The sequence below is a fragment of the Azospira sp. genome, from assembly GCF_030247495.1.
Taxonomy (GTDB): domain Bacteria; phylum Pseudomonadota; class Gammaproteobacteria; order Burkholderiales; family Rhodocyclaceae; genus Azospira; species Azospira oryzae.
The window spans coordinates 1-226,899 of record NZ_JAOTRW010000003.1; the positions used below are offsets into that span (position 1 = coordinate 1).

Genomic DNA, 226,899 nt, shown 5'->3' on the forward strand with positions numbered 1-226,899 from the left:
CCTTCCCATCCCGAACAGGACCGTGAAACAGAGTTGCGCCGATGATAGTGCATACTTCATGTGCGAAAGTAGGTCACCGCCAGGCTCCCCTTACAACACCCCAGCTACTATGTGGCTGGGGTGTTTCTATTTGTACCTTCAAAATCTCCCCCCACTCAAAAACGGCTTAGATGCTCTGCCGTCGGCTCTTGCCGAGTCCAGATATCGGCTTGTGATATCGAGATTTGGCGGATGACTGGTTGCTCGTTCGAGTGACGGAAAAAAAGCGCTGGTGGGCGAGAAACGCCGATCAGCTATGTTAGAATTCGCACCGGCGGGTCTCCCCGCATTGCAGGGTGGTGAACCTGGTCAGGTCCGGAAGGAAGCAGCCACAGCTACTTACTGCAAGTGCCGGGGGTAAGGCTCGCCACTTTCATTTCCGGCAGCCGCCATGGGCGGTCGGGTGCCGCTGTCGTGCGAGACTATTCGGCATGAGCTATCAGGTTCTGGCGCGCAAATGGCGCCCTCGAAGCTTTTCCACCCTGGTCGGCCAGGAGCATGTGGTCCGTGCGTTGACCCATGCTCTCACCGAGCAGCGGCTCCACCACGCGTATCTCTTCACCGGCACCCGAGGTGTCGGCAAGACCACCTTGGCCCGCATCCTGGCCAAATCCCTCAATTGTGAATCCGGCATCTCGGCGACTCCTTGCGGGCAATGTTCTGCCTGCCAGGAAATCGATGCGGGTCGTTTTGTAGATCTTCTCGAGGTCGATGCGGCCACCAATACCCGGGTCGATGAGATGCGCCAGCTGCTCGAGAATGCGGTGTATGCGCCTACCCGGGGCCGCTTCAAGGTCTACGTGATCGACGAAGTGCACATGCTTTCCAATTCGGCCTTCAACGCCATGTTGAAGACCCTGGAAGAGCCACCCGAGCACGTCAAATTCATCCTGGCGACCACCGATCCCCAGAAAATTCCGGTGACGGTTCTTTCCCGCTGTCTGCAGTTCAATCTGAAGCAGATGCCGCCCCAGGCCATCACCGGCCATCTTTCCCACATCCTTGAGGCTGAATCCGTCCCCTTCGAGGCGCCGGCGTTGGCTTTGCTGGCCCGCTCTGCCAACGGCAGTATGCGTGACGCCCTGTCGCTGCTCGACCAGGCGATTGCCCATGGCACCGGCAAGGTGGAGGAGTCCCTGGTGCGCGACATGCTCGGCACTGTGGATCAGGATTACCTGTTCACCCTCTTGGAAGCCATGGCCCAGGGCGATGTCAGTGCCATGCTGAGTGTGGCCGATCTGATGACGGAGCGCAGCCTATCCTTCGACAGTGCCCTGCAGGATCTGGCTGCCATGCTGACCCGTCTGCAGGTGGCTCAGCTGGCCCCGGCTGCCATTGCCGAGGATACGCCGGACCGCAGCCGCTTACTCGCACTGGCAGGTGCCATCGACGCCCAGACGGTGCAGTTGGCCTACCAGATCAGCGTGCATGGTCGCCATGAACTACCCATGGCCCCCGACCCCCATGCCGGTTTCGTCATGACCCTGTTGCGTCTGCATGCCTTTGCGCCGCGCCAGCCTGGGGAGGGCCCATCCCCGGGAAAAGCGTTGGCCGCCCCGCGGGCGCAGGCTCCCGCGGTTAAGGCGGCTCCTTCCCGAATTTCCGTCCCGGCCCGAACTGCAGAAGCCCCCGTCGTACAGCCGGTAGCCGCTCCTGCGGAGACGATGCCGGCGGCACAGGCTGTCGCCGCTGACAGCGAGGCTCCAGGTGACTGGCAGTCGATTCTTGACAGCTTGCAGTTGTCCGGTATGGCGCGGGCCCTGGCCCAGCATTGCGAGTTACTGAAGCTGGGCGAGGAGGTGGTGCAATTGCGCTTGCCGCCGGCCCATCGCCACCTGATCATGAAGGCGGCCCAGGATCGGCTGCAGCAGGCCTTGGGCGAATACTGTGGCCGCCCGCTGCAGTTGCAGATCGAAGTGGCCGAAGTAAGCACGCTGACGCCGGCGGCGATTCTCCAGCAGGAAAGGGAGGAGCGCCAGGACCGGGCTGTCGCCGCCATCGAGCAGGATCCCTTTGTGCGCGAGGTGATCGACATCTTCGACGCCACGCTGATTGAATCATCCATCAAACCCATCTAGTTGAGGACCACGAAAATGATGAAAGGCGGCATCGCCGGCCTGATGAAGCAGGCCCAGCAAATGCAGGAAAACATGAAGAAGGCCCAGGAAGAGCTGGGTCGCGTCGAGGTGGAAGGCCAGGCCGGTGCCGGCATGGTCAAGGTGCTGATGACCTGTTCCCACGACGTGCGCCGTGTCACGATCGACCCCTCGGTCATGGACGACAAGGAAATGCTGGAAGATCTGATCGCCGCCGCCGTCAATGACGCAGTTCGCCGTGGCGAGGAGCTGAGCAAGGAACGCATGTCCGGCTTCACCGCCGGCCTCAACCTGCCCCCCGGATTCAAGCTGCCCTTCTGATGAGCACCCCATCCAGCCTCGAAGAACTGATCGAGGCCCTCCGTTGTTTGCCGGGGATCGGGCCGAAATCGGCCCAGCGCATGGCCTACCATCTGCTGCAGCGGGACCGCAAGGGTGCCCGCCGCCTGGCAGACGGCATGTCCCATGCGCTGGAGGCCATTCGCCATTGCAGCCGCTGCAACACCTTCACCGAGTCCGAGATCTGCGAGCGCTGCGCCTCCACCAAGCGGGATGCCAGCCTGCTGTGCGTCGTCGAAACGCCGGTGGACATGAACATGATGGAGCAGACCCAGGCCTACAACGGGCTCTACTACGTCATCATGGGGCGCTTGTCGCCGCTGGACGGTGTCGGTCCCCGGGAGCTGCAGCTGGACCGTCTGCTGGCCCGGGCCTGCGATGGCGAGGTCCAGGAGGTCATCCTGGCCACTAATTACACCAACGAAGGCGAAGCGACCGCTCACTACGTCAGCGAACTGCTGCGCAGCAGGGGCATCAAGGTGACCCGGATCGCCCGGGGGGTGCCGGTGGGTGGGGAGCTGGAGTACGTGGATGCCGGCACCCTGGCTCAGGCCATGCGGGAGCGGAAAAACGTGGAAGCCTAGCCCTGGCGGGTCCGATTCTTGACCAGGCTCAGGTTTGGAGCGGCTTTCGACGCATTTGACGACATTGAGTTCCCGGCCCGGTTCCAGTCCGTAGGTGGATTCGAGTATAATCTTCCGGTTTTGTTCGGCCAGGATCATTTTTGCCTCGCCGAAGGCGTTACCGAATTGCTGTTCTGAATTTTAATTTCAACGTTCTAGGGATCTGCGCTATGAGCAAAGAGAACAAAGTGGACTGCGGCAGGCGGCGTCTGATCGTCGCTACCGCGGCCGTGGGCGGGGCCGGGGCGGTGGCGGCACTCGTGCCGTTCGTCGCCAGCATGCTGCCGTCCGAACGCGCCAAGGCAGCCGGCGCTCCGGTGGAAGTGGATATTTCCAAGCTGGAACCGGGTCAGATGATGACCGTGGAATGGCGTGGCAAGCCGGTGTGGATCATCAACCGCACCAAGGACATGCTGGACACCCTGCCCAAGCTGGCCGATGCCGTCGCCGATCCCAAGTCCGAAAAAGAGCAGCAGCCCGCCTACTGCCAGAACGAAACCCGCTCCATCAAGCCCGAAGTGCTGGTCGCCGTGGGTATCTGTACCCACCTGGGCTGTTCTCCTTCCGCCAAGTTCAAGCACGGCGCCGAAGAGGGCATGTCCGGTGACTGGCTGGGCGGCTTCCTGTGCCCCTGCCACGGTTCCACCTTCGACTTTGCCGGCCGCGTTTACAAGGCCAAGCCGGCTCCGACCAACCTGGAAGTTCCGCCGCACATGTATCTGTCCGATACCCGCATCCTGATCGGCGAAGACAAGAAGGGGGCGTAAGGAATGGCTGCCAATACCAATTTCGAAAAGTACAAGTCCGACGGTTCCATCGGCGGCAACGTGCTGGAGTGGGTCGATGCCCGCTTCCCCGCCACTTCCATGTGGAAGGGCCACCTGTCCGAGTACTACGCACCGAAGAACTTCAACTTCTGGTACTTCTTCGGCTCCCTGGCCTTGCTGGTCCTGGTGCTGCAGATCGTCACCGGCATCTTCCTGGTGATGCACTTCAAGCCGGATGCTTCCCTGAACGCCGCCGGCGTGCCCGTGGCCTTCGCCTCCGTCGAGTACATCATGCGCGACGTGCCCTGGGGCTGGCTGATCCGCTACATGCACTCCACCGGTGCTTCCGCCTTCTTCATCGTCGTCTTCCTGCACATGTTCCGCGGCATGCTCTACGGTTCCTACCGCAAGCCCCGCGAGCTGATCTGGCTGTTCGGCGTCGGCATCTTCCTGTGCCTGATGGGCGAAGCCTTCTTCGGCTACCTGCTGCCCTGGGGCCAGATGTCCTTCTGGGGCGCCCAGGTGATCGTGAACCTGTTCTCCGCCATTCCCCTGATCGGACCGGACCTGTCCGTCTGGCTGCGCGGTGACTTCGTGGTGGGCGATGCAACCCTGAACCGCTTCTTCTCCTTCCACGTGATCGCCATGCCCCTGGTGCTGATCGGCCTCGTCGCCGCCCACATCCTGGCCCTGCACGAAGTCGGCTCCAACAACCCCGACGGCGTCGAGATCAAGAAGCTGAAGGACGAGAACGGCCATCCCCTGGACGGCATTCCCTTCCATCCCTACTACACCGTCAAGGACATCGTCGGCGTCGTGGTCTTCCTGATGGTCTTCTCCTGCGTGGTGTTCTTCGCACCCGAAGGCGGCGGCTACTTCCTGGAATACAACAACTTCATTCCGGCCGATCCCCTGAAGACCCCGCCCCACATCGCTCCGGTGTGGTACTTCACCCCCTTCTACTCCATCCTGCGCGCCATGGTGTGGCCGATCCTGGGCCTGGATGCCAAGTTCTGGGGTGTGGTGGCCATGGGCGCTTCCGTGGTGATCTTCGCCTTCCTGCCCTGGCTGGATCGCAGCCCGGTCAAGTCCATCCGCTACCGCGGTCCGATCTACAAGACCTTCCTGACCCTGTTCGTGATCTGCTTCGTGATCCTGGGCTACCTCGGTACCCAGCCGCCCTCCTACTGGGGCGAGAAGGTCTCCCAGGTTTGCTCCCTGATCTACTTCGGCTTCTTCCTGCTGATGCCGTGGTATTCCAAGGTGGACAAGTACACGCCGGAACCCGAGCGTGTGACCATGAAATAAGGACGAGAGCGACATGAAAAAACTGCTTACTGCATTGCTCTTCGCGCCCCTGATGGCGCTGGCCAGCGGCGCCGCCGTGCATCTGGACAAGGCTCCGGACGTTTCCGGCGACAACGCGGCCCTGCAAAACGGCGCCAAGCTGTTCGTGAACTACTGCCTGAACTGCCACGGCGCCTCCTTCATGCGCTACAACCGGCTGACCGGCATCGGTCTGACCGAGCAGCAGATCAAGGACAGCCTGCTGTTCACCGCCGACAAGGTGGGCGAGCCCATGCGCGTCGCCATCCGTCCGGACGAAGCCAAGCAATGGTTCGGCGCCACCCCGCCCGACCTGACCCTGATCGCCCGTGCCCGCGCTTCCGAAGCCGGTCCCGGCGCCGACTGGCTCTACACCTACCTGCGTTCCTTCTACCGTGACGACAAGCGTCCCACCGGCTGGAACAACGTGGTGTTCGAGAACGTCGGCATGCCGCACATCCTGTGGGAACTGCAGGGTCAGCAAGTGCTGAACCACGAGACCCACAAGCTGGAACTGGCCGTACCCGGCAAGCTGTCCGCCGCCGAGTACGACAAGCAAATCGCTGACCTGGTCGGTTTCCTGGTGTACATCGGTGAACCCGTTTCCGGTCTGCGCAAGCAGCTGGGCATTGCCGTCCTGCTGTTCCTCGGCGTGCTCTTCGTCGTTGCTTACGCTCTCAAGCGCGAGTACTGGAAAGACGTGCACTAACCCGCCTGACATTCAGGCTACGGCATCGCCGATCGGGGCTTTTCCCGGCGGCGGTGCCGATTCCTTTTTGAGGTAACGAGTCATGATGAACCTCTACTCCGGCACCACCGATCCCTTCAGCCACCGCTGCCGCATCGTCCTGTTCGAAAAGGGCATGGACTTCCAGGTGATCGATGTGGACCTCTTCAACAAGCCCGAAGACATCGCCGTCATCAACCCGTACAACCGGGTGCCGGTGCTGGTCGAGCGCGAGTTGATCCTGTACGAACCCAACATCATCAACGAATACATCGATGAGCGTTTCCCCCATCCCCAGCTCATGCCGGCCGACCCCATCATGCGGGCCCGGGCGCGCCAGCTGCTGTCCACCATGGAACGGGAAATCTTTGCCTACATCGAGCCCCTGGAAAAGAACGCCAAGACCGCCGACAAGGCGCGGACCGAAATCCGCAACCGCCTGACCGAGCTGGCTCCCATGTTCGCCAAGCAGAAGTTCATGCTGGGCGACGAGTTCTCCATGCTCGACGTGGCCATCGCCCCCCTGCTGTGGCGCCTGGACCACTACGGCATCGACCTGCCGAAGACTGCCGCGCCGCTGATGAAGTACGCCGAGCGCATCTTCAGCCGCCAGGGCTTCATCGATGCCCTGACGCCTTCCGAAAAGGTGATGCGCAAGTAACGAACTGACGGGGGCGCCGCCACGGTGTCCCCGTCTTTTCTCCAGGCCGGCGCCTGCGGTGCCGGTGCGTCGGCCGGACCGGTCGGCGCCATTCAGCGGAAGACTGTCATGCAACTGCCCTCCACCAAGCCCTACCTGATCCGCGCCATTTACGAATGGTGCGTGGACAACGGCTTTACCCCCTACATCGCAGTGGCCGTGGATGACCGGACCCTGGTGCCCCGCGAGTACGTGCGGGACGGCCAGATCGTCCTCAACATCAGCGGCGACGCCACTTCCCACCTCAACATGAGCAACGAGCTGATCAGCTTTGCCGCCCGTTTCGGCGGTGTGGCCCGGGATCTGTCGGTGCCGGTGGGCAATGTGGTGGCCATCTACGCCCGTGAAAACGGGGCCGGCATGGCCTTCGAGGTGGATGAAGAAGGTGAAGGCGAGGGCGAAGTGGTGGCGGATGCCGGCGACGAGACCCCGCCGGAGCCGCCGGCCGCACCGCCCAGCGGCCGTCCCCACCTGCAGCGGGTGAAGTGAGCGGGGGTTTTCCTTCTTAGGTACTCCCCGCCGCTCCACCGGAAACCGCCTCGCGCCCCAAGCCGAGGCGGTTTTTCTTTGGCGCACCAAGCTGGCGCGGGATGCGCCAAGCTGGGGCCGAAATCCAGCCGTTCTCCTGGCGGATTCGCTGTCGTTTATTGGTAACCCATTGATTATTAATGGTGGCATGGCTGTTGCTGTGTTGGGGCAGGAGCCCAGACCATGCCAAATGAAAGCCACTTCCCCCCCAGTGTCACCCCTTCCACTTGCTGCTACTGCGGCACCGGCTGCGGCGTCCTCATCGACAGCCGCGACGGCCGCATCACCGACGTGCGCGGCGACCCGGAGCACCCGGCCAACCAGGGGCGCCTCTGCGCCAAGGGGGCGACCCTGCACCTTACCGCCGCCCCCGGCACCCTTCAGGCCAACCGGGCCCTCTATCCGGAAGTGCGCACCCGCCGCGACCAGCCGCGCCAGCGGGTGAGCTGGGAGCAGGCCATGGCCGTGGCGGCCCGCCGTTTCGCCTCCGTCATCGCCGAGCACGGACCGGAGGCGGTGGCCTTCTACGTCTCCGGCCAGCTGCTGACCGAGGACTACTACGTCTTCAACAAGCTGGTGAAGGGCTTCATCGGCAGCAACAACATCGACACCAACTCCCGCCTCTGCATGTCCTCCGCCGCCTCCGGCTACAAGCTGACCCTGGGCGTGGATGCACCGCCCAACTGCTATGAGGATATCGGCCTGGCCCAGTGCCTGTTCATCACCGGCGCCAATCCGGCCGCCGCCCACCCCATCGTCTTCCGCCGCATCGAGGATGCCCGGGCGGCCAATCCCGAACTCAAGATCATCGTCGCCGACCCCCGCCGCAGCGAGACGGCCGCCATCGCCGACCTGCACCTGGCCCTGAAGCCCGGCACCGACATCGCCCTCTACAACGCCATGCTGCACGTGCTGTTGGCCGAGAACCTGGTGGACCGGGACTACATCGCCGCCCACACCGAAGGCTTTGCCGCCCTGGAAACGATTGCGGCGGACTACAGCCCCGCCGTGGCGGCCCAGATCTGCGGCATCCCGGCCGAGGACATCGTCCAGGCGGCGCGCTGGTTCGGCCTCTCCAAGGCCAGCCTGTCCCTCTGGTGCCAGGGCCTCAACCAGTCCCGCCACGGCAGCCACAACAACGCCGCCCTGATCCACCTGCACCTGGCCACCGGCCACATCGGCCGGCCCGGCGCCGGCCCCTTCTCCCTCACCGGCCAGCCCAACGCCATGGGCGGCCGGGAAGTGGGGGGCATGGCCAACCTGCTCTCTGCCCACCGGGATCTGGGCAACGCCGAGCACCGGGCCGAAGTGGCCCGCTTCTGGGGCGTGCCCGAGGTGCCGGCCAAGCCCGGCCTCACCGCCGTGCAGCTGTTCGAGGCCGTGGGCCGGGGTGAAGTCAAGGCCCTGTGGATCGCCTGCACCAACCCGGCCCATTCCCTGCCGGACCAGGCCCGGGTGCGGGCCGCCCTGGAGACGGCGGAATTCGTGGTGCTGCAGGAAGCCTACGGCGATACCGACACCGCCGCCTACGCCGACCTGCTGCTGCCCGCCGCCAGCTGGGGCGAGAAGGAGGGCACGGTGACCAACTCGGAGCGCCGCATCTCCCGGGTGCGGGCCGCCGTGGCGCCGGCCGGCGAGGCCCGGGCCGACTGGGCCATCGCCGTCGATTTCGCCCACCGCCTGGGGGATGAACAGGGCCGGGGCGAAGAGGCCCGCCGCCTGTTCCCCTACCGCCGCCCCGAAGCCATCTTCAACGAGCACCGGGACAGCACCCGGGGCCGGGACCTGGACATCACCGGCCTCTCCTACGGCCTCCTGGAGCAGCGCGGGCCCCAGCTGTGGCCCTTCCCCGCAGGGGCCGAGGCCGGCCTGCCCCGGCTTTACGCCGACGGCCGCTTCCCCACGCCTTCCGGCCGCGCCCGCTTCGTCCCGGTGCAGCACCAGGAGGTGGCCGAGCCCACCGATGTGGATCAGCCCCTCAGCCTCCTTTCCGGCCGCCTGCGGGACCAGTGGCATGGCATGAGCCGCACCGGCACCGTGCCGCGCCTGTTCCACGGCGCCGAGGAGGCGGTGCTGGCCATGCATCCCTGCGACCTGCGCCACCGAGGCCTGGAGGACGGCGACCTGGCCCGGGTCAGCAACGGCCGCGACAGCCTGGTGCTGCGGGTGGCCGCCGTGGCCGGCCTGAAGAAGGGCCGGGCCTGGCTGCCCATGCACTGGGGCAGCCGGTTCATGCACGGCGCCGGCGCCAACGCCTTCACCGGCCCGGCCTGCGATCCCATTTCCCTGCAGCCCGAGCTGAAGCACGCCCCGGTGCAGGTGGAAAAGGCCGACCTGCCCTGGCCCCTGGCCGTGGTGCGGGCCGGAGAGGGGCCCGACGCCCTGGCCTCCAGCCTGGCCCTGCTGCAAAGGGCGCGCCGCCTGTTGCCCCGCTTCCCCTACGCCAGCGTCGGCCTCTATGGCCGCGGCCAGCCCCTGGTGGTGTTCCGCGCCGCGGCAGAGGCGCCCCTGGACGAGGCCCAGATCCGGGAGATCGACGCCCTCTTCGACCTGGAGCGGGAGGAGGGCGCCATCGTCTACGCCGACCGCCGCCGCCACATCGGCAAGCGGGCCCTGGCCCGGGACGGCCACCTGCTCGGGGTGCGCCTGGCCGGCGAGACCCAGGCCCTGGCCTGGCTCAAGGACGCCATCTCCGACGACGTGCTGGACCCGGACCTGCTGCGCTGGGCGGTGGCCCCCATCAGCACGCCGCCGGCCAAGCTGCTGCGCGCCAGCCCGGTGGTGTGCAAGTGCGCCGACATCACCCAGGCCCAGATCGAGGCCGGCATCGCCAGGGGCCTGGACCTGGACGGCCTGCAGAACGAGCTAAAATGCGGAACCTTCTGCGGCGGCTGCCTGCCCGAAGTGAAGAAAATCATCGTTGCCAAGACATCCCCCCAGGCTGCCTGAGGGAAAGACAAGGAAAACCGGGGAGACGCCCATGAATTACGCCCACTTCATCAAGGAACTCGGCCGCGGCGCCGAGGGCGCCAAGGACCTGACCCAGGAGGAGGCCCAACTGCTCTACGGCGCCATGCTCGACGGCGGTGTGCCCGAACTGGAACTGGGGGCCATCACCATCGCCCTGCGGGTCAAGGGCGAGAGCGCCGAGGAAATGATCGGCTTTCTGGCCGCCGCCAGCGAGCGGGTCCATGCCCTGCGGCCGCCCCCCGGACGCATCCGGCCGGTGGTCATTCCCAGCTACAACGGCGCCCGCAAGGGGGCCAACCTGACGCCCCTGCTGGCCCTGCTGCTGCAGCGCTTCGGCGTGCCGGTGCTGGTGCACGGCCTGCTCGAAGGCTATGGCCGGGTCACTTCGGCCCACGTCTTTCGCGAACTGGGCCTGATGCCCTGCGCCAGCCACAGCGCCGTGCAGCAGGCCATGGACGGCTACGGCGTGGCCTGCGTGCCCCTCAACGTGCTCAGCCCGGGGCTGCACAACCTGCTCTCCCTGCGCAGCCGCCTGGGCCTGCGCAACAGCGCCCACAGCCTGGTGAAGATGCTCGACCCCTTCAAGGGCGGCGGCGTCCTGCTGGGAGCCGCCACCCATCCGGCCTACATGGACCTGATGCGCGACATCCTCTCCTACGGCGGCGGCCGGGCCCTGTTGCTGCGGGCCTCGGAAGGGGAGCCCTTCGCCAACCCCAAGCGCCGCCCGCGCATCGAGTACCTGCACGAGGAGCAGTGCGAGGTGCTGTTCGAGGCAGAGCACGAAAGCCTCAAGGCCCTGCCCAACCTGCCGGAGGAGTGCGACGCCAAGGTCACCGCCCAGTGGATCCGCAAGGTGCTGGACGGCCAGGCCAGCCTGCCCCTGCCCCTGGCCAACCAGCTGGCCTGCTGCCTCTACGCCAGCGGCTATGCGGAAGACTTCAACCAGGCCAAGGCCATCGTGGCGGTGGAAGGCAACGGCCTGACCACGGTCTAGAGCATCCCGGCCCTGGCCGTGGCACGATTGCGCCACCGGCCGCCGCCGTGGGGCCGCGCCCCGCCCGAACCCGCCGCCAGGCGGGTTTTGTTTTGGGGGCTCAGCCCTGGCGCCGCTTCCAGTCGTCGGTGAGCAGGCCGGCAAAGCCCCAGTTTTCCTCAGTGATTTCCTGGATCACGATGTGGGTGTGTTCCGGCTTTTTGCCCAGCACCCGCACCAGGCTGTCGGTGACTTCCGCCACCAGGCGGGCCTTCTGTTCCCGGCTGGCGCCGGCGGTGATCTGGATATTGACGTAGGGCATGGGATCTCCTCGGGTCGGTTGGGGGTCGGCCATGGTGCCATGGAAAAGGCGCCGGCGGATGCTCCGGTCATCGCCGCCAGTCCTTGCCGGCTCCCCGCCGCCCGCCGCCGATGCAGGCCAGGCGGGGCCTGGGGCCAATTGTCGTGCAGATGACAATCTCCCGCTGCGTCCCTTCCTAGACTGTGGCCAGCCCGTCAGCGAACGAGGCCCGAACCGGAGCATACCGGTCCCCTACCAGGCGGCATCGAGACACCAAAGGAGATTGTGGATGAAGGCGCTACGGCGAGCCCTCACGGGGCTCTATTTCGTTTGTGGGGCCCTGCTGGCGACGTCGCTTCATGCCCAGCAGGGCAATGTCATCAAGCTGGGCCAGTCCCTGCCCCTCAGCGGGCCCCTGGCCGAACTGGGCAGCGAGTACCGGGACGGGGCCCAGGCCTATCTCAAGTGGATCAACAGCAAGGGCGGCATCCACGGCCGCCGTATCGAGCTGGTGACCCTGGACGACGGCTATGTGGTGGAAAAGAGCGTGGAGAACGCCAAGCAGCTGCTGGACAAGGAGGGCGTCTTCGCCTTTCTCGGCATGTTCGGTAGCGCCAACTACACGGCCCTGATGCCCCTGGTGAACGAGCGGGGCGTGCCTTCGGTGGCGCCCTACACCGGGGCCGATGAGCTGCGGGAGCAGGCCTCGCCCCAGACCTTCTGGCTGCGGGCCAGCTACGGCGACGAGACGGAAAAGATCGTGGACCAGCTGACCACCCTGGGCATCAACCACATCGCCGTCTTCTACCAGAATGACGCCTTCGGCAAGGCCGGCCTCAAGGGCGTGGAGGTGGCCCTGAAGAAGCGCAACCTGAAGGTCATCGCCAGCGGCAGCTTCGACAAGGTGAAGAACGACGTGACCGAGGCGGTCAAGGCCATCGCCGCCGCCGACACCCAGGCCGTGGTCATGATCAGCACCTACAAGCCCACCGCCCTGTTCGTCAAACAGATGCGGGCCACCGGCAAGCAGCCCCAGTTCTTCGCCCTTTCCGTGGTGGGCTACAAGGCCCTGCAGGCGGAGATGGGGGCGGAGGCGGCGGGCATCGCCATCTCCCAGGTGACGCCCTATCCCTGGAGCGCCTCCAGCGGCGTGGTGCGGGAGTTCGACGCCCTGCCGCCGGCGCTGAAGCCCAAGGGCGGCATCACCTACACCAACCTGGAAGGCTTCATCGCCGCCAAGGCCATGGTGGAAGGCCTGCGCCGGGCCGGGCCCCAGCCGACCCGGGAAAAGCTGGTGAGCGCCCTGGAATCCATGGCGCCCTGGGATGCGGGGGGCTTCCTCCTGGATTTCTCCGGCAAGCACCTGGGCTCCCGCTTCTCCGAAGTGACCATCGTCGGCAACAGCGGCCGGCTGCTGCGCTGAAAAGTGGCCTGCCCTGGCAGCCAGCAGGGACGGGCTTGAACGACAAGGGGCGGCTGCAAAGGCCGCCCCTTCTGCTTTCCAGGCCGGTGCCCTTCAGCCCCTGGCGTACTGGCGGATGAAGGCGCAGCAGTCGGCCAGGGCCGCCGTGGCTTCGGGGAACAGGGGCGCCACCGCCGGGTAGCAGTGGAACATGCCTTTCCCCAGCTCCAGCCGCACCTCCACGCCCGCCGCCCGGGCCTTGGCGGCGAAGCTGATGGCGTCGTCGCGCATGATCTCGGCGCCGCCGGCGTGCAGCAGCAGGGGCGGCAGGCCCTGCAGGTCGCCGAAGAGGGGCGAGATGAGGGGCTCGCGCCGGTCCCGCTCGCCGGCGTAGTAGCGGCTGAAAACCTCCCAGCAGCCGTCCGGCGCCAGGGGGTCCGATTCCTGGTAGGAGGGGCCGCTGCTGGTGAGATCGGTCCACGGCGACAGGGCCACCGCCGCCGCCGGCAGGGGCCGGCCCTTGTCGCGCAGGGCCAGCAGGGCCGCCAGCAGCAGGCCGCCGCCGGCCGAATCGCCGGCAAAGACGGCCCTGGCCGGGTCCTGGCCCCGGGCCAGCAGCCACTCCCAGGCCGCCAGGGCGTCGTCCAGGGCGGCCGGGAAGGGATGCTCCGGGGCCAGCCGGTAATCGAAGACCAGGGCCGGCACGCCGCTGCCGGCGACGAACTTGGCCACCGCCGCCCGGTGGGAGCGGTGGGAGCCCATGACGTAGCCGCCGCCGTGGAAATAGAGCATGGCGCTGCCGCCGGCGTCGTCCCGCGGGCGGATCCACTCCAGGCTCATGCTGCCCAGGTTGAAGCTGTCCACCGCGATGTCGGGGGGCAGCTTGCCGAAGATCACCCCGGATTTTTCCACCTGGGCCCGCAGGGCCGGGATGGAGGTGTCGAAGGTGATGCTCTCGCGCCGGGCCTTGAGGCGGAACCAGTGGCGGTGCTTGAGCAGGAAGATGACGGCGCGGGCTTTGAGGCTGGGCATGGCGGATCCGGTGGGCAGGGCAGGGTACGGCGGTGGCCTCCCGGTTGTGCGGGAGGGGCGGGAAGGCGCATTATCCACCAGTTTTCCCGGCGTCATGCGCCCCATGCCGAACCCTTGCCGCGAGCCTGCCTTGTCATCCGCCCCGATCCTCTCCCTGCTGCCGCTCCATTACGCCGCCCTCAGCCTGCTCACCCTGCTGGTGTACGCCTGGGACAAGTCGGCGGCCCGGCGCCGTGCCTGGCGCATCAGCGAGGCCACCCTGCATGGCCTGGCCCTGCTCGGCGGCTGGCCGGGAGCCTGGCTGGCCCAGGCCTGGCTGCGTCACAAAAGCCGCAAGCAGCCCTTCCGTACCTGGTTCTGGCTGACAGTGGCGGCCAATCTGGCGGTTTTGGCCCTGCTGCTGTGGTGGCTGGGGCCGGGCGGCGGCTTTCCCTTTTCCATGCCGGCCATCCCCGTGCCGGGCTGAGGTCGTGAGGCGCCCATGATGAAATTTTGCATGCTTCGGTCCCTGGTTTTCTGTCTGCTCCTGCTGGGGGGCGGCGTTGCCGCCCGGGCGGAAACCGCGGACGAGCGGCACGAGTGGGGCGCCTTCTTCGCCGCCGCCGAGGCCCGCGGCACCATGGTGGTGGCGGACCGGCGCGGCGGCGGCCACCGCCTGTGGCGCTACGATGCGGAGCGGGCGGCGCGGCGCTATGTGCCCGCCTCCACCTTCAAGATCGCCCATGCCCTGATGGCCCTGGAGAGCGGCGTGCTGCGGGACGAATTCCAGGTCCTGCCCTGGGACGGGGTGCAGCGCGCCATCCCGGCCTGGAACCGGGACCAGGACCTGCGTTCCTCCATGCGCGCATCCGTGGTCTGGGTGTACCAGGGCTTTGCCCGGCAGATCGGCGAGGCCCGGGCCCGGCGCCTGCTGCAGGCCATGGACTACGGCAACGCCGAGCCGTCCGGCGGCGAGGACGGCTACTGGCTGGACGGCAAGTTGCGCATTTCCGCCGAGGAGCAGGTGGCCTTTCTCGAGCGCCTCTACCGCAATCAGTTGCCGCTGGCCCTGGCCCACCAGCGGCTGGTGAAGGACGTGATGATCGTGGAGGCCGGCCGCGACTGGATCCTGCGGGCCAAGACCGGCTGGGACGGCCGCATCGGCTGGTGGGTGGGCTGGGTGGAGTGGCCCCAGGGACCGGTGTTCTTCGCCCTCAACCTGGATACGCCGGGGCGGATGGCGGATCTGCCGAAGCGGGAAGGGGTGGCCCGGGCCATCCTGGCGGCCATCGGCGCCCTGCCGGCGGCACCGGGGGCGAGCGGGGCGAATGCCTCGGGTGCGATGACCGGGGCCGTGTCTCCCGCCCCGCCCGGCACCGCCCTGCCAGGCAAATAGGGCTTGCCTAAGGGGTCTGCCATGGCGGTGAGGCCCGCGGGATAAGGCTCCCGACGATGCCATCGCCGTCAGGCCCGTCCCGCCTGGCTCCCAGCCGGGTGCTGCCCGGCCCGATGGCTTACAGCCCCAGGCCCTGGCCCAGAGTCGTTTCCCCCACCACGTGCCGGTAGCGCCGGTAGCCGTTGCGGCCGCCGGACTTGGCCTGGTACATGGCCCAGTCGGCGTGGCGCAGCAGGGTTTCTGCGTCCTTGCCGGCTTCCGGGTAGAGGGCGATGCCGATGCTGGCGGAGACGTGGCCCTCGCCGTTCGGCAGGGGGAAGGGCCGGTTCATGGCGGCGACGATCTTTTCCGCCACCTGTTCTGCATCCTCGGCCCCCGCCACCTCTGCCAGGAGCACGGCGAATTCGTCGCCCCCCAGGCGGGCCACCGTATCGGCCTTGCGCAGGCAGCCCCGCAGGCGGGCCGCCGCTTCCTGCAGCAGCCGGTCGCCGGCGGCGTGGCCCAGGGTGTCGTTCACTTCCTTGAAATGGTCCAGGTCCACGAAGAGCAGGGCGAAAGCCCGCTCCTGCCGTTCCGACTGGGCCAGCAGCTGGCCCAGGAGGTCGTTGAAGAGGACCCGGTTGGGCAGGCCGGTGAGGCCGTCGTGCAGGGCCTGCTGGCGCAGCTTCTCCTGGTAGGCCTGGCGCTCGGTGACGTCCCGGGCCAGGGTCAGGATCAGGCGGCGGCCGCCGGAGGCGAAGGCGCCGATGCGCATCTCCACCGGGAATTCGTGGCCCAGGCGGTGGCGGTGGCGGCCTTCCTGGGTCACCGGGGCGTTGGTGTCCAGGTTGTGCCACAGCTGGTGCAGTTCGGCGGCGGGAATGCCGACCTCGAAGGCGTCCATATTGCTGCCGATCAGCTCCTCCCGGGGCAGGCCCAGGCTGTCGCAGGCCTGCTGGTTCACGTCCTCGATGCGGCCGCCGGGGTCGTGCAGGAAGAGGGCGTCGCCGGCCCGTTCCACCAGGTTGCGGAAGCGCCCTTCGCTTTCCCGCAGGGCCCGGGCCTGTTCCTCCAGGCGTTGCAGCTGGCGCCAGATGAGGCCGATGAAGAGGGAGCAGAGGACGATGCTGCCCAGGCCCATGAGGATGATGTGCAGGGTGGTGGCGCGCCAGGGGCGCAGCAGTTCGCTTTCCTCCTGGGAGACGGAGACCAGGATGGGATAGCGCTTGGCCTCGCGGAAGCTTTTCAGGCGCTGGCGCCCATCCATGGAGCTGGTTTCCAGCAGGGTGCCGCTGGCGCCGCGGCCGGGAGTGCGCAGGAACAGGTCCTGTTCCGGGTAGGCATGGCCCAGGCTGTCGGGCATTTCCGGGTAGCGGGCGAGCAGGGTGGTGTTGCTGTGGTAAAGGGCCACGGCGCCGCCGGGCAGGTGCAGCACGGAGCGGTAGAAGGAGACCACATCGGCCAGGCTGACGCTGGCCAGGATGACGCCGGCGAAATGGCCCCGGGGCCCCACCAGGCGGCGGGAGAAGATGAGCCGCTGGGAGCCGTCGAGCAGGGTGCGGGTGGGGGGCGAGATGAGGGGCTCGGCCTCGGCCGTGTCGCGCAGACGGCGGAAGTATTCCCGCTCCCGCACGTTCATGGCGGGTACCGGGTGGCGGGCCGAGTGGGCCAGCACATTGCCCTGGGCGTCCACCAGCACCAGGTTGGTGACGAAGGGGGTGGCGGTGACCTGGCTGCGCAGCAGCTGGTGCAGGCGCCGGGCCTGCTCCTCGCGCCGGGCCGGGTTTTTCTCCGCCACCAGTGGCGGCATGGCGGCCACTTCCTGGCGGGCGTTGAGCAGGGCCTGGTCGGTGGCGGTGATGGCCCGCTCCATCTGTTCCAGCAGGGCCAGGTTGAGGGTGCTGAGGTTGTCCCAGGCGGCGTTGTAGAGGCGTTCCCGGGTTTCGCCGATTTCCCGGAAGACCAGGCCGATGATGATGGCCACCAGGAGCAGCCAGCCGACCAGCAGGCTGCGTCCGGGACGCACCAGGGGCGGGCGGTTGGGGGGGGCGGTACTGTTTTCGGGAGCCATGGCGTTCTCCATTGGGATGGGGCGCACGAAGCACTCGTCTGTCGGCCCATTCTGGCATGGGCCCGGACTTCCTCAAATAGGCCTTTGGGCCAGCAGGGGACCGGCGGCGGGCGGCAGCCGAGGGACGGTGCCGGGCGCCCGCTGGCGGGGCAGGGCGAGGCGGCGATGCACCAGTTGTGTGCGGCGGAGCGGGCGGCGGGTTTGGTGTTATCTCATTTAAATCATGTGCTTACGGAATGGCATGGCGATTGCTAAATCTCAGGCGTACTCCTGTCGCCTGGGCGGCGGGACTGCCGGTGGTGTGGCCCTCGGGGTCAACGTGAAGCACTGCCCTTCAATGTTTTCTCTCGCTGCCTGATGGCGTTGCGGGAGGGCACGACGGCGTACCGCAATGGCGCGGGCGCCGTCCGAGGCCCGTCCCGCACCCCGGAAGCCGGCGACCGAAGGAGTGCTTCATGAACAAACCCAAACTGGTGCTGGTGGGCAACGGCATGGCCGGCGTGCGCACCCTGGAAGAGCTGCTGAAGATCGCCCCGGACCACTACGACATCACCGTCTTCGGCGCCGAACCCCATCCCAACTACAACCGCATCCTGCTTTCCCCGGTCCTGGCCGGCGAGATGACGGTGCCCGAGATCGTCCTCAACGATCTGCAGTGGTACGCCGACAACGGCATCAAGCTGCACCTCAACAAGAAGGTGACCAAGGTGGACCGGGTCAGGCGCCAGGTCGTCGCCGAGGACGGCACGGTGGAGTCCTACGACCGCCTGCTGCTGGCAACCGGCTCCAACCCCTTCATGCTGCCCATCCCCGGCAACGACCTGCCGGGGGTGATCGCCTATCGGGACATCGCCGACACCGACGCCATGATCGAGGCGGCCAGGACCCATCGCCACGCGGTGGTCATCGGCGGCGGCCTCTTGGGCCTGGAAGCGGCCAACGGCCTCAAGCTGCGGGGCATGGACGTGACCGTGGTGCACGTCGGCCCCTGGCTGCTGGAGCGCCAGCTGGACGAGGTGGCCGGGCGCATGCTGCAGCAGTCCCTGGAGGAGCGGGGCCTGAAATTCCTGCTGCAGAAGAACACGGAAGCCCTCATCGCCGGCGAGAGCGGCCGGGTGGCGGCCATCCGCTTCAAGGACGGCATGCAGATTCCCGCCGACCTGGTGGTGATGGCGGTGGGCATCCGCCCCAACACGGCCCTGGCCGAGTCTTCCGGCATTCACTGCAACCGGGGCATCGTCGTCTCCGACACCCTGCAGACCTACGATCCGAAAATCTACGCCGTGGGCGAATGCGTCAGCCATCGCGGCATCGCCTACGGCCTGGTGGCGCCGCTGTTCGAGCAGGCCAAGGTCTGCGCCAACCATCTGGCCGGTTACGGCATCGGTCGCTACCAGGGCTCGGTGACTTCCACCAAGCTGAAGGTCACCGGCATCGACCTTTTCTCCGCCGGCGACTTCATGGGCGGCAGCGACACCGAGGACATCGTTCTGCACGACCCGGCCGGCGGCGTGTACAAGCGCCTGGTGCTGAAGGACAACAAGCTGGTGGGCGGCGTGCTCTACGGCGACACGGCGGACGGTTCCTGGTACTTCCAGCTGCTGCGGGAGGGCAAGGACGTCAGCCAGATTCGCGACCACCTCATGTTCGGCCAGAGCAACCTGGGGGACACGGGCCACCAGGGCCACAACAAGGCCGCCGCCATGGCCGACAGCGCCGAGGTGTGCGGCTGCAACGGCGTCACCAAGGGCGTCATCGTCAAGGCCATCAAGGAGAAGGGGCTGTTCACCCTGGACGAGGTGCGCAAGCACACCAAGGCTTCCGCCTCCTGCGGTTCCTGCACCGGCCTGGTGGAGCAGATCCTGGCTTCCACCGTGGGTGGCGCCTACCAGGCCGCCAGCAGCGCCGAGAAGCCCATGTGCGGCTGCACCGAGCACAGCCACGGGGCCGTGCGCCAGGCCATCCGGGAGCGGCACCTGACCTCCATTCCGGCGGTGATCGAAGCCCTGGCCTGGAAGAATCCCAACGGTTGCGAGAAGTGCCGCCCGGCCCTCAACTACTACCTCATCTCCACCTTCCCCCACGAGGCCATGGACGATCCGCAAAGCCGCTTCATCAACGAGCGGGCCCACGCCAACATCCAGAAGGACGGCACCTATTCGGTGGTGCCGCGCATGTGGGGCGGCGTCACCACGCCCAACGAACTGCGGGCCATCGCCGACGTGGCGGACAAGTACCAGGTGCCCATGGTCAAGGTCACCGGCGGCCAGCGCATCGACCTCCTGGGGGTGAAGAAGGAGGACCTGCCTCACATGTGGGCCGACCTGGCCCAGGCCGGCATGGTCTCCGGCCACGCCTACGGCAAGTCCATCCGCACCGTGAAGACCTGCGTCGGCAGCCAGTTCTGCCGCTTCGGCACCCAGGACTCCACCGGCATGGGCATCGAGCTGGAGAAGATGCTGTTCGACATGTGGAGCCCCCACAAGGTGAAGCTGGCCGTCTCCGGCTGCCCGCGCAACTGCGCCGAATCCGGCATCAAGGACGTGGGCATCATCGCCGTCGATTCGGGCTGGGAAATCCACGTCGCCGGCAACGGCGGCATCAAGACCGAGGCGGCCCAGTTCCTGTGCAAGGTGGCCACCGCCGAAGAGGTCAAGGAATACTCCGGCGCCTTCCTCCAGCTCTACCGGGAGGAGGGCTTCTACCTGGAGCGCACCGTGCATTACGTGCAGCGGGTGGGCCTGGACCACGTCAAGCGCCTGGTGGTGGAGGACGAGGACAACCGCAAGGCCCTGCACGCCCGCCTGCTCGATTCCCTCAAGGATGCCGCCGATCCCTGGGCCGAGCACCAGGAAGCCCCGGCCCGGCGTGAATTCGAGCCCCTGGCCTTCTAAGCCGGCAGGCCGGCACGATTCTCTCGGTGTTCTCTGTGCCCTCTGTGGCAAAACGGTTTTAAGGAACGAAAAATGAGCCAATGGAAAAACCTCTGCGCCCTGGAAGACATCCCCCTGCTGGGTTCCCGGGTGGTGCAGCACCCGGGCGGCGATATTGCCGTGTTCCGCACCGACGGCGATGCCGTCTTCGCCCTCCACGACAAGTGCCCCCACAAGGGTGGGCCCCTCTCCCAGGGCATCGTGCACGGCCAGCGGGTGACCTGCCCCCTGCACAGCTGGAACATCGAGCTGGCCAGCGGCGAGGCGGTGGCGCCGGACCAGGGCTGTACCGCCCGCTTCCAGGTGAAGGTGGAAGACGGCCGGGTCTGGCTCCAGGCCTGACGGGGAAACGGCCATGCCCGGAGAGGCAGAAGGGACGGGCCTGACGGCCATGCCATGGCGGAGAAGTCCGTCCCTGCTGCCTCCTGGCGATGGCATGGAACCAATGGCCGTTCCGGCGGCCGAAGCAGGGGACGTCGCGGCCTTTGCCGGCTGCGGCAAAAGGCGATATCGATCAATTCCCTCGCCCCTTGCCTTCACCCATAATCCAGACATGACCCAAACTGCCCTCATCCTTTTCGGCCACGGTGCCCGGGACCCCCAGTGGGCCGAGCCCATGCAGCGCGTGAAGCGCGCCATCCAGGCGCGGGAGCCCCAGCGCCGCGTCGCCCTGGCCTTCCTCGAATTCATGGAGCCAACCCTGGAACAGTGCGTCGCCCAGTTGGCCGACGAGGGCGTCACCAGCATCCGCCTGGCGCCCATGTTCATGGCCCAGAGCGGCCACCTGAAGCGGGATCTGCCCCTGCAGGTAGAAGCCGCGGCACGCCAGCATCCCCAGCTCAGCATCCACATCGCCGGCGCCATCGGCGAAGCTCCGGGCGTGATCGACGCCATGGCCGAGCACATCCTGGCCCTCGACTAGGTCTTTTCAGGAATCCACCTACCCATGCTGCGCGTTCTCGTCATCGATGAATCCCAGAGCCGGGCCGCCGACATCTGCGCCGGCCTGGTCAAGGCCGGCCACCAGGTGGCGGCCGTGCTGGCCTCGTCCCTAGACCTGGCGGGAAGGGTGGAGGAACTGAAGCCCGACGTCATCCTCATCGAAACCGACAGCCCCAGCCGGGACACCCTGGAACACCTTTCCGCCATGAACCGGGACATGCCCCGGCCGGTGATCATCTTCGCCAACGACGACGATTCGGGCCTGATCCGGGAGGCCATGAAGGCCGGCGTCTCCTCCTACGTGGTGGATGGCCTGGACCCGGCCCGCATCAAGCCCATCGTCGAGGTGGCCCGGGCCCGCTTCGAGGAAACCCTGGCCCTGCGCCGGGAACTGGCGGAAACCACGCAGAAGCTGTCCGACCGCAAGATCATCGAGCGGGCCAAGGGCCTGCTCATGAAGACCCGCAAGATGGAAGAGGAAGAGGCCTACCACGCCCTGCGCCGCCTGGCCATGGACCGGGGCCAGAGCATCTCCCGGGTCTCCCGGGACGTCATCGAGATGGCCAAGGTCCTGCTCTGAAGGCCGGGCCGCCGGCCCATCCCTGGCTTTGACCCGGGTGATGTTGGGTTTGATTTGCATCCTGGCCCCGGTTCCCCGTCCGGCGCCATACTGTCTCCCATCACCCTTTCCGGGAGTCCGCCATGAAACGCCATCCCGCCCTGTTGCAGTTGTCCCGCGAACACCACACCGCCCTCAAGCTGTCCCTGGATTGCCGCAAGGCCGTGCTGGCGGCCGACCAGGCGGCCATGAACGCCCTGGCGGGCCAGATGTCGAGCCTCTTCGCCGCCGAGCTGGAACCCCACTTCCAGCGCGAGGAAGAGGAATTGCTGCCCTGGCTGGAAGCCGCCGGCGAGCACCAGCTGGTGGCCCGCACCCTGGCCGAGCACGCCCAGCTGCGGGGCCTGGCCGAGCGCATCGGCCGGGGCGACCGGGGCGCCCTGGAAGCCTTCGCCACAGCCCTGAGCGATCACGTGCGTTTCGAGGAACGGGAGTTGTTCGAGAAGGCCCAGGAATATCCGGCCTTCGCCGTCGGCTGAGGTTGTGCCGGGACGCGGCCCCGGCAGGGGCGATGGCGCCCTGGTCTAGTGGATCAGGACCAGGGCCAGGATGACGGTCCACGCCGGCAGGGCGCAGACCATGATGACGCCGCAGAAGAGGGTGGCCAGGCAGTCGTCCTCCACCGCCAGCAGGCGGCGGATGCAGCGGTACATGGCGTAGCTGGAAAGGGCCAGGGCGACCATGCCGGTGATGAGGATGAAAATCAGGCTGGGCACGGCCAGGGCCAGGGAGGCCAGCCATAGGGGAATGGTGCTGAGGGTCACCACCAGGAAGGCCTGGCGCCGGTTCATCGGCACCTGGAAGAAGCGCCCGGCCAGGTGGGCGACGCCCGCCAGCAGGGGCACCATCAGCAGTTCCCAGGCCAGGATGAGCAGCAGGCGTTCCCAGCTGGGGGCAATGAAGCCGGCGATGATGCGGTTGCCGTAGGCGTTGCCGGCGAAGTTGGCCATCACCGGCAGCAGCAGGGAGAGGGGCAGGGCGATGAGGAGAAAACTGACGGCGGCGGAGGGCAGATGCTCCACGTCGTCCCAAAGGATGTCGTGGTTTTCCTGCGTGCCTGCACTGCCCATCATCCAGCCCGACAGTAAACGCGGGGCTTCCATGGGCTGTTGCTGGATATCCATGTTTCCCTCCCGCTCCCGATACGTGCGGGAGCATTATTTTGTGTTGCATGCCATCAACAACCCGATAATCATAAGAACATCGGATGCCAGTGTCTTTAGGCGTTTGGTCATAGATGGGGTCGGCGCTTTCGCCGTTCCCCTTTCCTCTCCCGCCGTCGCTCCCCATTCCGCTGTCCTTCCTCCGCTGTCGCTGCAACCGCCGGCCCGGGTTCCCCCTTCTTGTGCGGCGGTCACGCCATGGCGCACCGCAGCAGTGCGCTCCGGTGCCGCGGATGGATTTTTTCAGGGTGGTGGGAATGTGGCTATCTATATGAAGTAACGGTGAATTCCAGATATTTTTGCTGCCTGGCACGGTGGTTGCTGAACTAGGTCGTAAGTCGGACCAATGGCGGTTCGAGCAACGCCGGGCAGCGCAGTGAAGCCCTGACCGGCAAACGGACAAAGGCGTCCATCCGCGTGTTCTCTCTCCTCTCACGCGGGTGTGACGCCTTTTCTTTTTTCTGAGGTCAAGGAGCATGGAATGTCCAAGCAAAAGCAATTCGAGGCACCCGATGCCGTGGCGGCGGAACGCCGCGAGTTCGTCAAATCCGCCGGCCTCCTGGGCTTGGGAGCAGCGCTCATGGGCCTGACTCCCGGTCTGCGTGCCGCCGCCTTTGCCGCCGGTTCCGACGCACCGGAAAAGACCGAGGTGAAGATCGGCTTCATTCCCCTGACCGACTGCGCCTCCGTGGTCATGGCCGCGGCCAAGGGCTTCGACAAGAAGTACGGCATCAAGATCGTGCCCACCAAGGAGGCCTCCTGGGCCGCCGTGCGCGACAAGCTGGTGAATGGGGAACTGGATGCGGCCCACGTGCTGTACGGCCTCATCTACGGCGTGCACCTGGGCATCGGCGGGCCGAAGAAGGACATGGCCAGCCTCATGACCCTCAACAACAACGGCCAGGGCATCACCCTCTCCAGCCAGCTGAAGGACAAGGGCGTCACCGACGGCGCCGCCCTGAAGAAGCTGATCAGCAGCGAGAAGCGGGAATTCACCTTTGCCCAGACCTTCCCCACGGGCACCCATGCCATGTGGCTCTACTACTGGCTGGCGGCCCACGACATCAACCCCATGAAGGACGTCAAGACCATCACCGTGCCGCCCCCCCAGATGGTGGCCAACATGCGGGTGGGCAATATGGACGGCTACTGTGTCGGCGAGCCCTGGAACGCCCGGGCCATCATCGACAAGGTGGGCTTCACCGCCGCCACCACCCAGGACATCTGGACCGACCATCCGGAAAAGGTGCTGGGCACCACCGCCGACTGGGCGGCCAAGCACCCGAAGACCGCCGTGGCCGTCACCGCCGCCATCCTGGAGGCTTCCCGCTGGATCGACGCCTCCCTGGCCAATCGCCGGGAGACGGCCGAGACCATCGCCGCCAAGGCCTACGTCAATACGGATGTGGACGTGATCCTGGACCGCATGCTGGGCCGCTACAGCAACGGCATCGGCAAGACCTGGGACGACAAGAACCACATGAAGTTCTTCAACGACGGCCAGGTAAATTTCCCCTACCTCTCCGACGGCATGTGGTTCCTCACCCAGCACCGCCGCTGGGGCCTGCTCAAGGACGATCCGGACTACCTGGGCGTGGCCAAGGCCATCAACCAGGTGGGCCTGTACCGCCAGGCGGCGGAGAAGGCCGGGGTGGCCGTGCCCAAGAGCGACCTGCGTTCCTCCAAGCTGATCGACGGCGTGGTGTGGGACGGCAAGGACCCGAAGAAATACGCCGCCAGTTTCAAGGTGCGCGCCTAAAAGCAACCGGCGGCCGTCCCGGCGGGGCCGGGGGCCGCCTCCATCCGTGCATGGGGGAATGATCATGACGACGATGACTTTGATTCAGGGCAACACCGCGCTGGCGGCCAGCCCGACGAACGATGCAACAGACCAGGGAGCAGCCGCCATGGCCATGAATGACAGCAGTGTGGGGAGCGGCCCGGCCGCCTCCGTGACGGCGGCCCCGGTGCCGCCATCGGCGCAGGAGCCGGCCCGGGCTGCCGCCGGCCGGCGCAGCAACGAGGCCCTGGTGGGTGTGCTCAAGGTGGTGCTGCCGCCCCTGATCGGCCTGGCCGTCTTCGTCGGCCTCTGGTACCTGGTCTCCATGACCAGCCCCCAGCTGCCCGGGCCGGCCAAGACCTGGGCCTCGGCGGTGCAGCTCTTTGCCGATCCCTTCTACCAGAACGGTCCCAACGACATGGGTATCGGCTGGAACATCCTCAACTCCCTGCAGCGTGTCGGCATCGGCTTCGGCATGGCCGCCCTGATCGGCATTCCCGCCGGCTTCCTGCTGGGGCGCTTCGATTTCCTCAACCGCATGATGTCGCCCATCATCAGCCTGCTGCGGCCCGTCTCGCCCCTGGCCTGGCTGCCCATCGGCCTGCTGGTGTTCAAGGCGGCCAACCCGGCGGCCATCTGGGTCATCTTCATCTCCTCCATCTGGCCCATGATCATCAACACCGCCGTGGGCGTGCAGCGCATTCCCAAGGACTACCTGAACGTGGCCCGGGTGCTGGACCTGCCGGAGTGGAAGGTGTTCACCAAGATCCTCTTTCCCGCCGTGCTGCCCTACATGCTCACCGGGGTGCGCCTTTCCATCGGCGTCGCCTGGCTGGTGATCGTCGCCGCGGAAATGCTCACCGGTGGCGTCGGCCTGGGCTTCTGGGTGTGGGACGAGTGGAACAACCTCAACGTCGAACACATCATCATCGCCATCTTTGTCGTCGGCCTGGTGGGGCTCCTGCTGGAGCAGGCCCTGGTGCTGCTGGCCAACCGCTTCAGCTACGAGGAGAAGTAAGCATGGAAAAATTCGTCCAGATCGAAGCCGTCGGCCAGACCTTCGATACCAAGAAAGGCAAGTTCGTCGCCCTGCGCGACGTGGATCTGTCCATCCGCCAGGGGGAGTTCATCGCCCTCATCGGCCACTCCGGCTGCGGCAAGTCCACGCTGCTCAACCTCATCGCCGGCCTCACCCGGCCTACGGATGGTGCTCTCATCTGCGACGGCCGGGAGATCGCCGGCCCCGGGCCGGAGCGGGGGGTGGTCTTCCAGAACCATTCCCTGCTGCCCTGGCTGACCTGCTTCGACAACGTCTACCTGGCGGTGGAGCGGGTTTTCGCTGCCAAGGAGGGCAAGGCCAAGCTGAAGCAGCGCACCCACGACGCCCTGGCCCTGGTGGGCCTGACCCACGCCGAGACCAAGTTCCCCCACGAGATTTCCGGGGGCATGAAGCAGCGGGTGGGCATTGCCCGGGCCCTTTCCATGCAGCCCAAGGTGCTGCTCATGGATGAGCCCTTCGGCGCCCTGGATGCCCTGACCCGAGCCAAGCTGCAGGACGAGCTGATGAAGATCTGCGATGCCACCCAGGCCACCGTGGTCATGGTCACCCACGATGTGGATGAGGCGGTGCTGCTGTCGGACCGCATCGTCATGATGACCAACGGCCCGGCCGCCACCATCGGCGAAATCCTCAGCGTGGACCTGCCGCGGCCGCGCAATCGCCTGGCCCTGGCCAACGACCCGAAATACATCGCCGCCCGGGCGGCGGTGCTGGAGTTCCTCTACGAGAAGCAGGCCCACAAGGAAGTGCTGGCAGCCTGAAGCGTGGTCCCGGGTCTCTGCCGCCGGGCGGCGATCCGGGGCTCACAGGCCGGATCGCCGCTGCCGGCGCAGGTGGGTGGAAGCGGCGCAAGGACTGCCGCAGAGTGCAGGAAGAAGGTGGGATTCGGCCGCCGGGGAGAGTAGAAGGCGCCGAATCCCGGCCGGCTTGGGGCCGGTCAATAGCGCCTCAGGCTCTGGGCGCCAAAGGGTGGCTGGTCTGGAAGTGCTGGTAGGTGCGGGATAGCTCGTTGGCCCGTTCCACTTCCCCGTGTTCCAGGGCGGTGGCGATGTTGTCCAGAAGCATGGAGTGCAGATCGCGCACCCCTTCTTCCGTATGCAGCAGGGTGTCGCACAGCTCGGCGGCGACGATGACGGGAATGTGCTCGTGTTGGGCGATGGCAGAAATTTCTTCCTGCTCCATGTCGCAGAAGTCGAGGCAGTCTTTTAAGGACAGCATGGGATTCTCCTCCTGTATTGCTAAGACGGTCTGTCGGCTCGGCCCCGGTGTTGCCGGTCGGGCGGCCAGGAAAGCATTTTGTTGTTGTAGGACCGTCCCCCCTTTGTGCGGGTGTAATGGGTGGGAGAACACCCTCATGTTAGTCCACTGGCGAAGATGTGCAAGGGGTCAGGGGCCCTGTGTTCATGCGGCTCTGCAGCAATTCCGCCAGGGCCTGGCGCAGGCGCCCGGCACAGGCAGGGGCCGACCATTCCAGCACGTATTCCCGGGCTTCCCGGGCCAGCCGCTGGCGTTGTTCTGGGTTCTGCAGCAGGTTGGCCAGGGCCTCGGCGAACTCCGCCGGATCGTCGGGCGGCGAGACGGCGCCCCGCGCCGGCATGAGGATGTCCCGGGTGCCCATGATGGAGAGGGCCACCACCGGCACCCCTTCGGCCATGGCCTCCAGCAGTACCAGGCCCTGGGTCTCGGTGCGTGAGGCGAAGACGAAGGCGTCGGCCGCCGCATAGCAGGCCGGCAGCTCGTCCCGGCGGTGCAGGTAGCCGACGAAACGGACCTTGTCGCTGGTGCCCAGGGCCTCCGCCAGCCGCCGCAGACCCGCCAGGGCCGGGCCCTCGCCGGCCACCACCAGATGCAGTTCCGGCAGGCGCAGCAGGGCCAGGCGGTGGGCCTGAAGGAGGAAGTCGATGTTCTTTTCCCCCGCCACCCGGCCGACGAACAGGGCCACCGGCGTTTCCGGCGCCAGGCCGAGGCGCTGGCGGAAGGCGGCGCCGTCGCCCTGGCCGAACTGTTGCAGGGGAATGCCGGTGGGCACCACCCGCAGAGGCGTGGTGACGCCGTAGCTTTGCAGGCGCTCGGCCATGGCGGTGGAGGGGACGATGACCCCGTCCAGGGCATTGCACTGGCGCCGGGAAAAGCGCCGGGTCAGCCCCCGCAGCATGCCCTTGGGCAGGAAGGGGATGTAGTGGTGGAAATATTCCTCGAACAGGGTGTGGTAGGTCTCGACGCAGGGAACCCCCAGCCGCTTGGCCAGGGCGGTGCCGGCGTAGTGGGCGATGAAGGGGGTCTGGATGTGGATCAGGTCGATGTCCATGCCCCGAAGTTGTTCCTCGTGGGCCAGGATGGTGCGCAGTTCCATGCGCCGGTCTTCCGGGTCCAGGGGCAGGCGATGGGAGGCGATGCGGATGATGCCGGGCTCGGCCTGGGCGCCCGGGTAGTCGGGCACCATGAGGGTGACCCGGTCCCCGGCGGCCTCGAATTCCCGGCGGAAAGTCTCGATGGAGGTGGAAACCCCGTTGATGCGCGGGAAATACACATCGGAAAGCATCAGTACGTGCATGGCGTCTTCCCAGGGAAAAATCCGACCATACGATGCGGGGGTTACGCTGCCGTTTCCGTTTTGTGGCAGGTTTTTTGCTGCATTTTTTTCCCGGCGCCTGTCTGCTTGCGCCGGTTAATCCAGCTTGTCAGCAACCCGTCATATTGCGGCTTGATGATTATGATTCGTATAATGCCTTTCGCTCTGTGTGGTGGTATCCGACCGTGACCGTGGTTTCTTCCCTTGTCCAGCCTCCAGCGCTGTTGCCGGACCTGCCTGTCTTCTCCCATGAAGACGGGCTGGACCTGTTGCACCAGTCCCTGCCCCTGCAGGAGAAGCTGGAACGGATTCACGACCACCTGCGCCAGTCCCTGCCATTCATCGACCGTATCGCCGTCGCCTCCTACGAGCCCCTGACGGACAACCTGAAAACCTTCCTCCATTCCAGCGACGGGGAAGCGCCCCTTTCCTTCTACGAGAGCAAGCTGTCGGCCTCCTCGTCCCTGACGGAAATCGCCACCTCCCGGCGCCCCCGGGTCATCAACGACATGGACGTGCTGTCCCAGGATCTGGTGCGGGAGCATTCCCGGCGGGTGCGCAGCAGCGGCTACGGCGCCAGCTACACCATGCCGGTGGCCCATAACGGCGCTCTCTACGGCTTTCTCTTCTTCAATTCCCGGCAGAAGTGGGTGTTCGACGCCCAGGCCCTGCACCACCTGAATATGGTGGGGCACCAGCTGTCCCTGGTGGTGGTCAACGAACTGGCCTGCCTGCGCACCCTGATGGCCTCGGTGCGCACCGTGACCCAGATCGCCCAGATCCGGGATTTCGAGACGGGGGCGCACCTGGAGCGCATGGCCCACTACTCCCGCATCATTGCCCAGGAAGTGGCACCCCGCTTCAAGCTGGACGATGCCTTCGTCGAGTACCTGTACCTTTTCGCCCCCCTGCACGACATCGGCAAGGTGGCGGTGCCCGATTCCCTGCTGCTCAAGCCGGGCCGGCTGGAACCCGAGGAGTTTGTGCAGATCCAGCAGCACACGGTGAAGGGGCGGCAGATCGTCGATTCCATGCTGGAAAATTTCGGCATCCAGGGCATGCAGCGTTCGGAAATGCTGCGCAACATCGTCCTGCACCACCATGAGTCCCTGGACGGCAGCGGCTATCCCCATGGCCTGCGGGGCGACGACATCCCGGTGGAGGCCCGCATCGTCGCCGTGGCCGACGTCTTCGACGCCCTCACCAGCGAGCGCCCCTACAAGGAGGCCTGGAGTAACGACCAGGCCTTTTCCATGCTGGCCGAGATGGCCGGGCGCAAGTTCGACCACGACTGCGTCGATGCCCTGCTGCGCAACCGCAGCGAGATCGACCGCATCCAGGGCCGGTTCGCCGAGGACTTCCTCGGCTGAGGGGTCGCCCCCTAGTGGGCGGTGCGGGAGAAGAGCTGGATCACGGCGACGCCGGCGACGATCAGCCCCATCCCCAGCAAGGCAGGAGCGTCCAGACGCTGGTCGTACACCAGCCAGCCGATGAGGGAGACCAGGGCGATGCCCACGGCCGACCACACGGCATAGGCGACGCCCATGGGAATGACCCGGAGGGTCAGGGAGAGAAAGTAGAAGGCGAGGCCGTAGCCGGCCACCACCACCAGGGAGGGCAGGGGCCGGGTAAAGCCGGCGGCGGCTTTCAGGGCCGAGGTGGCGATGACTTCGGCGACGATGGCGATGGCCAGGTGCAGCCAGTGCATGTCACAGACTCAGGCGTCCGCCGGCCAGGCTGCCGGCCATCTGCAGGCGGGTCACGGTGGGCAGCAGGTTGAGCCCGGTTTCCCGCTTCAGCGTTTCGGCCCGGGTCCGCAGTTCGTCCAGACCGACGGCGACCGGATTGCCGGATGCGGCGAAGGCAATGGCGTTGCCGCTGTCGCAGGAGGGGAAGACCAGGGCGCGGCCGTCGAAGGCCTGGCGCAGGCGTTCGGCGCTGGCGGCAAAGCCCCGGTTGCGTCCCAGCAGGTTGATGCTGAGCAGGCCGTCGGCCGTCAGCCGTTCCCGGCAGTGCTGGTAGAAGGGGGCGGTATCCAGGCCGCCGGCCCGGGCGTCGGGATCGAAGCCGTCCACCAGGATCAGGTCGTACTGTTCCTGGCTGGCGGCCATGAAGGCGGCGCCGTCATCGATGTGGATGGTCAGGCGTGCCGGGTCCTGGGGCAGCTTGAAGTGGAAACGGGCCACCAGCTCCACCTCGGGATTGATCTCCACCACGGTGATGCGGGTCTGGGGCAGGTGGCGGTAGATGTACTTGGTCAGGGAGCCGGCGCCCAGGCCGATCAGCAGGGCGTGGCGGGGCCAGGGCGTCTCCTGTCGCAGCAGCAGGCCGGCCATCATTTCCCGGGTGTAGGCCAGTTCCAGGTTCCACGGCCGGGCGATGCGCATGGCCCCCTGGACCCAGTCGGAACCGAAATGCAGATAGCGGACGCCGGCTTCTTCGCTGACGTCGATGTCATGACGCGGATGGCTCATGGGAGTGGTCGCTGGTCAAAGGGGCCACATCTTGGCCCGGATGGCCGCTTTTGGCTAGTCCCGGCGGGGAGCCGTTCCGCCTCAGTTGATCCGGGGCAGGCCGGTGCTTTGCACGGTGCGGGCCAGGGGCGGCGAGAGCTGGGAGAGGAAGTGGACCTGGATCAGCAGGCCTTCACCCGCCGTGCTGACGGCCAGCATGATGTCCCGGTAACGGGGGCCTTCGGGGCCGTTGAGAGGGTTCTCGTCGAAGACGCACAGGTCGATGCCGCTGCCCGGGGAAAAATCCTCCCGGTTCCTGGTCAGGGGGCCGAAGATGCGGGACTTGATGCCCATTTCCGCCAGCAGTGCCACCGCCCGGTTGGCCGCGGCGGCACTGCGCTCGCGGCAGAGCCGGTTGCGGTACTGCTGCCGCTTGTCGCCCGGGCCAAAGTCGCCGCCGGGCAAGGCTTCCTGAATCAATGGTGCCGGAGAGGTCATGGTGGTATCGCCTAGTTGAGCATGGCCATGGCCGAGAGGGTGAAAAATGCTCCCCCCAGGGCCAGTAGGACCAGCCAGGTGCGGCGATAGCTCTTGTTCAGCAGCGCGTCGATTTCGGCAAAGTCGAACAGGTGCCCGTCCTTGCCGGTGGTGACCGCTTCATTCCCTTTTCTGCCTTGCCGGTGGCGGCTCCGGTGTTTGGCCATGACTCCCTCCCGTATCTGTGGCGGATAAATCCATAACTGGGTACTCGAACTGCCAGAAGTGTCGTTTTAAGGTGAGTTGCAGGGGCTGTCATTGCCTGCGCCCAGGCTGCTGCGGCCGTGCTCGAGGATGTGCAGGCGCATCTTCGGCGTCAGCTGCTCCAGCCACAGGACGCGCACGCCCAGGGGGCCGGCCACGTCGCGGATGGTCTGGCCGACGGTGGAGGCCAGTTCCCCGTCCGCCGCCGCCGGTTCCACGATGCAAAGTTCGATGGGGGAGGGATAAGGCAGTTTTTTGCCGGGCTGGGTCAGTTTTCCGAAAACCCGGGCGGAAACGCCAAGATCCTTGAGGGCGTCCAGGGTCTGGTTGGCGGCCACCCGGCAACGCGCGTGGTGGATGCGGTCCCGGTAGGCCAGCACCTGGTCGATCTTGATCACCAGGGGTGAACCCTGGTCGTCCAGCCCCGTCAGTCTTGCGCTTGTGACTGGCATCGGCCGGCTCCTAGCGGAGAACAAAAAGCAGGGACATCAGTCCAAAAGAGGCGAGAAAGCCCGCGATCATGTACCAGGTGTGGCGGATGCACTGCCGCACCATGAGCTCCACCGCCTCCGGGTCCAGAGGGGGATGGGGGAACTGCTGCGGCTTTGTCGCGGAGGGCGGACTGCTGTTCTGCCTGGCGTTCATCGCGGGGACCTCACCTGTCGAAATGTTCTTTTGATCCTGATCTGCGTTCGGTGGTGGCTGGTGACCTGTTGCTATAATCGATTGCGAATATTCATCTGCCGCTTCCGGTCATCTTTTTCCGTGTTATATGCCGAAGAAATTGGGGAAGCAGTGCCCCGTCTCCCATCGCTGGAAACTGTCGCAACAGCGTGATTCAGGGGAAAAGCCCGTGTTTCTTCGGGATTACCTAAGGTTTACCCGGGTTGTTGGGCGGGGGAAAAAGGCGATACATTGAACTGCCTGCGGAGGCGCAGTGCCGGAGGCCGGCAAACTAGGCTGGCCGGCCTTCCTGTCTGTGCTCCCTTGAACAGTCTGGGAATCGGTGTCGCCGATTCTTGCTGTCTTGCTCTCCCGGTGCCCAGGTAACCCTTGTGCGAAAAGTCGGCATGGGCCGATTTTCCTGATAACAAAGGATAACTATGACCACGATAGTATTTAATGCCAAATATGGAATGTTGTCAATGCCATATTTGGATGCATACGGGTTGGCGCCCGGGGCCTTCATTAATTGTTAACAATCTGATTTATAAAAAGATAATAATGGCTCCTGGAATATTGCTTGGGCAAAGGTTGAAGGAAGTGCGGGCAGTCTTAGGCCTGAAACAGGTCGAGATATGTTCCATATCTGGTATTCCTTTGAGCACCTACCGCAAATACGAGATCGAACTGGCTCTGCCCGGCGCCGAAGCCATCGCCGGCCTGATCCGCGCCGGGATCAATGCCAACTGGCTGCTTACGGGCCAGGGCTCGATGCATCTGAACGACCAGTCGGTGCCGCCCGAATCCCTGCGCCTGGCCCGGGCCATACAGTCCGTGGAGGAGCGGCTGGCGGTCCTGGGGGCCACCATCCCGCTGCAGAAGCGGGTGCATCTGATCCTGCTGGTCTACGACCTGCTGGGGGAGGATGGGGAATTGAAGCCGGAGCGGGTCAACAGCCTGGTCGAGCTGGCCGTGTGAGAGGACAGCCGGCAGGCTGGGCTGCCGATAAGGGCCGGCTGGGGGCCGGCCCGGGGCGCCGTCAGGTGATCTTCACCACGATGTCGTGCAGGGTGTTGGCGCAGTTGGCCATGCGATCAGCAGCGTTGGAGAGGTGACGGTAGATTTCCCGCCGCTTGAACATGGTGATGTAGTCGTCGCCCTGGAAGAGGGCGGCGATGGCGCGGCGGTAGGACTTCTCCGCCTTGCGCTCGGCCTTGCGCGCCATGTCCGCATCGAGGGCGGCGGCGCCGGGCTGGGTGGCCAGCTTGGTGAAGCCGGCGACCAGAGCATCCACCCCTTCCTTCAGGTGCAGGGCCATTTCCAGATCGAACTTGTCTGGCGTCACTTCCAGCACGCTCATTTCACTGACCGTGGTCTTGCAGTAGTTCACCACCTCGTCCATGTCCAGGATCGCCCGGTAAATGTCCTCCCGGTCGATGGGGGTGGAAAAGGCCTCGTTCAAGGTGTGCAGGTTGCGGATCTTCAGCCGGTCCGCCTCGTGCTCGTCCTGGCGGATCTGCTGGCCGATGGCCGCATCGCCGGTCTCCATGTATTCCACCAGCAGGTTGGCCGTGTGGTTCACCTGGATCGCCTGTTCTGCCAGCAGGCGGAAGAAATCCGGCACCTTGGGAAAGACCCGGTCGAAGAGGCGGCGGAAGATGGGCTTCTGGCGGTCGTCGTCGTTGCTGTCCATGGTGGTTCTCCTTAAGCCGGCCCGAGGAACAGGCGCAGCACGGCGTAGATCAGGATGGCGGCCAGCGCGGCGCCGGGGATGGTGATGACCCAGGTGGTGGCGATTTCCTTGGCCTTGTTCCAGCGCACCGCCCGGGGCCGCTCCGAGGCGCCGATGCCCATGATGGAGGTGGCCACCACGTGGGTGGTGGAGACCGGGGCGCCGGCCAGGGAGGCGGCGAAGATGACGGCGGCCGAGGTCAGCTGGGAATTGAGGGCGTGCAGGGGGCGCACCCGGTAGATGGCGAAGCCCAGGGTGCGCACGATGCGCCAGCCGCCGGAAAGGATGCCCAGGGTGATGGCCGAGGCGCAGGCCAGGATGACCCAGAAGGGCACCGTGAAAGTGGGGATGAAGCCGCCCAGCAGCAGCACCAGGGTGAGGATGCCCATGCTCTTCTGGGCGTCGTTGGCGCCGTGGGAAAAGGCCAGGCCGGCGGCGGTGAGGAACTGGGCGCCCTTCAGGCCCCGGTTGGCGGCAGGCTTGGCCGCCAGCAGCAGGGCGTGCATCAGGCGCTGCACGGCGTAGCCGCACCAGAAGCCGATCAGCGGGGAGAGCAGCAGGGCCAGCAGGACCTTCATCACGCCGCTGACATGGCCGTTGTGGAACAGTTCGCGAAAGCCCCACACCACCTGGTCGGCGCCGGCGGACACCACCACCACGCCCACCAGCCCGCCCACCAGGGCGTGGGAGGAGGAGGAGGGAATGCCGCGCCACCAGGTCAACAGGTTCCAGACGATGGCGCCGAGCAGGCCGCACAGCAGGATGGTCAGGGCGCTGGCCGGATCGATGCCGTCGAGGCGGACGAAGGAGCCGATGGTGTTGGCCACCGCGGTGCCGCCCAGGAGGGGGCCGAGGAATTCGAAGATGCCGACGATGATCACCGCCTGGGCCGGGGTCATGGCCCGGGAGGCGATGACGGTGGCGACGATGTTGGCGGCGTCGTGGAAGCCGTTGGTGTAGTCGAAGCAGAGCACCACCACGACGGTGGCGACGGCGAGCCAGAAGAGGAGGTCCACGTTGTTGTTCTCATTGTGTCGGTGGTATGACGGACATTACCCCAGGATGGCCGTCCTGCAAATCCCCCGACCCGGTGCTGCGCCGCACCAGAAGCCGATCTTCAGCGCACGATGGAGAAGCCGACGCGGACCTGGGTCTCCCGTTCCCGGTTGTAGTCCAGCAGGCTTTCGCCGTAGCCGGAGAAGAGCTGGAAGTGGAGGAAGCCGCCGGCCCGGGCGAAGATGCTTTCCCGCAGCGGGTAGGAGAGGTCCAGCTGGGCGTTGCCCTTGCCCGCCGTGCCGCGCCGCACCTGGGCCGCCAGCATCCAGCCGTCGTCCTTGCCGTAGCGGGCGATCCAGTCGGCGTGGCCTCGGTAGCGGGCGATGTCCGGGTTGTCTTCCTTGTCCAGATAGCCGTAGAACTTGGGCGAGAAGCTGAGGCTGGTGCCGCCGTTGAAATCCCAGCGCCAGGTGGGCTGGGCGAAAAGCATGTCGATGGAGCGGGAACTGCTGCCGTCCTTGCCGTTGGATTCGTGCTCGTAGCCGGCCCGCAGGCGGGCGGGGCGCAGGCCCGAATTGCCTTCCCCCAGGTTCCACTGCCAGAACAGGCTGGGGCGGTAGCTGGTGTCGCGGAAGGGCTTGGATTCCTCCGCCAGGTCCCAGATGGAAGTCTGGGTGTAGCCGAAGTGCAGGTTGCGCAGCCAGGGCAGGGCCTGGCCGATGGCGCCGTCCGGCTCCACCAGGCGGTACTTGAAGCTCAGCTGAAAGCGGGCATTGACGCCGCCGCGGCTGCCCAGCACCAGGTACATGGGCTCGTTGGCGGAGATCACCGGCTCGTCCGGATAGTCGTTGGCGGCGACGCCTTCAGGCTGGGTTTCCGCCGCCGGTGCCGGTGCGCCGGGGGCCGGTGCCGCCGCCAGCAGGGCCAGGCGGTTGGAATCCCGGTCCGCCAGTTCGACCCGTACCAGGCCGGCGATGTCCTCCGGCAACTGGGCCAGGTAGGGGCGCCGGGCACCGTCGGGCGAGACGGCGCCGGCCGGCCGCAGGGGCAGGTTGAGGATGCGTTCGCCAACCACCAGGCGCAGGCTCATGGTGCCGGGCCAGCCTGCAGCCGCTGCCGGCTTGGCGATTTCCAGGCGCAGCGCCCGGCCGGCGGTGGCGTTTTCGTCGTCGCTGGCGATGAGCCAGGCGGGCGCCGCCTGGAGCGGGCCGGCGCCCGCCAGGGCGGCCAGCAGGAACAGGCGGGGAGCGGCGCTCATCTTCTTGGGGCGGCGGGAAGTCATGGCCGGATGATGGCAGAGGATGGCCGTCGGGCAAAGCCCCGACTGCCGTAAAAGCAGGTAATCAGGCCGGCGGCAGGTGCTTGTGCATCAGCACGGCGCTGCTCGGGCAGGTACTGCGAAACTGGGCGTGGGCGGCGATGCCGGCGGGGGCCTGGCTGCGGGGCGCCACGCTGTAGCCGAGGGCGGCGAACCAGTCCCGGGCCGTGGTGGTGAGGAGATAGACATCGGTGATGCCGGCCTGGGCCGCCTCGGCCTCCAGGCGGCCTACCAGGGCCTTCGCCAGCCCAGTGCCCCGGGCCTCCGGGCGGACGGCCAGGGAGCGCAGCAGGGCTGCCTGCTGCCGGTATTCCATGGCGCCGCAGGCCAGCAGCTCCTGGCCCCGACGATAGAGGCGGAAGGCCGGCATGAGGTCCGGGCCGAGATCGTCCGCGGCCAGGCCACAGGCCTGCAGCAGGGCTCGCACCGACTCCAGGTCGGGCTCGCCGCCGCGGCGGAAATCAGCTGCGGCGCTCATACCAGTCCTTGCTGCCGTTGGCGATGCGCACCACCAGCAGCATCACCGGCACTTCGATGAGCACGCCCACCACCGTGGCCAGGGCGGCGCCGGAGGCAAAGCCGAACAGGCTGATGGCCGCTGCCACCGCCAGTTCGAAAAAGTTGGAGGCGCCGATGAGGGCCGAGGGACAGGCGATGTTGTGCTTTTCTCCCAGGGCCCGGTTGAGGCCGTAGGCCAGGGCGGCGTTGAACAGCACCTGGATCAGGATGGGCACGGCGAGCAGGGCGATGACCAGGGGCTGGGCCAGGATGGCCTCGCCCTGGAAGGCGAAGAGCAGCACCAGGGTGGCCAGCAGGGCGGCCATGGACCAGGGGCCGATGCGCGCCATGGCCGCGTCAAAGGCCGCCGGGCCCCGGGCCAGCAGGGAGCGGCGCCAGGCCTGGGCCAGCAGCACCGGGATGACGATGTAGAGCACGACCGAGGTGATGAGGGTGGCCCAGGGGACGGTGATGGCGGAGAGGCCGAGGAGAAAGGCCACCAGGGGGGCGAAGGCCAGCACCATGATGCTGTCGTTCACCGCCACCTGGGACAGGGTGAACAAGGGGTCGCCGTTGGTCAGGCGGCTCCAGACGAAGACCATGGCGGTGCAGGGGGCTGCGGCCAGGAGGATGAGGCCGGCGATGTAGCTGTCGATCTGTTCGGCCGGCAGCAGGGGGGCGAACAGCTGGCGGATGAACAGCCAGCCGAGAAAGGCCATGGAGAATGGCTTGACCAGCCAGTTCACCAGCAGGGTGACGCCGATGCCCCGCACGTGCTGGCGCACTTCGCCGAGGGCGGAGAAATCCACCTTGACCAGCATGGGGATGATCATGACCCAGATCAGCAGGCCCACCGGCAGGTTCACCCGGGCCACCTCCAGCCGGCCGACGGCCTGGAAGAACTGGGGCAGGGCCTGGCCGAGGAGAATGCCGGCGACGATGCACAGGCCCACCCACAGGGTCAGATAGCGTTCGAAGAGGTTCATGGCTGGCCGGGGGGCCGGGCAGGGCTGGTTCATGGCGGGGCTTTCGTTGATGGAGCGGGGCTGGCGGTCAGGGCGGCAGGCCGGTCAGGGGAGGAGGTGGCCGATGCGTTGCAGTTCGGCCTTGAAGCGGTCCGGATCGGTCGCCAGTTGCTGCAGGGGCAGGGCGAAAAAGGCTTCGATGCGGTGGCGCAGGATGCGATAGGCCGTGGCGAAGGCGGCCTCGATTTCCGCCTCGCTGCCGCTGGCATGGGCCGGATCCTCCACCCCCCAGTGACAGCGCAGCGCCGGCCCCAGGTAGGCCGGGCAGGTCTCGCCGGCGGCACTGGCGCAGACGGTGATGACCAGGTCCGGCACTTCGGGCAGCTGCTCCCAGGACTTGCTGTGGCAGGCGGCGGTTGGGATGCCTTCCCGGGCCAGCAGGGCCAGGGAGCGGGGATGGACCTGGCCGGTGGGTTGGCTGCCGGCGCTCATGGCCCGCCAGCCGGCCGGGGCCAGATGGTTGAAGGTGGCCTCCGCCAGGATGGAGCGACAGGAATTGCCGGTGCAAAGGAAAAGGACGTTCATGGCTCAGGCTTGCTCCTGGTCGTTGGGCGGTTGCCCCTGCAGGGCCGGCAGCAGGGAGGGGGAACAGCCGGCCGCCTGGCCCAGGGCGGCACACTGTTCCGGGTGGCCGCCGCAGCACTCGGCGGTGAGGTAGGCGATCAGTTCCAGCATCAGGGGCAGGTTGGCCCGGTAGCGCTGGAAGCGCCCTTCCTGGGTGACGCTAACCAGCCCGGCCTGGGCCAGGCCCTTGAGATGGAAGGACAGGTTGTTGGGCGGCAGCCCCAGGGTGGCGGCAATTTCCCCCGCCACCATGCCGGCGGTGCCCTGCTTCACTAGCAGGCGGAAGGCCTTCAGGCGGATGCCGGAGGCCAGGGATTCGAAAACGGTGGTGGCGATGTCCTGGTTCATGCTGCAATTTTACAAGAACTATTGAAATATATGTGTGACGGTGGCAATGAAGGCGGGGATGGCGGCAGGGGCCGACGGTGAATGGCCCGTGCCGGCGGGCGGCGCAGGAGGAAAGATGGCCGGCAACTGGCTCGGCAGCCGGCCCCGCAAGCGGGGTGACCAATGGGCCGGCAAATGATCTGCTGGTTGGGCTGGGGCAGGGCTGGAGCAGCAGGCGTCTGGGCAAGGAAGTGTGTGGAAGTCGGTGACGGGTCACCGGCCACGCCAGGGGCCTTGCTGCGGATGCTCCGACGGCGCAGGGGCCGTCGGGGCGAGGGGCTCAGGCCGGGATGGGCTGCAGGGGCAGGTGGATTTCCACCTGGAGTCCGCCATCGGGGCGGTTGCTGGCCCGGATGCTGCCGCCGTGGGCCTGGATGGCGCGGCGGGCGATGGCCAGGCCCAGGCCGTAGCCCCGCTGCTGCTCCCGGTCGGCGCCGCGGAAGAAGGGGACGAAAATGGCGTCCAGTTCCGCTTCGGGCACGCCCGGGCCGGCATCGGCGACGCGGACCCGGAGGCTGTCCCCGTCCCGTTCGGCCTCCACCGTGACCCGGGTGCCGGGGGCGGTGTATTTGATGCCGTTGCGGATGACGTTTTCCAGGGCCCGGCCGAGCAGTTCCGGGCGGCCGCGGATGAAGGCCGGGGCCTCGCCGCAGCGGTCCTGGAAGTCCACGTGGCGGCCCTGGGCTTCGGCCTCGAAGGCGGCGTCGTCCACGATGCTGTGCAGCAGGGCCGGCAGGTCGATCTCGTCTTCCAGGGGACCGGAGGTGCCGGAATCGAGGCGGGCCAGGGTCAGCAGTTCATCCACCATCTCGTCCAGGCGCTGGGTTTCCCGCTCGATACGCTCCAGGGCGCCGGCGATGCGGCTGGGGTCCTGGTGCACCAGGCCCACCGCCGCCTGCAGGCGGGCCAGGGGGGAGCGCAGCTCGTGGGAGACGTCGTGGAAGAGGCGGCGCTGGGTGGCCATCAGGGCTTCCAGCTGCTGGGCCATGGCGTCGAATTCCTGGCCCAGTTCGCCGATCTCGTCCTTGCGCTTGGCGAACTCCTGTCCCAGGCGGGTTTCCAGGCGGCCGGCGGCGACGGCGCGGAAACCCTGGCGCAGGCGGCGGATGGGGCCGACGATGGTCCACGCCAGGAGGGCGCTGAAGGCCAGGCTGGCCACCAGGCCGGTGGCGATGAGCAGCCAGGGCAGGGGGGGCTTGGGACCCATGTTCCGGTGGGGCGGCGGCGGGCCGCCGGGTTCCCCCAGCAGGTGCGCTTCCGGCGGGCCGCCGCCGGGGCCGAAAAGGTCCTCCGGGCGGAAGGGGCCGCCGGGCATGAAGAGGAGAATGGGGGAACTCATGGAGCGCTGCGCCAGGCGCCAGGGGCCGGGCTGTCCGTCACGGATGCCCTGGCGGGCCTTGTCCAGCGCGCCTTCCGGGACCGGCCGGCCGAGGAGGTCCATCCCCTGGGCGTCTACGGCATAGATAGGTTCCGGATGGCTTTGCTGCCAGTCCCGCAGCAGCTGCTTGAGGGATTCCTCCCCGTCGTGCTGCAGCAGGCTGGCGGCGACGCCGAGCATGAAGGTCGGCGGCTGGCCGGGCCGGCTGCCCTGCTGCTGCTCGAATTCGGCGGAACGGTGCAGCCAGATGAGACCGCCGACGATGATGTTGGCGGTGAGCAGGGTCAGCCAGAAGGTGACGAAGAACTTCCAGAAGAGGCGGCTCAAACCCTACTCCCGGGTGAGCTGGTAGCCGATGCCGCGCACCGTCTGGATCCAGGTGCGGCCGTCTTCCCGCAGGCCCAGCTTGTGGCGGATGCTGCTCATGTGCACGTCGATGCTGCGGTCGAAGCGGCTCAAGGGCCGGCCCATGGCCTGTTCCGATAGGTCCGGCTTGCTCACGGCCTTGCCGGCGTTGCGGGCCAGGACCTGGAGCAGGTTGAATTCGGTGCTGGTCAGGGTCAGGGGCGCCTCGCCCCACTGGGCGGCGCGGCGGGCGGGCCACAGGGTCAGGGGGCCGACCCGGATCTGGGCGGGAATGTCGTCCGCGCTCTCCCTGGTCTGGAAGCGGCGTAGCACCGCCCGGATGCGGGCCACCAGTTCCCGCGGCGTGCACGGCTTCTGCACGTAGTCGTCGGCGCCCATCTCCAGGCCGATGATGCGGTCGATGTCGTCGCCCTTGGCGGTCAGCATGATCACCGGCATGTCGCTGGCGGCGCGGATGCGGGAGAGGGCGTCCATGCCGCTGGCCTTGGGCATCATCACATCCAGTACCGCCAGGGCGTAATCGCCGGAAAGGGCGGCGGCGGCCCCCGCTTCGCCGTCGTGGGCCAGGGTGACGGAAAAGTCCTCTCGCTCCAGATATTCCCGGAGCATGTTGGCCAGTTCGGTGTCGTCGTCTACCAGTAGCAGCTTGGTCATGCTTGTCTCGAATTAACAGGGGATTACGGACGCCATGATAGCCGCCGCAAGTGCCTCTCCGGCCTTGCGGTTACAAGTTTTACCAGCCTTTACAGTGGGCGAACCGCCCTTTACCGCCGCCGGTACGACCATGGCTCCATGTCGAGACCGCCACCTCCGTCACGGGGCAGCCAGCTTCCCGACCTTCCCACCGTTTTCCCCTGAGGAGTCCGATCATGAATCTGCGATCCACCGTTGTCTCGGCCCTGCTGGCGCTCAGCCTGGCCGCTTCTTTCTCCGCCCGCGCCGACGGCCCCATGGCCGCACCGGGCCATTGCCCCATACTGCCGCCCGAGGGCGAACACCGCCACGGCGATGGCATGGGCCCGGGGGGCTTTTCCGGCGCCGATTTCGGCCCGGCCATGCCTTTCCCCCGGGAGATCCAGCTGAGTGAGGCCCAGAAGGACAAGCTGTTCGACCTCTTCCTCAACCAGGCCCGGGTCATGCGCGACAAGGGCAAGGCCCTGCAGAAGGCCGACGCGGACCTGCGCGCCGCCGCCGGGGGCGACGAAAGCCGCCTGCGCAGCCTGGTGGATGCCCGGGCCAGGGCCTGGGCGGAAGTGACCCTGCTGCGCCTGCGCGGCGAACGCCAGGCCCTGGAGGTGCTGACGCCGGAACAGCGGCGCCAGGTCGAGGAACTGCGGCAGAAGCGGGATCGGCAATGGGAATCCGGCCGGGGTGGCGAGCCTGTCTCTCCGCGCGACGGTCGTCCCGAATCCCGGCCCGAACCCCGCCGGAGCTGACATGGCCTTGCGCAATCCTCCCTTCGTGCCGCGCCGGCGCTTCCTCTCCCTTGGTGGCGGTGCCCTGCTGCTGAGCATGCTCGCCGCCTGCGGCAATTCCCGGCCCCGGCCCGACGACAGCGCGGAACGGCGCCTGGCCGAGCGGGGTTATCGCCCGGAACGGCATTTCGGCAGCGAAAGCCTGCGCCAGACCTGGTTCCTGGAGGAGGACAGCGTCGATGTGGCCCTGCTCATGCCCAGGGAAAGCGGCCCCTTCCCCCTGCTGCTCTACATGCCGGGCCTGGGGGAGAGTGCCGATGCCGGCCTGGCCTGGCGCCAGCAGTGGGCGGAGGCGGGCTATGGCGTGCTCTCCCTGCAGGGTGAAGAGCAGGGGCCGGCGGCCCTGCGCAGCGAACGGGCGCGCAATGCGGATTTCCAGAACCTGGCCCGGGAAGCCTTTGCCCAGCCTGCCCTGCAACGCCGGGCGCGCCTGGTGACGCGGGTGCTGGCCGAAGTCCGCCGGCGCCAGGGCGCCGGCCAGGGGCCCTGGACCCGCCTCGATGCGGGCAGCCCGGTGCTGGCCGGTTACGACCTGGGCGCCCAGACGGCCCTGGCTTTGGCCGGGGAACGGGGGCGCAACGGCACCGCCCTGGTGCCGCCCCTGGAGCGGGTGGCGGCGGTGCTGGCCCTGAGCCCCCATGTGGACGGCCTGGCCGGCGGCTTCGCCCAGCGCTACGGGGCGGTAACCGCGCCGGTGTTGCTGGTGACCGGCTCCGACGACAGCGACAGCTATGGCCTGGTGACCAATCCGGCGGCACGGCAGGCGCCCTTCCGCTATTTGCCGGAAGGCCGGGCCACCCTGCTGCTGCTCTACGGCGCCAACCACCGCCTCTTTGCCGGTGGTGCGGATGACGCTGGGGCAACGGCTGGCAAGGGGGCTCCCGATGGCGCATCCGGCGGTGCCGGTGGTGGCATGGGCGGCGGACGGGGTGGCGGCATGGGTGGCCCCGGAGGCGGCATGGGCGGTCCCGGTGGTGGTATGGGTGGTGGTCCTTCCGGCGGCATGGGTGGGCCGGGTGGCGGCATGGATGGTGACGATCGCGGCGGTCCGGGCATGGGCGGCGGCAACGACGGCAAACGCCAGCGCCTCTACGTTCAGCACGTCAGCACCGCCTGGCTGGACGAGCAGGTGCGGCAGGACCCCATCGCCCGGGAATGGCTGGAACGCAATGCTCCCGCCTGGCTCGACGAAGCCGCCCGGCTGCAACGGCGGTGAGCGGCAATATTCTCCAGCCATTCGGCAAGTATTGCCGTTTATGTACGATGGTCTGGTTTTGTCGATTGTTAAGTTTTGTTAAGCATTTCAATTTATTGATTTATAAAGAATCGTTGTTTTTGTTAGTCGTATCTGAGTGGCTAGGTAGAAGCCTTTTCCGGCGCTTCAATCTTTCAAATACTCACGGTTTTTCGACGATCGGATTTCTCTTAACCATTCTTAACCATCATTTACCTTTTTAGGCCTAAATTCAGGCCTTTTCAGGCCGAATCCTTGCGTAGGAACTGTAGCGACGGAACTCCCGGTGGCAGTTGTTCTTTGCCCATGACGGCGAGACCGTCCATTGCATGAATCCGCTTGAGTCATTCCCTGAAAGGAACTGTCATGTCCAGCATTTCCAGCGTAGGCAGCAGCGCGGCGCAATACGCCGGCATCAGCAGCCATCGGCGTCCCGATCCGTCGAAGATGGTCGAGGATATTTTTTCCAAACTCGATACCAAGGGGCAGGGTTACCTGGAGAAGAGCGATCTGGAGTCCGCCCTCAGCGGTCTCGGTTCCGACTCTTCGGCCAGCGTGGACGACGTCTTCAGCACCCTGGACGGGGACGGGGACGGCAAGGTCACCAAGGACGAGATGTCCTCCACCCTGCAGAAACTGGCCGACGAACTGGACAGCCAGTTCAACGCCAGCCGCATGAGTGCCGCCCAGGGCGGCGGCATGCGCCCGCCGCCGCCTCCGCCTGCAGAAGGCGAAGAAGACGAGGGCTACACCCAGGACGAACTGAGCGCCATCGCCAGCTCCACCGACGACACCAACCTGTCGGAACTGATGAACAGCCTGGCCGCCAACTTCGATGCTGCCGATGCCAACGGCGACGGCAAGGTGACCCAGCAGGAAGCCATGGCCTACCAGGAGTCCGCCGATGCCGCCGGTTCCGGTAGCACCACGGCTGCGGCCAACGGCATGCCGCCCCCGCCTCCCGGTGGTCGCGGTGGCGACGAAGGCCTGACCCTGGATCAGGAGAAATCCATGGCCAGCGACACCTCCGACAGCAAGCTGTCGGAACTGCTCAACACCATCTCCAGCAACTTCGATGCGGCCGATGCCAATGGCGACGGCAAGGTGACCCAGCAGGAAGCGATGGCCTACCAGGAGTCCACCCAGACCTCCAGCGACAGCTCCTCCTCCAGCGATTCCGGCAGCACTTCGGCCTCCAACGAAGCTGCCGTGCTGAAGCGGATCATGGACCTGGTGCAGTCCTACGGCAGCGGCAGTGGCAGCAATTTCTCCCAGCTGCTGAGTTCCATTTCCACCTCTGCCTGAGCGGCCTGCTGCCGCAAAAAAAGGGCGCCCTGGCGGGCGCCCTTTTTTCATGGAGTGTTCCATCCCCGGCGAGCAATTCTGTCGCCATGGGACGGGCCCGCCTCAGCCCTGCCTTTCCCGGGCCCGGCGCACGGTGACGCTGTCGCCGCCGATGCCCCAGTTGTCCGTGTCCACCTCGTCGATGGTGACCACGGTGGTTTCCGGGTTCTTGCCCAGAATGTCCCGCAGCAGCAGGGTGACGCCCTGGATCAGGGTGGCCTTCTGCTCGGCGGTGGCACCCTCCCGGGTGATCTTGATATTTACGTAGGGCATACGGCGTTCCTTCTGACAAAAAAACGGGTCTGGCTGCCGACCCAGGCGCCCAGGCTGACCAGCACCAGGCCGGCCATCAGCCAGGGGGACAGGGGCTCGCCCAGGAGCGGGGCGGCGGCGGTGCCGGCGATGGCGGGAATGAGGGCCATCAGGGTGCCGACCTTGGTGGGGCCCAGGATGGCCACGGCGCGCATGAAGAACATCATGGCCACGATGACCGCCAGGACGCCCTGGTAGGCGGCCTGCAGGGCAATGGTGGAGAGGCTGGCGGCGGCCAGGTTGTGTGGCAGCCACAGCACGTAGACCGGCAGGTAGAGGGCGGCCGAGACCAGGCCGACGCCCAGGGTGGCATCCCAGGGGGCCACCTGCCAGCGCCGCACCAGCACCGTGTAGATGGCCCAGGAGAGGCTGGAGGCCAGGATCAGCAGGTCGCCGCGCCAGTCGCCGACGCTGCTGCCGAAGCTGTCCGTGGCCAGGCAGGCGATGCCGGCGGCGATGCCCACCAGGCCGAGCCAGCGCTGGGGCGAGGGACGTTCCCCCAGCACCAGCCAGGCCATCAGGGCCACCAGGAAGGGCAGCATGCCGGGCAGCAGCACGGCGCCGTGGGCGGCGGAGGTGAGCTTGAAGCCGGCATAGACCAGGACGCCGTAGCCGCAGCCGCCGGTGACGGCCAGGATCACCATGCGCCAGCTGAAGTTCAGCCGGGGCCGCCGCCACAGCCACACGGGCAGGAGGATCAGGGCGGCGGTGCCGAAGCGCAGGGCGGTCACGTCCCAGGCGGTGAGGGGGCTCTTGCCGCCCAGGCGCGAGACGAGGATGAAGCCGGACCAGACGGCGACGGTCAGGGCGGCGTAGAAATAGCCGCGCCGGAGATGCTGGTTGTCCATGGGTTGTCTCCTGGGGTTGGGGTGTTTTTATGGTCTTGCCAGGAGCACTGTAGCGGCGCATCATGTTCTTGAAAAATGAATTATTAAGATTTTTATATTCTTCTTTTGAGATTTGAATCATGGCCCCGAACAAGGGGCAAGGAGCGGCATTCATGGAACTGGCAGACCTGCACATCTTCCGCACCGTGGTGACGGAGGGCGGCATCACCCGGGCGGCGGTGCGCCTCAACCGAGTGCAGTCCAATGTCACCACCCGGGTGCGCCAGCTGGAGGCGGACCTGGGGGTGGAGCTGTTCGTGCGCGAGGGGCGGCGCCTCAACCTCTCCGCCGCCGGCCGCCAGTTGCTGGCTTATGCGGAGCGCCTGCTGGACCTGGCCGAGGAGGCCCGCCACGCGGTGCAGGACGCCACGCCCCGGGGCCGCCTGCGCCTCGGCTCCATGGAGAGCACGGCGGCGGTGCGCCTGCCCGGGCCCTTGGCCGGTTTTCACCGGGCCTATCCGGAAGTGCGTCTGGAACTGAGCACCGGCGACACCCGCCGCCTGGTGGCCCAGGTCCTGGCCGGCGAGCTGGATGCCTGCCTGGTGGCCGAGCCGGTGGACGACCCGCGGCTGGAGAAGCGGGCCCTGTTCGAGGAAGAACTGGTGATCGTCACCGAGGCCGGCCACGGCCCGGTGCACTCGGCCCGGGACCTGGCGGCCAGCACCATCATCACCTTTGCCCCCGGCTGCGCCTACCGCAAGCGCCTGGAAGACTGGTTGGCCCGGGACGGCATCCTGGCGGAACGGGTGGTGGAGGTCTCCTCCTACCACGCCATCCTCGGCTGCCTGGTGGCCGGCATGGGGGTGGCCCTGCTGCCCCGGGCGGTGCTGGAGAACTATCCCGGCGCCGACCTGCTGGCGGCCCATCCCCTGCCCGGGCGCAGCGGCCTGGTGAATACGGTGGCCCTGTGGCGACGCGGCGCCGCCATCCCCGCGGTCAGCGCCCTGGTGGAGCAGCTGGCCGGCAGCGTCGATCAAAGTCTGGAACAGGCCGCCTGAGGCGGCTGGGAGTCGGAAATGAGCGGTTTTGAAAACTTTCAGAGCGATGCCAACGAACTGGAGACGGAAATCGTCCGCCGCGGCATCGTCCTCGGCATCGACTGGAACAACGAGACCCAGGTGCGCCTGCTGGCCCGGGAGGCCCTGGACCATGCCCGGGATGCCAGCCGGGCGGCAGCCGCCTGCTGCAACCACCAGGAACAGGCCAAGGCCGAGCTGTTCGCCTTTGCCGCCCTGATGCTGCGCACCATGCAGGAAAGCGCCGAAGAGGGTGTGCTGACCCACGGCGGGCCGGCCTGGAAGGCCTTCGCCCGGGCCCTCTGGGCCGAGTCGGGCCAGGGCAACCGGGCGGGCGGCCAGCCGCCGGCCTGAGGCAGTTGCCGCCCTAGGTGCGGAAGCGCTGCACCAGGGCGTCGAGGCGGCTGGCGATCTGCTCCACCGCCTCCGCCGTTTCCGCCGTGTTCTTCATGGCGGCGCTGGTTTCCTCCACCATCTGGGCGACCTGCTCCACCCGCTGGGCAATGCTGGTGCTGGCGCTGCTCTGTTCCATGGTGGCCTCGGCCACGTCGCGCACCCGGTACAGGGTCAGTTCCGACCCTTCGCGGATCTGGCGCAGGGACTGGGCCGCCTCCTCGGCCAGGGCGACGCCGCTCTCCACCTGGGGCAGGGCCGCCCCCATGGCCTGCACCACCATGTCCGTGTCGGTCTGGATGTGGCTGATCATCTGTTCGATCTCCACCGTGGCCTTGGCCGTCCGTTCCGCCAGCTGCCGCACCTCGTCGGCCACCACGGCGAAGCCCCGGCCCTGTTCCCCGGCCCGGGCTGCCTCGATAGCGGCGTTCAAGGCCAGCAGGTTGGTCTGGGCGGCGATGGCGCTGATCACCGAAGCGATGCCGGAGACTTCCCGGGTCTGGGTTTCCAGGTCCCGGATACGGCCCGAGGCGTCGCTGACGGTGCCGGCGATGGCCTTGATGGCGCCGCTCGCATTGGCCACCCGGGTTTCCCCCTCGGCCGCCAGCTGGGCCGATTCGCTGGAATTGCGTTCCGTATCCCGACTGTTGTCGGAGATGTGATTGATGCTCACGGTCAGTTCCTCGATGGCGGCGGCCATGGCGGACGTGGCGTCGGACTGCTGTTCCCCGGCCAGGGATACTTCCCGGGCGGCGGTGCTGATGCGCTCGGCGTTGTGGGTCAGCTGGCTCGAATTGCTGCCGATCTCCTTCACCACCTGGCGCAGGGAGGCCACCATGTGGCTGAAGGAAGCCAGCATGGACCCGGCCGGCGCCGTCTCGACCCGGACCGTCAGGTCGCCGTCGGCCGCCTGGCGCATGAGGTCGATGGCCACACCCGGTTCCCCCCCCACCTGCTGCAGCACGCTGCGGCCCACCAGGTAGGTGCCGGCGGCGACCAGGGCGAGCAGCACCAGCGCCATCAGGGAATCCTCGAGGGTCCGCTGGCGCACTTCGGCCTGCACGTCGTCCAGGTAGATGCCGCTGCCGACCACCCAGCCCCAGGGGGCGAACAGCTTCACGTACTGCAGCTTGTCCACCGCCTTCTCCGCCGGCTGGCCGGGGTGGGGGAAGAGGGTCTCGACAAAGGCGCCGTCCGGCTGCTTGATGGCGCCGTCGATGATGATGCGCAGGGTCGGCCGGCCCTTGACGTCCCGGACCTCGCCAGTGACGTCCTTGCCTTCCCATTCGGGGCGGATCGGGTGCATCACCGTCACCCCTTCCGGGGTCCAGATGTGGAAATACTCGGAGCGCCCGTCGGCGCCGCCGTAGCGGGCCATGCGCACGCTTTCGGCGGCGGCCTTCTGGGCCTCGCTGCGGCTCATCTTGCCGGCCTTCTCCAGGGCCTGGTAGCCGGCGATGATGTTGTAGGCCGCTTCCACGGCGGCCCTGACGGTCTGTTGGTGGCCCTCGTGGAGGTCCCGGCTGACGCCCAGGGCTCCGAGGATGGTGATGGTGCCCATGCCGAATACCGCCAGGGCAATCAGGATGAACATCCGGCTCTTCAGGCGCAGATTGGCAAACACGATGGTAGTCTCCTCCGGTGGGACTGCAGGACGGCGTCCCCGTGGCGGGGATCTTGTCGATGCGGTGGAGGATGCCAGCGGAAAAGGCGCGTGCCAGCTCGGGTAACGCCCCGGTTAGGCCCTAGGTGATACCCCAGTTCCCCTGCTTTTCATCTTTGGCAAAACTGCACGAACTTGTCGCAGGAGCGTCGCGAATGGAAGGACGGACCGTTGTACCCGTCCCCGGCCGGGCCGGAGACGCCGGTTTGCGGCATGGCCGCTACGGCCTGCCGTCGCCCTGATGCCGTTGCCGTAAAATTCCGAGCGCACCCCCCTTGCTGGAGCCCATGCCATGACCGATTCCGTTGCCCCCCCGTCTTCCTCGCCAGCCTGCGATCCGGAAGGGCTGTTGCGCATGCTCAACGGCGACCGGGACAGCGTGCGGGATCTGGTGCAGACCTTCCTCGACAACTTCCCCCAGCTGCTGGGCGAGCTGGACCAGGCCATGGCCGAGTCGGCCGAGTCCGGCATGCCGGAGCCGTTGCGCCGCACGGTGCATCGCATCAAGGGGGTTTGCGCCATTTTCGCCACCGGGCGCATCGTGGCGCGGGCGCGGGAGATCGAGGCCCTGCTGCTGGCCGGGGCGGTGCCGGCCGGGGTGGATGAAAGCGCCCTGTGGCGGGAGGAACTGCAGCAGGTGGCGGCGGAAATGACCGCCTTCAACCGCTCCCTGGCAGCCGTGGACGACTGAGGGGCGGCCGCGCTTAGGAGACCATGCCGTGCTGCATCGCATAGCGGGTCATGCCCGCCACATCCCGCACGCCGAGGCGCTCCATCAATTGGGCCCGGTGGAATTCCACGGTCTTGGGGCTGATGCTCAGTTCCCGGGCGATTTCCTTGGTGGTGCGGCCCAGGGCCACCAGCCGCAGGATCTGCTCCTGGCGCGGCGTCAGCTGGGGCGGCGGCAGCATTTCGCGGCGGTCCGTGCGCATGGCGTCCAGCAATTGCTGCTGGATTTTCGGCGACAGGTAGCAGCTGCCGTCCATCACCTTGTCCAGGGCCAGCTGCAGCTCGGCGAGGACGAAATCCTTGAGCAGGTAGCCGTGGCACCCCGCCTCCAGGGCCGCCTCCACCACCTCGCGGCGGTCGATGCCGGAGAGCACCATCAGCTTGGTTTCCGGCGATACCGTGCGGATCTGGCGCATGGCCTCGATGCCCGACAGGTTCGGCATGTCGATGTCCAGTACCGCCACGTCGGGTTTCAGGGCCTGGGTCCGTTCCAAGGCTTCCAGGCCGTCGGCGCATTCGGCCACCACCACGTATTCGGGCAGGGTCTGGATCAGGGAGCGGATGCCGGCACGCACCAGCAGTTGGTCGTCGGCGAGCAGCAGGCGGATGGCAGGCATTGTGTCCGTCATAGGGGCTGGCAATCGGATGGGGGCCGTTGGAGGGATGGGAACCTGATGGCCAAGTGTAGCATCCTGTCAGGTGCCCGGCATGTTCCCACAGGCCGCGGCGGCCCGGCAGGAACTTATGCACAATCGGCCCGGGGGGGCGGTTCCATAATGGGCGCATCTGCCATCGCCAATGTAGCCGGGAAGGTCGCGCCGTGGAGCTGAATCTGGTCGTCATCGACGATTCCGAAATCAACCTGACCCTGTTCCGCGTCCTCGCCGAACGGATCGAGGGGGTGCGGGTCCGTGGCTTCCTTTCCTCCAGCGAGGCCCTGGCCTGGTGCGAACAGGGGCAGGCGGACGTGGTGGTGGTCGATTACATGATGCCGGCGCCGGACGGCCTGGAATTCATCCGCCACTTCCGCCAGCTGCCGGGCATGGCCGAGGTGCCGCTGATCATGGTCACCGCCAACAACCTGCGGGACGTGCGCTGTCGTGCCCTGGAGCAGGGGGCCTCCGATTTTCTCAACAAGCCGGTGGACAAGGACGAGTTCCTCGCCCGGGTGCGCAACATGTGCGCCCTGCGCCGCAGCCAGCGGCAGCTGGCGGACCGGGCGGCCTGGCTGGCGGAGGAGGTGGCCAAGGCCACCGCCGGCCTCCTGGAGCGGGAGCGGGAGACCACCGTCTGCCTGGCCAAGGCCGCCGAATACCGGGACCCGGAGACGGGCGCCCACATCCTGCGCATGGCCCACTATTCGGTGCTCATCGGCCGCCAGCTGGGGCTGGCGCCGGCGGAGCTGGAGATGCTGCTGGAAGCGGCGCCCATGCACGACGTGGGCAAGGTGGGGACGCCGGACCTGATCCTGCTCAAGCCCGGGCGCCTGACCCCGGCCGAATTCATGATCATGCAGCAGCATGCCGAGCAGGGTTACGAGATACTGCGCCAGGCCCGTTCCCCGGTCCTGGCGATGGCGGCGGTGATCGCCCGGGCCCATCACGAGAAGTGGGACGGCAGCGGCTATCCCCAGGGACTCAAGGGCGAGGCCATTCCGCTCCTGGGGCGCATCGTGGCGGTGGCGGACGTCTTCGACGCCCTGACTTCGCCCCGTCCCTACAAGCAGGCCTGGCCCCTGGCCCAGGCCCGGGAATACCTGGAGCAGAATGCCGGCAGCCATTTCGACCCCCGCTGCGTCGAAGCCTTCCTGGCGGCGTGGGACGAAGTGCTGGCAATCCGGGAGCGCTTCCAGGACCAGTAGCATCGAGAGAAGACAAGAAAAGAGCAGAGGAGGAATCAGTCATGCGCGTTCTTCAGATCCACCTTCCCGTGGCCCGGGAGCCGGCCCACATCCGGGCCGCCCTGGCGCCCCTGCAGGCCATCGAGCCCCAGCTGCTGCTGGTGTTCTTTGCCGCCGAACGTCTGGCCGATGGCGCTTTCACCGCTCTCCTGGCCGAAGTCTTTCCCGGTGCCCTGCGCATCGGTTGCAGCACTGCCGGCGAGATCGTCGGCGAGGAAGTGTGCGAAGGCAGCATCGTCGTCACCGCCGTCCATTTCGACGCCACCACGGTGCGGGAGGTGACCACGGAGCTGGCCTGCATGGCCGATTCCGGTGCCGCCGGCGAGCGCCTGGCGGCCCAGTTGCCGGGAGAGGGGCTGCGGGCGGTGCTGGTCTTTGCCCAGGGCGTGGCCATCAACGGCAGCGCCCTGGTGGCCGGCATGAGCCGCCAACTGCCGCCCGGCGTGGCCGTCAGCGGCGGCCTGGCCGGCGATGGCGGCGCCTTTTCCCGCACCTGGGTGCTGTCGTCCCAGGGCGTGGCCGAGCACCGGGTGGTGGCGGTGGGGCTCTACGGCCAGGCCCTGCGGGTGGGCCACGGCTCCTTCGGCGGCTGGGAGCCCTTCGGCCCGGCGCGCAAGGTCACCCGCTGCGAGAACAACGTGCTCTACGAACTGGACGGGGAGCCGGCCCTCGACATCTACAAGCGCTACCTGGGCGAATACGCCCGGGACCTGCCCGCCTCGGGCCTGCTCTTCCCCTTTTCCATGGCCGACAAGGACCGTTCCAGCGTCGGCCTGATCCGCACCATCCTGGGGGTGGATGAAGCCTCCGGTAGCCTCATCCTGGCCGGCGAAATCGATCCGGACGGCTACCTCAAGCTCATGCACGCCAATCCCAATGCCCTGGTGGACGGGGCCCAGCGGGCGGCGGAAATGGCCCGGGCCATGGTGCCCGGGGAGGCCCTGGCGATCCTGGTCAGCTGCGTCGGACGCAAACTGGTGCTGGGCGGCCGGGTGGACGAGGAGGTGGAGGCGGTGGCCGATGTCTTCGGCCGCAACTGCACCCTCACCGGCTTCTATTCCTACGGCGAGATCAGCCCCTTCAATGCGGCCCCAGGCGCCGTTGGCCCCGATTCCTGCCGCCTGCACAACCAGACCATGACCATCACCCTGCTGACCGAGGTCTGAGGGCCATGCACCGCCTGCTGCTGCGCCAGTTGAAAGGCTCCCTCGGGGTGGCGGGCGAGGCGGAACTGCAACCCCTGTGCGACAAGCTGCTGCACCTGGCGGCCCGGGAGGACATCGCGCCGGATGTGGCGGTGGCCCTGGCGGGCCTGCCGGCCTTCCTGCGCCGGGTGGGGGAGGCCTATGCCCAGGCGGAGCGGGACCAGGCCCTGCGTACCCGCAGCCTGGAACTGTCGTCGGAGGACCTGAACCGGGCCTATGCCCGCCAGGAGCAGGAACTGGTGGCACGGGAGCAGTCCATCGCCTCCCTGCGGGAAACCGCCAACCGCCTCCTCGGCCAGATGGGACTGCCGGCCCTGAGCCCGGAGGATGCCAGCCTGGAATCCCTCTCCCAGCTGATGGACACCCTGGTGCGGGAGCGGGAGTCGAGCCGCATCCGCCTGCACCAGGCCCATTCCAGCCTGGAGCAGCAGAAGTTCGCCCTGGACCAGCACGCCATCGTCAGCGTCACCGACGTGGAAGGCTTCATCATCGAGGCCAACGACCGCTTCTGCGAAATCAGCGGCTATTCCCGGGAGGAACTGGTGGGGCGCAACCACCGGGTGGTCAAGTCCGGCATCCATCCCCCCGCCTTCTACCAGGAGATGTGGGACACCATCGTCCATGGCCGGGTGTGGCAGGGCGAGGTCTGCAACCGCAGCAAGGACGGCCGCCTGTATTGGGTCAGCGCCACCGTGGTGCCCTTCTTCGACGACCTGGGCGTGCCCTACCAGTACATCGCCATCCGCACCGACATCACGGCGCGCAAACTGGCCGAGGCGCGCCTGGACGAGCAACTGCACTTTTCCCGCCAGGTGCTCGACACCCTGCCGGTTCCCCTCTATTTCAAGGACACCCAGGGCCGTTACCAGGGCTTCAACAAGGCCTTCGCCGATTTCTTCGGCATCGAGCCGAGCCTCTGGATCGGCCGCCACGTGCGGGACCTGCTGCCGCCGGAACTGGCCGAACAGCACGTGGCCCGGGATGAGGAGGTGTTTGCCCGGGGCGGGCGGCAGAGCTACGAAATCGAGCTCATCACCCCTGCCGGCGCCCGCTACGACACCCTCTACAACAAGGCGGCCCTGACCCGGCCGGACGGCAGCGTGCGCGGCCTGGTGGGCACCATCATGGATATCTCCGAGCGCAAGCGCTGGGAGGCGGAAATCCTGCGGGCGAAGGAGGCGGCCGAGAATGCCAACCGGGCCAAGAGCGACTTCCTGGCCAACATGAGCCACGAAATCCGCACCCCCATGAACGGGGTCATCGGCATGACCGAGCTGGCCCTGGATACGGAGCTGACCGAGGAACAGCGGGACTATCTGGAAGCGGTACAGATGTCCGCCAACGCCCTGCTGTCGATCATCGACGACATCCTGGACTTCTCCAAGATCGAGGCCGGGCGGCTGGATGTGGAACTGATTCCCTTCGACCTGGAGAAGGTCTGCGCCGATGCCCTGCGCACGGTGGCGGTGCGGGCCGACCAGAAGGGCCTGGAACTGCTGGCCCGGCGCGGTCCCGGGGTGCCGCGGCGATTGCTCGGCGATCCGGGGCGCCTGCGCCAGATCCTGCTCAATCTGCTGGGCAACGCCATCAAGTTCACCGAGCGGGGCGAGATCGAGGTGGCGGTGGAACTGGCTGAACCCGGGGCGGCGGGGCAGGTGCTGTACTTTTGCGTCAGCGACACGGGCATCGGCATTGCCCCGGAAAAGCAGGAGCACATCTTCGAGGCCTTCGCCCAGGAAGACAGTTCCACCACCCGGCGCTTCGGCGGCACCGGCCTGGGACTGACCATCTGCAGCCGCCTGTGCGAACTGATGGGGGGGCGCATCTGGGTGGACAGCGTGCCCGGCCAGGGCAGCGCCTTCCATTTCACCCTGCAGCTACCGACGGACGGGGCGGCCGCGCCAGAACCGGAACGCCGCCTGTCCGGCAAGCCGGCCCTACTGCTGGTGGTGGCCAATGCCCGCCAGCGTTGTCGCCTGCAGGGGCTGCTGGCGTCCTGGGGGGCGACGGTGGTGGCTGCGGCCAGCGGTGCCGAAGGGCTGGCCTTGCTGGAACAGGGGCAGTGGGACGGCGTGGTGGCCGATTCCCGTCCGGTCGACGGCGACGCTGGGGACCTGCTCGAGCACCTGGCCCGGAGTCCCGGCCGGGTGCCGCTGCTGATGCTGCTCAGCCCCAGCCGCATGCGCCAGGAGATCGCCCGTTGCAAGGCTTTGGGCGTGGGACATTACCTCGGCAAGCCGGCCCTGGCCGACGAGCTGTGGCGCAGCCTGCAGGCATTGCTGGAGCCCGCCGTGGCCGGGGTCCCCGCCACGGTGGCGGAGGCTGCCGGCACGCCGCCGGCAGGCCTGGAGGTGTTGCTGGCGGAAGACCATCCGGTCAACCAGCAGCTCATGCGCAACATGCTGGAACGCATGGGCCACCGGGTGACCCTGGCCCGCCACGGCGGGGAGGCGGTGGCGGCAGCGGCCCGCCGGCGCTTCGACCTGGTGCTGATGGACATGCAGATGCCGGAGATGGGGGGCGAGCAGGCGACCCGCCTGATCCGGGCCGACGAACAGGCCAGGGGCCTGGCGCCTCTGCGCATCTACGCCCTGTCGGCGGCGGCGCGGCGGGAGGACCGGCAACGGGGGCTGGTGGCCGGCATGGACGGCTACCTGCTGAAGCCCCTACAGCAGAAGGACCTGCAGGAAGTGCTGGCGGGTCTGGCCCGGCCCGGGCAGGAAGAGGGGGGCTTCGACTACGGCAGGATGCTGGAAGGGGCCGACAGGGACGTGCTGCAGATCATCGGCGACGTCTTTCCCGGATTGGCGCGGCTGGAAATGGCCGCGATGGAGGAGGCCCTGGCCGCGGCTGACTGGGAGCGCCTGGGGCGGGTGGCCCATTCCCTGCGCGGTGCGGCGGCCAATTTCGGCCCTTCGCCGCTGGTGCAGCAGGCGACCGAGGTGGAGCGCCTGGCGCCCCACCAAGCGGTGCAGCCGGCCCATCTGGCGGAACTGCGGCTGGCGCTGGAGGCGTTGCTGCAGGGCTTGCAGCAGTTCGACCGCTAGGGGCGGCGCTGCTGCCGCGGGAGTTGGTGCGGTGGAACCCTACTGGGCCATGCCCAGGGCCTGCAACAGGCCTTCCCGGTTGATGGGCTTGATCAGCAGGTCGTCGAAACCCGCTTCCATGATCTGGTTCTTCTCGCTGGCAAAGGCGTGGGCGGTGTAGGCGATGATGTGCAGGCCCCGGGTCCTTTCCTCTTCCCGCAGGCGCTGGCAGACCTCGATGCCGGTCATGCCGGGCATGCTCACGTCGAGCAGCACATGATCCACCTCCGGCGTCCGGGCCAGGCATTCCAGGGCCGCCTCGCCGGAGTCCGCTTCCAGCACCTCGATCCCCAGCTTGCTGAGGATGGCGCGGGGCAACATGCGATTGACCTTGTGGTCGTCTACCACCAGCACTTTCATCATTCCTCCTTCTCGCCGATGGGCAGCGTGAAGTAGAACTCGCTGCCCCGGCCCGGTTCGGATTGTAGCGTCAGGCGTCCGCCCATCAGTTCCACCAGCTGGCGCGACAGGGCCAGGCCCAGGCCGCTGCCGCCCTGGCGCCGGGTGGCGAAGCTCTCGCCCTGGCGGAACTTGTCGAAGATCGTCTCCTGATCCGCCGGGGCGATGCCGGGGCCGCTGTCGCGCACCGCAAAGCGGATGCGCTTGCCATCCCTGCGTACGCTCACGTCCACTGTACCCCGATCGGTGAATTTCACCCCATTGTGCACCAGATTGTTGAGCACCTGGGTCAGGCGCAGGTGGTCGCACAGCAGCTGCCGGGGCACGTCCCGGTCGATTTCCAGGTTCAGGGCCAGGCCCTTGCCGTCGGCCTGGGGCTGGTGGGCCTGCACCACCCGCTGCAACAGGGGCTGGAGCGGCTCCAGGGTCGGCGCCAGTTCGAAGCGCCCCGCTTCGATCTTGGCCAGGTCGAGGATGGAGTTGACCAGTTCCAGCAGGTGGCTGCCGCTGCTGTGGATGGTGCCGGCGTATTCCCGCAGGTCCTGGTCGTCGGTGCTTTCCTGCAGCAGTTCGGCATAGCCGATGATGCCGTTGAGGGGCGTGCGCAGTTCGTGGGACATGGAGGCGAGGAACTCGGACTTGAGCCGGTTGGCCTCTTCCGCCTTGGCCCGGCTCTGTTCCAGGCGCGCCAGCAGCAGGCCGATGCCCCAGGAGAAGGCCAGCACGATGAGGGTGACGAGGCCGCCGAAGGCCAGGTAGCTCCAGGCCCGGTGCCGGGTTTCGGCCAGGGCCTCGTTGCGGTCGCTGCCGACGATCACCATCAGGGGATAGTCGAAAAGGACCCGGTAGGCGAAGAAGCGGTCGATCTTGTCGATGCTGCTGGTGAGTTCCAGGGTGCCGCTGGCCTCCTTGCTGGCTGCCGTCAGGATGGGGCTGTTGGCCAGGCTCTGGCCCACCTGTTCATCCTTGCCCGACTTGCGGGCGCGGACGATGCCGTCCAGCCCCAGCAGGGTGATGACGCTGTGGGGGCCCAGGTTAACGTCGGCATAGAGCTGGGTGAAGTAGAGGGGGTCCAGGGAGACCACCACGACGCCGCCGAAACTGCCGTCCGGCTTGTTGATGCGGCGGGTCAGCTGCAGCGACCATTTACCCGAGGCCCGCCCCAGCACCGGCTTGCTGACGAAGAGCTGGCCCGTGTCGCGGGCGATGTGCACGCGGAAATGCTCCCGGTCCGAGAGGTCCAGCACCTTGTGGTTGGGCAGGTTGGAGAGGATGTATTTGCCGTGCTCATCGATGATGCCCAGCTGGTTGAAGAGATTGGAGAAGATCATCCCGTCCCGCACGTAGGCGGCGATGTCCACCTTCTCCGGATGCCGCTCGTACTGGTACTTGAGGAACATCACCGCCTGATCCACGCTCTTCAGGGTGCGCAGGGTGTGCTCTTCCAGGGCCCGGGCCAGGTTCAGGTTGTCCTGGTTGATGGAGGCGATTTCCAGGCTTTCCTCGTTGTGGATCTTGAAGGTGATGGCGCACCAGTTGAGCACCAGCAGGGCCAGGGCGAAGGTCCACACCAGGCGCCGCCCCTGGGCCGAGGCGGAGTGGGGATTGCTGGCGGGTGGGCGGGACAGTTCGGGCATCGGTGTCAGCTTCAAGGGATGACGTGGGTATCCGGATAACGGATTCCAGTATATTGAAACGGACAAAATACGGTCCCGGGTGAAACCCTAGGTCGGACCCCGGGGAATCTCCCTGAAAAAGGGCATTTCTCCTCGTGCCGCCAGCCCTTACGTGGTCTACAATGCCGCCAGCCCTCACTCACCGATAGCCATGCAGCGTGTCAGCATCAACCGGCTCCAGCCCGGCCTCTTCATCTCCCTGTCCCATGTGGGCTGGGTGCGCCATCCCTTTTTGCTCAACGAGTTCCGCATCTCCAGCGAGAAGCAGATCCAGGTCCTGAAGGAAATGGGCCTGGAGGACGTGCCCTGGGATCCCCAGCGCAGCACCACCGTGCCCCTGCCCGAAGTGGCCCGCAGCGCCGCGCCGGAAGAGGTGGATTTCGGTGCGGCGGCCCTGGCCGGCATGCTCGACGAGAAGAAACTGCGCATGGAGCGGGTGCGGCGCCAGCGGGAACGCCTGGCCCGGCGCGAGCGGGAATACGATCAGGAAATCAGCGCCGCCTCGGAAATCCTCAAGACCCTCGGCCCCCAGCCGGCGGAGGCCCACGCCGAAGCCCAGAAGCTGGCCAGCCGCATCGTCGATGGCCTGATGGGCTCGGAGAGCGTGGTCATCCAGCTGATGAGCCAGAAGGTGCGGGAGGCAGGCCTGGCCTTCCACTCCATCAACGTCATGGTGCTGTCCCTGCTGCTGGGCAAGGCGGCGGAGCTGTCGGCAGAGGAGATGAAATACCTGGGGGTGGGCGCCCTGCTGCACGACGCCGGCAAGACCGAGATTCCTCCCCGCATCCTGCGCGCCACCACCCGCACCCCGCCGGAAGAGGAGTACTACCGGGCCCACGTGGGCTACGGCATCAAGGCCGTGGCCGGGGCCAAGGGCATGGCCGTGCCGGCCCGCAACATCATTGCCTGCCACCATGAGCGCTGGGACGGCAACGGTTTCCCCAACCGCCTGGCCGGAGACAAGATTCCCCGTCTGGCCCGCATCGCTGCCCTGGCCAATCGCTACGACAACCTGTGCAACCCCTTCGACATCCAGAGCGCCAAGACCCCGGCGGAGGCCCTGGGCCATCTCTTCAAGAAGGAAAGCGGGGCCTTCGATCCGGATCTGCTGCAACGTTTCGTCAAGGTGCTGGGGGTCTATCCGCCCGGCACCTTCGTCACCCTCTCCAACGGCGCCGTGGGCCTGGTGGTGGAAAGCAACCCCAACCGCCTGCTGCAGCCCCTGGTGATGCTCTACGACGCCGATATTCCCCGCCATGAGGCCCTCATGCTCGACCTCAAGGAAGCCGAGCTGAATGTGGAGAGCACTCTCAACCCGGCCAACATGCCCCTGGAAGTGGTGGAGTATCTGGCGCCCCGGGGCCGCATCGACTACTACGTCGAAGGAGCGCCGTAAGGATTTTCCCCGTAGGCTTTCCGTGGCGGCTGTGCTAGTCTGGAACTGTGTCGTGGCTGGCGGCACCCACGATGGCAGTTGGCAGTCGCCGTGTTTCAAGGAGACCCTATGACCGTTGCAGATAGGCTTGTCTTTTGAGATTACCGGGTAACACCAACGACGGCGAAAAGCCGGATTCCCGAGCCTGAAGGGCCAGGGAGGCAGCAACGGAAAGCCCATGCGATTTTTGCATGGGCTTTTTCTTTGGCGCTCGCAAAGACGGCTAGCTTGGCCTGGCGCGGCGCGTAGAATGGGGCGGTGATCTTCCCTTGCGGAGTACTGCCATGAGCCACAAGCACGCCAACCTGTTGCGCAGTATTTTCCAGGACCCCTTGAGCGCCAACATCCACTGGCGCGAGGTCGAATCCCTGCTGCACCATCTGGGGGCCGCCGTCGAGCCGACCCACGGCGCCCGCTACCGGGTGGTGCTGAACAAGGTGGAAGGCTTCTTCCACCATCCCCACAACAGTTCCACCTGCTCCAAGACCGACATCAAGCAGCTGCGGGAATTCCTGGGGCACGCCGGCGTTTCTCTTTCCGCCTACGAAAAGGGGCCGGACTGAGACGCAGGGCCCGGTCGCGCCGTGCGGCGCCACGGGACGCTGTTCCGTATCCGTCAAAAAAAAGCCCCTCCGGCGCATGCGGGAGGGGCTGAAGAAGCCGGCGGGGGTGCCGGCCTCGGGGGTTGTGAGCCTTACTGGCCGGCCTTGGCCACCGGCGCGGCGGCCTGGTCGTTGCCGGAGTTCTTCAGGGATTCGGCCTTGAAGTCGTCCTTCCAGCCGCCGCCCAGGGCCTTGAACAGGTCCACGGCGGAGGTCAGGCGGGCCTGGCGGGTGCTGACGTAGTCCAGCAGGGCGTCGTTGGCGCTGCGCTGGGCGTCAAGCACTTCGAGGAAGGCGGAATAGCCGGCCTCGTAGCGTAGCTGGGCCAGTTCCAGGGTCTTCTGGGTGGCCTGCACCCGCTTCTCCTGGGCCCGTTCCCCTTCGCCGTTTTCCCGCAGTCCCACCAGGGCGTCGTTCACTTCCTTGAAGGCGGTCTGCACCGTCTTCTGGTAGCTGATCAGAGCCTGTTTCTGCTTGGCCGTGGCCTGGTCGATCCGGGCTGCGTTACGGCCGAAGTCGAAGATGGGCATGGTGGCGGCCAGGCCCAGGGACCAGGCGCCGGCGGCCGAGGTGAACAGGTTGGTGAGGGCGGCGCTCTCGCTGCCCAGGCTGCCGGTGAGGGACAGGCTGGGGTAGAGGGCGGCCTTGGCGACGCCGATCTTGGCATTGGCTGCCACCAGGGTCTCCTCGGCCTGGCGGATGTCCGGGCGGGCTTCCAGCAGGGAGGAGGGCAGGCCTGCCGGGGGCACCGGCGGCAGGGGCAGCTGGCGCAGGTCGCCGGCGGCGATCTTCAGATCGGGCTTGCCGGTGAGCAGGGCCAGCTGGGTCTCGGCCACGGCCCGCTGCCGGCGCAGGCTGGCTGCCTGGGCCTGGGCGGTGGCCAGGGTGCTTTCGGCCTGGTGCAGGTCCAGGGGCGAGGCGCTGCCGGCTTCCTGCTTGCTCTTGACGATGTCCAGGGCCTTTTCCCGGGTAGTTACGGTGTCCCGGGTCAGGGCCAGGTCGGCGTCGGCGGCGCGCAGGGTGAGGTAGGCATTGGTCACCAGGGAGGCGACGGACAATTCCACCGTGTCCCGGGCGTAGCGGCTGGAGAGCAGCTGGGCCCGGGCGGCCTCGTTGGCGCGGCGCAGCTTGCCCCACACGTCGATCTCGAAGGAGGTGCTGAGGCTGGCCTTGCGGCTGTCCCGCAGACGCTGGGTATTGGCCGCCGGCAGGGGATCGGTCTTCATGCTGATCTCGTTGCGGCCGCCGCTGGCGTTGGCGTCGATCTGGGGGAAGAAGGCGGCGCCCGCTTCCCGGGCCACACCCTCGGCCTCTTCCACCTGGGCCACGGCCAGCAGCAGGTCGTGGTTGTGTTCCTGGGCCTGGCGCACCAGGTCGTTCAGGGTGGCGTCCTGGAACAGCTTCCACCATTCCTTTTCCACCGGCGCCTGGGCCGCCGGGGCGGCTTCGGCGGTGGCCACGTAGGCTTCCGGCAGGGTGGCTTCGGGGCGCTTGTAGTCAGGGCCCACGGCGCAGCCGGCGAGGGCCAGCAGGGTCAGGGTGGCGACCAGGCCCTGGCTCAGGGCGAAGGGGGCGTGGGATGCAGGGCGGCTCATTGGCCTTCCTCCTTGTTATCGTGCGCAACGTGGTGGTAGGAGCCTTCCGGCAGGTTGGCACGGCGGCCCGACAGCCAGGTGAAGAACATGGGAATGAAGATGGTGGCGATGAAGGTGGCGGCCAGCATGCCCCCGAACACGCCCGTGCCCATGGACTTGCGCGCCGCGGCGCCGGCCCCGGTGGCCTTGACCAGGGGGAAGACGCCGAGGATGAAGGCCAGGGAGGTCATGACGATGGGGCGGAAGCGCAGGCGGGCACCTTCCAGGGCCGCCTCCAGCACGCCGAGGCCTTCCGCCCGCTTCTGGGCGGCGAACTCGACGATCAGGATGGCGTTCTTCGCCGCCAGGCCGATCAGCACCACCAGGCCGATCTGGAAGTAGATGTCGTTGGGCATGCCGCGGATCATCACTGCCGCCAGGGCGCCGAAGAGGGCGAAGGGCACGGCCAGGATCACCGCCAGGGGCAGGGACCACTTCTCGTACTGGGCCGCCAGGATCAGGAACACCATGATGATGCCGAAGCCGAAGGCGACGGCGGAAGTGGTGCCGGTGCGCTTTTCCTGGAAGGCCTGGCCGGTCCATTCCAGCTCGTAGCCGGCGGGCAGGGTTTCCTTGGCCACTTCCTCAACGATCTTGATGGCGTCGCCGGTACTGACCTTGGGCACGGAGCTGCCCATGACCTTGGCGGAGAGGAAGCCGTTGAAGCGTTCCAGCTGTTCCGGGCCGACCACGGACTTGACCTTGATCAGGGCCGAGACGGGCACCATGGAACCGCTGCTGCTCTTCACGTACACCCGGCCCAGGTCTTCCGGCTTGGAGCGGAACTGGCCGTCGGCCTGGAGCTGCACCCGGTAGGTGCGGCCGTTGAGGTTGAAGTCATTGACGTAGAGGGTGCCCATGGTGGCCTGCAGCGTCTGGTACACGTCGCTGACGGCGATGCCCATGGAGATGGCCTTGGCTTCATTGACCTCGACGCTCAGCTGGGGCGAGGTGGGGCGGAAGAAGGTGTTGATGCCCACCAGTTCCTGACGCTTCTTCAGGCCTTCCATGAACTGCTGCACGACACCGGAGAGCTTCTGGGGATCGGCATCGCCGCGGGCCTGGATGTAGGCTTCGAAACCGCCGGCGTTGCCCAGGCCGCGGATGGCGGGCGGGTTGAACACCAGGCCGAGGCCGTCCGGCAGCATCATGCCCATGCCCATGAACTTCTTCGCCAGGTCGTCGGCGCCGGCCTTGCGTTCGTCCCAGTCCTTGAGCGGGATGAAGACGGTGCCGGCATTGGGCTTCATGCCGCCGCCGATGATGTCGTTGCCGGCGATGACGAAGACCCGGTCCACTGCCTCGTCCTGCTTGATCATGGACTGGAACTGGTCGCCGGTGGCGCGGGTGCGCTGCAGGCTGGCGCCGTCGGGCAGCATCAGGGCGCTGATCAGGTAGCCCTGGTCTTCCGCCGGCACGAAGCCGCCGGGCACGGCGCGGAACATGAAGAAGCTGCCGCCGAGGATGACGACGCAGGCCACGGTACCGATGATGCGGTGATGCAGGGTCTTGTTCACCGTGTCGGTGTAGGACTTGGTGAAGCGCTCGAAGAGGCGGTTGAAGGGACGGAAGATAGCCGGCTCTTCATGCTTGGGCTGCAGCAGCAGGGCGCACAGGGCCGGCGTCAGGGTCAGGGCGACGATGCCGGAGAGGGTGACGGAGATGGCCACGGTGACGGCGAACTGCTTGTACAGCATGCCGGCGATGCCGCCGAGGAAGGCGACGGGGATGAACACCGCGCACAGCACCAGGACGATGGCCACCACGGCGCTGGAAACTTCGCGCATGGCTTCGATGGCCGCTTCCTTGGGCGCCATCTTCTCTTCCCACATCAGGCGCTCGACGTTCTCCAGCACCACGATGGCATCGTCCACCACGATACCGATGGCCAGCACCATGGCGAACAGGGTCAGGGTGTTGATGGAGAAGCCGAACAGCCACAGGCCGGCGAAGGTGCCGATCAGGGAGACGGGCACGGCCACCAGGGGAATCACCGTGGCGCGCCAGTTCTGCAGGAAGACGAAGACGACGATGGCCACCAGGATCAGGGCTTCCACCAGGGTGTGCACCACTTCGGTGATGGAGGCCTGGACGAACTTGGTGGTGTCGAAGGGCACCACGTAATCCACGTCGCTGGGGAACTTCTGCTTCAGTTCGTCCATGCGCAGCTTGACCTTCTTGGCCACGTCCAGGGCGTTGGCGCCGGACTGCAGGAAGATGCCGACGCCGACCACGGGCTTGCCCAGCAGGGCGGTGGAAGCATCGTAGTTCTGCGCGCCCAGCTCGACCCGGGCCACGTCCTTCAGGTACAGGGCGCCCTTGGGGCCGTCGGCGCGGATGACGATGTTGCCGAACTGCTCCGGCGTCGTCAGGCGACCCTTGGCGGTCACCGTGTAGACCAGCTGCTGGCCGTTGGGGGCCGGCTCCTGGCCGATCTTGCCGGCGGCGTTCTGCTTGTTCTGGGCGGCGATGGCGTTGGAGATTTCTGTCGTCGTCACCCCCAGCTGGGCCATGCGGTCGGGCCGCAGCCACAGCCGCATGGAGTAGTCCATGGCACCGAAGATCTGGGCGTCGCCGACGCCGGGAATGCGCTTCAGGTCGTCCAGGATATTGACCAGGGCGTAGTTGGACAGGTACAGGGGCGTGCGGGTGCCTTCCGGCGAGGTGATGGCAGCCACCATCAGGATGTCGTTGGAACGCTTCTGCACGGTCACGCCGTACTGGCGCACCACGTCCGGCAGGCGCGGCTCGGCGATCTTGACCCGGTTGTTCACGTTCACCGTGGCCATGTCCACATCGGTGCCGACCTCGAAGGTGGCGGTGATGGAGAGGGAGCCGTTGGCGGAGGCCGTGGAGTTGAAATACATCAGGTTTTCAACGCCGGAGAGCTGCTCCTCGATGGGGGCGGCGACGGTCTTGGCCAGGGTTTCGGCGGAGGCGCCGGGGTAGGAGGCGGAAATGATCACCGTCGGCGGCGCGATTTCCGGGTACTGGGAAATGGGCAGCACCCGGGATGCCATGATCCCGGCGATGACGATGACGATGGAGATGACCGATGCGAAGATCGGTCGATTGATGAAAAAGCGTGACATGTTGGGTTCGAATCCCTTTCTGGCTCAGCTTATTGCTTGCCTTGGGCAGCAGGCTGGGCGGGCGTCTTGGCGGCATCACCCTCGGCGCCCTTGGCAGGCGCGGCGGCGGGGGCGGCATCGGCCGGCTTGGCGGCGGCAGGCTGGCCCTGGGCCGGGGTGCCCGGAGCGGCGCCAGGGGCGCCGGGTGCAGCCTGGGGACCGTGGGGCGCCACGGGCGCACCGGGGCGGGCCTTCATCAGGTTGTCCACGATCACCTTGTCGCCGGCCTTGAGGCCGCCGGTGATGACCCAGTCCTTGCCGCGCCATTCGGCGGTCTGCACCGGGCGCGGGGCGACCTTGCTTTCGGCGTCCACCACCATCACCAGGCGGGCCTGTTCGGTCTGCATGACGGCAGCCTGGGGCACCAGGAAGACGCCTTCCCGGTTGCCGGTGAGCAGGCGCACGCGCACGAACTGGCCGGGCAGCAGCTTGCCCTCGGCGTTGTCGAACTCGGCGCGCAGCTGCTGGGTGCCCAGGGTGGTGTCGATGGTGGAGGCGAGGAAGTTGATCTTGCCCGGCTTGTCATAGACGCTGCCGTCGGGAAGGATCAGTTCGACGCCGCTGACCATCTCGGCCTTCAGCTGGCCGCCGGGCAGGTTGGCGGTGTCGGACTCGGAGAGGCCGAAGCGCACCCACATCGGATTGGCCTGGTACACGGAGGTGAGCAGGCTGGCATCGGAGGTGTTGATGAGGTTGCCTTCGGACTTCACGGCCCGGCCGGAGGTACCGGAAACGGGGGCGGTGACGGTGGTCCAGGACAGGTTCAGCTGGGCCTGGCGCAGGGCGGCCTGGGCGATGGCGTTGTTGGAGGCCGCATCGTCGTATTCCTTCTGGCTCACGGCCTGGCGGGCCAGCAGGCCCTTCAGGCGGCCTTCTTCCCGGGCCGTCTGCTCGGCCTTGGCCTTGGCTTCGGCCAGGGCGATCTCGTAGGGCGCCCGGTCGATCTGGAACAGGGGCTGGCCGGCCTTCACCAGGGCACCTTCCTGGTACAGGCGCTTCATCAGGATGCCGCCCACCCGGGCGCGCACTTCCGTTTCCTTGGCACCTTCGGTCTGGGCCATCAGCTCCAGGGAGGCCGGCAGGTTCTGGGGCTGCACTTCCAGCACGGTCACCGGCAGGGCCTGGGGGGCGCCACCCTGGGGGGCTGCGTTTTCACCGGAACAGGCAGCCAGGCCGAGGGCCAGCACCAGGGCGGCGGCAGCCGGCCGCAGGCGGAGGAGGGGGGCGGGGAATTGTTGGGTGGACGACATGAGTGGAGCTCCGGACTTTGAATTATGCTGATGATTATATACAATCAAGGTTGTATGTAAATCGACCTATTTGTAACGTTGTGTATCAAACGGCCCGGCAAACACTTGGTGTGCAGGCGGGGCCAATGGTTCGCGGAGCGGCGCCAGGCGCCGTTCCAGAGGAAGGAAGCATGGTCAGGAAAACCAAGGCCGAGGCGGAACAGACCCGGCGCGAAATCATCGATGCGGCCCGCTGCGTATTCCACGAATGCGGCGTCAGCCGTACGTCCCTGGAAAAGATCGCCCGGGTGGCCGGAGTAACCCGGGGCGCCGTCTATTGGCATTTCGAGAACAAGGCGGAACTGTTCTTCGCCATGCGGGAAGATTCCCTGGCGGTGCTGGACGAGGTGGATGCCTACCTGGATTCGCCGGATCTCCCGAATCCCCTCGACGGCATCGAGCAGAGCCTGCTGGCATTTTTCCGCATCATCGACGGACGTTCGGAAGTCCGTCAGGTTTTCGAGATTATGACCCTGCGCTGCGAGTATGTGGATGAATTTGCGCAGGTGCTGCAGGAAGTCAACAAACCCTGCATGGACTTCCTCGCCAAGCTCATCCGCTCCTACCAGCGTGCTGCCGACAAGGGCTACCTGCGCCCCGGCCTGGACCCGGAGGGGGCCGCCTACGACACCCTGTCCTTCACCGCCGGCCTTTTCAACAACTGGCTCTCCAGCCAGCCCGGCGACCTGCTGCGTCTCAAGGTGCCGGACATGATCCGCCAGCACCTGCTGCTGCGGCGCCCCTGATGCCCGCCCTGCAGACCCTGCTGCTGTTCGTCGCCACCGCCGTGGCGGAAATCGTCGGCTGCTACCTGCCCTGGCTGTGGCTGAAAAAGGGCGGCTCGGTCTGGCTGCTGCTGCCGGCGGCCTTCAGCCTGAGCCTGTTCGCCTGGCTGCTGACCCTCCATCCCCAGGCCGCCGGCCGCACCTACGCGGCCTACGGCGGCGTCTACATCGGCGTGGCCCTGCTCTGGCTGTGGCTGGTGGACGGCATCCGCCCCACCCTGTGGGACGGAGTCGGCGCCACGGTGGCCCTGGCCGGCATGGCCATCATCATGTTCGCCCCCCGCTCCGCCTGAGCCTTGTGGCCCCGGCCATGAAAAAAGCCCGCTGCTGCGGGCTTTTTTGCGACCGGACGGTCCTCTTCAGTGTTCCTGCCGACAAAGACAGTGGTGATGGGGGTGGTAGATGAAGTCGGCGCAGGTGGCCGGGTGGTCGGCGGGGAAGTACTCCAGGTGGGCCGTGCAGGCCACCATGCCCGGCTCTTCAGCCACTTCCAGGGCGTGCTTGCAGTCGATGCAGGTGGGGGGAGGGGCCATGGTCGGCGCGGCTGGATGGTTCATCGTAGAAGTATATCGCCTCGTTCCCGGCGTCGGGGTATGAGATAAGTCACGCCGATGGCGGCTTCCCTTCGGCCTCGATTCATCAGCTAGACGACTGGTCTAATTGTTGGTATCGTGGCGGCCATGAACACTCGCTACGACAATACCCGTCAGCACATCCTGGACAGCGGCAAGGGGCTCATCGCCGGCAAGGGCTTTTCTTCCGTCGGCCTCAATGAAATCCTTAAGACCGCCGGGGTGCCCAAGGGCTCCTTCTACCACTACTTCGAGTCCAAGGAGCAGTTCGGTCAGGCCCTGCTGCAGGACCACTTCGCCGGCTACCTGGAGCGCATCGACGAGCTGAGCCGGGACCCTGCCGCCAGCGGCCGGGAACGGCTGGAACGCTACTGGCAGCGCTGGATGGATGCCCAGAGCGACGGCTGCAATGCCCAGAAGTGCCTGGTGGTGAAGCTCAGCGCCGAAGTGGCCGATCTCTCCGACGCCATGCGCATCACCCTGCGGGACGGTACCGAGCAGATTGTGGCCCGCCTGGCGGCCCTGGTGGAAGCCGGCGTGGCCGATGCCTCCCTGCCGCCCCTGGAGCCCCGGGAGACGGCCCAGACCCTGTACCAGCTGTGGCTGGGCGCCAGCCTGCTGGGCAAGCTGCACCGTAACCGGGCCTCCCTGGAGAACGCCATGGCCTTCACCCGCAAGATGCTGACCCCCTGAGTTTTCCCCCGGGGCCGCCCCGGTGGCGGCCCTTTTATTGTTTCGCAGTCATAGACGACCGGTCTAATCAGCAACATCCTTTTCGAGGAGCCAATCCATGCCTTCCCTGTTCGATCCCGTCACCGTCGGCGACATTTCCCTGGCCAACCGCATCGTCATGGCCCCCCTGACCCGCAACCGGGCCATCGCCGGCAACAAGCCCGGCCCCCTGACGGTGGAGTACTACCGCCAGCGCGCCAGTGCCGGCCTCATCATCGCCGAGGCCAGCCCCATCAGCCCCATGGCCCAGGGCTACCTGGACACCCCGGGCATCTACAGCGAGGAGCAGGTGGCGGCCTGGCGCCAGGTGACCGACGCCGTCCATGGCGCCGGCGGCCGCATCGTCCTGCAGCTGTGGCACGTGGGCCGCATCTCCCACTCCTCCCTGCTGCCCGGCGGCGCCGCTCCGGTCTCCTCCACCGCCCGTCCTGCCCCCACCAAGACCTTCACCAAGGAAGGCTTCGTGGATGTGTCCGCGCCCCGTGCCCTGGCCGACGAGGAACTGCCGGCCCTGGTGGAGGACTACCGCCAGGCTGCCCGCAACGCCATCGCCGCCGGCTTCGACGGGGTGGAAGTGCATGGCGCCAACACCTATCTGCTGGAACAGTTCCTGCGCGACAGCGTCAATGACCGCAGCGGCCCCTATGGCGGCTCCATCCCCAACCGGGCCCGGCTGCTGCTGGAAGTGGTGCGGGCCGTAGCCGGGGAAATCGGCGCCGGCCGCACCGGCCTGCGCCTGAGCCCCCTCACCACCTTTGCTGCGCCCCTGGACAGCAATCCCCAGGCCCTCTACGGCCATGTGGTGGAGCAGGTGGCGCCCCTGGGCCTGGCCTACCTGCACGTCATTGAAGGCGAGACCGGCGGCCCGCGCCAGCCCGAAGGCGCTCCCGCCTTCGACTACGAGGCCCTGCGCCGGGCCTTCGGCGGCACCTGGATGGTGAACAACGGCTATAGCGGCGCCAGCGCCGAAGCGGCGGTGGCCAGTGGCCATGCCGACCTGGTGGCCTTCGGCCGGCCCTTCATCAGCAACCCGGACCTGCCGCGCCGCCTCAAGAGCGGTGCCCCTCTCAACGAACTGCGGGCCGACAAGCTGTACGGCGGCGGCGCCGAGGGTTACACCGACTACCCGGCCCTGGCCTGAGCACCGGCCCAGCCCACGCCGCGGCGGCTTCGGCCGTCGCGGCGCCTTCATTCTTTTGACGGAATTTCCATGAACGCCTATCGCCGCTGGCTGCCGCTCCTGGCCCTGGTCGTCCTTTCCCTCACCTGGGGCTACACCTGGGTCCTGGCCAAGCAGGGCCTGGCCCATGCCGCCCCCTTCGCCTTCGCCGCGGAGCGATGTATCGGCGCCGCCCTGGCCCTGGTGGTGGTGCTGCGCCTGCTGGGCAAGCCCCTCAGGCTGGTGGCCCCGGGCCAGACCCTGGCCATCGGCCTGACCCAGGTGGCCGGCTTCATGGTCTTCCAGACCTGGGCCCTGGTGGAAGGGGGGCCGGGCAAGACCGCCGTGCTCATCTTCACCATGCCCATCTGGACCCTGCTGCTGGCCTGGCCCATCCTGGGCGAGCGGGTGCGGGGCAAGCAGTGGCTGGCCGCCGGCAGCACCCTGGCCGGCCTTCTGCTCATCATCGCGCCCTGGGACATGCATTCGAGCCTCTTCAGCAAGTTCCTCGGCCTCATGGCCGCCCTCTGCTGGGCCGTCGGCACCATCCTCATCAAGCGCCTGCGCGGTGCCCAGCCGGTGGACCTGCTGGTGCTCACCACCTGGCAGATGATCATCGGCGCCGTACCCCTGACCCTGCTGGCCCTGGTCGTTCCTGAACATCCGACGGACTGGAACCTGTCCTACTTCGGCATCCTCATGTTCATGTCCGTGGCCAGCACGGCCCTCTGCTGGTGGCTGTGGATCTACATCCTGGACCGGGTGCCGGCCTGGGAGGCCAGCCTCTCGGTGCTGGGCACCCCGGTGGTGGCCATCCTTTCCTCCCGCCTGACCTTCGGCGAGGCGTTCCAGGCCAGCGAGGTGGCGGGCATCCTGCTCATCGGCGGCGGCCTGGCCCTGCTCTCCTTCTTCGGCTGGCTGGCCAGCAAACGCAATCCCATCGTGGTCCCGGCGGCGGGGCCGGAAGGAAAAAATCCATGACCACCACCGGCAAGGCCTCCCTCTCCCTGCTCGACCTGGTGACGGTGCGGGAAGGGGGCAGCATCGCCCAGGCCCTGGCCATCGCCCGGGACACCGCCCGTCATGTGGAAGCCCTCGGCTTCACCCGCTACTGGCTGGCCGAGCACCACAACATGCCGGGCATCGCCAGCTCCGCCACCGCCGTGCTGGTGGGGCACATCGCCGGCGCCACCTCCCGCATCCGGGTCGGGGCCGGCGGCATCATGCTGCCCAACCACGCGCCCCTGGTGGTGGCCGAGGCCTTCGGCACCCTGGCCGAACTCTATCCGGGCCGCATCGACCTGGGTCTGGGCCGGGCTCCCGGCACGGACGTGACCACCATGCGCGCCCTGCGCCGGGACCGGGTGGAGACGGAGGCCGACTTCCCCCGGGAGGTGGCCGAGCTGCAGCGCCTGCTGGGTCCCCTGCAGCCGGGCCAGGCCGTGGTGGCGGTGCCCGGGGCCGGCACCCAGGTGCCCATCTGGCTGCTCGGCTCCAGCCTCTTCGCCGCCCGCCTGGCGGCGGCCCGGGGTCTGCCCTATGCCTTCGCCTCCCACTTCGCCCCGGCCATGCTGGACCAGGCGGTGGCCCTCTACCGCCACGAATTCCAGCCCTCCGCCACCCTGCGCCGGCCCCACGTCATGGTGGGCGTGCCCCTGGTGGCGGCGGAGAACGACGCCACCGCCGATTTCCTCGCCAGCAGCAGCCGGCAGCGGGTGCTGGGCATCCTGCGCGGCGACCGGGCCGGCCTGCCGCCGCCCCGGGAGGGTTTCATGGAGAGCCTCCATGCCCATGAGCGGGACGCCATCAATGGTTTCCTCGGCGTCGCCGTGGTGGGCGGGCCGGATACCGTGGCCCGGGGCCTGGCCGCCCTGCAGGCCCGCACCGGGGCCGACGAGCTGATGCTGGTGTGCGACGTGTTCGAGCCGGCCCTGCGCCTGCGCTCCCTGGAGATCGCAGCCCGGGCCTGGGCCGGCTGAAGGCCTGCCCGCCGGGGCAGGCAGGACGGACATTCCCGCCGGTGCAATGCCGGCGGGCGCGCCAATACTGGGTTTCAGGCCGGGATGGCCTGGGGACAAGCGTTAGCAGGGAGTCGGGCCCAGGATTGCCGCAGAACGAGGCGGGACGGGCTAGGTGGGGAGTGCTACGGAGTGTTACAGAGTGGGGCGGCGGGACTGGCGTCCCCGAGTGGAATCGAACCACTAATCTTCCCTTAGGAGGGGAAAGTTATATCCATTTAACTACGGAGACAGCCGCGGGCGCGTATTGTACGCGCAGCCTCCGGCTGCCGCCAGCCGCGCCACAGGCCAGGGTTTTCCCTGGGGCCAGGTCCGGGGTTCGCCATAGGTCATAGCGTGAAATAGTTGTATTACTTTAGTAAAGCAGGGATTAATAATATTGAAACATGCAGCGGCGGTGAGCTGGCCCCGGCACACAGCCATCCCGCCTGGCGGGTAGCCAACCAATAATAAACAAGGGGTTCAATATGCTCGACCTATACCGCAGACTGCCCATCGCCCGACAGATCATCATCGTCGCGGCCTCCCTGCTTGTCATCATCTTCACTGCCATGACCGTCATGGCCACCTCCATGGCTTCCCGTTCGGCGGTGGCCCTGGCCGAATCCGACCTGAAGGAACAGATGAGTATCCTGCAGGACACCCTGGACAGCGTCTTCGACAGCGTTCTGGCCCGGGGCGAGCGGCAAATGAATTTCTTCCGTCGCCAGCTGCCCGGCGATTTCAACCTGGGCTCGGGCATGGTCCGCACCGGCAACGTGGACCTGCCGGTGATCCGGGCCGGCGGCGAAGTGCTCAACGCCAACCGCAAGATGCTGCTGGCCTTCCAGGAACTGACCGGCGAGGATGCGGCCGTTCTGGCCGTGCATGAAGGCAAGCTGTACCGGGCCGCCACCCTGCTGAAGAAGGACGGTGTCTATCAGGACGGCACCGAAATCAAGGCCGGCGACCCGGTGGCCGACGCCATCCTGCAGGGCAAGGACTACGGTGGCCTGGCCATCCGCAACGGCACCTATTACTTCAGCACGGTGAAGGCGCTGAAGACGGTGGAGGGCAAGGTCTACGGCGGTATTTCCGTGCGCATCAAGCTGGACAGCGAACTGCGGGATGTCCGGGCCCTCTTCGGCAAGGTCAAGGTGGCCGATACCGGTTACGTCTACATCGCCCGCCAGACCAAGGACGACAAGACCCTGGTGGAATTCGTGGCCCACCCCACCCTGGCCGGCAAGACCCTGGAAGGCATGGACGGGGAGACCCGGGACAGCATCGCCAAGGCCGTGGCCGGCCCCGACGGTCTGCTCACCTACGAGATGAAGGACGCCAACGGCAAGATGCGCAAGAAGCTGGGCGTGGCCGGCACCTCCTCCCGCTGGGGCTGGCGCCTGGTGGGCGCCTCCTGGGAGGACGAGTTCCTCGCCGAGAGCATGAAGCTGCGCAATTTCCTGGTCATTTCCAGCATCGTCGCGGCCCTGCTTTCCTGTGCCGTGATCTTCTTCCTGGTCAATGTGCGCCTGAAGCCCTTGTCCGAGTTCATGGTGCAGATGGACCGCCTCGGCGCCGGGGACCTGACCATCAGCGTGCGCGATGCGGACGGCAACAGCGGCAACGAGGTGCAGCGCCTGGGGCACTCCCTCAACGTGACCGCGGCCAATGTGCGCAGCCTGGTGGGCGAGATTTCCGCCGCCGCCGGTCGCGTCAATGCGGCCGCCTCCGAAGTGGAAAATGCCTCCCACCAGGCCATGGAAGCGGCGGAGCAGCAGTCCCAGTCCGCCTCCGGCATGGCCGCCTCGGTGGAGCAGATGTCCGTCAGCATTTCCCACGTGGCCGCCAGCGCCGGCGACGCCGCCCAGGTGGGCGAGGAAGCCGCCGAATCCACCCATCGGGGCCGCAGCATCGTGCAGAAGACGGTGGAGGAAATGGAACGCATCGCCGGCGAAATCGGCCGTTCCGCCGAGGTCATCCACAGCCTGGGCGAGCGCTCCCAGCAGATTTCCGGCATCGTCGGCGTGATCAAGGAAATCGCCGACCAGACCAACCTGCTGGCCTTGAACGCCGCCATCGAGGCGGCCCGGGCCGGGGAACAGGGCCGGGGCTTTGCCGTGGTGGCCGACGAAGTGCGCAAGCTGGCCGAGCGCACCAGTTCCTCCACCCAGGAGATTGCCGACACCATCGCCGCCATCACCGGCGAGACCCAGAGCGCCGTGGCCGGCATGCAGGTGGTCAGCCGCCAGGTGGAAGCCGGCGTGGAAATGGCCCGGGAGGCCGGCGAGGCCCTGCAGGTCATCGATGCCAATACTGAGAAGTCGGTCAGCACGGTGCGCGACATCGCCGACAGCACCCGGGAGCAGAGCGTGGTCAGCCAGGAAATCGCCCGTCTGGTGGAGCAGATCGCCCAGATGGCGGAAGAGGGTAGCGCCACCTCCACCCAGAACACCGAGTACGCCCGCAACCTGCAGAGCCTGGCCCAGGAGCTGCAGACGGCCCTGCAGCGCTTCAAGGTCTGAGGCGGCTCAGCTCGTCCATGGCGGCCCGGCGGGGAAACCTGCCGGGCTTTTTTTTTTGGGCGGCTCAGGCGGTCGGTGCTTCCTGGTGCACGTCGGCCCAGGGCGCGCCGGTGAGACGCTGCAGGTCGGTCGGGGCCAGGGGGAAGACGGAGAAGGGCGTGCCGGCGGCGGCCCAGACGGTGGCAAAGCGCTGCAAGAGACCATCCAGCAGCAGGATCACCTCTCCGGGCTGGCCCAGGGGCGAGACGCCGCCGATGGCGTAGCCGGTGGCCTGGCGCACGAATTCCGCCTCGGCCCGCTCGATGGGGCCGCCCACCAGGGCCTTGACCTTCTTCTCGCTGACCCGCTGGTCGCCACAGGCCACCACCACCACGGCGCGGCCGTCGCTGCGGCGGCGGAAGACCACGGACTTGGCGATTTCCGCCACACTGCAGCCGATGGCCTGGGCGGCTTCGGCGCTGGTGCGGGTGGGCTGGTCGAACTCGACCACGGCGGCGTTGTGGCCGGCGGCCTGGAGCAGGGCCTGCAGGCGCAGGGCGGTGGGGTGGCTGGCAGGTTTCATGGGGCCAAGCTTAAGGCGGCGGCGCTCCACCGGGCAAGCCCGGGGACTGGCCCGCGGCGGGGAAGGCTACAATAGCGGCCTTTGCTTCCACCGGCTGCCTCCCGTGCCCTACCTGCAACTCAAATCCGCCTGCCTTGCCTTTGGCCACGTGCCCCTGCTTGACCACGCCGACTTTCAGCTGGACCCGGGGGAACGGGTGGCCCTGATCGGCCGCAACGGCTGCGGCAAGTCCTCCCTGCTCAAGGCCCTGGCCGGCCAGGGCGGCCTGGACGACGGCGAGGTGTGGCGCCAGCCCGGCGCCCGCATCGGCTACGTGCCCCAGGAGCCGCCCTTCGATCCGGAGCAGAGCGTGTTCCAGGCCGTGGTCGGCGGCATGGGCGACACCTCGGCCCTGCTGGCCGAATACCATGAGGTGTCCCACTGCCTGGCGGAAGAGGGGGCCGACCATGAGGCCCTGCTGGCCCGCCTGCACCAGTTGCAGACCGACCTGGAGGCCCGCGGTGCCTGGGCCGTCAATGCCCAGGCTGAGGCCGCCATCCAGCGTTTTTCCCTGGACCCGGAGGCCCGGGTGGGCGGCCTTTCCGGCGGCCAGAAGAAGCGCCTGGCCCTGGCCCAGGCCCTGGCCGTGGCGCCGGAAGTGCTGCTGCTGGACGAACCCACCAACCACCTGGACGTGGGCGCCATCGCCTGGCTGGAAAACCTGCTTCTCGAAGCCAACGTTACCCTGCTCTTCATCACCCACGACCGGGCCTTCCTCAACCGCCTGGCCACCCGCATCGTGGAGCTGGACCGGGGCCAGCTGGTGAGCTTTCCCGGCAATTTCGCCGCCTACCAGGAGCGCAAGGAACGCATGCTGGCCGACGAGGCGGTGGTCAATGCCAAGTTCGACAAGTTCCTGGCCCAGGAAGAAGTGTGGATCCGCAAGGGCGTGGAGGCCCGGCGCACCCGCAACGAAGGCCGGGTGCTGCGCCTGGAGCAGCTGCGGCGCGAGCGGGCGGCCCGGCGCGAGCGCCAGGGCAAGGTGGAACTGGCCCTGGACTCGGGGGAGAAGAGCGGCAAGCTGGTGGCCGAACTCACCCATGTGACCAAGCGCTACGGCGAGCGCACCATCGTCCGCGATTTCTCCACCCGCCTCATGCGCGGCGACAAGATCGGCCTCATCGGCCCCAATGGCGCCGGCAAGACCACCCTGCTGCGCCTCATTCTGGGCGAGCTGCAGCCCGACGAGGGCAGCGTGCGCCAGGGCACCAAGGTGGAGGTGGCCTATTTCGACCAGTTCCGCAGCCAGCTGGATGAGGAGGCGGCCCTGGCCGACGTCATCTCCCCGGGCTCCGACTACGTGGAAATCGGCAACGAGAAAAAGCACGTCATCAGCTATCTGGGCGATTTCCTTTTCGCGCCCCAGCGGGCCCGTTCGCCGGTGAAGTCCCTCTCCGGCGGCGAGCGCAACCGCCTGCTGCTGGCCCGCCTCTTTGCCCGCCCCGCCAACGTGCTGGTGCTGGACGAGCCCACCAACGACCTGGACATCGAAACCCTGGAGCTACTGGAGCAGCTGCTGCAGGACTACCCGGGCACCCTGTTCCTGGTCAGCCATGACCGGGCCTTCCTCGACAACGTGGTGACCCAGACCATCGCCGCCGAAGGCGACGGGGTGTGGCATGAATATGCCGGCGGCTACAGCGACTGGTTTGCCTACCAGCAGAAGCGCCAGGTGGAGGAAAGCCAGGCGGCCAAGGCCCAGGCCAGGGAAGAGAAGGCGGCGGCGCCGAAGGAGGACAAAGCCGCCAAAGCCAAGCCGGTGAAGCTCAGCTACAAGGAAAACAAGGAGCTGGAAGCCCTGCCCGACCGCATTGCCGCCCTGGAGGCGGAGCAGGCCGGCCTCAGCCAGCGTCTGGAAGACCCGGGCCTGTACCAGCGGGACCCCCAGGAAGCCCAGCGCTGCTCCGCCAGACTGGGGGAGATCGACGAGGAACTGCTGCTCCTGCTGGAACGCTGGGAAGAGCTGGAAGCCAAGAGCAAGGGCTGATCAGGCCTGCTGCCCGGCGGCGGTGGCCTCTGCCGCCGGAGCGGCCTCCTCCCCGGCGGCGCTGGCTGCCGGCTGGTGGATGGGCAGGAATACCTGGAACAGGGTGCCCGCCCGCTCCTGGCTGTCCACCTCGATGCGGCCGTGGTGCTTCTGCACGATGCCGTAGGAGAGGGAGAGGCCCAGACCCGTGCCCTTGCCCACCGGCTTGGTGGTGAAGAAGGGGTCGAAGATGCGCTTCAGGTTTTCCGGCGGGATGCCGGCGCCGGTGTCGGCGATGCTGATGCAGACCTCCCCGCTTTCCGGCAGGTGGCGCGTGGCCACGTTGATGACGCCCTTGTCCTTGATGGCGTGGGCCGCATTCACCAGCAGGTTGAGGAAGACCTGGTTGAGCTGGTTCTGGTTGGCCTCGATCAAGGGCAGTTCCCCCAGCTCGGTGATGACCTCGGCCTTGTACTTCAGCTCGTTGTTGACGATGTTGAGGGTGGAGACGATGCCCGGGTTGAGGTCGATCCAGGCGAACTTGCCTTCGTCCGGGTGGGAGAAGTCCCGCAGGTCCTGCACGATCTTGCGCACCCGGCTGACCCCGTCCCGGGATTCGCTGAGCAGCTTGGGCACGTCTTCCCGCAGGAATTCCAGGTCGTAGCGCTCGCAGCTTTCCCGGATCTTGCGCCCCAGGGGCGAATCGTCGGGCAGGCCGGCGGCCACTTCCTCCAGCAGGTCGGTGAGGGCGAAGAGGTCCTCCACGTAGCCGGCCAGGGTGTTGATGTTGGACTGCACGAAGCCCACCGGGTTGTTGATCTCGTGGGCCACCCCCGCCGCCAGCTGGCCGATGGAGGCCATCTTTTCCGAATACAGGAGCTGCCGCTTGGCATCCTCGAGCCGGGTGATGAGGGCCGCCTGCTCGCCTTTTTCCCGCTGCAGGGCCTCTTCCGTCTCGGTGCGCTCGGCCAGTTCTCGGCGCAGGTCGTCGTTGCGCCGGTTGAGTTCTTTCGAAGTGAGGTTGAGGGCCTGTTCCCGCAGCAGCAGGTCCCGGTCCAGCTGCTCGTAGGATTCGCCGATGGCGTTGAACAGGTGCTCCCAGGCCGCATCGCCCGGGGGCGGCAGGACCGTTTCCGGGTGTTCGCCCAGGTGGCGGCGAATCTGGCGTTCGAGCAGGGGGTGCATGGCGGCGGCCCCTTCAATCGTCGAGATGGATGGCCCCGTCGGGGCCCCAGTTGACCCGGGTGATGCCCGGTTCCTCCGCCTCCAGGCGGCGCCGTTCGATTTCCTCCGGGCTCAGCTGGCCCAGCTGCCGCTGCCGTTCCAGGGCCAGCTGGCGGTCCGCCTCCTGGCGGCCGAATTCCGCATAGGCGCCCTGCAGCACACTGCATACCTCCTCGTCGTCCCAGGGCTTGATCAGGTAGCGGTGCAGGCCCACGGCATTCACCGCACTCACCAGCACGTCGAAGTCGGCGGCGCCGGAGAGCATGAGGCGCAGGGCATGGGGCTGGATTTCGGCGAATTCCTTGAGGAAGGCGATGCCGTCCATCTCGGCCATGCGGTAGTCGCTCACCACCAGGGCGAAGGGCACTTCCCAGGCCCGCGCCAGGGCGGCCCGGGGGGAGGTGAAGGTTTCCACTTCGGGGCCGGCCGGCAGTTGGCGGTGCAGCAGACGGGCCAGGGCCGACAGGACGGCGGGCTCGTCGTCCACGAGCAGGATGCGGGGTGGGCGGTTATTCATGATCGACGATCTTCGGTGGATGGATGTGGAGGGTGATGCGGCCGCCGAATTCGCTCTTCTCGTATTCGCGAATCTGCCGGATCAGGTTTTCATCCAGGACATAGTCGGCGGCCAGCAGCAGGATGCCGTCGCGGCTGAGGAAATCCCGGGCCAGGACCATGCCCGGCTCCAGTTCGGCGGGCAGCAGGGGCAGGCCCACCGGCGGCGGCTCCTTGATGCCGCCGCAGACCACCAGGAAGGCATCCACCACCGCCGGGTCGTAACGCCGGCCCCGGCTTTTGTCGATGAACTCCAGGGCGGCCTGCTCGTTCAGCTTCTTGCCGTTGAGGGTGCCCTGGATGAGGCCGTCGTAGTCGTTGGCCACCGCCAGGATGCGGGCCCCCAGGGGAATGGCCCCTTCCATTTCGCCGGCGGGGTAGCCCTGGCCGTCCACCCGTTCGTGGTGGCTGCGGATCAGGCGGGCGGCGCCGCGCAGGTCCTCCAGGGCCATCAGGGCCTGTTCGCCCTTGAGCGGATGCTTGCGCCACAGGCCCCGCTCCTCCGGGGTCATCTGCAGTTCGTTCTTGGCCAGCAGGTGGTCGGGCAGGCCGATCTTGCCGATGTCGTGCAGCAGGCCGGCGAGGAACACGTCCTGGCTGTCCCGGGGCGACAGGTTCATCTGCTTGGCGGTCTTGCGGGAGAGGTCCGCCACCCGGCGGGAGTGGCCGGCCATGCGGCCTTCCCGCAGTTCGATGAGGTTGGCGAAGACCCGGATCGAGGTCATGAAGCTGGTCTTCAGCTTCTCGTTGGCCAGGGCCAGTTCCTGGGTACGGGCCTGGACCTTCTCCTCCAGGCTGGCGTTGAGGCTTTTCAGCTCCTCGTTCTGCCGCCGGGTCAGTTCTTCCAGGCGGGCCTTTTCCCGCTCCAGGGCCTTGCGCTCCAGCACGTCCTTCACCGTCAGCATGACTTCGCTGTCATTCCAGGGCTTGGCGATGTAGCGGTAGATCTCGCCCTGGTTGATGGCGGCCACGGTGGATTCGATGTCGGCGTAGCCGGTGAGCAGGATGCGCGCCGCCTTGGGCCAGCGGGCCCTGACCTGGGCGAGGAAGCGGGCGCCGTCCATCTCCGGCATGCGCATGTCGGAGATGACCACGTCCACCTCGCCGTTTTCCGCTTCCAGCAGTTGCAGGCCCTCGGCGCCGCTGTTGCCGAGCAGGACCTTGTAGCCGGCGGGGCGGAACAGGCGGCGCAGGGCGGCGAGGATGTTGGCCTCGTCGTCCACGCACAGGATGGTGGCGGGGGGGACGGGCAGGTTGCCGTCACTCATGGGGTTGCTCCCTCTTTTGGCTGGCTGACCGGCAGGACGATGCGGAAGGTGGTGCCCTTACCCAGCTCGCTGCTGACGGTGATCTGGCCGTGGTGCTTCTGCACGATGCCGTAGGACAAGGATAAGCCAAGCCCGGTGCCTTTGCCCACGGGCTTGGTGGTGAAGAAGGGGTCGAACAGGCGGTGCATGTTTTCGGGGGAGATGCCGCTGCCGTTGTCCTCCACTTCCAGCCATACCTGGTGCGCCGGCTCGTCGTGACCGCTGCGCAGGGTGATGCGGCCCATCTGGCCCTCGGGCATGGCGTGGGCCGAGTTCACCAGCAGGTTGAGGAATACCTGGTTGAGCTGGGAGGGCAGGCATTCCACCTCCGGCAGTTGGCCGTATTCCCGGACCACCTCGGCCCGGTACTTGATCTCGTTGTTGACGATGTTGAGGGTGGAGTCCAGGCCCTGGTGCAGGTCGGCCCACTGCCAGTCCTGGGAGGCGTCGAGACGGGAGAAGTCCTTCAGGTCGGCGACGATCTTGCGCACCCGGTCGATGCCGTCCCGGGACTGGGTCACCAGGCTGGGCAGATCCTCCAGCAGGAAGTCGAAGTCCAGGTCCTGCTTGACCCGGGCCACGGCCTGGGCCGCCGGGTGCTCGGACGGCAGCTGGGCCACCGCCGTCGCCAGGGAGTCGAGCACCGTCTGCATGTCCTCCAGGTAGCGGCCCAGGGTGGACAGGTTGGATTGCACGTAGCCGATGGGATTGTTGATCTCGTGGGCGACGCCGGCGGCCAGCTGGCCGATGGAGGCCATCTTCTCCGACTGCACCAGCTGCTCCTGGGCTTCCTGCAGGCGCTTGTTCACCTCCAGCAGTTCGGCGTTGCGCTGGCGCAGCTCGTTCTCCGAAGCTTCCCGCCGCCGCACGTCCTCCTCCAGGGCCTGCTTGGCCAGGGAGAGCTGGGCGGTGCGCCGCTCCACCAGGATCTCCAGCTTGGTGTGGGCATTGCGCAGGGCCTCCTCGGCCTCCTTGCGCTCGGTCACGTCCACCAGGGTCTCGATGGCGCCGATGATGCGGCCCTGGGCATCCTTGAGGGGGGCGGCGGTGAAGAACAGCCAGCGGCCCCGGTCGCCGAAATTGGGGAAGAAGGATTCCACCTCGTAGGCCCCGGGAATGATGGGGGAGCGGCGGAAGGTGTCGCCGTAGAGGCCGGTGATGCGGCTGTCGGCGGTGCCGTCCACCACCAGCTCGGCCAGCACCGGGCGCTCTTCGGCATAGAAGCCGGACCAGGCCCGGGTGCTGCCGATGATCTTCTCCCCGGGCATGCCGGTGACCAGGGCGCAGGCCGCGTTCCAGTGGGTCACCCGGTGCTCCGCGTCGATGACGAAGGTGGGCACCGGGTCGCCGTCGATGATCTGCTGCAGCATCTGCTGGGTGCTGCGCTGGGCCGCCTCGGCCCGCTTGCGTTCGGTGATGTCGATGGCCGTGCCGAGACCGGCATAGCCGCCCTCGTATTCGATGCGGGCGGCGGTGATCTCCATCCAGATGGTCTTGCCCGCCTTGGTGACGAAAGGGGCCTCGTAGGTGGCCGGCATGGCCTCGCCGCGCAGGCGGGCGGCGGCCCGTTCCTGCAGGAGGTCGCGCACCGAGGGATGGGCCAGGTCGAAGAAGCTCATCTGCAGCAGCTCGGCCCGGCTGTAGCCGGTCAGGCGCTCCATGGCCCGGTTCACGTAGAGCATGGGGCCGCCCTTGTAGAGGATCACGGCGGCGCTGATGGTTTCGGTGAGGCCGCGGAAGCGGGCCTCGCTGCTGCGCAGCTGCTGCTCGGCCTCGACGATGCGGGTGATGTCCGAACCCAGGCCGACGTAGCGGCGGGGCAGGTTGCCCTCTGCCGGCAGGGGCACCACGGTCAGCTCGATCCAGTATTCGGAGCCGTCCTTGCGCCGGTTGGACATTTCGCCGCGCCATTCGAAGCCGGCCCGCACCGTCTGCCACAGCTCGGCGAAGAACTCGGGCGGATGGCGGCCGGTGGCCAGCACGCTGTAGTTGTGCTGCAGCAGCTCATCCGGCCGGTAGCCGCAGGCTTCGCACATGCGCTCGTTCACGTAGAGGATGGCGCCCTGGTCGTCGGCCACGCTCACCTGCAGGTGGCGCAGCAGCACTTCCCCGTGCAGCAGCTCGGGCAGGCCGGGGGGGATCGGACCGGGATCAGGCAAGGAGGGCATGCAGGGTATCCTCGAACTCGTTGGCGATCTGGTCCAGGGTCGGCGCCAGCCGGGCCCAGTCGATGTTGAGCCGGTTCCAGGCCGTGTCGGAAAGGGGCGGCACCGGTTCTTCCAGGGGGGTGGAGAATTCCAGGCCGTGGGCCAGGACGTTGGCGACGTGGGTCAGATCCACCAGGGAGTCGGCCCGGGCCTCGTCGGGCTGATGATGCAGGGCGATGGCTTCCCTCATGCTCTGGGGCAGGCCCCAGCGGGTGGCCAGCATGGCGCCGGCCTCGGCATGGGTGAGGCCCAGGTATTCCAGTTCGGCGGCCACCAGGGGCAGTTCGTGGCCCTGGCTGCGGGCCAGGACGGCGGCGTAGTGGCGGGGGAAGGCGACGCACAGCACCAGCTGGCCGATGTCGTGCAGCAGGCCGGCGGTGAAGGCGGCCTCGGCGTTGCGGCCGCTGAGCATGGCCAGGTGCCGGGCCGCCACGGCGGTGCCGACGCTATGGCGCCAGAAGGTGCGGGGCGAGAAGTTGCGGCCCGGCTTGAGGCTGGCGAGGGCCTGTACGGCGGCGGAAATGACCAGGGAACGCACGGCGCGAAAGCCGAGCACGACGATGGCCTCCTGGATCGAGCCGACCATGCCCGGCATGCCGTAGAAGGGCGAGTTGGCCACCCGCAGGGCCCGGGCCGCCAGGACCTGGTCGGCGGCGATGCGCCGGGCCAGGGGCGTCACGTCCAGCTCCTCGATGGCGTCGCCGCTGAGCAGCTCGGCCGCCACGCTGGGCAGGCTGGGCAGGGCAGCGATGCGGGCGGCGACGGTGTCCCGGTCCGGCGGCGGAGGGCAGGCCTGGGGCGACATCTCAGGGCATCTCCAGTTGCCGCTGCAACAGGACCTGGAACAGGGCCCGGCTGGCCTGACCGTGTCCGGCGTGGGTAAAGCGCCGCTCCATGCGCAGGCGGGCCTCCCCTTCGCGGCGGGCTATTTCCTCCGGGGTGGGCGGCGGAGGGGGCGGCGGCACCGGCACCGTGGCGATGCCCTGGCGGGCCAGCTGCTGCAGGCGGTGGGCATCGAGCCGGGAGCCGGCGGTGAGCAGCAACTGGCCTTCCCCGTCCGCCAGGTCGGCGGCCAGGGGGGTGCCGGGGATCACCTCGGCCAGGGGCAGCCAGAGCGGTTTCTGGTTCATGACGGACTCGTCGGCATCAGGGTGATGGCCAGGCCCCGTCCGGCGGAGGCGAGGCCGAGGGAATGGCTGCGGGCCAGGAAGGTGCGCTCGCGCAGCTGCAGGGGCGTTTCCTTGACGCCCTGGCGCAGCAGCAGGTCGCAGGTGGCCGGGGGCAGGACGGAGTCCAGGGGCTCGCCCAGCAGCCCGCCCTGGGAGCCGAGGAGGTTTTCGGCCTGGCCGTTCATGGTGACGATGATGCCTTCGTCGTCCACCCCGAGCAGGGGCCAGGGCAGGATTTCCAGCACTTCGTGCAGCACGTCCAGGGCCGTCTCGTTGCGGTTGATGCGCTGCTCCCGCTCTTCCAGCAGCTGCTGCAGGCGGCCGTTGGCGCTTTCCAGTTCCCGGTTGGCCAGCTGCACGGCGCTGGAGAGGCGCCGGTTCTCGTCCGCCAGTTCCTTCTGGTGGAAGGCCTCGGCGATGTGCTCCTTGAGCTGCTCGTCGTCCCAGGGTTTGGTCAGGAACTTGTAGATGGCGCCCTCGTTGATGGCGCTGGTGACGGATTGCAGCTCGGTATAGCCGGAGAGGACGATGCGGATGCTTTCCGGATGCAGCACCTTGGCCCGGCGTAGGAATTCCACCCCGGTCATGCCGGGCATGCGCTGGTCGGAAATGATGACGTCCACCGGGTGTTCGGCCAGGAGCTTGAGGCCTTCCTCGCCGCCGCTGGCGATCCGGATGTCGTAGCCTTCCTTGCGCAGCAGGCGCTTCATGGCGGAGAGGATGTTTTCCTCGTCGTCCACCAGGAGCAGGGTGCGCTTTCTTTCCCGGGGATGGATCAGATCCTCGGGGATGGTCTTGCCGTTTTCCAGCATGATTTCCATCTCCTCCGCCGGAACCGGCCGGCTGAAATAATACCCCTGGATTTCGTCGCAGCGGTTGGCGATGAGCAGGGCGAGCTGGGCTTCCGTTTCCACCCCCTCGGCGATGACCTTCATCTGCAGGGCATGGGCCATGGTGATGACGGCTCGGGTGATGGAGACGTCGTTGGGGTCGGCGACGATGTCCTGGACGAAGGAGCGGTCCACCTTCACCGCATCCAGGGGAAAGCGCTTCAGGTAGGAGAGGCTGGAATAGCCGGTGCCGAAGTCGTCCACCGACAGGCGCACGCCCAGGGCCCGCAGTTCGCCCAGGGTGGCGATGGTCTCCTCCACGTCCTCCATCAGCATGGATTCGGTCAGTTCCAGTTCCAGCCAGCGGGCGGCCAGCCCGGTTTCCTCCAGGACCTGGCGCACCTGCTGCACCAGGTTGCCCTCCCGCAGCTGCCGGGCCGAGAGATTGACAGCCACGGAGAACGGGCCCAGGCCCCGGGCATGCCAGCGACTGGCCTGGAGGCAGGCCTGGTGCATGACCCAGCGGCCCACGGCCACCACCTGGCCGCTTTCCTCCATGGCCTGGATGAATTCGGCGGGGGAAATGAGGCCGTGCTGGGGATGCTGCCAGCGGATCAGGGCTTCGGCGCCGATGATGGTGCCGTTGTTGCAGCTCACCTTGGGCTGGTAATGCAGGACGAACTGGTTTTCCTGCACCGCCAGGCGCAGGGCCTGTTCCGTCTGCTGGCGGCTGCGCAGGCGCTCGTTGGCGGCAGCCTCGAAGAAGCGGAAAGTGCCGCCGCCGTGCTGCTTGGCGTCGTGCAGGGCAGTCTCGGCCCGGTACAGCAGCTGGTCGGCGGAAGTGCCGTCGGAGGGATAGACGGCGATGCCCAGGCTGGCACCCAGATAGACGTCGCTGCCCTCCACCTCGAGGGAGGTGGCGGTGAGGTCGATCAGGCGGCGGGCGGCCTGGGAGATGTCGAGGCCGCCCTCGTCCGTCAGCAGCAGGCCGAACAGGTCGCCTCCCAGGCGGCCCAGCAGGTCGCCGCCGCGCAGGTCCCGGCGCAGGCGCTGGGCCAGCTGGGCCAGGGCGGCGTCGCCGATGCGGTAGCCCAGGTTCTCATTGACGTTCTGGAAGCCGTCCAGGCCCAGGCAGAGCAGGGCGGCCTGGCTCTGCCGGCGCTCGGCGTGGCGCAGGGCTTCCACCAGCTGTTCGCGGAACTGGTTGCGGTTGGGCAGGCCGGTGAGGCCGTCGAAATGGGTCAGGTGGTGAGCCCGGGCCTCGGCCGCCAGGACGTCGGAAACGTCGAAGGCGATGCCGCCGATGGTGTGGGGCCGGGGACCGTCGCCGATGGCAAAGCTCTTCATGTGCAGCCAGCGCACCTCCTCCCGCTCGGTGAGAATGCGGAAGCGGATGTCCAGGCCGCCGTGGGGCCGGCGCCGGATGGCGTCCCGCAGGCGTTGCTGCTCCTCCGGATGGACCTGGTGAAGCCAGTCATGGCGGTCCTGGTAGAGGCTTTCCCGGCTGGCGCCCCACACCTTCTCGTAGGCCGGGTTGGCGTAGATCACCTGGCGCGAGGCCACGTCCACCAGCCACAGACTTTCCGGCAGGAACTCTGCCATCTGGGCGATGCGCTCTGCCACGGCGTCGCTGGGGCCGGTGCAGGGGACGTGGGTGAAAGGGGGCATGGGGCGGCCTGGGAGGATTTTCTGGTGTATTTGTAGCAAATATCCCTGCTGGCATACACCTAGGTCAAACCCCAGTCGCTGGGCCCCCAGGGGCTGGCCGCCGCTGGCGGGCCGGGCCGGCTGGCCGCAAGCGGCGCCCCTGCTCAGGCTTCGCCCAGGGCCTTCATCTCGGCGTAGAGGTCGGCCTTGCCTTCGAAGCCGATGCCCGGCAGTTCCGGCAGGGTGACGATGCTGTCCTTCACCTGCACCCCGTCGGGGAAGCCGCCGAAGGGCTGGAACAGGTCCGGGTAGGATTCGTTGCCGCCCAGCCCCAGGCCGGCGGCGATGGCCAGGGACATCTGGTGGCCGCCGTGGGGAATGCAGCGGGAGGGGCTCCAGCCGTGCTCCTTGAGCATGTCCAGGGTGCGCAGGTATTCCACCAGGCCGTAGGAGAGGGCGCAGTCGAACTGCAGCCAGTCCCGGTCGGCCCGCATGCCGCCGTAGCGGATGAGGTTGCGGGCGTCCTGCATGGAGAAGAGGTTCTCGCCGGTGGCCATGGGACCTTCGTAGTGATTGGCCAGCTCGGCCTGCAGGGCGTAATCCAGGGGATCGCCGGCCTCCTCGTACCAGAACAGGTCGTACTGGGAGAGGGCCTTGGCGTAGTCGATGGCGGTGGGCAGATCGAAGCGGCCGTTGGCATCCACCGCCAGCTTGCAGCCGGCAGGCAGGATGGAGAGCACGGCCTCGATGCGCTTCAGATCGTCGGCCAGGGTGCCGCCGCCGATCTTCTTCTTCACCACCTTGTAGCCCCGGTCCAGGTAGCCCTGCATCTCGTTCTTCAGGGCCTGCAGGTCCTGGCCCGGCCAGTAGTAACCGCCGGCGGCGTAGACGAAGACCTCCCGCTTTGGGGTGCCGTTGCCGTAGCGTTCGGCCAGCAGCTGGTAGAGGGGCTTGCCCTCGATCTTGGCCACCGCGTCCCAGATGGCCATGTCCAGTGTGCCCACGGCGACGGAGCGCTCGCCGTGGCCGCCGGGCTTCTCGTTGTTCATCATGCAGGCCCACACCTTGTGGGGGTCCAGGTTGTTGCCGGATTCGTCGAGCAGGGAATCGGGGGCGGCTTCGAGGATGCGGGGACGGAAGCGTTCCCGGATCAGGCTGCCTTGGCCGTAGCGGCCGTTGGAATTGAAGCCGTAGCCCACCACCGGCTTGCCGTCGCGGATGACGTCGGTGACCACGGCCACCAGGGACAGGGTCATCTTGGAGAAGTCGATGTAGGCGTTGCGGATGGGGGAGGAGATGGGCCGGGTCACTTCCCGGATATCGACGATGCGCATGGGGCTTTCCTTCTTAGCGTAATTGACAGGGGTCAGCAGGAGCCGGCAGGGCGGCGGAAGGGCTGGAGTACGGAGCGAAGGTTAGTCCCGCTGCACTGGTTTATAGTTGAGCCATATTCACAACATTGATGAACAATAGTTATCAATGAGAGGCGCCCCATGAATACCGCTTCCGAACTGGAATTTTTCGTTCTCCTGGCCCGCCAGGGCAGCCTGGCCGCCGCCGCCCGGGAACTCAACCTCACCGCCCCGGCCCTGAGCAAGCGCCTGGCTCAGCTGGAATCACGGCTGGGGGTGCGGCTGGTGCAGCGCACCACCCGGCGCATGAGCCTGACCGCCGAAGGGGAGGTGTTCCTGGCTCGGGCCCGGACCATCCTGGAAGACATCCGGGAGCTGGAGAACGAGGTGGCCGGCAGCAAGGCGGCACCCCGGGGGCGGCTGCGCATCAACGCCACCCTGGGCTTCGGGCGCAGCCACATCGCCCCCCTGGTGAGTGAGTTCGTGCGCCAGCACCCGGCGGTGGAAGTGCAGCTGCAACTCACCGACCGGCCCCTCAACCTGGCGGAGCAGGGCTTCGACCTGGGCCTGCGCTTCGGCGAGCCGCCGGACGCCCGCCTGGCGGCGCGCAAGATCATGTCCAACCGCCGCTTCGTCTGCGCCTCGCCCCTCTACCTGGAGGCCCACGGCGAGCCGCAAAGCCCGGAGGAACTGGCCCGCCACGCCTGCATCATCCACCGCCAGAACGACGAGGATTACCACCTGTGGCGTTTCACCAAGGGCAAGGACAGCGTGGCGGTGAAGGTGCGGGGCGGCCTGTCGAGCAACGACGGCGACGTGGTGCAGCAATGGGCTCTGGAAGGCCAGGGCCTGGTGGTGCGCTCCGAATGGGATGCGGCCAAATACCTGGAGAGCGGCCGCCTGCGGGCGGTGCTGGGGGAATGGTCCCTGCCGCCGGCGGACCTCTACGCCATCTACCCGCCCCGCCTCAATCTCTCGGCCCGGCTGCGGGCCTTCCTGGATTTTCTGGCGGCCCGCTTCAATCCCTGATGGCCACCCGGCCTGGTGCGCCGGCCCTGGCCGGGCGCGGGCGGCTTACAGTGCCGCCAGCAGATTGAGCCCCAGGGCCAGGGCTCCGGGCAGGGCCTGGACGAAGAGGATGCGGCGGCTGGCGGTGGCGGCGCCGAAGATGCCGGCTACCACCACGCAACCGAGGAAGAAGCAGCGGATGGAGAAGCCGGCCTCGCCCGGCAGCAGCCCCCACAGCAGGCCGGCGGCCAGGAAGCCGTTGTAGAGGCCCTGGTTGGCGGCCAGGACCCGGGTGGCGGCGGCGAACTCCGGTGTCAGGCCGAAGGCCTTGCGGCCCTTCGGGGTGTTCCAGCAGAACATTTCCAGCACCAGGATGTAGGCGTGGAGCAGGGCCACCAGCAGGGTGGCGATGGCGGCAGCGGTGCTGAGGACGGTCATGTTGTCTCCTTGGGGGATGGGCGGCGCCCGGTTTTTTTATAGTTGTTGCCAGACCCAGGGCAGGGCGCCCAGGGCGGCGAAAAAGACGGCCAGGTGGAAGAGGGCCCACAGGCCGTAGCGCCGGGCCAGCTTTTCCGGCGCCAGATTGGCAATGAGGTAGAGCCGACCGCCATCGGGGCGGCCCATGAGGTGGATGTCGGGAACGGCCCGGGCCTGGCGGTGCAGCTGCGCCACCTCGCGCCGGGCGGCCTGGCGAGCCAGCCGCCATTCCTCCATGTCCAGCTCGCCGTCGCCGTTGAGGTCGAAGCGCCGGTGCAGTTCCTCCGGGTTGCGCTTCCACTCGGCCAGCACCTGCTTCAGGTCCTCCGCCGGGTCCAGCAGGGCGTCGCCGCCGCCCCGGGTGTGGAAGCCGCCTAGGACATAGATGTCGTCGCCGTCCCGCAGGGTCCATTCGGTATGGCGGTAGTCACCCTCGCTCCACTGCTGCTTGTGCCGGGTGTGGATTTCGGCACCGGCCGGGTCCACGGCGCAGAGGCCGCTGCCGTCGTCGAGGACGAAGGAAGCCTCGCTTTCGTCCCGGTTGATGACCTTCCACTGGTTTTCCGAATCCTTCTGCTCCGTGGTGTTGCGATACCACAGGCAGCGGCCGCCGCTGAGGGGCGAGACCAGGGGCAGGCCGGCCATGGGGCGGCCGTTGCCCTGCAGTTCGACGTAGCCCTGGGCGGCGGAAGCGATGCGGGAGGTGGGGGTGTCGGCGATGGCCCGGCGCCGCTTGAGGGCGCCGCTCCAGGCCCACAGGCTGAGCAGGGCCATCAGCCCGAGGCAGACGCTCCAGCCCAGGGGAGATTCGGTCTGGGCCCCGATCACCAGCAGGGCCAGCTGGGCGCCCGAGGTGATCCACTGGCCCGTTTGCCAGTGGAGCTTGAAGTGGCGGGGGATCAACTGAAGAGCTGCTTGATGTCCACGTCCGCCTTTTCGGCGGCGGCAAATTCCAGCAGGGGCTGGGGATCGAAGCGGAAGAGGCGGGCGATGATGGCGTCGGGGAACTGGTCGACCCGCACGTTGTTGATGTTCACCGCCTCGTTGTACAGCTCGCGGCGGTCGGCGATGGAATTTTCCAGGGCGGTGATGCGCTGCTGCAGCTGCATGAAGTGCTCGTTGGCCTTGAGTTCGGGATAGGCCTCGGCGACGGCGAAGAGCCGGCCAAGACCCAGGCGCAGGGCGCCTTCCGCCTCGCCCAGGGCGCCCACATCCTGGGCCTGACGGGCACTCTGCACCTGGCTGCGGGCCTCGATCACCCGTTGCAGGGTGCTCTGTTCGAATTCCTTGTACTGCTTGCACACCTCCACCAGCTTGGGCAGTTCGTCGTGGCGCTGCTTGAGCAGCACGTCGATATTGGCCCAGGCCTTGGCGACGCCGTGCTTGAGACCCACCAGTCCGTTGTAGAGGGTGATGCCGTAGATCAGGGCCACCACCACCAGGCCGAGGAAAATCATGCCGCCTACGCTCATTGTCAGCGCTCCCTGTTGATTGACGTGGGAATAATACCGGCTTTGAACTGTGCCGTCCCCGGCCTGCCTATAATGGCGGACCCCATGCTGCAGAGAACAAACAACATGTCCCCATCGAGCCCGTCCGCCTGGCGCACGCCGACCCTGATCCTGGTGTGCGGCTGCATCATCCTCACTCTCTCCATGGGCATCCGCCATACCGGCGGCCTCTTCCTGCAGCCCATGACCGGCGCCCTGGGCTGGAACCGGGAAGTCTTCTCCTTCGCCTTCGCCATCCAGAACCTGGTGTGGGGCCTGGGCTCGCCTTTCGCCGGCGCCTTCGCCGACCGCTACGGGGCCGGCCGGGTGATCGCCGCCTCGGCCCTGCTCTATGTCGTGGGCCTGGCCCTGATGGCCGTTTCCAGCACCGGCCTGGCTCTCGACCTGTCCGCCGGGGTACTGGTGGGCCTGGGGCTGTCGGGCACCACCTTCGCCGTCATCATGGGTGTCATCGGCCGCCACACGACGCCGGAAAAGCGCAGCCTGGCCTTGGGCATCGCCAGCGCCGGCGGCTCCTTCGGCCAGTTCGCCGTGCTGCCCATCGGCCAGGCCCTGATCAGCAGCTTCGGCTGGCAGGCCGCCCTGTTCCTCCTGGCCTGCGGCGTCGGCCTCATCGCGCCCCTGGCCTATGCCATGGCCGACGGCCACAAGCATGTGAGCGGCGCCGGCCAGTCCGCCGGGGCCGCCCTGGTGGAGGCGGGCGGGCAGAGGAGTTTCCACTACCTGTTCTGGAGCTACTTCGTGTGCGGCTTCCAGACCGCCTTCATCATGCTGCACCTGCCGTCCTTCGCCGTGGATTCGGGCTTCTCCGCCAACGTCGGCATGACCGGCATCGCCCTCATCGGCCTCTTCAACATCTTCGGCTCCTTCCTCTTCGGCTGGGCCGGCGGCAAGGGCAGCAAGAAAAACCTGCTGATGCTGATCTACGGCGCCCGGGTGGTGGTCATCGGCGCCTTCATGCTGGCCCCCTTGTCGGTGGCCAGCATCTGGATCTTCTCCGCCTGCATGGGCCTGCTGTGGCTGGCCACGGTGCCCCTCACCAACGGGCTCATCGCCCAGGTCTTCGGCCTGCGCTTCATGTCCATGCTGGCCGGCATCGTCTTCCTCGGCCACCAGCTGGGCAGCTTCCTCGGCGCCTGGCTGGGCGGCATGATCTTCGACAAGACCGGCTCCTACGACCTGGCCTGGCTGCTCTCCATCGGCCTTTCGGTGATCGCCGCCATCCTCTGCTGGCCCATTGACGAGCGGCCCGTGCAGCGGGCCGAGCCGAAGCCGGCAGGTGCCTGAAATGGCCCGCCACTGGCGCTGGTTTTTCTGGGGAGTGGGGGCGGCTCTGGCGGCCGCCCTGCTGGTGCTGATCTTCCTCGGTTACCAGGCGCCGGAACTGCTGCTGGACCTGGCCAACCTGCGCTACTGCGGCTGAGCCGGGGGCTCGGTTGGGTCGGCGGTCCCGGCCTCGGCCTCGTCGCTGAGGCCCAGTTCCGCCGCTTCCATTTCCGGCGGGATGGGGGCGCCGGCTTTCTTCATCACCGTATACACATGGACGTGCAGGAATTCGGCGATGTCCCGGTAGTCGTCGGGCAGGGCCGCGTCGTCCCAGCCGTTGGCGGAATGGCGGGCCAGATTGACGGCCAGCAGGACATTGCGCACCCGGGGGGCGCTGGCCTGTTCCTCGTCGGTGAGCTTGAGCATCAGCTCGGGCAGGTTCCAGGCCCGGCACAGGGCCTGCTGCATTTCGGCGAAGTGGGCGCCGAGTACGGTTTCCTGGGCGGTGACCGAGCGCAGGGCGCGGTCCGACTTCTGCAGCGCCTTGATCTGCAGGGCCAGCTTGGGGGCGCAGCACCACAGCAGCAGTTCGGGCAGTTCGTGGAGCAGGGTGGCCACCACGATTTCTTCCATGTTCAGGTCGTGCCGCCACAGGGCCCAGTCGTAGGCGTACTGGGCGGCCCGCTGGGCGCGCCGGACCACGTTGATGAGGCCGAGCAGGGCCTGGGGCTGCTCCTTCAGGGTGTCTTCCACCATGGGCAGGTTTTCGAACTTCTTGAAGAAGGGTTCGATACCTAAAAGGACCACGGCCTGGTCGATGGTGGTGACGTCGTTGCGCAGGCGGGAACCGCGCAGGGGCTGGATGTAGGCCAGCATGCGCACGGTCATCATGGGGTCCTGCAGGATGATGCTGGCGATCTCCCGGCCGCTGATGCTGTCCATGCGTTCCCGCGCCTCTTCCAGGCGCCGCACGGTGTGCCGCAAGACGGGCAGTTCCTGTTCGGAGAAGAACAGGACCCAGGAATCCAGGCTGGGAAGGGCGTGATCGAGCATGATGGGCCGTAGTTAAAAAATCGCTGTAATAAAAGCCTTCAACTGACTGATTTAACGGCATCAGTTCCGCCGACTTGAATACTAGCCGGGGCCTATGGGGCGGGCAAGGCATTTCTCTTGCCGGCGCCGGGCTGGGGCCGGCCCGGGCCTTGGTCTACAATGGCGGCCCGAACCGTTTCCGATTGCCTCCCCATGTCCCAGGCCGCTCCCGAAAAGAATCACCCCACCCGCCTCATCCACGGCTTCCATGCCGTCATCGCCAAGCTGCGCCACAATCCGGATGCGGTGAAGGAGGTGTACCTGGACCAGAGCCGCAAGGACGCCCGGGCCAAGGACCTGCTGCGCCATGCGGAGGCCCAGGGCATCCGCGTCATTCCCGCCGACGCCAAGCGCCTCGACGGCCTGGCCCCGGGCCAGCGGCACCAGGGCGTGGTGGCCAAGGTGGACGCCAACGAGCGCCAGGTGACCCTGGACGACGTGCTCGACACCCTGGAGGAGCCGCCCCTGCTGCTGATCCTGGACGGGGTCACCGATCCCCACAACCTGGGTGCCTGCCTGCGGGTGGCCGATGCAGTGGGCGCCCATGCGGTGATAGCTCCCAAGGACCGTTCCGTGGGCCTCACCAACACCGTGCTGAAGGTGGCCAGCGGCGCCGCCGAGACCGTGCCCTACATCACCGTCACCAACCTGGCCCGCACCCTGCGCGAACTGAAGGAGCGGGACATCTGGATCATCGGCACCGCCGACCAGGCCGACGGCGACCTGTATACCGCCGAGTGGCCCAAGGGCACCGCCTGGGTCCTGGGGGCCGAGGGCGAGGGCATGCGCCGCCTGACCCGGGAGACCTGCGACCAGCTGGTGCGCATTCCCATGTTCGGCAGCGTCGAGAGCCTCAACGTCTCCGTCGCTTCCGGCGTCTGCCTCTACGAAGCCCGCCGCCGCCTGCAGCCCTAAGCGCCCCGGGGCCCGCCGCCCCGGCTGGCATCCGTCTTGCAATAAGCCTTCGCAAAACCATATGCGGAGGCTTTTTCATGTTTGTGAGCGCCACGTCGCTCGCCTTTCCCCAGGCAGCCTATCAGGCCCAGGCACGGGCCGGCAGCGCCCCGGAAGCTGCGCCAAAACAGGTGCTTCCAGCCGTTGCGGCCAGTCTGACCGAAGCGGTGGACGGCCAGCAGGTCGATGCCGCGCGGCAGTGGCTGTCCGCCGAGGTGGCGGATTTTGCCGCCGAGGTCGGCAAGAAATTCCGCGAAGAGGGGCTTCGCACCTCGCCGGAACCCATGCTGGCCGTCGCTTCCGACGGGCATGTGACGGTGGTCAACAACACTCCCGACCGCCAGCAGATCGAGCGCCTGTTCGCCGCCAATGCCGAACTGACCCAGCGCTTCACCGCCATCGCCGCCACGGCCGAGACCGTGCAGGCTGCCGACGATCAGCAGGCCTTCGTCGACCAGTACCAGGCCCTGGCCGGCGACGCCAAGGCCCAGAAAGCCCTGGTCAGCCAGGAGGCGGCCCGCAGCGGCAACCTCCGTTTCCATCTCGTTCTCACTCCCCACGGCCCGGAATATTTTTTCCCCGGGGTCTTGCGCGCCTCGGCCTGAATGTGCCCTCCGCCGCCCCTGCCGCTTTTCGTGGCAGGGTAAGGCAATCCCAGTAACGGCGGGCCCTGGCGGCTACTGCCCCCAGCTCTCCCACAGGGTTATCCACAGGAAATGTGGATGACTTTCCCCGCTGCCGCGGAACATCTGCCGGCCTTTCGCTGTCCCTTCCCCCTTAAGCCCAGGTTTCATCCACCCCCATGTCGGCGTCTGCCGCCGGTCGGGGCCCCGTGCCGGAAGCTGCTTCATTTGTCGATAGTCATTGGCTATCTTAAATATGAATACAATCAATTAGAGTAATTTCGCCGGGGTCTTTACTATTCACCCATCGCCTCACCCAACCCCAACTTTGTTTCACTCAACTCAGGAGATAAAACGATGAGCACTTCCTTGATCAACACCGTCATCCAGCCCTTCAACGTCAATGCCTTCCACAACGGCAAGTTCATCACCGTTTCCGACACCGACCTGAAGGGCAAGTGGTCCGTCCTGATTTTCATGCCCGCCGCCTTCACCTTCAACTGCCCCACCGAAATCGAAGACGCCGCCGACAACTACGCCGAATTCCAGAAAGCCGGTGCCGAGGTGTACATCGTCACCACCGACACCCACTTCTCCCACAAGGTGTGGCACGAAACCTCCCCCGCCGTGGGCAAGGCCAAGTTCCCCCTGATCGGTGATCCCACCCACCAGCTGACCAACGCCTTCGGCGTGCATATCCCCGAAGAAGGCCTGGCCCTGCGCGGTACCTTCATCATCAACCCGGACGGCGTGATCAAGACCCTGGAAATCCATTCCAACGAAATCGCTCGCGACGTTTCCGAAACCCTGCGCAAGCTGAAGGCCGCCCAATACACCGCCGCCAACCCCGGCCAGGTGTGCCCCGCCAAGTGGAAGGAAGGCGCCAAGACCCTGGCTCCCTCCATCGACCTGGTCGGCAAGATCTAAGACCTTCTTCCTTCCGCAGCGCGGTGCCCGGCCAGCCGGGCCCGCCGCGGCGGATTGCAGCGCAAAGGCGCCCGCCGGGTGTGCTCCCGCACATCCATCCCCATGCGGGCGCCTTTCCATTGCATGCCGCACCGTATTTCATCCGTTTCCGTACAGCATCACTTCGATTTAGGGAGATAAGACCATGCTCGACAGCAGCATCAAGACCCAGCTCAAGGCTTACCTTGAAAAACTCGTCCAGCCCATCGAACTGGTGGCCTCCCTGGACGATTCCGCCACCGCCCAGGAAATGCGCAGCCTGCTGGCCGACATCGCCGAGCTGTCCGACAAGGTGAGTCTGCGCGAAGACGGCCAGGCCGCACGCCGTCCCTCTTTCGGCATCGCCCGGGCCGGCCAGAGTCCCCGCATCCATTTCGCCGGCATCCCCATGGGCCACGAATTCACCTCCCTGGTGCTGGCCCTGCTGCAGAGCGGCGGTCACCCGCCCAAGGTGGAGGCCGAGGTGGTCGAGCAGATCAAGGGCCTGGACGGCAAGTTCAGCTTCGAGACCTTCATCTCCCTCTCCTGCCACAACTGCCCGGACGTGGTGCAGGCCCTCAACACCATGGCCGTGCTCAACCCCAATGTGGAAGCGGTGATGATCGATGGCGGCGTCTTCCAGCAGGAAGTGGAAGAGCGCCAGATCATGGGCGTGCCCGCCATCTACCTCAACGGCCAGGCCTTCGGCTCCGGCCGCATGGAACTGGGCGAAATCCTGGCCAAGGTGGATACGGGCGCTGCCGCCCGGGATGCGGCCAAGCTCTCCGACAAGGAAGTGTTCGACGTGCTGGTGGTGGGCGGTGGCCCGGCCGGCGCCGCCGCCGCCATCTACGCCGCCCGCAAGGGTATCCGCACCGGCGTGGTGGCCGAGCGTTTCGGCGGCCAGGTGCTGGACACCCTGGGCATCGAGAACTTCATTTCCGTCAAGGAAACCGAAGGCCCCAAGCTGGCCATGGCCCTGGAGCAGCACGTGCGCGAATACGAGGTGGACATCATGAACCTGCAGCGCGCCGCCGCCCTCAAGCCCGCCGCCAACGGCCAGCCCGCCGAAGTGACCCTGGCCAACGGCGCCGTGTTGAAGAGCAAGACCGTGATCCTCTCCACCGGCGCCCGCTGGCGTGAAATGAACGTGCCCGGCGAAGCCGAGTACCGCACCAAGGGCGTGGCCTACTGCCCCCACTGCGACGGCCCCCTGTTCAAGGGCAAGCGCGTCGCCGTGATCGGCGGCGGCAACTCCGGCGTCGAGGCTGCAATCGACCTGGCCGGCATCGTCGCCCACGTCACCCTGCTGGAATTCGGCAAGGAAATGCGGGCCGACGCCGTGCTGCAGAAGAAGCTGCTCAGCCTGCCTAACGTCACGGTGATTACCGAAGCCCAGACCACGGAAGTGACCGGTGACGGCCAGAAGGTGAACGGCCTCAAGTACAAGGACCGGGTCAGCGGCGAGGAAAAGACCGTCGCCCTGGAAGGCATCTTCGTGCAGATCGGCCTGCTGCCCAACACCGATTGGCTCAAGGGCACCGTCGAACTCTCCGACCGGGGCGAGATCGTCATCAACGCCAAGGGCGAGACCTCCGCCGAAGGCGTCTTCGCCGCCGGCGACTGCACCACCGTGCCCTACAAGCAGATCATCATCGCCATGGGCGAGGGCGCCAAAGCCAGCCTCTCGGCCTTCGACCACCTGATCCGCAGCTCGGCCCTGGCCTGAGTTATTTCCTGTTTCTCCTGTAGCAAGCCAGCAAGAAGCCCGTCCCGGAGGTTCCGGGGCGGGTTTTTGTTATGGGGTTTTGCTGGTTTGTCGTGGGGGGGCTTCGGGCGTGGGTTGTTGATTTTGCGGCTGTGTTCCGCGCCTGACGCGCGGGTTACTTATTCTTGTCTCGCCAAGAATAAGTAACCAACAAGAAGGCGACCCTCACCCCCGGCCCTGCGGGCTCCCCTGCGCTGCTCAGTCGGTCGGGGCGGCTGCGGAACTCGGCCCTGCGGGCCTCAGACAGTCCTCGCCGAAATCCCCCCGCCCGCCTTGCGCTGCTCGGCGGAGGTGGAAGGGGATGGGAAGCCTGTGACGTGGCGAAGGTGATCGCACCGGTTGGGAGTGGGTGATTCAGTTGCTTTGGATATGCGATTTGCAACTTTTGGTTGCGGTGTGAGTGTGCCGACGGTAACTTTGAGGCTGTCCGGTTTCACGGATTTTTAGTGGGGCCAGTAAACGGAAGGTTTGCTGAATCCCATGCGGGACAATAGATTCGGCTGTCCGGTGTTCCAGGATATTGGACAGTCCCGTTTTTATTGGACGTTTTTGTCGTCTATTACTAGTTGGGCATCTTGATCTTGCGCATTTTCCTTTCCCCATTTGTAGTTGTTCTCAGCCATGCAAATCGTTCTAGTTGATCCGGGGTCATCCCGAGAAGAGATCAACGAGCCAATTGGCATAGGCATGATTGCGGCAGCCGTTGAACAAGAACTCGGCACTAGAGCCCATGTATCTCAGTACTTTGAGCCGATAACCGGTTTGCCAACCTCAGACGAAATACGTCAGTCAGATGTAATTGGCATCTCCACTCCGTTAGGCAGTTTGAGAACAGTACGGGGATTGGTGGCAAAGTGGAAACTTATCCAGCCCGAGATAAAGCCAGTGCTCGTACTTGGGGGAGTTATAGCCACATTTGCCCCCGAGAGTCTTCTGTCTGAGTTTCCAGAGGCTATTGTGGTGATTGGTGAGGGTGAAGAAGCATTCACTCTATTAGTGAAGCTCATGCAAGAGGTGTCACGTGAGCACTGGCGCGAAGTGCTCGGCGAGGCATCGATTCCAAATCTGAAGTTCCGTACCACAAGAGGTGTCGTTAGTACTCGTCGTAAGAATGTCGACCTCTCCAAGTATCCCGCACCATCCCGCCCATTCTTAAAGCAGCTAGTCTCGCTTGGCGGAATAGTTAGGGCAGAGTCATCCCGGGGGTGTTCATATGGTCGGTGTACTTTTTGCGCTATCCAGCATAAGTACAACGACAAGATCGAATGGCGTGTTATTGACGTTCCGCGCATCGTTCAAGAACTATGCGAGCTGTCAGCAGCCGGCGTTCGACATCCCTACTTCACCGACGAAGACTTCATGGGCGCCGATCCTACTCGGGCGCTATCTCTGGCTAGAGCAATCGCAAACGAGAAGGACCGGGGAAATATCTCAGGTGACTTTTCTCTATACGTTGATATGCGCGTTGCGAGTATTCTTGCTGGAAAGACGGCCCATCATCCATCTGGGGTAACTGTATTGACGGCTCTTCAGGAAGCCGGCTTACGAGAAGTGTTTGTTGGTATTGAGTCTGGCGCGGGAGAACAAGCAAAACGATATCGTAAGCCAGCAACCACCGACCGAAACCTCCGGGCACTACAAATCTTGCGTCGCGCAGGTCTAAGCATGGACATTGGATTCATTTTCTTCGATCCTGAAATGACGCTACAAGAAGCCGCCACAAATCTGACATTTCTTCGGAGTAGCGGGCTTTGGTTTCATGATGCTCGTCTAACAAAGGAAGTACGCCTTGAGGCAGGCACCCCTCTTGTCGACGATTACCAACAGAAGAACCTGATTGCTGGCCCATTAGATGTGGATCAGCTTACCTTTCCCTATCGGTGGCGTTCTACCCAGGTTGAGTCGGTTCACGAGGTATTCCGGGCCTGGGAAGCTATTGAGCAAGAATCCATTTACAGGCTTCAGGCGGCGACTCGAGGTGAGGTTCCTACCGGGACTCAACGACAAGAGCGACGCGAAGCATTGGGAACAATACGTGCTGTAGAACTTGACGCTTTGGAGATGCTAATCACGTTGACACAGCAGGGAGGCGACCCCCTAACAGTAGACCTCAGTAAGTTCTCACGCAGACGTGGCGACCTCGTTTGTATGGCGCTTGAGAAATTTCTTTGAGCAATGCCATTCACCGCTTATTGCCCAGATGCCCAACCCATCATTCCACCGGAGCTGCGCGAAAAGCCGCGCAGTCCGGTGAACTCAAACGTTGAACATCTGCTTTCCCCTGGCAATTACCGTTTGGGGTCGATAGCTGAATTCGGAGAGCGTTAATCTCGCCCTGTGCGGCGCCGAGCAACGGAGCTTGTGGCGGGAAAAGGGCGAGCACTGTTTGAGGGCCTTTAGGCCCGAGTTGCGCAGCCCCCGCCGGAAGTGAGTAGCGCAGGGAACCCCGCGGCACGCGGGGCGCCAAACCGGGCTCGCCTTCTTGTTGGTTACTTATTCTTGGCGAGACAAGAATAAGTAACCCGCGCGTCAGGCGCGGAACACAGCGGTAACTAAACCCACCACGTCTGAAGATTCAGACACCCCTTGCGCCTGAAGACTCAGGCATCCCGCCTTCGAGGAATCACACCCGGCTTCGCCTCGAGAAACAGTCCGCCATTCCCGGGCGGCAAATCAAGCCAACCCACCCAGCCACACCCCAATAAAGACGGCCCTCCCGGCAATGGCATCGCCGGGAGGGCCGTCCCTTTTGCTTCTCCCGGCAGATCGCCGGGGAAATCCCGTCAGCCTTGCAGCACCGCTGCCATGGCTTCGGCCACGTAGGCCACGTTGCCGGTGTTGAGGCCGGCCACGCACATGCGGCCGGAGCGCACCAGGTACACGCCGAACTCTTCCCGCAGGCGGTCCACCTGGGCGGGGGAGAGGCCGGTGTAGCTGAACATGCCGCGCTGCTTGGTGAAGTAGGAGAAGTCCTTGCCCGGCACCCGGGCGGTCAGCACTTCATACAGCTTCTGGCGCATGGCCTGGATGCGGGTGCGCATCTCGGTCACTTCCTTGACCCATTCGGCGTGGAGGGCGGCATCGTTCATGACGATGGTGGTCACCAGTTCGCCGTGGATGGGGGGGCTGGAGTAGTTGCGGCGCACGGTGAACTTGAGCTGGCCCAGGACCCGGCCGGCTTCTTCCGCGTCCTTGCACACCACGGAGAGGCCGCCGACCCGCTCGCCGTAGAAGGAGAGGTTCTTGGAGAAGGAGTTGCTGACCAGGAAGGGCAGGCCGGAATCGGCCAGGGCGCGGATGGCGTAGGCGTCTTCATCGAGGCCGTCGCCGAAGCCCTGGTAGGCGATGTCGAGGAAGGGGATCAGCTTGCGCTCGGCGACGATGGCGATCACCTGTTGCCATTGCTCCCGGGAGAGGTCCACGCCGGTGGGGTTGTGGCAGCAGGGGTGCAGCAGGACGATGCTCTGCTCGGGCAGGCCCTTGAGACAGGCCACCATGCCGGTGAAGTCCACGCCGCCGGTGTTGGCGTCGTAGTAGGGATAGTCGTGCACGGCGATGCCGGCGCCTTCGAAGATGGAGCGGTGGTTGTCCCAGGTGGGGTTGCTGACCCAGGCTTCGCTCTTGGGGAAGTAGCGCTTGAGCAGGTCGGCGCCCACCTTCAGGGCCCCGGAGCCGCCCAGGGTCTGGATGGTGGCGATGCGGCCGGCCTTGAGGGCGGCGCTGTCGGCGCCGAAGAGCAGCTTCTGCACCACGGCCCGGTAGTCGGCGGCGCCTTCCATGGGCAGGTAGGAGCGGGGCGCGGGGGCGGCGGCGATGGCGGCCTCGGCCTGGCGCACGGAGCCGAGCAGGGGGATGCGGCCCTGTTCGTCGTAATAGAGGCCGATGCCCAGATTGACCTTGGTGGTCCGGGAGTCCTTGTGGAAGGTTTCGACCAGGGTGAGGATGGGGTCGCCCGCGTAGGCGTCGACGTGTTCGAACATGGTGCGCTGGTTCCGTTGGTGAAGTGGTCAGAAAGAGGCCGCGCCGGGCGGGCCGGATTGCCCCGGAAGCGGGGCAGGGGGCCGTGGCGGCAGGGGCTTATTGTAGCCGCCCGGGCCGCCACGGCCAGCAAAAGCGTGGGGCGGGCGGCAAAAATGGCTCAGGCGTTGGGCGTCTGCGGCCGGGGCAGCCACTTCAGCAGCATGGCGTAGAGCACTTCCGGATTCACCGGCTTGGGCACGAAGTCATTCATGCCGGCCTCCAGGCAGCGTTCCCGGTCCTCGCCGAAGGCGTTGGCGGTCATGGAGATGATGGGCAGGCTTTCCATGCCGGGCAGGCGGCGGATGTGGCGGGTGGCCTCCAGGCCGTCCATGCCGGGCATCTGCATGTCCATCAGCACCAGGGCGTAGGGCGTGGTCCCCCGTTCCAGGCAGGCCACGGCCTCGTTGCCGTCGGCGGCGATATCCACCCGCAGCCCGGCGTATTCGAGCAGTTCCCGGGCCACCTCCTGGTTGATGGAGTCGTCTTCGGCCAGGAGGATGGGGGTGCCCCGGTAGTGCTGCAGCAGTTCGCCCTCGGCCGAATCGGGGCGGGGGCCGTCCTCGGGCAGGGCGGCCCGGGCCTCGCCCAGCTTGAGCCGGGCGGAGAACCAGAAGGTGCTGCCGAAGCCCAGGCGGCTGTCCACGCCGGCGTCGCCACCCATGATCTGGGCCAGGCGCCGGGTGATGACCAGGCCCAGGCCGGTGCCGCCGAAGCGGCGGCTGGTGCTGCCGTCGGCCTGCTGGAAGGGGGCGAACAGCAGGGGCTGGACTTCCGGGGCGATGCCGATGCCCGTGTCCTCCACCTCGAAGCGCAGGAAGACGTCCGCCGGCGTCAGCTCCAGCACCTTGATCCGCAGGGTGACGCTGCCCCATTCGGTGAATTTCACCGCATTGCTGGCGTAGTTGAGGATGGCCTGGGTCAGGCGGGTCGGGTCCCCCAGCAGGTAGGGCGGCAGGGGATCGACTTCCGACTTGAGGACGATGCCCTTCTTGCGCGCCCCCTCGGCCAGCATGGAGAAGATGTGGCTGACGATGCGCCCCAGCTCCACCGGCTGTTCCTCCAGCACCAGGCGCTCGGCCTCGATCTTGGAGAGGTCCAGGATGTCGTTGATGATGGACAGCAGGTGGCTGGCCGCATCGTCGATCTTGTCCAGGCGGTCCTGCTGCTGGGGCGAGGGCTCGCCCTTCTTGAGGATGTGGGTGAGGCCGATGATGGCGTTCATCGGTGTGCGGATCTCGTGGCTCATGTTGGCGAGGAAGGCGCTCTTGGCCACGTTGGCGGCATTGGCCGCATCCCGGGCCCGGGCCAGTTCCTCGGTGCGCTCGGCCACCAGCTCTTCCAGGTGGTGGCTGTAATTGCTGACCTCGGCCTCCAGGCGCTTGCGCTCGGTGATGTCCCGGGCCACCCCGAGGACGCCCAGCACCTTGCCCTGGGGCTCGACGATGGGCGTCTTGACGGTCTCGAACAGGCGCTGGCCGGAGCCGTCCGCCTGGGTGATCCATTCTTCGTTGCTCTGGGGCGTGCCGGCGACCAGCACCTGGCGGTCTTTGTCGCGGAAGAAATCGGCCTGTTCCCGGCTGACGAAGTCGTAGTCGCTGCAGCCGATGATCTCCTGCTCCGGGCGGCCCATCATGCGTTCGAAGGCCGGGTTGCAGGCGATGAAGACGCCGGCCTCGTCCTTCAGCCAGAGGGGATCGGGAATGCCCCGCAGCAGGGTGTGCAGGTGGCTGCGCTGCCGCTCCAGTTCGGCGGTGCGGCGCTTCACGGCCGCCTGCAGCACCCGCACCCAGAGGGCCAGGCCGGCGCCGGCGACCAGCAGCAGGGCCAGGCCCAGACCGAAATACCGGGCGTAGGGCATGTAGGGCACGTAGTCGATGGCCGAGCCCATCCACTTCTTTTCCAGGGCCGCCCGTTCCTCGTTGCTGATGAGGGCCATGCCCCGTTCCACCGCCGCCAGGGTGGCCGTGTCGCCCTTGCGCGTGGCCCGGTGGAAGCGTCCCTGGTAGAGGTCGAAGGACTTGCGGAACTGGCGCTGCAGGTCCAGGCGGTAGAGGTAATAGTTGGCCGGGAGCTGGTCCAGGCAGAAAAGCTTGATCTCCTCAGCCATGGCGGCGGCGATCATTTCCGCGTAGTTCTTGAACTGGCGCAGGTTGGTGACGCCCTTGCCCTGCAGTTCCTCGATGCAGGCATCGCCGACCTGGACGCCGATGAGGAAACCCTTGAGGTTGTCCGTGTTGCTGATGCCGCTGATGGAGCTGTGGCTGTAGATGCCCACCGGCAGGTTGGCGTAGGGCTGGGAGAATTCGTAGAGGGCGTCCCGGGCGGCGGTGTGGAAGATCATGTCGATCACGTCCGCCTCGTTCTCCGCCATGAGGCGCTGGGCCCGGCCCCAGTCGGTGGCGATCAGCTGCACCCGGCGGCCGGTCTTCTGCTCCCACAGGGACCACAGGTCCACCAGATAGCCCACGGGCTGGCCGCTCGGGTCGCGGAAGATGTAGGGCGGATAGTTGTCGTCGCTGGTGACCCGCAGGGGCGGCTCGTCGGCACCGGCGGGCCCGGCGGACAGGGCCGCACAGCACGCCAGGAGCAGGGTGCCGAGCAGGCGGGTGATTGCGGGGACGGCGGGGAACTGCGTCATCGGGCCACCTGGAAAGGGGAGGGCGAGAATGGTCGGCGGGGATGGCGCTCCATCCCGTTCGCCTAGCAGTATGGCATAGGCCGGCCCCGGCTCCGGCGGGCAAAAGTCATGAAACGGCAGGAGGGGAGCCGGGAGCGGCGTGCTGGCCAAAGTGGTCGGACAGCGCCGGGGCCGATGCGTTCGGCGGGAGAAGCGGGCGCGGGAGAAGCGGGTGGCGGGAGAAGCGGGCGGCCGGCTGTCAGCCGCAGCGCGGCCCCGGGCTCAGCCGAAGCAGCGGGCCCACAGCAGGGAGCAGGGCATGGCCAGGAACAGGGCCGGCAGCATGTTCACGATGGGGAAGAACTTGATGCCGCAGATGCGCAGGCCCGTGGCCATCATGATGACGCCGCCGCAGGCGGAGAAGTCGGCCAGCATCTCCGGCGTCGCCAGGGGCACCAGCAGGCCGGCGCCGAGGAAGAGGGCGCCCTGCACCAGGAGCTGGGGCAGGCAGATGAGGGCCACCGCCGGGCCCAGTTCGGCGGCGAAGATGAGGGCGGTGAACAGGTCCAGGATGGACTTGGCCAGGAGGATGTGGGCATCCCCGGTCATGCCCTCTTGGGTGGCGCCGAAAATGCCCATGCCGCTGGCGCAGAACAGCACCAGCAGGGTGACGAACTTGCCGACGAAGCCTTCCACCCGGGGATTGCCCTTCTCCCCCGGCATGAGCCTTTCCGCCTGGCGCTGGGCCCAGCCGATGGCCTTCTCCAGGCCCCGTTCCAGATGGGCCAGCTCCCCCGCCAGGGAGCCCAGGATCAGGGCCAGGGCCACCGCCGGCAGGGCGTGCACCTTGTTCATCAGGGTGGTGCCGATGGCGGCGGCGATGATGCCGAAGGTCAGGGGCAGGGTTTCCCGCACGCGGCGGGGCAGGCGGCGGCCGAGCACGGCGCCGCCGAGGCCGCCCAGGATCAGGGCGGCGCTGTTGGCCAGGGGTCCCAGCATGGGGTGTTTCTCCGGGGAAGGCCGCCGGCGGCCCGCGGGGGCTCTGCATGACGTGGCGGCTTGATTAAGCAATCCGGTATGTTAAGGATTCCGGCGTGGCGAATAAAATACCGTTTTCGTTGTCTGGAATATCGGATTGATATGGGTGGCCCATGGACCTGAAGCGCATGCACTACTTCTGCACCATCGTCGAGCAGGGCCAGATCAGCCGGGCCGCCCGGGAACTGCACATGGCCCAGCCTCCCCTCAGCCAGCGTCTGAAGGAGCTGGAGGAGGAACTGGGCACCCCTTTGTTCCTGCGCAAGGGCCGGCAGCTGGAGCTGACCGAGGCCGGGCGCCTGTTCTACCGCCGCGCCCGGGACATCCTGCGGGCGGTGGAATCCTCCCGGGACGAGGTGCTGCGTCTCGCCTCCCAGAGCGGTCCGGCCCTGCGCATCGGCCTCTCGCCCACCTGCCGCGCCCCCTGGCTGGCCCGCTGCGAGGCCCTCATGGCCCGCTTCCCGGCCCGGGAGATCGGCCTGGTGGTTGGGGATTCCAGCTACCTGGAACACCTGCTGCGCACCGGCCAGCTGGACCTGGCCTTCATGCAGCCGCCCCTGCAGCCCGACAGCTTCAACGTGCACCGCCTGCGGGCCTCGCCCTCGGTGGCCCTTGGGCCCGCCGACCTCTTCGCCCCCGGGCAGCGCCTGGGCCTGGCCGAGCTGGCGGCCCATCCCCTGCTGCTGTTGCGCCGCTCCGTCGGCATCGGCACCTACGAGCGCCTGCAGCAGCAGTTCCACGAAGCCGGCCTGCTGCCCCGGGTGGCCCTTTACAGTTCCGACGCCGGCATGCTGCGGGACCTGCTGCTGCAGGGCTTCCGCGGCCTGGCGGTGCTGCCGGCCTCGGAGGTGGAGAGCCTGGCGGCGGGCGCCGATCCGGCCTTCCGCGTCTATGACCTGGCCGTGCCCCTGCCGGACTACCAGCTGTCCCTGGTCTGCCCCCGCAGCGGCGGCGACGCGGACCTGGTGGGGGCCCTGCTGGAACTCTGGGCCGAGCCAGGGGCCTAGGGGCACCGCCGCCAGGAGCCGCAAGCGGCGCGGCGCCTATGCCGGCGCTGCCGGCGGTGCTAGCATTCCGCCCCCATGCAACTCGAACACATCCGCCAACGCCTGGCCGCCCTCGGCGCCAAGACCTGCCACGAGGACCGGGTGCTGCGCGCCTGGCTCCAGGCCCAGCCCCTGGATGCCGGCGCCCGCCGCCGCCAGGCCCAGGACTACCTGCCCAAGGCCATCCGGGAGGAACTGCCGGCCCTGGCCGCCGACCTGGAGGCCCTGGCCCGGGTCCATTCCGAACACCCGGGGGCCGACGGCTCGGCGCGCCTGCTGGTGCGCCTGGGCGACGGCCAGGCGGTGGAAAGCGTGCTGCTGCCCCGGGACGGGGTCTGCGTCTCCACCCAGGTGGGCTGCGCCGTCGGCTGCACCTTCTGCATGACCGGCCGGGACGGCCTGCTGCGCCAGCTCTCCAGCGGCGAGATCGTGGCCCAGGTGGTGCTGGCCCGGGCCCGGCGGCCGGTGAAGAAGGTGGTCTTCATGGGCATGGGCGAACCGGCCCACAACCTGGACAACGTGCTGGCCGCCATCAACCTGCTCGGTAGCGCCGGCGGCATCGGCCACAAGAACCTGGTCTTTTCCACCGTCGGCGACCGCCGCGTCTTCGAGCGCCTGCCCCGGCAGGCGGTGAAGCCGGCCCTGGCCCTCTCCCTGCACACCAGCCGGGCCGAGCTGCGGGCCCAGCTGCTGCCCAAGGCCCCGCGCCTGACGCCGGAGGAACTGGTGGAACTGGGCGAGGAATATGCCCGCAGCACCGGCTACCCCATCCAGTACCAATGGACCCTGCTCGATGGGGTCAATGACAGCGAGGCGGAAATGGACGGCATCGTCCACCTCCTCAGCGGCAAATACGCCATCATGAACCTGATCCCCTTCAACGCCGTCGGCGGGGAGGATGAGGCCGGCGAGGGCGCCTTCCGCCGCCCGGCCTGGGAACGGGCCCGGCATCTGGCCCGCTACCTGCACCAGCGGCGTATCCTGACCAAGCTGCGCAATTCCGCCGGCCAGGACATCGACGGCGGCTGCGGCCAGCTGCGGGCCCGCAGCCTGGCGGAGGACCCGAGCAGTCCCCAGGCCCCTGCGTCCCAGGCCATTTCCGGCCCGGCGCCCCGGCGCCGGCAGCCGCGCCCCTGAAGCCGGCGGCGCCTCCCCCACACCCACTGGAGCCATCCATGCTGCGCCCATTCCTGTTCTCCCTCCTCCTCGTCTGCAGCCTGGCCCACGGCGCGCCGCCGGCGGAAGCCCCGGTGGAAGTGGTGGCCGCCGAATTCGGCATCTTTGAAGAGAAGAAGGGCGACCTGGTGTTCACTCCCACCGACGTGGTGCCCCACGTGCTGGGCCAGCGCTACGGCTGGGTGATCGAGGTCAAGACCAGCAAGCGCACCCTCAAGGTCAGCGAGGAATACGTGCAGCCCCGGCCCAACAAGGGCACGGCGGAAGAGAAGGAAGTGGCGCGCAACCTGGGCCTCTCCAACGACAAGCGGACCCAGGTCAGCGAGCGCCTGCTGGCCCCCATGGATGGGCACATCTATGCCGAGTGGTCGGTGGGCCCCAACGAGCCGGCGGGCCACCGCCGCCTGCAGGTGCTGGTGGAAGGCCAGGTGGCCGCCCGCTTCGAGTTTGACGTGAAGTAAAAACGAAAGCGGCGGCCTGGGCGCCGCCGCTGTTGCCTGCCGGCAGCCGCAGGGCTGCCTTCCAGGCCCGGAGCGGGCCTGGCGGGGGATGTTTCAGGCGCCCTTGAGGGCCAGGAATTCGTCGATCAGGCGGGCCAGCACGGCCTCTTCGTCTTCCGCTTCCAGGCCCAGGATTTCGGCCACCATCTTCACCTTGCCCGGATTGACCCGGCGCCGTTCCGTCGCCGGTGCCGCCGGCATGGCGGGCGCCGCGGGAGCGACCGGGGCCTCTTCCCAGGGCGGCACTTCGGCCGCGGCCGGGGAGGGGCTTGCCGCCTGGGCTGCAGCCGGGCTGGGAGCCATATCCGGCGCGGCTTGCGGCGGGGTGTCCGGCTTCTTGCCGCGGCGCAGGCCTTCTTCCACCAGAACCTTTTCCACCACCTGCTTGGGCAGCTTCTCCCCTTCGGGCAGCTGGGCGATCTGGCCGATCAGGGTTTCCGCCTTGGCCTCGTTCTTCTGGGCCAGCTTCTCCAGCTGGATGGCGGTGCTGGTGCTGGAAATCTTGCCTGACTCGAGCAGGGCGCTGACCTGGGGCGACAGGTTGGCGGCGGCGGTGGCCTGGGCCAGCCAGGTGGCGGTGCGGCCGAAGTGTTCGGCGGCCGCATCCTTGCTCTCGAAGCGCTCGGCAATGGTCTGGATGGCGTTGGCCATGTCCCGCGGGTCCAGGGCGGCGCGCACGCCCAGACCCAGATTCTCGAAGACCTGCACTTCCAGCACTTCCTCCGGGCTGCAGGCCCGCACCAGCACCGGCACGGCGGTCTCGCCCGCCAGCAGGGCGGCGCGGCGGCGGCGTTCGCCCACCACCAGGGCGTGGCGCCCGGTGCCGTCCGCCGGCTGCACCACCAGGGGATGGATCAGCCCCTTGCGGCCGATGGAGTTGGCCAGGCCCTTGAGGCTGGCCTCGTCGAAGTGCTGGCGCACGTGGTCCGGGCCGGGCTCGATCAGGGCGATGTCGATGATGCGGAATTCCGCGGGATTGTCTTTGAAGGCCATGGCCCCTCCGCCGTCGGTTGGTAGTGGCGCGATCCGCGGCGGCAGGCCGGCGCGGATCGACGAAGGGGGCGGATGTTCCTCGGTTTTCCCGCCTTTTTCAAGGCTTGACGGATGGCCGCGGATCGTAGCCGCGGTGCAGATCTGGCGCCGCCATGGGCTTCAGGCGGCGGGGGCGTGCTTGGCCAGTTTGCGCTGCAGGGTGCGCCGGTGCATTTTCAGGGAGCGGGCGGTGGCGGTGATGTTGCCGCCGTTTTCCCGCAGGATGCGCTGGATGTATTCCCACTCGACCCGCTGCACCGTCATGCGCTCGTCCGTGGCGATGGGGGGGATTTCCCAGTGGTCGGCGGTGAGGGCCTTGACGATGTCGCCGGCCTCCACCGGCTTGATCAGGTATTCCAGGGCCCCCAGCTTGATGGCGCCGACGGCGGTGGGAATGCTGGCGTAGCCGGTGAGGACCACGATGCGGGCGCCGGGGCTGCATTCGAGCAGGGGTTCGATCAGGTTGAGGCCCGATTTGCCTTCCAGGTTGAGGTCGAGCACGACGTACTCCGGTTCGTGCCGGGCCGCCAGGGCCAGGGCGCTCTCCGGGTCGTGCCCGGCGATGGTCTGGAAGCCGCGCCGGCCCATGGCCTTGGCCAGGGCACTGCAGTAGGCCTGGTCGTCGTCCACGATCAGCAGCAGGGGGGATTCGTTGCCATCGGCAGCGTCGGTGACGGGATTCATGTCAGCAATCCTTGAGGGGAAGTTTGAGGGTGACGTCGGTGCCCCGGGGCTGGCGGGGCGCCAAATGGAGCTGGCCGCCGCAGCGCTGGATGGCGCTGCGGGCCAGCAGCAGGCCGATGCCCAGGCCCGAGTCCGAATGCACCGGCAGGGGCTGGCCGGCGGCGGCCAGCACATCTTCGGGAATGCCCGGCCCCTGGTCGGCGATGACCAGGTGGAGCCAGGGGCCATGCACGGCGGCGCTGACTTCGAGCCATTCGGGACTGAAGCGCACGCCGTTGTCCACCAGGTTGTGCAGGGCCTGTTCCAGGGCAACGTCGGCGGCCACCAGGCGCCCGGCGGCTTCTGCATCGATGCGCAGGGCGATGCTGGCGGCCGGATGCAGGGCCCGCCAGCCGTGGGCGCATTCCTCCAGCCAGTCCTGTACCCGCCGCTGGCGGCGCTCCTTGGCCCGGGGCCGGCCGGCCTCCGCCGTGAGGCGGGTGAGGGCGCTCTTGCATTTGTCGATCTGCAGTTTCAGGCCCCCCAGTTCCTGGCGCGTCCGGGGCGGCAGTTCGGCATCCTCGACCAGATCGTCCACCACCAGCTTCATGGTGGCCAGGGGCGTGCTCAGTTCATGGGCGGCGCCGGCGGCCAGGGTGCCGAGGGAGACCACCCAGCCGTTGCGGATCTCGTTTTCCCGGGCCCGGGCCAGGGCCTGGTCGCGGATGCGGATGGCGGCCGTCATGCGGGTGATGAACCACACCGAGATGAGCACGGAGGCGAGGAAAGTCAGCCACATGCCGAGCAGGTGCAGCTGCACGGCGATGGTGGCGTCCTTCACTTCCAGGGGCTGGTAGAAATTCCACAGGAAGGAATAGGTGAGGATGGAAAAGGCCCCCAGCAGCCAGGCCTGCAGGGTCGGCAGCATGGCGGCGCCGATGGCCACCACGGGCAGCAGCAGGGAGATGAGGGGATTGGTGGCGCCGCCGGAAAAGTAGATGACGATGCTCCAGGAGAGCAGGTCCACCATCAGCTGGGTCATGGCGGGAATGGGTTCCCGGTCCCAGTGGCGCAGCAACATGGCGGCGCCGTTCACCAGCGCCAGGAAGGTGGCCGTGGCCAGCAGGGGCAGGGGGGCGATGGTGATGCCGAGCAGGCGGGGAAAGCCCAGGGTGATGGCGGCCATGGCCAGCACCGAGCCCCAGCGCAGGGCGATCAGGAGGTCCGCGTCGAGGCGCAGGCGGCGCAGGGGACGGGGCGGCGGGAAGGGCGCTGGCGAGGGCATGCAGGCGGCTCCGAAGGGGTGGCGACGGCGGCATTATGGACAAGGGCGTGACCGCTTGTCGCGTGACATTTAGTCACTTCCCGAGGCTGCCGCCGGCGGTCAGAATCCGCCCCGTCTAAGCTTTCCAAGCCTGGACTAACGACTAGGATTGACGCCCCAGCAATGGGGCGTCCTTTTTCCCCGGGGCCTTCGCCGCCCCGCCTGGAAGGGAGTGTCCCTTGTCCGCCCAGCATGTCTCGTCCGCCCGGCCCCGCCGCGGCCTCTCCGCTTTCCTCGCCCGCCACCGCCTGGCCTGTCACCTGGCCGTGGTGCTCCTGCTCAAGATCATTCTCCTGCGCGTGCTGTGGCTCAACTACGTGGCCCCCTACCGGGTCGCCGTGGATGAACAGCGCATGGCTCAGCAGCTCACCGGTTCCACAAAACAACCCATAAGGGAGGTTCACCATGATCGATTCGACGGTCGTTGACCTGTCGCGGCTGCAGTTCGCCGCCACGGCGATGTACCACTTCCTCTTCGTCCCGCTGACCCTGGGCCTGTCCTGGCTGCTGGTGGTGATGGAGACCGCCTACGTCATGAGCGGCAAGGAAATCTACCGGGACATGACCAAGTTCTGGGGCAAGCTCTACGGCATCAATTTCGCCCTGGGCGTCACCACCGGCATCACCATGGAGTTCCAGTTCGGCACCAACTGGGCCTACTACTCCCATTACGTGGGCGACATCTTCGGCGCCCCCCTGGCCATCGAGGGGCTGATGGCCTTCTTCCTCGAATCCACCATGGTGGGCCTGTTCTTCTTCGGCTGGCAGCGCCTGTCCAAGGCCGGCCACCTGGCGGTGACCGTGCTCATGGCCCTGGGCACCAACCTTTCCGCCGTGCTCATCCTCATCGCCAACGGCTGGATGCAGGACCCGGTGGGCTCCACCTTCAACCCGGTGACCATGCGCATGGAACTGGTGGATTTCGCCGCCCTGGTGTTCAACCCGGTGGCCCAGTCCAAGTTCGTGCATACGGTGGCCGCCGGCTACGTCACCGGCTCCCTGTTCGTGCTCGGCATTTCCTCCTGGTATCTGCTGAAGGGCCTGCACGTGGAGTTCGCCCGCCGCTCCTTCCGCATCGCCGCCGCCTTCGGCCTGGCCGGCTGCCTGTCGGTGATCGTGCTGGGGGACGAGTCCGGCTATGCCGTGTCCGAATCCCAGAAGTCCAAGCTGGCCGCCATCGAGGCCATGTGGGAGACGGAAGCGGCGCCGGCGGGCTTCAACCTGCTGGCCTGGCCCAATGAGGAACGCCAGGCCAACGACTGGGAAATCCGCATTCCCTACGTGCTGGGCCTGATCGCCACCCGCTCCGTGTCCGAGACCCTGCCCGGCATCAAGGAAATCCGCGTCGCCAACCGGCAGCGCATCGAAAGCGGCGTGCAGGCGGTGCTGGCCCTGGAGGCCCTGCGCCAGAATCCGGCCGACGCAGCGGCCAAAGCCACCTTCGCCAAGCACCAGCAGGACATGGGCTACGGCATGCTGGTCAAGCGCTACAGCCCGGACCTGGCCCAGGCCACCCCGGCCATGCTGGACCAGGCGGCCCACGATTCCGTGCCCAGGGTGGCGCCGTTGTTCTGGACCTTCCGCCTGATGGTGCTGCTGGGTTTTGCCATGCTGCTGCTGGTGGGGCTGGCCTTCTGGTACAGCGTCAAGAACAGCTTCCAGCAGAAGACCTGGCTGCTGCGCTGGGCCCTGTGGTTCATCCCCATGCCCTGGATCGCCATCCAGTCCGGCTGGTTCGTCGCCGAGTACGGCCGCCAGCCGTGGACGGTGTTCGGCATGCTGCCCACCCATCTGTCGGCCTCAAGCCTTTCCGCCGCCAGCCTGTGGGGCTCCATCGCCGGCTTCGTCGGCTTCTACACCCTGCTGCTGGTCGCCGAGATGTACCTGATGTTCAAGTACGCCCGCCTCGGCCCCGCCGCCCTGCAGCCCGCCGCCGCGCCCGCCAACGCCTGAGGAGACGACTGAGATGCTGTTCGATTATCTGACCCTGAAACTCATCTGGTGGCTGCTGGTGGGCGTGCTGCTCATCGGCTTCGCCATCATGGACGGCCACGACATGGGCGTCGGCACCCTGCTGCCCATCCTCGGCCGGGACGACACCGACCGGCGCGTCATGATCAACACCGTGGCGCCCCACTGGGACGGCAACCAGGTGTGGTTCATCACCGCCGGCGGCGCCATCTTCGCCGCCTGGCCCTTCGTCTATGCCACCGCCTTCTCCGGCATGTACTGGGCCCTGCTGCTGGTGCTGTTCGCCCTGTTCTTCCGTCCGGTGGGCTTCGAGTACCGCTCCAAGCTGCCCAATCCGGCCTGGCGCAGCGCCTGGGACTGGGGCCTGTTCGCCGGCAGCGCGGTGCCGGCCCTGGTGTTCGGCGTGGCCTTCGGCAATCTCTTCCAGGGGGTGCCCTTCCACCTGGACGAAACCATGCGCTCCTTCTACACCGGCAGCTTCTGGGCCCTGCTCAATCCCTTCGCCCTGCTCTGCGGCGTGGTGAGCCTGTCCCTGCTGGCCCTGCAGGGCGCCACCTTCCTCGCCCACCGCACCGAAGGGGAGTTGCAGGCCCGCGCCAGGGGCGCCGGTACGGTGCTGGCGGTGCTGCTGCTGGCCGCCTTCTCCGCCGCCGGGGTATGGGTGGGCCGTCTCGACGGCTTCGTCATCCAGTCCATCGCCGACGTGGGCGGTGCCCTCAATCCCCTGATGAAGGAAGTGGTCCGCCAGCCCGGGGCCTGGTTCGCCAACTACCAGAAGTATCCCCTGCTGTGGGCCGTGCCTGCCCTGGCCTACGCGGGGGGGCTGCTGGTCCTGGCCTGCCTGCGGGCCGGCAAGACCCTGGTGGCCTTCATCGGCTCCTCCGTGGCCTGCCTGGCGGTGATCCTCACCGCCGGCGTCGCCCTGTTCCCCTTCGTGCTGCCGTCCTCCACCCTGCCCAAGGCCAGCCTCACCGCTTGGGATGCCACCTCCAGCTACGTGACCCTCAACGTCATGCTCTACGTGGCCCTGATCTTCACCCCCATCGTCATCGCCTACACCGGCTGGGCCTACCGGGTGATGGCCGGCAAGGTGACCCGGGACTACATCGTCGCCAACGACAAGGCCCTCTACTAATCAAGCAAAGGAGTACATGCCATGTGGTATTTCACCTGGATTCTCGGCCTGGGTTTCGCCGTGCTGCTGGCGGTGGTCAACGCCCTGTGGCTGGAAGCGAAGCACACGCAGGAATAGCGCTCGTTCCCTCCCTGGAACGAATTTCACCGGGCCCTCGGGCCCGGCTTTTTTTTATGGGAGTGGGGCGGCGGCCGATGCGGGGCCGCCGTTCCGGGTCAGCCGCCGGCTGCCACCTTGGCCCGAGCGGCATGCACCTTCTTGTAGCTGTCGATCAGCCGCTGGTGCCGGTCCAGCCCTTCCAGCTTCATGCTGGTCGGGGTCAGGCCGTGGAAGCGCAGGGTGCCCTGCACCGAGCCGATCACCGCGTCCATGCGCTCGTTGCCGAACATGCGGCGGAAGTTGGCCTCGTAGTCGGCCAGGTCCAGGTCCCCGCCTTCATCCTTGTCCAGCACCACTTCCAGCACCACGTTCATGGCCTGGTAGAAGAGGCCCCGATCCACGGTGTTCTCGTTGAACTGCAGGAAGGCGCCCACCAGGTCATGGGCCTCCGCCAGCTGCCCCAGGGCCAGATGGATCAGCAGCTTCAGTTCCAGGATAGTCAGCTGGCCCCACACCGTGTTCTCGTCGAATTCGACGCCGATGAGGCCGATGATGTCGGTGTAGTCGTCCAGCTCGCTCTCTTCCAGCCGTTGCAGCAGGGCGGCCAGCTGCTTGTCGCTCAAGCGGTGCAGGTTGAGGATGTCCTCGCGGAAGGCCAGGGCCTTGTTGGTGTTGTCCCAGATCAGGTCTTCCACCCCGTAGATTTCCGAGTAGCCGGGCACCAGGATGCGGCAAGCGGTGACACCTAACTGGTCGTACACCGCCAGGTAGGCCTCCTTGCCCATCTCTTCGAGAATGCCGAACAGGGTGGCGGCTTCATGGGCATTGGATTCTTCGCCGTGGCCGGAGAAGTCCCACTCGACGAAATCGTAGTCGGCCTTGGCGCTGAAGAAGCGCCAGGAGACCACGCCGCTGGAGTCGATGAAGTGGTCCACGAAGTTGTTGGGCTCGGTCACCGCCTGGCTTTCGAAGGTGGGCCGGGGCAGGTCGTTGAGGCCCTCGAAGCTGCGGCCCTGCAGCAGCTCGGTGAGGCTGCGCTCCAGGGCCACTTCCATGCTGGGATGGGCGCCGAAGGAGGCGAAGACGCCGCCGGTGCGCGGATTCATCAGGGTGACGCACATCACCGGGAACTGGCCGCCGAGGGAAGCGTCCTTCACCAGCACGGGGAAGCCCTGTTCTTCCAGGCCCTGGATGCCGGCGACGATGCCGGGATACTTGGCCAGGACTTCCGCAGGCACGTCGGGCAGGGCGATTTCGCCTTCGAGGATTTCCCGCTTCACCGCCCGCTCGAAAATCTCCGACAGGCACTGCACCTGGGCTTCGGCCAGGGTGTTGCCGGCACTCATGCCGTTGCTGAGGTAGAGGTTGTCGATGAGGTTGGAGGGGAAGTACACCACCTCGCCGTCGGACTGGCGCACGAAGGGCAGGCAGCAGATGCCCCGGGCCACGTTGCCGGAGTTGGTGTCGATGAGGTGGGAGCCGCGCAGCTCGCCGTCCGGGTTGTAGATTTCCAGGCAGTACTCGTCGAGGATTTCCTTGGGCAGGGCGTCCTTCTTGCCGGGTTTCAACCAGCGCTCGTTGGGGTAGTGCACGAAGGGAGCGTTGGCGATCTCTTCGCCCCAGTACTGGTGGGTGTAGAAGTGGTTGCAGCTCAGACGCTCGATGTACTCGCCCAGGGCCGAAGCCAGGGCGCTTTCCTTGCTGGCGCCCTTGCCGTTGGTGAAGCACATGGAGGAATGGGCGTCGCGGATGTGCAGGGACCACACATTGGGCACCAGATTGCGCCAGGAGGCGATCTCGATCTTGATGCCCAGGCCCGCCAGGAAGGCGGACATGTTGGCGATGGTCTGCTCCAGGGGCAGGTCCTTGCCCGGGATGTAGGTCTGGTGGCCGGCATCGGGATTGACGGTGAGCAGGGCCTGGGCGTCGGCGTCCAGGTTTTCCACCTCCTCGATGATGAACTCGGGGCCGGTCTGCACCACCTTCTTCACCGTGCAGCGCTCGATGGAGCGCAGGATGCCCAGGCGGTCCTTCTCGGAAATGTCCGCCGGCAGCTCGACCTGGATCTTGAAGGTCTGCTGGTAGCGGTTTTCCGGATCGACGATGTTGTTCTGGGAGAGGCGGATGTTCTCCGTGGGAATGCCGCGGGTCTCGCAGTACAGCTTGACGAAGTAGGCCGCACAGAGGGCCGAGGAGGCCAGGAAATAGTCGAAGGGCCCCGGCGCCGAGCCGTCGCCCTTGTAGCGGATGGGCTGGTCGGCGATGACCGTGAAGTCGTCGAACTTGGCCTCCAGGCGCAGCTTGTCGAGAAAATTGACCTTGATTTCCATGGCGAATCCAAAAATGTGTGCAGACGAATAAAGCGAAGCGGCCGCCATTATCCGGGTTTCCCGGGGAAAGCCCTATTCCTCGGCCGGCCCCTGGCCTCGGCGGAGGCTCGGCAAAAGCCCGGCGAAAAAAAACGCAGCCCGAAGGCTGCGCGCAAACGCCGGGGTGACAGCAGGATCACCCCGGAGGGGGACGGTCCGGCCTAGGCCGTGCTCATGGCCGGCGCCGGGCGCGCCAGGCGAAGCCGAGCAGCACCAGGGCCCCCAGGCCGGCCAGGGCCCAGTGGGTGACGGCCGGCGGCAGGGGACTGTTGGCGGATTTGCTTTCCTGCACCGCGTAGCCTTGCACCGGCTCGCCGGCCTGGGCGGGCGGCGTCGGCCTGGTGGCCGGGGGCGGTGCCGCCTTGGCGCCGGGGGGCGGTGCGGCCTGGGCGGCTTTGCTTGCGGCGGCCGGCAGGGCGCTGCTGCGGCCGGGGGCGCGGGCGCCCTTGCCCGGGGCGGGCAGGCTGCGGGCCTCGGCCATGTCCCGGGCGTCCTGGGCCTGGGCCAGGGCGGTGACTTCGGCGCTGCTGCAGCTGTTGGCATTGCAGGCGACGCCCGCTTCGGCGATGACTTCCCGGTTCACCTGTTCCAGATGGGCCTTCACCCGGGGCTCGGCCTGCCAGTAGCCCTTGTTGATGGCCACCAGCATCTTGTCCACCACCGCCTGGTAGGCCCGCAGGTTCTTGGCTTCCCGGAACTTGTCCCTGACGCCCAGCTGGTTGCGGTCGGCCACGTAGGTCTCGTACATCTCCTGCCACTTGGCGCCGTCCACCGCCTCCGGCACGGTGACCTGCCAGCCCCACAGGTGCTCGGTCACCTTCATGACGAAGCGGGCGCCGGCATAGCCTTCCTTGAGCATGGCCTTGACCCATTCCGGGTTGGTGTAGCGGGTCCGCATTTCCCGGCCCATGAACTTGTCCAGGGTCTCGTGCTTGCCGCCCTTGCCGTCGGCCAGGTTGAGCACCAGGGTTTCCGGCGACTTGCCGTTCACCTGACGGATGGCCATGGCCGTGGCGCCCAGGTACTGGAACACGTCGTCGTTGTCCAGGGTGCCGTAGAGGTTGGAGGAGCGGGAATGGATGGCCGCCTTGGCGTCCTTCAGGGCCATCTTGAAGATGTCCACCGCTAGGGCCGCGCCGCCGGGGCGGTCGCCCCAGTAGCCCTGGCCGAAGAGATGGCCGACCCGGTTGAAGTACACGTCGGCCACCTGGCTTTCCTTATCCCAGGTGTTGGCGGCCTGGACCACGTTGTCCACTCCGGTGCCGTAGGCGCCGGAAGGTTCGGTGAACACCCGCACTGCCGCCAGGCGTGCCGCCTCGGCCGGGGCGATGCCCCGCTGCTCCAGGGCCTGGCGGGTCTTGCCCACATTGGCGCGGATGGGGTTGTCGTCCTCCTCCAGGTCCTTCACCTTGGAGACGGCCTCGTCCACCAGCAGCATCAGGGTCGGCAGGGCGTCCCGGTAGAGGCCCGAGGGCACTACGGTGACGTCCACCCGGGGCCGGCCCAGGTCGCGGCGGGGAATGATCTCCAGGCCGCTGACCCGGCCCCGTTCGTCCCATTGGGGCTTAACTCCCAGCAGGGCGAGGATTTCCGCCTCGGTGACGCCCTCGTGGCGCATGGCCTCGGTGCTCCACAGGTTGAACACCACCCGGTCCGGGTACTGGCCGTGGCGCTGCCGGTAGTCGGCGACGAACTTCTCGGCCAGGCTGCGGCCCTGTTCCCAGGTGCCCGGAGTGGGCAGGCGGGAGGGGTCGAAACCGTAGAGGTTGCGTCCCGTGGGCAGGGAGTCCGGATTGCGGATCGGGTCGTTGCCCGGGCCGGCGGCCACGTAGCGCCCGGCAAGCCCCGCCTCCAGGGCGTCCAGCTCGGCCTTGCCGCTGGCTCCCATATTGGCCATCAGGGCTTCCAGGCGGCGCTGGTATTCGGCCGGAGCCAGCTTGCCGGCCAGGGCCAGGATGGCCTCGGCGGTGCTGCGCTGCATCTCCCTGGGCGGAGCGATGCCGAAGGTGTGCAGGCCGTAGGGGGCCTGGTGTTCGCTCACTTCCTTCAGGTAGTGCTCCAGTTCCTCCACCTCCTCGCCGTCAGTCAGGGCGTCCTTGCCGATATCCTTGAGCACGCCCAGCTTGCGGCCCAGGGCGTTGATCTCGCCGAGGGCGGCCGCGGCAGCGGATTCGCTCTTCTGGGCTGCCACCACGTAGTCGTCGATGAGGCCCCGCAGCTTGACCAGCTCCAGGTTGAGGCTGGCCCTGTCGAAGGGGGGCGTCATGTGGGAGATGATGGTGGCCATGCCGCGCCGCTTGGCCTGCAGGGCCTCGCCGATGTCGTCCACGATGTAGGGGTAGAGCTGGGGCACGTCGCCCACCATGGCCTCCCCCGGATCGGCGGCGGTGAAGCCCACCTCCTTGCCGGAAAGCCATTCATGGGTGGCGTGGGTGCCCACATGCACCATGGCATGGGCCTGGTAGCCCTTCTGCAGCCACAGGTAGAAGGCCAGATACTGGTGGTGGGGCGGCAGGGCCACGTCGTGGTACATCTTCTTGAGGTCGCCCTCCCAGCCCCGGGAAGGCTGGGGCGCGAAGACCAGATTGCCGTAGCGCTGGGCGGGGAAGACGAAGTGGGGCTTGCCCTTGCCGTCCTTCCACAGCATCACCCTGGAGTTTTCCGGCTCGCCCCAGGCCTGGACCATGGCGCGGCGCAGCTTTTCCGACTGGCGGTCGAACCATTTGCGGTAGTCGCTCACCGGCAGCAGCATGGCGTGGCCGCTGCGCACCATTTTTTCCAGGGCGCCGGGAGCCCAGTTGCCGATGTTGGTGCCGTGTTCCCGCAGGGCGTCGAACAGGGCTTCTTCCGTGGCCGGGCGGCCCTGGGTGTTGTAGCCGGCCTGCTCCAGGCGGGAGAGGATCTGCCACAAGGAGCGGGGCAAAACGTTGAGATAGGAGGCGCCGATGTTCTCCTTGCCCGGCGGATAGTTGTAGTAGATCACCGCCACCCGCTTGTTGGTGTTGAGCTCGTAGCGCAGTTCCACCCACTTCTTCACCCGGTCCGCCAGGCGCTCGATGCGCTCGGGAATGGGGGCCTCCACCACGTATTCCAGGCCGGTGCGGGGATCGGTCAGACGCTCCTTGGAAGCCACCACGGTGGGAGCCACGGCGCCGGCGAATTCGGCTCCGGCGATCTGCCAGGCCCGCTCGTTGAGGCTCAGGCCCATGGGCGAATCCTCCCATTCCTGGCGGCTCTGGTTGAAGAGGGAGAGGGCATTGACCACGGGCACGTCCAGGGCCTGCATGACTGGGATGGTTTTCTCCGGCACGTTGCCCATCTTCAGGGCCAGGCCCACCAAGGCCGCCACCCGGGCCTTGCCCCTGGGGTCGATGAAGTACTGTTTGACGGCATTCTCGGAAGGAAAGCCGAAGGCCGGGGCGACGTTGAAGCCGCGCCGCTCCAGGCTTTCCACCATGGCTTCGAGCAGGGCCGAGCGGCCGGCCTGGGCCGTGACCCGGTTGAAGACGATGCCCACCCAGACCCGCTCGGCGGCGCCGGGGCGCTGCCGCAGGTAGTCTGCCGCGTAGTCCTCGAAGCGGCTAAAGAGCTGGCCGCTGCGGGGATTCCACAGGGCCACGGCGGGGAAGGGGCGGGGCGGCGGGGCCGCCAGGGGCAGGCCGAATTCCCGGGCCAGGGCCAGGCGCAGCATGGCGGCGTAGTTGTCCACGCCGCCGGCCTGGGCGTAGGCCCGCAGTTCCTCGTTGCGGCTCAGGCCCGCATCCCGTTCACCTTCCTCGAAGGGCGAGCCGACGGCGTAGGCCTTGGCGCCGCGCCGGTTGATTTCGGCCACGGCGGGGGCAATCTGCTTCGCCAGGTCCCGGCCCATGTTGTAGATCAGGGCCAGGTCGGCCTTGGCCAGGGCTTCCAGGTCCGCCGGGCTGGGCTGGGAGGAGGAGGCGATGTGGAAGCGCACCTCTTTCAGGACCGGTTCCCGTTGCAGCTGCTGCACCGCATTGACCGCCGTCAGGGTGGCCGGGTCGCCGGGGAACAGCACCAATGACAGGGGTCGGGCCTGGGCCGCCAGGCCCAGGAGCAGCAGGGCCAGGCCCAGGAAGAGGTGCCGGAGGTGGAACAGGATCGGGCGCTTGCCCTCAGTCGGCCGGTACATAGACGATCCTCCCGTCGGGCAGCTTGTAGGCGGTGCCGAGGCGTTCGCCCCGGCCCGAGAGCTTCTGGTCGGTGACCTTGGCGGCTTTGATCTCGTTGCCCTTCTTGGTGATGATCTCCATCTCGCCGTTGGCGTTCTTCTTCACCATGGTCACTTCGGAACTGGGGTCCAGCAGGTCCATCATGTTGTAGGCCATGAACAGGGCGATCATCATGGAGACGATGAAGACGATGCTGGCGTCGAAGAGGTTGGCGACCCCGGCGATGGGGTCTTCCAGGGCCTCGCCGTCCAGGGAGAAGCGCCTACGCCGCTGCAGCAACCGCATCGTCGGCCTCCGTCTGCAGGTGGTGGGGGAGGGCCTGGCCGCTTTCCGCCAGGGTCAGTTCGGCGGCGTGGGCCATTTCCCGCACATCGGCCCGCACCCAGCGTTCCCGGGAGAGGGCCAGCAGATAGGCGAGGACCCCGGCGCCCAGGCCGGCCACGGTGGCGGTGAAGGCGGTGACCATGCTGCCGGCCATCTTGGGGATGTTGCCTTCGGCCAGAGCGGCCAGGGAAATGCCCATGGGGATGAGGGTGCCCATGAGGCCCAGGGCCGGCCCCACCTTGATGACGAAGCGGATGCGGTCCAGGCGCCGCGACAGTTCCAGTTCCTCGGCCTGCAGCAGCCGTTCCACTTCGATCTCCAGGCGGCGCGGATAGCCCTTCAGGCGGTGCCGCAGCTGGCCCAGGCGCAGCTTGAAGCTTTCCACCTCCGGCAGATGGCCGCGGCGCCGCTGCCAGGCGTCGAACAGGGTGATGCCCAGTTGCAGGGGCACGTAGGCCACCAGCAGGGCGCAGCCGCCGATCACCGGCAGGTAGAGGGCGGTGGAGACTTGGTAGAGCAGTTGCTCGATGAGGGTGACGATTTCCATGATGGCTCCCAGGGTCAGAACGAGGCGCTCAGCTCGATGAAGGCATTGCGGCCGGGCATCTGGTAGTACTCGTAGTAGGTCTTGTCGAAGAGGTTGTTGATGCCGGCGCTGACCTTGAAATTCCTGTCGAACTGGTAGCTCAGCTTGAGGTTGGCCAGCCAGTACTTGCTGACGCCGCCGTAGACGTTCTTGATGACGTCGCTGTTGTCTTCCTTGCTGAACTGCTCGCCGGTGTAGGCGGCGGAGAGGTAGGCGCGCCACTGTTGCCACTGGGCGTCCAGGGCGAAGTAGGCGGTGTTCTTCGGCACATAGCGCAGGCGCTTGCCCTGCAGGCCGGTGCCGCTTTCGTCCCGGGTGATCTGGCTGTCGGTCCAGGTGTAGCTGGCGGAAGCCCGCAGCCAGGAGGCGAGGGGCATTTCCGCCGCCAGTTCCACGCCTTCCACCTCGGCCTGGCCGGCGTTGGTGGCCGTGGCGAAGAAGTCCACATTGGCCAGGCTGCCGCTGTAGGGGCTGAGCTTGCGGTAGATCATGTCCTGCAGCCGGGTGCGGTAATAGGTGGCTTTGGCCGAGCCCTGGCCGGCCAGGGCCGTCTCGATGCCCAGGTCCCAGGAGGTGGAGGTTTCCGGCTTCAGGTTGGGGTCGGCCACCAGCAGGCGGCGGCTGCTGATGCTGGGCGTGGCGTACATCTCGTAGTTGGAGGGGGCGCGGAAGGCCTTGCCCAGGGAGCTGCGCAGGCTGGTGCCCGGCGTCAGACGATAGACCGCCGCCACCTTGGGGGAGAAGGCGGATTCGGAGCGCTCCGGGATGTCCAGATTGCTTCGGGGCGTACCGACAAACTTCTGCATGTTGCCCCGGCTGCTCCAGCGGTCGTGGCGGCCGCCCAGGTAGAGGGTGAGGTCGTCGCCGACGAAGATCTGGTCCTGCAGGAACAGGGAATTGGTGGTGCTTTCCCCGTTTGACTGTTCGTTGAGGGCGCCGGTGGTGCTGTCGGGATCGCGCCAGCTGGTGAGCTGGTACACCTTGCGCCGCAGGTGGCTGCGGCTGGAGGAGAGACCGACGATCAGGTACTGGTTGCTGCCCGCGGCAAAACCCAGCTGGGCCGAGGCATCCAGGGTGGTGTTGGGAGTGCTGGTGCGGGTGCCCGGGCCGCTGTCGAAGGTGGCGCCGGTGCCGGAGCCGACGTAGAAGGCCTCCCGGTCGAAGTAGCCCACATTGGCCTTGAGGTCGTAGCCATTGCCCAGCTTGCCGTCGAAACCGGCGAAATAGCGGGTCTCCTGGCGGTAGTTGGGATTGCTGGAATTCCAGAAGCTCGATTCCTTGATGCTGCCCAGCTTGTCGCCGTTGATGGAGACGTTGCTGGCGGGCAGGGCGAGGGGGGCGCCGTTCTTGCTCAGGTAGTTGTTGAAGCGCTCGAAACCGATGCTGCTTTCGCTGCGGTTGAAGCCGGCGAAGAAGCGGGACTGGGCATCCAGGCTGTAATAGACCTTGGCATGCAGGTTGTTGGCGTGGGAGGAAATGGCGCCCTGGTCCCCCACCACATAGGCCTTCTTGCCATCCACCGTGGTGGTGGCCCGGCCACCCTGGACCGCGTTGGCGCCGCTGCCGGTGGTGCCCACCGGCAGCACCACCAGGTCGCTGCCGGCGAAACCGGCCATGTCCTCGTAGCCGAAGCCCAGGGTGGCGGCCAGGCCGTTGTCCCACTTGTTGCGGTAGCTGGCTTCCACCGCACTGCGCTCGCCGTCGCCGAAGCCCCGGCTGACCTTGACCCGGGTTTCCTGCTTGGTGGGCACCTTGGTGATGACATTGACCACGCCGCCCATGGCGTCGCTGCCGTAGAGGGCCGAGGCGGAGCCGGGCACCACCTCGATCTGCTCCACCTCGCCCATGGGAATGCCCATCAGGCTGGCCAGGCCGCCGGCATTGCCGTCGGAGAGACTCATGCCGTCCACCATCATCTTCACCCGGCCGTCGGAGAGGCCGCGGAAGGAGACGATGGGGGCGGTGTTGATGCGGGTGCTGGTGCCCAGGCCGTTGCGCATGTAAAAGCTGGGCACCTTGGCGGTAAGGGCGTCGCCGATGCGCACGGCACCCGAGGCGTCCAGCTTGTCGGCCGTCACGACGGTGACGGCGGCCGGGGCCTCCAGGGTGGTCTGCTCGATGCGCGAGGCGGTCACCACCACGCTGCCCAGTTCCGTCTCGCCCTGCTCTCCGGCGGCCAGGGCGGCCTGGGAAAAGAGGGCGGCGATGGCGGCGGCCAGGAGGCGCCGCGGTTGTTGGTTGTTGATGCTCCCCATGTTGCTGTCTGACTCCAGTCGATGGCTACCGACCGGGCTTCGGGAAACGGGGGCACAAAGGATGAGGCGCGACCGCCGGCCCGAGGGCAGGCGGCAGAAACTCGGCTCAGAGGGAAGGCCGGCGCTTCGATTCATGCTCCGCTCCGTCCGCAACCCCGCGGTCGGTGGCAGGTTCGTGCCGGCACCGTCCTCCATGGACGGCGGGCACGCAAAAATCAAAGGCCGGTCTCCGGGCTCGCCAGTCTTGATGTTCCGCCTTCCCAAGCCAGTCGCCGACCCCGGTGAGGGGGCGACGGGCTGGCTCAGTGGCTGGCGCTCCGGGGAGGAGGGCCGTGGAACATCCGCACTGGCTTACCGTTGCGGGGGCAGCCGAAGCTTGGGGCCGTGATGGCCGTTACTTCGTTCCCGTTTCACCCGGCGGCTGCTGCCGCCGGACACCTTTGACTGCTAATGGCTCCCTGGGGAGCCGGGATCGCAACTGCAGGCGATCAGGAGCGCGATCATACCCCCAATCCCATCTATGACAAAAGTCTGTGTCCTGGGCTGCCCCATCCCCGCCTGGGGCCGGGGTAGCGTCCAGGGCACGGTGCCGCTGGTTGTCGCCCGGCTCAGTCCCAGGCCAGGGCGCCGCCGGTCTGGTACTCGGTGACGCGGGTTTCGAAGAAGTTCTTTTCCTTGCGCATATTGGCCTGTTCGTCGAGCCAGGGCAGCACGTTCTCGGCACCGGGGAAGGGCTCGGCCAGGCCCAGCTGGCGGGCGCGGCGGTTGGCGATGAAGCGGAACTGGTCCCGGTGCAGGTCGGCGTTGTAGCCCAGGATGGGCTCCCGCAGGATGTAACCGGCGTAGGCCGACTCGGCGGCTTCCGCCTCTTCCCACAAGGCCTTGACCTGGACCGGGTCCAGGGTCAGGTTTTCTTCCTGCAGGAGCTGGCGCACCACCCGGATGCCGAAGGCGCAGTGCAGCACTTCGTCGCGCATGATGTACTGCAGCTGCTCGGCGGTGCCCTTCATCAGGCCCCGGCGCTGCAGGGCGAAGATGGGAGTGAAGCCGTTGTAGAACCAGCAGCCTTCGAAGATGCCGGCGAAGAAGAGGTAGGAGAGGGCGAATTCGTGCAGGTTGTCCCGGTCCGTCAGGTCGAAGTCGGAACGCATCACCCGCTCCAGGCGACGGTTGGCCAGGGCGATCTTGCCGTGGATTTCCGGCACCACCCGGTAGCGGTTGTAGATTTCCTTCTGGTCCAGGCCCAGGCTTTCGATGCAGTGCTGGTAGGTCCAGGTGTGCAGGGCCTCTTCATAGACCTGGCGGGCCTGGTAGATCTGCAGTTCCGGCGCGCTCATCTTCTCCATCACCGCCAGGCCGATGTTGCGCATGGCCAGGATGTCGGAGGTGGTGAGGTAGGAGAGCACGTTCTCGAAGACGTGGCGCTCGGCCGGCGTCAGCTTGTGGTTGTAGTCATGCACGTCCTGGGCCATGGAGATTTCCAGGGGCGTCCAGTGGTTGCGGTTGGCGTTGAGGAAAAACTCCCAGGCCCAGGGGTACTTGAAGGGCGCCAGCTGGTTGATGTCGGCCTTGCCGTTCACCACCCGCTTGTCTTCCGGGTTGATGGGGGCCAGGGAGATGCCGCCGGCAGGCAGGCGGGGCGCGGCTGCCGGGGTAGTGCCGGCCAGGGACGCCGCCGTTCCTGCCTGGGCGGGCAGGGGGGCTGGAGATGCTTGCCGGGCGGGCGTTGCAGCCGGGGTAGGCTGGGCGGCGGCGGGTGCGTCGTCCCAGTCGTCGAAACGCAGTTGGCTCATTGGCAGGCCTCGCAATCCGGGTTGTCGATGGAGCAGAACTTGGGCTCGGGCGCGGCGGGGGCGGCGGCCCGGTCCACCGGGGAACTGGTCTTTTCCATGGCGGTGGCGCCCAGGGTGCGCAGGTAGTAGGTGGTCTTCAGGCCCTGGGTCCAGGCCAGCTTGTAGATCTCGTCCAGCTTCTTGCCGGAGGGGGCGGCCACGTAGAGGTTGAGGGACTGGGCCTGGTCGATCCACTTCTGGCGGCGGGCGGCGGCCCGGATCAGCCAGGTGGGGTCGATCTCGAAGGCGGTGGCGTAGCGGGCCTTCAGCTCGTCCGGGATGCGGTCGATGGGGCCGAGGGAACCGTCGAAATACTTGAGGTCGGAGATCATCACCTCGTCCCACAGGTTGAGGGCCTTCAGGTCCCGCACCAGGGATTCGTTCACCACCGTGAATTCGCCGGAGAGGTTGGATTTGACGTAGAGGTTCTGGTACTCCGGCTCGATGGCGGCGGAGACGCCGATGATGTTGGAGATGGTGGCCGTGGGGGCAATGGCGACGCAGTTGGAGTTGCGCATGCCGACCTGGGCGATGCGCTCGCGCAGGGCGTCCCAGTCCAGGGTGGTGCTGCGGTCCACTTCCACATAGCCGCCCCGGGCGTCTTCCAGCAGCTGCAGGGAGTCGATGGGCAGGATGCCCTTGTCCCACAGGCTGCCCTTGAAGCTGGAGTAGCGGCCCCGTTCCTCGGCCAGGTCGGTGGAGGCCCAGTAGGCGTGGTAGCAGACGGCTTCCATGGAGCGGTCGGCGAATTCCACGGCGGCCTCGGAGGCGTAGGGCAGGCCCAGGCGGTGCAGGCAGTCGGAGAAGCCCATGATGCCCAGACCCACCGGGCGGTGCCGCACGTTGGCGTTGCGCGCCTTGGGGGTGGCGTAGAAGTTGATGTCCACCACGTTGTCCAGGAGGCGCATGGCGGTGCGGATGGTGCGTTGCAGCTTGGCCTGGTCCAGCACCAGCTGGCCATCCACCAGGATCAGGTGGGCCGGCAGGTTCACCGAACCCAGGTTGCACACGGCGGTCTCGGAGTCGGAGGTGTTGAGGGTGATCTCGGTGCACAGGTTGGAGCTATGCACCACGCCCACGTGCTGCTGGGGCGAGCGCAGGTTGCAGGCGTCCTTGAAGGTGATCCAGGGGTGGCCGGTCTCGAACAGCATGGTCAGCATTTTGCGCCACAGCTGCACGGCGGGAATGCGCTTGAACAGACGGATTTCGCCCCGGTCGGCCTTGGCCTCGTAGGCGTTGTAGGCGACTTCGAATTCCTTGCCGAACTTGTCGTGCAGGTCGGGCACGTCACTGGGGGAGAAGAGGGTCCACTCGCCGCCGTTGATGACCCGCTGCATGAACAGGTCGGGAATCCAGTTGGCGGTGTTCATGTCGTGGGTGCGGCGGCGCTCGTCGCCGGTGTTCTTGCGCAGCTCGAGGAATTCCTCGATGTCCAGGTGCCAGGATTCCAGATAGGCGCAGACGGCGCCCTTGCGCTTGCCGCCCTGGTTCACCGCCACGGCGGTGTCATTCACCACCTTGAGGAAGGGGATGACGCCCTGGCTCTTGCCGTTGGTGCCCTTGATGCGGGCCCCCAGGGAGCGCACCGGGGTCCAGTCGTTGCCCAGGCCGCCGGCGTACTTCTGCAGCAGGGCGTTTTCCTTGATGGACTGGTAAATGCCTTCCAGGTCGTCGGAGACGGTGGTGAGGTAGCAGGAAGAGAGCTGGGAATGCCGGGTGCCGCTGTTGAACAGGGTCGGCGTGCTGCTCATGAAGTCGAAGGAGGAGAGCAGGTTGTAGAACTCGATGGCCCGGGCTTCCCGGTCGATCTCGTTGAGGGCCAGGCCCATGGCCACGCGCATGAAGAAGGTCTGGGGCAGCTCGATGCGGCGCTCGTCCACGTGCAGGAAGTAGCGGTCGTAGAGGGTCTGCAGGCCCAGGTAGTCGAACTGCAGGTCCCGCTCGGCCTTGAGGGCGGCGGCCAGGCGTTCCAGGTCGTAGTCCTTGAGGCGGGCATCCAGCAGCTCGGCGTCCACGCCGGTGCGGATGAGGCCGGGGAAGGCTTCGGCGTAGCGGGCGGCCATGGCCTCCTGGCTGGCTTCCTCCCCCAGCACTTCGACGCGCACGCTGCTCAGCAGCAGGCGGGCGGCCACCTTGCTGTAGCCCGGTTCCCGCTCGATCAGGGTGCGGGCGGCCAGCACCAGGGACTGGCGCACGGCGGCCAGGGGCACGCCGTCGTAGAGGTTGTGCAGGGCCTGCTCCAGCACCGTTTCGGCGGCCACGTCGGCCAGGCCCTGGCAGGCTTCCCGGCATTGCTGCAGCAGGGCGGCCCGGTCCAGGGGGAAGCGGCGGTCGCCGTCCACCACGTGCAGCAGGGGGCCGGCGGCAGCGGGGGCGGCCGCCGCCTGGGCGGCCCGTTCGGCGGCCCGCTTTTCCCGGTACAGCACGTAGGCCCGGGCCACGTCGTGCTCGCCGGAGCGCATCAGGGCCAGTTCCACCTGGTCCTGGATGTCTTCGATATGCACCGTGCCGCCGCCGGGCAGGCGCCGGGTGAGGGCCTGGACCACGATGGCGGTGAGGCGGGAGACCAGATCCCGCAGGCGGGCCGAGGCGGCGCCCTGGCTGCCGTGCACGGCCAGGAAGGCCTTGTTCATGGCGACGGAGATTTTCTCCGCATTGAAGGGCACCACCGAACCGTTGCGGCGGATGACCTCGAAGGACTGGGCCCGGCCGGCCAGATCGGCGGCGTTGGGCAGGCTGTCGTCCAGATTGTCGGAGGGCAGGTGGGATGACGCTTGGTGGGTGGCGAAGAGGCCGGCTTGCATCGTGGAACTCCCGTTATCAACGGAACGGGGGCCCAGGGCGGCGGGACTGCCGAGGCGCCGGCGGGCACGCCCATGGCGGCCGACAGCGGACAATCCCGATCCACCGGGGGGCACCCCGCCCCTGGTCAGACTGAAAAATTGGCGACGGCAGGTTTCCTGGCTCACGGGTCCTGGCCCGATGCCCGCCTTCCCGGTGGAACTGCCTCCCAGTGGCACGCGTGGACATCGAACTCGCCGTTTACAGTTGCGGGGGCAGCTCCGGCATGGGCGGAAAGTTCGCTGCGGATTCGCGGGGAATCCGTCTGATCCCGACTTCCTTGATCGCCGCACCGGATTCCCATTTGTCCCGAAATCGGGGAACCGTCGCGGAGGAGACTTTACCCCAGCCCTCAAGCGGAGGGCAAGGGGTTGGACACTACAGGTAGTAGTACGAGAGTAATAGACAACTACATATAGTGTATTTGGCGGCAGGGCCTTTTCCACAGCCGGGAGCGTTTTGCCCAGAAAACGGGCAGAGTGTTTAATCCCCAGTAATACTGTGGCTTTTCACCGGCTGTCCCGGAACGGCCCACAGACTTATCCACAGAAACTGTGAATTTCCTGTTGCATGCCCCGCCGGAATTTCTGCATAATCGTCGGATCGTTTTTGCCGGAGCAGTGGCAAAAACTTTTTTTACCGGCGGATTTTTTTCCGCCACCAACCGCGAATCCTTTATCAGCCCCATGCACAACTTCGCCGACTTCGACCGCTGCAACACGCTGCCCTCCCGGGCCGGCGCGGGCGCGTCCGTCATTGGCGTAGTAGGCGCTGTAGTACGCGTAGTCGTAGTAGTACGCGCGTGCGCCGCTGGGATGAGCGAAGTCCGGTAAAGAAACCAACCGAATTCCACCAACCCCCCGCCGGCGCGACAGCCCGGCGGGGGTTTTGTTTTTGGGCCCTCCGACCGGCAAGCCAAACCGGATTACGCAAGGAGAAGCCCAGCCATGAATGCCTCAGCCCCCCAAGCCGCCCGCCAGACGGATGCCGCCCCGGCGCCGGAAACCCTTACCGGCGCCCAGATCGTCGTCCGCCTGCTGGAACACCAGGGCGTCACCACCGTCTCCGGCATTCCCGGCGGCGCCATCCTGCCCTTCTACGACGCCCTCTCGGCTTCGGAGAAAATTCGCCACGTGCTGGCCCGCCATGAGCAGGGCGCCGGCTTCATCGCCCAGGGCATGGCCCGGGCCAGCGGCCAGCCCGCCGTCTGCCTTGCTTCCTCCGGCCCCGGTGCCACTAATCTGCTGACCGCCATCGCCGACGCCAAGCTGGATTCCATTCCCCTGGTGGCCATCACCGGCCAGGTGCCCCGCAGCATGATCGGCACCGACGCCTTCCAGGAGGTGGATACCTACGGCCTTACCATCCCCATCACCAAGCACAACTTCCTGGTGAACTCCGCCGAGGAGTTGCTGGAGGTGATTCCCCGGGCCTTCACCCTGGCCGCCTCCGGTCGCCCCGGCCCGGTGCTGGTGGATATTCCCAAGGACGTCCAGGCCCAGGCCATCGAGGTCAGCGAGTGGCCCGCCCCCGGCGGCCGCCAGGCCCTGCCGGCGCCGGACATGGCGGCCATCGAGAAGGCCGCCGCCATGATCAACGCCGCCGAGCGGCCCATCCTTTATCTGGGCGGCGGCGTCGTCCATTCCGGCGCCGCCGAGGCCGCCGTGGCCCTGGCGGAGAAGGCATCGCTCCCCACCACCATGACCCTCATGGCCCTGGGTGCCATGCCGGTGGACCATCCCCTCTCCATCCACATGCTGGGCATGCACGGCGCCCGCTACACCAACCTGCTGCTGGAAGAGTGCGACCTGCTCATCGCCGTCGGCGCCCGTTTCGACGACCGGGCTACCGGCAAGGTGGCCGCCTTCTGCCCCAAGGCCCAGATCATCCACATCGACATCGACCCCTCCGAACTGGACAAGATCAAGAACGCCCACGTGGGCATCGCCGGCGACGTGGGCGAGGTGCTGGAAAAACTTTCGCCCCTGGTGGAGGCCCACCTGCGCAAGCGCTGGCTCACCCACATGGGCGATCTGCGCTCCCGCTTCCGCCTGCAGCGGCCCAACCTGGAAGACCCGCGCAGCCACTACGGCCTGATCCAGGCGGTGGCCGACTGCTTGGACGATTCCGCCGCCATCGCCACCGACGTGGGCCAGCACCAGATGTGGGTGGCCCAGGCCTACCCCCTGCGCCGGCCGCGCCAGTGGCTCACCTCCGGCGGCCTGGGGACCATGGGCTTCGGCGTTCCCGCCGCCCTCGGTGCCGCCCTGGCCGAGCCCGAGCGCACCGTGGTCTGCTTCACCGGCGACGGCAGCATCCTGATGAACATCCAGGAACTGGCCACCATTGCCGAAGCCGGCGCCAACCTGAAGATCGTGCTCATGAACAACGACGCCCTGGGCCTGGTGTACCAGCAGCAGGAGCTGTTCTACGGCAAGCGCTACTTCGCCTCCAAATTCGCCGGCCAGCCCGATTTCCTCAAGATTGCCGAAGGCTTCGGCATCGACACCCTGGACCTGGACACCGCCGCCGATCCCCGGGCCGCCCTGCGCCAGGCCCTGCAACGGCCCGGCCCCTGCCTCATCCACGCCTTCATCGACATGAACGAGAAGGTCTACCCCATGGTGCCCCCCGGCGCCGCCAACACCGACATGATTGGAGGCTGAGATGAACGCTGTCAGCAAAAACGAAAATGCCGCCCTGGCCCGCCCCCAGCGCACCGTGCTGGAACTGGAAGTGAACAACCACGCCGGCGTCATGTCCCACGTGGTGGGCCTCTTCTCCCGCCGCGCCTACAACGTGGAAGGCATCCTCTGCCTGCCCGTAGGCGACGGCAGCATCAGCCGCATCTGGCTACTGGTCCTGGAAGACCGGCGCCTGGAGCAGATGGTGAAGCAGGTGGAGAAGCTGGAAGACGTGCGCACGGTCCGCCGCCATGGGGCGGATCATGCGGTGTTTGAGAGGCTGGAGGAGTTTTTCCGCTGAGAGGGTTGGGGGGCTCCTCTACAGAGGAGGAGCCTCCGCATTGGAAAAAGGCTAGTAATTCAGTATGATCGAAGCGTGCATATTCTAAAGAAATGCATGTAGGGCCAGTTAGATCAAATCAACTGGTTCCCGTGACCGCAAAGCGGCTAGCGGGGTTCATTTCTAATCCTATTGAAAGAACCGCTATGCCGTACAAAATTCCCGTTCGTCTTCGCGAATCTGCATATAGAAATCAGCAGGGCCGGTGCTTCTATTGTGGAAGTGCCATGTGGCTGGCTGATTTAGCAGGATTTGCAAATTCCCACAATTATTCGTTAGCCCAGGCTCGCTTGCTTCAGTGTACGGCTGAGCACCTTAGAGCCCGACAGGATGGCGGGAAGAACTCTCCTGGCAATATTGCAGCAGCATGTTGGTATTGCAATACACGACGCCATAAGAGGGTGCATCAATTGCGTCCTGAAGAGTTCCGCCAGCATGTTGTAAAACGAATGAGAAATGGGCGTTGGCACCAACTCTCCTGATTGTTACTTCAAGGGCATATCCAGCTGGTGATTTAATCCAGATTAGTCGTACTGGAGGCAAACTTATTTCAGCCTCTGTCTGTATTTTCCCCTACAAACCTCACGGGCTTTCTGCATCGAAAGCTGATGCTTATCAAAGTGCCCTGGCGGGCCGGGCGGCAAGATGGGTGCCCATGAAGCCCACCATTTCTTTTCCCCGACTTTGCCTGAGCGACCTTGGCTTGGCCGCGGCCTTGCTGCCCCTTTCCGTTAGTGCCACGGAAGCGGTGGTTCCTGCTCCCCGCGCCAAGGAACTGGTGCATATGGTTCGCCAGGATTGCGGTTCCTGCCATGGTCTGACCCTCAAGGGTGGTCTGGGGCCGGCGCTGACGGCTGAGACCTTCCGCCAGCGGCCTGCCGAGAGCATGGTGGCCACCATCCTGCACGGCCGGCCGGGTACGCCCATGCCGCCCTTCAAGGGTATTGTCAGCCAAGCCGAGGCTGAGTGGATCGTGCAGCAGCTCCAGGCCGGCTTCCCTACTGAATAATCCCAAAATGAATTTCCCGCGAAAGACTGCCATGAAGCCTGCCGTCTCCCGTCTGCTGCTCCTGCCCGCCCTGCTGCTTTCCCTTCTGGCCGGTTGCGCCAGCGCCCCGGCGCCGCGCGGTACCGGCGATCTGGGGGTGGTGATCGAGCGTTCCATCGGCCAGGTGCAGGTGGTCAATACCACCTCGAAAACGGCTCTGGCCAAGGTGCCCGGGCTGGGGGACCTGTCCCACGCCTCCGTGGTCTTCAGCCGGGACCAGCGCTACGCCTACGTCTTCGGCCGTGACGGCGGCCTGACCAAGGTGGATATCCTCACCGCCTCCATTGCCAAGCGCATCGTCCAGGCCGGCAACGCCATCGGCGGCGCCATTTCCCAGGACGGCAAGCTGGTGGTGGCCCAGAATTACGAGCCCGGCGGCATCAAGGCCTTCGACGCCGAGACCCTGGAGCTGGTGGCGGACATTCCTTCCGTGGATATGAACGGGGTGCGCTCCAAGGTGGTGGGCCTGGCCGACCTGTCGGGCAACCGCTTCGCCTTTTCCCTCTTCGAAGCCGGGGAAATCTGGGTGGCCGACCTCTCCAACCTGAAGGCCCCCAAGGTGCAGAAGTACTCCGCCGGCAAGCAGCCCTACGACGCCCTGGTGACGCCGGACGGGCGCTACTACATCGCCGGCCTCTTCGGCGAGGACGGTCTGGCCATGCTTGACACCTGGCAGCCGGAGCAGGGCGTGCAGAAGATTCTCGCCGGCTACGGCAAGGGCGAGCAGCCCCTGCCGGTGTACAAGATGCCCCACTTGCGGGGCTGGTCCGTGGCCGGGGGCAAGGCCTACCTACCCGCCATCGGCCGCCACGAGGTGCTGGTGGTGGATACCAAGACCTGGAAGGAGACGGCCCGCATTCCGGTGAAGAGCCAGCCGGTGTTCGTAATGGCCCGGCCCGACGGGCGGGAGATCTGGGTGAATTTCGCCTTCCCCGACAACGGCTGGGTCCAGGTCATCGACACCCTGGAAGGCAAGGTGACCCACACCCTGCAGCCGGGCAAGGCCATCCTGCACATGGAGTTCGCGCCCCGCGGCGAAGCCGTCTGGCTCTCGGCCCGGGACGACAACAAGGTCACCGTCTTCGACACCCGCACCAAGGCGCCGGTGGCCGAACTGAAGGCGGAGAGCCCGAGCGGCATCTTCTTCACTAGCCGTGCTGCCCGCACCGGCTTCTGACGCCTCGCCCGTCCATGCCCATGAACGCCGCCCGCTTCCCCCTGCTTAACGACTACCAGCGGGACTTCCCCCTGGTCTCCCGGCCCTTTGCAGCCATCGGTGCGGCCCAGGGGCTGAGTGAGGCGGAGGTGCTGGAGCAATACCGCCACTGGCAGCAGCAGGGCATGGTGAACCGCATCGGCGCCGTCTTTGCCCCGCGCCGGGTCGGCGCCAGCACCCTGGCCGCCCTGCAGGCACCGCCGGAGCGGCTGGAATGGGTGGCCGGCCGGGTCAGCGCCCATCCCGAGGTCAATCACAACTACGCCCGGGAACACGCCTACAACCTGTGGTTCGTCGCCACCGCGCCGGACGCCCTGCGTCTGCATGCGGTGCTGGCGGCCATCGAGGCCGAGACCGGCTGCCCTGTCATTTCCCTGCCCCTGGTGGAAGAGTTCCACATCGACCTGGGTTTCGACCTGACTGGCGGCGGCGCCCGGCGCCAGCCGGTGGCGGCGGTGCCCTCCCTGGAGCAGCCCATCGAACTGACCCGGGAAGAGCAGGGGCTGATGCCGGTGCTGCAGGAGGGCCTGCCCCTGGAGCCCCAGCCTTTCCGCGCCCTGGCCTACCGGGCTGGCCTGGAGGAAGGGCGTCTGCTGGCACTGCTCGGCCAGTGGCTGGAGCGGGGCATCCTCAAGCGCTTCGGCGTGGTGGTGCGGCACCATGAGTTGGGCTACACCGCCAACGCCATGTGCGTCTGGGCCGTGCCGGAAGGGGAGGTGAGCGCCCTGGGCGAGCGCCTCGCCGCCGAGCCCGGCGTCACCCTCTGCTACCGCCGACGCCCCATGGCGCCCCACTGGCCCTACAACCTGTTCTGCATGATCCACGGCAAGGCCCGGGAGGAAGTGGTGGAACTGCGCCGCAGCCTGGGCGAGCGCCTGGGGCTGGATGCTTTCCCCAACGAGCTGCTTTTTTCCACCCGGCGCTACAAGCAGACCGGCGCCCGCTACGCGCCCCAGGCGCCCCGGGCAGATGCCGATCCCCTGAGGCAGGCCGCCCATGGCTGACGCGGTGGAGCAGGCCAAGCCCTCCCGCCGCGCCGCCCTGGCGCCGGCCCGGGAACCGGATGAACTGGATCGGCGCATCATCAACGCCCTCCAGGGCGACTTTCCCCTGAGCCCGGAACCCTACGCCGAGGCTGCGGCCATGCTGGGCATCAGCGAGGCCGAACTGCTGACTCGGCTGCAGTCCCTGCTGGACGACCGCATCCTCACCCGTTTCGGCCCCATGTTCCAGATCGAGCGCCTGGGCGGCGCCTTCTGCCTGGCCGCCATGGCCGTGCCCGAAGCCGAATTCGAGCGGGTGGCGGAACAGGTCAATGCCTTGCCCCAGGTGGCCCACAACTACGCCCGGGAGCACGCCTTCAACATGTGGTTCGTGCTGGCGACGGAAACGCCGGAAGGCATCGACGCTGCGGTGCAGGCCATCGAGGCCGCCACCGGCTACCCGGTCTATCCCTTCCCGAAAGAGAAGGAATACTTCGTTGAAATGAAGCTGCAGGCATGAACGCCGCGACCGTCGATCTCAGCATTTCCCAACCTGTCGTGGCGCTTTGGCTCACGCTGCAGGCCCATTCCACCCGGGCGGCCCGTGCTGTCCGGGGGCAATGCCGGCATGCCGTTCCGTCGGGGACGGGTATGGCGTCTGCAAGCTGCCTGCCAGGAAACCGTTGATGGACGCCACTTTCCCCATGGATGACCTGGATCGCCGCATCGTGCTTGCCACCCAGGCCGGCCTGCCCCTGGTGCCGCGTCCCTACCTGGTCCTGGCGGAGCAGCTGGGCGTGGCCGAAGCCGAAGTGCGGCAGCGGCTGGCCCGCCTGCTGGAAGCGGGCGCCATCCGCCGCATCGGCGCCGTGCCCAACCACTACGCCATCGGCTACACCGCCAACGGCATGAGTGTGTGGCAGATCGACCCGGCGGTGATCGACGCCGTCGGCGAGCGGGTCGGCGGGCTGCAATCGGTCACCCACTGCTATCGCCGACCGGACCATCCGCCGGCCTGGCCCTACAACCTCTTCGCCATGGTCCACGGCAAGAGCCGGGCGGAAGTCGAAGCCGAAGTCGGGCGCATCGCCACCCTGATCCAGGCCGAGTTCCCCGGCGCCCTGGGCGCCCGGGACATCCTCTTTTCCACCCGCATCCTGAAAAAAAGCGGCCTGCGCCTGGGCGAGTGATTGCCCAGGCCGGGCGTCAGGCAACGCTGACGGACAGCTGGCCCTTCTTCACCTTAAGACTGACTTTGTGCACCGGCTCGCCGGCAGCCATGCGCTCCAGCACCGCATCGGAAATGGCTGCCAGCACCGCGTCGGCGATGATGGCATCGGCGTTGCGGGCGCCGCTGTCCACTTCGGTGCAGCGGCTGGCCACCAGTTCCACCAGGGCGTCGCCATACTCCAGTTCAGCGCCGTGGTTGGTCTTGATGCGGGCTTTGACCCGTTCCAGCTTGAGCCGGATGATGCGTTTCAGGACTTCGTCCTGCACCGGGAAATAGGGCACCACGTTGAGCCGGCCGAGGAAGGCGGGTTTGAATGCCTTCTGCAGGTCGGCCCGCAGCAGTTCGGCCAGGTCCTCCGGGGTCGGTGCCCGGGATTTGCCGTCCACCTTCACCCCGTGTTCCACCGCCTTCATGATGAGATCGGTGCCGACGTTGGAGGTGAGCAGGATGACGGTGTTGCGGAAATCCACTTCCCGTCCTTCTGCGTCTTCCAGAACCCCCTTGTCGAAGACCTGGAAGAACAGCTCGAGTACGTCCGGGTGGGCCTTTTCCACTTCATCCAGCAGAACCACCGTATAGGGCCGGCGCCGTACCGCTTCGGTGAGCACGCCGCCTTCGCCATAGCCGACGTAGCCCGGGGGGGAGCCTTTGAGGCCAGAAACGCTGTGGGCCTCCTGGTATTCCGACATGTTGATGCAGACCAGATTGCGTTCGCCGCCGTAGAGCACGTCCGCCAGGGCCAGGGCCGTTTCCGTCTTGCCGACGCCGGAGGGGCCCACCAGCAGGAAGACGCCTTTGGGTTTGCCCGGGTCTTCCAGGTTTGCCCGGGCGATGCGCAGGCGTCGGGCGATCAGGTCCAGGGCGTGATTCTGGCCGACCACCCGTTGTTCCAGCAGGGATTGCAGGTTGCGCACGTTGTCGATTTCGTCGGTCAACATGCGGCCCAGGGGAATGCCGGTCCAGGAAGAGACAATCTCGGCGACGGTGGCACCATCCACGCAGTCGTAGACCAGGGGATCCACCTGATGCAATTCATGGAGCCGGGCCTGGGCCGCCAGCAGGCGCTCCCGGGCCGCCGACCGAGGATCGTCCGCCGCCGCGATCTTGCGCTTGCCCTTGGCGGCCGGTTGGATGGTGTCTGTGGAGGCGGGCAGGGCCGCCAGTTCCTGCCGGGCATTGTGGATGGCCTCGATCAGGGTCTGCTGTTCGGCCTGGGCCTGCTGCTGCACCGCCAGGTCTGCGGCCAGAACGGCCCGCCGGGCCTGCAATTCCGCGATACGGGGGCCGTGGGCAGCCTCGTCCTGCTCCCGGGTGAGGGCGGCGATTTCCCGATCCACATTTTCCACCAGCCGGGTCAGGTCTTCCACCACGGCCGGTTTGGCGGCCCGCGACAGGGCGACCCGGGCGCAAGCCGTGTCCAGCACGCTGACGCCCTTGTCCGGCAGTTGCCGGCCGGCAATGTAGCGGGCGGAGAGCTTCACCGCTTCCACCACCGCTTCGTCCAGAATGCGTACCTTGTGGTGCTCCTCCATGGTTTGCACCACGCCGCGCAGCATCTGGACGGCATTGTCCTCATCGGGCTCTTCAACCTTGACCACCTGGAAACGGCGGGCCAGGGCCGCGTCCTTTTCGAAGTACTTCTTGTATTCGGCCCAGGTGGTGGCGGCGATGGTGCGCAGTTCGCCCCGGGCCAGGGCCGGCTTGAGCAGGTTGGCGGCATCGTTCTGGCCGGCCTGACCGCCGGCGCCGATCATGGTGTGGGCTTCGTCGATGAAAAGAATGACGGGCACCAGGCTGGCCTTGACCTCGTCAATGACGCCCCGCAGCCGGTTCTCGAATTCGCCTTTGACGCTGGCGCCGGCCTGCAGCAGCCCCAGATCCAGGGTGCGCAGAGCCACGTTGAGCAGGGGCTCGGGGACTTCTCCGGCGGCGATACGCAGGGCCAAACCCTCCACCACCGCAGTTTTGCCGACTCCCGGCTCGCCGGTGAGGATGGGATTGTTCTGGCGCCGCCGCAGCAGGATATCGATCATCTGCCGGATTTCCCCTTCCCGCCCCAGCACCGGGTCGATCTTGCCGGCCCGGGCCTGGGCCGTCAGGTCCACGGTGTAGCGGTCCAGGTTGGGCGCCGGGCCGGCCGTGGCCGGTCCGCTGATGGTGTCTGTGCCGGCTTCGGCCGCGAGACCGGAGGCGCCTTCTCCCTGGTTGCGGCTTTCAGGTGCATGGCGTAGCAGGGCTGGCAGTTGTTCCCGAAATTCCCCAAGGGAGAGCCCGGCCAGGCTGCGACAGGAATGCTCGATAGCCCGGAACAGTTCCGGTGTCGCCAGCAAGCCCAGCAACAGGAAGCCGCCGCGCAGCCGCTGGGCGCCGAAATCGACGCTGGCCAGCAGCCAGGAAGCTTCCAGCCAGCGGGGAATCCGCTCGGAAAGCGCCGGATTGCGGCTGTTGCCGCTTTTCAACCCGGCCAGTCCGGCCATCAACTCTTCCCGCAGGCGACCTTCCGGCACACCCAGGGCCTTGAGTATGGGGGGCAGGTCTCCTTCGCTCTGGTCAAGCATTTCCAGGAGGACATGCTCGATGTCCACCTCGTGGTGGGTTCGCGCCAGGGCAACGTTGGCCGCCGATTCCAGGGCCCGGCGCGTAGCCGGGGTCAGTTTGCCGATCAGGGATTTGAGGTTGGTGGTCATGGGGGCGTTGAGAGAAAAAGTTGAAATTGGCCACCATGTCTGCGCTGGCGGCTGAGTTTGTTAAGGAATGACTGGGGGGAAACTATTGATGTCGATGGTTTCGAGCCGCATTCCAAGTCAATCCGGGTTCTCCGGCTTGTATGGGTTCTTGAATTTGCTGTCGGGGAATGTGGGGGTGGGCTTGGGCAGAGGCCAGCCGCGTTTGCCGGTCCACTCCTTGATGTCCGGTATGAGTCCGGGTTTCTCCCCATCCGGGCATTCGTGCAGACAAACCCAGTATTTGCCGTGTTTACCGATGACGGGGCGAGGCGGGTCGTCGAATTGGGCCCAGCCGAGAAAATTGCCTATGCGGGTTTTCTCCCCATGTTTGCCACCGTAGCTGGTGACATCGATATAGGGCGGCCCCGGGGGGAATTCCTGCAGGCCCATATGGGGTGGGCGACGGTAAAGCTGGTAAGTCCATTCGCGGCAACCGAAAAGACCGATATCCGCTTCTACCTTTTTGCGGTCAAACTTTTGTTTGGGATGGAAATAGGCATCGCTGCTGTTTTTGGCGTAGCGGCCATCGTCCCAACTATGGTGACAGAGGGCGGGAGTAAATTCTCCGCCGTCACCAGATGGAAAGCCGTCGAACCAGTCTCCCAGCCAGTACCAATAATCGCCGGGTAACCCTTCTCCAGCTACTAGCATTGCGACTCGATTTTTATCTCCATCTCGTGTTTGGCGTGCTTTCAGTGGAGATAAAGAACTATTTGATGTTAGTACTTGAGCGGTTTTGTCAAATTCAATTACTTGAAAGCCAAGTTGCCCATATTCTTCATAGTAATCCGAATAGCCCATCAAGTTTTGATTTGAGAAATGTGTGTCTTTTAGTGGGTAGGTCGGAGTAAATAGCTCTTCATATTTTCTAAATTCCGGACTTTTCTCTGTGTCGGCTCGTTTGTTAGCTTTTTGCGCAACGTACAAAACACTCTCATATCGACCAGAAACCACGATTATATATCGAGCGGGCCATGGGTAATCATTAAGCCAGTGATACCAATTTAAGCTATATTGGGCTGCTTGAGCCATAGAGGTCACGAATAACAAGAATAATACTTTTACGTTCCACATAGATTTATGTCTGATTTTATTCTGCGTTGTCTAGATAAAAGTGGTGTACGTCATCTGCATCAATGAACTTTCCAGTGTGTTTCTCTTCTGTATCTAATGTTTTGCCATGACTCAGTATTTTGTATTGGATGGTGATGGACTGTTCATTTGATTTTTCGTTTTTTATTTGAATAACTGGGAATGTTATTTTTTTGCTGCTCGAATAACGAATTGCAATACATGAAGATAGGTATCCAGGGATAAGATATCCGGATGGGTTTCTTTTGTCTGTAAAGAAAATGATGTATTTCTCGCGCTGAGCGGTACTGTTTGCATGCAATGCCCATGTGTCAATACAAAAGAAATTGGGCGGCATTTTGTTGGATACTGGGGTGTATAGCTGTAATAAGCTGGCGTCTAGTTTTGGAAGTTTTTTGTTTGTTAGGTTTTTAATTTTAACGGGCTTGTTATTTAAGTATAAATTTTCCCCGTTGTAAGTTATTTTTGTTTTTTGCGACTTTGTGGTGATTTTATCTGTAATTTTTCCGTTGCTTTCATATAGCGTTTTTCGATCAGTATTGTCGATTTTTCTGAAAACATGATCGGTCTGGCTTTTGTAATAATCATCAAATGAATAGATGTTTTTGGCGTTTAAGGTTGGTGTAAGTAGTACTAGGAAAATTCCAATTGTAAATTTCATTGCTCCAGTGCTGCTCCATTCGATATGGTCTGGCTATTATCAAGTTGACTTGAGGGGGCATGCATCAGAAGTCAATCCGGGTTCTCCGGCTTGTATGGGTTCTTGAATTTGCTGTCGGGGAATGTGGGGGTGGGCTTGGGCAGAGGCCAGCCGCGTTTGCCGGTCCACTCCTTGATGTCCGGTATGAGCCCGGGCTTCTCCCCATCCGGGCATTCGTGCAGGCAAACCCAGTATTTGCCGTGTTTACCGATGACGGGGCGAGGCGGATCGTCGAATTGGGCCCAGCCGAGGAAATCGCCGATACGGGTTTTCTCCCCATGTTTGCCACCGTAGCTGGTGACATCGATATAGGGCGGCCCCGGGGGGAACTCCTGCAGGCCCATATGGGGAGGGCGACGGTAAAGCTGGTAAGTCCATTCGCGGCAACCGAATAGACCGATATCCGTCTCCACTTTTTTGCGGTCGAACTTCTGTTTGGGATGGAAATAGGCATCGCTGCTGTTCTTGGCGTAGCGGCCGTCGTCCCAACTATGGTGGCAGAGGGCGGGAGTAAATTCTCCGCCGTCACCAGATGGAAAGCCGTCGAACCAGTCTCCAAGCCAGTACCAGTAGTCTCCTGGCTGTCCCTCCCCTGCTACCAGTAGGGTCATGCGTTGATTTTCGCCTCCCCGCGTTTGTCTTGCTCGTAGCGGCTGTTTTGAACGGTTGGGAGTTAATACTCGACCGTCCTTGTCAAATGTGATGACTTGAACACCTAGTTGGCCGTATTCGTCGTAAGTGTCGTCATAGACTTTTAGATACTGATTGGCGAATGGTTCGCCCTGTAGAGGAAAAATTGGATCAAACAATTCCTCATAATTCCTAAATTCTGGACTTTCGTTCTTGTCTGCACGTTCATTAGCTTTCCGTGCAGCATATAGTACGGCCTCATATCGTCCTGCAACCAATATGATATATCGAGCGGACCATGGGTAATCATTAAGCCAGCGATACCACTCAGAGCCATCGTTTTCTGCCAAAACTGAAATTGGAAGGGCGAAAAGGGATGCAAAAACAATATGGAAACGAACACTGTCAACGCTCTTGCATATGCTCGTGGTCAGTTTACCGAACAGAGATTTGAGGTTGGTGGTCATTAGGGACGTGAGAGAAAAAATAAAATGGCCATCATGTCTGCGTATGGGGCGGCTGAGGCTATCAAGGAGTGGCTAGGAGGAAAGCCATCGATGTCGGTGGATTCACTCTGCATTCCGGATCAATCCGGGTTCTCCGGTTTATATGGGTTCTTGAATTTGCTGTCAGGGAATGTGGGGGTGGGCTTGGGCAGGGGCCAGCCGCGTTTGCCGGTCCACTCCTTGATGTCCGGGATAAGTCCGGGTTTCTCCCCATCTGGGCATTCGTGCAGGCAAACCCAGTATTTACCGTGTTTACCGATTACGGGGCGAGGCGGGTCGTCGAATTGGGCCCAGCCGAGAAAATCGCCGATACGGGTTTTCTCCCCATGTTTGCCGCCGTAGCTGGTGACATCGATATAGGGCGGCCCCGGGGGGGAGTCCTGCAGGCCCATATGGGGCGGGCGACGGTAAAGCTGGTAAGTCCATTCGCGGCAACCAAAAAGACCGATATCCGCTTCCACCTTTTTGCGGTCAAACTTTTGTTTGGGATGGAAATAGGCATCGCTGCTGTTTTTGGCGTAGCGGCCGTCATCCCAGTGTCGGTGGCATAGGGCTGGAGTGAATTCGCCCCCGTCTCCCGAAGGGAATCCATCAAACCAATTTCCTAGCCGATACCAGTAGTTCCCCGGTTTTCCATCTCCTTCGACTAACATAACTACGCGTTGCTTCTCCCCATCCCGAGTTTGTCTTGCACGAAGTGGTTGAAGAGAGCGATTAGGTGTTAGCACTAAACCGGTTTTATCAAATTCAATAAGTTGAAGGCCAAGCTGTTCGTATCGGTCGTAATTGTCGTCGTAGATATTTAATTCTTGATTCGAAAATGACAATCCCTGTAAGGGAAATATTGGATCGAACAACTCTTCATAGCTTCTGAATTCTGGAGATTTCTTTTCGTCGGCTTTTTTGTTTATCATTCGAGAAACATTTATAACCCCATCGTAGCGCTCAGCTACAACAATGATGTAGCGTGCAGGCCAAGGGTAGTCATTTAGCCAGTGATACCATTCGGAGTCATACGTTGCTGCGTAAGAAGTGAATGATAGTGTTAATGACAGAAGGGCGATTGAGATAGCATGCATAGAGTACTTTTCATGGCAGGAGATATGTATCATTTGCAGTAATATGCAAATGGTTTTGGTGATTTTTATCGTTGCCAGACAGGTTTAAGTTGGCATCTGCTTCCTGCTGGTCGTGAGTGTCAATATCCATTAGGAGAGGATCAAAAATTTGCTTTATCAAAGGATTTTTGGTTAAAGTTTGTTCAAAATTGCTTGTCGTAGAGTTTTTGTGTTTTTTCTGAAAAATATCTTTTGTATCATTGGCTTTCACCTCTGCTTCTTTATATTCGTTTTTTGATTGTGCCTCTCGCTCTTTTGCATTCTGAATCCCAATCTCGCCTTTTGCTTGTTTTACATTTTTACTTGCATTCGCGAGTGCAATTTTTGCTTCTGTTAGTTTTTGTTCAGACTTCACCCATTCGGTATGGGCTGCTTTTTCTTCTTCACTTTGCCAAAGGCTTTTATTTGTTTTATCGAAAACTGCAGTGCTTCCATCGGATTTTTTGACAGATTTTATGTCCAAACCTAAACCAATTCGATGTGTTGCACTGCCGAGCATTGGGCGCCAGCCGGATGTTATTTCCATAGATGAAATACTGCAGTCTCTCGCTGCCTGAAGAAAAGCAATCCAGGTACGGGGATGGACGCGGGGCAGACCCTCCCGAGCAAAGTCGTAGCCCTTTTTGATATTTGCCCGACAGTTGGCGTCTGATCCTGTTTGAAAAATAATCTGGCAATTGTTTTTGTTGTCAAATTGAACGCTGTATCCTGTTTTTGTATTGACGGAACCACCGTATAAATCGGCTATTGCTTTGGCGATGCCAGTATCTTTTTCTCCGGCATTCAGAAGATGAGCGGTCGCCTCTTTCGCACTGTATCGGTGGCTGAAGCGCATCCAGATGTCACCGGTAAGCCATCCTTCATATCGTGATTCCGTGCTGTTTTTATCGGCATCTGTTAGGGTGACTGGTTTCAGTTCGGCGACATCGTCCTGTGGATCTTTCTTGGTTTTAATAATGGCTTTGATGTCTTTGCTGCCCACAGTCAGGGGGTAAAGCAGTTCCTGTCTGAATTCGGGGGAGGCGTCACTGCCTAGATAAAGACCGATTTTGTCCCCTTCTTTGACCAGAGCTTGAATGGTGAGGATGGCAGTGGCTTGCTTTGGTTTGAGTACCTTGTTTTCCGGCTGTTTGGCACCGTTCCAATAGAAGGCGTAGGGCAGCCGTAATTTCTGGTCAAAATGGATTTCGTACGTCACAGCAACTTGTGCCGGGAGATGTTGGGTGACACAGGAGTTTTCCTGTTCGTTGAGCAGTCCCTTGATGTCGCACTGGGCGTTTGCAGATTGGCTCTTTTCAGGCTTGGTCATGGCAGTTAACAGCAGTCGTCAGTGGATGAGCGGTCCTGGTCTTCGTCCATCAGCCCTTCTACCAGGCCTCCCCAGCTTATTTCGACAGGGAGAGGGGAGCTTCCATAGAAGCGCTGCGTACGACCTTCTTCGTCGGTGATGCCAGTGATGATGCGACCATCGCTGAAGGTGGCACGGTAGGGGAGATTGGCAAGCGCTTTGCCGCCACTCAGGCCCAGGGCTTGGAACTGTTCGTCGTAACGTTTTAACGCTCCGGGGAGTAGGGGGATGGAAGGTGTCATGCTTGCCGGCCCCGACAAATCCAGCTTGGCGCATTTGATTGACAGGGTGCCGGGACAGTGAAAATTGGCGTTGCCGCCGGCCAGCTTGAAATAGCCGCCGCCAGAGGTGACGACCAGTTCCTTGCCAGCGCTGGCGGTGATGTCCTGGGTGGCGGCGGTGAAGGCCAGTTCCTGTTTGGCGATCAGGTCTACGCTGCTGCTCTGAGCCTGCACGTCCACCTTCCCCCTAGCGGCATAGAGCTTGATAGCGGTCTTGTCCTTGATGCCCTGGACGAAGAGGGAGATGGACTGGCCGACGTTGTGGATCCAGCGTCGGGCTGTGCTCTGGTTGGTGTCCCGGGCGGAGACCTGGTCGAAGTTCTGCCCCGTGGCAAAGGTGGCGGACTGGGGCGTGGTGATGCCGATCCCGGCCACGGCGCTGGCGACGAGGATGGGCTGCTGCCCGGCTTCGTCCGGCTGTTCCTTGGCGCCGCCCTTGTGTTCCGGATCGGTGTTGCTGCCCTTCTCCCAGGCCGCCAGGGCCTGCTTCAGATGCCATTGGGTGCCCTTGGCCTTGGCCTTGCCTTCGGCATCCTGGCGCCCTTTTCCGGTCTCGGTCTTGTCGGCGTTCTGCTGGGCGGCGCTGTCGGCCAGGCTCTGGGCCAGGGCGAAGGCGGCGTCGAGCTGGCCCTGGGCGCCTTCCCGGTCCAGCTGTTTGCCGCTGGCCCCGGCCTTGGCTTCGGTGGACAGGAGCAGCCCCTGGGCAGCCCGGATGGCCCCGGCCTTGTCGGTGCGCTGTTCGAAGCCTTCGCCCCGGGGCTGGCCTTTGCCTTCGCTCCGGGGGTGGATCAGGTAGCCCTGGTTGTGCTGGGTCTTGCCGTGTTCGCTGGAGAGCTTGGCTCGCAGTTCGCCGGTGCTGTCGTCAAAGAGCAGTTCGTTGTAGCCGTTGCCTTTGTATTCCTTGCTCTTGATCCCGGCGAGCGTCCGGTTGGCGGGCAGGCTGCCGGCCCCGGAGTAGGTGGGGGGGCGGTGGCTGCCGTTGTAGAGCCCAGCCATGACCACGGGCCGGTCGATGTCGCCTTCGAGGAATTCCACCAGGACTTCCTGGCCGATCCGGGGCAGGTACTGGTGGCCCCAGTTGGCGCCGCCCCAGGGCACGGCGACCCGGATCCAGCAGGAGGAGCGGTCGTCCAGGGCGGCACCGCCGTCGGGGTGGTCCTGTTCCCGGGCCCAGTGGAACTGGATCTTGATGCGCCCCAGGTCGTCGGTATGGATCTCTTCGCCCTGGGGGCCGACCACGGTGGCGGTCTGGGGACCTTTGGCGGTGGGCTTCTGGTAGGGGGCGTAGTCGGGGGCGATGGGGGTGTCCCGGCGGACGGCGGTGAAGGTGTTGCGGTAGGGCTGCTCACCGGTGGCGCCGGCAGCATCGCTGGCTGTGCCGCGCTGGCCGGCGGCGCTGGCCAGGAGGCCGGGCAGGCCGTCCGTCAGGTCGCCGGGCAGGTTGTTCCTGGCGTGCCAGTTCAGGCTGCGGACGAGGAAGCGGCGGCTGTCGTCGTCTTCGCCTTCGTGGCGGGGGTGGTCTTCGAGCTGGAACCATTGGCCGGCGGTGAGGCCCCGGACGCTGCTCTGGCCCTGGTAGTCCTTGGCGGCCCGGTCCCGGCTGTCCTGCCGCAGCTGGGTGTAGCGGGAGAGGTCGTCGTTGTCGGCGCCGTAGTAGTGGGCCTGGGGATCGTAGGCTTCGAGCCGGCTTTCGACCTGGCCCCCTTGTTCGCCCTGGTCGGTGGTGCCGGGGGCGTCGGCCTGCAGGGGGGTGACGGGTTTGTAGTCCCAGGCGAGGAGCTGGCTCTTGCCTGAGCGCAGGCGCCGGGCGGTGTCCCAGGCGGTGAGGCTGTCGGCCTCTTCGCTCGCGTCGGCCCGGTGGAAGCGGATCTTCTCCTGCTGGGCCGGGGTGGGCTCGTAGGGGTCGTCGAAGAGGACCAGGGTGTGCAGGGGGGTGGCGTCGTCCTGGCGCTGGCCGCTGCTGTCCTCTTCCTGGAATTCGTAGCGGGTGGCGATGCCTTCTTCGGCCAGGAGGCGGCGGATGAAGTCGCGGTCGGATTCCCGGTATTGCAGGCAGTAGGAGCGCTGGGGGTAGTCCTTGGCCAGGCGGTTCTGCCAGCGGCAGGCGGCAGCCCAGGGGCCACCGGCGTCCCGGTGTTCGGACAGGAGGGTGTGCACGATCTCGGGGACGCTCTTGTCCTGGAAGACCCGGCTGTTGGTGCGGTGGGTGAGGAGGGAAAGGCCGGGGACGATGACCAGGGCGAAGCGGGAGAAGCCGCCGTCGGCGCCTTCATGGCGGGCTTCGGCGATGAGGCCGGAGATGGTCTTGTGGCCGCCGTCGGCCAGCAGCAGGTTGAGTTCGGCGATGCGGCCGATCAGTTGCTTGAGTTCCAGGTGGGTGTCGGGGGAGAGGCACCCCACTTCCACCCGGTAGTCGCCGGAGACGGATTCTTCTCCCCTCGCTTCCACCGGCAGCAACTCCTCCGAACCAACTCCCAGTACCCGGAGCTCCAGCAGCCTCGACTCTTGTACAAAGGCGCTGGCGTAGGAAGATAGAAGTCGATCAATGCTCACGGTTTATCTTTCAGGCAAGGAGGGCGAATGCGGCATCGTCCGGGTCGTGTTGAAATGCCTGGCGCGTCAGCCAGGTGTCGAATCCTAGGCGTGCTTGGTCGGGTGATCGAGAATCCAGGCGCAGGCAGGGCGTGTCCCTGCGGTCAAGAATCAATCGAACATCACAGGCCAGACCGTGGCCGACACAAAAGCGCAAGGTCTCAGCCAGTTCCTCTGCTGCCGGATTGCCAGGGAGGAAGTTGCGGTATGCCTCAGCCCGCAAGGGCCCCAGGCTGAGTCGAATCCGTGTTTGCCGGTCCCAGATGCGTTGGCCAGCGAAGGCGCTGCTACCCAAGACGGCCGCGTTTTGGCCAAGACGGGTTTGTTCCTGTAGCGGAACGGCAATCCAATGGCCGACGAAATTCTCAAGGCTGGCGGGGACCTGGAATAGTCCGCGTACGATGGAGACGCTGGCTTCAGCGGAGATGGGCCTTTGGGCCAGCAAGCCGGAGAAAAAGAGAAGGCGCTCCTTCAGTTCCGGGGAGGCGGCGGTGTTTCGTCCTGCTCCCTTCTGCCCATTTACGTCTTTCCTGGTGAGTCCCAGTCCAATCAAGGAGCGCAGGCTGCGGCTAAAACTGTCTTCCCCGCCTTGTTCGAAAGCGAGTGGGAAACGGTATTTCCGCCATGCCGAATAAAACAGTGCGATGGCCCTGTGGGAGAACAGGTCCAAGAAGGCATGGGCGGTGTCGTCCTTGAATTGCTGGCGACGCTCGATGAGCAACTCGGTGTAATGGGTCGGCAGGGCACCGGAGGGGCCGGTCAGCCCCATGCAGGCGACAGTCAATGCGAGGGATGGCAATTCCTCCTCGTCTTGCCCCGCAGTGGAACGAATTGCAGCAATCTCGCTAGGCGGGAATGCCAGGGTGGCCGGCGTGCGGAAGCGGACCCTTTCAGGTAGCGCCTGATCAATATGCCGGGTGCCTTCGGCCAAGGCGAGCAGACGTATCGCCTGAAACAGGCCGAAGCGTTCGGGTGCCGAGCATAGCTCGGCGATCAGATCACGAGAGCCGTTCCCGCTCGAGGAGCCCATTGGTAAACGATACCTTCCTGTTGCTTGGTGAAGACCCGTAGCCGGGTAAAGCTGTTGGGGGCGCAGTACAGCGCAAAGAAGCGTTCCAGTACGGTGGCGAACAGATGAATGCCGACGCCGACGTAATGGAGCTCGTCTAACATGAGATCAATCTCTGTGCCGCGAACGAAACCTGAAAACTGGGGGCCTGTGACCCTTGCCGTATGGGGCCGGCTGTCAATGGCCAGGATGCCTTCGATCTGCCTTGAAATACCCTGGGCCTCAGCTGGGTTGTATAGCCCCAGCAGTTCTTGCAAGGCCTCCTTGCCTTGGGTCGCGATCGAGAGATGATTCAGGGCCAAGTGGGATACCAGGCGCCATTGCATTCCCCTCTTTGCCGGAGGTCGCAGGCTGACGGTGGGCTTGCGCAGGGGGCGGACGCGACTGACGACGGAGTGTCCTGGGAGTTGGAAGTCCCCTTGATTTCCCCCAAATGCCAAGGTGGCCGGCACATCCCGGTTGCTGCAGGTGAGTTCCAGACTTAGGACCTCTGCTTCAGGGCGTACCGGGGAGAAATCCAGGTCTGCCAGGTGCATTTCAACTTCGGTTCCGAGATCTCCTTCGCTGGTAGATCTATTGCGGCTGGCATACCAATAATATGGCACACGCTTCTGGCCATGCTGGCCGATGCTGTAGAAGGGGGGGATGCGTTCCGATGATTCTCTGGTGCCAACCTTTTCAACCCGGGTGACGGAATCCACGGAAATGACCTCGAAGGAGCGAGGTTTCCGGCTGTCCGGCACCACCGCATAGGATTCACGCTGATGGCTCAGCCGGATCGGTTCGGCTGCCTGGCGGAACAGATTGATGGCGGGCGTGCAACCTAGCTTGAAATTGCCGGGGCTGAGGGTCTGCTGCAGCCGGTTATGACGCTCGTCGTTGCCGTAGCGTTCAAGGAAGAACTGAATGCGTAGCGTTGTTCCGGGGTGGCGCAAGGCCGGAGCATCCAGGCCGGCAAGGTCAAGAAAGAGGAATTTTTCCGGGAAGGCAAAGTACTCGCTGAGCAGGCGATAGCCGAGGAAGGAACGATGGTCGTAGTCGAGAAGTCCTTCCTCGGCGGCAAAGCCCACCTCAGTCAGGGACGTTTTATCGAGGAGAACGGTGCGACTTGGGTCGTCACTGCCGTCGTCGATACGGATGCCTGTCATCCGGGAAAGGAGCAACTCATGCAGCAAATACATCAGGGGGGCTTCGCCATCGAGGAAGAAGCGAAGGCGGTGGATGTCCAGGGCAGACCAGGGGATGCCGCCGAGTGTTTCCAGTTCCAGGGTAACGGCTGCATTGCCGGAGGTCAGGCGGCGCAGGTACTCCGATGCCTGAGTCGACTCGAGCTTTGCTTGAGTTACCGTCAAGGGCCACAACTCAACATCGTAAGCGGTTCGGAAACGACATTGCGTTCCCGAAACAGAAGGTGATGTCAGAGGGTGGTGGCGAGGAATTTCATAGCGACCAGCAATACCTGGCTTGATCGGATCGATTTCCAGGTGAACGATGGTGGCAGAAGGGAACGGTTGGGTGTAGTGGGGGTAGAGAACCTGAAGGAAGGACTCGGCTATTTCCGGGTACTCATCATCGATTTTTCGATGAATGCGAGCCGAAAGGAACGAGAACGCCTCAATCAGGCGCTCCACATGAGGATCTTCGCATTGCTCCCCTTCTAGTTGCAGGCGCCGGGCAATCTTTGGATAGCGCTGGGCGAATTCTCCGGAAAGCTTGCGCAGGTAGCCAAGTTCCCGTTCGTAGTAGGGCAGGAGTTCGTCCAGCATGTCAGTCCTTGTTCTCTACTCGATAGGAGTTCGAAGCTAGCTGCAAAGTGGCGTCGAAGGTCACGGTTGGCCGGTTCGGATAGGGGGCCAGGACTCCTGCAACCCGAAAACGCAGCGATCGCTCACTGGCACCCCCGGTATCGAGGGAGACTCGAACCCGTTTTAGCCGTGGCTCAAAGCGTTCAATCGCGCGCCGGATATCTTCCCGTAACAGTGAGCGATCATCGGGGTTCTGCAGACATAGGCTGTTGAGGTCCATGACCCCGAAGGTGAGCATGGTTTGTGCGGACTCCGGATAGTCCATTGCCGTTTCGTTTGGGTCAGAGCGCCTGGTGTTGAGGAGCGCTTCCAAATCCCGAGCTACCACTTGCCGGAATTGACGTAAATCCAGTGAGGATTCATCTGCCCGATCTTCGGCATTCCGAGGGTGATCATCGAGAAGACGGTCCAGCACCGAGGGTCTGACCGCGAGTTTGTGGTAACCGGCGTGCATGTCTATTGCTGGATTGTTGCCGGAGCAGGTGTTTGCACCGGGGCGGTCGCGCTGACATTGGGTGGGGCCTGCTTGGCCAACGTACCTACCTTGCTACCCAGCAGCCAGTTGAATGTGACGAACAGGATAATTGCGATGCCGGTCAGTAGCGCGTAGTAAAGCCATAGCGGGAGTTCATGACGAACAAATTCCTGGAACTTGAAGGGCAAGCGCCAGTGGGGGGCAAATTCAGCTTTACCTCCCCGTGCATGCATGATTTCTTGGCCGAGACGAGCCACCAGATAGTTGAGACGTTCGGTTCCCTCGATCAGGTATTTCCCCTGAAAGCCCAGGAGAAGGCAGGTGTGGAATACCTCGAGGCTTTCAACATTGCCCAATGGGTCGAGGCGCAGATTCTCCAGCTTGTCGAAAAACACTTCCCCGGCCAGATGCTGGCCAAAAAGCCGCAGTTGCAAGGGAGACAACTCCCAGTCGTCCCGGATGGCGAAGTCCGAGGCGAATATGATTTCGTCCAGCAGAGCACAAAACGCAAATTTTGCGTCAGCGATTGCTTCCGGGCTTTTGCCGAAGTTGCGGGCATTGATTTCAAACTGGGATAGAAAGCGGTCAATGCGACTGTTGAACTCTGCAGCACTGGCAGGTGCATTGCCGTCCCTCAACAGGAATAGCAAATAGATACCATCTTCGAGTAGGTCATTGAGAGTCGGTCCCGTGGGCGTCGTTGTCAGTGGCAATGCAGGGGATTCGGAGGTAGGAAGCGCTGTGGCCAGATTCATGGATCGTCTCCATTCAGCGGAATACCGCAATCAGTTCAAGTTTCAAATCGATTAGCCCTTGTGGAACATAGATGCAGATAGTCCGGGACTTCATCATTCGTTCGAAGATGGTGCCGTGGGGTTCGAGTGCAAAATAATGGTTCCCTACGCGGACCGGAATTGCTGCGGGGGTTTGGGCCGCATGGGTCAGTCGAATGCCCCCGAGGGCCGAATTGAGTACCCGTTCCACATCGTCAGGAGCGCCAACCTTGAGTTTCACCGGGACCGTTTCGGTGAGATTTGGAATTGCTGTTTCACTGGAAACTGAGAGATAGAAGTCCGTCTTTTCCAGGAGTCGATCTGATTCCAGGTGACCAACATAGAACGAGGTCTTGCTGTTGGTGAGGGGAATGACCATGTATCGGCTGGAGATGACTGTATCCAGAAGAGTACGGATCAGTTCGTCCAGCTTGCGGAACACCGAGGTGGAGTCCTGGTGGCGGTAGTTTGGAATCTCGGTTAGCGACAGGGACGACGAAAAAGTCAGCAACTCACCGGCCAATTGAGCCAGCTGCAAGTAGAGCTGTTCGGGATGGGTGCCAGGGAATTGTTGAATGTGGTTCAACAAGGGAAAGCTACGATTGACGGTATGCAGCAGCCAGAATGAGGCAATGTCGGTAGTCCCATACTCGACCACATCCTTGCTGCGTTCCCTGTGGGTAGCGGTAAGTGCCTGACTTTTGACTTCAAGGATATCGATCAGCCGGCGTAGTTGGGCCATCAAAGCTGTAGAGGCTTCAATGGCGATTAACGGAGGGATGTAGTCTTCATCAATCCCCCAGTTTCCAGCCGCATTTCTGGCAATACGCGCGATCGGCAACGAAATGAATCCATCGCGGTTTTCTTCCTCAAGCATCAATCTAACATTGGCTTGAAGCGTGGTGATCTCGGACTCCAATGCACTGGTGAAAAGGTCTGCCAATGGGCGCTGCCTTAGGGAATAGCGGATTGGCTTGGATGCTTGCCCAATGTCCTGGATTGCATTTCCGCCGAACTCATCGTAGGCCGGTAGGCAGGCGTGGACGACCGTAGTCATGGATATCTGCGGCAGATCGTTGAGATTGCGTTGGGGCGGGAGCGGCTCCTCCGCGGGGGCGTTGAAGGCCGTTCCATCCTGGAACAAGGCTTCCAAATGGGCCAGGCGAAGAAAGCCTCCCGCTAGCGCTTCCCGATCAATCTCCAGGCGCTGCAATCCCCAGGGATGCAGAAGACTCAGTCGGGCTACTTTTGCGAGTTGTGACTCGTAGTAGCGTGCCTGTTGCTGAAAGTGCTGGGGGCGAAGGAACATCCCTTCGCCCCAAAGAACTCGACAAGATACAGTCAAGATGGCTCCGTCACTGAGGAGTGGTGGGCTGGGTGATGGGCTTTGCGGAAGGGCGCTTAGCTTTGGGTTTGGCTATGGGGGCCGCCTTGTTTGTGGGGGACGGACGACCATTGGCCGATGGCTGGTGGTCTGGGTCGATACATTCAGCCTTGGCGCCTTCGGGTTGGGACGGAATCGCTACGGGTTTGATTCCTGAAAGCTCCAGGTAGCAGTCGCGTACGGTGAATGTGAGTCCGTGGCGGCGAATGTCTTCAGCTTTGACTAGATAACGCCAAGCATGGCGATCCGGATTGCGGAAGTAACCGACGATACCCAGGTATTTGGCTTCCGGAAGAATGGTTCCCGCATTGACCTTTTGAGCTCCAGGTACCACGACAACTTCCGTGCGCTCAATGAACTCTTGGCCGAACAGTTCGGCATCACTGCGACCGCTGGCAGCTGTTGCAAATGTCAGCTTGGAAAACTCGTTGGCATCCTTCAGCTGGTACAGACGAACCACCACCGAGAGAGGCTTGCCCGAAATGTCCCGGTTGATGACTGGGTCGCCCGAAGTCTTGATATCAAAACGGGTAGGGCCGGAGGCACAGCCGCTGGCAAGCAGGGTGGCAACAATGCTGGTTGCAAAAAAAATCCTTGAGTTCAGGCGCATGGTAAGTCCTTGGAGACGTTGGCAGTGTGTATTGATGCGTTTGGGTTATGACGGTTGACTATATTAGTTCATTGTCGGATTATGTGCAAAATTTATAAAAAACGTTGCATAAGTACAACTAAAGTAGTGTTCTGCATATCGTCATATCACTTTTGTAGGTATGATTTTGCGAAATTGATTGTTTTTAATCGTTGTAGTGCATTGAAATACAAGCGATATTTGTATTCGTGACAAAAAATCCGGTTTTTCGTATTGCTATTGATATATGAGCATTTGTATATGTTTTTAAAGTTTTCCGCAGGTGCCTGCCTTGATGTCTGACGCCTGGTTTATTCCGATGCTCTTGCTATCTATGGCGGGACTGTTTGCCTCTCTGGGATGGGTCGGATGGTTTTGCTTTCTCCGTCCGGATAGCCGGTCAAGGGGATGTGACGGGAAAAGGGGGGCGGCGGGAAAAGCGAGAGAGGCTGTTGATAGGCGCTTCTCTCTTGAGACAGCTAGGAAGGGGCCGGAGATGGTGAATGTCGAACCTGTTCCTGCCTCGAAGTCTTGGTTCGTTTTTCATGTTCTGCTTCGTCGTCGCCATCTCGGGGTGGTGCTGGCTCCGGTGCTTGCAATTGCCATGACTCCAGCCCTGATTTTTATGTTTCGTCAGGATGTCGACTTGGCTCCCCCAATCGATCGGGAGCATCGATATCAAGCAGCGGTTGGCCTGGTTTTGCAGGAGCAGAAGTTGGTACCCCCCAAGGCGCTGCCACCAACAGTCTTTGAGAACCTGGACGACAAGAATCTATCTATTGAGTCGGCCGATAGGGATTGGGGGCGGCTCGATCCTGTATTTGCCCAATTGGTTTTGCGAGTCATGGAACGCATGCAGGCGAGAGGAGTGCGGATGGCCTTGCTTGAAGGTTATCGCTCTCCGGAACGACAGGAAGTGTTGGCTTCCCGCGAAGCAAAAGTTACCGGTGCCCGAGGCGGACAAAGCAAGCACCAATATGGCCTGGCTGTTGATTTGGCCCCATTCCAGGACGGGCATCTGGTGATTTCGGAGGCAGACCCGTGGGCAGCAAGGGTCTATGAAATATATGGGCAGGAGGCCGAGGCCGTCGGCTTGGTATGGGGGGGGCGATGGAGTTTCCGTGATCTGGTTCATATCGAAGCTCCGGGCACCATTGCAGACAATCTCCGCGCCGCAGCGTCGGCGCAGCGTTAATGAATGACTCTGTTTGTGTAGAGAAAAGGATAAGTGAGCATGTTCCGGAATCTGTTGCGCAACCAAAAAGTACTGATGGCCATTGGTTTCCTCGTTCTTGTTGTCCTGATCTGGTTCCTTGGTCCGTGGTTCGGGCTGAAGTCTCCGGAGGCAAGATTTGGGTGGATATTCGCTGTCATGCTGGTATGGGTTGCCATCCTTCTGGTTGGAAAAGCGCTATCAGAACGAGCCGCTGGTTTGCTGGAGGGCGTGCTACGTAAGCAGGGGGATGATGCTGTGATGGCCGCTTCCCCTGAAAAGAGGGCGGAAGTTGCTGCACTCCGAACCCGTCTGCTGGATGCCATTGAAACTCTGAAGAAATCCAATATCGGGAAGACCAGAGGAAAGGCCGCTCTATATGAACTGCCCTGGTACATGGTGATCGGCCATCCTTCTGCAGGGAAATCGAGCGCCATCATTAATTCCGGCCTTACCTTCCCTTTGGGGGAAAAGGGAGGTGCTGGAATACAAGGCGTGGGCGGAACGCGTAACTGTGATTGGTTTTTCTCTACGGAGGGTGTCTTGTTGGACACCGCTGGCCGTTACTCAACGCAGCGGGAGGATCGCCAGGAGTGGCTCGAATTTCTCAAGCTGTTGCGTCGCCATCGTCCCAAGGCCCCGCTAAACGGCATCATCGTCGCCATCAGTCTTCCCGAACTGGCAAAGCACAAGACGGAAGCCTTTGCCAGCTATGTACGGCAGGTGCGGGAGCGCATCAACGAGGTGGATGATGCGTTTGGTGTCAAGCTTCCGGTCTATCTGGTGTTAACCAAGATCGACTTGCTGGGCGGCTTTGGTCAATTTTTCGAAGTACTGCCGGAGGAAGAGCGCCACCGTGTCTGGGGGGCTACCTTGTCCCATGAGCAGGCTGGCGACTTTGATGCTCCCCGTGTTGTTGGCCAGCATTTCGAACTGCTGTATCGCGGCTTGGTGCAGAGTGGAAATGAGCAACTGGCTAACAATCGGGGGAGTTCAAATAACGCCTCCTTGTTTGCCTTTCCGATCGAATTTCATGCCATCAAGGAGGGGGTTTGCCACTTTGTCGAGCTTCTCTTCGAAGATGACCCCTACCATACAAAGCCTCTGCTCCGTGGTTTCTATCTGACCAGTGCTCTGCAAGAGGGGGTTCCCCGTATTGCTGCGGGATCCAGGGTTTCCGCTCAGTTTGAGCTGTCCCGGTCCGGCTTTGAAGTGACCCAGCCGCCTTCGGGGCACAGCTATTTTCTTCGCGAGCTATTCCGCCGGGTGATCTTTGAGGACCAGTTCCTCGTTGGGCGACAAACCAGGCCCAGTGTGGGAAAGCTGCGTTTGGCGGGTATTGTTGGGGGGCTGGTATTGTCCTCTCTCCTGGTCGGTGCCTGGACATGGTCATTCGTAGGCAATCAAAAATTGCTGGAAACGGCCAATTCGGAAATGGCAACTGCTGCGCAACTGGTCCGTAGTCAGAGTCTGGCTGATCAGTTGAAGGGTTTGCAGGTACTGCAGCTGCGCATTGAGCAACTCTATAGCTATCGTCGGGATGGCTCGCCCTGGGGCCTAGGGTTCGGCTTGTATAGAGGAAATGAAGTGGAAGCGGTTCTACGCCAGGAATATTTTGCCGGCGTGAGACGTCTCCTGCTGCAACCGGTAGCAGCCAATCTTGAAGCGAGACTCGCGGGTTTGGGCGTATCGCCGACGGAACAACGCCAATTTCCTTCTGCCGTTCCTTCTCCGGTACAAGATGGACTACAGCGTGTCGCAGCAAGCGGCAGTCAAATACTTTCCAATCGTCCCCGCGATGCAAGGGAGGCGCTTGCGCAGATGCAACGCAAAGAGTCAGGGGGAGATGTGGCGCCGCCTGATGGAGAACGTGCTGCGGGAGAGCAGAAACGTTTGGAAGAGGGCTATAACGCGCTCAAAACGTATCTTATGCTGCATTTCCAGGAGCGAATGGAGATGGGGCATCTGTCTGACCAGTTGCCTCGCTATTGGCGGCCATGGCTTGAATCCCGCAGCAATGGGCAACTTGATCCTGAAGTCGTTCGTTCGGCAGAGCGAATTGTGGGTTTTTACTTATCCCAGTTGCAGGAGCCTGATCTCCCCCTGATCGATAACCGCCAGGAGACGGTTGAAGCCTCTCGCCAGATTCTGCGGAGTGCCCTGAAGCGCCTTTCCGCAAAAGAGCGTGTGTACAACGAACTCAAGGCCCGGGGGAATACGCAGTTCCCGGCCATGACCGTAGCTCGTCTCCTCAACAACAGAGATGCCGACCTTTTCACTGCCAGTTATGCGGTGCCAGGCAGCTTCACTCGCGAAGCGTGGGACAAGTATTTCCAGAATGCCATTGCCGAGGCCAGCCGCGGCGAGGTCAAGGGTGATGATTGGGTCTTGGCCGCCAGTCTTGCAGATGATCTGAGCCGGGATGGCGATGTAGAGCGTAATCGCCGTGCCTTGGAAGCGATGTATCAGGCTGATTACGCAAGCGAGTGGAAGAAATTTCTCCAGGGAATATCCGTCAAGGAGTTTGCCAGCCTAGAAGAGGCTCAGGTTCTGATCGGCCGCCTGGGCGATGCCCAGAAGTCGCCCTTGCGTACCATCATCGTTCGGGCTTCTCAAGAAACTGCCTGGGACAATCCCTCTGAACTGGCCAAGCGACTCGAATCGGCAAAAAGCACCGTAATTGAGAAGACCGAGCGCTTCATCAACGGGCGCAGCGGAGACGGGGGCAACGACGGGGGACGCTTCGGGGAAGTTGGCGGGCAATTTTCCATTCTTCCTGCCCTGGCTGGGAATGGAGAGGCTGCAGGCCCCCTATTGGCCGATTATCTTGCCCATCTGTCCAAGCTTCGCATCCGGCTGGCAACGATTGCAGCTTCTGATGAGCCCGGTGCCGGCTCTCGGCAGTTGATGCAGCAAACCCTGTCTGGAAGTGGCTCCGAACTGGCTGAAACTCTGCAGGTGGTGGATGTGGCCATCCTCGGGACAACAGGGGAGGACGCCCGTGAGTACTTGCGCCCCCTCCTGGTTCGCCCCCTGATCAACAGTTATGCGGCCCTTCTACCTCCGACAGAGAAGGAGATCAACAAGGCTTGGTCTTCCCAGGTGTATGGCACCTGGTCGTCTCTTTCGCGGAAATACCCATTTGCCGACAGCAGTAATGAAGCGTCCATGGCCGAAATGGGGAAGTTCTTCAAGCCGGGAGACGGCATCCTGAGTCGCTTCATCACCCAGCAGATCGGCTCTCTGGCCGTGCTTCGGGGAGAAACGCTGGTGCCGAAGACCTGGGCCAATCTGGGAATCCGGTTTAGCCCGGCCTTTCTTTCCGGTGCCGGGAAACTGATGAACGTCAGTACGTCGTTCCAGGAAGGGGATGGGTCCAAGTTTGAGCTTCAGCCTGTACCGACACCCGGGCTAAGCGAGATTTTGATCGAAATTGATGGACAGCCCCTGCGCTACCGCAACGGCCCCCAGATCTGGACCACTTTCTCGTGGCCCAGCCCTACCAATGTGCAAGGAGCTCGCCTGCAGGTGATTTCCAACTCCGGTGCTAATGCCGAGGTGGCGAATTTCTCCGGACGCATGGGACTGATGCGCCTCCTGGCGATGGCCAAGGTTACCGACGCGAACGGGCAAGGTGGGCAACTCATGTGGCGCTCGTCGGCCAAGGATGACGGCAGCACCGTGCGCTTCAACTTCCATCCGGTCAGTGGAACCAATCCTTTGGCGCTGGCTAGTCTGCGCCGCCTGGTTCTGCCCGAGAGCATCACCCAATAATTTTCATACGGAATGAAGATGGCACTTTCATTTATGAGCCGGCCCGCAAGCGATCCGGGAACCTACGCAATGATGGGCAAATTGCCCAATCGGGCGGATTTCGTACGCCTGAATGCCGTACATCCGGTGGTTGGTGAATTCGACGGCTTGGTTCAAACCGCTCTGGAGCAGATGTCTGCCGGTCTGGGGTGGGAAACCCGATATGACGCAGCGCCTCGTACCGACTTCTATTACACCTCTGCGGATAAGCGCTGGGTTTTCTACGGTGGTTGGCAGGCAAGCCGGGATAGTTCCGGTCGGCGCTATCCCTTCGTGGCTGGTGTTATCCGTCCGGTGGAGGATCTTTCCGCCGAAGCCAGTCTGGTTCCAATTTCCCTTGAGGTGTTTTTTGACGGGCTGCATTCACAGATCGCCAATGCGATCGATAACTCCGTAGAGGCGGTCTCATGCCGGGAATTTCTGCAGGCCAACTGTGTGGCAGAGGCTCGTAACGATGCAGATAAGGGGTTGGCAAGGGGGCTTGTTCGGCAGTTTCTGGAATCCCACACCGTAGCCGAGCTGGAGGGCTTCCTGGTTGCGACCGGCATACCTTCCCTCCAGCAGGCATTGCTCAACATCGCGTTTTACCTGGCATTCCTCCGCCGCTACGAGAATCCCGCCGTGATCCAGGAGATTGCGTTGCCTCTACCCGTTGGTAAAGGGGAGGGTGCGCTTTATGCCAGCACTTGGCTGACGCTTCTAACTGCCTTATGGGGAAAGAAACCGTGGACCGGCTGCTATTTTCTTCATGCCGGTACCTCTGCTCCTGGCCTCAGTGTTTCCTTTGGGCGTATGCCGCGCAAATTGGGCTATGTCTTCGATGGTCACGGCAGTAATGGAGCAGAAAGTGCCCTCGACCTAGGCAAGGAAAACGAGTTGTGGCGAGGGCATCCCGAATATGCGGAAACGGCATTCGCCCTGGGGCGCGTGCTGTCCGATCCCCGACAGCCATTGAGCATCGTTGCCGATCTGCTGGCTGAGATCGGCAAGAAATTAAGCGCCGCTTGATGCGGTATCTGCAGCGTATCGACTAGTAGAGAGGTGAAGTAATGGCAAAGGAAAGCACGCAGAAGAAACTCTCCCGGGTGCGGCCGCCACGGGTCCAGATTACGTATGACGTCGAAATTGGCGATGCCATCGAAACCAAGGAGCTGCCCTTCGTCATGGGGGTTCTGGGCGATTACTCTGGTAACCCAAAAGAGCCCCTGCCCAAGGTCAAGGATCGGAAGTTCGTAGCCATCGATCGAGACAACTTTGACGATGTTCTCAAGGGTATGGCTCCTCGCATTGCGGCTCGGGTGGACAACAAGTTGAAGAATGACGGCAGCCAACTCTCCGTCGAGCTGAATTTCGAGAAGCTCGAGGATTTTGAGCCCCAGAACGTCGTCAAGCAGGTCGAGCCTTTGCGTCAGTTGCTCGAGGTTCGCGCCAAGTTATCGGACTTGCGCAACAAGATGGTCGGCAACGACAAGCTCGAGGAGCTGCTTGATGCCATCGTTCGCGATACCGAGAAGCTGAAACAGATCAATGCCGGTCATGGGCCGGAACAGGAGTAAATATTCATGAGTGCCGAAGCCCAACTGCAAGAGCCTGAGAGCGTTGTAGCCGATGCTGCAGCCCCCAGCCTGCTCGACAGCATTATCGATCAGAGCCGGGTCGCGACCAGCGACAGCGAAAAGCGCCATACCCGAAACCTGATTTCCGAACTGGTGGACCAGGTTCTGAAAGGAGCTGTGACTCTTTCGTCAGACCTTTCTGCCAGTATCGACCTGCGTATTGCCGAACTGGATCAGCTGCTATCGGACCAGGTGAATGCCATCATGCACCATCCGGATTTCCAACGGCTGGAAGCTTCCTGGCGCGGTCTCAAGTATATGGTGATGCAGTCTGAAACCAGTACCACCTTGAAGATCAAGGTGATGAATGCCAGCAAGAAGGATCTGATCAAGGACCTCAAGGCAGCTCCGGAATTCGATCAAAGTGCCCTTTTCAAGAAAATCTATGAAGAGGAATACGGCACATTCGGTGGGGCTCCCTATGCAGCTTTGGTTGGGGACTACGAGTTCACCAGGCATCCCGAGGATTTCTACCTTCTGGAAGAAATGTCTCATGTCGCGGCTTCCGCCCACGCACCCTTCATTACCGCAGCAGCATCCGGCCTGTTTGGCCTGGAGAGTTTTACCGATATCGGCAAACCCCGGGACCTGGCGAAAATTTTCGACACGGTGGAGTATGCCAAATGGAAATCCTTCCGCGAGTCTGAGGATTCCCGATATGTCGGTTTGGTTCTGCCTCACGTGCTGGGGCGTCTTCCCTATGGGCGGGACACGGTACCAGTGGAAGAGTTCAACTTCGAAGAAGACGCTGACGGTTCTGACCACAACAAGTATCTATGGACCAATGCCGCCTACGCGTTTGCAACCCGTCTGACTGACGCATTCGCCAAATACGGCTGGTTGGCCGCCATCCGCGGCGTTGAGGGTGGAGGGCTGGTGGAAGGGCTGCCAACCCACACGTTCAAGACCGACGACGGGGAGATTGCGCTCAAGTGTCCCACCGAGGTGGCGATTACTGATCGTAGCGAAAAGCTGTTGTCCGATCTTGGATTCATTTCCCTGGTCCACTGCAAGAACACCGACTATGCGGCCTTCTTCGGTGGACAGTCGAGCCAGAAGGCCAAGACCTATAACACCGACGCGGCCAATGCCAACGCCCGTCTGTCGACCCAGCTTCCTTATATCTTTTCCGCCTCCCGTATCGCCCATTACATGAAGGCGATCATGCGCGACAAGATCGGCAGCTTTGCTTCCCGCCAGAACGTACAGGATTTCCTCAATACCTGGCTGGCCCAGTACGTCCTGCTGGACGATTCCGCCTCTCAGGAGGCGAAGGCCAAGTATCCCCTGCGGGAAGCCCATGTGGACGTTGTGGAAGTTCCCGGCAAGCCTGGTGTTTATCGGGCAGCGGCTTTCCTGCGTCCCCATTTCCAGTTGGACGAACTCACCATCTCACTGCGCCTGGTGGCCGAGTTGCCCAAGCCTGCTCGCTGAAATTTCTTCTGTCTGAGCAATTTTGTTAATCCATCAAGGAGCATTTCATGGCTTTTGACGCCTTTCTGAAAATCGACGGTATTCCCGGTGAAAGCACCGATGACAAGCACAAAGACTGGATCGAAATTTCCCATTTCGCCCACAAGATGGACCAGCCCGCTTCTGCCACTGCCAGTTCCGCAGGTGGTGCTACCGCCGAACGGGTCAACCACTCCACGTTTGATGTGGTGCATCTGTTGGACAAGGCCAGTCCGAAGATCTACGAAGCCTGCTGCACCGGCAAGCACATCAGCGAAATCACCCTGGAGCTCTGTCGTGCCGGTGGTGACAAGGTGAAGTACATGGAGATCAAGCTGGAACAGGTGCTGATCTCCAAAGTGGAGCCCCATGGTACCGCCGCCGAAGGGTTCCCCAACGAGAAGGTCAGTTTCAGCTACGGCAAGATCAAATGGATCTACACCCAGCAGAAGCGCGGTGATGGAGCCGGTGGCGGCAATGTCAGCGCCGGGTGGGACCTTACCGCCAACAAGACCATCGCCTAATCGGCTCGGCATTCCGGGCCGGCTTCAGGCCGGCCCCTCATTTCCCCTTTTTGCTGTTTTTACGCCATGGCTGCAGCCCATTTGAAGGACCTTCTTTCCAGCTACGCCAGCGCCTTTGTACAAGAGTCGAGGCTGCTGGAGCTCCGGGTACTGGGAGTTGGTTCGGAGGAGTTGCTGCCGGTGGAAGCGAGGGGAGAAGAATCCGTCTCCGGCGACTACCGGGTGGAAGTGGGGTGCCTCTCCCCCGACACCCACCTGGAACTCAAGCAACTGATCGGCCGCATCGCCGAACTCAACCTGCTGCTGGCCGACGGCGGCCACAAGACCATCTCCGGCCTCATCGCCGAAGCCCGCCATGAAGGCGCCGACGGCGGCTTCTCCCGCTTCGCCCTGGTCATCGTCCCCGGCCTTTCCCTCCTCACCCACCGCACCAACAGCCGGGTCTTCCAGGACAAGAGCGTCCCCGAGATCGTGCACACCCTCCTGTCCGAACACCGGGACGCCGGTGGCCCCTGGGCTGCCGCCTGCCGCTGGCAGAACCGCCTGGCCAAGGACTACCCCCAGCGCTCCTACTGCCTGCAATACCGGGAATCCGACCGCGACTTCATCCGCCGCCTCCTGGCCGAAGAAGGCATCGCCACCCGCTACGAATTCCAGGAAGAGGACAGCAGCGGCCAGCGCCAGGACGACGCCACCCCCCTGCACACCCTGGTCCTCTTCGACGACCCCTACGAGCCCACCCCGGCCCAGCAGGAGAAGATCCGCTTCCACCGGGCCGACGCGAGCGAAGAGGCCGACAGCCTCACCGCCTGGGACACCGCCCGGCGCCTGCGCTCAGGCAAGAGCCAGCTCCTCGCCTGGGACTACAAACCCGTCACCCCCCTGCAGGCCGACGCCCCCGGCACCACCGACCAGGGCGAACAAGGGGGCCAGGTCGAAAGCCGGCTCGAAGCCTACGATCCCCAGGCCCACTACTACGGCGCCGACAACGACGACCTCTCCCGCTACACCCAGCTGCGGCAGGACAGCCGGGACCGGGCCGCCAAGGACTACCAGGGCCAGAGCAGCGTCCGGGGCCTCACCGCCGGCCAATGGTTCCAGCTCGAAGACCACCCCCGCCACGAAGGCGAAGACGACGACAGCCGCCGCTTCCTCGTCCGCAGCCTGAACTGGCACGCCAGGAACAACCTGCCCGGCGACCTGACGGACGGCCTGCCCGGCCTCCTGGCCAGCGCCGCCGGCCAGCGCGGCACAGCCAGCGATGCTGCCGGCGCCACCGGTGAGCAGCCCTACCGCAACACCTTCACCGCCGTCCGCCGGGACACCCCCATCGCCCCCGACTACGCCCCCTACCAGAAGCCCACCGCCAAAGGTCCCCAGACCGCCACCGTGGTCGGCCCCCAGGGCGAAGAGATCCATACCGACGACCTGGGGCGCATCAAGATCCAGTTCCACTGGGCCCGGGAACAGGACCACCCCGACGGCGGTGCCGCCCTGGACGACCGCTCCTCCTGCTGGATCCGGGTCGCCGTGCCCTGGGGCGGCGCTAACTGGGGCCACCAGTACCTGCCCCGGATCGGCCAGGAAGTCCTGGTGGAATTCCTCGAAGGCGACATCGACCGGCCCGTGGTCATGGCCGGGCTCTACAACGGCAGCCACCGCCCCCCCACCTACTCCGGGGCCGGCAGCCTGCCGGCCAACCGGACGCTGGCCGGGATCAAGAGCAAGGAATACAAAGGCAACGGCTACAACGAACTGCTCTTTGACGACAGCACCGGCGAACTGAGAGCCAAGCTCTCCAGCGAACACGGCAAGACCCAACACAACCAGGGCTACCTGATTCACCCCCGGAGCGAAGGCAAAGGCCAGCCCCGGGGTGAAGGCTTCGAACAGCGCACCGACAAGGCCGGGGCCATCCGGGCTGCCCAGGGGCTGCTCCTCAGTACCGAAGCCAAGGCCGGGGCCAGCGGCAAACAGCTGGACCGGGAAGGGGCTTTAGGCCAGCTCGATGCCGCCTTCGCCCTGGCCCAGAGCCTGGCCGACAGCGCCGCCCAGCAGAACGCCGATAAGACCGAGACCGGAAAAGAGCGCCAGGATGCCGAAGGCAAGGCCAAGGCCAAGGGCACCCAATGGCATCTGAAGCAGGCCCTGGCGGCCTGGGAGAAGGGCAGCAACACCGATCCGGAGCACAAGGGCGGCGCCAAGGAACAGCCGGACGAAGCCGGGCAGCAGCCCATCCTCGTCGCCAGCGCCGTGGCCGGGATCGGCATCACCACGCCCCAGTCCGCCACCTTTGCCACGGGACAGAACTTCGATCAGGTCTCCGCCCGGGACACCAACCAGAGCACCGCCCGACGCTGGATCCACAACGTCGGCCAGTCCATCTCCCTCTTCGTCCAGGGCGTCAAGGACAAGACCGCCATCAAGCTCTATGCCGCCAGGGGGAGGGTGGAGATGCAGGCCCAGGATGGACCGATGGCCGTTACCGGCCAGAAGCGAGTAGTGCTCACCGCTTGCAAGAGCGTGCAACTGTGGAATGCCAAGAAAGAAATTCTCGTCACCTCCGGTGGTGGCTACATCCGCATCGCCAACGGCAACATCGATATCCATTGCCCCGGCACCGTTTCGGTCAAAGGTGCTACCCATGACTGGAGTGGTCCGAGCAGCATGAATCCACCTTTACCCAAGTTCAATCAAGGCGACTTTGACCGTACCTTCCGTCTGCTCAATCCCCTGGATGGCCAGCCGGTTGCCAATGCCCGTTTCCGCATTACTCGCGGGGACGGAAGTGTGGTCGAGGGGCGCACCGATGCCGAAGGCAAGACACCTTTGGTGCAAAGCGACACCCTTGAGCAACTCAAGATCGAGTACTTCGATTCGCCTACTCAAGGTGGTGGGTGAGATGCCAACGATTTCTCGATTTTCTTTGCCACCGGCCAACCTACGGCATAAGTCATGACTAGCGATACCTCAAATGATGTCCTGATCGTGGACGGCGATACGTCGAGCCTGAAAAAAGGTTGGTCTCCCCACGATCTTTTTAGTCGGCTTCCCCTGCCCGGTGTCTACATCTTCGTCCATGGCGTCAATTCGGATGGGGAGTGGTTCGAGCAGGCCGAAGAGGGGCTGTGCAAAGGGCTGAATGACCGCCTCAGGCGCCAGGATGAACACATAGCCGTCTGTAGCGCCGGGCAACTGGCCCCGGCCGCCTATCTTCCCGAGCTCACCGATGACGGCTTCATCGACCGCAAGTTCGACCACGAAACCTTCATCAAGGAAGCCAACTATTCCCCGGTAATCCGCTTCCGTTGGGGCTACAAGGCCGACGATGCCGCCCTAAAAGAATACGGCGACAAGATCTGGCTCAACGAACTCCATGCCTGGGGTGGCGGACCCTTCGCCAACGGTTGTACCAACCTGCCCGATGCCTGGGGCGAGGGGCTCAACCCCCGACTCTTCCTCTGGCTCTCCGCCCAGCACCTCAACAGTACCTCGGGCCGCAGGGTCTATCACTGCCCGCCCCGCTCCTACTACGCCCACGCCGCCCATCGGCTCGCCCGGCTGGTGCAGCGCATCCGGGAAAAACAGAAAGATATTCCCATCACCATCGTCTGCCACAGCCAGGGCAACATCATCGGCATGGCCGCCGCCTTCATCGGCGACACCCTGGATGCGGATGCCGTGGCTGATCGCTACGTCCTGGCCAACCCGCCTTACAGCCTGGTCCCCGACAACTTCATGGAAAGCTGGAGCCAGCGCGGCGACGGCGGCCGCCAGACCGGCGGCGCCCGTAGCGAAACACTGAAGGCCCTGGTGGAACTAATTCAAGCCAGGGCTGGCAAGGGACAGCCCGCCGACCCGGTCAACGAGCGAATGGCCAACCGTAGCCCCAAGGATGGAAGTTTCCCTTTTGTCTATGACCCCACCGCGGAAAAGGACGGTCCGGGTCGCATCACCCTCTATTTCAACCCCCACGACCAGCTCATCTCGGTCAAGACTATCCAGGGCATCGGCTGGATGGGGCTCGATGACGATCAATTGAAAACGGTGGATCCGAGCGGCAAGACCTTCTTCCAGCGTGTCTTCGCCGAAGGCAAGACGGTGGGTGAGGCCGGCAGCTACGACTTCTGGAAGGAAAATGCCCGGGGCAGCAAGACGCCCGGCAGCGGCAGCTTCTTCCATCCCCCGTCACCGGCAGCCAAGTACGTCCTCAAGAACGCCCTGGAGTCCGGCGAAAACTGGTTCGTCAAACTGATGAGCCTGATCACCGCCCCTATCTGGTGGTTGGGCACTGCCGCTGCCCGCACCCCGGTCAATGCCGATCCCCCAGAAAACTGGATCACCCCCCTCAACGCCCCGCCGCTACCGGAACCTTTCCAGCCCCGCGGCATGCGCTACGGTGAGGAAGGCGACTTCGATCAGGGCGCTGATCCGGACCGGGATGCCCTGAACAAAGAAAACCCGCAAGACGGAACGGACCCCCTCAATGCCAAGGGCAAAGGGGATCGGGATACCCAGGCCGCCCTGCGCTACCAGTACCGGGCCGAAGTGCGCCTCTCCACCCGCCGGGCCGGCAAGGTCGGAGAAGACGGCACCGTCCCGGGAGACCCGGGTGGTCCGGAAGCGGACGAAGCATGGAACGCCTGGGCCAAAAAAGAGCAGATGGAACTGCTCAACGGCGCTGACGAGAACAACTCGGTGGACCACGGCACCATCATGACCAATCCGGCCCATGCCCAGAAGGCTTTGGCCTGGGACGTGGCCATTGGCATGGCCAAGCTCTCGGATGAGGACTGGCTGACCTTCCGCAAGGTGGCGGATTGGCGGCTGATGACTCCGCCAAACGATCCTGATGGATTCCGTTTGTATTTCGAGAGAGGGAAATTGGAAGAAAACAAATATCCACATCAGCTTGCTAGGTATCGCCTAGAGGGTCTGCCGCCCAAGATCAAGAATGAGCGGGCTTGGGCACCTAAGGGAGAGCGTCATGACGCTTAAGCGAGTGGCAATCAGCATCGCTCTGGCCCTGCTTGGCTGGATGACTCTATGCCTAGCCTATGGCTATTGGCTAGGCCAGCAAGGGGAACTGCATTCAATGGGATTAGGAGACGCAATGATGCGTATTGTGAAATGGCCCACCCTGCTGGCGTTAGGTGGCCTGTTGGTTATCGGTGCCTATGGTTTTAGCACCCGGGCTGAAGCAATGGAGTCGGTTAAGACCGTGGCTCTAAAGGAGCAAGCGAGTCAGCTCCAACAAGCAGCGACCAACCCCCAAACTCGTTTTGCTGCCCAAGTAGTGGCAGTGCAGTGGGTGGGGCCGGTGGTATGGCGGGACTATCCGACCCAGTGGAATCTCTATCGGCTGATGGGGTTGGCTGAACCCAATCCCGACGATAAGGAAGCCAAGACTGATCCAGACTATCAAGGTATCAAGGCGATTCGGGCGATTGCATCTAATACAAAGGCAGGAGATGCAAGTTTCGATGGTTATATCGAGTCTCATCTGTCTGAAATGTTACTCCCTCATCGGATTCCATATTTCACAGTCAAGAACGGTTTCTATAGTGATGCTAAGGGGAGCAATCGGCCGAAATGGACCGATGTCCATGTGGAGTTTTCCGGACCGGATCGGCCTATGCGGCAACCGGATGGTCCCGGGGGATTACCGACCTCGATGTCCGACGCTGGAGCTGCCGAATACGGTTGGCCCGACGGCATGATCATGACCAAGGAGCGCTACCTGCGCTCTGGTTCCGCCAAGCAGATGGAGGGTGCTGTCGAAGATCAAATCATGAGCATCTCCGGCGCCTATCGCCCGGAGAACAACCCCGACCACAAGCTCACCGAAGTCGTTGTCCGCCAGGGCGGTCCCTCCATGCCCTTCCGCTCCCTGGCGGCCGCCCTGGACTGGCTGGAAACCCACCCGGACAAGACCGCCTGGGTCATGGCTATGGATGCACCAGGCTATCCCAAGACCCGGCAGGCCAACGAGAACAGCGTCCTGATCGTCCTTGCCCATCCGGACTACGACACCCTGCGCCAGCCCCTGGCCTGGATTCACCGGGTACAGAACGAAGTGGTGAAGAACCCACAGCACAAGGAGGGCCACCCGAGTCTGCGTCGAGCCTGGGAGACGGCCCTGGCCGGTGCCCTGGCCTCGGGAGAGGTCAAGCCCGAGCAGGTGGGCCGTATCTTCCACGATAGCCAGCTACGCAACGACACCGGCAAGGCCCGTACCCGGCGCCTGATGCCAGCGTTGCAGACTCTCTTCCCAGGCGCGGAACTGGAGCGGGACCTGTTCGACGTCCAAAGCCTGTTCGGCGACTGCGGCGCCGCTACGGGCGCCCTGCACCTTGCCCTGGCCGTGGCCCACGTCCAGGCCGCTGGCACCCCGGCCCTGGCGGTTTCGGCGGCGGAAGACGATACCGCCCTGGCGGTGCTGGTGACCCCGCCGGCAGAGCGCCAGCCCCGGGACGAAAGCAAGCCCTGGTTCCGCGCCCGCAGTGCTGCCTGGGCCTACTGGCCCTGGTGGGCGCCGGAACGGAAGGGCAAGTAAGCCATGGAACGTTCGTCCGCCCTGCTGCTGGCCTTTGGTGCTCTGGTGTTGCCCCTGGCGTATCTGTCCAGCGGTCGCGTCGTTGCGGCCGAATGGAGCAATGCGGTGGCGGCCCGGAGCGAACAACCGGCAGCCGACAAGAAAGCCCGCTTCGTCGCCCAAGTGGTAGCTGTGCAATGGGTAGGGCCGGTGGTGTGGCGGGACTATCCGACTCAGTGGAACCTCTACCGCTTGATGGGACTGGCGGAACCTAACCCGGACGACAAGGAAGCCAAGAGTGATCCTGACTATCAGGGCATTAAGGCAATTCGAGCAATTGGTTCCGGCGGCAAAGGATCAAGCTTTGGTGGTGGCTTTATCGAGCGTCATCTTGTCGAAATGTTACTCCCACATCGGATTCCCTATTTCACAGTCAAGAACGGTTTCTACAGCGATGCGAAGGGGAGCAATCGCCCCAAGTGGACCGATGTCCATGTGGAGTTTTCAGGGCCGGATCGTTCTATGCGAGAGTCGGATAGCTTAGGTCTTCCGGCACTTATTGATGCCGCAACTTCACGTGAATTTGGTTGGGGAGATGACGTATTCATAACAAAAGAACGCTATCCATTTTCGACTTCGATAGAGCAGATAAGAGGAGTTGTTCAGGAACAAATTATGGACATCTCCGGTTCCTACCGCCCGGAGAACAACCCTGAGCACAAACTCACCGAAGTCGTCGTCCGCCAGGGCGGTCCCTCCATGCCCTTCCGTTCCCTGGCCGCTGCCCTGGACTGGCTGGAGACCCACCCGGACAAGACCGCCTGGGTCATGTCCATGGATGCACCAGGCTATCCCAAGACCCGGCAGGCCAACGAGAACAGCGTCCTGATCGTCCTTGCCCATCCGGACTACGACACCCTGCGCCAGCCCCTGGCCTGGATTCACCGGGTACAGAACGAAGTGGTGAAGAACCCGCAGCACAGGGAGGGCCACCCGACCCTGCGCCGGGCCTGGGAGACGGCCCTGGCCGGTGCCCTGGTCTCGGGGGAGGTCAAGCCCGAGCAGGTGGGCCGTATCTTCCACGACAGCCAGCTACGCAGCGACACCGGCAAGGCCCGCATCCGGCGCCTGATGCCGGCGCTGCAGACTCTCTTCCCGGGAGCCGAACTGGAGCGGGACCTGTTCGACGTCCAAAGCCTGTTCGGCGACTGCGGCGCCGCCACCGGCGCCCTGCACCTGGCCCTGGCCGTGGCCCACGTCCAGGCAGCTGGCACTCCAGCCCTGGCGGTTTCGGCGGCGGAAGACGACACCGCCCTGGCGGTGCTGGTAACCCCGCCGGCAGAGCGTCAGCCCCGGGACGAAAGCAAGCCCTGGTTCCGCGCCCGCAGCGCCGCCTGGGCCTACTGGCCCTGGTGGGCGCCACTGCGAGGCCAGAAATGAGTGCTGAACCGAGGAATGTGAACCTGTGCTAGCTCTGCTCAAGCGTTCTACCCTTTTTGTTGCCCTCGTCATCGTTTGGGCCCTGCTGCTCTGGTTTGTTGTCCGACTGGAGTTGTCGGCCCATTCGTTTCCGGTATTGCTGGCTTTGCATCTGCTCCCGCCGTGCCTGGCGTATGGTCTTGGCTGGTATGTGCTGGTTGGACGAAAGAAGCGCCAGGAAAAAGAGGCCCTGCAGCGGGCGAAGCTTGAGCGGGAGGAACAGGTGCGACAGGAGCAACTGGCTCGTGCGCGCCACATTGAGGAGCTTGCCCGTCGTCGTGCCGGGGCCGATTGCCTCGCTGTTGCCATCAGCGGTTGGTTGGAACGGGGTGGGGCAGGGGCGGTTAGTCCCGGTGCTGACGGTGTGACTGTTCTGGCTTTGGATGGTGAGCCAGCGTTTCGCGACGACGATGGTTTGGCAGAGGCGCCCCAGGCTGGACGGCATTTGGCTCCCCATCTTGTTGAAGCGATGCAATCCCTTTATTCATCCTGCCCCGGCGCGATGGCCTTTCCCGTTCTGCTGCAGGGGCCGGCTGAATTGGCTGCGGATGATTGTTGTGCCTTGGTGCGCGAGGCCCTGCTGCAACTGGGATCCTCAGAGTTTGGCGATGTCGTCATCCAGAGTAACGATGCCGGCCTCGGTCGTCAGGGGAGTCCTGCCTCTCCGGGCTGCCGGACTCCTGCTCCCCGGGTATTCGCGATGCCGGCTGGAGGAGGCGCCCTTGCCGATATCCTGATCCAGCAGTTCGAACAGGAACCGGAGTTGCCAGGCCTGGTGGTGCTGGCTTTTGATTCTCCCTGGTGCCGTTGGGCCAGTCGGGAAGAGGATGATGAGTTGTCAGCAGCGGAGCGGGAGATGCGGCAGTGGCATGGTGTTCCGGCCCAGGGGGTGGTCGCCATGGCGGTTGGAAATCCGCGCCTGTCGGTGTTGCTGGCGGTGGTGGAGGAGAGTTTGCCAAGGAACGGCTTGCTTGAGGATAGTTACACCACCTACTGGGAACGAGGCATTGAGTTGAGTCCCATCCTGATGCCCTTGGCCTGCCTCCCTGCCGAGGCGAGAAAGGGCTTGAGCAATGGCGTTCCCTTGGCAACGCTGCATCGTTCCCACGGTGACGACTATCGGGGAAAGCCGGGAAGGTCCAATGAATTGGGTAACGCTTTCCGTTTGTCCATGGAGCGGGCCATGGTCAATGCTGGTCTTTTGCCTTGGCCTTACGGGGTTGTATCGGCAGACCCATCAGAAAAGACAGACGTAGTGCCTGAGTGTGATTGGCTGGTACATAACGCCGGCGGCATCGACTGCTCCGGCCCCCGCCTGGCGGCAGTAGGACTGGCCTTGCACTGCTTCGACATCAACCTGAATCCCATTGATGAAGCCACCAATTTCCCGGCCAAGGTGGGCGACCTGGGCCGGGCCTTACCTCTGGGGCTATTGGCCCAGGCCGTCAACAAAACCGCTGCGAGCGGAACCCCCACATGCTGGGTTCAGTTTGATGGTGAGAGCCGTTTTGATCTGGGTTTCATCGTTCCATTCTTTGCTCCGGAAATACCCCCTCAGGAGGCTGCAGCATGAAAAGCGTAATTCGTCTGGGCGATCCCACCAGCCATGGTGGCGTTGTGGTTAGCGCCGCCGGCAACTACACCATCATGGGCAAGGGCGTGGCTCGGGTTGGTGATCAGGTGACCTGCCCCATCGACGGGCATCCCATGGCCGTCATCGTGGAGGGAGATCCCACCTGGATCATCGATGGCCGGGCTGTGGCCTTGGATGGCCATAAGACCAGTTGTGGTGCCAGCCTCATTTCCACCCTGCCGAATCTGGGCCGGGGCTGATTTTTGTTCTTGCAGAACGTCGGAAATACCAAGGGAGATCTCAATATGACCCAGGATACGGCTTTGGAAGCCCTGCTGGCCCCCATCCCCGGTGATCAGCCAGGAGGGGAGGATTTGTCTTATGGCAGTGAGTTTGATGCCATTCGTGACGCCCGTCGGGCCGATGATCCCAATTTGGCCCAAGGCGAATGGGAAACGGAAGTCAAGACGGCCAACTGGCCTAAGGTACGGGAGCTTTGCGAATCCTTGCTCAAGAACCGGAGCAAGGATCTTCAACTGGCCTGTTGGTATACGGAAGCCATGGCCCAGATCAACGGCTTCCGCGGCTTGCGTTGGGGATTGCGCGTACTAAACAGCATGGTTACCGACTTCTGGGAGGTCTGCCATCCAGCCTTGGAGGCTGGCGATCTTGACGAACGGGCAGGCAAGATTGAATGGTTGAGTGTTCAATTACCCCTGGTGGTTCGCAGCATTCCCATGACCAGTCGTGAAAGTGGCGGCTATTCATGGTTACGCTGGGAGGAGTCCCGGGAGGTTGCCAATCTTGGGCTTAAGGATGGGGATGCCATGGCCAAGGCGATTGCCGAGGGCCGGCTTTCCGGAGATGCCTTCGACAAGGCGGTGGTGGCATCCGGTCGCGCCTACTATGAGAAGCTCAATGCTGAGATTGCCGATGCGGTAGCGTCTTTGGCAGAACTGGAGTCGGGAGTCGATCGCGCTTTCGGCCATGATGCACCAGGCCTCAAGGATTTGCGGGACTCCTTGCGTGTATGTGCGGATCTTGCTGAACGTCTGCTTAAATCCCTTGGCGGTGGCTTATCTGTCGTAACGGATACTGCGGTGGACGATGTGGTTCCTTCGGGGGCGGATGGAAATCCTGCAGCTTCCGCCGATGAAGAGGCTTATGGCGGAGAATCCCCCGTTTTCGTCATGCAGTCCGAAACGACTCCTTCCCCGACTTCACGTGTTGCCGGCGGGCCTGTACCAAATAGGGCGGAGGCCATCCGTCAGTTGCGTCTGGTAGCGGAATTTTTCCGTCGTACCGAACCCCATAGTCCAGTAGCCCCTTTGGTTGAACGAGCTGCCAAGTGGGCTGAGATGCCATTGGAGCAATGGCTGGCTCATGTCATCAAGGATGATTCCACCCTTGGCCGGCTGCGGGATCTGTTGGATTTTTCCGAAACCGAATGAGCGTGGATGTGGTGGCTGGCGTGAGTGAAGGACAGGCAGCGCAGCTACTTTGCTCTATCGTGGCCGGTTTTGTATTCGTTTCAGATGGAACTGTCGAGACAGTTTGCCGTGGGCCCAGTCAGGCAAGTGTACAAATGACCATGGATGTCGGCTCCCCTTTTGGGGTGCAGGGGAGTTCCTGATGCATTGTTCCCGCCGACAGTTTTTTGGAGTGATCGCTGCGGTGCCGTGGCTTGGGAGTTGTGGGAGCCAGGAGGCCTCGCCGCTGTCGTCGCGCTGGGAAAAACTGTCGCTCCGCCCTGTTGCAAATAGTGATCTGTTGCTGCTGAGCGATCCTAGAGCTTTGGCAGCTCGGGGAGAGCAAGGTGGAGGTGGTAAAGAAGCTGTTCTGGAAATTCGCGGAAAAATTTTCGGCGGGAGCGGCGGGAATTTTAGTGGGGCATCGCTGGTAGGAATACGTTTTGTTGATTGTCTTTTTGATGCTTTCCAGGGGGTGGATAACGACCTTGAGAACGTTGTATTTGACAACTGCCGGTTTCGGGCCGCGACCCTGAATGGATCACACTGGATCAACGTTACCTTTCAACAATGCGAAATGCTCGGCCATTTTTGTCTGGATGGGGCCTTCGGCAATGTGAGATTTGAGTCCTGCCGATTCAGTGGCTTTCCGGGGGAAGAGGGGGGTGATTGGTCGGAGCATTTTGGATATGCCGCAGTACGAACGGGCATAACCAGCTTTTCCCACTGCGATATTCGCTATCTCAGTTCGGGGGGAGCCACAGGCCTTCAATTGTTGGATTGCGATGTTCAGGAGTTCAGGGCGGAGTGCCACAGTCGGGGAGGGACACTGCATCTGGAGAATTGCCGGGCTCCTGCAGGCCGTATGGATTTTTGCGACGGAGTGAGCTCATTCACTAGCGTCTCGCTGGTAAATTCCCGTATAGCCAAACTGCAGTTGGGATCGGTTCGGATCGCCGATTTTGCGGCCAGCCATTGCCTTCTGGATGTTGAATTGGGTGGGGTGCGAGGCTGGGTTGGTGAAGCAGCCGTGAGGCACACAGCTTTTGCCGGTCGCGGCTTTAGGTGCCCGGCATCCAGTATCGATTCCCTCCTCTTTGAAGACTGCGTCTTTGCATCCGGTAGCAGCTTGCAACTCTTTGGGAAGGCCAGCCGCTTTGTCAAACCCGGAGATCAACTGGTTTTGTGGGGGCGTGGAGGCAGCTTGGTACTTAGGCGTACGTCAGTTGCCAAGGCCAGATTGACCCACCTGCAGATAGGCGTACTGATCGTGGCCGAGTCGTCCCTGAGCGATGCTGACCTTTCTTGGAGTCGTATCGGCACGGTGAGACTTCAAGATGTCGCTTTAAATGGGATTCTTGATTTAACAGAGACGACCATTTGTCGCCTGGAAAGCAGCGGCGTAAGCAATTCGGCCCAGATGGTTGGCCGCCTGACCGCCAGTGTCAATGCTCCGGAACCGGATGTTGATGTGTTTCCCAACTTGGTACGGAGCGTACCGTGGGCAGATGCTTCTAAGCGAATGCCAAAAAAGAAGCCAGGGCACCGTGACTGACGAGGTGTCAGTGTGGCTGAAATATATTCCTATAAGGCTGAATGGAGGGGCGAATGAATGGGCTTCTGGTATTTGGTTTGATCACAATGATCATCAGTATAGGTGGGATTCTCAATGCATTTTCGGCAGAAGCTGCGGGCGGCTTTTCCCTTGGCAGCAAAATTGGTCCGATTGGTGTGCAGGGAGAGTGGGGGCTGATTCTATCGGCCATCCTTTTCTTTATTGGTGGCGCCGCCTTCTTCAGTGGCTTGTTCTTTAAGGGACGACCAGACTGGGAACCGAATGATTCGGAGTTCTGAAAGCGGCTACCAAATCGGTAGGGTCGGAACACCGGCTACAGAGAAGTGGCTATAGGCTGAAAATAACGATGGGGACCGAAGTCCCCACCGGCTTTTCTTTGGTAACAAGGCTCAAGCAGCCTCGGCAAAAGCCTTAAGCGGCGATTGCGAAACGCTCATCGTTGGCGTTTGGAGATTTGCTTCATTAACGTCGATCGCCTGACGAGTTGCCTGCGCACCTTTGCCCGCCCTGTCGAAGCCAGTACACCCCCACCTAAGAACTCTCCGAAACTCTTAGGTGGAGGTGGCGGGAATCGAACCCGCGTCCAGAACGCCTCCAGATTGCCGGAATTACAACCATGACCAGCATTATGGGGGCTGCCCCCCGGAACTTCAAGGGGCGGTGGTCTGATATCTGCCGTAATCCTGGCGCGGCGAGGCGACTGGCTTTCAGCGGGCCGGGCCGAGCAGGGGCGATACTTCGTCGGGGTGGTCGATCAGGTGGTCGGCGCCCCAGGTCTCCGGCGGGTGTTCCGTGCCCAGATAGCCCCAGCGGACGCCGATGGTCATCATGGCGCAGGCGTTGCCGGCCTGAATGTCCCGCAGGTCGTCGCCCAGGTAGCAGCAGTCCTGGGTGGGCAGACCCAGCAATTGGGCTGCCAGCAGCAAGGGATCAGGTGCCGGCTTTGGGTTGGGGGTCGAGTCGCCGCAGACAATGCAGGCGCAGCGGTGAGCCAGATCCATCTGTTGCAGCAGCGGATGGGTCAGGCGCTCACTCTTGTTGGTGACCACGCCCCAGGGAATGCGGCGTTGTTCCAGCTGTGCGAGCAGCTCGGCCATGCCCGGGAACAGTGTCGTATGGTGGCAGAGCCGCTCTTCATAGTGCTGGATGAAGCGGCGGTAAAGTTCGGCGTAGCTGTCATCCTGGGGGGTAACGCCCATGCCGACCCGCAGCAGGCCCCTGCCTCCCTGGGAGGTGTGGGGGCGCAGGGTGTCCAGGGGAAGGGGCGGTAGGTTGTAGTCCTGGCGTACCCGGTTGAGCGCGGCTCCCAGGTCGGGAGCCGTGTCCGCCAGGGTGCCGTCCAGGTCGAACAGTACCGCTTCAGGCATTGCGCACGGTGCGCAGCAGGTAGTTCACCGAAGTGTCCCGACCCAGGCTGTAGCGCTGGGTGAAGGGGTTGTAGGTCATGCCGATGATTTCGGCCACTTCCAGGTCGGCTGCCTTGCAATGACGTGCCAGTTCGGATGGCTTGATGAATTTGGCGTAGTCGTGGGTGCCCTTGGGCAGCATCTGCAGGAGATATTCGGCGCCAATGACTGCGAGCAGGTAGGACTTGGGATTGCGATTGAGGGTGGACAGGAAGACCTGGCCGCCCGGCTTGACCAGCCTGGCGCAGGCTGCCACCGTGCTGGCGGGGTCCGGCACGTGCTCCAGCATTTCCAGGCAGGTGACCACGTCGAAACTGCCCGGCATTTCGGCTGCTAGGGACTCGGCGGAGATGTGGCGGTAGTCCACGCTGCGGCCGCTTTCCAGCAGGTGCAGGCGGGCGACGCCGAGGGCCTTTTCCGAGAGGTCGATGCCGGTCACCTGGGCGCCCCGTTCGGCCATGCCCTCGCTGAGCAGGCCGCCACCGCATCCCACATCCAGCACTTTTTTGCCGGCCAGCCCCACATTGGCGTCGATCCAGTCGAGACGCAGGGGGTTGATGTCGTGGAGCGGCTTGAACTCGCTCTTGGGGTCCCACCAGCGGTGGGCCAGGTCACTGAATTTCTGCAGTTCGTTGGGATCGGCGTTAATCATGGCTGAAATATGGCAAGGGAGAGGCTAGGAAAGAAAAAAGCCCTGCGAATGCAGGGCTTTTTACAGGAACGGCGCAGGATTACTTGGTGCCGATCACTTCGATTTCAACGCGACGGTCAGGCTGCAGGCACTCGATCAGGGCCTTGGTCTTCTTTTCGCTCTTGCCGCACTTGCCGGCAGTCACGGGCTGCTTTTCGCCCTTGCCTTCGGTGTAGACGCGGTTGGCTTCGATGCCCTTGCTCACCAGGTATTCCTTGACGGCGGCAGCGCGACGCTCGGACAGCTTCTGGTTGTAAGCATCCTTGCCGATGCGGTCAGCGTGACCCACGGCGATGATCACTTCCAGGTTGATTTCCTTGGCCTTGGTCACCAGCTCGTCCAGCTTGGACTTGCCTTCGGCGCGCAGCACGGCCTTGTCGAAGTCGAACAGGGCGTCGGCGGACAGGGTGATCTTGGCGCCGACGGGCTTGACGCCACCGGCGTCCTTGGCAGCGGCACCGGCCTTCACCAGATCGCCATCACATTCAGCGATGGCGGCGGCGGGGGTCCAGTAGCCGGTGCGCCAGCAGAGGCCGAAACCGCTGCGGGCAACTTCGTTACGGGTATCGGTCAGGTAGGCACCCTTGTCGGTGGTTTGGGCTTGGGCCATGGTGGCGCCCAGGCTCAGGCCGGCGGCAAGCAGAACCAGCAGGGACTTTTTGGCGAATTTGTTGGTCATCTCTCTTTTACCTCGTGTTCGTGAAAGGCAGCTGAATCAGCAACGGCGCAACCCCTTATTTTTGCGTGGGTTCGGCCCGAGACTAATCTCGAATTTTATTCTGCCATACTTTGGCAAGGCTGATCAAATCATTTTTCCCGATTCCGCACAGGGAGCCGTTCTCCACCCTTAATTGCCCTGCAACCCAGACGTGGGAGACATGCTCCCTCCCGGCCGCATATACGGCGTGGGATGCGGGGTCGTAGCAGGGGGAAAGTTCGGGGGATGAAAGGTCGATGGCGCAGAGGTCGGCAACTTTGCCAGACTCAATTGTACCTATTTTGTCTTCCATGCCCAGCGCCCGGGCACCGGCAAGGGTGGCAGCCTGCAGGGCCTGGTGGGCGCCCAGGGCCTGTGCGTTGCCGCTGGCGCCCTTGGCCAGCAGGGCGGCCAGGCGCATTTCGGCCAGGAGGTCGAGGCGATTGTTGCTGGCAGCGCCGTCGGTGCCGATGCCGACATTGACGCCGGCTTGCAGCAGTTCGGCAACAGGGGTGATGCCGCTGGCCAGCTTGAGGTTGGAGGCCGGGCAGTGGGCAACGGAGCAGCCGTGGGTGGCCAGCAGGGCAATTTCTGCCGCTTGCAGGTGGACGGCGTGAACGGCAATCAGGCCGGGGCCCACCAGGCCCAGGCGGCGCAGGCGTTCCAGGGGACGTACGCCATATTGCTTCAGGCTTTCCTCGATTTCAGTCGTGGTTTCGTGCAGGTGCAGGTGGATCGGAATGTCCAGCTGTTCTGCCAGGGGCAGGATGCGCTCGAAGGTCTGGTCGGAGACCGTATACGGCGCATGGGGGGCCAGGCAGAAGGAGAGGAGGGGTTCGTTGCGCAGGTCGTCCCGGGCGGCCAGGCCTTTTTCCAGGTAGTCCTCGGCGCCGCTGGCGTAGGCGTTGGGAAAGTCCAGCACCACCAGGCCCAGGGCAGCCCGCATCCCCATCTGCTGGGCGGCGGCGGCCGCTTCCCGGGGGAAAAAGTACATGTCGTTGAAACAGGTGATGCCGCCCCGCAGCATTTCGGCTGCCGCCAGCAGAGTGCCGTCGCGGACGAACTCCCGGGAGACGAAACGTCCCTCTGCCGGCCAGATGTGCTCCTGCAGCCAGGTCATCAGGGGCAGGTCGTCGGCCAGGCCGCGCAGCAGGCTCATGGCCGCGTGGGTGTGCAGATTGACCAGGCCGGGAATCAGCAGCTGTTCGCCCAGACGTACCGTCTTGCGCGAAGTGAAGCGTTCCCGGGCCTCCGCCTGGGGCAGCACGGCGATGATGTTGCCTCCGCTGACGGCGACGGCATGGTTTTCCAGGGTGACGCCGAAGGGTCTGACCGGAATGATCCAGCGCGCCTCGATCAGGAGGTCGATGTTGTCGGCGGGAGTGGGGGAGGAGGTCATCGGGTGTGGGGTGGTGAGTGAACAAAAAAGCCCCGCCGTATGGGGCGGGGCGTCTGTCTGCAACTGCTGTTACTTGGCGCTGCCCTTGACCTCGACCACCACGCGGCGGCTGGGGGCCAGGCAGGCGATCAGCTTCTGCCGGGGCAGGGAGTCATCACATTTGACGCCCTGGGCCGGCTGGGTCTTGCCGGCACCCATGGTGTCCACCGTGTCGGCCGGCACGCCTTTCTTCAGCAGATAGGCCTTGACTGCATCGGCGCGCTTTTCGGACAGCTTCTGGTTGTATGCCTGGGATCCCAGGCGATCCGTGTGGCCGGTGATCATGATCATGGAGACGGAAGCGCAGGAGCCCAGCTTGCCCACCACGTCGCTGTCCAGGCGTTTCTGGGCGGCGCCGGTCAGGGCGGCCTTGTTGAAGGTGAAGAGCTCGTCGCTCTGCAGGGTGACGGTGAAGTCGCACTTCTTGGCGGCTGCGGCGGCGGCCGGTGCGGCGGCGGCGGGGGCTGCCTTGGTCAGGTCCGGATCGCATTCGGCCAGGGCGGCCGCCGGGGTCCAGGCGCTGGTGCGCCAGCACAGGCCGAAGCCGCTCTTGGCCACCACATTGCGGGTGTCGGTGAGATAGGCGGCGGTTGGCGTCTGGGCCAGGGCCGGGGCGGCACAGGCGAAGGCGCCCAGGGCGGCGATGATGGTGGTCAGGTTCTGCTTTTTCAAGATTTGTCCCTCCTCGTGGGTGGTGTCTCAGGTGTGGCCTTAGGGGGCCTTTCTTTGCCTACCATTGCACATACGGCAATGTATGGGCGATTTAACCAAAGATTTTCGGGGGATACAACCGATTCCGGCGGAGCGGGAAGGGATTCCGCCGGGATATCCCCGGCCGTGGGGGCGTTCTGACGGCGGGGAGGTCGGCGTGCTAGAATCTCCCCCTTCATTTCCACCGGAAATCCTCCCAGAGCCGCTCCGGCGGCCGCCCGAGACCTATGGATCAATTCGCCAAAGAAACCCTGCCAATCAGCCTCGAAGAGGAAATGCGCCGTTCCTACCTGGATTACGCCATGAGCGTGATCGTCGGCCGGGCGCTGCCGGATGTGCGGGACGGCCTCAAGCCCGTGCATCGCCGGGTCCTGTTTGCCATGCATGAACTGGGCAACGACTGGAACAAGGCCTACAAGAAGTCCGCCCGTATCGTCGGCGACGTCATTGGTAAGTACCACCCCCACGGCGATACGGCGGTGTACGACACCATCGTGCGCATGGCCCAGGACTTTTCCCTGCGCTACATGCTGGTGGACGGCCAGGGCAACTTCGGTTCGGTGGACGGCGACAACGCTGCTGCCATGCGGTACACGGAAGTGCGCATGGCCCGCATCGGGCATCAACTGCTGGAAGACATCGACAAGGAAACCGTCGACTTCGGCCCCAACTACGACGGCTCCGAGCAGGAGCCACTGATCCTGCCGGCCCGCATCCCCAACCTGCTGATCAACGGCTCCTCCGGCATCGCCGTGGGCATGGCCACCAATATCCCGCCCCACAACCTGGGCGAGGTGGTGGCCGCCTGTCTGGCCCTGCTGCAGAACCCGAACCTGACCATCGACGAGCTGATCGACATCATTCCGGCTCCCGACTTCCCCACCGCCGGCATCATCTACGGCGTCGCCGGGGTGCGCGAGGGCTACCGCACCGGCCGCGGCCGGGTGGTGATGCGGGCCAAGACCCACGTGGAAGACCTGGACAAGGGCAACCGCCAGGCCCTGATCATCGACGAGCTGCCCTACCAGGTTAACAAGCGCACCCTGCTGGAAAAGATCGGCGAGCTGGTCAACGAAAAGCGCATCGAAGGCATCTCCGACCTGCGGGACGAGTCCGACAAGTCCGGCATGCGGGTGGTGATCGAACTGAAGCGGGGCGAGATGCCCGAGGTGGTCCTGAACAACCTGTTCAAGATGACCCAGCTGCAGGACACCTTCGGCATGAACATGGTGGCCCTGGTGGACGGCCAGCCGCGCCTGCTCAACCTGAAGCAGATGCTGGAGTGCTTCCTCGCCCACCGCCGCGAAGTGCTCAACCGTCGCACCGTCTTCGAACTGCGCAAGGCCCGGGAAAAGGCCCACACCCAGGAAGGCCTGGCCGTGGCCCTGGACAACGTGGACGAAATCATCGCCCTGATCAAGGCCGCGCCCACTCCGGCCGATGCCCGCCGCGAGCTGATGGCCCGCATGTGGGTCTCCGCCACCGTTACCGAGATGCTGGCCCGGGCCAGCCTGGATGCCACCCGTCCCGAAGGCATTGCGCCCGAGTACGGCCTCTCCGCCCAGGGCTACCGCCTCACCGAAGCCCAGGCCCAGGCCATCCTGGAACTGCGTCTGCAGCGCCTGACCGGCCTGGAGCGGGACAAGATCGTCGCCGACTACAAGGAACTGCTGGAAAAGATCGCCGACCTGATGGACATCCTGGCCCGCCCCGAGCGCGTCACCGAGATCATCGGCGAGGAACTGACCGCCATCCGCGACCAGTTCGGCGACGACCGGCGCTCCGAGATCGTGGCCTACGCCCAGGACCTGGGCATCGAAGACCTGATCACGCCCCAGGACATGGTGGTGACCCTGTCCCACACCGGCTACATCAAGTCCCAGCCCCTGGCCGACTACCGGGCCCAGCGCCGCGGCGGCCGCGGCAAGCAGGCGGCGGCCATGAAGGATGACGACTTCGTCGATCACCTCTTCGTTGCCAACACCCACGACTACATCCTCTGCTTCTCCAACCGGGGCCGCTGCTACTGGCTCAAGGTCTATGAAGTGCCCCAGGGCAGCCGCATCAGCCGGGGCAAGCCCATCATCAACATGTTCCCCATGGAAGAGGGCGAGCAGATCAACGCCATCCTGCCGGTGAAGGAATTCTCCGACGACAAGTACGTCTTCATGTGCACCGTCCAGGGCACCGTGAAGAAGACTTCCCTGGCCAACTTCTCCAATCCCCGCAAGGCCGGCATCATCGCCGTCGATCTGGACGAGGGCGACTACCTGATCGGTGCCGACCTGACCACTGGCCAGAGCGACATCGTGCTGGTCTCCGACGGCGGCAAGGCTGTCTGGTTCGGCGAGGATCAGGTGCGCCCCATGGGTCGCCAGTCCCGCGGCGTGCGCGGCATGATGCTGCAGGAAGGTCAGAGCGTCATTTCCCTGCTGGTGGCCGAAAGCGAAGAGGAAACCGTGCTGGTGGCCACCGAGAACGGCTACGGCAAGCGCACCCGCCTGGGCGACTTCCGTCGTTCCAGCCGCGGCACCCAGGGCGTCATGGCCATTGCCGCCAGCGAGCGTAACGGCAAGATCGTCGCTGCCAAGCTGGTGACCGATGCGGACGAGGTCATGCTCATCACCACCGGCGGCGTGCTGATCCGCACCCGGGTGGCTGAGATTCGCGAACTGGGTCGTGCCACCCAGGGCGTCACCCTGATTTCCCTGGATGCGGGCGAGAAGTTGTCCGGCCTGGAAAAGGTGGCGGAAAGCGAAGGCGATACCGATGCCGAGGCCGGCGACGAACTGGCGGACGGCGAAATGCTTGAAGGCGGCGAGGACAGCGCTGCCAGCGAGGAAGCGTAATGCGTTTGTGGAATTTCAGTGCCGGCCCGGCGGCTTTGCCCGCCGAGGTGCTGGAGCAGGTTCAGGACGAAATGCTGGACTGGCAGGGCGCTGGTTGCGGCGTCATGGAAATGAGCCACCGGGGCAAGGAATTCACGTCCATCGCCCAGCGGGCCGAAGCCGATCTGCGGGAGCTGATGGGCATCCCGGCCAACTACAAGGTGCTGTTCCTGCAGGGCGGAGCCACCCAGCAGTTCGCCCAGGTTCCCCTCAACCTGCTGGCCGGCGTTAAGGACAAGCAGCCGGCCGACTACATCGTCACCGGCTCCTGGTCCAAGAAGGCCTTCAAGGAAACCCAGCGGGTCTGCGGTGAAACCGCCGCCCGCTGCATCGCCAGCACGGAAGACAAGGCTGCCGTGGCCGACGGTTTCACCCGTCTGCCGGCCTCTGCCAAATTGCAGGTCAACGCTGATGCGGCCTACCTGCACCTGTGCACCAACGAAACCATCCACGGCGTCGAGCTGCTGGACGAGGCGGCCTTCCTGGCCGGCGTTCCCGCCGGGGTGCCGGTAGTGGCGGACATGTCCTCCCACATCCTCTCCCGGCCCATGGACGTCTCCCGCTACGGCCTCATCTATGCCGGCGCCCAGAAGAACATCGGCCCTTCCGGCCTGACCCTGGTGATCGTGCGCGAGGACCTGCTGGGCAAGGCCCCGGCCAGTCTGCCGACGGTCCTGGACTACGCGGTCATGGCCGAGAACGACTCCATGCTCAACACCCCGCCCACCTTCGCCATCTACGTGGCCGGGCTGGTGTTCCAGTGGCTGAAGCGCATCGGCGGCATCAACGAGATGGCCCGCATCAATGCCGAGAAAGCCCGCCTGCTTTACGCCGCCATCGACGGCAGCGACGGCTTCTACCGCAATCCGGTGGACCCGGCCTGCCGTTCCCAGATGAACGTGCCCTTCACCCTGCGGGATGCCGCCCTCGATGCGGAGTTCCTGGCAGGCGCCAAGGAAGCCGGCCTGCTGGCCCTGAAGGGGCACAAGTCCGTCGGCGGCATGCGCGCCTCCATCTACAACGCCATGCCGCTGGACGGGGTTCGCGCCCTGGTGGCGTACATGGATGCTTTCGCCAAGTCCCGGGCCTGAACCATGAGCGACCGCCAGAATAGCGACAACGGCAAGAACTCCCTGCTGGCCGAGCTGTCCGTGGTGCGCACGGACATCGACGCCATCGACGCCCAGCTGCTCGACCTGCTCAACCGCCGTGCCCGCTGCGCCCAGCAGGTGGGCGAGATCAAGGCCCGTCACGGCGACGCCGGCTTCATCTACCGTCCGGAGCGGGAAGCCCAGGTTCTGCGCCGCATCCAGGACATGAACCAGGGGCCCCTTTCCAGCGAAAGCGTCACCTGGTTCTTCCGCGAGGTCATGTCGGCCTGCCTGTCCCTGGAGCAGCCCCTCGGCATCGCCTTCCTCGGGCCCCTGGGCACCTTCTCGGAAAGCGCATCCACCAAGCATTTCGGCCATGCCGCCCGGCTCCTGCCCCAGGCCTCCATCGACGACGTTTTCCGCGAAGTGGAAGCCGGCCATGCCAACTACGGCGTGGCGCCGGTGGAAAATTCCACCGAAGGCGCCGTCGGCCGCACCCTGGACCTGCTGCTCGGCACTTCCCTGAAAATCTGCGGCGAGGTGGTGCTGCGCATTCACCAGCACCTGCTGACCAAGGCCCCGTCCCTGGACCGGGTGACCAAGGTTTACTCCCACGCCCAGTCCCTGGCCCAGTGCCATGAGTGGCTGAACCGCCACCTGCCCAACGTGCCCCGCATCTCCGTCGGCAGCAATGCCCAGGCGGCCCAGATGGCGGCCCAGGAAGAGGGCGCCGCGGCCATCGCCGGCGAGGCGGCGGCGGATCGCTACGACTTGCCCCGGCTGGCCGAGAGCATCGAGGACGAGCCCAACAACACCACCCGCTTCGTGGTGCTGGGCCGCCACGACGCCGGCCCCTCCACGGCGGGCAAGGACAAGACCTCCCTGATCATGTCCATTCCCAACAATACGGGGGCCCTGCATACCCTGCTGGTGCCCTTCGCCGACGCGGGGGTCTCCCTGACCCGCCTGGAATCCCGGCCGGCGCGCCACACCCTGTGGGAATACGTGTTCTTCGTCGATGTGGACGGCCACCGGGACGAACCCCGGGTCAAGGCGGCCCTGGACGAACTGGCCCGGCGTGCGGCCTACCTGAAGGTGCTCGGGTCCTACCCGGTCGCCGTCTATTGATTCCTTCCTCCCCGGCGTTCCGTGGATTCTTTCGTGCAAGCTCTCTAGGCGCGCGTCATGGCCGAGTTCAACAAGGTAGTCATTTTCGGTGTGGGCCTCATCGGCGGTTCCTTCGCCCTGGGCCTGCGGGCGGCCGGCGCGGTGGAGGAGGTGGTGGGCTTCGGGCGCAGCCCCAAGTCCCTGCAGCAGGCCCTGGACCTGGGCGTGATCGACCGGGCCGGCATCAATCCGGCCCATGAACTGTCCGACGCCGACCTGGTGCTGTTGGCCACGCCGGTGGGCCAGATGCCCGAGATCATGGCCCGCATCGTGCCCTATCTGGGGCCGGAGACGGTGGTCACCGACGGCGGCTCCACCAAGGGCGACGTGGTGGCTGCGGCCCGGGCCGCCTTTGGCGAGCGCATCGGCCAGTTCGTGCCGGCCCATCCCATCGCCGGGGCCGAAAATTCTGGTGCCGCGGCTGCCCGGGCCGATCTTTACCGGGAACGCAAGGTGGTGCTGACGCCCCTGCCGGAGAACTCCGTGCTCAACGTGGCCAAGGTCCGTTCCGCCTGGGAGTGGTGCGGCGCCCAGATCTACGAACTGACGCCGGCCGAGCATGATCGGGTCTTCGCCGCCGTTTCCCATCTGCCCCATCTGCTCTCCTTCGCCCTGGTGCATGATCTGGCGGTACGGGAAAACAAGGAACTGTTCTTCACCTTTGCCGCCAGCGGCTTCCGCGATTTCACCCGCATCGCCGCCAGCCACCCGGAAATGTGGCGGGACATCTGCCTGGCCAACAAGGATGCCCTGCTGCTGGAACTGGACAGCTACCGGGCCCAGCTCGACGAGTTGTACCAAGCCCTGGCTGCCGGCGACGGTCGCCGTCTGGAAGAAATTTTCGATACCGCCCGCACGGCCCGTCGCGACTGGGCCGAAGGCAAGCGCTAACCCCCGGCTGGCGGGCTTCTCCGCCAGCCCCTCAAGGCTGTTGTGACCATGGAATTCCTCGACCTCGCTCCCTTCGTTTCCGCCGGCGGCACCGTGCGTCTGCCCGGCTCCAAGAGCATTTCCAACCGGGTGCTGCTGCTGGCCGCCCTGGCCGAAGGCGTTACCGAGGTGCGGGACCTGCTCCATTCCGACGATACGGAACGCATGCTGGAGGCCCTGCAGCAGCTGGGTGTGGGCGTGGAGTCCCTGGGTGGCGAGGCCTACCGGATCAGCGGCGTCGGCGGTCCCTTCCCGGTGAAGGAGGCCGAGCTGTTCCTTGGCAACGCGGGCACTGCCTTCCGTCCCCTCACCGCCGCCCTGGCCCTGGCCGGTGGCCACTATGTGCTGAAGGGCGTGGCCCGCATGCATGAGCGGCCCATCGGCGACCTGGTGGATGGCCTGCGCCAGCTGGGGGCCGGGGTGCGTTACCTGGGCAATGACGGCTTCCCGCCCCTGGAAATTTTCCCGGCAAGCATCCACGCCGGCGGTGTGCTCCAGGTCCGCGGCGACGTATCCAGCCAGTTTTTGACTGCCCTGCTCATGGCGCTGCCCCTGACCGGCGTCGAAACCCGGGTGGAAGTGGTGGGCGAGCTCATTTCCAAGCCCTATATCGAAATCACCCTGGCCACCATGGCCCGCTTCGGTGTGGAGGTCCAACGTGAAGGCTGGCAGGCCTTTGTCGTGCCGGCCGGGGTGCGCTACGTCTCTCCCGGCACGGTCTATGTGGAAGGGGATGCCTCTTCCGCCTCCTATTTCCTGGCAGCCGGCGCCATCGGCGGCGGTCCCCTGCGGGTCGAAGGCGTGGGCAGGGACTCCATCCAGGGCGACGTGCGCTTCGCCGAAGCCCTGGCCCTCATGGGCGCCCGCATCGAGATGGGGCCCAACTGGATCGAAGCCCGGGCTCCTGCCAGCGGCAAGCTCCAGGCCATCGACCTGGACTGCAACCATATTCCCGATGCGGCCATGACCCTGGCCACCGCCGCCCTCTTTGCCGAAGGCACCACCGTGCTGCGCAATATCGCCAGCTGGCGGGTCAAGGAGACCGACCGCATCGCCGCCATGGCCACCGAACTGCAGAAGCTGGGGGCTGTGGTCGAAGAGGGGCCGGACTACCTCAAGGTGACGCCGGTGCCGGCCCTGAAACCGGCCGCCATCGACACCTACGACGACCATCGCATGGCCATGTGCTTCTCCCTGGCCGCCTTTGCCACGCCCCTGCGCATCAACGATCCCAAGTGTGTGGCCAAGACCTTCCCCGATTATTTCGAGCGCCTGGCCACGGTCACCCGCAGCGTGCCGGTGATCGCCATCGACGGTCCCTCCGCCTCCGGCAAGGGCACGGTGGCGGCCCGGGTGGCGGCGGCCCTGGGCTTCGGCTATCTGGATTCGGGCGCCCTCTACCGCCTCACGGCCCTGGCCGCCCAGCGGGCCGGGGTGGACTGGGATGACGAAGCCGGGGTGGCGGCGGTGGCCGCCGGCCTGGAAGTGGTCTTCGGTGAAGGCTCCATCCGCCTGGCCGGCGAAGAGGTGGAGGGGGCCATCCGTACCGAGGAAATTTCCCAGGGCGCCTCCAAGGTGGCCGCCCTGCCTGCGGTGCGGGCCGCCCTGCTGTTCCGCCAGCGGGTCTTCCGCTGCGGCGCCGGCCTGGTGGGGGATGGCCGGGATATCGGTTCCGTGGTCTTCCCCGACTCCCGGCTCAAGGTCTTTCTCACCGCCTCTGCCGAGGTACGGGCGGAAAGGCGTTATAAGCAGTTGATCGGCAAAGGGTTCCCTGCTAACATGCAGGCCATTTTGCTGGATTTGCGTGAGCGCGACCGCCGCGATAGTGAGCGGAGCGTGGCGCCCTTGCAGCAGAATGAGGATGCCGTCCTGCTGGACACCTCGGGGCTTACCATCGACCAGGCGGTCGACCAGGTCCTCGACTGGTACGGTTCGGCATCCTGACTGGTGTCACCGTTCCACGCCTCTGCCTCGTCAGCCTGATCGGAAATTCCTTTCGCGTTCGGACTTCCTGGAAGAAGCGGGAACCTTTTTCCCGCATTTTTTCGCCCGCTGTCGGGCAGGGTGCCGGAAGGAAGGGGGGACGGTGGCGGTGTTCAACCTTTTCCCGCCAGCTTGTACAGGCGGTTAGGGTACCTTTTCCATGACTACTGCTTCCCCCATTTCCCAAGAATCCTTCGCTGCGCTATTCGAAGAGAGCCTGGCCCGCCAGGAGATGCGCTCCGGTGAAGTGATTACCGCCGAAGTCGTTCGCGTCGACCAGAACTTTGTCGTCGTCAACGCCGGCCTGAAGTCCGAATCCTATATCCCGGTCGAAGAATTCCTGAGCGACGCCGGCGAAGTCGAAGCCAAGATCGGCGACTTCGTGCAGGTCGCCATCGAACAGCTGGAAGACGGCTTCGGTGAAACCCGCCTCTCCCGCGACAAGGCCAAGCGCATCGCCGCCTGGAACGATCTGGAAAAGGCCCTGAACGAAGGTACCCTGGTGACCGGCGTCATCACCGGCAAGGTCAAGGGCGGTCTGACCGTCATGACCAACAGCGTCCGCTCCTTCCTGCCCGGCTCCCTGGTCGACATCCGCCCCGTCAAGGACACCACTCCTTACGAAGGCAAGACCATGGAATTCAAGGTCATCAAGCTGGATCGCAAGCGTAACAACGTGGTCGTTTCCCGCCGTGCCGTCCTGGAAGAAACCATGGGCGAAGAGCGCGAGAAGCTGCTGTCCACCCTGCAGGAAGGCGCTACCGTCAAGGGTATCGTCAAGAACATCACCGACTACGGCGCCTTCGTGGACCTGGGCGGCATCGACGGCCTGCTGCACATCACCGACCTGGCCTGGCGCCGTGTGCGTCACCCCAGCGAAGTGCTGGCCGTGGGCGACGAAGTCACCGCCAAGGTGCTGAAGTTCGACACCGAAAAGAACCGCGTGTCCCTGGGCCTGAAGCAGCTGGGCGAAGATCCGTGGGTGGGCATCTCCCGTCGTTACCCCTCCGGTACCCGCCTGTTCGGCAAGGTTACCAACCTGACCGACTACGGCGCCTTCGTTGAAATCGAACAGGGTATCGAAGGTCTGGTCCACGTCTCCGAAATGGACTGGACCAACAAGAACGTGCACCCCACCAAGGTTGTCCAGCTGGGCGACGAAGTGGAAGTCATGATCCTGGAAATCGACGAAGACCGTCGTCGTATTTCCCTGGGCATGAAGCAGTGTCTGGCCAATCCGTGGGAAGAGTTCGCCCAGAACCACAAGAAGGGCGACAAGGTCTCCGGCCAGATCAAGTCCATCACCGACTTCGGCGTGTTCATCGGCCTGCCCGGCAACATCGACGGCCTGGTGCACCTTTCCGACCTGTCCTGGAGCACCACCGGCGAAGAAGCCATCCGCAACTTCAAGAAGGGCGACGAAGTGCAGGCCGTGGTGCTGGCCATCGATACCGACAAGGAGCGCATCTCCCTGGGTATCAAGCAGCTCGAAGGCGACCCCTACACCAACTACATCGCCACCCACGAGAAGAACACCATCGTGCGCGCCGTGGTGAAGAGCGTTGATGCCAAGGGTGCCGTGCTGCAGCTGGAAGGTGACGTTGAAGGCTACCTGCGTGCTTCCGAGTACTCCCGTGACCGCGTGGAAGATCTGTCCCAGCTGGTCAAGGTCGGCGACGAACTCGAAGCCATGATCATCAACGTGGATCGCAAGTCCCGCAACGTGAACCTGTCCATCAAGGCCAAGGATCAGGCCGAGCAACACGAAGCCATGCAGAAGTTCGCTTCCGAAAGCTCCGCCGCTTCCGGCACCACCAACCTGGGTGCGCTGCTGAAGGCCAAGCTGAACGGCTCCAACCAGGGCTAAGAAATCCCCTTCCATGCCCCTCCCGGCTTCCCGGTGCTGCGCCGACAGGATCGGTACCGGGGATGGGTGGGGCTGGAGGGCTTCTTTCCCTCAATGGCTTTTTAAGGCTCAAGCATGACCAAATCCGAGCTGATCGCCCGCCTGGCCATGCGGTTTCCGCAACTGGTGGCGAAAGACGCTGATTTCGCGGTCAAGGAAATTCTCGATGCCATGACCGAGGCTCTGGCCCACGGTGACCGTATCGAGATTCGGGGGTTCGGCAGCTTCGCGCTGAACTACCGGCCGCCGCGAATGGGGCGTAACCCCAAGTCCGGGGATAAAGTCAGCGTTCCGGAAAAATACGTACCCCATTTCAAGGCAGGCAAGGAACTGCGCGAACGGGTGGACCTGGGGCTGCTGGCCTCTCTCTCCGCCTGACGCTGACCTTACCCCCTGTCCTGTGGTAGATTGCGGGCGGCAACCCTAGGGTTGCCGCCTTTTTTATTGCTTGCGGATAAGGCTATGCGCGCCCTGATCTTGATCATCCGGCTCATCATCTTCTTCTTCTTGCTGGGTTTTGCGGCAATGAACAGCGATCCGGTGAGTCTGCGCTTCTTCTTCGATACTCAGTGGCAGGCGCCCCTGGTGATCATCCTGCTCGGTTTCTTCGCCGCCGGGACGGCCCTTGGTGCTCTGTCCCTGTTCGGCACCCTGTTCCAGCTGCGCCGCGAACTGTCGCGCACCCGCCGTGAACTGGCGCGGGAGCGGGAGCGCCAGGCCGTGCTCAAGCCGGCTGCCAGCGACGCTGCCGTGCAACCGCCTCCTGCCGGCGAGGCCGTGGCCCAATGATCGAATTCGAGTACTGGCAGTTACTGCTCTTTCCCCTGTTTTTCGTCCTTGGCTGGGCCGCCGCCCGCATCGACATCAAGCATCTGGTGCGGGAATCCCGGGCCCTGCCCCGGTCCTACTTCCAGGGCTTGAATTTCCTGCTCAACGAGCAGCCGGACAAGGCCATCGAAGCCTTCATCGAAGTGGTGAAGGTGGATCCCCAGACGGTGGAACTGCACTTCGCCCTGGGCAACCTGTTCCGCCGCCGCGGCGAGACCGAGCGGGCCATCCGCATGCACCAGAACCTCATCGAGCGGGTGGACCTGTCGCCGGAGCTGAAGCTGCAGGCCCTTTCCGAGCTTGGCCAGGACTTCCTCAAGGCCGGCCTGCTGGACCGGGCCGAAGAGGTGTTTTCCCGCTTGCGCGGCACCTCCCGGGACGAGGAGGCCAAGCGCAACCTGCTGGAAATCTACCAGCAGGAGAAGGACTGGCAGAAGGCCATCGCCATCGCCAAGGAAATGCCTGACTACGCCACCCAGAAGGAAATCGCCAACTATTACTGCGAGCTGGCGGCCGGGGAGATGATCAATTCCCGGCCCGATTCCGCCCGCCAGTACCTGGACTCGGCCCTTTCCCTGCATCGCAACTGCGTGCGCGCCAGCGTCCTGCAGGGCGACCTGTTGCAACAGGGGGGCGATCTGGCAGCAGCCATCGAGGCCTGGAAACGCATCGAGAGCCAGAATCCGGCCTACCTGGCCATCGTCGCCCGCAAGCTGCAGGATGCCTACCTGGCCCAGGGCCAGCGGGAAGAGGGGCTGCAACTGCTGCGCGGCTATCTGGCCAGCTACCCCTCCCTCGATCTCCTGGAAACCGTATTCCAGCTGGTGATGGATGCGGAGGGGCCGGAGGCAGCCTATCGCCTGGTGCGGGATGAACTGCGGCGCAATCCGACCCTGCTGGGCCTGGACCGCCTGCTGGAAGCCCAGCTGCTCGGCGTGCCGCCGGAAAAGCGGGCGGACCTGGAGCTGGTGCGCAATCTGGTGCACAACCACACCCGCCGGCTGGCCCGCTATCGGTGCGATAATTGCGGCTTCAAGGCGCGCCACTTCTACTGGCGCTGTCCTGCCTGCGGCGGCTGGGAAACCTATCCGCCCCGGCGCACGGAAGAATTCGATCTGATCCCCTGAGCCCATGAATGCGTCGGTTTGGGCGGATCAATGACCCTTCAGGGAGAATAATTTGAAAGTTACGGTTGTCGGTACGGGCTATGTGGGCCTGGTGAGCGGTACCTGCCTGGCCGAGGTGGGCAACGATGTGCTGTGCCTGGATGTGGATCCGGAAAAGATCCGGATTCTCAACGAAGGCGGCATTCCCATTTTCGAACCGGGCCTGCTGGACATGGTGAAGCGCAACGTGGCCGCCGGCCGCCTGCGTTTTACCACCGATGTGGAACAGGCCGTGGCCCACGGCACCATCCAGTTCATTGCCGTCGGCACGCCGCCGGACGAGGACGGTTCCGCCGATCTGCAGTACGTGCTCGCCGCCGCCCGCAACATCGGCCGCCACATGGGCGACTACAAGGTGGTGGTGGACAAGTCCACCGTGCCCGTGGGCACCGGCGACAAGGTGCGCGCCGCCATCGCCGACGAGCTCAAGGCCCGGGGAGCGGATATCGCCTACAGCGTCGTCTCCAATCCGGAATTCCTCAAGGAAGGCGCCGCCGTGGAGGATTTCATGCGGCCGGACCGCATCGTCGTCGGCGCCGAGGACGAGCGCGCCATCGAGTTGATGCGCGCCCTCTATGCGCCCTTCCAGCGCAACCATGAGCGTCTCATCGTCATGGATGTGCGTTCCGCCGAACTGACCAAGTACGCCGCCAACGCCATGCTGGCCACCCGCATCAGCTTCATGAACGAACTGGCCAATCTGGCCGAGAAGCTGGGTGCCGACATCGAGCAGGTGCGCCAGGGCATCGGTTCCGACCCGCGCATCGGCTACCACTTCCTCTATCCGGGCTGCGGCTACGGCGGTTCCTGCTTCCCCAAGGATGTGCAGGCCCTGCAGCGCACCGCCCGCCTCGATGCCGGCATGGAGATGAAGGTCCTCAATGCGGTGGAAGACGCCAACGATGCCCAGAAGCACGTGCTCACCGCCAAGACCGTGAAGCGTTTCGGCAACGACCTCAGCGGCCGCAAATTCGCCGTCTGGGGCCTGGCATTCAAGCCAAATACGGACGACATGCGTGAGGCCCCCAGCCGTTACCTGCTGGCCGATCTCTTCGCCGCCGGCGCCACCGTGGTGGCCTACGATCCGGTGGCCATGCATGAAGCCCGGCGCATTTTCGGCGACGAGCCGCGCCTGAGCTATGCGGAGAGCCCCATGGCTGCCCTGGACGGGGCGGATGCCCTGCTCATCGTCACCGAGTGGAAGGAATTCCGCAGTCCCGATTTCGAGGCCATCAAGGCCAAGCTGAAGCAGCCGGTGATCTTCGACGGCCGCAACCTGTACGAACCCAAGCAGGTGCGCCAGTTCGGCATCGACTACCAGGCCATCGGCCGTCAATAAGGAGTTCGCCATGATCCTGGTGACCGGCGGTGCAGGCTTCATCGGCAGCAATTTCGTCATCGACTGGCTGGCGGCGGGGGACGAACCCGTCATCAACCTGGACAAGCTGACCTACGCCGGCAATCTGGAGAACCTCCAGGGACTGGCCGGCGACCCGCGGCACCGTTTCGTGCGCGGCGACATCGCCGACTACGACCTGATTCTGGAACTGCTGCAGCAGAACCGGGTGCGGGCGGTGGTGAACTTCGCCGCCGAGAGCCATGTGGACCGTTCCATCCACGGGCCGGAGGACTTCATTCAGACCAACATCGTCGGCACCTTCCGCCTGCTGGAGGCCGTGCGGGCCTACTGGAACGGCCTGCCTGCCGACGACAAGGCGGCCTTCCGCTTTCTCCACGTGTCCACGGACGAGGTTTACGGTTCCCTGGAAAAGGAGGCCCCGGCCTTCACCGAGCAGCACCGCTACGAGCCCAACAGTCCCTATTCGGCCAGCAAGGCGGCCTCCGACCATCTGGTGCGGGCCTACCACCATACCTACGGCCTGCCGGTGCTGACCACCAACTGCTCCAACAATTACGGGCCCTACCATTTCCCGGAAAAGCTCATTCCCCTCATCATCCACAACGCCCTGGCCGGCAAGCCCCTGCCCATCTACGGCGACGGCCAGCAGATCCGCGACTGGCTCTATGTGAAGGACCATTGCAGCGCCATCCGCCGCGTCCTGGAAGCCGGCCGTCTGGGTGAGACCTACAACGTGGGCGGCTGGAACGAAAAGCCCAACCTGGAGGTGGTGCATACCCTGTGCGCCATGCTCGACGAACTGTCGCCCCGGGCCGACGGCGCCTCCTACGCCAGCCAGATCACTTTCGTTGCCGACCGGCCCGGCCACGACCGGCGCTATGCCATCGACGCCAGCAAGCTGGAACGGGAGCTGGGCTGGAAGCCGGCGGAGACCTTCGAAACCGGCATCCGCAAGACCGTACGCTGGTACCTGGACAATCCCCAGTGGGTGCACAACGTCACCTCCGGCGCCTACCGGGAGTGGGTAGGCCGCCAGTATGGGGAAGCCTGAGGTGTCGGCTCCCATCCTGCTCCTGGGCAGCCAGGGCCAGCTGGGCTGGCAACTGCAGCGGGACCTGGCGCCCCTGGGGCCGGTGCTGGCCCTGGACCGGCGTACTTGCGACCTGGCCGACCTGGACCGGCTGCGGACCGTGGTGCGGGAACAGCGCCCCCGCCTGATCGTCAATGCCGCCGCCTATACGGCGGTGGATCAGGCGGAAAAGGAGCCTGAACTGGCCCGGCGCATCAATGCCGAGGCCGTGGGCCTGCTGGCCGAGGAGGCCAAGGCCCTGGATGCCCTGCTGGTGCATTACTCCACCGACTATGTCTTCGACGGCAGCAAGGCGGCACCCTATGTGGAGTCCGATGCCACGGCGCCCCTCGGCGTCTATGGCCGGACCAAGCGGGAAGGGGAGGAAGCCATGCTGGCCGTGGGCGGCCGCGGCCTCATCTTCCGCACCAGCTGGGTCTTCGGCGCCCGGGGCAAGAATTTCGTCAAGACCATCCTGCGCCTGGCGAGCGAGCGGGGCAGCCTCAAGGTGGTGGCCGACCAGGTCGGCAGCCCGACGCCGGCGGCCATGATCGCCACCGTCACCGGCATGGTCCTGGCCCAGCTCGACGGCGGGCGCGCCCAGCAGGGCTGCGAGCTGTACCACCTGGCGGCGGCCAATCCGGTGAGCTGGAACGGTTTTGCCCGGGCCATCGTCGCCACCGCCGAACAGACGCCCGGCTTCGCCCTCAAGCTGGGGCCGGCGGCCATCGCACCCATTCCCAGCAGCGAATATCCGCTGCCGGCGCCGCGCCCCCTCAATTCCCGTCTCGACTGCCGCAAGCTGGAGGACCGTTTCGGTCTGACCATGCCCGACTGGCAGCCCTATCTTTCCCGCATGATGCAGCTTCTCGCCCTGAAGGCCCAGAATGGCTACTAAACCCCGTAAAGGCATCATTCTCGCCGGCGGTTCCGGCACCCGGCTCTATCCGGCCACCCTGGCGGTGTCCAAGCAGCTGCTGCCGATCTACGACAAGCCGATGATCTACTACCCCCTGACCACCCTGATGCTGGCCGGTCTGCGGGACATCCTTATCATCTCCACGCCCCAGGACACGCCCCGCTTCGAGCAGTTGCTGGGAGACGGCTCCCAGTGGGGCATCAACCTGCAATACGCGGTGCAGCCCTCGCCGGACGGCCTGGCCCAGGCCTTTCTCATCGGCGAGGACTTCCTCGACGGCGCCCCGGCAGCCCTGGTGCTGGGGGACAACATCTTCCACGGCCACGACCTGGCCACCCTGGTGCAGCGGGCCAACGGCCGGGACAGCGGTGCCTCGGTCTTCGCCTACCGGGTGAACGATCCGGAGCGCTATGGCGTGGTCGAGTTCGATGCCCAGCAGCGGGCCCTCTCCATCGAGGAAAAGCCGCTGCAGCCCAAGTCCCACTACGCCGTCACCGGCCTCTACTTCTACGACACCGATATCGTCGCCGTGGCCAAGGGCATCAAGCCGTCGCCCCGGGGAGAACTGGAAATCACCGACGTGAACCGGCACTACCTAGAAGCGGGCAAGCTCAACGTGGAAATCATGGGCCGGGGCTATGCCTGGCTCGATACCGGCACCCACGAATCCCTGCTGGAGGCGGGCCAGTTCATCGAGACCATCGAGAAGCGCCAGGGCCTCAAGGTGGCCTGCCCCGAAGAGGTGGCCTGGCGCCAGCGCTGGATCGACGACGCCACCCTGGATGCCCAGGCCCGGGTCCTGGCCAAGAACGGCTACGGCCAATACCTGCTGGCCCTGCTCAAGGAGCAGGGGCTGTGAAGGCAATCAGGACGGCCATTCCCGAGGTGATAGTCCTGGAACCCAGGATTTTCGGCGATGCCCGAGGCTTCTTCATGGAAAGCTATAACCGGCGCACCTTCGCCGAGCTTACCGGCTGTGATCCGGATTTCGTCCAGGACAACCATTCCCGCTCCGCCCGGGGCGTGCTGCGCGGCCTGCATTACCAGATCCGCCAGCCCCAGGGAAAACTGGTGCGGGTGGTGAGCGGTGCCGTGTTCGACGTGGCGGTGGACATCCGCCGCAGTTCCCCCACCTGCGGCCAGTGGGTGGGCGAAGTGCTGTCGGCGGAAAACCAGCGCCAGATGTGGGTGCCGGCCGGCTTTGCCCATGGTTTCCTGGTGCTCAGCGAGACCGCCGAATTCCTCTACAAGACCACCGATTACTACGCGCCAGAATTCGAGCGCTGCATTGCCTGGAACGACCCCGGGCTGGCCGTGGACTGGCCCCTGGACGGGCTGGAGCCCCGCCTGTCGGCCAAGGATGCCCAGGGCGCCAGCATGGCGGATGCCGAACTTTTTGATTGATATGCCAAGCGACATGCACCAACTTCCCGATTTTTCCGCCGCCCGCATTCTCGTGGTCGGCGATGTCATGCTGGACCGCTACTGGTTCGGCGATGTCTCCCGCATTTCCCCCGAAGCACCGGTGCCGGTGGTCAAGGTGGAGCGCTCCGAAGAGCGTCCCGGCGGCGCCGCCAACGTGGCCCGCAACTGCGCTTCCCTGGGGGCGCGGGTCGGCCTGCTGTCCGTGGTCGGCAACGACGAGGCCGGCCGCATCCTGCAGCGGCAGATGGAAGAGGGCGGCATTGCCGCCTCCCTGCTGCCCGACGGAGCCATCGACACCACGGTCAAACTGCGGGTCATCGGCCGCCAGCAGCAGCTGCTGCGCATCGATTTCGAGACCACCCCGTCCCACGAGGTGCTGCAGGCCAAGCTGGCCGAGTTCGAGCAGCGCCTGGCCGGAGTGGATGTGGTGATTCTTTCCGACTACGGCAAGGGCGGCCTGGCCCATATCGGCGACATGATCCGTCTGGCCCGGGCGGCCGGGAAAAAGGTGCTGGTGGATCCCAAGGGCGAGGATTATTCCAAGTACCGCGGCGCCACCGTCATCACCCCCAACCGCTCCGAGCTGCGCCAGGTGGTGGGGCGCTGGAGCGACGAGGCCCAGCTGGCAGCCAAGGCCCAGCAATTGCGCAGCGAACTGGAACTGGAAGCCCTGCTGGTGACTCGTAGCGAAGAGGGCATGAGCCTCTATCGCGACGGCGAGGCGCTGCACCAGCCGGCCCGGGCCCAGGAAGTGTTCGACGTCTCCGGTGCTGGCGACACGGTCATTGCCACCCTGGCCGCCATGATGGCCCTGGGCGCCCCCTGGGGCGACGCCATCCACCTGGCCAACCTGGCCGGCGGCGTGGTGGTGGGCAAGCTCGGTACCGCTACCGTCAGTCGCGAGGAACTGTCGGCCGCCCTGGCGGCCGACGCCAATTAAGGAATTCACATGTACTACATCGTCACCGGCGCCGCCGGCTTCGTCGGCGCCAACCTGGTCAAGGCCCTCAATGAGCGGGGCATCACCCGCATCATCGCCGTGGACAACCTGACCAAGGCGGACAAGTTCAAGAATCTGGTGGACTGCGAAATCGCCGACTACCTGGACAAGGGCGAGTTCCTCGAGCGCCTGCTCTGCGGCCACTTCGACGGCGACGTGGAGGCCATCTTCCACGAAGGCGCCTGCTCCGACACCATGGAGACCGACGGCCGCTACATGATGGAGAACAACTACCGCTACTCCCTGTCCCTGCTGGACTGGTGCCTGGAGCAGGAAGTGCAGCTGCTCTACGCCTCCTCCGCCGCCACCTATGGCGGCAGCAGCGTCTTCAAGGAAGAGCGGCAGTACGAGGCGCCCCTCAACGTGTACGGCTACTCCAAGTTCCTGTTCGACCAGATCGTGCGCCAGCGCCTGCCCGAAGCCGGTTCCCAGGTGGTGGGCTTCCGTTACTTCAATGTCTACGGCCCCCGGGAGAGCCACAAGGGGCGCATGGCCTCCGTCGCCTTCCACCATTTCAACCAGTACCGGGCCGAAGGCAAGGTCAAGCTGTTCGAGGGCTGTGACGGCTACGCCAACGGGGAGCAGCAGCGCGACTTCGTTTATGTGAAGGACGTGGCCAAGGTCAATCTGTACTTCCTCGACCATCCGGAAAAGTCGGGCATCTTCAACCTGGGCACCGGCCGGGCCCAGAGCTTCAACGACGTGGCCGTGGCCACGGTGAACAGCTGCCGCGCCGCCGAGGGCAAGCCGGCCCTGTCCCTGGAGGCGATGGTGCAGCAGGGGCTGGTGGAGTACGTGGCCTTCCCCGAAGCCCTCAAAGGCAAGTACCAGAGCTTCACCCAGGCCGACCTCAGCAAGCTGCGCAGCGCCGGCTATGGCGACGAGTTCGCCACCGTGGCCGAAGGCGTCGCCGACTACGTGCAATTCCTCAACGGACGCTGAGCCATGTACAAGACCCTGGAAGATTTCGTCGGCAATACGCCCCTGGTGCAGCTGAAGCGCCTGCCCGGCGAGGCCATTGCCCAGCGCGGCAACGTCATCCTGGCCAAACTGGAAGGCAACAATCCGGCCGGTTCAGTGAAGGATCGCCCGGCCCTCTCCATGATTTCCCACGCCGAGCAGCGGGGCGAGATCCGGCCCGGCGACACCCTGATCGAAGCCACCTCCGGCAACACCGGCATCGCCCTGGCCATGGCCGCCGCCATGCGTGGCTACCGCATGATCCTGGTGATGCCGGAAAACCAGAGCCTGGAGCGGCGCCAGACCATGCGTGCCTACGGCGCCGAACTGATCCTGACGCCCCGGGACGGTGGCATGGAACTGGCCCGGGACGTGGCCGAAAAAATGCGCGACGAAGGCAAGGGCATCATCCTCGACCAGTTCGCCAATCCGGATAATCCCCTGGCCCACTTCGAAGGCACCGGGCCGGAAATCTGGCGCGACACCAAGGGCCAGGTGACCCATTTCGTTTCCAGCATGGGCACCACCGGCACCATCATCGGTACTTCCCAGTTTCTCAAGAAAAAGAATCCGCGCATCCAGATCGTCGGCTGCCAGCCGGAAGAGGGCAGCCAGATTCCCGGCATCCGCAAATGGCCCGAAGCCTATCTGCCGAAAATCTACGAGCGTAGCCGGGTGGACCGCCTTGAATACGTGTCCCAGGCCGAGGCCGAGGACATGACCCGGCGCCTGGCCCGGGAAGAGGGCCTGTTCGCCGGCATCTCCTCCGGCGGCGCCCTGGCCGTGGCCCTGCGCCTGGCCCGGGAGCTGGAGAACGCCACCATCGTCACCATCGTTTGCGACCGGGGCGACCGTTACCTGTCCACCGGCGTTTTCCCCGCCTGAGTCCCATGGTTCCCGTCCTCGTCTTCGATATTGAAACCATCCCGGATGTGCCCGGGCTGCGCCGCCTGCACGATCTTCCCGCCGACCTCTCCGACGACGAGGTGGCTGAACTGGCCTTCCAGCAGCGCCGGGCCCAGAACGGCAGCGACTTCCTGCCCCTGCACCTGCAGCGGGTGGTGACCATCTCCTGCGCCCTGCGGGCCCGGGATGCCTTCAAGGTGTGGTCCCTGGCGGCTCCCGAGATTGGCGAAGGGGAGATCATCCAGCGCTTCTTCGACGGCATCGAGAAATTCACGCCCCAGATCGTTTCCTGGAACGGCGGCGGCTTCGACCTGCCGGTGCTGCACTACCGGGGCCTGATCCACGGCGTCGTGGCTCCCCGCTACTGGGACCTGGGCGACGGCGACTATGCCGATTCCCGGGACTTCAAGTGGAACAACTACATCAGCCGTTACCACACCCGCCACCTGGACCTGATGGACCTGCTGGCCATGTACCAGCCCCGGGCCAGCGCTCCCCTGGATGACCTGGCCAAGCTCATGGGCTTCCCCGGCAAGCTGGGCATGGACGGCGGCAAGGTGTGGCAGGCCTGGCAGGAGGGCAAGGCCGATGAGATCCGCGATTACTGCGAGACCGATGTGGTCAATACCTACCTGGTGTCCACCCGTTTCCGCCTGATGCGGGGCGAGGTCAGCCGGGAGGAGCATCTGGCCGAACTGGCCTTCATCAAGGCCGAACTGGCCAAGCTGGACAAGCCCCACTGGCAGGAATTCCTGGCCGCCTGGCCGGAGGTAGCGGCGTGAAGCACGCCTTCTTCCTCCTCCTGGGGCTGCTGGCGGCGTTCGCGGCCAGGGCCGAGGTAGTGAATGTGGACAGCGCCGAAGTGGCCCGGCTGGTGGCCAGTGGCGTGGTCCTGGTGGATATCCGTACTGAGCCCGAATGGCGGGAAACCGGCGTCATTCCCGGCAGCCGTCTGCTCACCTTCTTCGATGCCAACGGCCGCGCCAATCCGGCGGCCTGGCTGGAGCAGCTGAAGACGGTGGCAGGTCCGGAACAGCCGGTGATCCTCATCTGCCGCAGCGGCAACCGCACCCGGGTCGTCAGTGACTTTCTCGAACAGCAGGCCGGCTACAGCAAGATCTACAACGTGCGCCAGGGCATCCGCGCCTGGATCCAGGAGTCGCGCCCCGTCACCGCAGTGGCGCCCGCCCTGGCCAAATGTTCGCCCGGACGGTTGTGCTGATTTTTTTTGTGGGGCGAAGCGAAAAAAGTCTCCTCAGCCCCTTGCGCGATTCTCTGGGATCGTTATAATTCGGCCTTCTTTGCAGGCGCGTAGCTCAGTTGGTTAGAGCACCACCTTGACATGGTGGGGGTCGTTGGTTCGAATCCAATCGCGCCTACCAACACCTTGAACGGAGCTGTACCGTGAATTTCCGAACTTGCACTATCCTGGTTCAGAAAGCCTAAGCGGTTCGCCTTCGTTCCTATGTCGAAAAAAAGTGCGGATCCGTCCGCACTTTTTTTTTGTCCAGAATTTAATGTGGCTGGAGAAATCATGCCCAATATCACGCTGCCCGACGGTTCCATCCGCTCCTTCGATGCTCCGGTGACCGTTGCCGAGGTTGCCGCCTCCATCGGTGCCGGCCTCGCCCGCGCCGCCCTGGCCGGCAAGGTGGACGGCAAGCTGGTGGATACTTCCCACCTGATGGAGCGTGATACCCAGCTGGCCATCGTCACCGACAAGGATGCGGACGGTCTGGAAATCATCCGCCACTCCACGGCCCACCTGCTGGCCTATGCGGTGAAGGAGCTGTTTCCCGAAGCCCAGGTGACCATTGGTCCGGTCATCGACAACGGCTTCTACTACGACTTCGCCTACAAGCGCCCCTTTACCCCTGAAGACCTGCTGGCCATCGAGAAGAAGATGGCCGAGCTGGCCAAGCGCGACATTCCGGTGAGCCGCGAAGTCTGGGCCCGGGACGATGCGGTCAAGTTCTTCCTGGAGCAGGGCGAGAAGTACAAGGCCGAGCTGATTGCCGCCATCCCGGCCGACCAGGATGTTTCCCTGTACCGGGAAGGCGAATTTGTGGACCTCTGTCGCGGCCCCCACGTCCCCTCCACCGGCAAGCTCAAGGTTTTCAAGCTGATGAAGGTGGCCGGTGCCTACTGGCGCGGCGATTCCAAGAACGAGATGTTGCAGCGCATCTACGGCACCGCCTGGGCCAAGAAGGAAGACCAGGAAGCCTACCTGCACATGCTGGAAGAGGCCGAGAAGCGGGATCACCGCCGCATCGGCAAGCATCTGGACTTGTTCCACATGCAGGATGAAGCGCCGGGCATGGTTTTCTGGCACCCCAAGGGCTGGGCCATCTGGCAGGAAATCGAGCAGTACATGCGCCAGGTCTATCGCGACAACGGCTACCAGGAAATCCGCTGCCCCCAGATTCTCGACCGCAGCATGTGGGAGAAGTCCGGCCACTGGGAGCACTACAAGAACAACATGTTCACCACGGAGTCGGAGAAGCGGGATTACGCCATCAAGCCGATGAATTGCCCGGGGCACGTGCAGGTGTTCAATTCCGATCTGCGCTCCTACCGCGACCTGCCCCTGCGCTACGGCGAGTTCGGCTCCTGTCACCGCAACGAGGCCTCCGGCGCCCTGCACGGCCTGATGCGCGTGCGCGGCTTCGTCCAGGACGACGGCCACATCTTCTGTACCGAAGACCAGATCGAAGCGGAAGTGACGGCTTTCAACGCCCTGGTGAAGAAGGTCTATGCCGACTTCGGTTTCGATCAGGTGGCGGTGAAGCTGGCCCTGCGCCCTGAAAGCCGTGTCGGTTCCGACGACATCTGGGACAAGGCGGAGAATGCCCTGCGGGCCGGCCTCAAGGCTTCCGGCCTGGAATGGGATGAGTTGCCCGGCGAGGGTGCCTTTTATGGCCCCAAGATCGAGTTCCACATCAAGGATGCCATCGGGCGTTCCTGGCAGTGCGGCACCATGCAGGTGGATTTCTCCATGCCGGGTCGCCTGGGTGCCGAGTATGTGGGCGAGGACAATGCCCGCCATGTACCGGTGATGCTGCATCGGGCCATCCTCGGTTCCCTGGAGCGTTTCATCGGCATCCTGGTGGAAAACTATGCGGGTGCCTTGCCTCTGTGGCTGGCGCCGGTGCAGGCCGTGGTGCTGAATATTTCGGAAAAACAGGCCGATTTTTCCGCCGAAGTGGTGAAAACCCTGCGTCAGGCAGGTTTGCGTGCCGAAGCGGATTTGCGCAATGAAAAAATTACCTATAAAATACGCGAACATAGCTTGAACCGGTTGCCTTATCAGCTCGTCATCGGCGACAAGGAAAAGGAAGCCGGCTTGGTGGCCGTGCGTACCCGCGGTGGTCAGGACCTGGGGCAAATGCCCGTGGCAAGCCTGATCGAGCGGCTTCTGGAAGAAGTCGCCGCGCGTAAGAGCACGGCTTAGTTTTTGTCCGTCCCCGAATGGGGCGGCCTGTTTTCGTGGAGATTGAACCATCGCCGCACTGCAAAAGGCGCATCGCGTCAACGAAGAAATCACGGTGCCGGAAGTCCGGCTTATCGGGGAAGAAGGCGAGCAGATTGGTGTCGTAACCATCCGTGCGGCGCTGCAAATGGCCGAAGAGGCCGGTGTGGATCTGGTGGAGATCGCTCCCCTGGCCAAGCCGCCGGTATGCCGGGTGATGGATTACGGCAAGTTCAAGTACCACGAGGCCAAGAAGCAGCACGAGGCCAAGCTGAAACAGAAGCAGGTACAGGTGAAGGAGATCAAGCTCCGTCCCGGTACCGACGAAAACGACTACCAGATCAAGCTGCGGAACATGACCCGCTTCCTGGAAGACGAAGACAAGGTCAAGGTGACCCTGCGCTTCCGCGGCCGTGAAATGGCCCACCAGGAAATCGGTATGCGTCAGCTGGAACGCATCAAGGCCGATTTGCTCGAGCTGGCACAGGTCGAGCAGATGCCGAAGATGGAAGGCCGCCAGATGGTGATGATGCTGGCGCCGAAGAAGAAGGTGTAATTGCAGTACCCGCCTCCGGACTCGTTCGGGGGCGATATAAGTGGTGCCGGGTAGTCAAGCGTTTCCGTCGGAAGCCACCTGGGATCATGTTAAAACCAAGGAGCATTCAATGCCCAAGATGAAGAGCAAGAGCGGTGCCGCCAAGCGGTTCAAAATCCGCGCTGGCGGCAGCATCAAGCGCGGTCAGGCGTTCAAGCGTCACATCCTGACCTCCAAGACCACCAAGAACAAGCGCCAACTGCGCGGTACCGAAGCCATTCACGACAGTGACAAGGCCTCCATCCGTGCCATGTTGCCCTACGCCTAATCAAGGAGATTAAAGATGCCCCGAGTTAAGCGTGGTGTAACGGCTCGCGCCCGTCACAAGAAGATTCTGGTTCAGGCCAAGGGTTACCGCGGCCGTCGCAAGAACGTATATCGCATCGCCAAGCAGGCGGTGATGAAGGCTGGTCAGTACGCCTACCGCGACCGTCGTCAGCGCAAGCGTCAGTTCCGTGCCCTGTGGATTGCCCGTATCAACGCGGCAGCCCGTGAAGTCGGCCTGAAGTATAGCACCTTCATGAATGGCCTGAAGAAGGCCCAGATCGAAGTGGACCGCAAGGTTCTCGCCGACCTGGCCGTGTTCGACAAGGCTGCGTTTGCCGCTCTGGCAAACCAGGCCAAGGCGAGCCTCGGCGCCTAAGCGTTAAGCAAGCGGAAAAAAGGAGGCTTCTGCCTCCTTTTTTTCTTGGTGCCGGCAGTATCGGCATCTCTGGTGTCTTTTTCGCCCGGGCACCCTAAATCCGGGGCGATAACAGAATTCGAACGACGCGAGCCCATGCAGAATCTCGAACAGATCGTCAGCGAAGCCCTTGCGGCTTTTGCTGCCACCCAGGACCCGGATGCCCTGGAACAGATCAAGGCCCGTTATCTGGGCAAGAGTGGTCAGATCACCGAATTGCTGAAGGGGCTGGGCAAACTGGCTCCGGAAGAGCGCAAGGCGGCTGGTGCCACCATCAACCAGGCCAAGGAACAGGTTGAGGGTGCCCTCAACGCCCGCCGCGAAGCCATCCGCCGCGCGGCCCTGGAGGCCCGTCTGGCCGAGGAATCCCTGGATGTGACCCTGCCCGGCCGGGGTGAAACCCGGGGTGGCCTGCATCCCGTCACCCGTACCCTGGAGCGCATCGAGGCCCTGTTCCGCTCCATCGGCTTTGAAGTGGCCGACGGTCCCGAGATCGAAACCGACTTCCACAATTTCACCGCCCTCAACACGCCGGAAAACCATCCGGCCCGCTCCATGCACGATACCTTTTATCTGCAGGACGAGCAGGGAGGCGTTGCCGAGGGGGTGCTGCTGCGCACCCACACCAGCCCCATCCAGGCCCGCTACATGCAGGCCCACGTGGCCAAGTACGGTCACCTCGAGACCATGCCCGAGATTCGCATCATTGCGCCGGGTCGGGTCTATCGCGTCGACTCCGATGCTACCCACTCCCCCATGTTCCACCAGGTCGAAGGCCTGTGGATCGGCGAGAACGTTTCCTTCGCCGACCTCAAGGGCGTGGTCGCCGATTTTCTGCGCCGCTTCTTCGAGAGCGACGACCTGAAGGTGCGGTTCCGTCCTTCCTTTTTCCCCTTTACCGAGCCTTCTGCCGAGATCGACGTGGCCTTCATGAGCGGCGCCCTGGAAGGGCGCTGGCTGGAGATCGCCGGCTGCGGCATGGTGCACCCCAATGTGCTGCGCCATGCCGGCATCGATCCGGAAAAGTACACCGGCTTTGCCTTCGGCTTCGGTCCGGACCGTCTCACCATGCTGCGCTACGGGGTCAATGACCTGCGCCTGTTCTTCGACGGCGACCTGCGCTTCCTGAAGCAATTTGTCTAAGGATTGATCGTGAAATTCTCCGAATCCTGGCTCCGTACCTTCGTCAATCCTGATCTGTCCACCGACGCTCTGGCCCATCTGCTGACCATGGCGGGCCTGGAAGTGGAAGAGCAGGACCCCGTTGCGCCCGCCTTCACCCAGGTGGTGGTGGCCCATGTCCTGGAAGTGGTGAAGCACCCTGATGCCGATCGCCTCAACGTCTGCCAGGTGGATGCCGGTAACGGTCCGGTGCAGATCGTCTGCGGCGCCCCCAATGTGGCCGCCGGGCTCAAGGTGCCCTGTGCCCTGCCCGGTGCCGTGCTGCCCGGCGACTTCAAGATCAAGGTGGCCAAGGTGCGCGGCGTCGAGTCTTCCGGCATGTTGTGTTCCGCCCGGGAACTGGGCATCGCCGAAGATGCTTCCGGTCTCCTGGTGCTGCCGGCCGATGCCCCCGTTGGGGAAAGCATCCGCCGCTACCTGGACCTGGACGACACCCTGTTCACCCTGAAGCTCACGCCCAACCGGGCCGATTGCCTCTCCCTCACCGGTGTGGCCCGCGAAGTGTCGGCCCTGACCGGCGTGGCCGCTGTCTATCCGGTAGTGGAACCCGTGGCGCCTGCTTGCGATGCCCGCCGGGAAGTGGTGCTGGACGCTCCGGAGGCTTGCCCCCGTTACGCCGGCCGGGTGGTGCGCGGCATCAATGCCAAGGCGCCCACCCCTGAGTGGATGCAGAAGCGCCTGGAGCGCAGCGGCATCCGTTCCATCTCCGCCGTGGTGGATGTCACCAACTACGTCATGCTGGAACTGGGGCAGCCCCTCCATGCCTTCGACGACGCCAAGCTCCAGGGGGCCATCCACGCCCGCCTGCCCAAGGCCGGGGAAAAGCTGCTGCTGCTCAACGAGCAGACCATCGATATCGACGCCGACGTGCTGGTGATTGCCGACGATGCCAAGCCCCTGGCTCTGGCCGGCATCATGGGTGGCGAAGAGAGCGGCGTCACCATGGAAACCACCGACCTGTTCCTGGAGTCGGCCTTTTTCACGCCCTTTGCCATTGCCGGGAAGGCCCGCCGTTACGGCTTCTCCAGCGATGCCTCCCACCGCTTCGAGCGGGGCGTCGATTTCGCCGGTGCCGTCCGTGCCCTGGAGCGGGCTACCCGCCTGATTCTCGATATCTGCGGCGGCCAGGCTGGTCCCGTGACGGAAGCGGTGGCCGCACTGCCCCAGCGTCAGCCGGTGCGTCTGCGCACGGCCCGGGTGAACAAGGTGCTGGGTGTGCCTTTCAGTGCCGAGGCCATTGCCTCCCTGCTGGGTCGTCTGGGTCTGCCCTTCGTCCAGGAAGGTGGCGACTTCGTGGTGACGCCTCCCAGCTTCCGTTTCGACATCGAGATCGAGGAAGATCTGATCGAGGAAGTGGTGCGGGTTCACGGCTACGACGAGATTCCGGCACCGCCGCCGGTGGCCCGGGCCGCCATGCTGCCCATGCCGGAAGGCAAGCGGCAGATCCAGCGCCTGCGCCAGATCCTGGCTGATGCCGGTTACCAGGAAGTGGTCAATTTCGCTTTCGTCGAAGAAGGTTGGGAAAAGGATTTCGGCGGCAACGCCGATCCCATCCGCCTGGCCAATCCCATTGCCAGCCAGATGGGGGTCATGCGTTCCACCCTGATCGGTGGTCTGGTGGCCACCCTGGCCAACAACCTGAAGCGCAAGCAGAGCCGGGTACGGATCTTCGAAACCGGTCGCAGCTTCCACAAGGATGCCGCCGCCCAGCCCGTAGCCGGCTACCGTCAGCCCTGGAAGCTGGCCGGCCTGGCCGCCGGCGATGCCCTGCCCGAACAATGGGGCAGCGCCGCCCGCAAGGTGGACTTCTTCGACGTCAAGGGTGACCTGGAGGCGCTGCTGCAGCCCTTTGCCGCACGTTTCGAGAAGGCTGCCCATCCGGCCCTGCATCCCGGCCGTGCTGCCCGTCTGCTCCTGGATGGCAAGGAAATCGGGGTGGTTGGCGAACTCCATCCCGAGTGGGTGCAGAAGTACGACCTGCCGTCGCCGCCGGTGGTCTTCGAACTGGATCTGGAGCCCCTGCTGGCCGGACGTCTGCCCCAGTATGCCGAGCTTTCCCGCTTCCCCGCCGTGGTGCGGGACCTGGCGGTGGTGGTGGATAAGGGCATGGCCCTGCAGTCCCTGCTGGACGGACTGAAAGCCCAGCGGCCGCCCCTGGTTCAGGACATCCAGCTGTTCGATGTCTACACCGGCAAGGGGGTCGATGAAGGGAAGAAAAGCCTTGCATTCCGCATAGTTATGCAAGATACTCAAAAAACTTTGCAAGATGCGGAAGTGGATGTTGCCCTGCAGCAGCTGGTGGCCCTCCTGGAGCATCAATTTGCCGCCAAACTCCGTGTCTGATCAGGGAAAACAATGACTCTCACCAAAGCAGAACTTGCCGACCTGCTTTTCGAAAAGGTCGGACTCAACAAGCGCGAAGCCAAGGACATGGTGGAAGCCTTTTTTGAGGAAATCCGCAATGCGCTGGAACGGGGCGAAGGCGTCAAGCTTTCCGGCTTCGGTAATTTCCAGTTGCGCGACAAGCCCCAGCGTCCTGGGCGCAACCCCAAGACCGGCGAGGAGATTCCGATCACCGCCCGCCGCGTCGTTACCTTCCATGCCAGCCAGAAGCTGAAGGCCGAGGTGGAGCAGTCCTACGATGGAAAGCAGTCCTAAGGAAAGCGGCAAGGAAGAGTTGCCGCCCATCCCCGCCAAGCGTTACTTCACCATCGGTGAAGTGAGCGAGCTTTGCGGCGTCAAACCCCACGTGCTGCGTTACTGGGAGCAGGAGTTCACCCAGCTGCGGCCGGTGAAACGCCGGGGCAACCGCCGCTATTACCAGCATCACGAAGTGCTGCTGGTGCGTCGCATCCGCGAACTTCTTTATAATCAGGGGTTTACCATTAGCGGTGCGCGTAATCGCCTGGAAGAGGGGCATGGCGCCACGGAATCCGGGGAGAGCACCGTTCCCGCTGCCCAGGCCTTGCGCCAGGAGCTTTTGGGGATTATTGAATTACTTCGTGTTTGAAAGCTATTTACAAATTTAATTCGTTTCTGTATAGTTTCGTTTCTCGAGTCGGGGCGTAGCGCAGCCTGGTAGCGCACTTGCATGGGGTGCAAGGGGTCGCGAGTTCGAATCCCGCCGCCCCGACCAGTAGTTCCGAAAAAACCGGCCCCAGGCCGGTTTTTTCATTTCCAGCTTTCCTTTTTCTCCTTGTTTCTCCATTTTTCCGATTTCAGCGGAGAATTATTCCTGTTGTCGATTGCGGCAGGGAAAATAATCCATATAAAATCGGTTGCCCGACAATGAGCTGTCCGCATTGTCGCCATCGAATCGATTCCCTTATTCCGTAAAGGAAATAAACATGGATATTTCTTCCCTGTCCCTGGCCGAACTGAAGCTTCTGCAACAGCAAATTCCCCTGGAAATCAAAAAGCGCGAGGTTCAGGAAAAGGAAAAAGTCCTGAATGAATTGAAACTGATTGCCGAATCCCGGGGCTTTTCCCTGGATCAGCTGCTCAAGGGCGGCGAAAAGGGCAAGGCCAAGTCCGGCCGCAGCGTTCAGGTGAAATACCGCCATCCCCAGAATGCCGACCTGGCCTGGACCGGTCGCGGCCGCAAACCCCAGTGGGTGCAGGAATGGCTGAACGGCGGGCGCAAGATCGAGGAACTGGCTGTCTGATCAGCTCCGGCCCGGTAGTTTCTTTCTGCCAACAATAAAAAGCCCTGTTCCGTTCCATGCGCATTCTCCTCAGTAACGACGACGGTTATTTCGCCACCGGCATTGAAGTGCTGGCCCGTACCCTGGCCGATATCGCCGACATCACCGTGGTCGCCCCCGAAAGGGACCGGAGCGGGGCGAGCAATTCCCTGACCCTGGACCGGCCCCTGTCCCTGCGGCGAGCCCCCAACGGCTTTTATTTCGTCAATGGCACGCCGACGGATTGCGTCCATCTCGCCGTCACCGGCATGCTGGACGAACTGCCGGACATGGTGGTCTCGGGCATCAACCATGGGGCCAACATGGGGGACGACACCGTCTATTCCGGCACCGTGGCGGCGGCGACGGAGGGCCATCTGCTGGGCGTGCCGGCCATTGCCGTTTCCCTGGTGGGCAAGGAAGCGAGCCAGTTCGAGACGGCAGCCCGGGTGGCCCGGGATCTGGTGCTGCGCTTCCAGCAGGCGCCCCTTGGCCAGCCGGCCCTACTCAACGTCAATGTGCCGGATGTGCCCTACTCCGAACTGAAGGGCGTGGCCGTGACCCGGTTGGGCAAGCGCCACAAGGCCGAGCCGGTGGTCAAGGCGCGCACGCCGCGCAATGAAACGGTTTACTGGGTTGGTGCTGCGGGTGCCGCCCAGGATGCCGGCGAAGGCACCGATTTCCATGCCGTGGCTCAGGGCTGGGCCTCTGTCACGCCGTTGCAGATCGACCTGACCCACAATCAGCAGCTGCCCGAGCTGCGGAACTGGTTGCGCTGATGGCAACGGGCGTTTCCGGTATCGGCATGACCTCCCTGCGCACCCGCATGCGCATGGTGGAGCGTCTGCGGGACAAGGGCATCGTGGACGAGACGGTGCTTGCCGCCATGGCTGCCGTGCCCCGCCACATCTTCGTCGAAGAGGCCATGGCCCACCGGGCCTATGAGGACACGGCCCTGCCTCTGGGGCATTCCCAGACCATTTCCCAGCCCTATATCGTGGCCCGCATGATCGAACTGTTGCGGGCCGGGCGTGAACAGAGCCTGCCCGGCGGTCTCGGCAAGACTCTGGAGATCGGCGCCGGTTGCGGCTACCAGGCAGCGGTGCTGGCCCAGCTGGCGCCAGACGTCTATGCCGTGGAACGGATCGAGCCCCTGATCGAACGGGCCAAGCAGAACCTGCGGCAGATGCAGCAGTTCAACGTGCGCCTCAAGTATGCCGACGGCCAACTGGGGCTGCCGGAAGCGGCCCCCTATCACACCATCATCGTCGCCGCCGCGGCCAACCGGGTGCCGCCCGCGCTTTTGCAGCAGCTGGCGGTTGGTGGCAGAATGGTCCTGCCCGTGGGGGCCGGCGAGCAAGCTCTGCACCTGATCGAACGCACGCCCCAGGGGTTCCTTGAGACCAAGCTTGACGCGGTGCGTTTCGTGCCGCTGCTGTCAGGAGTCGAATGAAAACGCCAGGTTTTATCTTCCGTGCCGCCACCCTAAGCGGCATTGCGGCCCTGCTGTTCCTGGCCGGTTGTGCCAGCCATGCGCCGGCGCCGGTGGTCGAGCGCGGGGTGCCGAGCAAGCCGGCTGCCGCCTCCAAGGACTTCTACACGGTCAAGAAGGGCGACACCCTCTACAGCATTGCCCTGGATAACGGCCAGGACTACAAGGACGTGGCCGCCTGGAATAACCTGGAAAATCCCAACCGCATCCTGGTGGGGCAGCAGCTGCGCGTGACGCCGCCCGACGGTGGTGCTGCCGGCACGGCGGTGGCCAAGCCCATCGGTGGCGGCGTGGTGGAAAGCCGTTCCCTGGACGGCGGCCCGGCGCCGGCTGCGGCCAGCGACACGCTCAAGCGGGAGCCCAAGGCCGGCAAGGAAGCCTATTCCGACCAGGCCTGGGCCAAGGCCCAGAACCAGAACAATGCCCAGAGCGCTGCCGCCAAGCCGGCAGAACCCGTCCGCAGCGAGGCGCCGGCTGCTGCTGCGGCCCCCGCTGCTGCCGATGTGACCTGGGCCTGGCCCGCCGGCGGCAAGTCCATTGCCGGCTTCAACGAGGCCACCAACAAGGGTGTGGACATCGCCGGCAAGCTGGGCGAACCGGTGCTGGCGGCGGCCGACGGCAAGGTGGTGTACAGCGGCAGCGGCCTGCGGGGCTACGGCAAGCTGGTGATCATCAAGCATGACGCCACCTTCCTCTCCGCCTATGCCCACAACAACAACATCCTGGTCAAGGAAGGCCAGTCCGTCACTCGGGGGCAGAAGATCGCCGAGATGGGCAATTCGGACACGGACCAGGTGAAGCTGCACTTCGAAATCCGTCGGCAGGGCAAGCCGGTGGATCCCACCCAGTACCTGCCCAAGCGCTGACAGGTCTGCCGTGCGCGACGACGCCGACGCCGCTGATTTTCCCGACGGGGATGCGGAGGAGGCGTTCGCCGCGGACGAGGCCCAGGACGAGTCCCTGGCTGCCGCTGCGACGGCGGCAGAGGGCGACGACGGGGCGCCGCCGGCCTATGAACTGCTCAACGACGTCACCCAGCTCTATCTCAACGAGATCGGTGCCAAGCCCCTGCTGACGCCGGCGGAGGAGCTGGAATGGTCCCGCCGGGCCAAGGCCGGGGAATTCGCCGCCCGGCAGAAGATGATCGAGCACAACCTGCGCCTGGTGGTGAATATTGCCAAGCACTACCTGAACCGGGGCATTCCCCTGCTCGATCTGGTGGAAGAGGGCAACCTGGGGCTCATCCATGCCCTGGAGAAATTCGATCCGGAGCGGGGCTTCCGCTTTTCCACCTACGCCACCTGGTGGATCCGCCAGAGCATCGAGCGGGCCATCATGAACCAGTCCCGCACCATCCGTCTGCCGGTGCACGTGGTCAAGGAAATTAACGTGGTGCTGCGGGCTATGCGCCATCTGGACGGGGCCCGCGGCCTGACGCCGTCCCGGGAGACCCGGGTGGAGGAAGTGGCCCATCTGCTGGGCAAGCCGGTGGATGACATCCGCCACATCCTCCATCTCAACGAGCACGTGGCCTCCCTCGATACGCCCCTGGACATCGACCCCAACCACACGGTGGGGGACTCGGTGGCCGACGATTCCGCCGGGGCCGACCCGGTGGGGGTGCTGCAGGAAAACGAACTCAACGACCTGGTGCTGCAGTGGGTGGAACAGCTGCCGGAAAAGCAGCGCCAGGTGGTGGAGCGCCGTTACGGCCTGAAGGGGGCGGAGATCGCCACCCTGGAAGCCATCGCCGCCGACCTGGGCCTGACCCGGGAACGGGTGCGGCAGATCCAGGGCGAGGCCCTGAGCCAGCTGCGGCGCATCATCAAGCGCGGCGGCGTGGACCGGGACAGCATCCTCTAGCAGGTCCGCCCCTCCGGCCTCCCAGCCCGACGCTCAGTGGCGCCGGGCCTGCCTACTGGCCGGCCGCCAGCAGGGCCTGTTTTTCTTCCCGCAGTTTCTCTCCCAGCTGGAACACCGCCATGGCGTAGAAGCTGGAGCGGTTGTAGCGGCTGATCACCCAGAAATTCTGTTCCCCCAGCCAATATTCCGTCGGCGCATCCGGCGTCACCAGATCCACCATGGCATAGCGGGCCCCGTCCGGTCCCGGGACGGCCAGGCCGGCCCGGCGCAGGGCGCTGGCGCTTTGCCGCAGGGTGAGGTCGGTCTGGGTCAGTTCTGGTGGCGGCTCCGTGCCCAGGGGCAGGGCATGGGCCACCGGGGCGCCGGTCTGCCAGCCGTGCTGGGCGAGGAAGCTGGCGACGCTGCCGATGGCGTCCTCCGGGCTGTTGCGCAGATCAATCTGGCCGTCGCCGTCGAAGTCCACGGCGAAGCGGCGCTGGCTGCTGGGCATGAACTGGGGAATGCCGATGGCGCCGGCGTAGGAGCCTTTGATCTCGAGGGGCGACTGGCGGTTCTCCCGGGCCAGCAGCAGGAAGTTTTCCAGCTCGCCGCGGAAGAACTCGGCCCGGGGCGGATAGCGGAAGGCCAGGGTGGCCAGGGCCTGCAGCACGGAATAGCGGCCGGTGTTGCGGCCGTATTCGGTTTCGACGCCGATGATGGCGACGATGATTTCCTCCGGCACGCCATAGACGGCGCTGGCCTTGGCGATGGTGGCGGCGTGGCGCTGCCAGAAAAGCAGGCCCTGCTGGCTGCGGCGGTCGTTCACAAAACGTTCCCGGTAGCGCTGCCAGGAGCGGCGCTCGGCGCTGGCGGCGGGCTGGATGGCGCTGAGTACGGAGGCGTTGGGGCCGGTGGCGGCGAACAGGGATTTCAGTTCCGCCTCGCTGAAGCCGTGGCGCTGGGCCATGTCGGCGGCGAAGGCGGCGGCCTGCTCGTCGTTGGCGAAGGTTTCCTGGGGGCGGGCGCCGGCGGCGAAAGCGGGGGCGGCCAGGAGCGGGATGAATAGGGCGATTCGGGCGGCACTGCGCCGCAAGGCATGTTTCAAGAGGGTCTCCGGGATGGTAGCTCGCGGATGCAGGCGGCTAGCCGTTCTAGCAGTTGTTGTCGGTCACGGGGCGCCAATGGTGGCCCATAGCGCAGGGTGGCGTAAAGCCCCGCAATGGCTTCGGCCTGGGGCGCCAGGGCGGGCAGGCGCTGTCCCAGTCGGCGGCCGTAGGCCAGGGGGCCTTCCCACGGGGCCCGCGCCAGGTCCGGGGCGAGGCGGGCGCTGCGGCGGCAGAAGCGCTGCCACAGGCGCTCTTCCGGGGCCAGGCGGGGGCGCCGGCCCAGGCTCCACAGGGTCAGCAGAAGCAGAAGCAGGCCGCAGGCGGCGGCCAAGGCGGCGCTCATATTGCGCCAGTCCGGCTGCTGCAGGCCGAGGCGGGAGAGCAGCTGGCGCTGGCGTTCCGGGGTGTAGCCGAGGACCCACTGGTTCCAGGCGTTGTTGGCCGCTTCCCAGCGGTGGCGCAGGCGCACCAGCCAATCCAGGTCCACCCGGGCCAGCAGGGGCAGGGCTTCGTCGTCGGGCAGGGCGGCGGCGATGCCGGCCTCGATGCGCGCCGGGGAAATGGCCGCGGTGGGGTCCACCCGCCGCCAGCCCTGGTCTTCCAGCCAGACTTCGGCCCAGGCGTGGGCGTCGGACTGGCGCACCGTCAGGTAGCCGTCCACCGGGTTGATGTCGCCGCCCTGGTAGCCGGTCACCACCCGGGCCGGCACGCCGGCGGCCCGCATCAGGACGACGAAGGCCGAGGCGTAGTGTTCGCAGAAGCCGCGGCGGGTGGCGAACAGGAACTCGTCCACCCCGTCCCGTCCCAGCAGGGGCGCGCGCAGGGTGTAGAAGAAGGGTTCCTGGCGGAAGTGGGCCAGGGCCCGCTGCACCAGGCTGGCCGGGCGGGGATCGGCGCGACGCCACTGTTCCGCCAGTTCCCGGGTGCGCGGATTGCGTTCCGCCGGCAACTGCAGGGCCCGCTGCAACACCAGGGGCTGCTCCTGGCGGTTGTGGCGGTAGTCCAGCACCGAGCGGAAGGCCTGCCGGCTGCGGCTGGTCAGGGGCGCCGGCGCCAGCACCTGCAGGTCGTAGCCGATGCCGGCTTCGGCGGGGACGGCGGTGGGGCTGTCCAGGGCCAGCAGCCAGCGCTGGTTGTGGGGTTCCAGGGTGGTGACGTAGGCCACTTCCGGGCCCCGGGCTTCCACCTGGGGCTTGCGCTGGGGCAGGAAGCGGGGGCGCCAGACGCCGTCGGCGAAATAGTCCAGCACCGGGCCGCGCCAGTAGAGCTGGGAGCGGGGCGGCGTCTCGCCCTGGAACTGGACGCGGAAGGCGATGCTGCCGTTCTGGATGAGATTGGCCAGGCTGCCCGGGGCCATGGTCTCCGAGAGGCCGCTGAGCCCGGCATGGGCGTCCCGGGGCAGGCCCCAGAGGGGGCCGGATATGCGCGGAAAGAGCAGGTACAGCACCAGCATGAAGGGCAGGGCCTGCAGGGTCAGCACACCGGCGTAGCGCAGGCTGGCCAGGGGCCGGGCCCGGTCGTCGCCGTGCAGGCGCAGCAGGGTCGCCGTGAGCAGCACCAGGGCCAGGAGCATCCACAGGCCGGTGGGAATGCTCTGGGAGTGAAAGTAGTGGGTGAGCAGGAGGAAGTAGCCCAGCATCAGCACCACCACCCCGTCCCGGCGCTGCCTCAGTTCCATCAGCTTGAGGGCCAGGAACAGCACCAGCAGGCTGACACCCGCATCCCGGCCGAGGAGGGTGCGGTATTCGACGACGATGGCGGCCAGGCTGCCGAGGGACACCAGGGACAGCAGCCAGCGGGGCGGCAGGGGCAGCTGGCGCAGCCACAGCCAGGCGCGCCAGGCCAGGACCAGACCGGCAATGGCAGTGAGCCAGAGGGGCTGGTGCAGGGTGTGGGGCCCGGCCGTGGCGAGGGCGCACAGCAGCAGCCAGGGCAGCACGCTGTGGGACAGGGGCGCCGGCAGCGGACGGCGCTGCCGGCGCCAGGGCAGGCGCCAGTTCATGGCTGACGGGTTCCCGCAGGCGACCACAGGGCCAGGGTTTCCAGGCAGCGCTGGCGGTGGGCCGGGCCGCTGCCCCGGGGGACGTCCACTCCGGGCAGCTGCAGGCCGTAGCTCAGGCCCTCGGCTTCCGCCGCCAGGACCCAGCCGGTGAGGAGGGAGAGGCCCCGTTCCACGTCGCAGCCCGGGGGCAGGTCCTGCCAGTCAAGGCGGATTTCCTCGGCGCCGCCGCCGGCAAAGTGCTTCACCGGCAGGGGCCGTTCTGCCGGCTCCCGGGCTGCCGCCTTCCAGGCGATGTGGCGCAGGGGGTCGGCCGGCTGGCGCGGACGCAGTCCGGCGAAGTCCTCCTGGCCGTTGCCGCCCCGGCTGTCGCCGGCCTGGGGTACGCTGCGGGCCCGGGGCAGGGGGCTGGACAGGGGGGCGGGATAGACCAGGTGCCGGGCCGCGGGCAGAAAGTAGGCCCAGGCGCGGAAGAGGCCCAGGGGATAGACGCTGGCGACGGTCAGCCGCGGCAGGGGGCGGTAGCCCCGGGGCTGGGGCGGCAGGGGCAGGCTGACGCTGCTGCTGTCCGGGAGCTCCAGTTCCGCCAGGATGGGGCCGGCACCGGCGTCCAGGGCCAGGGCCCGTCGCGGCCGGGTGTCGGGGCGGTCCAGGTGCAGGGTCAGGCGGGCCTGCTCGCCGGCGAAGACCGGAGCCACGGCGCCGGCCTGGAGCCCCAGGCCGAGCAGGTTGCGGAAGGTATGCACCATGGCCACCAGTCCCAGTCCCGCCAGCAGGAACACCAGGGCGTGGCCCAGGGCCAGGTCGTAATTAATGGCCCCCAGGAGCATCACCACCAGGGCCAGGGCGTAGAGGAGGCCGCTGCGGGTGGGCAGGATGTAGATGCGCCGCCGCTCCAGGCGGACTGCGCCGCCCTCGGGCTGGAGACGGAATAGCCAGCGTTGCCAGCGCTGGGCCTGGGCGCGCAGGTCCATGGTCTGCCGGTTCAGGGCAGGGCCACGCCCCGCAGCAGGGCCAGGGCTTCCTCGGGACTGGCATGGCCGCTGCCCTGGGCCAGGGGCAGGCGGTGGCAGGCGAGGGCGGGCCAGACGGCCTGGACGTCTTCCGGCAGCACCTGGCGGCGTCCGGCCAGGTAGGCCCAGGCCCGGGACACCGCCAGCAGGGCCAGGGCGGCCCGGGGGCTGAGGCCGTGGCGGAAGGCGGGGGCGCGCCGGCTGGCTTCCACCAGGGCCTGCACATAGTCGAGCAGGGGCGGCGCCGCATGGACCCGCGCCACCTCGTCCTGCAATCCGGCCAGGGCAGGGGGCGTCAGGCAGGGCGCCAGCGCAGCCACCTGGCTGCGGCGGCCGCCGGATTCGAGCAGGGCCCGTTCGGCCCGGCTGTCCGGGTAGCCCAGTTCCAGGCGCAGGAGGAAACGGTCCAGCTGGGACTCGGGCAGGGGAAAGGTGCCGACCTGGTGGGCCGGGTTCTGGGTGGCGATGACGAAAAAGGGTTCCGGCAGGGGCCGGGTGATGCCTTCGGCGGTCACTTGGTGTTCTTCCATGGCTTCGAGCAGGGCGCTCTGGGTCTTCGGCGTGGCCCGGTTGATTTCGTCCGCCAGCACCACCTGGGTGAAGATGGGCCCGGGGAGGAAGCGGAAGTCGGCGTGTTCCCGGTCGAAGATGGAGACGCCCAGGATGTCCGCCGGCAGCATGTCGCTGGTGAACTGGATGCGCTGGAAGTCCAGGCCCAGTAGCCGGGCCAGGGTGTGGGCCAGGGTTGTCTTGCCGACGCCGGGCAGGTCCTCGATGAGCAGGTGGCCCCGGGCCAGCAGGCAGGCCAGGGCCAGCCGGACCTGGGTGTCCTTGCCGAGGATGACGCGGTTGGCGGCATCGAGGACGGCGGTGATGCCGTCGCCCGGAGAGGTCTGGGAGGCTGGAAGGGGCATGGCTTGTGGCTTCCCGATGTTGGGATAATAATCACAGATGAGAACGGTAGCAGCACGAACGATTATATCCATAACCAAAATCCGGACCGGGAGGAGACGTCTCCGCACAGGAGACAGCGCACCCAGGGCCGCTCAACGCTCGGACGACCTACGTGACCACCACCGCCTTCATTACCCATCGGGACTGCCAGTTGCATGACATGGGGTCCTATCACCCGGAATGTCCCGCCCGTCTCACGGCCATCAGCGACCAGATGATCGCCCAGGGGCTGGATCCCTATTTTTCCTACTATGACGCGCCCCTGGCCACCCTGGAGCAGATGCTGCGCGCCCACTCGCCGGCCTACCTGGAACGGCTCAAGCGCACGGCCCCGGAAAACGGCATCGCCCACCTGGACCCGGATACGGCCATGAATCCCCACACCTGGACGGCGGCCCAACGTTCCGCCGGCGCCGGCGTCATGGCCGTGGACCTGGTGCTGAAGGGCGAGGCGACAGATGCCTTCTGTGCCATCCGTCCCCCCGGCCACCACGCCGAGCGGGAAAACTGCATGGGCTTCTGCTTCGTCAACAACATCGCCGTGGCGGCCCGCCATGCCCTGGAAGTCCATGGCCTGAAGCGGGTGGCCATCGTCGATTTCGACGTGCACCACGGCAACGGCACCGAAGACATCTTCAAGGACGATCCGCGGGTGCTCATGGTCAGCATGTTCCAGCACCCCTTCTTCCCCTACAGCGGGGCCGACGGGACTGCCGACAACATGTGCAACGTGCCCCTGCCGGCCGGCACCGGCGGCGAGGACTTCCGCATGGTCGTTTCCGACATCTGGCTGCCCCGCCTGCACGAGTTCCGGCCCGAGCTGCTGTTCATTTCCGCCGGCTTCGACGCCCACTACGAAGACGACATGGGCAGCATGAAGCTGGTGGAGTCCGACTTCGCCTGGGTCACCCAGCAACTGAAAACGGTGGCCCAGCGCCACTGCCAGGGGCGCATCGTCTCCATGCTGGAAGGCGGTTACGTCCTCTCCTCCCTGGCGCGCAGCGTTTGCGCCCACCTGCGGGCCCTGGCCGATCTCTGAGCCTTGCCCGGGACCCGGGCGCCTCAGGCCCGGGTCACATTCCTTTACACTTCTGCCCTGATCTTCGGGGTAGAATCCTGCGATCATTTTTCCCGAATTCGTGACCTCCATGATTACCGGTTCCATTGTTGCCATCGTCACCCCCATGTCCGACGATGGCCGTCTCGATTACGACAGCCTGAAGAAGCTCATCGATTTCCACGTACAGGAAGGGACGGACGGCATCGTCATCGTCGGCACCAGCGGCGAGTCCCCCACCGTCAATGTGGACGAGCATGCCGAGCTGATCCGTACCACGGTCAAGCATGCAGCCGGCCGGATTCCGGTGATCGCCGGTACCGGCGCCAATTCCACTTCCGAGGCCATCGAGCTGACCCGCTTCGCCAAGAGCGTCGGCGCCGATGCGGCCCTCTCCGTGGTGCCCTACTACAACAAGCCGACCCAGGAAGGCCTGTACCAGCATTTCCGTTCCATCGCCGAAGCGGTGGACATCCCGGTGATTCTCTACAACGTGCCCGGCCGTACCGTGGCGGACATGTCCAACGACACCGCCCTGCGCCTGGCCCAGATCGACAACGTGGTGGGCATCAAGGACGCCACCGGCAACCTGGAGCGCGGCGCCGACCTGATCGCCCGCGCCCCGGCCGACTTCGCCGTCTATAGCGGCGACGACGCTTCCGCCGTGGCCCTGATCCTGCTGGGCGGCAAGGGCGACATTTCCGTCACCGCCAACGTGGCGCCGCGCCTGATGCACGAAATGTGCGCCGCCGCCCTGGCCGGCGACGTGGCCAAGGCCCGGGAAATCCACTTCAAGCTGCTGGGACTGCACCGCCATCTGTTCTGCGAAGCCAATCCCATCCCGGTGAAGTGGGCCGTGCAGCAACTGGGCCTCATCCCCGGCGGCATCCGCCTGCCCCTGACCACCCTCTCGCCCGAATGCCACGAGCGGGTGCGCTCTGCCATGCGCCAGGCCGGCGTGCTTGCCTAAGTTACGGAATCCCATGAAGCGTATCGTTTGCACGCCCCTGGTGGCGTCCCTCCTGCTGGCAGGGTGCAGCGGCATCCTGCCGGAATCGAAGAAGATTGATTACAAGTCGGCCATCAAGGCCCCGACCCTGGAGATTCCTCCGGACCTGACCTCCCCCACCCGGGATGACCGCTATGCGGTGCCGGATACGGGCGGCCGCGGCAGCGCCACCTTCTCCGCCTATGCGGCCGAGCGGGATCCCCAGGCCCGGGGCTCCGCCAAGAGCAGCGAAGTGCTGCCTCAGGTGGACAAGACCCGCATCGAGCGTTCCGGTACCCAGCGGTGGCTGGTGGTGGCCGGCACCCCCGACCAGGTCTGGCCCATGATCAAGGACTTCTGGCAGGAAACCGGCTTCCTGGTCAATGTGGAAGTGCCCGAGGCCGGCGTGATGGAAACCGACTGGGCTGAAAACCGCGCCAAGATCGGCGAGGACATCATCCGCAGCACCCTGGGCAAGATGTTCGACTCCCTCTATTCCACCGCCGAGCGCGACAAGTTCCGCACCCGTATCGAGCCGGGGGCCGAGCCGGGCACCGTGGATATTTTCATCAGCCATCGCGGCATGTATGAGGTGTATATCTCCGAAGGCAAGGACCAGACCCGCTGGCAGCCTAGGGAAGCGGATCCGGAACTGGAGGCGGAGATGCTGCGCCGCCTGATGGTCCGTTTCGGCACGGAAGAGAAGAAGGCCGAGGCCATGGTGGCTGCGGCTAAGGACCGTCAGGTCGAGCGGGCCAAACTGACCCGGGCCGATGACGGCCAGGGCGCCCTGGAACTGCAGGAACGCTTCGACCGGGCCTGGCGCCGCGTCGGCCTGTCCCTGGATCGGGTCGGCTTCACCGTGGAAGACCGGGATCGCTCCAAGGGTCTGTTCTTCGTCCGTTATGTGGACCCGGAAGTGGACGACAAGAAGGCCGACAAGAGCTTCATGTCCAAGCTGGCCTTCTGGAAGGGTGACGACAAGTCCGATTCCAAGATCCAGTACCGCATCCTGGTGAAGGATCAGGGCAGCAGTTGTACCGTCCAGGTGCTTTCCCGCGAAGGCGGTGTGGACCGTTCCGATACCGCCAAGAAGATTCTGGGCCTGCTGTACGAACAGTTGAAGTAAGCGACCGCCGCCATGCGCTTCGCCTCCCTGGGAAGCGGCAGCCGGGGCAACGGTCTGTTGGTCGAGTCCGGTGGCACGCGCGTGCTGCTGGACTGCGGCTTCTCCCTGCGGGAAGCCACTTACCGGCTGCAGCGCCTGGGGGTGGAGCCGGAAACCCTGGCCGGCGTGCTGGTCACCCATGAGCATTCCGACCATCTGGCCGGTGTGGTGCGCCTGGCTGCCAGGTTCAACCTGCCGGTGTGGCTGACTCCGGGTACCGCGACCATGCTGCCGGAGTCCGAGTCCGCCTACGGGCAGCTACGGCGTATCGACAGCCAGCAGTCCCTGGCTGTCGGCGATCTGGAAATCCTGCCTTTCACCGTACCCCACGATGCCCGGGAGCCCGTCCAGTATGTCTTTGGCGACGGCAACCGGCGCCTGGGCGTGCTCACCGATTGCGGCAGCCTGACCTCCCACGTGCTGGAGGTATTGCAGGCCTGCGATGGCCTGTTCCTCGAATGCAACCACGATCCGGATCTGCTGGCTGCATCTGCTTATCCCCCCTTTCTCAAGCGCCGTATCGGCGGCAGCCATGGCCACCTGGCCAACGACGTGGCGGCGGAATTGCTGACCCGTTTGGATACTTCCACCCTGCAGCATGTGGTGGCCGCCCATCTGAGCGAGAAGTGCAACCGGCCCGAACTGGCCGTGGCCGCCTTGAGCGGGGCCCTGGGTTGTGCAGCGGAGTGGATCGGGGTGGCGGATCAGGAAAACGGGGTGGGGTGGCGCAGCTTCTGCTGATGGGGCCTGGGGGAGTTGCTTCTCGCCCGGGAAAAAACAGGCAATAAAAAAGCCGACCCGGAGGTCGGCTTTTTTCTACTGCGCAACAGCGAGATTACTTCTTCTCGGCGGGAGCGGCAGCAGCTTCAGCGGGGGCAGCAGCGGCGGGAGCAGCAGCGCCTTCAGCGGGCTTGGCAGCGTCAGCAGCGGGAGCAGCAGCTTCAGCGGGGGCAGCAGCGGGAGCGGCCGGAGCAGCGGGGGCTTCAGCAGCGGGAGCCGGAGCGGCGACGACGGGTTCTTCTTTCTTGCCGCAAGCGGAAACGGCCAGGGCAACCAGAGCAGCAACGAGGAGAGAGTGCTTCATTGTTTATTCCCTATCAATTAGTGTGTGATCCAAACAATCCTGAGGCTGATCAGCCAGGGGGGGCTAATCAGGGCGGCATTATAGCAGTAAATTCAGCCGGGTATAGCCTGCAAGGCCCTTTTCTATACGCCTGGCATGTAACAGATTGTCACAGACCCAGGGGGGTATGGGCGACCGCGCTGCACCCTTCGGCCAGGATGGACTCGAAACGCTTGGCGTAGGGGTGGCAGGCCCGGGCATCGGCCTCGATGCATTTGCCCCGGGGCTGTTCCCGGTGGAAACGCAGCAGGGCGTGCTCGGAATCGATCAGGACCATGGCGTCCTGCAGGTTGGCCAGGCTTTCCGGGGCCTGCAGCCAGGTGAAGGCGTGGCCGTGCTGGCGCGCCAGCTGTACCAGCCGGGGGCAGCCGGTCTGGCTGGGGCCGGGGTGCTGCAGCACCAGGGTCAGGCGGGTATTGGGGCGGCGCAGGAACTCCTGCAGCAGGGCGATCCGCTCCGGGCTTTCCAGCGGAAAACTGGACAGGTCGCCGTCGAAGATGCGGATGGACTGCTGCGCCAGGGGCAGCAGCTGGAGCAGGGCCGCATCCAGTTCGGTGCGGCTGGTGAGAAGGCGTTCAGGCATGGTGGGCTCCCGTGGAGTGCCTACCATAGCAACCGCCATGGGGCGGCGCAACCGCTGCCGCCGGCTGGCTTTGCCTTTGCCGGCGCGCTGGTAGAATGGCGCCTTTTTTCGGGGGATGGGCCCATGCCTGTCGGCAAGATCGAATCCTTGGACCACGACGCCCGGGGCGTGACGCGCCTGGAGGGCAAGACCGTGTTCGTGGAAGGTGCCCTCCCCGGGGAAACGGTGGAGTACGCCCTGTTCCGGGAGAAACCCAATTACGCCGTGGGTGAGGTCAGCGCCGTGCTGCGCCCCTCCTGCGCCCGGGTTCCTCCCCGCTGTCCCCATTTCGGCACCTGCGGCGGCTGCAGCATGCAGCACCTGGAGCCCACCGCCCAGGTGGCGGCCAAGCAGCGCCTGCTGGAAAACAACCTGTGGCACCTGGCCCGGCTCAAGCCGGAGCAGGTCTACAACCCCATCTACGGCCCTACCTGGGGCTATCGCCACCGGGCCCGGCTGACCGTGCGCATGGTGGAATCCAAGGGGATGCTGGTGGGCTTCCACGAGAAGCGCAGCAGCTATGTGGCCGACCTGCATACCTGTCCCATCCTGCCGGCCCACGTTTCCGACCTGCTGGTGCCCCTGCGCCAGCTCTTCGTGCGCCTCTCGATCCGGGACCGGCTGCCCCAGGTGGAAATCGCCGTGGGCGAGAAGTGCACGGTCATGGTGCTGCGCATCCTGGAGCCCCTCAGCGGGGCCGACGAGAAGCTGCTGCGGGCCTTTGCCGACGAGCACGGCATCGTTTTTTTCCTGCAGCCCAAGGGACCGGCTTCGGCCTACCGCTTCCATCCCGTGGATGGTCCTGACCTCTCCTACCTGCTGCCGGAGTTCGGGCTGGAAATGCGTTTTTCCCCCACCGAATTCACCCAGGTCAATCCGGGCATCAACCAGATGCTCATCCGCCGCGCCATGCGTCTGCTGGACCCGCAGCCCGGGGAGCGCATCGCCGACCTGTTCTGCGGCCTGGGCAACTTCACCCTGCCCATCGCCCGCAGCGGCGCCCGGGTGGTGGGGGTGGAAGGCCTCAAGGAACTGACCCGGCGGGCCGAGGAGAATGCGGCGGCCAACGGCCTGGCTGCCAACGTTTCCTTCGGCGTCGCCAATCTCTTTGAATGCACGCCCAAGTCCCTCGGTGCCCTGGGCCATTTCGACAAGATGCTGATCGACCCGCCCCGGGAAGGGGCGGTGGAAGTGGTCAAGGCCCTGGGGGAGGATAGTCCCGGCCGCATCGTCTATGTCTCCTGCAACCCCTCCACCCTGGCCCGGGACGCGGCCATCCTGGTGCATCAGAAGGGCTACCGCTTCAGCGGTGCCGGCATCGTGAACATGTTCCCCCACACTTCCCACGTGGAATCCATCGCCCTGTTCGAGAAGGCATAGCCGCCAAAAATCAGGTGCCCCGGAAAGTAGAAGGGACGCCATTCTCCAGCTTGATGCTCTGGAGAATGGCGTCCCTCTTGCCTTTCAGGGTGCCTGCCACTTCAGCCCCATGGGCGCCTCAATCTCGGTGCCCTCGGTGTCCTCTGTGGCTAAAAAGCCCTTAACCCACCTCAGCCGATCATCCCCGCGCCGATGGTGTTGTTGGTGCTTTCATCGATGACGATGAAGGCGCCGGTGGCCCGGTTCTGGCTGTAGGGGTCGATGAACAGGGGCTGGGCCAGCTTGAAGCTGACGCGGGCGATGTCGTTCATCTGCAGCTTGTCCGTGGCCTGCTGTTCCAGGGTGTTCACGTCCACCCGGTAATCGATGCTGGCCACCTTGGCCTTCACTTCCCGGGTGGTGTGGCGGATCAGGTAGGTGCGGGCCCGGTCCAGGGGCGTTTCCGCCAGCCAGCAGACGGTGGTGTCGATCTGCTTCACCACCTGGGGCTGGGCCGCGCTGCGCACGATCATGTCGCCCCGGGAAATGTCGATCTCGTCTTCCAGCAGCAGGGTCACGGATTGCTCGGAAACGGCCGCGGGAATGCTCTGGCCGCCGATCTGGATGTCCTTGACCCTGGTTTCCCGGCCGGAAGGCAGCACGGTGACCGCTTCACCGACAGCCAGCTCGCCGGATTCGACCCGGCCCATGAAGCCCCGGTAGTCGTGCAGTTCCGGATTGGCAGAATCCTGGGGGCGGCAGACGAACTGCACCGGGAAGCGGAAGGCTTCGGCCTGCTCGCTGTGGGCGCCGGGAGCGGCCTCCAGGATTTCCAGCAGGGTCGGGCCCTTGTACCAGGAAAGGGATTCTCCCCGGTCCACCACCATGTCGCCGTTGAGGGCGGAGAGGGGGATGAAGCGCACGTCCTCGATGCCCAGCTGGGCGGCGAAGGCCAGGTAGTCGGCCTTGATCTTCTCGAACACGGCCTGGTCGTAATTGACCAGATCCATCTTGTTCACCGCCACCAGCAGGTGTGGAATGTTCACCAGGTGGGCCAGGTAGGAGTGGCGCCGGGTCTGGGTCAGCACGCCCTTGCGCGCATCCACCAGGATGATGGCCAGGTTGGCGGTGGAGGCGGCGGTCACCATGTTGCGGGTGTACTGCTCGTGGCCTGGGGCGTCGGCGATGATGTACTTGCGGGTGCCGGTGCTGAAGTAGCGGTAGGCCACGTCGATGGTGATGCCCTGTTCCCGCTCGGCCTGCAGGCCGTCGGTGAGCAGGGAGAGGTCCACCGCTTCCATGCCGCGCTTCTGGGAAGTGCGCTCGATGGCGGAGAGGGTGTCGGCCAGGATGGTCTTGGTGTCGAACAGCAGGCGCCCGATCAGGGTGCTCTTGCCGTCGTCCACGCTGCCGCAGGTGAGGAAGCGCAGCAGGCCGTGATCTTCAATTTTTTCGGGGGCGGACATCAGAAATACCCTTCCTTCTTACGCTGTTCCATGGAGGCCTCGCTGGTCTGGTCGTCCAGACGGGTGGCGCCCCGTTCGGTGATGGTGGTGGTGGCGGTTTCGAGAACGATCTTCTCCACCGTGTCGGCGTCGGATTCGACCGGGGCGGTGCAGGAGATATCGCCCACGGTGCGGAAGCGTACCTGCAGGTCGATGATTTCCTCGCCGGCCTTGGGCAGGTTGGTCAGCTCGCCGGAAACCAGGGGCACATTGACCGGGACGATGGCGCCCTGGCGCATCACCACCGGGCGGGTGTGGGCGAAGTAGATGGAGGGCAGCTCCAGGCCTTCCCGCTCGATGTACTGCCAGACGTCCATTTCCGTCCAGTTGGAGATGGGGAAGGCGCGGATGTTCTCGCCCTTGTGGGCCCGGGCGTTGTAGAGGTTCCACAGCTCGGGGCGCTGGTTCTTCGGGTCCCATTGGCCGAACTCGTCGCGGAAGCTCATGATGCGCTCCTTGGCCCGGGCCTTTTCTTCGTCCCGGCGGGCGCCGCCGATGCAGCAGTCGAAACCGAATTCCTCAATGGCTTCGAGCAGGGTCACGGACTGGTGCTTATTGCGGGATTCGCCCTCGTGCTTGAGCACCACGGTGCCGCGCTTCATGGAGTCTTCCACGGAACGCACGATGAGGCGCTCGCCCAGCTCGGCGGCCCGCTTGTCGCGGAATTCCACCACTTCCTGGTAGTTGTGGCCGGTGTCGATGTGCATCAGGGGGAAGGGGAAGCGGCCTGGGCGGAAGGCCTTTTCGGCGATGCGCAGCATGCAGATGGAGTCCTTGCCGCCGGAGAAGAGCAGCACCGGGTTGGCGCACTGGCCGGCCACTTCACGCATGATGTGAATGGCCTCCGCCTCGAGCCAGTCGAGGTGGGAGAGGGTTTGCTTGGTCAGAGTGGTCATTTTTCAGTACCGGGTCGCAACGTTTTCTAAGATCGGCGGAGCTTGCAGGCGAGGCCTACTTCTTGTGCAGCCCGCATTCCTTGGTCTCGGGATTGTGTCTTCGGCCGGTGCTAGCGCACCTTAACTTTTGCAAAGTTAGCCTACGACGAAATCCTTCAACTTACTTCTTGTGCAAGCCACACTCCTTCGTTTCAGGATTTTCCCACCACCAGCGGCCGGAGCGGATGTCTTCGCCGGGGGTGACGGAGCGGGTACAGGGGGCGCAGCCGATGCTGGGGTAGAACTGGTCGTGCAGCTTGTTGTAGGGCACGCCATTATCCAGCAGATAGGCCCACACTTCCTTCTCGCTCCAGTCGGCCAGGGGGTTGAACTTCTCCAGGCCGTTGGCTTCGTCGAACAGGCGCACCGCCAGGCCGTCCCGGGTGGCGGCCTGCTGGGCGCGCATGCCGGTGATCCAGGCCTGCTTGCCGGCCAGGGCCCGCTGCAGGGGCTCCACCTTGCGCACGTAGCAACAGCCCTTGCGCAGTTCGATGGATTCGTAAAAGGCGTTGATGCCGTTGGCCCGCACGTATTCCTCGGTGAGGTCGTGGCGGGGGTAGAAAACCTTGAGCTTGAGGCCGTAGTGCTGTTGCACGGCGGCCATCAGGTCGTAGGTTTCCAGGGGCAGGCGGCCCGTATCCAGGGAGAAGATTTCGATGGGCAGGCCCGCCTTGACGATGAGGTCGGTCAGCACCATGTCCTCGGCCCCCAGGCTGTTGGCGAAGGTGGCCGGGGAGAAGTCCCGGGCGATCTGGGCCAGCAGGGTCTTGGCGGCTTCCGCCTTGGCTGCGGTGGCGGCTCGCAGCTCGTCGGAGACGCGGAACTGGGCGGGAATGACGCTCATGCGGCCCTCCGGCGGAAGAGGGGCTGGGGCTGGTCCACCGCGGCCTGGTAGGGGGTCTTGAAGGTGTCGAAGAGGGCCAGGGCCTTGTCCGCGTCCTTGTCGGCGCGCAGGGCGAAGGCGTCGATGCCGCAGCGGGCCATGAGGAACAGCTGGTCCGGCAGCACGTCGCCGATGGCGCGGATCTCGCCCTGGTAGCCGTAGCGTTCCCGCAGCAGGCGGGCGGCGGAGTAGCCGCGGCCGTCGGTGAATTTGGGGAAATCCACGGCGATCACGGACAGCTGGGCCAGGTCGTCGGCCAGGCTTTCGGGACCTTCGCCGGCGGCCAGCCACACGCCCACCGGGGCGGCGGGGCTGGAAGCGGCCAGCAGCGCGGATTTCCGGGCATGCCAGACGGAGAGGGGCACCAGTACCGGGCCCTGGGGCAGGTCAATGGTGTCGGCCGTCTCGCCTTCGGCCAGGCGCAGCACGCTCCAGCTGTCTTCAACGACGGCGCGGTTCTTGATGATGCGGGTCATGGTCGTTCCTTTATTCCGTGTCGATGGGTCAGGCGGCTTTCTTGCCCTTGAGGCGGTCGCCGTACACCTTGTCCTTGAAGGGCTCCACGCCCAGGCGGTCCAGGGTGTCGATGAACAGCTCATCCTCGTGGCGGTTGTCCAGGTAGACCCGGATCAGCTTTTCCACCACGCCGGCCACTTCGTCGGCGGGGAAGGAGGGGCCGATGACCTTGCCCAGGTGGGCGTTGTTGCCCTGACGGCCGCCCAGGGTGATCTGGTACCACTCCTCGTTGCCCTTATCCACGCCCAGCACGCCGATGTGGCCCACGTGGTGGTGGCCGCAGGAGTTCATGCAGCCGGAGATGTTGAGCTCGATGTCGCCGATGTCGTAGAGGTAGTCCAGGTCTTCGAACTTGGCCTGGATGGCGTTGGCGATGGGGATGGACTTGGCGTTGGCCAGGTCGCAGAAATCGCCGCCGGGGCAGCAGATCATGTCCGTGATGAGGCCGATGTTGGGCGTGGCCAGGGCGGCGGCCTTGGCGTCCTGCCACAGGGCCTGCAGCTCGTCCTGGCGCACGTCGGCCAGCACCAGGTTCTGCTCGTGGGTGACACGCACCTCGCCGAAGCTGTAGCGGTCGGCCAGATCGGCCACCCGGTCCATCTGCACATCGCTGACGTCGCCCGGGGCGGTGCCCGGCTTCTTCAGGGAAAGGGTGACGGCGGCGTAGCCCGGCACCCGGTGGGGCCGCACATTGCGCTCCACCCAGCGGGCGAAGGCGGGCTGCTCGGCCTGGGCCTGGACGAAACCGTCGTCGATGGCCGGCAGCTGCGCGTAGGCAGGAGGATTGAAGAAGGCCGCCACCCGGTCGTATTCGGCCTGGGTGATGGTGGCCGGGCCGCCCTTGAGGTGGGCCCATTCGGCTTCCACCTGCTCGGCGAATTTTTCCACGCCCAGGGCCTGCACCAGGATCTTGATGCGGGCCTTGTAGGCGTTGTCGCGCCGGCCGTAGCGGTTGTAGACCCGCAGGATGGCTTCGTTATAGGTGAGGATGTCCTGCCAGGGCAGGAACTCGCGCACCACCTGGCCGCGGATGGGGGTGCGCCCCAGGCCGCCGCCGACGATGACGCGGAAGCCCACTTCGCCCGCCTCGTTCTTGCGGATGTGCAGGCCGATGTCGTGGAACCAGGTCAGGGCCCGGTCTTCCAGGGCGCCATTCACGGCGATCTTG

Annotated in this window: 203 protein-coding genes, 3 tRNA genes, 1 rRNA gene, 2 other RNA genes and 2 riboswitches (1 of these 211 only partly in view); of the genes, 121 read left to right on the plus strand and 88 right to left on the minus strand. The window is 65.0% G+C overall.

Going from position 1 to position 226,899, the window contains the following annotated elements; all coding sequences use genetic code 11:
• The 12 genes from rrf to ybiB form a co-directional block, all read left to right on the plus strand.
• Positions 1-85 (plus strand): 5S ribosomal RNA (gene rrf / locus OEL49_RS17425); the annotation flags it as partial.
• Positions 86-312: 227 nt separating this feature from the next.
• Positions 313-411, plus strand: an RNA gene (ffs, locus tag OEL49_RS03455) — signal recognition particle sRNA small type.
• A 59-nt stretch (positions 412-470) separates the two neighbouring features.
• Positions 471-2,117 carry a DNA polymerase III subunit gamma/tau gene (dnaX, locus tag OEL49_RS03460; RefSeq protein ID WP_014236883.1) on the plus strand — a complete coding sequence of 549 codons (1,647 nt, stop codon included), beginning with the start codon at positions 471-473 and terminating at the stop codon, positions 2,115-2,117.
• 18 nt (positions 2,118-2,135) lie between these two features.
• Complete coding sequence (locus OEL49_RS03465) at positions 2,136-2,456, plus strand: YbaB/EbfC family nucleoid-associated protein (protein ID WP_202946006.1); 321 nt, start codon at positions 2,136-2,138, stop codon at positions 2,454-2,456.
• Complete coding sequence (gene recR / locus OEL49_RS03470; protein ID WP_014236885.1) at positions 2,456-3,058, plus strand: recombination mediator RecR; 603 nt, start codon at positions 2,456-2,458, stop codon at positions 3,056-3,058. The genes OEL49_RS03465 and recR overlap by 1 nt, the downstream gene beginning before the upstream one ends.
• Positions 3,059-3,267: 209 nt before the next feature.
• Positions 3,268-3,864, plus strand: a complete 597-nt coding sequence (petA, locus tag OEL49_RS03475; RefSeq protein ID WP_014236886.1) for a ubiquinol-cytochrome c reductase iron-sulfur subunit — start codon at positions 3,268-3,270, stop codon at positions 3,862-3,864.
• A gap of 3 nt (positions 3,865-3,867) precedes the next feature.
• Positions 3,868-5,172 carry a cytochrome b gene (locus OEL49_RS03480; protein ID WP_014236887.1) on the plus strand — a complete coding sequence of 435 codons (1,305 nt, stop codon included), beginning with the start codon at positions 3,868-3,870 and terminating at the stop codon, positions 5,170-5,172.
• A 13-nt stretch (positions 5,173-5,185) separates the two neighbouring features.
• Positions 5,186-5,899 (plus strand): cytochrome c1, encoded by a 714-nt coding sequence (locus OEL49_RS03485; RefSeq protein WP_014236888.1) that lies wholly within the window; start codon positions 5,186-5,188, stop codon positions 5,897-5,899.
• Between the two features lie 82 nt (positions 5,900-5,981).
• Positions 5,982-6,578 (plus strand): glutathione S-transferase N-terminal domain-containing protein, encoded by a 597-nt coding sequence (locus OEL49_RS03490; RefSeq protein ID WP_014236889.1) that lies wholly within the window; start codon positions 5,982-5,984, stop codon positions 6,576-6,578.
• Positions 6,579-6,686: 108 nt separating this feature from the next.
• Positions 6,687-7,106 (plus strand): ClpXP protease specificity-enhancing factor, encoded by a 420-nt coding sequence (locus tag OEL49_RS03495; protein ID WP_014236890.1) that lies wholly within the window; start codon positions 6,687-6,689, stop codon positions 7,104-7,106.
• Between the two features lie 222 nt (positions 7,107-7,328).
• On the plus strand, positions 7,329-10,094 hold the full coding sequence (locus OEL49_RS03500; protein ID WP_287874008.1) for a nitrate reductase: 2,766 nt from the start codon (positions 7,329-7,331) through the stop codon (positions 10,092-10,094).
• Positions 10,095-10,125: 31 nt separating this feature from the next.
• Positions 10,126-11,109, plus strand: coding sequence for a DNA-binding protein YbiB (gene ybiB / locus OEL49_RS03505; RefSeq protein WP_287874009.1), 984 nt, complete (start codon positions 10,126-10,128; stop codon positions 11,107-11,109).
• 100 nt (positions 11,110-11,209) lie between these two features.
• Here the strand turns inward: ybiB and OEL49_RS17380 are convergent, their stop codons facing one another.
• Entirely contained in the window at positions 11,210-11,632 is a 423-nt protein-coding gene (locus OEL49_RS17380; protein ID WP_308806150.1) for a tautomerase family protein, read from the minus strand.
• A gap of 46 nt (positions 11,633-11,678) precedes the next feature.
• Between OEL49_RS17380 and OEL49_RS03515 the strand changes: the two genes are divergently transcribed.
• On the plus strand, positions 11,679-12,812 hold the full coding sequence (locus tag OEL49_RS03515) for an ABC transporter substrate-binding protein (protein WP_014236894.1): 1,134 nt from the start codon (positions 11,679-11,681) through the stop codon (positions 12,810-12,812).
• Between the two features lie 93 nt (positions 12,813-12,905).
• Here the strand turns inward: OEL49_RS03515 and OEL49_RS03520 are convergent, their stop codons facing one another.
• The gene (locus OEL49_RS03520) at positions 12,906-13,823 is read right to left on the minus strand and encodes an alpha/beta hydrolase (RefSeq protein ID WP_014236895.1); all 918 of its coding nucleotides are present in this window, start codon (positions 13,821-13,823) and stop codon (positions 12,906-12,908) included.
• Positions 13,824-13,953: 130 nt separating this feature from the next.
• Between OEL49_RS03520 and OEL49_RS03525 the strand changes: the two genes are divergently transcribed.
• Both OEL49_RS03525 and blaOXA read left to right on the plus strand, forming a co-directional pair.
• Positions 13,954-14,289, plus strand: a complete 336-nt coding sequence (locus OEL49_RS03525) for a DUF1294 domain-containing protein (protein WP_014236896.1) — start codon at positions 13,954-13,956, stop codon at positions 14,287-14,289.
• Between the two features lie 18 nt (positions 14,290-14,307).
• Complete coding sequence (gene blaOXA, locus OEL49_RS03530; RefSeq protein ID WP_414635382.1) at positions 14,308-15,198, plus strand: class D beta-lactamase; 891 nt, start codon at positions 14,308-14,310, stop codon at positions 15,196-15,198.
• A 118-nt stretch (positions 15,199-15,316) separates the two neighbouring features.
• Here the strand turns inward: blaOXA and OEL49_RS03535 are convergent, their stop codons facing one another.
• Entirely contained in the window at positions 15,317-17,248 is a 1,932-nt protein-coding gene (locus tag OEL49_RS03535) for a sensor domain-containing diguanylate cyclase (protein ID WP_287874011.1), read from the minus strand.
• A 455-nt stretch (positions 17,249-17,703) separates the two neighbouring features.
• Between OEL49_RS03535 and nirB the strand changes: the two genes are divergently transcribed.
• The 5 genes from nirB to OEL49_RS03560 all read left to right on the plus strand — a co-directional run bounded on the left by nirB (position 17,704) and on the right by OEL49_RS03560 (position 22,221).
• Positions 17,704-20,142: a nitrite reductase large subunit NirB gene (gene nirB / locus OEL49_RS03540; protein ID WP_014236899.1), complete on the plus strand. Its 2,439-nt coding sequence runs from the start codon at positions 17,704-17,706 to the stop codon at positions 20,140-20,142.
• A gap of 72 nt (positions 20,143-20,214) precedes the next feature.
• Positions 20,215-20,523 (plus strand): nitrite reductase small subunit NirD, encoded by a 309-nt coding sequence (gene nirD, locus OEL49_RS03545; RefSeq protein WP_014236900.1) that lies wholly within the window; start codon positions 20,215-20,217, stop codon positions 20,521-20,523.
• Positions 20,524-20,734: 211 nt separating this feature from the next.
• A complete protein-coding gene (locus tag OEL49_RS03550; RefSeq protein WP_287874012.1) occupies positions 20,735-21,103 on the plus strand; it encodes a sirohydrochlorin chelatase in 369 nt (122 codons plus the stop codon).
• Between the two features lie 24 nt (positions 21,104-21,127).
• Positions 21,128-21,703, plus strand: coding sequence for an ANTAR domain-containing response regulator (locus OEL49_RS03555; protein ID WP_014236902.1), 576 nt, complete (start codon positions 21,128-21,130; stop codon positions 21,701-21,703).
• 122 nt (positions 21,704-21,825) lie between these two features.
• A complete protein-coding gene (locus tag OEL49_RS03560; protein ID WP_014236903.1) occupies positions 21,826-22,221 on the plus strand; it encodes a hemerythrin domain-containing protein in 396 nt (131 codons plus the stop codon).
• 45 nt (positions 22,222-22,266) lie between these two features.
• On the opposite strand, the gene OEL49_RS03565 is transcribed toward OEL49_RS03560, so the two are convergent.
• Positions 22,267-22,866: a YIP1 family protein gene (locus tag OEL49_RS03565; protein ID WP_014236904.1), complete on the minus strand. Its 600-nt coding sequence runs from the start codon at positions 22,864-22,866 to the stop codon at positions 22,267-22,269.
• Between the two features lie 520 nt (positions 22,867-23,386).
• Between OEL49_RS03565 and OEL49_RS03570 the strand changes: the two genes are divergently transcribed.
• From OEL49_RS03570 to OEL49_RS03580, 3 genes are all read left to right on the plus strand, one after another.
• On the plus strand, positions 23,387-24,664 hold the full coding sequence (locus tag OEL49_RS03570; RefSeq protein WP_014236905.1) for a CmpA/NrtA family ABC transporter substrate-binding protein: 1,278 nt from the start codon (positions 23,387-23,389) through the stop codon (positions 24,662-24,664).
• 148 nt (positions 24,665-24,812) lie between these two features.
• Positions 24,813-25,703 carry a nitrate ABC transporter permease gene (ntrB, locus tag OEL49_RS03575; RefSeq protein ID WP_014236906.1) on the plus strand — a complete coding sequence of 297 codons (891 nt, stop codon included), beginning with the start codon at positions 24,813-24,815 and terminating at the stop codon, positions 25,701-25,703.
• Positions 25,704-25,705: 2 nt separating this feature from the next.
• The gene (locus OEL49_RS03580; RefSeq protein WP_014236907.1) at positions 25,706-26,506 is read left to right on the plus strand and encodes an ABC transporter ATP-binding protein; all 801 of its coding nucleotides are present in this window, start codon (positions 25,706-25,708) and stop codon (positions 26,504-26,506) included.
• A gap of 187 nt (positions 26,507-26,693) precedes the next feature.
• On the opposite strand, the gene OEL49_RS03585 is transcribed toward OEL49_RS03580, so the two are convergent.
• Positions 26,694-26,963, minus strand: coding sequence for a hypothetical protein (locus tag OEL49_RS03585; RefSeq protein WP_014236908.1), 270 nt, complete (start codon positions 26,961-26,963; stop codon positions 26,694-26,696).
• Between the two features lie 139 nt (positions 26,964-27,102).
• The gene (locus tag OEL49_RS03590; protein ID WP_014236909.1) at positions 27,103-28,299 is read right to left on the minus strand and encodes a glycosyltransferase; all 1,197 of its coding nucleotides are present in this window, start codon (positions 28,297-28,299) and stop codon (positions 27,103-27,105) included.
• Between the two features lie 242 nt (positions 28,300-28,541).
• On the opposite strand from OEL49_RS03590, the gene OEL49_RS03595 reads away from it, so the two are divergent.
• Complete coding sequence (locus OEL49_RS03595; protein ID WP_050804288.1) at positions 28,542-29,687, plus strand: HD domain-containing phosphohydrolase; 1,146 nt, start codon at positions 28,542-28,544, stop codon at positions 29,685-29,687.
• An 11-nt stretch (positions 29,688-29,698) separates the two neighbouring features.
• On the opposite strand, the gene OEL49_RS03600 is transcribed toward OEL49_RS03595, so the two are convergent.
• The 5 genes from OEL49_RS03600 to OEL49_RS03620 all read right to left on the minus strand — a co-directional run bounded on the left by OEL49_RS03600 (position 29,699) and on the right by OEL49_RS03620 (position 31,963).
• Positions 29,699-30,025 carry a DMT family transporter gene (locus OEL49_RS03600; protein WP_014236911.1) on the minus strand — a complete coding sequence of 109 codons (327 nt, stop codon included), beginning with the start codon at positions 30,023-30,025 and terminating at the stop codon, positions 29,699-29,701.
• A gap of 1 nt (position 30,026) precedes the next feature.
• Positions 30,027-30,791 carry a fused MFS/spermidine synthase gene (locus tag OEL49_RS03605; protein WP_014236912.1) on the minus strand — a complete coding sequence of 255 codons (765 nt, stop codon included), beginning with the start codon at positions 30,789-30,791 and terminating at the stop codon, positions 30,027-30,029.
• An 81-nt stretch (positions 30,792-30,872) separates the two neighbouring features.
• Positions 30,873-31,268: a hypothetical protein gene (locus tag OEL49_RS03610; protein ID WP_014236913.1), complete on the minus strand. Its 396-nt coding sequence runs from the start codon at positions 31,266-31,268 to the stop codon at positions 30,873-30,875.
• A gap of 11 nt (positions 31,269-31,279) precedes the next feature.
• Positions 31,280-31,474: a hypothetical protein gene (locus OEL49_RS03615; RefSeq protein WP_014236914.1), complete on the minus strand. Its 195-nt coding sequence runs from the start codon at positions 31,472-31,474 to the stop codon at positions 31,280-31,282.
• Between the two features lie 66 nt (positions 31,475-31,540).
• A complete protein-coding gene (locus OEL49_RS03620; protein WP_014236915.1) occupies positions 31,541-31,963 on the minus strand; it encodes a hypothetical protein in 423 nt (140 codons plus the stop codon).
• Positions 31,964-32,831: 868 nt separating this feature from the next.
• Between OEL49_RS03620 and OEL49_RS03625 the strand changes: the two genes are divergently transcribed.
• Positions 32,832-33,152 (plus strand): hypothetical protein, encoded by a 321-nt coding sequence (locus OEL49_RS03625; protein ID WP_043798011.1) that lies wholly within the window; start codon positions 32,832-32,834, stop codon positions 33,150-33,152.
• A gap of 61 nt (positions 33,153-33,213) precedes the next feature.
• On the opposite strand, the gene OEL49_RS03630 is transcribed toward OEL49_RS03625, so the two are convergent.
• From OEL49_RS03630 to OEL49_RS03670, 9 genes are all read right to left on the minus strand, one after another.
• Complete coding sequence (locus OEL49_RS03630) at positions 33,214-33,867, minus strand: DUF47 domain-containing protein (protein WP_014236918.1); 654 nt, start codon at positions 33,865-33,867, stop codon at positions 33,214-33,216.
• A gap of 11 nt (positions 33,868-33,878) precedes the next feature.
• Complete coding sequence (locus tag OEL49_RS17350; RefSeq protein WP_014236919.1) at positions 33,879-34,922, minus strand: inorganic phosphate transporter; 1,044 nt, start codon at positions 34,920-34,922, stop codon at positions 33,879-33,881.
• Positions 34,923-35,023: 101 nt separating this feature from the next.
• The gene (locus tag OEL49_RS03640; protein WP_014236920.1) at positions 35,024-36,184 is read right to left on the minus strand and encodes a phospholipase A; all 1,161 of its coding nucleotides are present in this window, start codon (positions 36,182-36,184) and stop codon (positions 35,024-35,026) included.
• 61 nt (positions 36,185-36,245) lie between these two features.
• A complete protein-coding gene (arsN2, locus tag OEL49_RS03645) occupies positions 36,246-36,698 on the minus strand; it encodes an arsenic resistance N-acetyltransferase ArsN2 (protein ID WP_287874013.1) in 453 nt (150 codons plus the stop codon).
• Positions 36,682-37,737: an ACR3 family arsenite efflux transporter gene (arsB, locus tag OEL49_RS03650; RefSeq protein ID WP_014236922.1), complete on the minus strand. Its 1,056-nt coding sequence runs from the start codon at positions 37,735-37,737 to the stop codon at positions 36,682-36,684. Before arsB ends, arsN2 begins: the two co-directional genes overlap by 17 nt.
• Before the next feature lie 51 nt (positions 37,738-37,788).
• Complete coding sequence (locus OEL49_RS03655) at positions 37,789-38,268, minus strand: arsenate reductase ArsC (protein ID WP_014236923.1); 480 nt, start codon at positions 38,266-38,268, stop codon at positions 37,789-37,791.
• Positions 38,269-38,271: 3 nt separating this feature from the next.
• Positions 38,272-38,655, minus strand: a complete 384-nt coding sequence (locus OEL49_RS03660) for an ArsR/SmtB family transcription factor (RefSeq protein ID WP_014236924.1) — start codon at positions 38,653-38,655, stop codon at positions 38,272-38,274.
• Positions 38,656-38,974: 319 nt separating this feature from the next.
• Entirely contained in the window at positions 38,975-40,399 is a 1,425-nt protein-coding gene (locus OEL49_RS03665; RefSeq protein ID WP_014236925.1) for an ATP-binding protein, read from the minus strand.
• A gap of 3 nt (positions 40,400-40,402) precedes the next feature.
• A complete protein-coding gene (locus OEL49_RS03670; RefSeq protein WP_014236926.1) occupies positions 40,403-41,092 on the minus strand; it encodes a response regulator transcription factor in 690 nt (229 codons plus the stop codon).
• Between the two features lie 215 nt (positions 41,093-41,307).
• Between OEL49_RS03670 and OEL49_RS03675 the strand changes: the two genes are divergently transcribed.
• From OEL49_RS03675 to OEL49_RS03685, 3 genes are all read left to right on the plus strand, one after another.
• Positions 41,308-41,874: a Spy/CpxP family protein refolding chaperone gene (locus tag OEL49_RS03675; RefSeq protein WP_014236927.1), complete on the plus strand. Its 567-nt coding sequence runs from the start codon at positions 41,308-41,310 to the stop codon at positions 41,872-41,874.
• Position 41,875: 1 nt separating this feature from the next.
• Entirely contained in the window at positions 41,876-43,129 is a 1,254-nt protein-coding gene (locus tag OEL49_RS03680; RefSeq protein WP_287874014.1) for an alpha/beta hydrolase family protein, read from the plus strand.
• A gap of 384 nt (positions 43,130-43,513) precedes the next feature.
• On the plus strand, positions 43,514-44,452 hold the full coding sequence (locus tag OEL49_RS03685; RefSeq protein WP_287874015.1) for an EF-hand domain-containing protein: 939 nt from the start codon (positions 43,514-43,516) through the stop codon (positions 44,450-44,452).
• A gap of 102 nt (positions 44,453-44,554) precedes the next feature.
• Here OEL49_RS03685 and OEL49_RS03690 read toward each other — a convergent pair whose 3' ends face one another.
• Together OEL49_RS03690 and OEL49_RS03695 are read right to left on the minus strand one after the other, a co-directional pair.
• On the minus strand, positions 44,555-44,764 hold the full coding sequence (locus tag OEL49_RS03690) for a 4-oxalocrotonate tautomerase family protein (protein ID WP_287874016.1): 210 nt from the start codon (positions 44,762-44,764) through the stop codon (positions 44,555-44,557).
• A complete protein-coding gene (locus tag OEL49_RS03695) occupies positions 44,752-45,651 on the minus strand; it encodes a DMT family transporter (protein ID WP_130458084.1) in 900 nt (299 codons plus the stop codon). Before OEL49_RS03695 ends, OEL49_RS03690 begins: the two co-directional genes overlap by 13 nt.
• A 152-nt stretch (positions 45,652-45,803) precedes the next feature.
• On the opposite strand from OEL49_RS03695, the gene OEL49_RS03700 reads away from it, so the two are divergent.
• Together OEL49_RS03700 and OEL49_RS03705 are read left to right on the plus strand one after the other, a co-directional pair.
• Positions 45,804-46,688: a LysR family transcriptional regulator gene (locus OEL49_RS03700; protein WP_287874017.1), complete on the plus strand. Its 885-nt coding sequence runs from the start codon at positions 45,804-45,806 to the stop codon at positions 46,686-46,688.
• Positions 46,689-46,706: 18 nt separating this feature from the next.
• On the plus strand, positions 46,707-47,060 hold the full coding sequence (locus OEL49_RS03705) for a hypothetical protein (protein WP_130458086.1): 354 nt from the start codon (positions 46,707-46,709) through the stop codon (positions 47,058-47,060).
• Positions 47,061-47,073: 13 nt separating this feature from the next.
• On the opposite strand, the gene OEL49_RS03710 is transcribed toward OEL49_RS03705, so the two are convergent.
• Positions 47,074-48,723 (minus strand): methyl-accepting chemotaxis protein, encoded by a 1,650-nt coding sequence (locus tag OEL49_RS03710; protein ID WP_205230322.1) that lies wholly within the window; start codon positions 48,721-48,723, stop codon positions 47,074-47,076.
• Positions 48,724-49,054: 331 nt separating this feature from the next.
• Here OEL49_RS03710 and OEL49_RS03715 point away from each other — a divergent pair, with 331 nt between their 5' ends.
• Entirely contained in the window at positions 49,055-49,453 is a 399-nt protein-coding gene (locus tag OEL49_RS03715) for an Hpt domain-containing protein (protein ID WP_287874018.1), read from the plus strand.
• Between the two features lie 13 nt (positions 49,454-49,466).
• On the opposite strand, the gene OEL49_RS03720 is transcribed toward OEL49_RS03715, so the two are convergent.
• Complete coding sequence (locus OEL49_RS03720) at positions 49,467-50,108, minus strand: response regulator (RefSeq protein WP_287874019.1); 642 nt, start codon at positions 50,106-50,108, stop codon at positions 49,467-49,469.
• Positions 50,109-50,311: 203 nt separating this feature from the next.
• On the opposite strand from OEL49_RS03720, the gene OEL49_RS03725 reads away from it, so the two are divergent.
• From OEL49_RS03725 to OEL49_RS03735, 3 genes are read left to right on the plus strand one after another with little or no spacing between them, the layout of a single operon-like run.
• Positions 50,312-51,352 carry an HD domain-containing phosphohydrolase gene (locus tag OEL49_RS03725; protein ID WP_287874020.1) on the plus strand — a complete coding sequence of 347 codons (1,041 nt, stop codon included), beginning with the start codon at positions 50,312-50,314 and terminating at the stop codon, positions 51,350-51,352.
• A 41-nt stretch (positions 51,353-51,393) separates the two neighbouring features.
• On the plus strand, positions 51,394-52,557 hold the full coding sequence (locus OEL49_RS03730; protein ID WP_130458090.1) for an FIST signal transduction protein: 1,164 nt from the start codon (positions 51,394-51,396) through the stop codon (positions 52,555-52,557).
• Positions 52,558-52,562: 5 nt separating this feature from the next.
• Entirely contained in the window at positions 52,563-55,643 is a 3,081-nt protein-coding gene (locus tag OEL49_RS03735; RefSeq protein WP_014236939.1) for a hybrid sensor histidine kinase/response regulator, read from the plus strand.
• A gap of 39 nt (positions 55,644-55,682) precedes the next feature.
• Here the strand turns inward: OEL49_RS03735 and OEL49_RS03740 are convergent, their stop codons facing one another.
• Positions 55,683-56,045, minus strand: a complete 363-nt coding sequence (locus OEL49_RS03740; protein WP_043798013.1) for a response regulator — start codon at positions 56,043-56,045, stop codon at positions 55,683-55,685.
• Positions 56,042-57,718 (minus strand): ATP-binding protein, encoded by a 1,677-nt coding sequence (locus OEL49_RS03745; RefSeq protein WP_014236941.1) that lies wholly within the window; start codon positions 57,716-57,718, stop codon positions 56,042-56,044. Before OEL49_RS03745 ends, OEL49_RS03740 begins: the two co-directional genes overlap by 4 nt.
• Positions 57,719-57,908: 190 nt before the next feature.
• Between OEL49_RS03745 and OEL49_RS03750 the strand changes: the two genes are divergently transcribed.
• Together OEL49_RS03750 and OEL49_RS03755 are read left to right on the plus strand one after the other, a co-directional pair.
• The gene (locus OEL49_RS03750) at positions 57,909-59,153 is read left to right on the plus strand and encodes an HD-GYP domain-containing protein (RefSeq protein WP_014236942.1); all 1,245 of its coding nucleotides are present in this window, start codon (positions 57,909-57,911) and stop codon (positions 59,151-59,153) included.
• Positions 59,154-59,476: 323 nt separating this feature from the next.
• On the plus strand, positions 59,477-59,755 hold the full coding sequence (locus tag OEL49_RS03755) for a type II toxin-antitoxin system HicA family toxin (RefSeq protein WP_130458093.1): 279 nt from the start codon (positions 59,477-59,479) through the stop codon (positions 59,753-59,755).
• A gap of 131 nt (positions 59,756-59,886) precedes the next feature.
• On the opposite strand, the gene OEL49_RS03760 is transcribed toward OEL49_RS03755, so the two are convergent.
• Genes OEL49_RS03760 through OEL49_RS03770 form a run of 3 tightly spaced genes read right to left on the minus strand, consistent with a single transcriptional unit; the run spans position 59,887 to position 65,809 of the window.
• Entirely contained in the window at positions 59,887-61,389 is a 1,503-nt protein-coding gene (locus OEL49_RS03760; RefSeq protein WP_130458094.1) for an efflux transporter outer membrane subunit, read from the minus strand.
• Positions 61,386-64,520: an efflux RND transporter permease subunit gene (locus tag OEL49_RS03765; protein WP_287874021.1), complete on the minus strand. Its 3,135-nt coding sequence runs from the start codon at positions 64,518-64,520 to the stop codon at positions 61,386-61,388. The genes OEL49_RS03760 and OEL49_RS03765 overlap by 4 nt, the downstream gene beginning before the upstream one ends.
• A 29-nt stretch (positions 64,521-64,549) precedes the next feature.
• The gene (locus tag OEL49_RS03770) at positions 64,550-65,809 is read right to left on the minus strand and encodes an efflux RND transporter periplasmic adaptor subunit (RefSeq protein ID WP_287874022.1); all 1,260 of its coding nucleotides are present in this window, start codon (positions 65,807-65,809) and stop codon (positions 64,550-64,552) included.
• A 170-nt stretch (positions 65,810-65,979) separates the two neighbouring features.
• On the opposite strand from OEL49_RS03770, the gene OEL49_RS03775 reads away from it, so the two are divergent.
• Positions 65,980-66,594: a TetR family transcriptional regulator gene (locus OEL49_RS03775; protein ID WP_014236947.1), complete on the plus strand. Its 615-nt coding sequence runs from the start codon at positions 65,980-65,982 to the stop codon at positions 66,592-66,594.
• On the plus strand, positions 66,594-66,926 hold the full coding sequence (locus tag OEL49_RS03780) for a YnfA family protein (RefSeq protein WP_287874023.1): 333 nt from the start codon (positions 66,594-66,596) through the stop codon (positions 66,924-66,926). Before OEL49_RS03775 ends, OEL49_RS03780 begins: the two co-directional genes overlap by 1 nt.
• A gap of 66 nt (positions 66,927-66,992) precedes the next feature.
• Here the strand turns inward: OEL49_RS03780 and OEL49_RS03785 are convergent, their stop codons facing one another.
• Entirely contained in the window at positions 66,993-67,166 is a 174-nt protein-coding gene (locus OEL49_RS03785; RefSeq protein WP_165397423.1) for a hypothetical protein, read from the minus strand.
• A 147-nt stretch (positions 67,167-67,313) separates the two neighbouring features.
• On the opposite strand from OEL49_RS03785, the gene OEL49_RS03790 reads away from it, so the two are divergent.
• From OEL49_RS03790 to OEL49_RS03805, 4 genes are all read left to right on the plus strand, one after another.
• Positions 67,314-67,898: a TetR/AcrR family transcriptional regulator gene (locus OEL49_RS03790; protein WP_287874024.1), complete on the plus strand. Its 585-nt coding sequence runs from the start codon at positions 67,314-67,316 to the stop codon at positions 67,896-67,898.
• A 97-nt stretch (positions 67,899-67,995) separates the two neighbouring features.
• On the plus strand, positions 67,996-69,078 hold the full coding sequence (locus tag OEL49_RS03795; protein WP_287874025.1) for an alkene reductase: 1,083 nt from the start codon (positions 67,996-67,998) through the stop codon (positions 69,076-69,078).
• Positions 69,079-69,147: 69 nt separating this feature from the next.
• Positions 69,148-70,077 carry a DMT family transporter gene (locus OEL49_RS03800; RefSeq protein WP_287874026.1) on the plus strand — a complete coding sequence of 310 codons (930 nt, stop codon included), beginning with the start codon at positions 69,148-69,150 and terminating at the stop codon, positions 70,075-70,077.
• Positions 70,074-71,075 (plus strand): LLM class flavin-dependent oxidoreductase, encoded by a 1,002-nt coding sequence (locus OEL49_RS03805; RefSeq protein ID WP_205230330.1) that lies wholly within the window; start codon positions 70,074-70,076, stop codon positions 71,073-71,075. The genes OEL49_RS03800 and OEL49_RS03805 overlap by 4 nt, the downstream gene beginning before the upstream one ends.
• A gap of 196 nt (positions 71,076-71,271) precedes the next feature.
• Here OEL49_RS03805 and OEL49_RS03810 read toward each other — a convergent pair.
• A tRNA-Arg gene (locus OEL49_RS03810) sits at positions 71,272-71,346 on the minus strand.
• Between the two features lie 235 nt (positions 71,347-71,581).
• Here OEL49_RS03810 and OEL49_RS03815 point away from each other — a divergent pair.
• Positions 71,582-73,618: a methyl-accepting chemotaxis protein gene (locus OEL49_RS03815; RefSeq protein ID WP_287874027.1), complete on the plus strand. Its 2,037-nt coding sequence runs from the start codon at positions 71,582-71,584 to the stop codon at positions 73,616-73,618.
• A gap of 64 nt (positions 73,619-73,682) precedes the next feature.
• Here OEL49_RS03815 and OEL49_RS03820 read toward each other — a convergent pair whose 3' ends face one another.
• Entirely contained in the window at positions 73,683-74,180 is a 498-nt protein-coding gene (locus tag OEL49_RS03820; protein ID WP_287874028.1) for a YbaK/EbsC family protein, read from the minus strand.
• Between the two features lie 103 nt (positions 74,181-74,283).
• Between OEL49_RS03820 and OEL49_RS03825 the strand changes: the two genes are divergently transcribed.
• Entirely contained in the window at positions 74,284-76,206 is a 1,923-nt protein-coding gene (locus OEL49_RS03825; RefSeq protein WP_287874029.1) for an ATP-binding cassette domain-containing protein, read from the plus strand.
• Here OEL49_RS03825 and OEL49_RS03830 read toward each other — a convergent pair whose 3' ends face one another.
• The 8 genes from OEL49_RS03830 to OEL49_RS03865 form a co-directional block, all read right to left on the minus strand.
• The gene (locus OEL49_RS03830; protein ID WP_014236957.1) at positions 76,207-77,370 is read right to left on the minus strand and encodes an ATP-binding protein; all 1,164 of its coding nucleotides are present in this window, start codon (positions 77,368-77,370) and stop codon (positions 76,207-76,209) included.
• Positions 77,371-77,383: 13 nt separating this feature from the next.
• Positions 77,384-77,926, minus strand: coding sequence for a response regulator (locus tag OEL49_RS03835; protein WP_130458104.1), 543 nt, complete (start codon positions 77,924-77,926; stop codon positions 77,384-77,386).
• Positions 77,919-79,232 (minus strand): HD domain-containing phosphohydrolase, encoded by a 1,314-nt coding sequence (locus OEL49_RS03840; RefSeq protein WP_130458105.1) that lies wholly within the window; start codon positions 79,230-79,232, stop codon positions 77,919-77,921. Before OEL49_RS03840 ends, OEL49_RS03835 begins: the two co-directional genes overlap by 8 nt.
• Positions 79,229-81,439 (minus strand): PAS domain S-box protein, encoded by a 2,211-nt coding sequence (locus OEL49_RS03845; protein WP_014236960.1) that lies wholly within the window; start codon positions 81,437-81,439, stop codon positions 79,229-79,231. The genes OEL49_RS03840 and OEL49_RS03845 overlap by 4 nt, the downstream gene beginning before the upstream one ends.
• Positions 81,423-82,283: an HDOD domain-containing protein gene (locus tag OEL49_RS03850; protein WP_287874030.1), complete on the minus strand. Its 861-nt coding sequence runs from the start codon at positions 82,281-82,283 to the stop codon at positions 81,423-81,425. The genes OEL49_RS03845 and OEL49_RS03850 overlap by 17 nt, the downstream gene beginning before the upstream one ends.
• A gap of 1 nt (position 82,284) precedes the next feature.
• Entirely contained in the window at positions 82,285-82,608 is a 324-nt protein-coding gene (locus tag OEL49_RS03855) for a hypothetical protein (RefSeq protein WP_287874031.1), read from the minus strand.
• On the minus strand, positions 82,605-85,145 hold the full coding sequence (locus OEL49_RS03860; RefSeq protein ID WP_287874032.1) for an EAL domain-containing protein: 2,541 nt from the start codon (positions 85,143-85,145) through the stop codon (positions 82,605-82,607). Before OEL49_RS03860 ends, OEL49_RS03855 begins: the two co-directional genes overlap by 4 nt.
• A gap of 143 nt (positions 85,146-85,288) precedes the next feature.
• The gene (locus tag OEL49_RS03865) at positions 85,289-86,458 is read right to left on the minus strand and encodes a mandelate racemase/muconate lactonizing enzyme family protein (RefSeq protein ID WP_287874033.1); all 1,170 of its coding nucleotides are present in this window, start codon (positions 86,456-86,458) and stop codon (positions 85,289-85,291) included.
• 159 nt (positions 86,459-86,617) lie between these two features.
• Between OEL49_RS03865 and OEL49_RS03870 the strand changes: the two genes are divergently transcribed.
• Positions 86,618-87,505, plus strand: a complete 888-nt coding sequence (locus OEL49_RS03870; RefSeq protein WP_014236965.1) for a LysR family transcriptional regulator — start codon at positions 86,618-86,620, stop codon at positions 87,503-87,505.
• Positions 87,506-87,550: 45 nt separating this feature from the next.
• On the opposite strand, the gene OEL49_RS03875 is transcribed toward OEL49_RS03870, so the two are convergent.
• From OEL49_RS03875 to OEL49_RS03885, 3 genes are read right to left on the minus strand one after another with little or no spacing between them, the layout of a single operon-like run.
• Complete coding sequence (locus OEL49_RS03875; protein WP_014236966.1) at positions 87,551-87,922, minus strand: DUF1304 domain-containing protein; 372 nt, start codon at positions 87,920-87,922, stop codon at positions 87,551-87,553.
• Positions 87,923-87,958: 36 nt separating this feature from the next.
• Entirely contained in the window at positions 87,959-88,864 is a 906-nt protein-coding gene (locus OEL49_RS03880) for a GIDE domain-containing protein (protein ID WP_014236967.1), read from the minus strand.
• Positions 88,861-89,433, minus strand: a complete 573-nt coding sequence (locus tag OEL49_RS03885; RefSeq protein ID WP_014236968.1) for a LemA family protein — start codon at positions 89,431-89,433, stop codon at positions 88,861-88,863. The genes OEL49_RS03880 and OEL49_RS03885 overlap by 4 nt, the downstream gene beginning before the upstream one ends.
• A gap of 105 nt (positions 89,434-89,538) precedes the next feature.
• Here OEL49_RS03885 and OEL49_RS03890 point away from each other — a divergent pair, with 105 nt between their 5' ends.
• Positions 89,539-90,759 carry an MFS transporter gene (locus tag OEL49_RS03890; RefSeq protein WP_043798019.1) on the plus strand — a complete coding sequence of 407 codons (1,221 nt, stop codon included), beginning with the start codon at positions 89,539-89,541 and terminating at the stop codon, positions 90,757-90,759.
• A gap of 1 nt (position 90,760) precedes the next feature.
• Entirely contained in the window at positions 90,761-90,895 is a 135-nt protein-coding gene (locus OEL49_RS03895) for a hypothetical protein (protein WP_014236970.1), read from the plus strand.
• Here the strand turns inward: OEL49_RS03895 and OEL49_RS03900 are convergent.
• Positions 90,883-91,791: an HDOD domain-containing protein gene (locus tag OEL49_RS03900; RefSeq protein ID WP_014236971.1), complete on the minus strand. Its 909-nt coding sequence runs from the start codon at positions 91,789-91,791 to the stop codon at positions 90,883-90,885. The two genes, OEL49_RS03895 and OEL49_RS03900, sit on opposite strands and share 13 nt — an antisense overlap.
• Positions 91,792-91,983: 192 nt before the next feature.
• On the opposite strand from OEL49_RS03900, the gene rlmB reads away from it, so the two are divergent.
• The 5 genes from rlmB (at position 91,984) to OEL49_RS03925 (ending at position 98,292) form a co-directional block, all read left to right on the plus strand.
• Positions 91,984-92,745: a 23S rRNA (guanosine(2251)-2'-O)-methyltransferase RlmB gene (rlmB, locus tag OEL49_RS03905; RefSeq protein ID WP_014236972.1), complete on the plus strand. Its 762-nt coding sequence runs from the start codon at positions 91,984-91,986 to the stop codon at positions 92,743-92,745.
• A 77-nt stretch (positions 92,746-92,822) separates the two neighbouring features.
• Positions 92,823-93,389 (plus strand): hypothetical protein, encoded by a 567-nt coding sequence (locus OEL49_RS03910; RefSeq protein WP_014236973.1) that lies wholly within the window; start codon positions 92,823-92,825, stop codon positions 93,387-93,389.
• A 375-nt stretch (positions 93,390-93,764) separates the two neighbouring features.
• A complete protein-coding gene (gene ahpC / locus OEL49_RS03915) occupies positions 93,765-94,334 on the plus strand; it encodes an alkyl hydroperoxide reductase subunit C (protein WP_014236974.1) in 570 nt (189 codons plus the stop codon).
• Between the two features lie 184 nt (positions 94,335-94,518).
• Positions 94,519-96,081, plus strand: coding sequence for an alkyl hydroperoxide reductase subunit F (gene ahpF / locus OEL49_RS03920; RefSeq protein ID WP_014236975.1), 1,563 nt, complete (start codon positions 94,519-94,521; stop codon positions 96,079-96,081).
• 660 nt (positions 96,082-96,741) lie between these two features.
• Entirely contained in the window at positions 96,742-98,292 is a 1,551-nt protein-coding gene (locus OEL49_RS03925) for a B12-binding domain-containing radical SAM protein (protein ID WP_014236976.1), read from the plus strand.
• 611 nt (positions 98,293-98,903) lie between these two features.
• Here the strand turns inward: OEL49_RS03925 and OEL49_RS03930 are convergent.
• The 3 genes from OEL49_RS03930 to OEL49_RS03940 all read right to left on the minus strand — a co-directional run bounded on the left by OEL49_RS03930 (position 98,904) and on the right by OEL49_RS03940 (position 103,756).
• Entirely contained in the window at positions 98,904-100,100 is a 1,197-nt protein-coding gene (locus tag OEL49_RS03930) for an aromatic amino acid transaminase (RefSeq protein ID WP_014236977.1), read from the minus strand.
• Positions 100,101-100,258: 158 nt separating this feature from the next.
• Positions 100,259-102,778, minus strand: a complete 2,520-nt coding sequence (locus OEL49_RS03935; protein ID WP_287874034.1) for a response regulator — start codon at positions 102,776-102,778, stop codon at positions 100,259-100,261.
• Positions 102,779-103,039: 261 nt separating this feature from the next.
• Positions 103,040-103,756, minus strand: a complete 717-nt coding sequence (locus OEL49_RS03940) for a DUF554 domain-containing protein (protein ID WP_014236979.1) — start codon at positions 103,754-103,756, stop codon at positions 103,040-103,042.
• 152 nt (positions 103,757-103,908) lie between these two features.
• On the opposite strand from OEL49_RS03940, the gene OEL49_RS03945 reads away from it, so the two are divergent.
• The 3 genes from OEL49_RS03945 (at position 103,909) to OEL49_RS03955 (ending at position 106,478) form a co-directional block, all read left to right on the plus strand.
• Positions 103,909-104,802: a LysR family transcriptional regulator gene (locus OEL49_RS03945; protein WP_240190281.1), complete on the plus strand. Its 894-nt coding sequence runs from the start codon at positions 103,909-103,911 to the stop codon at positions 104,800-104,802.
• Between the two features lie 75 nt (positions 104,803-104,877).
• Complete coding sequence (locus tag OEL49_RS03950) at positions 104,878-105,978, plus strand: RNA methyltransferase (protein WP_287874035.1); 1,101 nt, start codon at positions 104,878-104,880, stop codon at positions 105,976-105,978.
• A 38-nt stretch (positions 105,979-106,016) separates the two neighbouring features.
• Positions 106,017-106,478 (plus strand): hypothetical protein, encoded by a 462-nt coding sequence (locus OEL49_RS03955; protein WP_130458123.1) that lies wholly within the window; start codon positions 106,017-106,019, stop codon positions 106,476-106,478.
• Between the two features lie 93 nt (positions 106,479-106,571).
• Here OEL49_RS03955 and OEL49_RS03960 read toward each other — a convergent pair whose 3' ends face one another.
• The 3 genes from OEL49_RS03960 to OEL49_RS03970 form a co-directional block, all read right to left on the minus strand.
• Complete coding sequence (locus OEL49_RS03960) at positions 106,572-107,510, minus strand: ParB/RepB/Spo0J family partition protein (protein WP_287874036.1); 939 nt, start codon at positions 107,508-107,510, stop codon at positions 106,572-106,574.
• 159 nt (positions 107,511-107,669) lie between these two features.
• A complete protein-coding gene (locus OEL49_RS03965; RefSeq protein ID WP_014236984.1) occupies positions 107,670-108,233 on the minus strand; it encodes a response regulator transcription factor in 564 nt (187 codons plus the stop codon).
• 1 nt (position 108,234) lies between these two features.
• Positions 108,235-109,497, minus strand: coding sequence for a sensor histidine kinase (locus tag OEL49_RS03970; RefSeq protein WP_287874037.1), 1,263 nt, complete (start codon positions 109,495-109,497; stop codon positions 108,235-108,237).
• Positions 109,498-109,715: 218 nt separating this feature from the next.
• Here OEL49_RS03970 and cydP point away from each other — a divergent pair, with 218 nt between their 5' ends.
• From cydP to cydX, 4 genes are read left to right on the plus strand one after another with little or no spacing between them, the layout of a single operon-like run.
• Complete coding sequence (gene cydP / locus OEL49_RS03975) at positions 109,716-109,964, plus strand: cytochrome oxidase putative small subunit CydP (RefSeq protein WP_014236986.1); 249 nt, start codon at positions 109,716-109,718, stop codon at positions 109,962-109,964.
• Entirely contained in the window at positions 109,942-111,489 is a 1,548-nt protein-coding gene (locus tag OEL49_RS03980) for a cytochrome ubiquinol oxidase subunit I (protein ID WP_287874038.1), read from the plus strand. Before cydP ends, OEL49_RS03980 begins: the two co-directional genes overlap by 23 nt.
• A gap of 13 nt (positions 111,490-111,502) precedes the next feature.
• Entirely contained in the window at positions 111,503-112,642 is a 1,140-nt protein-coding gene (cydB, locus tag OEL49_RS03985; RefSeq protein ID WP_287874039.1) for a cytochrome d ubiquinol oxidase subunit II, read from the plus strand.
• A gap of 21 nt (positions 112,643-112,663) precedes the next feature.
• On the plus strand, positions 112,664-112,759 hold the full coding sequence (gene cydX / locus OEL49_RS03990; RefSeq protein ID WP_014236989.1) for a cytochrome bd-I oxidase subunit CydX: 96 nt from the start codon (positions 112,664-112,666) through the stop codon (positions 112,757-112,759).
• 98 nt (positions 112,760-112,857) lie between these two features.
• Here the strand turns inward: cydX and OEL49_RS03995 are convergent, their stop codons facing one another.
• From OEL49_RS03995 to OEL49_RS04030, 8 genes are all read right to left on the minus strand, one after another.
• Positions 112,858-115,071: an OsmC domain/YcaO domain-containing protein gene (locus OEL49_RS03995; protein WP_287874040.1), complete on the minus strand. Its 2,214-nt coding sequence runs from the start codon at positions 115,069-115,071 to the stop codon at positions 112,858-112,860.
• 211 nt (positions 115,072-115,282) lie between these two features.
• On the minus strand, positions 115,283-119,260 hold the full coding sequence (locus tag OEL49_RS04000; RefSeq protein WP_287874041.1) for a cobaltochelatase subunit CobN: 3,978 nt from the start codon (positions 119,258-119,260) through the stop codon (positions 115,283-115,285).
• Positions 119,244-119,585 carry a DUF2149 domain-containing protein gene (locus OEL49_RS04005; protein WP_014236992.1) on the minus strand — a complete coding sequence of 114 codons (342 nt, stop codon included), beginning with the start codon at positions 119,583-119,585 and terminating at the stop codon, positions 119,244-119,246. The genes OEL49_RS04000 and OEL49_RS04005 overlap by 17 nt, the downstream gene beginning before the upstream one ends.
• On the minus strand, positions 119,563-120,171 hold the full coding sequence (locus tag OEL49_RS04010) for a MotA/TolQ/ExbB proton channel family protein (protein ID WP_152089541.1): 609 nt from the start codon (positions 120,169-120,171) through the stop codon (positions 119,563-119,565). Before OEL49_RS04010 ends, OEL49_RS04005 begins: the two co-directional genes overlap by 23 nt.
• 14 nt (positions 120,172-120,185) lie before the next feature.
• On the minus strand, positions 120,186-122,465 hold the full coding sequence (locus tag OEL49_RS04015) for a TonB-dependent receptor plug domain-containing protein (RefSeq protein ID WP_287874042.1): 2,280 nt from the start codon (positions 122,463-122,465) through the stop codon (positions 120,186-120,188).
• A gap of 203 nt (positions 122,466-122,668) precedes the next feature.
• Positions 122,669-122,922, minus strand: a riboswitch (cobalamin riboswitch).
• Positions 122,923-123,073: 151 nt separating this feature from the next.
• On the minus strand, positions 123,074-124,258 hold the full coding sequence (locus OEL49_RS04020; RefSeq protein WP_287874043.1) for a ribonucleotide-diphosphate reductase subunit beta: 1,185 nt from the start codon (positions 124,256-124,258) through the stop codon (positions 123,074-123,076).
• Positions 124,255-127,101: a ribonucleoside-diphosphate reductase subunit alpha gene (locus OEL49_RS04025; protein WP_287874044.1), complete on the minus strand. Its 2,847-nt coding sequence runs from the start codon at positions 127,099-127,101 to the stop codon at positions 124,255-124,257. Before OEL49_RS04025 ends, OEL49_RS04020 begins: the two co-directional genes overlap by 4 nt.
• A 129-nt stretch (positions 127,102-127,230) precedes the next feature.
• Positions 127,231-127,481, minus strand: a riboswitch (cobalamin riboswitch).
• 196 nt (positions 127,482-127,677) lie between these two features.
• Positions 127,678-127,980 carry a hypothetical protein gene (locus OEL49_RS04030; RefSeq protein WP_287874045.1) on the minus strand — a complete coding sequence of 101 codons (303 nt, stop codon included), beginning with the start codon at positions 127,978-127,980 and terminating at the stop codon, positions 127,678-127,680.
• Positions 127,981-128,085: 105 nt separating this feature from the next.
• Between OEL49_RS04030 and ilvB the strand changes: the two genes are divergently transcribed.
• The 8 genes from ilvB (at position 128,086) to OEL49_RS04065 (ending at position 134,599) form a co-directional block, all read left to right on the plus strand.
• Entirely contained in the window at positions 128,086-129,804 is a 1,719-nt protein-coding gene (gene ilvB, locus OEL49_RS04035; protein WP_287874046.1) for an acetolactate synthase large subunit, read from the plus strand.
• Between the two features lies 1 nt (position 129,805).
• Positions 129,806-130,123 (plus strand): acetolactate synthase small subunit, encoded by a 318-nt coding sequence (gene ilvN, locus OEL49_RS04040; RefSeq protein ID WP_130458139.1) that lies wholly within the window; start codon positions 129,806-129,808, stop codon positions 130,121-130,123.
• Positions 130,124-130,389: 266 nt separating this feature from the next.
• Positions 130,390-130,644 (plus strand): HNH endonuclease, encoded by a 255-nt coding sequence (locus tag OEL49_RS17385; protein ID WP_414635381.1) that lies wholly within the window; start codon positions 130,390-130,392, stop codon positions 130,642-130,644.
• Between the two features lie 173 nt (positions 130,645-130,817).
• Positions 130,818-131,171 carry a c-type cytochrome gene (locus tag OEL49_RS04045; RefSeq protein ID WP_287874047.1) on the plus strand — a complete coding sequence of 118 codons (354 nt, stop codon included), beginning with the start codon at positions 130,818-130,820 and terminating at the stop codon, positions 131,169-131,171.
• A 31-nt stretch (positions 131,172-131,202) separates the two neighbouring features.
• Positions 131,203-132,387, plus strand: a complete 1,185-nt coding sequence (locus OEL49_RS04050; RefSeq protein WP_287874048.1) for a cytochrome D1 domain-containing protein — start codon at positions 131,203-131,205, stop codon at positions 132,385-132,387.
• Between the two features lie 14 nt (positions 132,388-132,401).
• Positions 132,402-133,430 (plus strand): Lrp/AsnC family transcriptional regulator, encoded by a 1,029-nt coding sequence (locus OEL49_RS04055; RefSeq protein ID WP_287874049.1) that lies wholly within the window; start codon positions 132,402-132,404, stop codon positions 133,428-133,430.
• Entirely contained in the window at positions 133,423-133,929 is a 507-nt protein-coding gene (locus tag OEL49_RS04060; RefSeq protein ID WP_287874050.1) for an Lrp/AsnC family transcriptional regulator, read from the plus strand. Before OEL49_RS04055 ends, OEL49_RS04060 begins: the two co-directional genes overlap by 8 nt.
• 166 nt (positions 133,930-134,095) lie before the next feature.
• Positions 134,096-134,599 (plus strand): AsnC family transcriptional regulator, encoded by a 504-nt coding sequence (locus tag OEL49_RS04065; protein ID WP_287874051.1) that lies wholly within the window; start codon positions 134,096-134,098, stop codon positions 134,597-134,599.
• A 16-nt stretch (positions 134,600-134,615) separates the two neighbouring features.
• Here OEL49_RS04065 and tssH read toward each other — a convergent pair whose 3' ends face one another.
• From tssH to tssJ, 13 genes are all read right to left on the minus strand, one after another.
• Positions 134,616-137,327, minus strand: a complete 2,712-nt coding sequence (tssH, locus tag OEL49_RS04070) for a type VI secretion system ATPase TssH (RefSeq protein WP_287874052.1) — start codon at positions 137,325-137,327, stop codon at positions 134,616-134,618.
• A gap of 117 nt (positions 137,328-137,444) precedes the next feature.
• Positions 137,445-138,440 (minus strand): hypothetical protein, encoded by a 996-nt coding sequence (locus tag OEL49_RS04075; RefSeq protein ID WP_287874053.1) that lies wholly within the window; start codon positions 138,438-138,440, stop codon positions 137,445-137,447.
• Positions 138,441-138,456: 16 nt separating this feature from the next.
• Positions 138,457-139,119: a hypothetical protein gene (locus OEL49_RS04080; RefSeq protein ID WP_287874054.1), complete on the minus strand. Its 663-nt coding sequence runs from the start codon at positions 139,117-139,119 to the stop codon at positions 138,457-138,459.
• A 71-nt stretch (positions 139,120-139,190) separates the two neighbouring features.
• Positions 139,191-140,255, minus strand: coding sequence for a hypothetical protein (locus tag OEL49_RS04085; protein WP_287874055.1), 1,065 nt, complete (start codon positions 140,253-140,255; stop codon positions 139,191-139,193).
• Positions 140,256-140,374: 119 nt separating this feature from the next.
• Entirely contained in the window at positions 140,375-141,373 is a 999-nt protein-coding gene (locus tag OEL49_RS04090) for a hypothetical protein (RefSeq protein WP_287874056.1), read from the minus strand.
• Between the two features lie 10 nt (positions 141,374-141,383).
• Positions 141,384-142,721, minus strand: a complete 1,338-nt coding sequence (locus OEL49_RS04095; protein ID WP_287874057.1) for a hypothetical protein — start codon at positions 142,719-142,721, stop codon at positions 141,384-141,386.
• A 5-nt stretch (positions 142,722-142,726) separates the two neighbouring features.
• Positions 142,727-145,594, minus strand: coding sequence for a type VI secretion system Vgr family protein (locus OEL49_RS04100; protein WP_287874058.1), 2,868 nt, complete (start codon positions 145,592-145,594; stop codon positions 142,727-142,729).
• Positions 145,595-145,604: 10 nt separating this feature from the next.
• Positions 145,605-146,663: a type VI secretion system baseplate subunit TssG gene (gene tssG / locus OEL49_RS04105; RefSeq protein ID WP_287874059.1), complete on the minus strand. Its 1,059-nt coding sequence runs from the start codon at positions 146,661-146,663 to the stop codon at positions 145,605-145,607.
• Positions 146,627-148,468, minus strand: coding sequence for a type VI secretion system baseplate subunit TssF (gene tssF / locus OEL49_RS04110; protein ID WP_287874060.1), 1,842 nt, complete (start codon positions 148,466-148,468; stop codon positions 146,627-146,629). Before tssF ends, tssG begins: the two co-directional genes overlap by 37 nt.
• A 1-nt stretch (position 148,469) precedes the next feature.
• Complete coding sequence (gene tssE / locus OEL49_RS04115) at positions 148,470-148,961, minus strand: type VI secretion system baseplate subunit TssE (protein ID WP_287874061.1); 492 nt, start codon at positions 148,959-148,961, stop codon at positions 148,470-148,472.
• Positions 148,962-148,963: 2 nt separating this feature from the next.
• A complete protein-coding gene (gene icmH / locus OEL49_RS04120) occupies positions 148,964-149,737 on the minus strand; it encodes a type IVB secretion system protein IcmH/DotU (protein WP_287874062.1) in 774 nt (257 codons plus the stop codon).
• A gap of 13 nt (positions 149,738-149,750) precedes the next feature.
• Positions 149,751-151,100 (minus strand): type VI secretion system baseplate subunit TssK, encoded by a 1,350-nt coding sequence (gene tssK, locus OEL49_RS04125; protein WP_287874063.1) that lies wholly within the window; start codon positions 151,098-151,100, stop codon positions 149,751-149,753.
• 10 nt (positions 151,101-151,110) lie between these two features.
• The gene (tssJ, locus tag OEL49_RS04130) at positions 151,111-151,749 is read right to left on the minus strand and encodes a type VI secretion system lipoprotein TssJ (protein ID WP_287874064.1); all 639 of its coding nucleotides are present in this window, start codon (positions 151,747-151,749) and stop codon (positions 151,111-151,113) included.
• Between the two features lie 514 nt (positions 151,750-152,263).
• Between tssJ and OEL49_RS04135 the strand changes: the two genes are divergently transcribed.
• The 15 genes from OEL49_RS04135 to OEL49_RS04205 all read left to right on the plus strand — a co-directional run bounded on the left by OEL49_RS04135 (position 152,264) and on the right by OEL49_RS04205 (position 173,295).
• On the plus strand, positions 152,264-152,962 hold the full coding sequence (locus tag OEL49_RS04135) for a M15 family metallopeptidase (protein WP_287874065.1): 699 nt from the start codon (positions 152,264-152,266) through the stop codon (positions 152,960-152,962).
• Positions 152,963-153,001: 39 nt separating this feature from the next.
• A complete protein-coding gene (gene tssM / locus OEL49_RS04140; RefSeq protein ID WP_287874066.1) occupies positions 153,002-156,754 on the plus strand; it encodes a type VI secretion system membrane subunit TssM in 3,753 nt (1,250 codons plus the stop codon).
• A gap of 18 nt (positions 156,755-156,772) precedes the next feature.
• The gene (tagF, locus tag OEL49_RS04145) at positions 156,773-157,801 is read left to right on the plus strand and encodes a type VI secretion system-associated protein TagF (protein WP_287874067.1); all 1,029 of its coding nucleotides are present in this window, start codon (positions 156,773-156,775) and stop codon (positions 157,799-157,801) included.
• 41 nt (positions 157,802-157,842) lie between these two features.
• Positions 157,843-158,349 (plus strand): type VI secretion system contractile sheath small subunit, encoded by a 507-nt coding sequence (gene tssB / locus OEL49_RS04150; protein WP_205231555.1) that lies wholly within the window; start codon positions 157,843-157,845, stop codon positions 158,347-158,349.
• Positions 158,350-158,355: 6 nt separating this feature from the next.
• Complete coding sequence (tssC, locus tag OEL49_RS04155) at positions 158,356-159,843, plus strand: type VI secretion system contractile sheath large subunit (RefSeq protein WP_205231556.1); 1,488 nt, start codon at positions 158,356-158,358, stop codon at positions 159,841-159,843.
• A 47-nt stretch (positions 159,844-159,890) separates the two neighbouring features.
• A complete protein-coding gene (locus OEL49_RS04160; RefSeq protein ID WP_205231557.1) occupies positions 159,891-160,385 on the plus strand; it encodes an Hcp family type VI secretion system effector in 495 nt (164 codons plus the stop codon).
• Positions 160,386-160,451: 66 nt separating this feature from the next.
• Positions 160,452-163,286 carry a type VI secretion system Vgr family protein gene (locus tag OEL49_RS04165; RefSeq protein ID WP_287874068.1) on the plus strand — a complete coding sequence of 945 codons (2,835 nt, stop codon included), beginning with the start codon at positions 160,452-160,454 and terminating at the stop codon, positions 163,284-163,286.
• 54 nt (positions 163,287-163,340) lie between these two features.
• Positions 163,341-165,383: a T6SS effector phospholipase Tle3 domain-containing protein gene (locus OEL49_RS04170; protein ID WP_287874069.1), complete on the plus strand. Its 2,043-nt coding sequence runs from the start codon at positions 163,341-163,343 to the stop codon at positions 165,381-165,383.
• 676 nt (positions 165,384-166,059) lie between these two features.
• Complete coding sequence (locus OEL49_RS04175) at positions 166,060-166,941, plus strand: hypothetical protein (RefSeq protein WP_287874070.1); 882 nt, start codon at positions 166,060-166,062, stop codon at positions 166,939-166,941.
• 654 nt (positions 166,942-167,595) lie between these two features.
• Complete coding sequence (locus tag OEL49_RS04180) at positions 167,596-168,360, plus strand: hypothetical protein (protein WP_287874071.1); 765 nt, start codon at positions 167,596-167,598, stop codon at positions 168,358-168,360.
• Between the two features lie 25 nt (positions 168,361-168,385).
• Entirely contained in the window at positions 168,386-169,972 is a 1,587-nt protein-coding gene (locus tag OEL49_RS04185) for a hypothetical protein (protein WP_287874072.1), read from the plus strand.
• Entirely contained in the window at positions 169,969-170,232 is a 264-nt protein-coding gene (locus tag OEL49_RS04190; protein WP_205230910.1) for a PAAR domain-containing protein, read from the plus strand. The genes OEL49_RS04185 and OEL49_RS04190 overlap by 4 nt, the downstream gene beginning before the upstream one ends.
• A 45-nt stretch (positions 170,233-170,277) precedes the next feature.
• Positions 170,278-171,423 (plus strand): type VI secretion system protein TssA, encoded by a 1,146-nt coding sequence (tssA, locus tag OEL49_RS04195; RefSeq protein WP_287874073.1) that lies wholly within the window; start codon positions 170,278-170,280, stop codon positions 171,421-171,423.
• 181 nt (positions 171,424-171,604) lie between these two features.
• Positions 171,605-172,996 (plus strand): hypothetical protein, encoded by a 1,392-nt coding sequence (locus OEL49_RS04200; protein ID WP_287874074.1) that lies wholly within the window; start codon positions 171,605-171,607, stop codon positions 172,994-172,996.
• 53 nt (positions 172,997-173,049) lie between these two features.
• A complete protein-coding gene (locus tag OEL49_RS04205) occupies positions 173,050-173,295 on the plus strand; it encodes a hypothetical protein (RefSeq protein WP_287874075.1) in 246 nt (81 codons plus the stop codon).
• A gap of 66 nt (positions 173,296-173,361) precedes the next feature.
• Here the strand turns inward: OEL49_RS04205 and ssrA are convergent.
• The 6 genes from ssrA to OEL49_RS04235 form a co-directional block, all read right to left on the minus strand.
• Positions 173,362-173,685, minus strand: a transfer-messenger RNA (tmRNA) gene (gene ssrA, locus OEL49_RS04210).
• A gap of 39 nt (positions 173,686-173,724) precedes the next feature.
• On the minus strand, positions 173,725-174,384 hold the full coding sequence (locus OEL49_RS04215; protein ID WP_014237005.1) for an HAD family hydrolase: 660 nt from the start codon (positions 174,382-174,384) through the stop codon (positions 173,725-173,727).
• On the minus strand, positions 174,377-175,075 hold the full coding sequence (gene ubiG, locus OEL49_RS04220) for a bifunctional 2-polyprenyl-6-hydroxyphenol methylase/3-demethylubiquinol 3-O-methyltransferase UbiG (RefSeq protein ID WP_014237006.1): 699 nt from the start codon (positions 175,073-175,075) through the stop codon (positions 174,377-174,379). Before ubiG ends, OEL49_RS04215 begins: the two co-directional genes overlap by 8 nt.
• 79 nt (positions 175,076-175,154) lie before the next feature.
• A complete protein-coding gene (gene ompA, locus OEL49_RS04225; protein WP_287874076.1) occupies positions 175,155-175,793 on the minus strand; it encodes an outer membrane protein OmpA in 639 nt (212 codons plus the stop codon).
• Between the two features lie 82 nt (positions 175,794-175,875).
• The gene (locus tag OEL49_RS04230) at positions 175,876-177,210 is read right to left on the minus strand and encodes a TRZ/ATZ family hydrolase (protein WP_287874077.1); all 1,335 of its coding nucleotides are present in this window, start codon (positions 177,208-177,210) and stop codon (positions 175,876-175,878) included.
• Positions 177,211-177,279: 69 nt separating this feature from the next.
• Positions 177,280-177,921: an OmpA family protein gene (locus OEL49_RS04235; protein WP_287874078.1), complete on the minus strand. Its 642-nt coding sequence runs from the start codon at positions 177,919-177,921 to the stop codon at positions 177,280-177,282.
• A gap of 266 nt (positions 177,922-178,187) precedes the next feature.
• Between OEL49_RS04235 and gyrA the strand changes: the two genes are divergently transcribed.
• The 34 genes from gyrA to rpoS all read left to right on the plus strand — a co-directional run bounded on the left by gyrA (position 178,188) and on the right by rpoS (position 210,524).
• Positions 178,188-180,809, plus strand: a complete 2,622-nt coding sequence (gene gyrA, locus OEL49_RS04240) for a DNA gyrase subunit A (protein WP_014237010.1) — start codon at positions 178,188-178,190, stop codon at positions 180,807-180,809.
• Positions 180,809-181,939: a 3-phosphoserine/phosphohydroxythreonine transaminase gene (serC, locus tag OEL49_RS04245; RefSeq protein WP_287874079.1), complete on the plus strand. Its 1,131-nt coding sequence runs from the start codon at positions 180,809-180,811 to the stop codon at positions 181,937-181,939. Before gyrA ends, serC begins: the two co-directional genes overlap by 1 nt.
• Positions 181,940-181,942: 3 nt before the next feature.
• A complete protein-coding gene (gene pheA / locus OEL49_RS04250) occupies positions 181,943-183,067 on the plus strand; it encodes a prephenate dehydratase (protein WP_331489238.1) in 1,125 nt (374 codons plus the stop codon).
• A 57-nt stretch (positions 183,068-183,124) separates the two neighbouring features.
• Entirely contained in the window at positions 183,125-183,997 is an 873-nt protein-coding gene (locus OEL49_RS04255; RefSeq protein ID WP_287874080.1) for a prephenate dehydrogenase, read from the plus strand.
• Positions 183,998-184,045: 48 nt separating this feature from the next.
• A complete protein-coding gene (locus OEL49_RS04260; protein WP_287874081.1) occupies positions 184,046-185,980 on the plus strand; it encodes a bifunctional 3-phosphoshikimate 1-carboxyvinyltransferase/cytidylate kinase in 1,935 nt (644 codons plus the stop codon).
• Positions 185,981-186,179: 199 nt separating this feature from the next.
• Complete coding sequence (gene rpsA / locus OEL49_RS04265) at positions 186,180-187,886, plus strand: 30S ribosomal protein S1 (RefSeq protein ID WP_014237015.1); 1,707 nt, start codon at positions 186,180-186,182, stop codon at positions 187,884-187,886.
• A gap of 114 nt (positions 187,887-188,000) precedes the next feature.
• The gene (locus OEL49_RS04270; RefSeq protein ID WP_014237016.1) at positions 188,001-188,303 is read left to right on the plus strand and encodes an integration host factor subunit beta; all 303 of its coding nucleotides are present in this window, start codon (positions 188,001-188,003) and stop codon (positions 188,301-188,303) included.
• An 84-nt stretch (positions 188,304-188,387) separates the two neighbouring features.
• Positions 188,388-188,714 (plus strand): LapA family protein, encoded by a 327-nt coding sequence (locus OEL49_RS04275; RefSeq protein ID WP_014237017.1) that lies wholly within the window; start codon positions 188,388-188,390, stop codon positions 188,712-188,714.
• The gene (gene lapB, locus OEL49_RS04280) at positions 188,714-189,880 is read left to right on the plus strand and encodes a lipopolysaccharide assembly protein LapB (protein WP_043799116.1); all 1,167 of its coding nucleotides are present in this window, start codon (positions 188,714-188,716) and stop codon (positions 189,878-189,880) included. The genes OEL49_RS04275 and lapB overlap by 1 nt, the downstream gene beginning before the upstream one ends.
• A gap of 52 nt (positions 189,881-189,932) precedes the next feature.
• Positions 189,933-191,258, plus strand: a complete 1,326-nt coding sequence (locus OEL49_RS04285) for a UDP-glucose dehydrogenase family protein (RefSeq protein WP_014237019.1) — start codon at positions 189,933-189,935, stop codon at positions 191,256-191,258.
• Between the two features lie 10 nt (positions 191,259-191,268).
• Complete coding sequence (gene rfbB / locus OEL49_RS04290) at positions 191,269-192,330, plus strand: dTDP-glucose 4,6-dehydratase (protein ID WP_014237020.1); 1,062 nt, start codon at positions 191,269-191,271, stop codon at positions 192,328-192,330.
• A complete protein-coding gene (gene rfbD, locus OEL49_RS04295; protein WP_014237021.1) occupies positions 192,317-193,246 on the plus strand; it encodes a dTDP-4-dehydrorhamnose reductase in 930 nt (309 codons plus the stop codon). Before rfbB ends, rfbD begins: the two co-directional genes overlap by 14 nt.
• Positions 193,236-194,126, plus strand: coding sequence for a glucose-1-phosphate thymidylyltransferase RfbA (gene rfbA, locus OEL49_RS04300; protein WP_014237022.1), 891 nt, complete (start codon positions 193,236-193,238; stop codon positions 194,124-194,126). Before rfbD ends, rfbA begins: the two co-directional genes overlap by 11 nt.
• A complete protein-coding gene (gene rfbC / locus OEL49_RS04305; protein ID WP_014237023.1) occupies positions 194,123-194,671 on the plus strand; it encodes a dTDP-4-dehydrorhamnose 3,5-epimerase in 549 nt (182 codons plus the stop codon). Before rfbA ends, rfbC begins: the two co-directional genes overlap by 4 nt.
• A 13-nt stretch (positions 194,672-194,684) precedes the next feature.
• The gene (rfaE1, locus tag OEL49_RS04310; RefSeq protein WP_014237024.1) at positions 194,685-195,632 is read left to right on the plus strand and encodes a D-glycero-beta-D-manno-heptose-7-phosphate kinase; all 948 of its coding nucleotides are present in this window, start codon (positions 194,685-194,687) and stop codon (positions 195,630-195,632) included.
• 9 nt (positions 195,633-195,641) lie between these two features.
• On the plus strand, positions 195,642-196,634 hold the full coding sequence (rfaD, locus tag OEL49_RS04315) for an ADP-glyceromanno-heptose 6-epimerase (RefSeq protein ID WP_014237025.1): 993 nt from the start codon (positions 195,642-195,644) through the stop codon (positions 196,632-196,634).
• Positions 196,635-196,637: 3 nt separating this feature from the next.
• Positions 196,638-197,537 carry a cysteine synthase CysM gene (gene cysM / locus OEL49_RS04320; RefSeq protein ID WP_130458157.1) on the plus strand — a complete coding sequence of 300 codons (900 nt, stop codon included), beginning with the start codon at positions 196,638-196,640 and terminating at the stop codon, positions 197,535-197,537.
• Between the two features lie 5 nt (positions 197,538-197,542).
• Complete coding sequence (locus OEL49_RS04325; RefSeq protein ID WP_014237027.1) at positions 197,543-198,340, plus strand: 3'-5' exonuclease; 798 nt, start codon at positions 197,543-197,545, stop codon at positions 198,338-198,340.
• The gene (locus OEL49_RS04330) at positions 198,337-198,780 is read left to right on the plus strand and encodes a rhodanese-like domain-containing protein (RefSeq protein ID WP_014237028.1); all 444 of its coding nucleotides are present in this window, start codon (positions 198,337-198,339) and stop codon (positions 198,778-198,780) included. Before OEL49_RS04325 ends, OEL49_RS04330 begins: the two co-directional genes overlap by 4 nt.
• 83 nt (positions 198,781-198,863) lie before the next feature.
• Positions 198,864-198,940 (plus strand) — tRNA-Val (locus OEL49_RS04335).
• Positions 198,941-199,092: 152 nt separating this feature from the next.
• Positions 199,093-201,009, plus strand: coding sequence for a threonine--tRNA ligase (thrS, locus tag OEL49_RS04340; protein WP_014237029.1), 1,917 nt, complete (start codon positions 199,093-199,095; stop codon positions 201,007-201,009).
• 49 nt (positions 201,010-201,058) lie between these two features.
• Positions 201,059-201,583 (plus strand): translation initiation factor IF-3, encoded by a 525-nt coding sequence (infC, locus tag OEL49_RS04345; protein WP_083833949.1) that lies wholly within the window; start codon positions 201,059-201,061, stop codon positions 201,581-201,583.
• 109 nt (positions 201,584-201,692) lie between these two features.
• Entirely contained in the window at positions 201,693-201,890 is a 198-nt protein-coding gene (rpmI, locus tag OEL49_RS04350) for a 50S ribosomal protein L35 (RefSeq protein ID WP_014237031.1), read from the plus strand.
• Between the two features lie 15 nt (positions 201,891-201,905).
• Positions 201,906-202,265: a 50S ribosomal protein L20 gene (gene rplT, locus OEL49_RS04355; protein WP_014237032.1), complete on the plus strand. Its 360-nt coding sequence runs from the start codon at positions 201,906-201,908 to the stop codon at positions 202,263-202,265.
• A 135-nt stretch (positions 202,266-202,400) separates the two neighbouring features.
• Complete coding sequence (pheS, locus tag OEL49_RS04360) at positions 202,401-203,447, plus strand: phenylalanine--tRNA ligase subunit alpha (RefSeq protein ID WP_014237033.1); 1,047 nt, start codon at positions 202,401-202,403, stop codon at positions 203,445-203,447.
• A gap of 9 nt (positions 203,448-203,456) precedes the next feature.
• Positions 203,457-205,829: a phenylalanine--tRNA ligase subunit beta gene (gene pheT, locus OEL49_RS04365; protein ID WP_014237034.1), complete on the plus strand. Its 2,373-nt coding sequence runs from the start codon at positions 203,457-203,459 to the stop codon at positions 205,827-205,829.
• 12 nt (positions 205,830-205,841) lie between these two features.
• The gene (locus tag OEL49_RS04370; RefSeq protein WP_014237035.1) at positions 205,842-206,144 is read left to right on the plus strand and encodes an integration host factor subunit alpha; all 303 of its coding nucleotides are present in this window, start codon (positions 205,842-205,844) and stop codon (positions 206,142-206,144) included.
• Positions 206,128-206,496, plus strand: coding sequence for a MerR family transcriptional regulator (locus OEL49_RS04375; RefSeq protein ID WP_014237036.1), 369 nt, complete (start codon positions 206,128-206,130; stop codon positions 206,494-206,496). The genes OEL49_RS04370 and OEL49_RS04375 overlap by 17 nt, the downstream gene beginning before the upstream one ends.
• A 49-nt stretch (positions 206,497-206,545) precedes the next feature.
• Positions 206,546-206,622 (plus strand) — tRNA-Pro (locus OEL49_RS04380).
• 211 nt (positions 206,623-206,833) lie between these two features.
• Positions 206,834-207,151, plus strand: coding sequence for an H-NS family nucleoid-associated regulatory protein (locus OEL49_RS04385; RefSeq protein ID WP_014237037.1), 318 nt, complete (start codon positions 206,834-206,836; stop codon positions 207,149-207,151).
• A gap of 56 nt (positions 207,152-207,207) precedes the next feature.
• Positions 207,208-207,948 (plus strand): 5'/3'-nucleotidase SurE, encoded by a 741-nt coding sequence (gene surE / locus OEL49_RS04390; RefSeq protein ID WP_014237038.1) that lies wholly within the window; start codon positions 207,208-207,210, stop codon positions 207,946-207,948.
• A complete protein-coding gene (locus tag OEL49_RS04395) occupies positions 207,948-208,622 on the plus strand; it encodes a protein-L-isoaspartate(D-aspartate) O-methyltransferase (protein WP_014237039.1) in 675 nt (224 codons plus the stop codon). Before surE ends, OEL49_RS04395 begins: the two co-directional genes overlap by 1 nt.
• Positions 208,619-209,527, plus strand: a complete 909-nt coding sequence (locus OEL49_RS04400) for a peptidoglycan DD-metalloendopeptidase family protein (RefSeq protein ID WP_205230927.1) — start codon at positions 208,619-208,621, stop codon at positions 209,525-209,527. The genes OEL49_RS04395 and OEL49_RS04400 overlap by 4 nt, the downstream gene beginning before the upstream one ends.
• 10 nt (positions 209,528-209,537) lie before the next feature.
• Complete coding sequence (rpoS, locus tag OEL49_RS04405; protein ID WP_014237041.1) at positions 209,538-210,524, plus strand: RNA polymerase sigma factor RpoS; 987 nt, start codon at positions 209,538-209,540, stop codon at positions 210,522-210,524.
• A gap of 52 nt (positions 210,525-210,576) precedes the next feature.
• Here the strand turns inward: rpoS and mltB are convergent, their stop codons facing one another.
• From mltB to OEL49_RS04425, 4 genes are read right to left on the minus strand one after another with little or no spacing between them, the layout of a single operon-like run.
• A complete protein-coding gene (gene mltB, locus OEL49_RS04410) occupies positions 210,577-211,608 on the minus strand; it encodes a lytic murein transglycosylase B (protein ID WP_287874082.1) in 1,032 nt (343 codons plus the stop codon).
• A complete protein-coding gene (locus tag OEL49_RS04415; protein WP_287874083.1) occupies positions 211,605-213,611 on the minus strand; it encodes a transglutaminase TgpA family protein in 2,007 nt (668 codons plus the stop codon). Before OEL49_RS04415 ends, mltB begins: the two co-directional genes overlap by 4 nt.
• Positions 213,608-214,582, minus strand: a complete 975-nt coding sequence (locus OEL49_RS04420) for a DUF58 domain-containing protein (protein ID WP_014237044.1) — start codon at positions 214,580-214,582, stop codon at positions 213,608-213,610. Before OEL49_RS04420 ends, OEL49_RS04415 begins: the two co-directional genes overlap by 4 nt.
• An 11-nt stretch (positions 214,583-214,593) precedes the next feature.
• The gene (locus OEL49_RS04425; protein ID WP_014237045.1) at positions 214,594-215,535 is read right to left on the minus strand and encodes an AAA family ATPase; all 942 of its coding nucleotides are present in this window, start codon (positions 215,533-215,535) and stop codon (positions 214,594-214,596) included.
• Positions 215,536-215,687: 152 nt separating this feature from the next.
• Between OEL49_RS04425 and OEL49_RS04430 the strand changes: the two genes are divergently transcribed.
• The 4 genes from OEL49_RS04430 to OEL49_RS04445 all read left to right on the plus strand — a co-directional run bounded on the left by OEL49_RS04430 (position 215,688) and on the right by OEL49_RS04445 (position 219,529).
• Positions 215,688-216,614, plus strand: coding sequence for a histone deacetylase family protein (locus OEL49_RS04430; protein WP_014237046.1), 927 nt, complete (start codon positions 215,688-215,690; stop codon positions 216,612-216,614).
• Positions 216,615-216,723: 109 nt separating this feature from the next.
• Entirely contained in the window at positions 216,724-217,602 is an 879-nt protein-coding gene (gene dapA / locus OEL49_RS04435) for a 4-hydroxy-tetrahydrodipicolinate synthase (protein ID WP_014237047.1), read from the plus strand.
• 13 nt (positions 217,603-217,615) lie between these two features.
• Positions 217,616-218,749, plus strand: coding sequence for an outer membrane protein assembly factor BamC (gene bamC, locus OEL49_RS04440; RefSeq protein WP_014237048.1), 1,134 nt, complete (start codon positions 217,616-217,618; stop codon positions 218,747-218,749).
• 12 nt (positions 218,750-218,761) lie between these two features.
• Positions 218,762-219,529, plus strand: a complete 768-nt coding sequence (locus tag OEL49_RS04445; RefSeq protein ID WP_014237049.1) for an MBL fold metallo-hydrolase — start codon at positions 218,762-218,764, stop codon at positions 219,527-219,529.
• Between the two features lie 94 nt (positions 219,530-219,623).
• Here the strand turns inward: OEL49_RS04445 and OEL49_RS04450 are convergent, their stop codons facing one another.
• Entirely contained in the window at positions 219,624-219,872 is a 249-nt protein-coding gene (locus OEL49_RS04450) for a hypothetical protein (RefSeq protein WP_083833950.1), read from the minus strand.
• 148 nt (positions 219,873-220,020) lie between these two features.
• Entirely contained in the window at positions 220,021-220,494 is a 474-nt protein-coding gene (locus tag OEL49_RS04455) for a hypothetical protein (RefSeq protein ID WP_014237050.1), read from the minus strand.
• A gap of 123 nt (positions 220,495-220,617) precedes the next feature.
• Between OEL49_RS04455 and rlmD the strand changes: the two genes are divergently transcribed.
• Positions 220,618-221,913, plus strand: coding sequence for a 23S rRNA (uracil(1939)-C(5))-methyltransferase RlmD (gene rlmD / locus OEL49_RS04460; protein WP_014237051.1), 1,296 nt, complete (start codon positions 220,618-220,620; stop codon positions 221,911-221,913).
• A gap of 170 nt (positions 221,914-222,083) precedes the next feature.
• Here the strand turns inward: rlmD and cysN are convergent, their stop codons facing one another.
• From cysN to OEL49_RS04485, 5 genes are all read right to left on the minus strand, one after another.
• Entirely contained in the window at positions 222,084-223,358 is a 1,275-nt protein-coding gene (gene cysN / locus OEL49_RS04465) for a sulfate adenylyltransferase subunit CysN (protein WP_014237052.1), read from the minus strand.
• Positions 223,358-224,293, minus strand: coding sequence for a sulfate adenylyltransferase subunit CysD (cysD, locus tag OEL49_RS04470; protein WP_014237053.1), 936 nt, complete (start codon positions 224,291-224,293; stop codon positions 223,358-223,360). The genes cysN and cysD overlap by 1 nt, the downstream gene beginning before the upstream one ends.
• A 160-nt stretch (positions 224,294-224,453) precedes the next feature.
• Positions 224,454-225,176, minus strand: a complete 723-nt coding sequence (locus tag OEL49_RS04475; protein WP_014237054.1) for a phosphoadenylyl-sulfate reductase — start codon at positions 225,174-225,176, stop codon at positions 224,454-224,456.
• Positions 225,173-225,691, minus strand: a complete 519-nt coding sequence (locus OEL49_RS04480) for a DUF934 domain-containing protein (RefSeq protein WP_014237055.1) — start codon at positions 225,689-225,691, stop codon at positions 225,173-225,175. The genes OEL49_RS04475 and OEL49_RS04480 overlap by 4 nt, the downstream gene beginning before the upstream one ends.
• Positions 225,692-225,719: 28 nt before the next feature.
• Positions 225,720-226,899: the 3' portion of a nitrite/sulfite reductase gene (locus tag OEL49_RS04485; protein ID WP_014237056.1), read on the minus strand. It continues 497 nt past the right edge of the window; the window shows 1,180 of its 1,677 coding nt (coding positions 498-1,677); its start codon lies beyond the right edge, outside the window — the gene reads right to left on this strand; the stop codon is at positions 225,720-225,722.

Bases quoted from the DNA above. Each gene is read 5' to 3' on its own strand.
- OEL49_RS03535 (WP_287874011.1), bottom strand. From the start codon at position 17,248: ATGGCTCCCGAAAACAGTACCGCCCCCCCCAACCGCCCGCCCCTGGTG.
- OEL49_RS04085 (WP_287874055.1), bottom strand. From the start codon at position 140,255: ATGACCACCAACCTCAAATCTCTGTTCGGTAAACTGACCACGAGCATA.
- cysD (WP_014237053.1), bottom strand. From the start codon at position 224,293: ATGACCACTCTGACCAAGCAAACCCTCTCCCACCTCGACTGGCTCGAG.
- OEL49_RS04180 (WP_287874071.1), top strand. From the start codon at position 167,596: ATGGACATCTCCGGTTCCTACCGCCCGGAGAACAACCCTGAGCACAAA.
- nirD (WP_014236900.1), top strand. From the start codon at position 20,215: ATGAGCCAATGGAAAAACCTCTGCGCCCTGGAAGACATCCCCCTGCTG.
- OEL49_RS04275 (WP_014237017.1), top strand. From the start codon at position 188,388: ATGCGCGCCCTGATCTTGATCATCCGGCTCATCATCTTCTTCTTCTTG.
- OEL49_RS03765 (WP_287874021.1), bottom strand. From the start codon at position 64,520: ATGTCACGCTTTTTCATCAATCGACCGATCTTCGCATCGGTCATCTCC.
- tagF (WP_287874067.1), top strand. From the start codon at position 156,773: ATGGCACTTTCATTTATGAGCCGGCCCGCAAGCGATCCGGGAACCTAC.
- arsN2 (WP_287874013.1), bottom strand. From the start codon at position 36,698: ATGAGCGCCGCAGCTGATTTCCGCCGCGGCGGCGAGCCCGACCTGGAG.
- OEL49_RS03870 (WP_014236965.1), top strand. From the start codon at position 86,618: ATGAATACCGCTTCCGAACTGGAATTTTTCGTTCTCCTGGCCCGCCAG.
- OEL49_RS03500 (WP_287874008.1), top strand. From the start codon at position 7,329: ATGCCAAATGAAAGCCACTTCCCCCCCAGTGTCACCCCTTCCACTTGC.
- thrS (WP_014237029.1), top strand. From the start codon at position 199,093: ATGCCCAATATCACGCTGCCCGACGGTTCCATCCGCTCCTTCGATGCT.
- OEL49_RS03755 (WP_130458093.1), top strand. From the start codon at position 59,477: ATGAGCCACAAGCACGCCAACCTGTTGCGCAGTATTTTCCAGGACCCC.
- OEL49_RS03580 (WP_014236907.1), top strand. From the start codon at position 25,706: ATGGAAAAATTCGTCCAGATCGAAGCCGTCGGCCAGACCTTCGATACC.
- tssM (WP_287874066.1), top strand. From the start codon at position 153,002: ATGTTCCGGAATCTGTTGCGCAACCAAAAAGTACTGATGGCCATTGGT.
- OEL49_RS03685 (WP_287874015.1), top strand. From the start codon at position 43,514: ATGTCCAGCATTTCCAGCGTAGGCAGCAGCGCGGCGCAATACGCCGGC.
- OEL49_RS03515 (WP_014236894.1), top strand. From the start codon at position 11,679: ATGAAGGCGCTACGGCGAGCCCTCACGGGGCTCTATTTCGTTTGTGGG.
- dapA (WP_014237047.1), top strand. From the start codon at position 216,724: ATGATTACCGGTTCCATTGTTGCCATCGTCACCCCCATGTCCGACGAT.
- OEL49_RS04075 (WP_287874053.1), bottom strand. From the start codon at position 138,440: ATGTGGAACGTAAAAGTATTATTCTTGTTATTCGTGACCTCTATGGCT.
- OEL49_RS03630 (WP_014236918.1), bottom strand. From the start codon at position 33,867: ATGGACAGCAACGACGACGACCGCCAGAAGCCCATCTTCCGCCGCCTC.
- OEL49_RS04420 (WP_014237044.1), bottom strand. From the start codon at position 214,582: ATGGACCTGCGCGCCCAGGCCCAGCGCTGGCAACGCTGGCTATTCCGT.
- cydX (WP_014236989.1), top strand. From the start codon at position 112,664: ATGTGGTATTTCACCTGGATTCTCGGCCTGGGTTTCGCCGTGCTGCTG.
- OEL49_RS03620 (WP_014236915.1), bottom strand. From the start codon at position 31,963: ATGCCAGTCACAAGCGCAAGACTGACGGGGCTGGACGACCAGGGTTCA.
- OEL49_RS03860 (WP_287874032.1), bottom strand. From the start codon at position 85,145: ATGCCCCCTTTCACCCACGTCCCCTGCACCGGCCCCAGCGACGCCGTG.
- OEL49_RS04445 (WP_014237049.1), top strand. From the start codon at position 218,762: ATGCGCTTCGCCTCCCTGGGAAGCGGCAGCCGGGGCAACGGTCTGTTG.
- OEL49_RS03550 (WP_287874012.1), top strand. From the start codon at position 20,735: ATGACCCAAACTGCCCTCATCCTTTTCGGCCACGGTGCCCGGGACCCC.
- OEL49_RS03695 (WP_130458084.1), bottom strand. From the start codon at position 45,651: ATGGACAACCAGCATCTCCGGCGCGGCTATTTCTACGCCGCCCTGACC.
- OEL49_RS04025 (WP_287874044.1), bottom strand. From the start codon at position 127,101: ATGCAAGCCGGCCTCTTCGCCACCCACCAAGCGTCATCCCACCTGCCC.
- OEL49_RS03705 (WP_130458086.1), top strand. From the start codon at position 46,707: ATGAGCGGTTTTGAAAACTTTCAGAGCGATGCCAACGAACTGGAGACG.
- OEL49_RS03815 (WP_287874027.1), top strand. From the start codon at position 71,582: ATGCTCGACCTATACCGCAGACTGCCCATCGCCCGACAGATCATCATC.
- OEL49_RS03735 (WP_014236939.1), top strand. From the start codon at position 52,563: ATGCACCGCCTGCTGCTGCGCCAGTTGAAAGGCTCCCTCGGGGTGGCG.
- OEL49_RS03655 (WP_014236923.1), bottom strand. From the start codon at position 38,268: ATGAACGTCCTTTTCCTTTGCACCGGCAATTCCTGTCGCTCCATCCTG.
- OEL49_RS03680 (WP_287874014.1), top strand. From the start codon at position 41,876: ATGGCCTTGCGCAATCCTCCCTTCGTGCCGCGCCGGCGCTTCCTCTCC.
- OEL49_RS04175 (WP_287874070.1), top strand. From the start codon at position 166,060: ATGTCCGACGCTGGAGCTGCCGAATACGGTTGGCCCGACGGCATGATC.
- OEL49_RS03740 (WP_043798013.1), bottom strand. From the start codon at position 56,045: ATGATGAAAGTGCTGGTGGTAGACGACCACAAGGTCAATCGCATGTTG.
- recR (WP_014236885.1), top strand. From the start codon at position 2,456: ATGAGCACCCCATCCAGCCTCGAAGAACTGATCGAGGCCCTCCGTTGT.
- ntrB (WP_014236906.1), top strand. From the start codon at position 24,813: ATGGCCATGAATGACAGCAGTGTGGGGAGCGGCCCGGCCGCCTCCGTG.
- OEL49_RS03955 (WP_130458123.1), top strand. From the start codon at position 106,017: ATGCTGCGCCCATTCCTGTTCTCCCTCCTCCTCGTCTGCAGCCTGGCC.
- OEL49_RS03790 (WP_287874024.1), top strand. From the start codon at position 67,314: ATGAACACTCGCTACGACAATACCCGTCAGCACATCCTGGACAGCGGC.
- OEL49_RS03830 (WP_014236957.1), bottom strand. From the start codon at position 77,370: ATGCACCCCCTGCTCGAACGCCAGATTCGCCGCCACCTGGGCGAACAC.
- OEL49_RS03700 (WP_287874017.1), top strand. From the start codon at position 45,804: ATGGAACTGGCAGACCTGCACATCTTCCGCACCGTGGTGACGGAGGGC.
- rpsA (WP_014237015.1), top strand. From the start codon at position 186,180: ATGACTACTGCTTCCCCCATTTCCCAAGAATCCTTCGCTGCGCTATTC.
- OEL49_RS04080 (WP_287874054.1), bottom strand. From the start codon at position 139,119: ATGAAATTTACAATTGGAATTTTCCTAGTACTACTTACACCAACCTTA.
- OEL49_RS03745 (WP_014236941.1), bottom strand. From the start codon at position 57,718: ATGCCCGAACTGTCCCGCCCACCCGCCAGCAATCCCCACTCCGCCTCG.
- OEL49_RS04215 (WP_014237005.1), bottom strand. From the start codon at position 174,384: ATGCCTGAAGCGGTACTGTTCGACCTGGACGGCACCCTGGCGGACACG.
- OEL49_RS04005 (WP_014236992.1), bottom strand. From the start codon at position 119,585: ATGCGGTTGCTGCAGCGGCGTAGGCGCTTCTCCCTGGACGGCGAGGCC.
- OEL49_RS03490 (WP_014236889.1), top strand. From the start codon at position 5,982: ATGATGAACCTCTACTCCGGCACCACCGATCCCTTCAGCCACCGCTGC.
- OEL49_RS04095 (WP_287874057.1), bottom strand. From the start codon at position 142,721: ATGACCAAGCCTGAAAAGAGCCAATCTGCAAACGCCCAGTGCGACATC.
- OEL49_RS04015 (WP_287874042.1), bottom strand. From the start codon at position 122,465: ATGGGGAGCATCAACAACCAACAACCGCGGCGCCTCCTGGCCGCCGCC.
- OEL49_RS03965 (WP_014236984.1), bottom strand. From the start codon at position 108,233: ATGAATCCCGTCACCGACGCTGCCGATGGCAACGAATCCCCCCTGCTG.
- OEL49_RS04190 (WP_205230910.1), top strand. From the start codon at position 169,969: ATGAAAAGCGTAATTCGTCTGGGCGATCCCACCAGCCATGGTGGCGTT.
- tssE (WP_287874061.1), bottom strand. From the start codon at position 148,961: ATGCACGCCGGTTACCACAAACTCGCGGTCAGACCCTCGGTGCTGGAC.
- OEL49_RS03800 (WP_287874026.1), top strand. From the start codon at position 69,148: ATGAACGCCTATCGCCGCTGGCTGCCGCTCCTGGCCCTGGTCGTCCTT.
- ahpF (WP_014236975.1), top strand. From the start codon at position 94,519: ATGCTCGACAGCAGCATCAAGACCCAGCTCAAGGCTTACCTTGAAAAA.
- OEL49_RS03945 (WP_240190281.1), top strand. From the start codon at position 103,909: ATGGACCTGAAGCGCATGCACTACTTCTGCACCATCGTCGAGCAGGGC.
- OEL49_RS04255 (WP_287874080.1), top strand. From the start codon at position 183,125: ATGGCCGAGTTCAACAAGGTAGTCATTTTCGGTGTGGGCCTCATCGGC.
- OEL49_RS04415 (WP_287874083.1), bottom strand. From the start codon at position 213,611: ATGAACTGGCGCCTGCCCTGGCGCCGGCAGCGCCGTCCGCTGCCGGCG.
- OEL49_RS04020 (WP_287874043.1), bottom strand. From the start codon at position 124,258: ATGAGCCAACTGCGTTTCGACGACTGGGACGACGCACCCGCCGCCGCC.
- pheA (WP_331489238.1), top strand. From the start codon at position 181,943: ATGAGCGACCGCCAGAATAGCGACAACGGCAAGAACTCCCTGCTGGCC.
- OEL49_RS03890 (WP_043798019.1), top strand. From the start codon at position 89,539: ATGTCCCCATCGAGCCCGTCCGCCTGGCGCACGCCGACCCTGATCCTG.
- ybiB (WP_287874009.1), top strand. From the start codon at position 10,126: ATGAATTACGCCCACTTCATCAAGGAACTCGGCCGCGGCGCCGAGGGC.
- OEL49_RS04270 (WP_014237016.1), top strand. From the start codon at position 188,001: ATGACCAAATCCGAGCTGATCGCCCGCCTGGCCATGCGGTTTCCGCAA.
- ubiG (WP_014237006.1), bottom strand. From the start codon at position 175,075: ATGATTAACGCCGATCCCAACGAACTGCAGAAATTCAGTGACCTGGCC.
- OEL49_RS03675 (WP_014236927.1), top strand. From the start codon at position 41,308: ATGAATCTGCGATCCACCGTTGTCTCGGCCCTGCTGGCGCTCAGCCTG.
- OEL49_RS03605 (WP_014236912.1), bottom strand. From the start codon at position 30,791: ATGAGCCATCCGCGTCATGACATCGACGTCAGCGAAGAAGCCGGCGTC.
- OEL49_RS03590 (WP_014236909.1), bottom strand. From the start codon at position 28,299: ATGCACGTACTGATGCTTTCCGATGTGTATTTCCCGCGCATCAACGGG.
- OEL49_RS04395 (WP_014237039.1), top strand. From the start codon at position 207,948: ATGGCAACGGGCGTTTCCGGTATCGGCATGACCTCCCTGCGCACCCGC.
- OEL49_RS03770 (WP_287874022.1), bottom strand. From the start codon at position 65,809: ATGTCGTCCACCCAACAATTCCCCGCCCCCCTCCTCCGCCTGCGGCCG.
- OEL49_RS04325 (WP_014237027.1), top strand. From the start codon at position 197,543: ATGGTTCCCGTCCTCGTCTTCGATATTGAAACCATCCCGGATGTGCCC.
- OEL49_RS03615 (WP_014236914.1), bottom strand. From the start codon at position 31,474: ATGGCCAAACACCGGAGCCGCCACCGGCAAGGCAGAAAAGGGAATGAA.
- surE (WP_014237038.1), top strand. From the start codon at position 207,208: ATGCGCATTCTCCTCAGTAACGACGACGGTTATTTCGCCACCGGCATT.
- OEL49_RS03585 (WP_014236908.1), bottom strand. From the start codon at position 26,963: ATGCTGTCCTTAAAAGACTGCCTCGACTTCTGCGACATGGAGCAGGAA.
- rfaD (WP_014237025.1), top strand. From the start codon at position 195,642: ATGTACTACATCGTCACCGGCGCCGCCGGCTTCGTCGGCGCCAACCTG.
- OEL49_RS03795 (WP_287874025.1), top strand. From the start codon at position 67,996: ATGCCTTCCCTGTTCGATCCCGTCACCGTCGGCGACATTTCCCTGGCC.
- cysN (WP_014237052.1), bottom strand. From the start codon at position 223,358: ATGTCCGCCCCCGAAAAAATTGAAGATCACGGCCTGCTGCGCTTCCTC.
- tssJ (WP_287874064.1), bottom strand. From the start codon at position 151,749: ATGCGCCTGAACTCAAGGATTTTTTTTGCAACCAGCATTGTTGCCACC.
- OEL49_RS04010 (WP_152089541.1), bottom strand. From the start codon at position 120,171: ATGGAAATCGTCACCCTCATCGAGCAACTGCTCTACCAAGTCTCCACC.
- OEL49_RS04200 (WP_287874074.1), top strand. From the start codon at position 171,605: ATGCATTGTTCCCGCCGACAGTTTTTTGGAGTGATCGCTGCGGTGCCG.
- OEL49_RS03730 (WP_130458090.1), top strand. From the start codon at position 51,394: ATGCGCGTTCTTCAGATCCACCTTCCCGTGGCCCGGGAGCCGGCCCAC.
- OEL49_RS04000 (WP_287874041.1), bottom strand. From the start codon at position 119,260: ATGTACCGGCCGACTGAGGGCAAGCGCCCGATCCTGTTCCACCTCCGG.
- OEL49_RS03970 (WP_287874037.1), bottom strand. From the start codon at position 109,497: ATGCCCTCGCCAGCGCCCTTCCCGCCGCCCCGTCCCCTGCGCCGCCTG.
- tssA (WP_287874073.1), top strand. From the start codon at position 170,278: ATGACCCAGGATACGGCTTTGGAAGCCCTGCTGGCCCCCATCCCCGGT.
- OEL49_RS04205 (WP_287874075.1), top strand. From the start codon at position 173,050: ATGAATGGGCTTCTGGTATTTGGTTTGATCACAATGATCATCAGTATA.
- OEL49_RS03850 (WP_287874030.1), bottom strand. From the start codon at position 82,283: ATGTCGCCCCAGGCCTGCCCTCCGCCGCCGGACCGGGACACCGTCGCC.
- rfbA (WP_014237022.1), top strand. From the start codon at position 193,236: ATGGCTACTAAACCCCGTAAAGGCATCATTCTCGCCGGCGGTTCCGGC.
- OEL49_RS04165 (WP_287874068.1), top strand. From the start codon at position 160,452: ATGGCTGCAGCCCATTTGAAGGACCTTCTTTCCAGCTACGCCAGCGCC.
- cydB (WP_287874039.1), top strand. From the start codon at position 111,503: ATGCTGTTCGATTATCTGACCCTGAAACTCATCTGGTGGCTGCTGGTG.
- tssB (WP_205231555.1), top strand. From the start codon at position 157,843: ATGGCAAAGGAAAGCACGCAGAAGAAACTCTCCCGGGTGCGGCCGCCA.
- OEL49_RS04060 (WP_287874050.1), top strand. From the start codon at position 133,423: ATGGCTGACGCGGTGGAGCAGGCCAAGCCCTCCCGCCGCGCCGCCCTG.
- rlmB (WP_014236972.1), top strand. From the start codon at position 91,984: ATGTCCCAGGCCGCTCCCGAAAAGAATCACCCCACCCGCCTCATCCAC.
- OEL49_RS03805 (WP_205230330.1), top strand. From the start codon at position 70,074: ATGACCACCACCGGCAAGGCCTCCCTCTCCCTGCTCGACCTGGTGACG.
- OEL49_RS04480 (WP_014237055.1), bottom strand. From the start codon at position 225,691: ATGACCCGCATCATCAAGAACCGCGCCGTCGTTGAAGACAGCTGGAGC.
- tssG (WP_287874059.1), bottom strand. From the start codon at position 146,663: ATGGGCTCCTCGAGCGGGAACGGCTCTCGTGATCTGATCGCCGAGCTA.
- ilvB (WP_287874046.1), top strand. From the start codon at position 128,086: ATGAATGCCTCAGCCCCCCAAGCCGCCCGCCAGACGGATGCCGCCCCG.
- ompA (WP_287874076.1), bottom strand. From the start codon at position 175,793: ATGACCAACAAATTCGCCAAAAAGTCCCTGCTGGTTCTGCTTGCCGCC.
- OEL49_RS03670 (WP_014236926.1), bottom strand. From the start codon at position 41,092: ATGACCAAGCTGCTACTGGTAGACGACGACACCGAACTGGCCAACATG.
- tssH (WP_287874052.1), bottom strand. From the start codon at position 137,327: ATGACCACCAACCTCAAATCCCTGATCGGCAAACTGACCCCGGCTACG.
- OEL49_RS03640 (WP_014236920.1), bottom strand. From the start codon at position 36,184: ATGACTTCCCGCCGCCCCAAGAAGATGAGCGCCGCTCCCCGCCTGTTC.
- OEL49_RS03760 (WP_130458094.1), bottom strand. From the start codon at position 61,389: ATGAGCCGCCCTGCATCCCACGCCCCCTTCGCCCTGAGCCAGGGCCTG.
- OEL49_RS03835 (WP_130458104.1), bottom strand. From the start codon at position 77,926: ATGAATAACCGCCCACCCCGCATCCTGCTCGTGGACGACGAGCCCGCC.
- OEL49_RS04170 (WP_287874069.1), top strand. From the start codon at position 163,341: ATGACTAGCGATACCTCAAATGATGTCCTGATCGTGGACGGCGATACG.
- OEL49_RS03495 (WP_014236890.1), top strand. From the start codon at position 6,687: ATGCAACTGCCCTCCACCAAGCCCTACCTGATCCGCGCCATTTACGAA.
- OEL49_RS03930 (WP_014236977.1), bottom strand. From the start codon at position 100,100: ATGTTCGAACACGTCGACGCCTACGCGGGCGACCCCATCCTCACCCTG.
- OEL49_RS03555 (WP_014236902.1), top strand. From the start codon at position 21,128: ATGCTGCGCGTTCTCGTCATCGATGAATCCCAGAGCCGGGCCGCCGAC.
- OEL49_RS17380 (WP_308806150.1), bottom strand. From the start codon at position 11,632: ATGCTCCGGTTCGGGCCTCGTTCGCTGACGGGCTGGCCACAGTCTAGG.
- blaOXA (WP_414635382.1), top strand. From the start codon at position 14,308: ATGAAATTTTGCATGCTTCGGTCCCTGGTTTTCTGTCTGCTCCTGCTG.
- OEL49_RS04400 (WP_205230927.1), top strand. From the start codon at position 208,619: ATGAAAACGCCAGGTTTTATCTTCCGTGCCGCCACCCTAAGCGGCATT.
- OEL49_RS04065 (WP_287874051.1), top strand. From the start codon at position 134,096: ATGGACGCCACTTTCCCCATGGATGACCTGGATCGCCGCATCGTGCTT.
- OEL49_RS03925 (WP_014236976.1), top strand. From the start codon at position 96,742: ATGCAAATCGTTCTAGTTGATCCGGGGTCATCCCGAGAAGAGATCAAC.
- OEL49_RS03910 (WP_014236973.1), top strand. From the start codon at position 92,823: ATGTTTGTGAGCGCCACGTCGCTCGCCTTTCCCCAGGCAGCCTATCAG.
- OEL49_RS04455 (WP_014237050.1), bottom strand. From the start codon at position 220,494: ATGCCTGAACGCCTTCTCACCAGCCGCACCGAACTGGATGCGGCCCTG.
- rplT (WP_014237032.1), top strand. From the start codon at position 201,906: ATGCCCCGAGTTAAGCGTGGTGTAACGGCTCGCGCCCGTCACAAGAAG.
- rlmD (WP_014237051.1), top strand. From the start codon at position 220,618: ATGCCTGTCGGCAAGATCGAATCCTTGGACCACGACGCCCGGGGCGTG.
- OEL49_RS17385 (WP_414635381.1), top strand. From the start codon at position 130,390: ATGTGGCTGGCTGATTTAGCAGGATTTGCAAATTCCCACAATTATTCG.
- rfbD (WP_014237021.1), top strand. From the start codon at position 192,317: ATGGGGAAGCCTGAGGTGTCGGCTCCCATCCTGCTCCTGGGCAGCCAG.
- OEL49_RS04135 (WP_287874065.1), top strand. From the start codon at position 152,264: ATGGTGAATGTCGAACCTGTTCCTGCCTCGAAGTCTTGGTTCGTTTTT.
- rfbB (WP_014237020.1), top strand. From the start codon at position 191,269: ATGATCCTGGTGACCGGCGGTGCAGGCTTCATCGGCAGCAATTTCGTC.
- OEL49_RS04385 (WP_014237037.1), top strand. From the start codon at position 206,834: ATGGATATTTCTTCCCTGTCCCTGGCCGAACTGAAGCTTCTGCAACAG.
- rpmI (WP_014237031.1), top strand. From the start codon at position 201,693: ATGCCCAAGATGAAGAGCAAGAGCGGTGCCGCCAAGCGGTTCAAAATC.
- OEL49_RS03715 (WP_287874018.1), top strand. From the start codon at position 49,055: ATGACCGATTCCGTTGCCCCCCCGTCTTCCTCGCCAGCCTGCGATCCG.
- OEL49_RS04045 (WP_287874047.1), top strand. From the start codon at position 130,818: ATGAAGCCCACCATTTCTTTTCCCCGACTTTGCCTGAGCGACCTTGGC.
- ahpC (WP_014236974.1), top strand. From the start codon at position 93,765: ATGAGCACTTCCTTGATCAACACCGTCATCCAGCCCTTCAACGTCAAT.
- OEL49_RS03485 (WP_014236888.1), top strand. From the start codon at position 5,186: ATGAAAAAACTGCTTACTGCATTGCTCTTCGCGCCCCTGATGGCGCTG.
- OEL49_RS04260 (WP_287874081.1), top strand. From the start codon at position 184,046: ATGGAATTCCTCGACCTCGCTCCCTTCGTTTCCGCCGGCGGCACCGTG.
- OEL49_RS04375 (WP_014237036.1), top strand. From the start codon at position 206,128: ATGGAAAGCAGTCCTAAGGAAAGCGGCAAGGAAGAGTTGCCGCCCATC.
- OEL49_RS03600 (WP_014236911.1), bottom strand. From the start codon at position 30,025: ATGCACTGGCTGCACCTGGCCATCGCCATCGTCGCCGAAGTCATCGCC.
- bamC (WP_014237048.1), top strand. From the start codon at position 217,616: ATGAAGCGTATCGTTTGCACGCCCCTGGTGGCGTCCCTCCTGCTGGCA.
- OEL49_RS03720 (WP_287874019.1), bottom strand. From the start codon at position 50,108: ATGCCTGCCATCCGCCTGCTGCTCGCCGACGACCAACTGCTGGTGCGT.
- arsB (WP_014236922.1), bottom strand. From the start codon at position 37,737: ATGAACCAGCCCTGCCCGGCCCCCCGGCCAGCCATGAACCTCTTCGAA.
- OEL49_RS03520 (WP_014236895.1), bottom strand. From the start codon at position 13,823: ATGCCCAGCCTCAAAGCCCGCGCCGTCATCTTCCTGCTCAAGCACCGC.
- OEL49_RS03950 (WP_287874035.1), top strand. From the start codon at position 104,878: ATGCAACTCGAACACATCCGCCAACGCCTGGCCGCCCTCGGCGCCAAG.
- OEL49_RS04230 (WP_287874077.1), bottom strand. From the start codon at position 177,210: ATGACCTCCTCCCCCACTCCCGCCGACAACATCGACCTCCTGATCGAG.
- OEL49_RS03845 (WP_014236960.1), bottom strand. From the start codon at position 81,439: ATGCCCTCCTTGCCTGATCCCGGTCCGATCCCCCCCGGCCTGCCCGAG.
- OEL49_RS03995 (WP_287874040.1), bottom strand. From the start codon at position 115,071: ATGGAAATCAAGGTCAATTTTCTCGACAAGCTGCGCCTGGAGGCCAAG.
- OEL49_RS03560 (WP_014236903.1), top strand. From the start codon at position 21,826: ATGAAACGCCATCCCGCCCTGTTGCAGTTGTCCCGCGAACACCACACC.
- OEL49_RS03660 (WP_014236924.1), bottom strand. From the start codon at position 38,655: ATGAACCAGGACATCGCCACCACCGTTTTCGAATCCCTGGCCTCCGGC.
- OEL49_RS04475 (WP_014237054.1), bottom strand. From the start codon at position 225,176: ATGAGCGTCATTCCCGCCCAGTTCCGCGTCTCCGACGAGCTGCGAGCC.
- serC (WP_287874079.1), top strand. From the start codon at position 180,809: ATGCGTTTGTGGAATTTCAGTGCCGGCCCGGCGGCTTTGCCCGCCGAG.
- petA (WP_014236886.1), top strand. From the start codon at position 3,268: ATGAGCAAAGAGAACAAAGTGGACTGCGGCAGGCGGCGTCTGATCGTC.
- tssF (WP_287874060.1), bottom strand. From the start codon at position 148,468: ATGCTGGACGAACTCCTGCCCTACTACGAACGGGAACTTGGCTACCTG.
- icmH (WP_287874062.1), bottom strand. From the start codon at position 149,737: ATGAATCTGGCCACAGCGCTTCCTACCTCCGAATCCCCTGCATTGCCA.
- OEL49_RS03900 (WP_014236971.1), bottom strand. From the start codon at position 91,791: ATGCTCGATCACGCCCTTCCCAGCCTGGATTCCTGGGTCCTGTTCTTC.
- OEL49_RS04055 (WP_287874049.1), top strand. From the start codon at position 132,402: ATGCCCATGAACGCCGCCCGCTTCCCCCTGCTTAACGACTACCAGCGG.
- OEL49_RS03570 (WP_014236905.1), top strand. From the start codon at position 23,387: ATGTCCAAGCAAAAGCAATTCGAGGCACCCGATGCCGTGGCGGCGGAA.
- rfaE1 (WP_014237024.1), top strand. From the start codon at position 194,685: ATGCACCAACTTCCCGATTTTTCCGCCGCCCGCATTCTCGTGGTCGGC.
- OEL49_RS04425 (WP_014237045.1), bottom strand. From the start codon at position 215,535: ATGCCCCTTCCAGCCTCCCAGACCTCTCCGGGCGACGGCATCACCGCC.
- OEL49_RS04370 (WP_014237035.1), top strand. From the start codon at position 205,842: ATGACTCTCACCAAAGCAGAACTTGCCGACCTGCTTTTCGAAAAGGTC.
- OEL49_RS03935 (WP_287874034.1), bottom strand. From the start codon at position 102,778: ATGACGCAGTTCCCCGCCGTCCCCGCAATCACCCGCCTGCTCGGCACC.
- OEL49_RS03750 (WP_014236942.1), top strand. From the start codon at position 57,909: ATGCAGCGTGTCAGCATCAACCGGCTCCAGCCCGGCCTCTTCATCTCC.
- OEL49_RS03465 (WP_202946006.1), top strand. From the start codon at position 2,136: ATGAAAGGCGGCATCGCCGGCCTGATGAAGCAGGCCCAGCAAATGCAG.
- OEL49_RS03940 (WP_014236979.1), bottom strand. From the start codon at position 103,756: ATGCTGGGACCCCTGGCCAACAGCGCCGCCCTGATCCTGGGCGGCCTC.
- OEL49_RS03840 (WP_130458105.1), bottom strand. From the start codon at position 79,232: ATGAGTGACGGCAACCTGCCCGTCCCCCCCGCCACCATCCTGTGCGTG.
- nirB (WP_014236899.1), top strand. From the start codon at position 17,704: ATGAACAAACCCAAACTGGTGCTGGTGGGCAACGGCATGGCCGGCGTG.
- OEL49_RS04450 (WP_083833950.1), bottom strand. From the start codon at position 219,872: ATGAAGCACTCTCTCCTCGTTGCTGCTCTGGTTGCCCTGGCCGTTTCC.
- OEL49_RS03690 (WP_287874016.1), bottom strand. From the start codon at position 44,764: ATGCCCTACGTAAATATCAAGATCACCCGGGAGGGTGCCACCGCCGAG.
- OEL49_RS03980 (WP_287874038.1), top strand. From the start codon at position 109,942: ATGATCGATTCGACGGTCGTTGACCTGTCGCGGCTGCAGTTCGCCGCC.
- OEL49_RS04050 (WP_287874048.1), top strand. From the start codon at position 131,203: ATGAAGCCTGCCGTCTCCCGTCTGCTGCTCCTGCCCGCCCTGCTGCTT.
- OEL49_RS03820 (WP_287874028.1), bottom strand. From the start codon at position 74,180: ATGAAACCTGCCAGCCACCCCACCGCCCTGCGCCTGCAGGCCCTGCTC.
- OEL49_RS03780 (WP_287874023.1), top strand. From the start codon at position 66,594: ATGCCCGCCCTGCAGACCCTGCTGCTGTTCGTCGCCACCGCCGTGGCG.
- OEL49_RS03785 (WP_165397423.1), bottom strand. From the start codon at position 67,166: ATGGCCCCTCCCCCCACCTGCATCGACTGCAAGCACGCCCTGGAAGTG.
- cysM (WP_130458157.1), top strand. From the start codon at position 196,638: ATGTACAAGACCCTGGAAGATTTCGTCGGCAATACGCCCCTGGTGCAG.
- OEL49_RS03855 (WP_287874031.1), bottom strand. From the start codon at position 82,608: ATGAACCAGAAACCGCTCTGGCTGCCCCTGGCCGAGGTGATCCCCGGC.
- OEL49_RS03565 (WP_014236904.1), bottom strand. From the start codon at position 22,866: ATGGATATCCAGCAACAGCCCATGGAAGCCCCGCGTTTACTGTCGGGC.
- OEL49_RS03610 (WP_014236913.1), bottom strand. From the start codon at position 31,268: ATGACCTCTCCGGCACCATTGATTCAGGAAGCCTTGCCCGGCGGCGAC.
- OEL49_RS03885 (WP_014236968.1), bottom strand. From the start codon at position 89,433: ATGAGCGTAGGCGGCATGATTTTCCTCGGCCTGGTGGTGGTGGCCCTG.
- ilvN (WP_130458139.1), top strand. From the start codon at position 129,806: ATGAACGCTGTCAGCAAAAACGAAAATGCCGCCCTGGCCCGCCCCCAG.
- OEL49_RS03865 (WP_287874033.1), bottom strand. From the start codon at position 86,458: ATGCGCATCGTCGATATCCGGGAAGTGACCCGGCCCATCTCCTCCCCC.
- gyrA (WP_014237010.1), top strand. From the start codon at position 178,188: ATGGATCAATTCGCCAAAGAAACCCTGCCAATCAGCCTCGAAGAGGAA.
- OEL49_RS03480 (WP_014236887.1), top strand. From the start codon at position 3,868: ATGGCTGCCAATACCAATTTCGAAAAGTACAAGTCCGACGGTTCCATC.
- OEL49_RS03775 (WP_014236947.1), top strand. From the start codon at position 65,980: ATGGTCAGGAAAACCAAGGCCGAGGCGGAACAGACCCGGCGCGAAATC.
- dnaX (WP_014236883.1), top strand. From the start codon at position 471: ATGAGCTATCAGGTTCTGGCGCGCAAATGGCGCCCTCGAAGCTTTTCC.
- OEL49_RS03895 (WP_014236970.1), top strand. From the start codon at position 90,761: ATGGCCCGCCACTGGCGCTGGTTTTTCTGGGGAGTGGGGGCGGCTCTG.
- OEL49_RS04160 (WP_205231557.1), top strand. From the start codon at position 159,891: ATGGCTTTTGACGCCTTTCTGAAAATCGACGGTATTCCCGGTGAAAGC.
- tssC (WP_205231556.1), top strand. From the start codon at position 158,356: ATGAGTGCCGAAGCCCAACTGCAAGAGCCTGAGAGCGTTGTAGCCGAT.
- OEL49_RS03875 (WP_014236966.1), bottom strand. From the start codon at position 87,922: ATGACCGTCCTCAGCACCGCTGCCGCCATCGCCACCCTGCTGGTGGCC.
- OEL49_RS04090 (WP_287874056.1), bottom strand. From the start codon at position 141,373: ATGCATGCTATCTCAATCGCCCTTCTGTCATTAACACTATCATTCACT.
- OEL49_RS03960 (WP_287874036.1), bottom strand. From the start codon at position 107,510: ATGGCCTTCAAAGACAATCCCGCGGAATTCCGCATCATCGACATCGCC.
- pheS (WP_014237033.1), top strand. From the start codon at position 202,401: ATGCAGAATCTCGAACAGATCGTCAGCGAAGCCCTTGCGGCTTTTGCT.